This window comes from Pantoea jilinensis, from assembly GCF_019104105.1.
Taxonomy (GTDB): Bacteria; Pseudomonadota; Gammaproteobacteria; order Enterobacterales; family Enterobacteriaceae; genus Pantoea; species Pantoea eucalypti.
In genome coordinates, this window is the sequence record NZ_CP077746.1 from 1893178 (window position 1) to 2123863 (window position 230686).

Consider the following 230686-nt stretch of genomic DNA (forward strand, 5'->3'; position numbering starts at 1 on the left):
TTAAAATAGAGGCACGATTATAAATTTCATTACTGCGTGTTTGCTCACAGACTTTTTCGTGGGAAATAATGTCACTATTTTCACACGATATTCTCCTCTGCACTTTTAACTCTGCCTCATAATCCGCCACAATATTACGGTAAGCCTGAATTTCATCATGCTGAAGCCGGATTTATCAGTATGAATGCCAAAACAGGCACAATTTGTCACCTGATCCTGCTTCGCAAAGAGCTTTCCGGCTAAAACGCCTATTTTTCATATTGATATGAAATTTTCAGAACGAAAATTAACACTTCCGCTTCGTGACATCTCATGATAAAAGAGAATTAGTTAACATTTTCGTTATTTTGCTTTGGCGCCCCTTAACGCCTTCTGATAATTTTTGGCTTAACGTGAATTTTTTCTCTGAAAGCCCAAAGTGAGAACGCTTTTTGCTTAAGCCTATCGGGATACTTAAATAAGGTTGGCGTTTCGGATGATTGGGATAAAGAACTTGCAGCAAAAGCGGTCCTCACTCGCAGGTGTTCTGTTACTGGCGTTTTCACCGGCCTATGCCGCCACCGTTCCGCCGGGAACGGCACTGGCTGCGCAACAGCAGATGGTGATTAATAACGGAAGCGAAGTCTCTTCACTGGATCCGCATAAAACTGAAGGCGTGCCGGAGTCCAATATTATTCAAAATCTGCTGGACGGACTGGTCAATACTGACAACAGCGGTCAGGTCGTGCCAGGCGTCGCCAAAAGCTGGGAGAATCCGCAACCTACCGTCTGGATTTTTAATCTGCGGGGTGATGCAAAGTGGAGCAATGGTGAGCCGGTGACCGCGAATGATTTCGTCTACAGCTGGCGTCGCCTGGTGGACCCGAAAACGGCGTCGCCTTATTCAAGCTATCCGCAGGCAGCCCATTTTGCCAATATCGATGCCATCCTTGCCGGTAAAGCGTCACCTGATCAACTGGGTGTGAAAGCGCTGGATGCCCATCGTCTGCAGATTACCCTGAGTGAACCAGTGCCTTACCTGGTCGCGATGCTGGCGCTTACCGCGATGAAGCCGGTTTATGAACCGGCCATTAAGCAGTGGGGTGAAGCCTGGACGCGTCCGGGTCATTACATTGGTAACGGCGCTTATACGCTGGACGAGTGGGTCGTCAATGAAAAAATCGTCCTGAAACGCAATCCACAATACTGGGACAATGCCCATACGGTCATTGAGCAGGGGACATTTCTGCCTATCGCCTCTGAAAACAGTGATATCAATCGCTACCGCAGCGGCGGCACGGATATGACCAACAGTGCGGTGCCGCCGGAGATGTTTGGCAAACTACGCAAAGAGCTGGGCGACGAAGTGAAAGTCAGTCCATTGCTCTGTACGTTCTACTACGAAATTAACAATAAAAAGGCGCCGTTCACCGATGCACGGGTTCGTGCCGCGCTGAAAATGACCCTCGATCGCGAAGTGATTGCCAATAAGATCATGGCCCAGGGACAAATTCCCGCCTATAGCCTGACACCGCCTTTCACCGCCGGTATCAAACTCACGCCGCCTGCCTGGTTCACCTGGACGCAGGCGCAGCGTAATGACGCCGCGAAGAAGCTGCTGGCCGAGGCAGGCTTCGATGCTGCCCATCCGCTGACCTTTACGCTGCTCTATAACACCTCAGATCAGAACAAACGGCAGGCGATTGCAGCTGCCTCGATGTGGCAGAAAAACCTTGGCGCGAAAGTGACACTGCAGAATCAGGAATGGAAAACCATGCTGGAGACCCGCCATCAGGCGCAGTATGACGTGGTCCGTGCTACCTGGTGTGCCGATTACAACGAACCCTCAACCTTCCTGAATATGCTAATCAGCAACGCCTCGATCAACACCGCGTTTTACAGCAGCGCGACCTTCGATCGTCTGATGAAGGAAACGCTGACGGCGGGCAGTGAGGCGCAGCGTGCCGACCTGTATCAGCAGGCTGAAACACAACTCGACAAAGACTCACCAATTGTGCCAGTTTACTACCGCGTAAGTGTGCGCCTGGTAAAGCCCTGGGTTGGCGGCTTTACGGGCAAAGACCCGCAGGACATGACAGACCTGAAGTACTATTTCATCAAACAACACTGATCTGATCGCCCGTACGGCGAGACAGTCGGGAACGCATCAACGTACAGACCATTTTGGGGTCAATCTCCCTGGTAACAGGCCAGGGAGCCCGGAGACGGGGGACGCCGGGGCAGCGCATCGCCACGGTGACGATAATAAAACTGGAGTGTAATAATGAACAACATCACGAAAAAAAGCCTGATAGCAGCGGGTGTTTTCGCCGCAGTGAGTGCTTTGGCAGGGAATGCGGCTTTCGCAGCAAATGTGCCCGCAGGCGTTGAGCTGGCCGCTAAACAGGAGCTGATTCGCGGCAATGGCGATGAAGTGCAGTCGCTCGATCCGCACAAAATCGAAGGCGTGCCGGAAGACAACGTGGCGCGCGATCTTTACGAAGGTCTGCTGGTCAATGACAGCAACGGTAAACCGATTCCGGCTGTAGCGGAAAGTTACGAAAATAAAGACTTCAAAGTGTGGACGTTCCACCTGCGTAAAAATGCTAAATGGTCCAACGGCGAGCCGGTGACCGCGCAGGACTTCGTTTACAGCTGGGAGCGTCTGGTCGATCCTAAAACCGCTTCACCGTACGCCAGTTATCCGCAATATGGTCATATCCTGAACGTCGATGACATCATTGCCGGTAAAAAACCGATTACCGATCTGGGCGTGAAAGCCCTGGACGATCACACGCTGGAAGTCACGCTGAGTGAGCCGGTTCCCTATTTTGATAAACTGCTGATCAACTCCGTAATGTCACCGGTTTATAAACCGGCGATTGAGAAGTTTGGCGATCAGTGGACTCAGCCACAGAACTGGGTCGGCAACGGTGCCTTTAAACTCGACGCGCACGTGATCAACGAGCGTATCACCCTGGTGCGTAACCCGAATTACTGGGACAACGAACACACCGTGCTGAACAAAGTCACCTTCCTGCCAATCAGTTCCGAAGTCAGCGACGTTAACCGTTACTTCTCCGAGAACGGCAGCGACATGACTTACAACAATCTGCCGATTGAGCTGTTTAAGAAACTGCAGCGTGACAACGGCAAAGAGCTGCACGTCGATCCTTATCTCTGCACCTATTACTACGAAATCAACAACCAGAAAGCGCCATTCACCGATCCACGCGTTCGCGCCGCCCTGAAGCTGGGTCTGGATCGTGACATCATGGTTAACAAAGTGCTGGCGCAGGGCCAGAAGCCGGCCTACAGCTACACGCCGCCATCAACCGACGGCATGGATATCCTGCCGCCAGACTGGTTCAAATGGTCACAGGACAAACGTAATGCCGAAGCGAAAAAGCTGCTGGCTGAAGCCGGCTATACCGCCGACAAACCGCTGACCTTTAACCTGCTGTATAACACCTCCGATCTGCATAAGAAGCTGGCGATTGCCGCCTCGTCGATCTGGAAGAAAAACATCGGTGTGAACATCAAGCTGGAAAACCAGGAGTGGAAAACCTTCCTGGATACCCGTCATCAGGGTAACTTCGATGTATCGCGTGCGGCCTGGTGTGCGGACTATAACGAGCCCACTTCATTCCTGAACACCATGCTGTCTAACAGCAGCAGTAACACCTCGCACTATAAGAGCGAGGCGTTTGACAAAGTGATCCGTGACGCGATTAAGGCACCGGATGCGAAAGCCCGCGCAGTGGATTATCAGAAAGCGGAGCAGATCCTGGATAAAGACAGCACCATCGTACCGGTTTACTACTACGTAAATACGCGTCTGGTGAAGCCTTATGTCGGCGGTTATACCGGTAAAGATCCACTGGATAAAACCCTGGATAAAGACTTCTACATTATCAAACACTAATAGCATTCAGGCTATCAGCAGTGGCGGCGCGTCTGGCGCCGCCTTTTTTACTTATTTATATGTTGTGATGCAACAGCCTGGTAGGTACGGCAATGTTAAAATTCATCCTGCGTCGCTTGCTTGAAGCGCTTCCGACGCTGTTCGTCCTGATCACCATCTCCTTCTTTATGATGCGCCTGGCACCCGGCAGCCCGTTTACCGGCGAGCGCACCCTGGCCCCGGAAGTGATGGCCAACATTGAGGCGAAATATCACCTCAACGATCCCATCGGTAAGCAGTATGTTGATTACCTGCTGCAGCTGGCGCACGGCGATTTCGGCCCTTCGTTTAAATACAAAGATTATTCGGTCAACTATCTGGTCGCGCACGCGTTCCCGGTCTCAGCCAAACTCGGCCTGGCCGCGTTCCTGCTGGCGGTGATACTGGGCGTCACGGCGGGTGTGATCGCCGCGCTTAAACAGAACAGTATATGGGACTTCGTGGTGATGGGGGTGGCAATGACCGGCGTGGTGATACCGAGTTTCGTGGTCGCGCCGCTGCTGGTTCTGCTCTTTGCCATCACCCTGAAATGGCTGCCCGGCGGTGGCTGGAACGGTGGTCAGTGGAACTACATGCTGTTGCCGATGGTGGCGCTGTCGCTGGCGTATATCGCCAGTATTGCGCGTATCACTCGTGGTTCAATGATTGAAGTGATGCACTCCAATTTTATCCGCACCGCGCGCGCCAAAGGCTTGCCGCTGCGCCGCATTGTGCTGCGTCATGCGCTCAAGCCCGCATTGCTGCCCGTGATTTCCTACATGGGACCGGCGTTTGTCGGCATCATCACCGGTTCGATGGTGATTGAGTCGATCTACGGTCTGCCGGGTATCGGTCAGCTGTTTGTGAACGGCGCGCTGAACCGTGACTACTCTCTGGTGATGAGCCTGACCATCCTGGTCGGTTTGCTGACCATTCTGTTTAACGCGATTGTTGACGTGCTCTATGCCGTTATCGATCCCAAAATTCGTTACTGATTGCGGAGTTCGCCATGATGTTAAGTAAGAAAAACAGCGAAGCTCTTGATGCGTTCAGTGAAAAGCTGGAAGTAGAAGGGCGCAGTCTCTGGCAGGACGCGCGTCGTCGTTTTATCCATAACCGGGCAGCCTTAATCAGTCTGCTGGTGTTGTTAGTAATCACGCTGTTCGTGATTTTTGCGCCGATGCTGGCGCATTTCACCTACGACGATACCGACTGGTCCATGATGTCCTCACCGCCCGATACGACATCTGGTCACTGGTTTGGCACCGATTCATCGGGACGTGACATACTGGTCCGTGTGGCCATCGGTGGTCGTATCTCACTGATGGTGGGCGTAGCGTCTGCGCTGATTGCGGTGATCGTCGGCACGCTGTATGGCTCAATAGCCGGTTACCTGGGCGGCAAAACCGACTCGGTGATGATGCGTATTCTGGAAATTCTCAACTCCTTCCCGTTTATGTTCTTCGTGATCCTGCTGGTGACCTTCTTTGGTCGTAATATCCTGCTGATTTTTGCCGCTATCGGCATGGTTTCATGGCTGGATATGGCGCGTATTGTGCGCGGCCAGACGCTGAGCCTGAAGCGCAAAGAGTTCATCGAAGCAGCGCATGTCGGTGGGGTATCAACCTGGAAAATCGTGGTACGTCACATCGTGCCAAACGTGCTGGGCGTGGTGGTGGTTTACGCTTCGCTGCTGGTACCGAGCATGATCCTGTTTGAATCCTTCCTGAGCTTCCTGGGTCTGGGGACACAGGAGCCGCTGAGTAGCTGGGGCGCGCTGCTGAGCGACGGGGCTAACTCAATGGAAGTGTCGCCGTGGCTGTTGCTCTATCCGGCGGGCTTCCTGGTGGTCACGCTGTTCTGTTTCAACTTTATTGGCGATGGCCTGCGTGATGCCCTCGACCCGAAAGATCGTTAAGGAGTTTCCCGATGACTATTCATGAATTCCAGCCAGCGATGGCGGCCCGCGCGGGAAGCGAACAGCTACTTACGGTCAAAGATTTACGCGTGACCTTTGGCACGCACGATGGGGATGTTACCGCCGTCAACGACCTGAACTTCTCGCTGCGCGCCGGTGAAACGCTGGGCATTGTTGGCGAGTCTGGTTCTGGCAAGTCACAAACCGCCTTTGCCCTGATGGGGCTGCTGGCAAAAAATGGCCGCATTGGCGGCTCAGCAATGTTCAACGGTAAAGAGATCCTGAATCTGCCTGAGAACCAGCTCAATAAACTCCGCGCCGAACAGATTGCGATGATCTTCCAGGATCCGATGACCTCACTGAACCCCTATATGCGGGTAGGCGAGCAGCTGATGGAAGTGCTTAAGCTGCACAAAGGGATGAACAGCGCCCAGGCATTCGAAGAGTCCGTAAGGATGCTGGATGCGGTGAAAATGCCGGAAGCACGCAAACGCATGAAAATGTACCCGCATGAATTCTCCGGCGGAATGCGTCAGCGTGTGATGATCGCCATGGCGCTGCTGTGCCGCCCAAAATTGCTGATTGCCGATGAGCCAACTACCGCGCTGGATGTGACGGTGCAGGCGCAGATTATGACGCTGCTCAACGACCTGAAACGCGAGTTCAACACCGCCATTATCATGATCACCCATGATCTCGGCGTGGTGGCAGGCATCTGCGACAAAGTGCTGGTGATGTATGCCGGACGCACTATGGAGTATGGCAGCGCCCGTGATGTCTTCTACCAGCCAGCCCATCCTTACTCAATTGGCCTGCTTAATGCGGTGCCACGTCTGGATGCGATTGAAGGCGAAACCCTGGCCACCATTCCGGGCAATCCACCGAACCTGCTGCGTCTGCCGCAGGGCTGCCCGTTCCAGCCGCGTTGTCCGCACGCGATGGATATCTGCACCCAGGCACCGCCGCTGGAACCGTTTGGCAATGGCCGTCTGCGTGCCTGCTTTAAGCCGGTGGAGGAGTTAGTATGAGCACCGTAGCTGAAAAAAGAGTGTTACTGGAAATCGCCGATCTCAAGGTGCATTTCGACATTAAAGATGGCAAACAGTGGTTCTGGCAGCCATCAAAAACCCTGAAAGCGGTGGATGGTGTCAGCCTGCGTCTGTATGAAGGTGAAACCCTGGGCGTGGTGGGCGAGTCGGGTTGCGGTAAATCGACGCTGGCGCGCGCCATTATCGGCCTGGTTAAGGCCACCGAAGGTCGTGTCGCCTGGTTAGGCCGCGATCTGCTGGGTCAGAGCGAAGAGGAGTGGCGCAAAGCCCGCAGCGATATCCAGATGATATTCCAGGATCCCCTGGCGTCCCTGAACCCGCGCATGACCATCGGCGATATCATCGCAGAGCCGCTTCGTACTTATCATCCAAAAATGGCGCGTCAGGAAGTCAAAGACCGTGTCAAAAATATGATGATGAAAGTCGGGCTTCTGCCAAACCTGATTAACCGCTACCCGCATGAGTTCTCGGGTGGGCAGTGTCAGCGTATCGGTATCGCACGTGCGCTGATTCTGGAGCCGAAGCTGATTATCTGTGACGAGCCGGTGTCTGCACTGGATGTCTCGATTCAGGCGCAGGTGGTGAACCTGCTGCAGCAGTTGCAGCGGGAAATGGGCTTGTCGCTGATTTTCATTGCGCACGATCTGGCGGTGGTGAAACACATCTCTGACCGGGTGCTGGTGATGTATCTGGGGCATGCGGTGGAGCTGGGGACTTACAAAGAGGTCTACACCAATCCGCAGCATCCATACACCCGTGCGCTGATGTCTGCTGTACCGATTCCCGATCCGGATAAAGAGAAGAACAAGGAGATTCAGCTGCTGGAAGGGGAGCTGCCGTCGCCGATTAATCCGCCATCCGGCTGCGTATTCCGCACCCGTTGTCCGATTGCCGGTCCGGAATGTGCGAAAACCCGTCCGCTTCTGGAAGGCAGTTTCCACCATGCGGTATCCTGTCTGAAAGTCGACCCGCTATAATGCAAAACGCCGGGCACTTGCCCGGCGTTTTCTTATCTGCTTTGACGCCTATTCACGCCACAGGATATGACAGAGCTTGTGATCTTTTTCGCGACACAACAACACGCGAGCAAAGACGTCGGTAATCGGTTCACCGTCCGCTTCACCCAACCCAATCACCACCTCGGCGAAAAAGTCAGGGTTCAGATCGAAATCGACATGATCTTTCCAGTCTTCAGACGGATCAAACAGCTCTGCGCCACCGCGCTCTTCGAACTGCAGATTGAAGAGAATGACGTCTGCCGGATCAAGATTGTCGACAGCCAGTTCAAGAAAGATATCGTAGGCTTGTTCCAGCGTTTCATCTTCGGTAAGGCGATTATTTAAATCCATAGTCTGTCCTGTCGGCCTGCGGCCATTTACACAATCTGGCTCGTTTTACAGTAAAGGGCTGAAGAAGTAAAACAGTCGTTCGACGATGCGCTGCCACCACGCACGTTTTGCCCAGCGCTTGCCATCCAGCAGGCGGGAACGGGCGATATAATCATCCTGCACACAGGCGAGATCGCTGCCAAAACCGGCATCATCGACCACCAGCGTCACTTCAAAATTGAGCCATAAACTGCGCATATCCAGGTTCACGGTGCCCACCAGGCTCAGCTGTCCATCGACCAGCACGCTTTTAGTGTGCAGCAGACCATCTTCAAACTGATAGATTTTCACGCCCGCTTCCAGCATCTCGCTGAAGAAGGAGCGGCTGGCCCAGCCGACCAGCAGCGAGTCGTTATGACGCGGCACAATCACGCTGACATTAACGCCACGCTGTGCGGCCGTACAGATAGCATGCAGCAGGTCGTCGCTCGGCACTAAGTAAGGAGTCGTCATGATCAGCTGCTCACGCGCTGAATAGACCGCGGTCAGCAGCGCCTGATGAATCATATCTTCCGGGAAGCCAGGACCGGAGGCGATGACCTGCACCGTGTGGCCGCTCTCCTGTTCAAACGGCATGATGTTGCGATCGGGCGGCGGCGGCAGAATGCGCTTACCGGTCTCAATCTCCCAGTCGCAGCTGAAAACAATGCCCATCGCGGTCGCTACCGGACCTTCCATACGCGCCATCAGGTCAATCCACTGGCCTACGCCCGCGCTTTGTTTAAAGAAGCGCGGATCGACCAGGTTCATGCTGCCGGTATAGGCGATGTAATTATCAATCAGAACGATTTTTCGATGCTGGCGGAGATCCATTCGTCGCAGGAAGACGCGCAGCAGGCTAACCTGCAACGCCTCTACGACATCGATCCCGGCATTGCGCATCATGCCCACCCAGGGACTGCGGAAAAAGTCGACGCTGCCCGCTGAGTCGAGCAGCAGTCGGCAGTGAACGCCACGGCGCGAGGCCGCCATCAGCGATTCTGCGACTTCATCTGCCAGCCCACCGGGATGCCAGATATAAAAAACCATCTCTATGTTGTGGCGTGCCAGTTGAATATCACGAATCAGCGCCTGCATAACATCGTCAGAGCTGGTAAGCAGCTGAAGCTGGTTTCCCTTGACCCCGGCAATGCCCTGGCGATGGTAACAAAGCTCGAAGAGCGAGCGAGCAACGTCACTGTGTTCAGTGGCAAAAATTTCACGGCACTGTTTCAGGTCACTGAGCCAGCGGGCGGTAGACGGCCACATGGTGCGCGCACGCTCCGCACGACGTTTACCCAGATGCAGTTCGCCAAACGAAAGATAAGCGATTATGCCTACCAGTGGCAGAATATAGATAACCAGAAGCCATGCCATGGCGGATGTTACCGCACGTCTTTTCATTAATACGCGCAGCGTCACCCCGGCTATGAGCAGCCAGTAACCAAATACCAGTAACCAGCTGATCAGGGTGTAAAAAGTGGTCATAAAGTGGACGTCCCGTTCGCGCTTTCGTCCGGCAAGTTTACGTGCAGAAGCCGGTTAACGAAACCCTTAATCCAGGACATCATCGATGAAGGATCCGATTTGGCATTGCCGCAAAGATCTCTATAATGCCCCGGCATAGATGACGTCAGTGAGGAAGTGATGAAACGAAGCAGAAATGAAGTGGCGCGCTGGAGAATGTTACGCCAGGTGCATCGCCGTCGTTCACGCTGGCTGGAAGGGCAGTCGCGACGCTATAAACGCATCCACTGCATCCGCCATCAACTGGCCCAGCAGCAGCGTCGCTCGATTCTGTTTATTACGCAGATAATATAATCAGGCTTCCAGAAACCCTAATTCATCCATTACTCGTCGCGCCATGGAATGTTCCTGTCGTGACGCTCCCCGATCGGTGACTTCACGCATCAGACAATCCACTACGCTGCCCAGCGATGTGGGTCTGCGATAACCCACACGGTCATACCATTCAAAAGACCATTTATCAGACTTACGCTGATAATAAACGGTCAGCCACGCTGAGCAGTTGGCCGGATAACCACTCAGGACTTCAATTTTTGGATCGGCAATAGCCTGAATCCGTGATAACAGCGGATCAAACAGCGTAATAGTCTGGCGAGTGTAGGTTTTATTCATAATGAGCCCGCGACGATACTGCGCATCCCTTCGAGGTCAGAGGTGTAATCAATCAGTAATAAATGTAGACAGCCCTTCTGAATAATTCCTCTTTAAAGCTAAAAAAATGATGTTCAGATCATAATTAGCCGAACAACAGCGCGTAGCGGTCAGGATACCAGAACAGGAGGTGATGAATGACAGGAAACCTGTACAACTTTACATTTAGTCAAGATACTGAAATTTATGATTTTATTTTTTTAAATGTACAAATCAGCGATTTTTTAACCTAAATACCTGTACAACTAAGGCCTGGTTGTATAGCTTTACCGCATCGGTTAGTAACTTTTAATGAATCCTATGAGGGCCAACCATGCAGACTAACGTTCGTATTCCCGCTTCAGTATCTGATATCTCAGCTTATTTGCACAGTGCTGCGCAGCCTTCCCAGCAGGCCATTCTTGGATCTGTTGTTACAGAAATTATCAGTTCTGGCCGTAGCCTGAATCGTAAAGCTATCTGCTCAAAACTTATCAGCCGTTTACAACATGTCGACAACCCGGAAGAAGAGCAGCACTACCATGCATTAATTGGCCTGATCCTGGACCGGAGTTAATCGCGCGCCGATATTGTGTCAGCAAGAGATGTGTAAAGCAGAGTGCAGGCGAATCTCACTACGCGATCGAATTCAGTCAGTCAGGGGCAACGCCTTTATTAATTGTGGTCCTGCATAAACGCCACGGTATTAAATTGGGTTGCCTTATGATTATCTCGCAACACAGTTAAGGTTAAAGCGTTAATCAATTATTCTGTGAACCAGATGCATTGCTAAGTGAACATTATCCCGGAAGACGCTGCGCCGTCATCATCAGCGTAACGTTGACCAGTTGCAGGGCGGCCGCCAGCACAATCAGCATGACAATCCACTGTTTTTTATTACGCCACCCCTGGGTGCGCCAGAGATAAACTGCACCGCCAATCAGCAGCGTGATAATTGCCAGCAGTCCCATAATGATTATCTGCATCTTTCCTCCTTCAATGATAAAAACAAAAATGGCTTCTGTGCCAGGCACAGAAGCCATTTTGACTGCATGTTCTCTATCAGAAGACGCGTTTGAATGGTTTAACCGAGACCTGTTTGTAGACGCCTGCGGCAAAATAAGGGTCATCCTGCGCCCAGGATTGTGCGGCTTCTAATGATGGAAACTCAGCAATCACCGTTGAGCCGGTAAAGCCCGCCACGCCCGGATCGTTACTGTCAACTGCAGGCATCGGCCCTGCAATGATCAGGCGTCCCTCTTCCTGCAGCAGTTTAAGCCGCGCCAGATGGGCGGGGCGAACGGCGTTACGTTTTTCCAGTGACTCTGCAGTATCTTCTGCATAAATTACGTAAAGCACTAAGGAACTCCTGATTATCCGAATTTTGCAACACGTTAAGGGATTGACGATTAGAGTGCAAACGAAACCTGTAGAGGGTGAATCGCTCAGCATAAAGGGCTAAAAAGCGCTTTTCTTGAGAGAGGATGGCGGGAGTTATTGAAACTGATTGCTATTTGCATTTAAAATCGCTGCTTCATTCAATCGCCGCGACTTTTATGACCACGCTGACTATGCCATTACCTAAACGCACGCCTGTCTCCATGTTGTTGTCTGTAGCTTTGCATGGCGCTGTGATTGCCGGAATTCTGTATATGTCATTCCAGCAGGTGAGTGAGGTGCCTAAGGCGTCGCAGCCTATCAGCGTGACGATGGTCGCGCCGGAGGTCCAGCCCGAGCCTGCACCGGCCATCGTGCAGCCCCCTGCGCCGCAGCCAGAACCCCAGCCAGAACCCGAACCGCAGCCTGTACCGGAGCCGCCGAAAGCAGAGCCGGTGCCGATCCCTAAACCTGAACCAAAGCCCAAACCTAAACCCAAACCGGAGCACAAGCGGGAGCAGCCCAAACGCGAGGTGAAGCCGCGTCGGGAGACCAAACCGCAGGCTGACCCCTTTAAGCAGGATGTTCCGGCGACCCAGAACAAACCTGCTGCAGCGCCAAAAGCAACGCCGTCACCCACGGCATCGGCCTCAACCGGTCCCAAAGCCCTGGCCGTTACCAAGCCAGGTTATCCGCCGCGTGCTCTGGCACTGCGGATAGAAGGGCGCGTTCGGGTAAAATTCGATGTGGACAGCGACGGACGGGTGGATAATATCCAGATCCTCTCTGCACAGCCGAGCAATATGTTTGAGCGGACCGTCAAACAGGCGATGAAAAACTGGCGCTACGAGAAAGAGAAGCCAGGACAGGGGCTGACGATGAATATCGTTTTCAAAATCAATGGCGGTGCCAGTATTGAGTAAGGCGCCGGGTCAGGCTCAGATTGCCTGACCCGTCAGTTATCCTGCAGGCTGCTGATTGGCGCGGCCGGCTGGCAGAGGACGTGAATTCCCCTCATTGTCGACTGCCACATAGATAAATACCGCTTCCGTTGCACAGTAGGTTTGACCAATCGGCTCAGATGACACTTTTTTGATCCACACTTCCACGTTAATCGTCATGGAACTGTTACCGGTACGGAGACAGCTCGCATGGCAACTCACCACATCGCCCACCGCGACAGGCTTCATGAATGACATACCGTCAACGCGCACGGTAACCACACGTCCTTCAGCGATCTCTTTTGCCAGGATAGCGCCGCCCATATCCATCTGTGACATCAGCCAGCCACCAAAAATATCGCCGTTGGCGTTGGTGTCTGCCGGCATGGCGAGCGTTCGCAGCACCATTTCGCCTTGCGGTAATTTATGTTTTTCGCCCATTGCTTCCACTTTTTATGCAGGTAAATGCTAAAAAAATGCCCGGCGAGCCGGGCAGATGATTATTTTTGTTCCTGCTGCGGCATCTGTCGCCAGATGTAAAGCCCGCTAAGCAGGGTAAACAGTAAGGTCAGACCCGAGAGACCGAACACTTTAAAGTTAACCCAAAACGCCTGAGATAACCAAAAGGCAACATAGATGTTGACCAGGCCGCAGATCAGGAAGAACAGCGCCCAGGCGACATTGAGCCTGCGCCAGACCGCATCAGGCAGTTGCAGCTCTTTACCCAGCATGCGCTGAATCAGCGTCTGCTCCATAAACCACTGACTGTAGAGCAGGGCGGCGGCAAACAGGCTGTAGATCACCGTGACTTTCCACTTAATGAACTCATCGTTGTGGAACACCAGCGTCAGGGTGCCAAAAACGGCCACCAGCACAAAGGTGAAAATCGTCATCTTTTCCAGCTTGCGATAAAGCACCCAGCTGACCACCAGGGCCAGACCGGTTGCCACAATCAGGGCGCCCGAGGCGACAAAAATGTCATAAAGCTTATAAAAGATGAAAAAGACCACCAGGGGGAGAAAGTCGAGTAGCTGCTTCATAGTTTTTCCATTCAGAGTTGGCTTCAAATGCGCCCGAAGGCACACCGTCAATCAACGTAACAGCATATAGAGCCGATAGAGGTAGATAATCAACATTGCTGAAACCACATTGCCTGCTGCAGTGAAAATCACCGAGGAAACATTCAGCGGAAGTACCGTCAGCGAAGAGAAAAACAGCATCACGATCACTTTGGCCAGCAGCCAGAGCAGTATTGCGGGGGCAATCAGCTTCACATTCTTCCAGGCCATCCGCATACTGGCGCGCATCGCGGCAAAGACACCCATCTTCTCACTGGCGACCATCACGGGCGCCAGCGACAGCAGAATCGTCAGCAGAATGCCTGGCACCACCAGCACCATAAAGCCCAGTTGCGCCACCAGCGTCATCAGGAAGGTCAGGAGCAGCAGCTTTGGCAACAGCGGCGCTGACGCACCAATCGCCCGCAGCGCACTGACACGCTGGCCTGAGGAGACCATCGGGATCAGATAGAGCATGCCGCCAAGCAGCAGCGTATTCCCCATCAGCGCCGCAAAGGTGCTGGCCGCCGAGGCACGCAGCAGCACCTGCTGCTGTTCCGGTGACATATTCTGCACCATCTCAAACAACGAACTGGCACTGTCATCGCCCTGTTGCAGGATGGCCATCTGATCGGCACCTGGTGTCAGCACATGCACAAGCATGACAGTGACAAAAGCGGCCAGCAGCGACATCAACAACACTGTAGAGAGTTGATGCCGCGCAAAATTTCCTGTGTCACGGTATAACGAGCTTGCCGTGATAGACATGTACACTCCTTGAAGGAACCGGGTTAATTAACCCGGCGATTGTACATGTTCTGGCAGCTCCGGGGCACCCGGCAGAGCATAACTTTCTGTCATAACAGGTAAAGATGGCGAAAAAAGGGCAGGAAGACCATAACGGGCGCGGGCACGATCGCAGGCTTCATTATGAATACCTCCTTCACCGGACAAAGTGAACTCCCGACAGGGCGCAGGACGCTGTTCATAGATGCCGCAAGAGACACAGCCGCCAATTTCGCCCTGTAAAGCAACGCAGCGGGGTGCTGCACGGTTAGTGCCACGCATATTACGCATGAACAGGTTAAGCGGTTCGGTTAATTCGGTCGGCACCAGGCCGCCCGCATCATCGGCTTCAGCCCAGTAAAATGAGACACGGAAATGGGCGCAGCAGGCGCCACAGCTGACACAAGGGTTGGAAAGCTCACTCATTTGATCATCCGCCCCTCCCAGGGCATCGAACCAAAATCAACAATGAAGATAAGCAACATAGAGCGGGCAAAATTATTCAGCAAGGGGAATTTGGCTGTGGCCGCCGCAGTTGAAATTGATCTAAATCAATCCATTGTTTTTTAAACACTTTATCTGAATGTTACAGAGTGCAATTTTCTCTGAATCACGTTAAATAATTGCCAGCTAAAAAGCGATGACAGTCGCTACATTCACATTAAGCAAAGGAGTGATGATGAAACTGGCAAAATGCGCGATGCTGCTGGCGCTGGCTCTTCCCCAGCTGGCAATGGCACACGAAGCGGGCGACTTCTTTATGCGGGCCGGCAGTGCCACCGTCCGTCCTACCGAAGGTTCCGATAATGTGTTGGGGATGGGGTCTTTCAGCGCTTCCAACGACACGCAACTGGGTCTGACCTTTACCTATATGGCAACGGATAACATTGGCGTCGAGCTACTGGCGGCCACGCCATTCCGCCATAAAGTGGGTCTTGGTCCGACCGGCACGCTGGCTACCGTGCGCCAGTTACCACCCACGCTGATGGCGCAGTACTACTTTTTTGACAGCAAAAGTAAAGTGCGTCCTTATATCGGCGTAGGTATCAACTACACCACCTTCTACGATGCCGATTTCAATCAGACGGGCCGCGATGCGGGACTGACCGATCTCAGCGTAAAAGATTCCTGGGGTATGGCAGGTCAGGTTGGTCTGGATTATCAGATTAACCGTGACTGGATGCTGAACGCGTCGTTGTGGTACATGGATATTGACACGGAAGTGAAGTTTAAAGCCGGTGGCGAACAGCAGAACATCAATATGCGCATCGATCCCTGGGTCTTCTTCTTCGGAGCGGGTTACCGTTTCTGATGAGAAAAAGGCCGCTGAATCAGCGGCCTTTTTGTGTCTGTTAAGACGTTATTTGATCTGCATGTTGTTGACGACTGACTTCACGCCCGGCACGCTGCGCGTGACCTGTACGGCACGATTAGCCATCTGTGGTGATGAAACAAAGCCGCTCAGCTGAACTTTACCTTTAAAGGTTTCTACGTTGATTTCAGTTGATTTCAGCGACTCATCTTTCAGCAGCTCACCTTTAACTTTCGTGGTCACCACGGTGTCATCAATATAGCCACCGGTTCCCTCTTTGGTTGCGGTTGGCGCACAGGCGCTCAGTGTCAGCGCAACCACGCCCGCCAGTACAGCACCTGTCAGCAGTTTAACGAATTTCATTGCCTTCTCTCCCTGTCACAAAATGGATGCGACGTTACCGTAACGGCGCATTGTCATTGTGGTGCAGATTTTGCAAAAAGGGCAAATAACGAGATGAAAAAAAGGAAACAAATCATGCCTTATCGTGGGATAAGGCATGCTGGCAGGATTAACGGCTGGCGGCTTTGAGGCGGCTGACGAAATTTTTCAGTTCGCTCAGCATCACTTCAGGTTCTGCATGATGCTTTTCAATGATTTTGACAATCGCAGAACCGGAGATCGCACCTGCGGCGCCGGAAGCAATCGCTTCTTTCACCTGTTCAGGCTCTGAAATCCCAAAGCCCTGCAGCGGTGGCGCCGCGTGGTATTCGCGCAGCTTGTCGATCAGATGCTTCAGCGGCAGGCTGGCGCGATTTTCCGCCCCCGTGACACCGGCGCGTGACAGCAGGTAGGTATAACCCCGGCCGTGCGACGCAATCTCGCGCAGCAGGTCATCGCTGGCGTTAGGCGGACAAATAAAGATAGGGGCAACGCCGTGACGCAGAGCCGCCTGGCGGAAAGGCGCTGACTCTTCAACCGGGACATCCGCCACCAGAACCGAATCGACACCCGCTTCAGCACAACGGGCATAAAACGCATCCACGCCGTTAGTGAAGACCAGATTGGCGTACATGAGTAATCCAATCGGCAAATCCGGGTATTTCCGGCGGATAGTCGCCAGCATTTCAAAACACTGGCTGGTGTTGGTGCCCGCCGCAAAGGCGCGCAATGTTGCGTTCTGAATGGTCGGCCCATCCGCCAGCGGATCGGAGAAGGGAATGCCCAGCTCCAGCGCATCCGCGCCACCTTCAACGAGGGCGTCAATCACGCGCAGTGAAAGCTCAGGAGAAGGGTCGCCCAGCGTCACAAAAGGAACGAAAGCCCCTTCGTTGTTCGCTGACAGACGGGTAAAAAGTTGATTGTAACGTTCCATCAGATTTCTCCCTGCGCTGTCAAAATATCATGGACGGTGAAAATATCTTTGTCGCCACGGCCAGAGAGGTTAACGACAATCAACTGCTCTTTTTCCGGTTCGGCGTGAATCATCTTCATAGCGTGCGCCAGGGCGTGAGAGGATTCCAGCGCCGGAATGATACCTTCCGCACGACACAGCTGTTTAAACGCGTCCATTGCTTCGTTATCGGTAATGGAGACATATTCTGCACGACCGATGCTGTTCAGGTGCGCATGCTGCGGACCAACTGAAGGGAAGTCGAGACCGGCAGAAATCGAGTAAGACTCTTCAATCTGGCCATCATGCGTTTGCATCATCGGTGATTTCATTCCGAAGTAGATACCGACGCGGCCGTGCTTAAGCGGTGCGCCATGCTCGCCGGTCTCAATGCCGTGGCCGGCAGGCTCAACGCCAATCAGCTTCACGCCGGGTTCGTCGATAAAGTCGGCAAACATCCCGATAGCGTTGGAGCCGCCACCCACACAGGCGAGGATGGCGTCTGGCAGACGGCCCTCTCTTTCCAGAATCTGCTTTTTAGTCTCTTCGCCGATCATGCGCTGGAACTCACGCACAATGGTCGGGAAGGGGTGCGGACCCGCCGCGGTGCCGAGCATGTAGTGAGAGGTCTCGTAGCTGCCAGACCAGTCGCGCAGCGCTTCGTTACAGGCATCTTTGAGCGTGGCGGAGCCGCTGTGAACCGGGATCACTTCTGCGCCCATCAGACGCATACGGAATACGTTAGGTGACTGACGCTCGACATCTTTCGCACCCATATAGATGCGGCATTTCATGCCCAGCAGCGCACAGGCTAGCGCGGAAGCCACACCGTGCTGACCGGCACCGGTTTCGGCAATGATTTCGTTTTTGCCCATGCGTTTGGCTAACAGCGCCTGACCCAGCACCTGGTTGGTTTTGTGCGCGCCACCATGCAGCAGATCTTCACGCTTCAGGTAGAGGCGGGTTTTCGTGCCTTTTGTCAGGTTTTTGCACAGCGTCAGGGCAGTAGGACGACCCGCATAGTTCTTCAGCAGGTCGGTAAATTCGGCCTGAAACTCAGGATCTTTCTGGGCGTCGACAAACGCCTGTTCCAGCTGCTGAAGAGCGGGCATCAGGATCTGCGGAACATACATTCCGCCAAACTCGCCAAAATAGGGATTCAGTAACGTCATTTTTATCTTCCTTTCTCGGGCCCGCTGTGGAGCAGGCCGGGCAAATCAGTAGGCACGCAGTGTCTGAAACACAGCGGCAATTTTACGGGCATCTTTGATGCCAGGCGCACTTTCCACGCCAGAGTTGAAGTCCAGTCCGGCACAGCCCAGCTGCGCGGCTTCAACACAGTTATCTGCGCTCAGGCCACCGGCCAGCAGCACATCGTTCAGCGTCTGACCCTGCAACAGCGACCAGTCGAAACGCTGTCCGGTGCCGCCATCGCCATTATCAAAGACATAGCGGTCAACATGGGGCCAGTCGCGCGCCGGTAACGTGCCTTCAATGCGCAGCGCTTTCCAGATCTGAATCTCTGCGGGCAGCACCGCACGCAGTTCGGCCACAAATTCCGGTGTCTCATTGCCATGTAACTGCACTGCGGACAGTGAAAGTTCGGTGGCATGCGTGACAATGTCACTAACTGAGTTGTTGCGGAATACGCCGACATAGCGCAGCGGCGCGGCAGCAATCACGGTAAGTGCAGTGGCGGTGTCGATCTGGCGCGGTGAACCTTCAGCGAAAATCAGACCACCGTAGATCGCGCCAGCTTCATACGCAGCACGTGCATCTTCGTCACGGGTTAAGCCGCACACTTTATTGCTGCCCAGCGTGACGCGACGCACCGCACCCGTCAGGTCAGCTTCTTCCATCAGGGCTGAGCCAATCAGGAAGCCATTCGCAAAGTGGCTCAGCTCGCGAATATCAGCGTAGCTGTTAATACCCGATTCGCTGATGACCGTCACGCCGTGCGACAGGCGTGGCGCCAGTTGGCGGGTACGGTTGAGATCAATAGAGAGGTCACGCAGGTCGCGGTTGTTAATTCCCACGACTTTAGCCTGCAGCGCGATAGCCCGCTCAAGCTCCTCTTCATTACTCACTTCCGTCAGAATGCCCATCTTCAGGCTGTGCGCCACGGCGGCCAGTTGACGATACTGCTCATCGTCAAGTACCGACAGCATCAGCAGGATCGCATCCGCCTGGTAGTAGCGGGCAAGATAGATCTGATAAGGGTCGATGATAAAATCTTTGCACAGCACAGGCTGGGTGATTGCAGCGCTGACAATCGGCAGAAAGGCGAAGTCGCCCTGAAAATATTTCTCATCAGTCAGCACGGACACCGCGGAAGCGTAATGGCGGTAAACCCCGGCAATGGCGGCTGGATCGAAATCCTCGCGAATCACGCCTTTTGAGGGTGACGCTTTTTTACACTCCAGGATAAACGCGGTTCTTGCGCCCTGCAGCGCGTCGTAGAAATGACGGCTGGCAGGTTCAATGCTGTTCTGAAAGGTGGAAAGAGGCTGCTGCTGCTGGCGGGCTTCAACCCAAATCGCTTTGTCCTGAACAATTTTTTCTAACACGGTGCCTTTCATGATTATCCTCTTGCTGCCAGTGCGACTACACGCTCATAAGCCTGTCCGCTGCGGATGGCGTTAAGCGCCTGCTGTGCGTTTTCACGCAGATCTTCCTGACCAAATACTTTAAGCAACATCGCCACGTTGACGGCGACCGCCTCCTCATGGGCCTGCTGGCCATTACCCTGGAGTAAAGCCGTCAGAATGTCACGATTTTCTTCCGGCGTGCCGCCCGCCAGCGCTTCTTTGGGATGGAAGCCAAAACCAAAGTCTTCTGGCGAAAGCTGATAGCGGGTGATTTCCCCTTCACGGAGTTCAGCCACGTGTGTCACATCGTGCAGCGCCACTTCATCCATGCCGCAACCGTGAACCACTGCGGCGCGCTGATAACCCAGCACTTTCAGCGTCTGGGCAATCGGCATCACCAGGTCCGGGCTATAAACACCGATTACTGCCAGTGGAGGGCGCGCCGGGTTGATCAGCGGACCTAACACATTAAATAGCGTACGGGTCTTCAGCTGCTGACGGACCGGCATCGCGTGGCGAAAGCCGGTGTGGTACTGGGGCGCAAACAGGAAGCAGACGTTCAGATCGTCCAGCGCCTGGCGCGCACGGTCAGCGGGCATATCAAGATTAATACCAAAAGCGGCCAGCAGATCCGATGAACCCGATTTACTGGAGACGCTGCGGTTGCCGTGCTTAGCGACTTTCAGACCGCAGGTCGCGGCCACAAAGGCGCTGGCCGTCGAGATATTAATGCTGTTACTGCCATCTCCACCGGTGCCCACGATATCGGCAAACGCGTAATCCGGGCGGGGAAACGGTTTGGCATCTTCCAGCAGCGCCGTGGCGGCTCCGGCAATCTCTTCCGGCGTTTCACCGCGTACTTTCATGGCAACCAGCGCGGCAGCAAGCTGCGTGGGCTCCAGCTGTCCGGTAATAATGGCGCTGAACAGCGCATGACTTTCAGCCTGATTCAGCGTCTGCGCCTGGTAAAGTTTTTCCAGTGTCTGTTGCATCGTTATTCTCCCTGTTACTTCGCCAGCGCCCAGGCCAGCGTCTGTTCAAGCAGACGCGCGCCCTGAGAAGTCAAAATCGATTCTGGATGGAACTGGAAACCGCAGACGCGATCGGCTTCATGGCGAACAGCCATGACCATCCCGTTGTAACTGGCGTTGACCGTCAGCTCATCCGGCGTGTTGCTGCCCACCAGCGAGTGATAGCGCGCCACCGGCAGTGGATTACTCAGGCCGTTAAACATGGCTTCGCCGTCATGAACGATGGAAGAGGCTTTGCCGTGCAGGATCTCGCCTGCCTGACCCACATGGCCGCCATAGGCTTCGACAATTGCCTGATGCCCCAGACAGATACCGATAATTGGCAGACGACCGCGCAGCACCCGCAGCAGCGCCGGCATACAGCCAGCATCTTTTGGTGCACCGGGGCCGGGGGAGAGCATCAGCACCGGATTTTCCATCCGCTGCAGCTGTTCAATTAACAGTTCAGCGGGAAGATTGTTGCGATAAATCACCACGTTGTGACCAAAGGTCCGCAGCTGATCAACCAGGTTATAGGTAAATGAGTCGATGTTATCGAGCAGCAGAATATCGGCCATCAGAAGATCTCCTTGCAGTGATGGGCAGTTGCAATAGCGCGCAGTACGGCGCGGGCTTTATTGCGGCTTTCATCCGCTTCAGCCTGCGGATTAGAGTCCAGCACCACACCGGCGCCCGCCTGCACGGTGGCAACGCCGTCTTCGACATAGGCCGAACGAATAACGATACAGGTATCGAGATCGCCCTGGGCAGTGAAGTAACCCACCGCGCCGCCATAGCTGCCGCGACGCGTGCGTTCAGCACCGGCAATCAGCTGCATGGCACGAACCTTAGGTGCACCACTTAGCGTGCCCATGTTCATACAGGCGCGATAGGCGTGCAGGACGTCGAGGTCGGCGCGCAGCGTGCCCACGACGCGGGAAACCAGATGCATCACAAACGAGTAGCGGTCGACTTTGGTCAGGTCAGCGACATAACGGCTGCCAGGCACGCAGATACGCGCCAGATCGTTACGCGCCAGATCCACCAGCATCAGATGTTCAGCCAGCTCTTTATGGTCGGTGCGCATCTCCAGTTCAATGCGGCTGTCGAGATCGCGGTCCAGTGAACCATCTGCATGGCGGCCACGTGGACGGGTACCGGCAATCGGGTAGATCTCAATCTGACGCGAGGTGGCGTCATACTTCAGCGAGCTTTCAGGCGACGCGCCAAACAGGGAGAAATCCTGATCCTGCATGAAAAACATGTACGGGCTTGGGTTGCTGTTTTTCAGCGTGTCGTAGGCGGCCAGCGGTGACGGGCACGGCAGTGAGAAGCGGCGCGACGGCACGACCTGGAAAATCTCGCCGATGCGAATCGCCTGCTGCATGGTGCGAACCACGTCGCAGTACTCTTCATCACTCTGGCTGGTCGTCAGCGACATCTGCTCTACCGTCTGAACCGGCAGGGCCGGAGCAGGCTGCAGCATCTGACCATGGAGCTGCTCAATGCGACGTTGCAGGCGCTGGAATTCGCTGGTGGACGGGCAGAACAGGCTGGCCTGCAGACGCGCGCTGCGGGTCTGGTGATCGATCACCAGTAAGGTCTCTGCCAGGTAAAAACAGTAGTCGGGGCAGCGTTGCTGATTATCCAGCTCCGGCAGGGTTTCAAAACCTGCCACCAGATCATAAGCGAACAAGCCTCCCAGCAGCACGGCTTCACGTTCGTCGGCAGAGGAGTTAACCAGCTGTGGAATCAGACGCAATGCATCAAACACCGACAGGGCCTTAAGGCGGGAATCTTCATCCTGCTGATGATCGGTGCTCTGCGGGAAAGTCAGCTCGCGTCCATCGGGACGGACCTGATTGCTGACGGAGGCGGGCAGCGCCTCATCCAGCAGTGGCAGCACGGCGCGGCCATTTTCTGACAGCGCCTGAACGGTAACCGTATTACCCATGGCGCTGATACGCAGCGCGCTGTCGACAATCAGCAGGCTTTTCAAATTGCGCTTGCTGTCGATGTCAGCAGATTCGAGCAGCAGGGTTGCCGGACGTGCGCCGCACAGCTGATGAAACACTGCGGCCGGATCTTCGCGGTAGGGCGCGTTGCCGGTAATCAACTTCACTGTAGGTTTCGCATTTGGCATGATGATTTCTCTGAATTTCGCTCAAAAAAAAGCCCGCTCGGTGGCGGGCTCAGGTATTAGCACAGCGTTTACGCAAAGTGTGCACGACCCAGTCGCCCGTATTCGGGAACATCGCGCCAACCGTTTAAATGCGTGATTACAACAGCCATGATTCAATACCCGTTACGTGTGAACTTGTGTACTAGTTAACGGGTTCAGCGCGGAAAAGTCAATAGCCTTTTTCACTGAGCATTAAAATCGTTATCATGCTGGCCGGTTTAGTATTAGCAGGAGTTCTTTTGAGCGATATCGCCCGTTTCCCGGTTTACGATTTACACAGTCACACGCGTGCCTCCGATGGCTTTCTGACGCCAGCTGCGCTGGTGCAGCGAGCTGTAGAGATGCGCGTCGGCGTACTGGCGATCACCGATCACGACAGCGTTGCAGGTGTAGAAGAAGCGCAGCAAACGGCACTCGACCAGGATTTACCGATAAAGGTGCTGGCAGGTGCAGAGATCTCCACACTCTGGGAGAACCATGAGATTCACATCGTGGGCCTGAACATTGATATCCACCATCCGGCGATGGTGACCTTTCTGGCCGGACAACATGCGTGCCGTCGGATACGGGCCGAAGAGATCGGTGAACGACTGGCCAGGGCGCGTATTCCGGATGCGCTGGCGGGAGCGATGCGACTGGCAGATGGCGGCATCATTACCCGTGGTCACTTTGCCCGCTTTCTGATTGAGCAGGGCAAAGCTGAGAACATGGTGCAGGTATTCAAAAATTATCTGGCGCGTGGCAAAACCGGCTACGTGCCGCCACAATGGTGTACAATTAAACAAGCTATTGATGCGATTCATCATTCTGGTGGTTGTGCCGTGCTGGCGCATCCTGGCCGTTACGGTTTATCGGCAAAGTGGCTTAAACGACTGGTCGCCCATTTCCGCGAAGCGGGGGGCGATGCGATGGAAGTCGCACAGTGCCAGCAGCCACCTAATGAGCGCACGACACTGGCGCAATACGCCAGAGATAATGAACTGGCCGCATCACAAGGTTCTGATTTTCATCAACCCTGCCCGTGGATTGAGTTGGGCCGCAAACTCTGGCTGCCCGCGGCGGTTGAGCCGGTCTGGGAACGCTTCCCGGATCTCGCTCCCAGCCTGGCAATCACGGAAAGGTGACACGAGGTTTTTATGAGTCAATTGTTTCACATTCATCCGGATAACCCACAGCCGCGCCTGATTAATCAGGCGGTCGACTACCTGAACAAAGGCAGCGTCATCGTCTATCCGACCGATTCCGGCTATGCGCTGGGCTGTCGGCTGGAAGAGAAGGGCGCGATGGAGCGCATTTGCCGTATCCGTCAGCTCGATGGGCACCACAACTTCACCCTGATGTGCCGTGACCTCTCAGAACTGTCGGTTTATTCGCAGGTGGGCAACTCCGCCTTTCGTCTGCTGAAAAACAACACGCCGGGTAACTACACCTTTATTCTTAAGGCGACCAAAGAAGTGCCGCGTCGCCTGATGAATGAGAAGCGTAAGACCATTGGTCTGCGCGTGCCTTCCAATCCAGTCGCACTGGCGCTGCTGGAAGCCCTGAATCAGCCGATGATGTCGACCTCATTAATCCTGCCGGGCAACGATTTCACCGAGTCCGATCCGGAAGAGATTCAGCACAGCATTGGTAAGCTGGTCGATCTGATTATTGACGGCGGCACGCTGGGACAGCAGCCGACCACGGTGGTCGATCTGACCACCGATGCACCGGAAATTGTGCGTGAAGGGGTGGGCGATACCCGCCCGTTCCTGTAATTAAGTCGGGCTTCAGACACCGCGGGTCGGTGTCTGAGCCAGATTCGACTCTAGCCAGCTCTTAAACTGGCCGTAAGGAATATAAAGTGACACATCTTTCAGGATCACTTTGTTATTACGACCATTCTTAATCGAATCAGAATAGCCAACAATAACGCCGCTTAGCGTATCATCACGGTTGTAAACGCCGCCGCCCGACATTCCCTGAACCACGCCTGCGTTAGACGCCATGGCGATACAGGGGCTTTTATTCCAGTTATTCCTGATAGCCGTGCGGGCTAAATTAACCCCTGTCGATTCAACGGGCATCGCGGAAATAAAGCTGTAGCCATACATTTTAACGGGATCGCCGATGTCACCGCTGCGGAATTTAGCCAGCGTGTTAGCATCATTCTTGTGATAAATAATCGCAAGGTCGCAATAAGGGTGATATGACTTCACGCGCTGTACGGCAGTTTTAGCAACGTGCGCAGCGGTGAGGCTATATTCAGGCGTCAGAGGTATGCTGGTGCCCAGTGTGCCGAGACCGAGGATCGTCGGAATGCCCGTCACGCTCATATCTACGTGCTGCATCGCCGTGCGACTGTACTCAGTATGGCCCACAGAGCAACCGCTCAGGACCAGTGCAGCAAGCACCGGGCACAGAAACAGGTTTCTCATAATGGTTTTCTTTATTCAGGCATGTCGGAAAATCCCTGGTGAAGATTTGTGACATGCAAGCAAGGTTCATCACTGAACCGTATTAACGCAACAACTCCGGATGCGCCGGTTTATTGGATTAATTAAAAAACGCTATTTTTATTAACGTATGGCATAACCACACGCTGATGTTGCAAAAACGCTTTATCGCGTTTTTATGCTTTTTTATTGTACTGCTGAGATTAAGTGTACCATCTTAATAGTATCGTACAATTTATTAAAGTTAATAAAAAACAAATATTACGGAAAATAAGGTTTTAAATAAATCTCCCTAAGGAATCAACTGCCTTTTTTATATCGACCGATCGCTTGTCATGGATAAAATCAAACAGGCAGTTTTTTACACTAGCACTGGCGCTTTTTGCAGAGCATCAAAAGCACGAGCCCAGCAAAAGAAGCTTAAGGTAGTGTTAAGGTTTTTATCATCAGAACATTGTTTTGCCTGGAAATGAATGCTTAAGAAATTTAATTACGCTCAGCTATAAAGTTTTTGATGTCTGCGTTTTATTAAACATATTTTCTTATGATAAAGGGTGATGTTATTTAAATGTAAATTAAAGATTATCAGATATAAAACAATCAGAAACCAAACTATTATTAAGCCATTGCTCTGCTCATAAAGCACGTTACATCAGCGTTAAATGCCTGTATAATGGGGCAAACTTACTAAGTTAACCTGTTGATTTAGAAAGGATTATCACCCAATCATGACGCCTGGGAAGGCGACAAAGAGGAAGCTCAATGAGCGAAAAGTTACAGAAAGTCTTAGCGCGTGCCGGTCATGGCTCGCGTCGTGAAATCGAATCAATGATAGCTGCTGGCCGTGTCAGCGTTGACGGCAAGATCGCCACACTGGGCGACCGCGTCGAAAGCAGCAAATCCCTGAAAATCCGTATTGATGGCCATCTGGTATCGATTGCTGAATCCGCAACCGAAGTATGCCGTGTGCTGGCTTACTACAAACCGGAAGGCGAACTCTGTACCCGCAGCGATCCTGAAGGCCGCCCAACGGTGTTTGACCGCCTGCCTCGTCTGCGTGGTTCACGCTGGATTGCCGTTGGCCGTCTGGATGTGAACACCTGTGGTCTGATGCTCTTCACCACCGACGGTGAACTGGCGAACCGCCTGATGCATCCGAGCCGTGAAGTGGAACGTGAATATGCAGTGCGCGTCTTTGGCCAGGTCGACGATGATAAAATTCGTCAGCTGAGTAAAGGTGTTCAGCTGGAAGATGGCCCGGCTGCGTTTAAAACGCTTAAGTTTGGCGGCGGGGAAGGGATCAACCAGTGGTATAACGTCACCCTCACCGAAGGACGTAATCGTGAAGTACGTCGTTTGTGGGAAGCGGTCGGCGTGCAGGTCAGTCGTCTGATGCGTGTCCGCTATGGCGATATCACCTTACCAAAAGGCCTGCCACGTGGTGGCTGGACTGAACTGGATCTGCCAGCGGTAAACTACCTGCGTAACCTGGTTGAGCTGGATGATGAAACCGTCACTAAGCTGGTGGTCGAAAAAGATCGTCGTCGTACCAAGGCGAACCAGATTCGTCGTGCCGTGAAACGGCACACTAAAGTGAGCAGCACACCTCGTGCGCCACGCCGCAATCCGGGCAGCAAACGTAACTCCGGTTAATAGCGTTGCCTGAATGCTAAAAACGCAGCCCCGTGGCTGCGTTTTCTTTTTCTGTTACCAGTCAATTCCCTGCTGAGCCTGTATACCGGCATCAAATGCGTGTTTCACTGGCCGCATCTCCGTTACCGTATCTGCCATCTCCGTCAGGCTGCGATGACAGCCTCGTCCGGTAATAATCACGCTCTGATGTGCCGGGCGCTGTTGCAGGGTGGTGATCAGATCGTCCAGCGGCAGATAATCCATGCTGACCATATAGGTGATTTCATCGAGCACCACCAGATCGATCTGCTCATCGGCCAGCATCCGCTTTGCATGCTGCCACACAGCCAGACAGGCGGCGGTATCCGTTTCGCGGTTCTGCGTGTCCCACGTAAACCCGGTTGCCATCACCTGAAACTCCACACCGTGCTGTTCCAGCAGGTTTCGCTCGCCATTCGGCCAGTCACCTTTAATAAACTGGATCGCTGCTGCTCGCTTGCCATGTCCGGTGGCGCGAAGTGCTGTGCCAAAGGCTGCCGTGGTTTTGCCTTTGCCATTGCCGGTGAACACCATCAGGATGCCACGAACCTCGGTGGCCGCTGCAATGCGCGCATCGACCTGCTCTTTTAAACGTTGCTGACGTTGTTGATGACGATCGTCAGCCATTATTCCGCGGCTCCCGGTTTTCTGCCCGGCTGTGCATCAAAGCTGATACCGGTTTTGCGTCGGCTGTCATCACCCATCAGATAAAGGTAGAGCGGCATCAGATCGGCAGGGGTTTTCAGCTTATTAGCATCTTCCTGCGGGAAAGCACTGGCGCGCATTTTGGTGCGCGTGCCGCCCGGGTTGATACAGTTTACCCGCAGCGAGTGCGTCTTATATTCATCAGCCAGTACCTGCATCATCCCTTCGGTAGCAAATTTAGAGACGGCATAAGCGCCCCAGCCCGCGCGACCCGTACGGCCAACGCTGGAGGTGGTAAAGACCAGTGAACCGGCATCCGATTTTAACAGCAGCGGTAACAGTGCCTGGGTCAGGAAGAAGGTCGCATCCAGATTGATATTCATCACCTCCTGCCAGATCTGTGGGTCCAGTTCCGCCAGCGGCACAATCTCACCCAGGATACCGGCGTTGTGCAGCACGCCGTCAAGACGCGGAAACTGCTGAGCCAGTTGCTCTCCAATCTGATGGCAACGTTCCGGCGTCGCATCGGCCAGATCGAACACCACAGTGTGAGCAGGGCATTGATTAAGTTGATTGATAGCCTGTGCGACCTGCTGAAGCTTATCAGCGTTACGGCCCATCAGGATCACTTCAGCGCCATAACGGGCGTAAGTCAGCGCCGCCTCCCGGCCAATACCATCGGAAGCACCCGTGACCAGGATAATACGGTGATTGAGCAGGTCGCTTTTCGGTTGATAGTGCACAGCGGGATCCTCCAGCGAAAACAGCATGATTCCGCTTTATGCCTGAATTTACGAATGGGCGCAATCGCCAACCTGCGCATTCTGTGCCGGCTGCTGGCATTTCAGGCGACGGAGCAGGGCAAAACGGCTAAACTGGCGAACTGTTTTTGATTCTCTGTAACTAAGGCGACCTGATGGATTTTATTTCAACGTATGGACTGTTTTTAGCGAAAGCGGTGACACTGGTGGTTGCCGTCGCCGCGATCGTCATGATTATTATGAATGCTGCGCTGCGCAAGCGGGCACAAAATGGTCAGCTTCGCCTGACGCATCTGGGTGATGACTATCAGCAGATGAAAGAGGATTTGCAGCTGGCAAAAATGAAACCCCAGGCGCAAAAAGTCTGGCTGAAAAACCATAAAAAAAGCGAAAAGCTGAAAGCGAAAGCGGAAAAACAGGCGGCGAAGCAGGGGCAGACTGACAGCGTCAAACCCACCCTTTATGTGCTCGATTTTAAAGGCAGCATGGATGCCGGTGAGGTGACCTCACTGCGTGAAGAGATATCAGCAGTACTGGCCGTAAAACAGCCCGGCGATGAAGTGCTGTTGCGTCTTGAAAGTCCGGGCGGCGTGGTACATGGCTATGGCCTGGCGGCCTCGCAGCTGCAGCGTCTGCGCGATCAGGGACTGCGTATTACGGCAGCCGTGGATAAAGTGGCGGCCTCCGGCGGATACATGATGGCCTGCGTAGCTGACCGCATCGTGGCAGCACCGTTCTCAATCATTGGCTCAATTGGTGTGGTTGCGCAAATTCCTAACTTCAACCGCCTGCTGAAACGTAACGATATCGATGTTGAGCTGCATACCGCCGGACAATATAAGCGTACGCTGACGCTCTTCGGTGAAAACACCGAAGAAGGGCGTGAGAAGTTCCAGGAAGATCTTGACGAAACACACCTGTTATTTAAACAGTTCGTTCACCAGATGCGCCCGTCACTCGATATCAATAAGGTTGCAACCGGTGAACACTGGTATGGCCGTCAGGCGCTGAATCTGGGGCTGATTGACGAAATTGGCACCAGCGATGATTTGATCATTCGTCAGATGGATCAGTTCAACGTTCTTGGCGTGCATTATGCCCGTCGCCGTAAAATGATGGACCGCTTTACCCAGAGTGCCGGTTCGGTGGCCGAGCGGCTGTTGCTGAAACTCTGGCAGCGTGGTGAAAAGCCATTGCTCTGATGCGAAACCCGGCCTGTGCCGGGTTTTTTATTTCAGGTGCGGGTGTTTTATTCCAGGTGATAGCGCGGCGACAGCACCACTGCAAGGTGTTTAAAGACGTTAAACACGGCGGTGGTTTTCGCGGTCGGCAGTCCGTCCGCGTCAAGAAAAAACGGTCCGCGAAAGACCAGTACATCGGCCTGCTGAGTCACCTCGTCCGCCTGCATGCCTGCTAAATAATCGTCATGCTCTTTGATCAGCGTATTGGCCTTTTCCAGCAACGCCTGGCGGGAAATAGCCTGTGTCGTTCTCTCCATTTATTCGTTCCTTTTTGACAGCACCCAAATCCTTTCTATATTACTGGCGTGCCAGACGGTATGACAAATCGGTCTGAACGATGAAATCTGGCGTAAGTTCAGGCTGAGTGCTAATTAGGTTGCGTAACAGATTTTATCAGGTAGAGTGTGGGCGATTCCGATTTCAGGGATTTTGCACCGGGATGTGTGAAGAGTTCAGATGGAAAAAGTATGCCTTATCATGCAGTTGCATTACACCGCATCATCTGTTCTGAGATTGACCCCTCCGCCTTGAAATGTTAAACAGGCGCAGCAATATTGAACCCGATGGGTTTTTGGGCATCCAATCCTCTCCCGTTAAGCAGGATGTTTTCATTAGGTAAAGGTAAATATGGGTAAAGCACTCGTTATTGTTGAGTCCCCGGCAAAGGCTAAAACAATCAATAAATATCTGGGCAATGACTACGTGGTTAAATCCAGCGTCGGTCATATCCGGGATCTGCCGACCAGTGGTTCAACCGCAAAGAAGAGTGCTGACGCCTCGACTGAAAAGAAAGCCAAAGACGCTGCGACTGACAAGAAAGTCAAAAAAGTAAAAAAAGATGAGAAAGCCGCACTCGTCAGCCGCATGGGTGTTGACCCCTATCACGGCTGGGAAGCGGATTATCAGATTCTGCCCGGCAAAGAGAAAGTGGTTGCGGAACTGAAGGCATTAGCCGCCAATGCTGACCACATCTATCTCGCAACCGACCTTGACCGCGAAGGGGAAGCTATTGCCTGGCACCTGCGGGAAGTGATCGGGGGTGATGACTCACGCTTTAGCCGCGTGGTATTTAACGAAATTACGAAGAATGCGATTCGTCAGGCGTTTGAAAAGCCGGGCGAACTGAATATTGACAGGGTTAATGCTCAACAGGCGCGTCGTTTCATGGACCGCGTGGTGGGTTATATGGTCTCACCACTGCTGTGGAAAAAGATCGCCCGTGGTCTTTCTGCCGGACGTGTTCAATCCGTTGCCGTGCGTCTGGTCGTGGAGCGTGAGCGAGAAATTAAAGCCTTTGTGCCTGAAGAGTACTGGGAAGTTAATGCCGCGCTAAGCACGCCGAAAGGTGATGAGCTGTCGATGGATGTGACGCACAAAGGCGATAAAGCCTTCCGTCCGGTCAATCGCGATGAAACCTACGCCGCCGTCGCGCTGCTCGAAAAAGCGCGTTATGAGATCGTCGATCGTGAAGATAAGCCGACCAGCAGTAAGCCGGGCGCGCCCTATATCACCTCAACGCTGCAGCAGGCTGCCAGTACCCGTCTTGGCTTTGGTGTTAAGAAAACCATGATGATGGCCCAGCGCCTGTACGAAGCGGGTCACATTACTTACATGCGTACCGATTCAACCAACCTGAGTCAGGATGCGGTCGCCATGGCACGGGGTTATATCGAAAGCAATTTCGGTAAAAAATATCTGCCTGACAATCCTGTGACTTACGCCAGCAAAGAAAACTCCCAGGAAGCGCATGAAGCGATTCGTCCTTCTGATGTGGACGTGGTGGCGGAACAGCTGAAAGATATGGAAGCGGATGCACAGAAACTCTATCAGCTTATCTGGCGTCAGTTTGTTGCCTGTCAGATGACACCGGCAAAATATGATTCCAGCACCATCACCGCCGCCGCGGGTGAGTTCAGACTCAAAGCAAAAGGGCGTATTCTGCGTTTCGACGGCTGGACCAAAGTGATGCCAGCGCTGCGCAAGAATGATGAAGATCGTACGTTGCCTGCGGTCAGTGTGGGGGATGTTCTGGACCTTAAAGCACTGCAGCCGGGTCAACACTTCACCAAGCCACCGGCGCGCTTCAGCGAAGCATCCCTGGTGCGCGAGCTTGAGAAACGCGGAATTGGCCGTCCATCAACCTACGCAGCCATTATCTCGACCATTCAGGATCGTGGCTATGTGAGGGTGGAAAATCGCCGTTTCTATGCGGAAAAAATGGGTGAAATCGTTACCGATCGTCTGGAAGAGAACTTCCGCGAACTGATGAATTACGATTTCACCGCCCGCATGGAGAGCAACCTTGACCAGGTTGCCAATAACGAGGCGCAATGGAAAGCGGTGCTCGACCACTTCTTCAGCGACTTTACTCAGCAGCTTGAACTGGCTGAGAAAGATCCTGAAGAGGGTGGCATGCAGCCAAACCAGATGGTGCTGACCTCAATCGAGTGTCCGACCTGTAGCCGTCAGATGGGAATTCGCACCGCCAGTACCGGCGTCTTCCTGGGCTGTTCTGGCTACGCGCTGCCGCCTAAAGAACGCTGCAAACAGACCATCAACCTGATTCCGGAAAATGAAGTTCTCAATATTCTGGAAGGGGATGATGCTGAAACCAACGCACTGCGTGCCCGTCGCCGCTGCCAGAAGTGTGGCACAGCCATGGACAGCTATCTGATCGATAACGAACGTAAACTGCATGTCTGTGGTAATAACCCGGAGTGTGATGGTTACGAAATCGAGAAGGGTGAGTTCCGCATCAAAGGCTATGACGGCCCGATAGTGGAGTGTGAGAAGTGTGGTTCTGAGATGCACCTGAAGATGGGACGCTTTGGGAAGTACATGGCGTGTACCAATGAAGAGTGCAAAAACACCCGTAAGATTTTGCGTAGTGGTGAGGTTGCTCCACCGAAAGAAGATCCGGTTCCACTGCCAGAGCTGGCGTGTGAGAAGTCCGATGCTTACTTCGTGTTGCGAGACGGCGCAGCGGGCGTTTTCCTTGCAGCCAACACCTTCCCGAAATCACGCGAAACGCGTGCGCCGCTGGTGGAAGAGCTTCAGCGCTTTAAAGATCGTCTGCCTGAAAAGCTGAAATATCTGGCCGACGCGCCAGCAGCCGATCCGGAAGGTAACAAAGCGATGGTGCGCTTTAGCCGTAAAACCAAACAGCAGTATGTTTCCTCTGAAAAAGAGGGCAAAGCAACAGGCTGGTCCGCCTTCTATATAGACGGTAAATGGCAGGTCGCGAAGAAGTAATCCACTCAGGCCAGCGCTCGCTGGCCTTTTTCTGAGCCTTATATCAATCCGTTCTACTCTTTAACGTAAACTGATATAGTTGTTATAGCATTTCCGACCTTTCCTGATGCATAGCATTTTCTACCCTAGCGACTATACGTCAACCGGGGATGCGACTCTGTAACTTACCGGATGGAACAGATATGAAATTACAGCAGTTGCGCTATATCGTCGAAGTGGTAAACCATAATCTCAATGTCTCTTCGACAGCGGAAGGCCTCTACACCTCTCAGCCTGGCATCAGCAAACAGGTTCGCATGCTGGAAGATGAACTGGGCGTGCAAATCTTTGCCCGCAGCGGGAAACATCTCACCCAGATCACGCCGGCAGGTGAAGAGATCATTCGTATAGCGCGTGAAGTGCTCTCAAAAGTGGATGCGATCAAATCGGTGGCGGGTGAGCATACCTGGCCGGATAAAGGCTCGCTCTATGTGGCGACCACGCACACTCAGGCTCGCTATGCGCTGCCTGGCGTGATCAAAGGCTTTATTGAGCGTTATCCGCGTGTCTCACTCCACATGCATCAGGGTTCCCCGACTCAGATTGCCGAAGCGGTCTCCAAGGGCAATGCGGATTTTGCGATTGCCACCGAGGCACTGCATCTCTATGACGACTTAATCATGCTGCCTTGCTACCACTGGAACCGGGCGATTGTCGTCACCGCTGACCATCCGCTGGCGGGGAAAGGCCAGGTGACCATTGAGGAGCTGGCTGAGTATCCTCTGGTCACTTACACCTTCGGCTTTACCGGGCGTTCTGAACTGGATACGGCCTTTAATCGCGCAGGATTAACGCCACGCATTGTTTTCACCGCCACTGACGCAGACGTCATCAAAACTTATGTTCGCCTGGGCCTGGGCGTAGGGGTTATTGCCAGCATGGCGGTAGACCCGGTGGCCGATCCTGACCTTATTCGTATTGAAGCCGCTGACATCTTTACCAACAGCACCACAAAAATTGGCTTCCGTCGAAGTACCTTCCTGCGTAGTTATATGTATGATTTTATACAACGTTTTGCGCCACATTTGACGCGCGACGTGGTGGACACAGCGGTAGCCTTACGCTCAAACGAGGATATTGAGGCGATGTTTAAAGATATCAAACTGCCGTTTAAATAGAGTTTACGCGCTTCACTTAAACTTAAGGCTGCCTGGTGCAGCCTTTTTTGTTTCCAGGCTTTAGCGCCAAATGAGAATCAAAATTTTTATGATTTTTTTGTAAATGAAACATTGATCACATGTTTTCCCATTGGGCTTTCTTAAATGCGAATTACCACACATTTTTAACTATGTTACTTTGCGACTTGCCAGGATTATTCCCATACTCCAGTTAAGAGTTAATGCAGGAAGCCAGTAAACATAAGGGTCTTTAGCGATCTCTTTAGTTTTAAATGGACCTGTTTTTAAATTAACTCAAATTTATTAGCTCTCTGTTTAATTAAATATTTGTTCCGAAGTTAATGGTTTCTTACGTTACTGGCACCTATTGATTAATACTGTTAATCGTTTTGCTCAATAAAAATAACTGGATTTTTGGCCTTAACGCGTTTAGGATTCCTCCTAAATCTTAATCGATGTTATCAATCATTTTGTTGAGAGTGATTATCAAAAACTATGAATACACGACTGACTGTACAACCGGGTTTCCCGGCAAAAAGCACCAAGGTTGAGCGTACCGGCAACACCCGTCGCAATGCCTGGTTAACCGTATTCGCTGCCTCTGCGCTGTTCTGGGTGGTAGTAGCGTTAATGATTTGGCGTATCTGGGGCTAAAGCCATGTGGGCAAACACACTCAGCCATAAACGTTCCCTGACTTCACGTCAGCACAAGCCGGTTGCCTGCAAAGGAAAAGAACCACTTGCAAAGGACGAGAAAGTGTCTATCCCCGAATCGTGGGATTTGAGTGATAACCAGAGACTTTTTATTGAGTCATTCCTGGACCCTAAGAGTAAATAACCTTTTCAGACCATTTATTAGTCGCAGTTTTTATTACCGGAGTTTCCGGCGGGCTTGTTAATTGCCCTTTACCACATTGCGTACGACCAAAGGGTGTCGCCTTGATGAGGTGACCGCAAAAACTTTTACGCCAGATTCCGGCGAAGGAGTGAACCAAATGAATATGATTAAAATGTCTTGGCTCAGCGCGTATGCCTTCTCCTTTGCGTTCTGGTCTGCGGCGGTGTGGATAACGCTGTAATTTGAATTAAATCACCTTTTTTATGATGCCTCGTGATCTCACGGGGCATTTTCGTTTGTGAGCGATTGTGGCAATTTGTGTTGTAATCAAATCGTTAACGAATTTTGGTCTATCTTTAACATAAACCTTTGTCTCTCTAAGGTTTAAGACCATGAATGAAAAAGGAGGAGCTATGTCGTCTACCCTACGCGAGCAGAGTCAGGAAATACTGCAGGTCGACACCAAAAAATATCACATCTTCAGTCTTCCCCGCGCTGCTCAACATCTCGGCAATATAGACAGTCTGCCCAAGTCCCTAAAGGTCCTGCTGGAAAATTTACTGCGCTGGCAGGATGGTGATTCTGTTACGGCAGAAGATATTCAGGCGCTGGTTGACTGGCAAAAAGATGCCCACGCCGATCGTGAAATCGCCTATCGTCCCGCCCGTGTATTAATGCAGGACTTTACCGGCGTACCTGCCGTAGTTGACCTGGCGGCGATGCGCGAAGCGGTAAATCGCCTGGGTGGCGATGTGGCGAAAGTGAATCCGTTATCGCCAGTGGATCTGGTCATTGACCACTCAGTTACCGTTGATCACTTTGGCGATGATGACGCTTTCGAGGAGAACGTCCGGCTGGAGATGGAGCGCAACCATGAGCGTTATGTCTTCCTGCGCTGGGGACAGAAAGCTTTTGATAAGTTCCGGGTTGTACCGCCGGGCACCGGTATCTGCCATCAGGTGAACCTGGAGTATCTGGGTAAGGCGATCTGGCATGAAACGCTCAACGGCGAAGAGTATGCCTGGCCCGATACACTGGTCGGCACTGACTCCCACACCACCATGATCAACGCGCTGGGCGTGCTGGGATGGGGAGTAGGGGGAATTGAGGCAGAAGCTGCCATGCTTGGCCAGCCCGTCTCCATGCTGATTCCGGATGTAGTGGGTTTCAAACTCACCGGCAAACTCAAGCCAGGCATCACCGCGACTGACCTGGTGCTTACCGTTACCCAGATGCTTCGTAAGCATGGCGTCGTGGGCAAATTTGTCGAGTTTTACGGTGATGGTCTGGCCGATCTGCCGCTGGCTGATCGCGCCACTATTGCCAACATGGCCCCGGAATATGGCGCGACCTGCGGTTTCTTCCCGGTCGATGATGTCACGCTCAGTTACATGACGCTCACCGGACGCGATGCCGACCAGGTCGCCCTGGTGGAAGCTTATGCCAAAGCGCAGGGCCTGTGGCGTAACGCCGGCGATGAGCCGCGCTTTACCAGCACCCTGTCACTGGACATGAACGAAGTGGAATCGAGCCTTGCCGGACCAAAACGTCCGCAGGATCGGGTTTCGCTGGGTGATGTGCCTGCCGCGTTTGACGCCAGCAACGAGCTGGAAGTGAATCAGGCGCAGAAACCGCATAAAAATGTCGAATACACCGACAGTGACACCGGCCTGACGCATACACTGACCGACGGTGCCGTTGTAATCAGTGCGATTACCTCCTGTACTAACACCTCTAATCCCAGCGTGCTGATGGCGGCTGGCTTACTGGCGAAGAAAGCGGTCGAGCGTGGCCTGAAACGTCAGCCCTGGGTTAAAGCTTCACTGGCACCCGGTTCTAAAGTGGTTTCAGACTATCTCGCCGTCGCGCAACTCACCCCTTATCTTGATGAGCTGGGCTTTAATCTGGTCGGTTATGGCTGCACCACCTGTATCGGTAACTCTGGTCCGCTAAAAGATGAGATTGAGTCTGCCATTAAAGCGGGCGATCTGACTGTCGGTGCAGTGCTGTCCGGCAACCGCAATTTTGAAGGTCGTATTCATCCGCTGATTAAAACCAACTGGCTCGCGTCGCCACCGCTGGTGGTAGCCTATGCGCTGGCGGGTAATATGAAAATCAACCTGCAGACTGAGCCACTGGGCCACGATCGTCAGGGCCAGCCGGTCTATCTGAAAGATATCTGGCCAACGCCGGAAGAGATCGCCACAGCCGTGCAGCAGGTTACCAGCGACATGTTCCATAAAGAGTACGCTGAAGTCTTCGACGGCACGCCCGAGTGGCAGGAGATCAAGGTCAGTGAAGCGGCGACGTATGACTGGGATGAAGGCTCGACCTATATTCGTCTGTCGCCGTTCTTTGATGATATGGAGAAAGAGCCTAAGCCGGTGCAGGATATTCGCGGTGCGCGGGTCCTTGCTATGCTGGGCGACTCCGTTACCACGGACCATATCTCACCGGCGGGCAGCATTAAAGCTGAAAGTCCGGCCGGACGTTATCTGCTGTCACACGGCGTTGAGCGAACCGACTTTAACTCCTACGGTTCCCGTCGCGGTAACCATGAAGTGATGATGCGCGGCACGTTCGCCAACATCCGAATCCGCAATGAGATGGTGCCAGGCGTGGAGGGCGGTTATACCCGTCATTATCCGAGTGGCGAGCAGCTGGCTATCTATGACGCGGCGATGAAATATCAGGCGGAAGGTATACCGCTGGCCGTGATTGCCGGTCTTGAGTATGGCTCCGGTTCAAGCCGCGACTGGGCGGCGAAAGGCCCACGTTTGCAGGGTGTGAGAGTTGTCATTGCTGAATCTTTTGAGCGTATTCACCGCTCAAACCTGATCGGCATGGGCATTCTGCCGCTGGAATTCCCGCAGGGCGTGACCCGCAAAACCCTGAGCCTGACCGGTGAAGAGCGTATTGACGTGGAGAATCTTCAGGCACTGACGCCAGGCTGCAGCGTGAAAGTGACGTTGACCCGTGCTGACGGCAGTAAAGAGGAGCTGGACACCCGCTGTCGCATTGATACCGGTAATGAGCTGACCTATTACCGTAACGACGGCATCCTGCACTACGTTATCCGCAATATGCTGGACTGACAAAAAAAGCCGGGGCGACCCGGCTTTTTCATTCAGGATTTCGGCAGCAGATGCCCCATCTTCGCCGCTTTGGTATCCAGATAGTGCGCATTCTTCGGATTACGTCCCACAACCAGCGGCACACGCTCAACGATGTTGATCCCGGCTTCGCTGAGGATCTCAACTTTACGCGGGTTATTGGTCAGCAGGCGCACTTCATTTACGCCCAGCAGTTTGAACATATCGGCGCACAGGGTGAAGTCGCGTTCATCAGCGGCAAAGCCTAGCTGATGGTTCGCTTCTACGGTGTCATAGCCTTTGTCCTGCAACGCATAGGCGCGGATCTTATTCAGCAGACCGATATTACGGCCTTCCTGGCGGTGATACAGCAGCACACCACGACCTTCTTCTGCGATGGCATTAAGGGCGGCTTCAAGCTGAAAGCCGCAGTCGCAACGCAGGCTGAAGAGCGCATCGCCGGTCAGGCATTCGGAGTGAACGCGCGCCAGTACCGGCTCGTTATCATTAATATCGCCAAAGACCAGTGCAACGTGGTCATGTCCGGTTGCCAGTTCTTCAAAACCAACCATCAGGAAATCTCCCCATGGCGTGGGCAGTTTGGCTTCTGCCACCCGTTTAAGCTGCATGTGACTCTCCAGAACCTTCAGAGGATGCACTATCATCATGATAGTGCACAGGCCAGTGTGGCCCGACAAACGTGCAATATTGTGCCACAACCTGCAAGCGGGCTGGTAATCTCTGATACCAATTGCAGTGATAAAGCACAATTATCCAATCGGCAACGGTTATGTTATTCTTTTTTAAGCTAAAGTTATGCAATTGTTGTCTTTTAACACCGGGATAAGGGAAGAGGATGTTTAAGATTTCGCGTCGAACCACCTTCGGTATGCTGCTGCTGTTGATCATGCCGGTTGCCGTCTGGCTTACCGGCTGGCGCTGGCAGCCAGGTGAAAGCAATGCGGTGCTGAAAGGTCTGTTCTGGATGACCGAAACCGTTACCAATCCGTGGGGCATTGTCACCAGCGTGCTGCTGAGTGCATGGATGCTTTGGTGCCTGCGCTTTCGCCTGAAGCCCGCCATTCTGCTTCTGCTGATCATGAACGCGACGATTCTGGCCGGGCAATACACCAAATCCTTTATTAAAGAGCAGATACAGGAGCCGCGCCCCTATGTGATCTGGCTGGAACAGCATCATGGACTGGATGAAAAGACCTTTTACGAACTCAAACGTAAACAGCGTGGGGAGATGGTGACCTCGCTGATAGCCGATGAGACGCAGATCCCTGGCTGGCTGAAACGTCACTGGGCATTTGAAACCGGTTTCGCTTTTCCCTCTGGACACACCATGTTTGCCGCCAGCTGGGCGCTACTGGCATTGGGCCTGCTCTGGCCGCGTCGTCACTATAAAACCGTGGTGGTGATCTTCCTGTGGGCCACGGGCGTAATGGCGAGCCGTCTGTTGCTGGGCATGCACTGGCCGCGCGATCTGGCAATGGCAACGGTACTTTCCTGGATACTGGTCACCGTTGCTACCTGGCTGGCACAGCGATTCTGTGGACCACTGACGCTGCCGCCGGAAGAGCAAAAAGAGGTGGCGCAGCGGGAGCCCTGATTGTAATTCACCCTTAAGACCCCATATTATTAGTCAGGCCTGCGCAAAAGTGACCTGGCCGATGCTGCTGGGAGCAGCATTTTTGCTGGAGTTTTGGCATAATTCTACCCGACAACCTCACAACAGGATGCACTGTGAAATATTTGCTGATTTTTTTAGTGGTACTGGTCATTTTTATTATTTCCGTCACTTTGGGTGCGCATAACGATCAGGTCATTACTTTTAACTATCTGCTGGCGCAGGGTGAGTTCAGCATCTCGACCTTACTGGCATCGCTGTTTGGCGCAGGTTTCGTGCTTGGCTGGATTATCTGTGGTCTGTTCTGGTTACGGACCCGCGTCGCGCTGGCGAACGCCAACCGGAAAATCAAGCGTATGCAGACGCAAATCGAGCAGAGTACCGCTCTGGCGACCACGCCAGCTTCGCCGGCTGGCCGGGAATAATCCCCGATGCATGAATTGCTGTTTCTGTTACTGCCGGTGGCGGCTGCGTATGGCTGGTATATGGGCCGCCGCAGTGCACATCAGGACAAGCAACAGGAAGCCAACCGACTGTCGCGTGAATATGTCGCTGGCGTAAACTTCCTGCTCTCAAATCAGCAGGACAAAGCGGTCGATCTGTTCCTTGATATGCTCAAAGAGGACAGCGGCACGGTAGAAGCCCACCTGACGCTGGGTAATCTCTTCCGATCGCGTGGCGAAGTTGATCGCGCTATCCGTATTCATCAGGCTCTCATGGAAAGTGCTTCCCTGAGCTACGAGCAGCGTCTGCTCGCCGTTCAGCAACTGGGGCGTGATTATATGGCGGCGGGCTTTTATGACCGCGCTGAAGATATGTTTAAGCAGCTCACCGATGAAACGGACTTCCGGGTGGGCGCGCTGCAGCAGCTGCTGCTGATCCATCAGGCAACCAGCGACTGGCAGCAGGCGATTGAGGTGGCAGAACGTCTGGTTAAGCTCGGTAAAGATAAGCAGAAGGGCGAAATTGCCCACTTCTACTGTGAACTGGCGTTACAGGCCATGAGCAGCGACGACCTGGATCGCGCAATGAGCCTGCTGAAGAAAGGGGAGGCGGCCGATCGCAACAGCGCGCGCATCTCTATCATGATGGGCCGTATTTTCATGGAGAAAGAGGATTTCACCAAAGCGGTGGGCCATCTGCAGCGGGTGCTGGATCAGGATAAAGAGCTGGTCAGTGAAACGCTGGGGATGCTGGAGACCTGTTTCCAGCGGCTTAATCAGCCCGAAGCCTGGGCTGATTTCCTGCAGCGTTGTGTGGAAGAGAATACGGGAGCCGCAGCGGAACTCTATCTCTCGGATATCCTGGAGCAGCAGCAGGGTGCTGAAGCGGCGCAAAACTACATCAGTCGACAGCTGCAACGCCATCCAACGATGCGTGTGTTCCATCGCCTGATGGATTTGAACCTGCATGATGCGGAAGATGGCCGTGCCAAAGAAAGCCTGATGGTGCTGCGTGACATGGTGGGCGAACAGATTCGCACCAAGCCGCGCTATCGCTGCCAGAAGTGTGGTTTCACCGCGCATGCACTTTACTGGCACTGCCCATCCTGCCGTACCTGGTCTTCCGTTAAACCTATTCGTGGGCTCGACGGCCAGTAAAACTGGCCGCCGCGCACAGCACACACCTTATTATAGTTACAACATACTATTGAATTATCACCTCCCTGACCTCCGCCATCGTGCATAAAACGCCGGGCAGAGGGGCAAAGGCGATTGTGATGGTCAGATACCGCAGGTAGAATGCTTGCCGTTTGTCTAATGCGCCTGCGGGCGCCTGTTGCTGAGGAAATGCCATGTCTTCACCCCACAATGTGACCGCTTCGCCGATTCTGGTCGCGCTGGATTACCATGACCTCGACAGCGCGCTGCGTTTCGTAGACCAGATTGATCCCCGCAGTTGCCGACTGAAAGTGGGCAAAGAGATGTTTACGCTGTTCGGACCCTCGCTGGTTAACACCCTGCAGCAGCGCGGCTTTGAGCTCTTTCTCGATCTGAAATTCCACGATATTCCTAACACCACTGCCCATGCCGTGGCTGCTGCTGCCGATCTCGGCGTCTGGATGGTCAACGTCCATGCCAGCGGTGGCGCGCGGATGATGAACGCAGCGCGCGAGGCGCTGCTTCCTTTTGGCAAAGATGCGCCTCTGTTGATTGCGGTGACCGTACTGACCAGCATGGATGCAGACGATCTCAAAGAGCTGGGCATTACACTTTCGCCTGCCGAACAGGCAGAACGACTGGCGAAGCTGACGCAATCATGCGGGCTGGATGGCGTGGTCTGTTCTGCACATGAAGCGGTTCGCTTCAAACAGGTTCTGGGTCAGGATTTTGCGCTGATCACGCCGGGAATTCGCCCGGCAGGCAGCGATGCAGGCGATCAGCGTCGCATCATGACACCCCAGCAGGCGAAGCAGGCGGGCGCAGACTACATGGTGATAGGGCGTCCAATCACCCAATCTGCCGATCCCGCCGCCACCCTGCAGGCGATCCTGCACAGTCTGGAGACACCATAATGGCAGATGATAATCGACTGGTTTACTCCACCGACAGCGGGCGCATTACCCAGCCTGAGACTAAAGCAGAACGGCCAAAAGGGGATGGCATTGTACGCATCCAGCGCCAGAGCAGCGGACGCAAAGGCAAAGGCGTCTGTCTGATCACCGGCATTGATCTGGATGATGCAGCACTGACGCTGCTGGCCGCTGAACTGAAAAAGAAGTGTGGCTGTGGTGGATCGGTAAAAGAGGGTGTTATCGAGATTCAGGGTGACAAACGCGATTTACTGAAAAGCCTGCTGGAAGCTAAAGGGATGAAAGTCAAACTGGCGGGCGGCTGAATTAAAAAAATCGGGCTACCGAAGTAGCCCGATGGTCATGTAGATGCTTAGCGTAGCCGTTTATTCTTTTAATAAGGTCCTTAGTGGACCTGATGACCGATAATACCACCAACTGCGGCGCCACCGACTGTGCCGAGCGCGCTACCATTGGTCAATACTGAACCCCCAATCGCACCCGCGCCCGCGCCAATGGCGGTGTTGCGGTCACGCTTAGACCAGTTAGAACAGCCGCTCAGGGCAACAGCTAACGTGGTAGCCAGTACAACGGCAGTGATTCGTTTCATTGTTGTAGTCATACACTTCTCCTTTGATGTGCTCACAGAGGCAACACTCTTAGTATAGCTCCGATATTTCCTCAGCCCGCTTGTGCCGCATTATTGCCTCATCCCTGACGGCATAGAAATGTGATCACCATGGACAAACCGTTTGTAGCGGGTGAGTCACAATGCGCCAGGCCAACAGGTCCACGCATTGTCTGAGAGGATTCTAAGCGTTCTGCAATAATTCCGAAGATGGAAAATTCTGAAATCACGGCACATTTTTTCATTCACAGCCATTCCTTCTGCGTTTATAGCCATTTGCTCCATAACCCTTTCGCGTCCGACTCCGCAAAATTCAGGGACGATTGTCAGCAGGAGAAAAGAGATGCTGGAACACCTTAAACAACAGGTTCTGGAAGCGAATCTGGATCTACCCAAATACAACCTGGTGACCTTTACCTGGGGGAATGTCAGCGCGATTGATCGCGAGCAGGGTTTGCTGGTGATTAAACCTTCCGGCGTGCGCTATGAAGTGATGAAGCGCGACGACATGGTTGTGGTCGATCTGGTGAGTGGCAATGTAGTAGAAGGGGATAAACGCCCTTCATCGGACACGGCGACGCATCGTGCGCTCTATCTCGCCTGGCCGGAAGTCGGTGGCATTGTCCATACGCATTCGCGTCATGCGACCATCTGGGCGCAGGCAGGACGACCCATTCCGGCCTGGGGAACGACGCACGCCGACGATTTCTATGGCGAGATCCCCTGCACCCGCGCGATGCGTAACGAAGAGATTCAGCACGAGTACGAGTGGAACACGGGCGAAGTGATTATTGAGACGTTCGCGCAGCGCGGATTATCGCCTTCGGCGATCCCTGGGGTACTGGTCAACTCCCACGGCCCGTTTGCCTGGGGTAAAGACGCCCATGCCGCTGTACACAGCGCGGTTGTCCTGGAGGAGGTGGCCTATATGGGGCTCTTTAGCCAGCAGCTTACTGCTAACCTGCCGCCCATTAATCAGACGCTGCTCGATCTGCACTACCTGCGGAAGCACGGTGAGAATGCCTGGTACGGGCAAAAATAACGAACGGGACGCGACGGCGTCCCTTTTTTTTGTCGCCATTGCCGCTGGTATGGCGATCTCCATCATAGTTATCAAAACATCCATCCTGAAAAAATAAAACAGCGTTTCATTTATATCGGGGCGATCACTGTTTTAATAACCTCAAATCACTACTTTGCTTTCATCGCCTTCGGGCACTTCCTGCTCCAACACTGGCAAAGCAAAGGTGAAACCTGTATGCACATCAAACGGGCAATAGACAAAATTCCGGGCGGCATGATGCTTATTCCGCTGTTTATCGGCGCACTCTGCCATACATTCTCTCCCGGCGCCGGGAAATACTTCGGCTCTTTCACCAACGGTCTGATGACGGGGACGGTGCCGATTCTGGCCGTCTGGTTCTTCTGTATGGGAGCATCGATAAAGCTCAGCGCTACCGGCACGGTACTGCGTAAATCGGGGACGCTGGTGTTAACGAAAATTGCCGTTGCCTGGGTTGTGGCGGCTATCGCCTCACGCGTGATGCCGGAGAATGGGGTAGAAGTGGGGATGTTCGCGGGCTTATCCACGCTGGCGCTGGTGGCTGCAATGGACATGACGAATGGCGGCCTTTATGCCTCGATCATGCAGCAATACGGTTCCAAAGAGGAGGCTGGCGCGTTTGTGCTGATGTCACTGGAGTCCGGGCCATTAATGACCATGGTTATTCTGGGTACTGCGGGTATCGCCTCATTCGAGCCACACGTGTTTGTGGGCGCTGTCCTGCCGTTTGTGGTCGGATTTGCATTAGGAAATCTTGATCCGGAGTTGCGTGACTTCTTCGGAAAAGCGGTACATACGCTGATTCCTTTTTTCGCTTTTGCGCTGGGTAACACCATTAACCTGGGCGTGATTGCGGAAACCGGACTGCTGGGCATCATGCTGGGCATCGCCGTGATCATCATTACAGGTATCCCGCTTATTCTGGCCGACCGGCTGATTGGCGGCGGGGATGGCACGGCCGGTATAGCCGCATCCAGTACGGCAGGCGCCGCAGTGGCGACACCCGTACTGATTGCCGAGATGTTGCCGCAGTTTAAACCGGTTGCGCCTGCCGCAACGGCGCTGGTTGCCACATCTGTCATTGTGACCTCAGTGCTGGTGCCCATTATCACCGCTATCTATTCAAAACGCCTTAAGCGTCTCCATGTTGCCGTCGGGCAGCGTGCCGCTATTAAGTAACCTGCCTAATCAATCCCCGGCGCGCCAGTCGGGGATCACTCTGGATTTTGTGTTGTAAATCAATCTCTCATTTGGTCTGGCCTCACTCTGCATTACGCTGATGTGGCGTATTTAACGCATCAAAATATAAACAGAGGATGAGACAATGACAGTTATTAACCAAGCAACGTGCAGATTATTTACCGAAGTCGGCAATACCACGCAGTTAGTCGCCTATTACGAAGAAGGGCGTCGTACCATGTGGATGATGCTGCGTGCACAGCCCCGTCCGAGTTTCAACCATGAACTGATTGAAGAGATCATGAACCTGAGCTACGCCGCTCAGCGTTCCGGCCTGCCAATCGATTTCTGGGTCACCGGGTCACTGGTTCCGCAAATGTTCAACGCCGGTGGCGATCTGCGCTTCTTTGTTGAGTGCATTCGCAACAACCGCCGCGAGGCGCTCCGGGCTTATGCGCGTGCCTGCGTGGACTGCATCCATTCTGCAGCACGCGGTTTTGATACAGGCGCGGTGACGCTGGCGATGATTGAGGGCAGTGCGTTAGGCGGCGGATTCGAAGCGGCGCTGGCGCATCACTTCATTCTGGCGCAAAACAATGCGCGGATGGGCTTCCCGGAAATTGCTTTTAACCTGTTCCCAGGTATGGGCGGCTACTCACTGGTGGCGCGTCGTTCCGGCATGAAACTGGCCGAAGAGCTGATTTGTGAAGGAGAGTCTCACAGCGCTGAGTGGTATGAGACGCGTGGACTGGTTGATAAGGTCTTCCAGCCAGGCGACAGCTATCGTGCCACTCGCACCTTTATCGACACGTTACGGCCTAAACTCAATGGCGTGCGGGCGATGCTGAAAGCGCGCCAGCGCGTGCTGCAATTGTCACGCGCTGAGCTCATGGATATCACAGAAGATTGGGTCGATTACGCGTTTACTATCGAACCTAAAGATATTGCTTACATGGAACGCCTGGTACAGTTACAAAACCGCCACAGCGCATCACTGCGTAAAGCGGGTTAATCCGGACCAGCATTAAACGCGGGCAGGATGCTTAGCCAGCCAATGCCCAAATTGTTCTGCGGGCATTGGTTTTGCGTAATAGTAACCCTGACGCCCATCAACACCACTTTTAAGCACGAACTTCTCTTCATCCGGCGTCTCAATACCTTCTGCAATCACCTGCAAATCAAGCGCCTTAGCGACGGCGACGATTGCACGCACCAGCGATTGTGATACCGGCTGTTTATTGATGTCGCGGATAAAGCTTTGATCGAGCTTAATCGCATTGATCGGCACACGTGCGAGCTGAGAAAGCGAAGAGTAACCGGTGCCAAAATCATCCAGATGAACCTGTGCGCCCAGCTCCTGAAACTGTTTCATCAGCTTCAGCGCTTCAGTTTCATTCTCAATCAGACAACTTTCTGTGAGCTCAATATCAATCGGACAATCAGTGATATTCGCCTCATGCAGTGCCTGTTTCAGATCGGTGTAGATACTTTGGTCGAGCAACTGACGGGCAGACACATTGACAGCGACGCGCAGGAAAATGCCCTGCTGACGCCAGACGATAATCTGCTGAAGCACGTTGAGCATTACCCAGCGTCCCAGCGGCACAATCAGCCCCGACTCTTCGGCATAGGGAATAAAATCTGCGGGCGAAACCATACCTCGCTCTGGTGAGTTCCAGCGTACTAATGCCTCGGCGCTGCGAACCTGTCCATCGCTATCAATTTTGGGCTGGTAATGTACCAGCAGATGATCGAGTTCAAGCGCCTTGCGCAGGTTGGTGTCCAGCCACAGATACTCAAAGACCCGCTGGTTCATCTCGGCGGCAAAGACACAGAACTTGCCGCGACCATTCTCTTTAGCGTGATACATCGCGGTGTCCGCGTTACGAATCAGGCTCTCTCTATCTTCGCCATGCAGCGGTGCGAAAGCGATACCGATGGAACAGCCACTGTAAACTTCAATCAGTCCGATACGGAAAGGCTGTCGCAGGCGCTCAAGAATGCGGGAGGACATCGCCTCCAGCGCAGCCTGGCTGGTGTGTTCAGCCAGCACCACAAACTCATCGCCACCCAGACGACCCAGCGTCTGGTCCTTACCCAGACAGCTAAGAATCGCGAGAGAGACTGCCTGCAGTAATTGATCGCCGAACATATGACCGTAGGCGTCGTTCACTTTTTTGAAATTATCGAGATCGAGATAGACGACACCGGTCTCATCATGCCCGGCGCGCTCCAGCGCCAGGCTAATCTGCTGATGAATGGCGTTGCGATTAGGTAAACCGGTGACCGTATCGGTGTTTGCCAGCACCCGGAGGCGTTCCTGGGCACGTCGCTCCTCGGTAATGTCTGTACCAGAACAGATGAGGAAAATTTCATTTTTGCCGCTGCCGCTGTGAACAAACTTATTACGAAACAGAAACAGTCGCTGGCCCTTTTTGGTTTTGACCCAGCGCTCCACCTCGTACGAGTTACCGTCACGGAAGAAGCCTGCAATGTTGCGCCGCGACTGTGAGGCTTCCTGCCGGGTCATAAACAACTGAAAGACATTTCGACCTATAACTTCATGTTCATTCAGACCGGTATATTCTTCACTCAGGCGGTTAAAACGCTGAATATTGCCCCGCTGATCGAGGATAACAATCACTGAATTAGCTTCAGAAACCACTTGTTCGGCGAATGAAAGGCCCAGGGTCAGGTCACGGGCGACCGCAGACGTATCTCCCCAGGCAGAAGCGGTTCCGGCCCAGGAGGCCTGGTTCACTTTACGTCCGACAAAATGCATTGGCACATCAATGCCTTGCAGGGACATGGTCAGATTGATACTTGAAGTAATGACGGGCATTGCGCGGATCATTGCAGCCTGGCCGGGTGTCAGCGGCAGGGCGATATTAGTTTGTGACGACTCATCTTCGGCAAAATGCAATGCATCGCTGTCCGCGGTCAGACGCCAATGAGGGCTGGTTGTACCAAAAAGGGTGTACAACAACGTTTGCCCTTGTTCATCGGTCATGGAAACTTCCTCCGGGAAGTGCTCTGCAGGCGTTATCTCATTATTTTAGCAACAGTATTCATCATCTGAGGCAAGCACAAGGTGCAAACCAAATATATTTTCCCATCCAGATAAGAATGGCACAAAAAAGCCCCGACGGTGCGGGGCTATTCAGTGCATTCAGCAGGGACATTTGCCCAGTTTACCGGCCTGGCTGGGGAAGCGGGCATCCAGGCAATAACGGTGAAAATCGCGCTCGCTCATCGGCGCCTGTCCGGGATGATGCCGTCGCATATGCTGCAGATATTTTTGATAATCCTGCACCCCGACCATTAAGCGAAAACATTGTTGCAGGCCGCGCCAGAATCCCCACCAGCTAAACCTCTGCGGCGGAGAAGCAGCAATCACATTACAGTGCAGAATCTGCCAGTCACCGTGTGGACGGTGGACCTGATGAATAGCATCAGACATGGCGCACCTCCTTGTTGCGCATTGCTACCGGCGTCTCGCGGGTGGTCGGCACCGAGCTGTTCAGTGCACGACGAATGACAAAGAATGCCGAGATCAGCATGGTGACCGCCACCAGCATAAAGAAAGCACATAGCGCGGCGTTAATCTGATTGCTGAACACGATGGTCTGCATATCCGCCACGCTTTTTGCTGGCGCGATGATCACGCCTTCATCCAGCCCTTTGCGGAATTTATTCGCCTGCGCCAGGAAACCGATAGAAGGTTTCTCATGGAAGATTTTCTGCCAGCCCGCGGTCATTGAGGTGATAAACAACCAGACGGTCGGCAGAATCGTCACCCAGGCGTAACGCTGCTTTTTCATTTTGAAGAGCACCACAGTACCGAGAATCAGCGCCATCGAGGCCAGCATCTGATTGCCGATACCAAAAAGTGGCCACAGGGTATTAATGCCGCCCAGCGGGTCGACCACGCCCTGATAAACAAAGAAACCCCAGCCTGCAACGGCGACTGTCGTGCCCGCCATATTACCCAGCCAGGAACGGTTGTTCGCCATAGAAGGCACCACTGTTCCCACCAGATCCTGCACCATAAAGCGGCAGGCGCGGGTACCGGCATCGACCGCGGTCAGGATAAATAGCGCTTCAAACAGAATGGCGAAGTGATACCAGAATGCCATCATCGCCCGACTGTTGAAGATCTCGGTAATAATATGGGCCATTCCCACTGCGAAGGTAGGTGCGCCGCCTGCGCGAGAGAGAATGGAACCTTCACCGACATCGCGGGCGATGCCACTCAGCATTTCTGGCGTGACCACAAAGCCCCAGCCATTAATGACCTGAGAGGCGCTCTCAACGGTGGTACCAATCAGCGCGGCAGGGGAGTTCATGGCAAAATAGACGCCGGGATCCAGCACCGAGGCACAAATCAGCGCCATGATCGCCACAAAAGACTCCATCAGCATCGCGCCATAGCCAATAAAGCGGATATGACTCTCCCTCTCCACCAGTTTTGGTGTAGTGCCGCTGGAGACCAGCGCATGGAAGCCTGAGATTGCTCCGCAGGCAATGGTAATGAACAGGAACGGGAACATCGCGCCGGAGAATACCGGACCGGTACCGTCGATAAATTTGGTCACTGCTGGCATTTTCATCTCTGGCATGGCAAAGACGATGCCCACCGCCAGGCCGACAATCACGCCAATTTTAAGAAAAGTGGAGAGGTAGTCGCGCGGTGCCAGCAGTAGCCAGACCGGCAGCACAGAAGCAATAAAGCCATAGATGACGAGAACCCAGGTCAGCGAGGTGCCTTTCAGGGTAAAGAAGGGGCCCCAGTACGGATGTTGTGCCACGTCGCCGCCATAAATAATCGCCGCCATCATCAGCACAAAGCCAATCAATGACACTTCGGCGATTTTACCGGGGCGGATAAAGCGCATGTAGACGCCCATAAACAGCGCAATCGGAATGGTGGCCGCGATAGTGAACAACCCCCACGGGCTGTTCGCCAGTGCCTTCACGACGACCAGCGCCAGCGCCGACAGGATGATGATCATCACGCCCAGCGCGCCGAGCATTGTCACGACACCAGCGAATGCGCCCAGCTCCTGCCGCGCCATTTCACCCAGCGAACGGCCATCACGGCGGGTCGAGATAAACAGGATCAGGAAATCCTGAACCGCGCCTGCCAGCATCACCCCGACCAGAATCCAGATAGTGCCCGGCAGAAACCCCATCTGCGCGGCCAGAATCGGACCGACCAGAGGACCGGCGCCCGCAATGGCCGCGAAATGGTGGCCAAACAGCACCCATTTATTGGTGGGAACATAATCCAGTCCGTCGCTCAGCCGCTCGGCAGGCGTCATCCGGCGATCGTCCAGTTCAAAAATATTGCGGGCGATAAACAGGCTGTAGAAGCGGTAAGCGATGCTGTAACAGGCGACAGCGGCGATCACCAGCCAGACTGCATTGACGTGTTCGCCGCGGCTGAGGGCCAGCATGGCGAAAGCGCCCGCGCCGATTAACGCCACCACTAACCAGATCACACTGGTTTTGACGTTTTTCATGACTAACTCCTTGTGAGGACCGAGAGGAAAGCGATCGAAAACAACGAGTTAAACTTAATGTAATGGAATGTAAGTGAAAGTTAATCAGTGGAGAAGTGTGAAGCGGGGTACAAATTTAACTTTTTTGCAATCAGAACGGGGCGGGAAAGAGCGGGATAACCAGCGTTATCCCGCTTATGTCAGCGCTTAAATACGCGACATTCAGACGGCGGGCCGGGCCACGACGCTGCGAGTTTCCATGCGGACTTCGGCGATGGTGACATCAATCACGTCGGTCACACGGTAAACCACGTCACCTTTGATCTGTACGCTGCCATTCTCCTGACTTAAGACCAGCTCATCACGCACCGCGTGAATGAACGGTGCCGGGATAAAGGCAACCGCACCAAACTCGACCAGGCGAACACGCATGCCGCCACGCGACACGTCGATAATCTCGGCGCTGAAACGACGATCGGTAGCCGCAAAGGGTGCAAGATAACGGGCGTAGAGCCAGTCACCAACGTCACGTTCCGCCATCCGGTTCAGGCGACGGCGTTCACTCATCGTTACCGTCACCGCATCATCCGGACGTGCGATCGACTCACCGCGAATAATTGCTTTAAGCAGACGATGGTTGATCATGTCGCCGAACTTACGAATCGGTGAGGTCCAGGTGGCGTAAGCCTCCAGACCCAGACCGAAGTGCGGGCCGGGCTCGGTGCTGATCTCAGCGAAAGTCTGGAAACGACGGATACGGCTATCAAGGAACTGGGTCGGCAGGGCGTCCAGCTCACGACGCAGCACACGGAAACCTTCCAGTGTGGTGATCGCCTGCGCATCCACGGTAATACCGTGATTGGCCAGTACCGCGGCAGCCTGTTCAGCATTGGTGGCATCGAAACCGGCATGCACGTTGTAAATACCAAAGCCCAGACGATCACGCAGCACTTTTGCCGCGCAGACGTTGGCCAGAATCATGGACTCTTCAACAATACGGTTAGCGATGCGGCGAGGTTCAGCCACAATTTCCAGCACTTCGCCTTTATCACCGAGCAGGAAGCGGTAATCCGGACGGTCCTTAAACACCAGCGCGTGGGTCTGACGCCACTCGCTGCGCGCCAGGCAAAGGCGGTGCAACAAGCGAATCTGTTCAGCAATCGCCTCGCTTTCTGGCTGCCATGTGCCGCTGTTTTCCAGCCAGTCAGAGACATCGTCATAAGCCAGCTTGGCTTTAGACTCGATCCAGGCAGCAAAGAACTCGACGTCATCACCCAGGGTGCCATCGGCAGCTACGGTGACACGGCAGGCCAGCGCCGGACGACGCACATTCGGACGCAGCGAGCAGACATCATCAGAGAGTTCGCGCGGCAGCATCGGGATATTAAAGCCCGGCAGGTAGTTGGTAAACGCACGCTGTGCCGCCAGCTTATCAAGCTGACTGCCCTCTGCCACATAGGCGGTCGGATCCGCGATAGCGATAGTCAGACGCAGGGTGCCGTCGTCCTGTGCTTCTGCATAGAGCGCATCATCCATATCCTGGGTGCTGGCGCTGTCGATGGTGACGAAATCCAGCGCGGTCAGATCTTCACGCGTCAGGTTTTCATCCATCATCTCGCCAAAGCTGACATCAGGTGCTTCACGCTCAAGGTTGTGACGCGACAGCGTCACCCACCACGGAGCAAGATGATCATCAGCTTTGACAATAAAATCGGTAAGTTCGGCATAGAAGCCGCGATCGCCTTTTAACGGATGGCGACGCATTTCTGCTACTGCCCAGTCGCCATTCTCAAACTCATGGCTGACATCGCGTGCGGGGCGACACGGGATCGCATCTTTCAGCAGGGGATGGTCCGGCACAATCGACAGGCGATCGTCTTTCTTCTGCACCCGACCAACAAAGCGGGTCAGGAACGGCTCAACCAGCGTTTCCGGCTCAGCGCTTTCGCGATCTTTCTCGCTATGGATCACAGCGGTAATACGGTCGCCATGCATCACTTTCTTCATCTGCGGAGGCGGAATGAAGTAACTTTTCTGCGCATCGACTTCCAGAAAGCCGAAGCCTTTTTCGGTGCCTTTAACGACGCCTTCAGCTCGAGGCGTTTGCGAATGGAGCTTCTGTTTCAGCTGCGCGAGCAGCGGGTTATCCTGGAACATAATTTTTACGTTTCGTGGCCTGATTGCGGCTGACAGTTTTACGCGATTCGGCGGCGCGCGGCAAGGCAAAAAGCCGGACGAACCGGCTTTTCAGAGAGGAGTGAAAGGGAGGTCAGGCAATGCGCTGTTCAGGCAGTGCCGCTGACAGTTCCAGCTTCACCGGCACCGACTTAGAGGTCGGTGTGCCACTGCCATCACCAAAGCTGTTCAGCGGCACCAGCGGGTTGGTTTCCGGGTAATAAGCCGCCAGATTACCGCGCGGAATATTATAGGGAACCAGTTTGAAGCCGCTGACGCGACGGGTAATGCCATCATTCCAGAGGGTCTCGATATCGACATTCTGACCTTCGGTGAAACCAAGGTCTGTCATATCGTCCGGGTTGATGAACACCACTTCGCGCTGACCAAACACGCCACGGTAACGGTCATCAAGGCCGTAAATCGTGGTGTTGTACTGGTCATGTGAACGCAGCGTCTGAAGAGTGAAAGGGACCTCTTGATCCAGATTCGGGAACAGCGAGGTCGGCAGCGCCGCGGCATTGAACTCTGCTTTCTGGCTCGGCGTATTGAAGCGCAACTCGGCAGCGGCATTACCCAGGTAGAAACCGCCGGGGATATCACATTTCGCATTGAAGTCGGCAAAGCCCGGAATCGTTGCCGCGATATGCTCACGAATCAGGTTGTAATCACCGGCCAGCTCGCGCCATTTCACTTTCTCATCACCCAGCACCGCCTGCGCGATACCGGCAACAATCCAGGTCTCAGAACGCTGTGTTTCCGCCAGCGGAATACCAATCCCTTCAGAGGCGTGCACCATGCTAAAGGAGTCTTCCACGGTAATAAACTGATTGCCGGTTGCCTGCAGATCGCGTTCGGTGCGGCCCAGCGTCGGCAGAATCAGCCCTTCATGACCCGGCACCAGATGGCTGCGATTCAGTTTGGTACTGATATGCACAGTCAGACCACAGCGTGACATCGCTTCTTCGGTGCGCGGTGAATCCGGCGCAGCCGCAGCCAGGTTGCCACCCAGCGCGATCAGCACTTTGACTTCATCACGCAGCATCGCGTTCAGCGCTTCAACGGTGTTATGGCCCGCGGCACGTGGTGGCTCGAAATTGAAATGATTACCCAGCGCGTCCAGGAACGCTTTAGCCGGTTTCTCATCAATCCCCATGGTGCGGTTACCCTGCACGTTGCTGTGACCGCGAACCGGGCAGAGGCCTGCGCCTTTTTTGCCCAGTTGACCAAACAGCAACTGCAGGTTGGTGATTTCGCGAACCGTGTCTACCGAGTGTTTGTGCTGGGTGATGCCCATTGCCCAGGTACAAATCACCCGGTCAGCGCTCTGGTAAATCGCCGCCGCTTCACGGATCTGCGCCTGCGTCAGGCCAGACTGCGCCACAATCTGCATCCAACTGGTGTTATCCACCGCATCCAGATAGGCCTCAATGCCATTGGTTTTAGCATTGATAAAGGTCTGGTCAAACAGGCCACTTTCACCGGCTGCCAGACGCGCGCGATGGGTCTCCAGCAGGGATTTCACCATGCCGCGCACCGCCGCCATATCACCACCCAGATTGGGCTGATAATAAGATGAGCTGATGTTACCCGCTTTTGAAGTGACGACTTCCAGCGGCTTCTGCGGATCGGCAAAACGCTCCAGGCCGCGCTCGCGCAGGGTATTAAAGGTGACGATCTTCGCACCATGATCGGCAGCATGACGCAGGCTGTGCAGCATACGCGGATGGTTGGTGCCGGGATTCTGACCGAAGACGAAAATCGCATCGGCGTGATCGAAATCATCCAGACGAATCGTGCCTTTACCGACGCCAATACTGCGCTTCAGACCGGTGCCGCTGGCTTCGTGGCACATATTCGAGCAGTCAGGGAAGTTATTGGTTCCCATCAGGCGACCAAACAGCTGATAGAGCCAGGAGGCTTCGTTGCTGGCGCGACCGGAGGTGTAAAGCTCCATCTGATTCGGATGATCCATCGCCTTGATGTGCTGCGCGATCAGCGCAAACGCATCTTCCCAGCTGATCGGCTCATAGTGGTCAGTTTCCGCGTTATAGCGCAGCGGATGAGTCAGACGCCCCTGATACTCCAGGAAGTAATCACTCTGGGTATAGAGCGTGGTTACGCTGTGTTTAGCAAAAAAGTCGGTGTCGACCATGCGGCGCGTCGCTTCCCAGGTGACCGCTTTGGCCCCGTTTTCGCAGAAGCTGAAGGTACTTTTGTTGTCATCACCCCAGGCGCAGCCCGGACAGTCAAAACCGCGTGCTTTATTCATGCGCATCAGGTTGCGCATATTTTTCAGGGCCGCTTTGCTGTCAAGCACGAAACGCGTGGTGGCTTCCAGAGAACCCCAGCCGCCCGCAGCCGCGCGATAGGGTTTGATTTGGCGTTTAAATTTCATAGTGAGTGCAGGCTTTTATAGTAGGCATTATTGTTTGGTGTTTGTTATCAGGTTATAGCCTGATGGTGAAAGGAAGTCTGCAGCTATCGTTATACCTTGTCTAATTGATTGACATAATGGTGCGATAGCTGGCGTTTATCGTGAACAGGTCTGAAATGTGATGGTGCTCAGATTTTACCCGCCTTAAACCGGCCGATAACGGGAGTTCTGCTGACAACAGGCTAATACTTGCTGTTCACAATCAGAGAGAGCGTGACGCCATGAAACAGCTGACCAGCCAGATCCATGCGTTTGGCAAAGCATTGATGATGCCCATCTCAGTCATCGCGGCCGCCGGTATTTTTCTCGGACTGGCGGCGGCGATGCAGAATCCGGCGGTAACCGGCGATGCCTTTGCGCAGATGCAGATTCCCCAGATAATCATTGGCTTTATTCGCAAAGTGGCGGGCGCGCTCTTTGCTAATCTGCCCGTCTTCTTTGCGGTAGCGAGTGCCATCGGCCTGGCTAAAGCAGAAAAAACCACGGCCGCCTTTGCCGCAGTGATCGGCTACATCGTGATGAACGTCGGCATCAGCGCCACGCTGGCGGCGAAAGGGATTACGGCGGCGACGACCACTCCGGCAGCCCTGCAGCAGGCGGGAATGGATCAGACCACCGCCATGATGACTTCGGCGGAGTACATCAACATGCTGGGTGTCTTCACTTACAACATGAGCGTGCTGGGTGGGGTCATTGCCGGACTGATCACGGTGGCGCTGCACAATCGTTTTTACACGCAGCAACTGCCCACGGCGATCAGCTTTTTTGGCGGACGGCGTTTTGTGCCGATCATTACCGTGGTCTGTCTGCCGCTGATTGGCGTGTTACTGGCGCTGATCTGGCCGACCATTGGCAATGGCATCGCCTGGATTGGACAGATGATTGGTAAAAGCGGCCAGTATGGTGCTTTTCTGTTGGGGGCTTTTGAGCGCATCCTGATCCCCACCGGCCTGCATCATATTCTCAATGAAACCGTGCGCTTTACACCCATTGGCGGCATGGCCGTGGTCGATGGCCAGACGGTTGTCGGCGCGCTGAACATCTTCAACGCCTCACTGACCCATCCGGGGTCGATCCCCGATGAGACGTTGCGCACCGCCACGCAGTTTCTGGCGCAGGGCAAGATTCCGGTCATGATGTTTGGCCTGCCCGCGGCGGCACTGGCGATCTATCACACCGCGCGGCCTGAACATAAACAGCGGGTCAAAGCACTGGTGATGGCGGGCGCACTGACCTCATTCACCACCGGCATCACGGAACCGCTGGAGTTCTGCTTTATCTTTGTCTCGCCAGTGCTCTACCTGCTGCATGCTTTCCTGACCGGCCTGTCGTTTATGCTGATGTCGATGTTGCATCTGATGATCGGCAATGTGCAGGGCGGCGTCATCGACCTGGTGGTGTTCGGCATGCTGGGCGGGGCGAAAACCCACTGGTGGTGGACGCTGGCGCTGGGCGTAATCTATGCGCCGATCTACTACTACGCTTTCCGGCTGGTGATTACCCGAATGAATGTGGAAACACCGGGCCGGGAGTCGGAGGATGAAAAACCGCAACAGGTGACCGCGGATGAACGCACGCAGGTGATTATTAGCGGACTGGGTGGGCAGGCCAACATTGAGGATGTCGATTGCTGCTTTACCCGTCTGCGGGTTCGGGTTAAAGAGATGAATCAGGTGGTTGATCAGACGCTGATGAGCACCGGTGCGAACGGTGTTAATCGTGTCAGCGAGCACGATATTCAGGTGATCTATGGCCCGCAGGTTGAGAAGATCGCAAATGAGGTGAAAATGGCGTTGGGTGTTGCATAACCCCAGCCCATTTCAGGCGTGAGCATCACGTTAACCGCCCGGTGCAGCGGGCGGTTTGCACCATTCCTGGTGGAGATACTGACCACTGCCAACCCGCCTATTGTAACTAAAAAAATCCTTACCCTAATGGGGCACCTCTTTCTGCCGATATAGCGATTAATCCCCTCATTACTGGAACACCGCAATGTCGTTAAAAAAATCTTCCCTGATGATATTTTCCTTCCTGCTGGCCTTGTTTCTGACCAGCGTGGCAATCAGTACCTGGCTCCTGATTCAGAGCAATCACTCCCTGAATGCGGTTAACAAAGAGATCCGTGTGGTGCTCTCAGTGATTGACCCGATCAACCACAGCCGAACGCTGCGTGTCCGTCTGATGGAATATATGAAGGAGATTGAGGGCAGCGACGCAAACAATCCCGCCACGCTGGACAGTGTGCGGACCGTAGCCGGTAAAGCGGATGCCGCATTTCAGGCCTACATGAATGCGCCGCGTCTGCCGGGCGAAGAAGCCGAAGCTGACGCCTATAGTCAGGCTTATCTGGCCTATCGTCAGCAGGGACTACAACCCTTAATTGATGCCGCTGAGGCGCATGATCAGGTGCGCTTTAAAAGTCAGATCCCTAACGTGGTTCGCCTTGATCGCCAGTACGAAATCATTCTGGATCGGGTGCTGGCCCAGCATGAAACGTATGCTAAAAAGCTGAACAGCGATGCCCAGAGTCACTTCACCGCCGGCATTACGCTGCTTGGGCTGTTTGGCGTCCTGTTTTTTGCCATTATTATTGCCATTTACATCTTCATGAAGCGCTACGTACTTTCACCGCTTAATGACGCGCAGGAACACTGCAAACTGATTGCGGCGGGTGTGCTGGATACCACGGTACCGGCCAGGTCAGGTTCACGCAGCGAAATTCAGCTGCTGATGGGCTCACTGGAGCAGATGCGCAGTGCGCTGACCACCATTATTCTGCAGGTGCGTGATTCAACCCGCTCCGTTTCCACCGCCTCGCAGGAGATTGCAGCGGGTAACATCGATCTTGCCTCGCGTACCGAACAGCAGGCCGCCGCACTGACTGAAACGGCGGCCAGCATGGAGCAACTGGGCGCCACGGTGAAACAGAATACCGAAAACGTCTTTGAAGCCTGCCGTCTGACCAGTGAAGCGGTGAAGAATGCGGAGAGCGGTGAAAAAGTCTCGCAGGAAGTGGTGACATCAATGGCGTTGATTAATGCCAGCTCGAAGAAGATTGAAGAGATCACGACCGTTATCGACAGCATCGCTTTCCAGACCAATATTCTGGCGCTGAACGCAGCCGTTGAAGCCGCCCGTGCAGGTGAGCAGGGACGTGGCTTTGCGGTAGTGGCAGGGGAAGTGCGTAATCTTGCCCAGCGCAGCGCCACCGCTGCCAAAGAGATTGAAGGGCTGATTGCCGAATCGGTTTCGATCATTCATGCCGGTTCTGATCAGGTCAGCCGGACCGGTGATGCCATGAGCGCGATTATCTCCTCGGTCAGCCGCGTCAATCTGCTGATGGAGCATATCTCCACGGCCTCTGATGAACAGAGTCGCGGCATCGGTCAGATTGAGCAGGCCGTCACCGAGATGGATAGCGTTACTCAGCAGAACTCGGCGCTGGTGCAGGAGTCTGCGGCGGCCTCTGCCTCGCTGGAAGAGCAGGTGCAGTACCTGACGCAGTCGGTCTCCACCTTCCGGCTGGCAACGCATTAATCAGCCCACTCTGCGCTCAGTGTATGCAGCGCGGGGTGCTAAGCAAAGCATGGCAGAGAGGCGCGAGTTTGACGCAGCGCCTTGTCGCGGGCAGAGATTCGGCGGATTATAAGGCTTTCCATTGAACACAGGGTCGTCATGCTAACCAGCACCCATGGCCGCAGCAATAGCGCCGATACCCGACTCGCCTGCACGCTTGCCGCTGCTGCAGGCGCGCTGAATACCGCAGCCTTTGAGATCGTCGGTTTTTTTTCAGCCAACATGACAGGGAATGTCTCGCTGTTGTCCGATCATCTGGCAAAAGCGAATCTGGGGCCCGGCCTGTTTTTTCTGTCGATCGTCCTGTTATTTATTGTCGGTTCCCTGTTTTCGACCCTCGTCATTAATGCCGGGCACCGCAGAAACATCCGCACTATCTATGCGTTTGTCATCCTGCTGGAGGGCACCGCGCTGATTGCGCTGGGCGTGATCGAGAATCACTTTCCGCCGCTGTCACCTGGCGTGGTGTTAATCATGAGCCTGAGCTTCCTGATGGGGTTGCAAAATGCGGTTGTTACGCGGATCTCTAATGCACGTGTTCGTACAACCCATATTTCTGGCACAGCGACCGACATCGGCATTGAAATGGCGATGCTGTTTGAGGTGCTGCGGCGTAAAACCTCGCCGAAAGATGCGCCGCTTTATCTGGACCGGCTGCGACTACACACGCTGACATTGCTGGCTTTCCTCGCAGGAGGAATAGCCGGAATCGGGCTTTACCGGGTGCTAGGCTACGATTTTTTGCTACCGGTGGGGTTCGGCTTAATCTGTCTGGCGCTGAATGCCATATTCACTAAACCCGCGAAAACAGCGGTCGTGAAGATGTAGAGGGGCATACGCTCTGCCGCTTTTTCAGGGCACATCGGTTGCTGATTCATCGTTCCCCTTGCGCCAATGAACCGTGCGGTTAAAACCGCCATGGTTAAGCAGGGTAACATCTCACTCTTAACTCGGGTTGACTCTGACAGCGAGACAGTGACGAAAACACGCTTTAACCTGCAGATGGATAAATAACATCGACATTAAACAACTGATCTACCTATGTAATCTGGAGCGTGAACGCCATTTCGGGCGGGCCGCGGAAGCCAGTTTTGTTACACAGCCAACCCTCTCAATGCGCCTGAAAAACCTGGAGCGCGAGCTGGGCCTGCCGCTGATTAACCGCAGCAATAACTTTGCCGGATTTACGCCAGAGGGCGATCGCGTGCTGGCCTGGGCGCGGGAAATCGTGTCGGTGTATCAGGGGCTGAAGCTGGAAGTTGAATCACTGAAACATGGGGTAAACGGCACGCTGCGGGTTGGCGTGGTGCCGCAGTGCAGCATGGCGCTGCCGTTGCTGCTGAAAGCGGTGCAGGCGCGTTATCCTCAGCTTGATTACCGCATTGCGGTGCTGAGTGCTGATCAGCTGCTGGAAGCGCTCAATAGCCACACCGTGGATGTCGGTATCGGTTTTTTTGAGATGGCGACGCTACGGGAACTCCATTTTCAGACCGAGATGCTGGCAGACCGGGGCGCTGAAGCTGTATTCCATCCCGACCATTTCCCCGAGCTGGTGGGGGAAACCCCGCTGACGCTGGATGAACTGGCTCAACAGCCACTTTGTCTGGCGGAGCCCACGCGCTATTTCCGCCGCTACATTGATATGGCGTTTCGCGAGGCGGCACTGGTGCCGCGAGTGATCGTTGAGAGTGCCTCTATTATGCAACTGATGCAGTGTGCGCAGGTCGGGCTGGGGTTGCTGGTGTCGCCGGTTGGTCACCTGCTGCCCGCTTCACTGCAGGGACTGCAGCAGCGCGCCATTACGCTGCCGCCGATGGCACGTCAGGCGGCACTGGTGATAGCCGAACCTGGCCGTGCCACACCGCTGGCACAGCACTTTTTCGACGAAGCGCGTGGTCTGCTGCCGGTATAACGCAGTTACTTCGCCTCGCCCAGCGCGTAAAACAGGCGGCTGTTCCAGTTGCCTAGCGCAACACGCTGTATTAGCGCGAACAACGCTTCAGCCTCCCAGCCTGCCTCCATCAGCGGTTGCAGGTGGGCGGCGCTGAATCGCTCAGGTGACCGGGTCAGCTGTACCGACAGCGCAATAATCAGCTGTTCTTCACCTTTTGAAGCCGTCTCCTCCACACCCTCAATCAGGATGTCGTTCCCGTCCAGCAGCCGGAACGCCCAGCGACTGCCCAGAATACGCGCGGCGGTTGCCTCGGCCAGCGTATCCTCCTGAGAAAGATGCTGACACAGCTGCGCCCAGCCATAGAGCGCCGAGGGATCATGGGCCAGCAGCCATACCGCCTCCTGCATGCCGGGCAGAGACTGACAGCGGGTAACGGCAGCGAGCTGCTCAGCACTGGCATAGCGCAACTCCAGCGGTTTCAGCACGGGCTGCCAGCGGTCAGGCTGGTCAAAACCGGTGGAATCAGCATCAGGGGGCAGGGAGCTGCCCGGCAGCCAGCGTACCGGCTGACCCTGCAGCGCCTGCAATCCGGCAACCACGCGTGCCTGGTAACTGACAAACCCGATCACCTGATTCAGCGTGACAATATCGGGTTCAGTCAGGCCGACCGCATCGAGGGCGGTGATCGCGCTCGCGTTGATGAGCTCAGGCTGCATCGCCAGCTGGCGGGCATACTGTGTAATCTGGGTCAGGCGATTATTACTCTCGCGTGAGGAGTCGGGCCCGGGCAATGGATTTAATCGGGCAGAGTAGTGATTACACAACCGCTGCACGCCCGCGACCTGCGCGACGGTTAGCGCAGTACTGAGGCGATCGTAGAGCGTTAGTGTATGGGTGAGTGAGTTGTTGACGCGATCAGGAAAAAGCAGTTGTGCCAGATCGCGCGCGGCCAGCAGGGCCGGCTGATGCGTGCGCAGCAGTGACTGCACTACGGTGTTATCGGCGTAGCATCCCAGCAGAAAACGGTCATCAATATGGGCAGCCTCTGGCACCAGCGGTGCGGCCTGAGCAATACGTGGACTGGTCTGGCTTTCATAAAACCAGTGGTTATGGCCCGGATAGCGGCGTTGTTCCATGATCAATCCTTTTGCAAAATCGGGTTCGGCATGCAGGCGGCAAAGTCTGAAAATGTGCATAAACCGAAGGTCAGGCTTATCGTCGCTGATGGGCAGGCCGGGGCAAAAGAATGATCGGTGATAATTAATAGCGTTACGGTATAACGGGAGCGAAATCAGGCAGGAAGAGCGAGGCGGGAATAAAGAGAAGGGCGAGCCACCAGGCTCGCCCTTGCAGAACTTATTTCAGTTCCAGCTCGTTCATTGCAGCGATGCTAAAGCCGCCATCAACGTGTACCACTTCACCGGTGATGCCGCCAGCCAGATCAGAGCAGAGGAATGCTGCTGAGTTGCCGACATCTTCAATGGTGACAGTACGGCGAATCGGGGTGACCGCTTCGCAATGCGCCAGCATCTTACGGAAATCTTTGATGCCTGAAGCTGCCAGGGTGCGGATTGGACCCGCAGAAACGGCGTTAACACGCACGCCTTCCGGCCCCATGGCGTTCGCCATATAACGCACGTTAGCTTCCAGCGACGCTTTCGCCAGACCCATCACGTTGTAGTTCGGGATTGCGCGCTCAGCACCCAGGTATGAGAGGGTCAGCAGCGCAGACTGTGGATTCAGCATCTCGCGGCACTCTTTGGCCATCGCGACGAAGCTGTAAGCACTGATATCATGCGCGATTTTAAAGCCTTCACGAGTCACGGCGTTCACGTAGTCGCCTACCAGCTGGTCGCCAGGCGCGAAACCGATAGAGTGAACGAAACCGTCAAATTTTGGCCAGGTTTTTGCCAGTTCAGTGAACAGAGATTTGATGCTCTCATCTTCAGCTACGTCACATGGCAGCACGATGTCTGAACCCAACTCTTTGGCAAACTCTTCCACACGACCTTTTAACTTGTCGTTCTGGTAGGTGAAAGCCAGTTCTGCGCCCTGTTTGTGCATCGCCTGTGCAATACCGTAGGCGATGGAAAGTTTACTGGCAACGCCAGTAATCAGAATGCGCTTACCGGAAAGAAAACCCATAGCTGTAATCCTTATGGTCATTGTAGTTGGCGGCCGCATGATTAAAAAGTAAGCGACCGACGTTAATCGACGTGCGGATTCTAGCACGTCTCTCATAAATCAGGTAAATCGCCCCGCAATTTCCGCGATATGCAGCAAAAATCAGCGCTCACGCCGCCAGGCTTCGGCACTCAGTGCTTCGCCAAAGTGGCTGCTGATCAGCCGTCGTGTCAGATCATGCAGCGGGGAGGCCAGCACGTCCGCCGTGCCGCCGCGCTCGACCACTTCGCCCTGATGCATCACCAGCACTTTATCGCTGATGTGCTTCATCATGCCCAGATGCTGCGTGACATAAATGTAGGCGATCCCGTGCTTCTCCTGCAGTTCCAGCATCAGATTCACCAGCTGAGATCGCATAGTCATATCCAGCGAGGCCAGCGCTTCGTCGGCCACAATGACTTTAGGCTGGAGGATCAATGCACGCGCCAGACCCAGACGCTGTTTCTGACCGGGCGCCAGCATGTGAGGATAGTACCCGGCATGATCGCGCAGTAAGCCAACCTGACGTAGCGTAGCAATGATGCGTTTCTCGCGCTCCTCCGCATTCAGCTCGGTATTGAGCCGCAATGGAAACTCCAGGATCTGACTGATGCGCTGTCGCGGATTCAGTGAGGTTGAGGGATCCTGAAAAATCATGCGTATGCGCTGACTGCGATAGCCATAATCGCCGAAGGTCAGCGGATGATCGTCAATCAGAATCTCACCTTCAGTGGGGGCGACCATGCCGCTGAGCATCTTCGCCAGGGTGGATTTACCCGAGCCGTTTTCGCCGATAATCGCCAGCGTCTGTTTCTCACGCAGGGTAAAGCTTACCGATTTCACTGCTTCAACGTGCTGACGGCGAAACAGGCCCGTACGGTAGCGAAAGGTTTTGCTCAGGTTGCGCACTTCCAGCAGGGTCTCCATGCTACTGGCCCTCCATATTCAGCGGGAAATGACAGGCGTAGAGATGGGTTTTGCTGCCGGTGAGCCGAGGCGTTTCAATACATTTACGCTGGGCATAGGGACAGCGAGGCCCCAGACGACAGCCAATCGGTAAACTCTCCAGCGACGGAATCGCGCCCGACAGGGTATTAAGACGGCTTTTGTGCGGCAGGGCGCGCCCAAAATCGGGCATGGCCCGAATCAGCGCCTGGGTATAAGGGTGATGCGGCGTACTCATCAAATCTTCGCTCTGGGCGGTTTCCACCGTCTGACCGCAGTACATCACGTTGATTCGATCTGCCCACTGACTCATTGTGCGCAGGTCATGGCTGATCAGCAGAATAGTGGTGTTGTTATTCTGGTTGAGGCGGCTCAGCAGGCGGAAAATCTGCGCCTGGGTGGTCGGTTCCATGGCATTTGTTGGTTCATCCGCAATCAGCAGGCGCGGCTGGTTAGCCAGCGCAATGGCGATCATCACTTTCTGGCACTCACCTTCAGTCAGCTCATAAGGGAAGCTGCGCATAATATCTTTGTGATCTTTAATGCCGACACGATGCAGCAGTTCGATAGCGCGGGTTTTGCGCCAGAACCAGAAGCGTTTCAGCCATGGCCCTTTGTACGTCCAGCGCGGGATCACCTGCATCAGCTGGCGACCAATGCTCTCTGAGGGATCCAGACAGGATTGCGGCTCCTGAAAAATCATTGAGACGTTGTGTCCGATAATGCGACGACGCTCGCGCGGCGATAAGCGCAGCAGGTCCACATCATCAAACACCATGCGGTCAGCGGTAACACGCCAGTTATCGTTGGTGACGCCGCAGATAGCTTTGGCGACCAGACTCTTGCCGGAGCCGGATTCTCCGACCAGTCCCCGGACTTCGCCTTCGCCCAGCGTCAGATTAACGCGGTCAACGGCTTTGACCGGCCCGTCAGCGGTCATAAATTCAATGGTGAGATTACGGATATCGAGTAACGGCATTTATTCCACTCCCGCTTCGACGGCGCGACGGATGCCGTCACCGAGCAGGTTAACAATTAATACGCTCACCATCAGCGCCACGCCGGGCAGCATAACGGTCCAGGGTGCGACGTAGATCAGCTCCAGTGAATCGCCGAGCATCGCGCCCCATTCCGGCGAAGGCAACTGCGCGCCAAGGTCGAGAAAGCCAAGTGCGGCAATGTCCAGAATGGCCATCGACAGCGCGCGGGTTATTTCGGTAATCAGCAGCGGCAGAATATTGGGCAATATGGCATAGCGCAGAATGTTGCGACCGCGAGCGCCATCAAGGCGAGCAGCCACCACATACTCCTTTTCCAGCTCATCATGCACGGCGCTGTATATTTCGCGGACCAGACGTGGCATCAATGCCAGCCAGACGGCCAGCAGCGCATGTTCGAGTCGTGGCCCGAGAAACGCCACCACGATAATCGCCAGCAACAGCGACGGAATCGAGAGCAGGGTGTCCAGGACATGGTTCATGACGGCCGAGCGGATACCGTGCGTCATGCCCGCCAGCACGCCCAATACCAGCGCTCCGAGGGTGGCGGAGATCGTCACAAGAATCGCTGAACCCACTGTGGGGCCTGCGCCACTCAGCAGGCGGCTCAGTACATCGCGACCCAGATCGTCAGTCCCGAGAAAGAACGAGACATCGCCATAGCGTGACCAGGAGGGCGGCAGCAGCTGATAGCCCAGGAACTGCTGGTCAATACCGTAGGGCGCTATCAGACCGCCAAACAGGCAGAGCAATAAGAGTGCGCCAAAGCCATACAGTCCGACCATTGAAATCGGGTTGCCGTAGAAATGATGCCAGCTTTGACGAAATGCGCTGGGCAGGCGTTTTTCGGCGTAGATATTATCGGACGGCATACCATTCCTTATGTTTCAGCGGATTCATGGCCGCGCCAATAATGTCAGAAATCACATTCACCAGGATCACCAGTCCGCCAATAACCATGACACCGGCTGAGATCGCCGCATAATCCTGCTGGCGAATCGCGTTAATCAGCCAGCGTCCAAGACCAGGCCAGTTAAAGACCATCTCAGTAATCATCGCCAGCGTCAGCATGGTGGAAAATTGCAAGCCAAGACGTGGGATCACCGGCGGCAGCGCGTTATGCAGCACGTGGCGGCGGATGACGGTAAAGCGTGAAAGACCGCGCGTGGCGGCCGCTTTGACATAATTTTTGTCCATCACGTCGCTGGTGCTGTTGCGCAGCAGACGTATCACCTCTGTTGTCGGTGCCATCGCCAGCACCAGCACCGGCAAAATAAGGTGCGAGAGGACACTGATAATCATCTCATGTCGCCACGGCGAACGACTCAGCCAGGCGTCAATCAGCGCAAAACCAGAGACGTTCTGAACCGGATAAAGCAGATCGTGGCGACCTGACACTGGCAGCCAGCCCAGCGTCAGCGAGAAAAAGAGCGTCAGAATCAGCGCCAGCCAGAAGATCGGCGCAGAAAAGCCAATCAGCGCCAGCGCACTGATGGTTTTATCCTGCCATTTGTTGCGCATCACACCGGCACAGATTCCCAGCGGAATGCCCACCAGCAGCGCAAACAGAAACGCCAGGATACAGAGCTCCATGGTGGCCGGGAACACCTCGCGCAGCTGTAAACCAATCTCCTGACCGTTAGTGCTGGAGACGCCGAAATCAAACTGCAGCATCCCTTTAAACCAGAACCACCAGGCGTCCGAGAGTGCAGCGCCTTCCAGCGGCGCATTAGGGGTAAAATAGCTCAGGCTGAAGCTGACCAGCGACAGCAGAAACAGGGTGATGAGCAGCAGTAGCAGGCGCCGCAAAATATAGATAATCATTTACTCCCCTCATCAGCTTCACGATAAACACCGGCAAACGAGGCGTTGCCAAACGGACTCAGCACCAGCCCCTTGATATCATGACGAAACGCCTGGAGCCGCAGAGAGGATGCCAGCGGCAGTACCGGTAACTCCTGTGCCAGAATCTGTTGCGCTTTGTCATAGCTGTCGATGCGGCCCGAAAGTTGTTGTGATAACAGGGCGTTCTGCAGTGTTTCGTCAAAGGCCGGCGAGCACCAGTGCGCGTAATTGGTCTGTGAGCGAATCGCCGCACAGCTGAGCAGAGGACGGAAGAAGCTGTCAGGATCGTTACTGTCAGTGGCCCAGCCTGACAGCGTCAGATCATGATTCATCGCCATCAGCTGCGCCTCCTGGAAACGGCCTTCTACCGGTACAATCGTCAGCCGCACACCAACCTGTGCCAGATCTGCCTGTAACAATTCGGCGGTTTTAAGTGGGCTGGGATTCCAGGACTGCGATGCCACTGGCACCACCAGTCGCAGATGCAAATCGCTGATGCCCAATGCTGCCAGCGCGGCCCGGGATTTATCCGGATCATAGCTGGTAATACGCGCATCATTGTCATAGGCCCAGGAAGCGCGCGGTAATATGGAGGCAGCCGTTTCGGCGGTGCCGTAATAAATCGACTCCATCAGCCGCTCATTGTTGATTGCCAGCGCCAGCGCGTGACGCACTTCAGGACGGTCGAGCGGCGGCTTGCGGGTATTAAAAGCCAGATAGGCGATGTTCATGCCAGGACGCAGGGTCATCCGCAGGCGCGGATCATCGCGCAGAATGCTGAGCTGGCTGGCCGCGGGATAGGCCAGTACATCGCATTCGCCGGTTAACAGTTTGGAGAGCCGTCCGGTACCGCCAGACCCCAGATCGATTACCGCCTGTTGCAGACGCGGAACACCCTTCCAGTAGTGAGGATTGCGCGCCAGACGGATGTACTGGCCGGTGCGATATTCGCTGAGCTGATAAGGGCCGGTGCCAACGGGTTGCCTGTCCATCTCTTCCTGGTGTCCCTGCGCCGTCAGCTGGTCGGCATACTCCTTCGACAGCACCGGCGCATAGTGGGTCGCCATGTGCCACAGGAACGACGCATCCGGGCTGTTGAGTCTGAACTCAACCGTCCTGCTGTCGATTTTCTTCACGCTCTGCACTGAGTCGGAAAATTGCAGGCTATCAAAATAGGGATAATTACCGCCGTTGACGTTATGCCAGGGGTGATTACGGTCAAACATCCGTTCGAAGCTGAAAACAACGTCGTCTGCGTTCAGCGGCCGGGTAGGGTGGAACTGATTGGTCTGCTGAAACTGCACGCCGCTCCGCAGATGAAAGCGATACGTTGCGCCGTTGTCGCGCACTTCCCAGCTGGACGCAAGATCGGGTTTGAGACGATAGGTGTAGGGATCAACATCCAGCAGGCGGTCATAAAGTTGTGCCGCCAGGGTATCGACAGTCAGCCCGCTGCTGGCCATCTGCGGGTTAAAGGTATTCAGCGTGCCGCTGACGCAATAGACAAAGCCGGTCTGGCGGATATCACCCGCAGGCGCTGACCACGCAGGGGCACTCAACACGCTGAGGCTGAGCAACAGCGAACATAGTAGTTTTGACATAGAACTCAACGATTTTGAGGCATTAGGCAGAGTGTATCTCAAAGCGGGCATTGTCCCAAAACCTGCAGCGGCTACCAGGCTGTTTTTCATCCTGCATCAGGAAAAAGAGCGCACAGAAGGTGTGGTAATGAGAAAAATTCTCAACGGGTGCTTTACAAATGATAATAGGAATGATTATTATTCATATGCACTTCGACGGTGGCTCTGCCGAAGAAGAGCACGACATTGCTCACATTGCTTCCAGTATTGTTGCCCGCCTCATGGCGGGCTTTTTTTTGTCGGGTGCATAGCGCTGAAGAGCAGGATCACCGCTGACTGAACAGGTGCACTGATTGCGGTTTTGCATGAAAGCATGGGGATGGAAAAAGAGTAAAACAGAATGATATCTGTAATGGCCTGGCATTTACCTGAGCAAGACCGGCTTAAAACCGGACTTAACTATTACAGAAACGCCGTTACTATAAGCACAACCTCTGCCCAACCAACGCCGGACAATGACTGAATTCCAGAAAAGCGCTCAGGCTTTCCACTATCCCTCCTTTCGTTATCTGTTTTTCGGACGTTTGTTTACCGTGCTGGGCAATGGAATCGCGCCCATCGCGCTGGCCTTTGCAGTTCTGGATATGGATGGATCTGCCTCTGATTTAGGCGTCGTGGTGGCATCCCGCTCCCTGTTCAACGTGCTCTTTCTGCTGGTGGGCGGTGTGGTTGCCGACCGCTACTCACGTAGTCGGGTATTAGTTGTATCGGCGCTGATAGCTGCTGTTTCTCAGGCTTTCGTTGCGTGGACTGTGCTTGAGGGTTCAGCCACAGTAATCAGCCTCACCTTGCTGGGCGCGCTGAATGGCGCGGCATCGGGGATTGCTCTGCCAGCTTCCTCTGCGCTGGTTCCGCAGGTCGTGCCTGCACAGCACCTGCGTCAGGCCAATGCTTTCATTCAGCTCAGTGTTTATGGCGGCACGGTACTGGGAGCGTCGCTGGGAGGCGTGATGACCAGTGCTGTCGGGCCGGGCTGGGGGCTGGCGATAGATGCGCTGGGATTTGCGGTCTCCGCGCCGCTTTATTTCCTTATGCGTGTGAGCCCGAATAATGGCGGGACGATGCAAGGCAATATCCTGCGCGATATTAAAGAAGGCTGGGCAGAATTTGCCGGGCGAAGCTGGATTTGGTCGATAGTCCTTCAGTTCGCCATTATCAACGTCGCGTTTAATGGCATTGTAGAAGTCTATGGCCCGATAATTGCTGACGCCTCTTTCGGGCGGGCGCAGTGGGGGATGATTGTGGCCGCCCAGAGCGCAGGTTTAATTGCTGGATTATTTCTGGCTATGAAATGGCATCCACGTCGTGATCTGCTGATTGGCGCTATGCTGGCAGGTCTCTGTGCACTCCCGATAATGATGCTAGGCCTGAATGCATCAGCAGCATGGCTGATTGCAGGGTTCTTTATCGCTGGCGTTTCATTAGGCCTGTTTGGCGTAACCTGGGCGCATTCATTACAGACTCATATCCCAGCCGATAAACTGGCTCGCGTGTACGCGTATGATGCGATGGGTTCCTTTATCTCCATTCCCTTTGGTCAACTGGTTGCGGGGCCGCTGGCGGCACAATATGGGACAGACAATGTTTTGCTGATGTCAGCACTTGCCGTGGTCATGGTGACAGCTGCTGTCCTGCTGGTTCCGACCCTCAGGCAACCTGACAAAATGGGCACCAGGCCGCATAACATGTAATTGCTTTTTTGTTCCTGCTAAAGCAGCCTGGACGTTACCAGACAGTTTTGACAGCGATTAACCAGAAAACATAACGCATAGACAAAGATGTCATCGTCGACCTGTCTAGTTTTCGGCTTTTATGTCGTGCTTTTTCATCATCGCGCGCAGCTGATGATAGGTAACACCTAGCAACCCGGCGGCGCGACGCTGGTTATAGCGTGCCTGTTGCAGGCTGGCTTCCACCAGATCCCGCTCCTGTTGATTCTGCCACTGGCGCAGATCCAGCGGCAGGGCAGGCAGGTCGTTACTCTCCGCGTTCTGAGTGGCACGGATGAGCGCAACCGGTTCAGGACGTGAAGCAAAGGGGTTGATAATGACGTTATCCAGCAACTGCTCGCTGCTGTTATGACGATAGACTGAGCGTTCCACGACGTTCTTAAGCTCTCGGACGTTGCCGGGCCAGTGGTAATCAAGCAGAGTCTGCTGCGCCTGAGCGGTAAAACCAGGAAAAAGTAACAGGCCGAGTTCGCGGCACATCTGGATGGCAAAATGATCGGCCATCACCAGAATATCGCTGCGGCGTTCGCGAAGGGGCGGTAACTGCACCACATCAAAGGCCAGACGATCCAGCAGGTCGGCACGGAATTTTCCCTCTGCCGCCAGCGCAGGGAGATCCTCGTTAGTGGCGCAGACCAGCCGCACATTCACCTGCAGTGAGTGATTGCCGCCGACACGCTCCAGCTGCCCATATTCAATTACTCTGAGCAGCTTTTCCTGCACCAGCATCGGCGCGGTTGCCAGCTCATCCAGAAACAGCGTGCCACCATCAGCGCGTTCAAAACGTCCGAGATGGCGCTTCTGCGCACCGGTAAAGGCACCGGCCTCATGGCCAAAGAGTTCAGAATCGAGCAGGTTCTCATTCAGCGCGGCGCAGTTCAGCGAGATAAACGGTCCCTGCCAGCGGTCAGAGAGATAGTGCAGACGGCTGGCGATCAGCTCTTTACCCGTTCCGCGCTCGCCAATCACCAGAACCGGCTTTTCCAGCGGAGCCAGTCTGGAGACCTGCTCAAGAACCTCCAGAAAATTGTTCGACTCACCTAAAAGATTATCGTTAGTGCCTGTCATGATGAATTTCGCCATCCCTTAATCATTTTGACTATCTTAAAATATGCGGACGAGGCTGTAAAATATCAAATTCCTTAAAAATCAATGCGATAAAAATTGGCACGCATCTTGTATTAACTAAGCAGGGCAACACGTTTTAAAACATTAAAAGAGGAACATCATTATGGGTATTTTTTCTCGTTTCGCTGACATCGTAAATGCCAACATTAATTCCCTGCTGGAGCGTGCTGAAGATCCGCAGAAACTGGTCCGTCTGATGATTCAGGAAATGGAAGACACCTTAGTCGAAGTGCGTTCCACCTCTGCGCGGGCGCTGGCTGAAAAGAAACAGCTGTCACGCCGTATTGAGCAGGCAGAGATCCAGCAGGCCGAATGGCAGGAAAAAGCGGAACTGGCGCTTCGTAAGGATAAAGATGATCTGGCGCGGTCAGCACTGATCGAAAAACAGAAACTCACTGACCTTATCGCTTCACTGAAACAGGAAGTGGGCCAGGTTGAAGAGACGCTGGAACGTATGAAAGGCGAAATCATTGAGCTGGAGAAAAAGCTGACTGAAACACGTGCCCGCCAGCAGGCGTTAACGCTGCGTCACCAGGCGGCCTCTTCATCACGCGATGTTCGTCGTCAGCTGGACAGCGGTAAAATCGACGAGGCGATGGCCCGGTTTGAATCTTTTGAACGACGCATTGACCACATGGAAGCGGAAGCAGAAAGCCACGGTTTCGGTAAGCCAAAAACCCTGGACCAGCAGTTTACTGACCTGAAAGCGGATGATGAAATCAGCCAGCAGCTTAATGCGCTGAAAGCCAAAATGAACCGCAGTGAGTAATCATCGACGTTGCAATAAGTGATTAAGGAGAGTCAATGAGCGCACTTTTTCTTGCCATACCCTTAACGATCTTCGTGCTGTTTGTCGCACCGATCTGGTTATGGTTGCATTACAACAACAAACGCAACGGCGGTTCGGAACTGTCGCAAAGCGAAATCCAGCGCCTGCAGCGTGTTACGCAGGATGCACAGCGGATGCGTGAACGCATTGACGCACTGGAAGCGATTCTGGATGCCGAACACCCTAACTGGAGGCAGCCATGATGAAAGGCCGTAAGTTGTGGCGCAAGCCTGACGAAGGAAAGTTGATGGGCGTCTGTGCGGGTCTGGCGGAGTATCTCGATATTCCGGTGCGTCTGCTTCGGGTCATTGTGGTCTTATCACTGTTCTTTGGTCTGTTTATGTTTACGGTGGTCGCCTATTTCGTGCTGGGTTTTGTGCTGGATGTGAAACCCGCCAATGTCACGGAGGACGAACGTCAGCCCAGCGCCAGCGAGCTGCTGGACCAGCTGGAGAGTGCGCTGCAGCGCGATGAGCGCAGCGTGCGCGACGTGGAGCGTTATGTGACGTCTGAAACTTTCAGCGTACGCAGCCGCTTCCGCCAGATTTGATTATATTATTGCCGGGCCGTTACGGGCCCGTCCGCTCTCTCAATGGAGGTGTTGATGTCTTTTTCGCGATCCACTGCTTTTCGCCACCGCGCGGCACCTGCATTGAAGTCGGCGGCTAAATTTATCATTATTAATGCTGTTACCTACGGTCCCGCCGGTGTCTCTGGCTGGGCGGTGAAATCGGTAGCGCGACGCCCGTTACGTCTTCTGCTGGCTGTGGCACTTGAGCCATTGCTGAAACGCGTGATGAATCGGGTGGCATCGCGCTTCATCAGGGAGAACGATGAAAAGACTGCAAACTGAATTAATGGCATTAATGAACCGTGGCGTTGATCGCCACCTTCGGCTGGCGGTCACCGGATTAAGCCGCAGCGGTAAAACCGCCTTTATTACCTCACTGGTCAATCAGCTTTTAACGGTTCACAGCGGCGCACGTTTGCCGCTGTTTTCCGTTGTGCGGGACGAGCGACTGTTGGGCGTCAAACGGGTGCCGCAGCGGGACATGGGAACCGCGCGCTTTACCTATGACGAAGGCCTGGCACAACTCTACAGCACGCCGCCCGCCTGGCCGACGCCCACCCGTGGCGTCAGCGAAATGCGTCTGGCGCTGCGTTACCGTCCAAATGATTCGCTGCTGCGTCATCTGAAAGAGACGGCAACACTCTATCTGGAAATTGTCGACTATCCCGGAGAATGGCTACTGGATCTGCCGATGCTGGCGCAGGATTATCTCGCCTGGTCACGGCAGATGAACGGTCTGCTGCAGGGCGATCGTGCGGAGTGGGCAAAACCCTGGCGCACGCTCTGCGAAAAACTCGATCCGCTTGCTCCCGCCGATGAAACCCAGCTGGCAGAGATTGCTGCGGCCTGGACTGACTACCTGCATCGCTGTAAATCTGAAGGCCTGCATTTTATTCAGCCTGGACGGTTCGTGCTGCCTGGCGATATGGCAGGCGCGCCTGCGCTGCAGTTTTTCCCCTGGCCAACCGCTGATGAGTCGCAACTCACTAAGCTGGCGCAGGCGGATAAGGGGAGTAACTTCAGCATGCTGCAGCAGCGCTTCAACTACTACTGCCAGCATGTGGTGAAGGGCTTTTACAAAAATCACTTCCTGCGTTTTGACCGCCAGATCGTGCTGGTTGACTGCCTCCAGCCCCTGAATAGTGGTCCTCAGGCGTTTAATGATATGCGGCTGGCGCTGACTCAGCTGATGCAGAGCTTTCATTACGGCCAGCGCACCCTGTTTCGCCGGCTTTTCTCACCGGTGATCGACAAATTACTGTTTGCGGCAACTAAAGCGGATCACATCACCAGCGATCAGCACGGCAACATGGTCTCGCTGTTGCAGCAACTGGTGCAGGATGCCTGGCAGAACGCCGCGTTTGAGGGGATTAGCATGGACTGCATCGGACTGGCATCAGTGCAGGCGACACAGAGCGGCCTGGTCGACCACCGTGGCGAGAAGATCCCGGCCCTGCGCGGTCACCGGCTGGATGATGGAGAACCGCTTACCGTCTATCCGGGTGAAGTCCCGCCGCGCCTGCCTGGCAATGCCTTCTGGCAGCAGCAGGGTTTTCAGTTTGAACAGTTCCGGCCGCAGCAGCTCGACGTCGACCGTCCACTGCCGCATATCCGCATGGATGCCGCGCTGGAATTTTTATTGGGAGATAAATTGCGATGAGTGATCCGCTGAAGCCGCGTATCGATTTTGCTCGTCCGCTGGATGAGAGCACCACCACGCCGCTGCGTCCGGCGCAGACCTTTGAAGCGGACGCGCAGGCTGCGTTTCTGGCAGTGCAGGATGAAGATGTTGCCGTAGAAGAAGAAGGTGCAGGGGAGCGCGCAGTGGAAGCGGCTCTGAAACCTAAACGCAGTCTGTGGCGCAAAATGGTGACCGCAGGCGCACTGCTGTTTGGCGTTAGCGTGATTGCGCAGGGGGTGCAGTGGACGCATGACGCCTGGCTGGGACGCGACTGGTTTTCACTGGGGAGCGGCGTAGCAGGCGGACTTATTGTGCTGGCGGGTGTCGGCGCGCTGACCACTGAGTGGCGTCGGCTCTACCAGCTGCGTCAGCGTGCCGAAGAGCGGGATGTGGGCCGGGAGCTATTGCACAGTCATGGTATCGGTAAAGGTCGGGCATTCTGCGAAAAGCTGGCCCAGCAGGCTGAACTGGATCAGGCGCATCCGGCCCTGCAGCGCTGGCATGCCTCGCTGCACGAAACCCACAATGACAGCGAAATCGTGCGCTTGTATGCGCAGCTGGTGCAGCCCGTTCTGGACAGGCAGGCGCGGCGTGAAATCAGTCGTCATGCTGCGGAAGCAACACTGATGATTGCGGTCAGTCCGCTGGCACTGGTGGATATGGCGTTTATCGCCTGGCGTAATCTGCGGCTGGTCAATCGCATCGCGGCGATATACGGCATCGAACTGGGCTACTTCAGCCGTATCCGGCTGTTCCGCCTGGTGCTGCTCAATATGGCTTTTGCCGGCGCGTCCGAACTGGTGCGGGAAGTGGGAATGGACTGGATGTCGCAGGATATCGCTGCCCGGCTTTCCACGCGCGCTGCCCAGGGCATTGGTGCAGGCCTGCTGACTGCAAGGCTGGGCATCAAAGCGATGGAGCTTTGTCGTCCACTGCCGTGGCTGGAGCAGGATAAGCCACGGCTTGGCGATTTTCGGCGCGAACTGCTGGGCCAGCTGAAAGAGGCACTGCAGAAGGGCGGTAACAAATCAGCCTGAATCTCGCGTGACACATTAAAGGCGGCATAGCCGCCTTTAATGATCAGTGAGGCTGGCGCAGCACCTGCCGTGAATTGATAATCAGACACTCACCCGGACAGGCGGATTCATCTGTAATCACCGGATTTGCAGGCAGCGTAAAGGCCATGCCATTTTTCTCCCTGATAAAATGCGCCATCCCGGCAAATGTCCAGGACATACTCAGGCCCAGCCCCCCGAAATCATCATACTTCCGCAACGTCGCAACCTTCGGCAGGTATTCACCGGTCAGGCGATAATAGAGTGCCCCTTTAAATTCCTTTGGCACCTGCCGGGTAATCGCCTGATCGAGCAGGGCAAACTCTTTACGAGCCGGCACGGAATAGCCGTTGATTAAATGACTTATCGACAGTGAGGCGGCAGCGATCACGAGCAGCGCATAAAATGCATTTTTCCATTTTAATTTTTTGCTGATTTCAAACAGGCCGAGAATAAACGCACTGGTGGTAATCAGCGCACCGGCAATCAGGGTGCGGTAAGCCGCCATGCTTTCACTGACGATCAGATTAGGCAGTGCGGCGATCAGCAATAAAACAAACATCAGATAGAATTTGTCGTTACCTGCTGCTTTAATTTTTTTCAGTCCAGACCCAATAATGATCGATGAGATGATCACCGACACCGCTTTTGCGCCGAGGTCAAAATTACATATAACGTTCTTAAGGTATTCGGTGAAAAACCATTTCAGCTTAACCGGGATGTCGTAGCTGAATGCTGAACGTGGCAACGTATGACCATAAAGCTGAACGGGCAGTACCTTTGACGCGATCAGCGCAGCGAACATACCCGCACCCAGAACCATCAGTGAGATCACTGCACGTTTCGTATCGACTTTTCTTTCTGAAAAGCAGAGGTCAAGCGCGGCAAAGAAGGTAAAGGTCATCGCTGCCGGTTGATAAAGACAGAAGGCAAGGGTCAGCAGACAGAACGCGATAAGGCGACTGGTCATGCCCGTTTTAATGGAAAAACGGTAACTTGTTCCCGCCAGCAAAATTGCAGCGATATAGGGGAAACAGGATGCCCAGGCGATATAAACCTGGAAGGAAGGCAGCAGACAAAGCAATAGCGAAAATGTGATTCGCTGAGCCTGACTCTCAAGAAGTGCCATTTTCTGACACAGGGTATAAATGTAATACCCGGTAAAAATGAGCAGAACAATCGAGACTGAACGCAGCAGTGCCAGACGTTCTACACTCCCGACCAGAAAGGAAGCGCTGTACTGGATAATGCCATAAACCGGCCTGCCGGATAATGTGTCCCAGTTTAAAATACTGAGCCTGTCAAAATTAGCCCAATAGAGATTCGTCCAGTCATCGGTATAGGCGTAATGCGTTAAATAAGCGGGGCTGTATGCAAGCAGAAATACTGTCGCAAAAAGCAAAAACACCTTATTGCGGCTTATGCCGTTATCAGTGGCGAACATCTGTCATCCTTTTTAATCTGACCATTTCTCTGAGTCTGAACGGGCCGTTTAGTCCGTGTCCTGAGAGGGGGTTATTTTTGTCGGTGCCACTTTTCGCAAAATATAGCGAGGCCGGTTTTTAGTTTCCATGTAGATGCGGCCAATATATTCGCCTAACACGCCAATGCCAATAAGCTGAACGCCACCCAGAAAGAGCACGGAGACCAGAATTGAGGGATAGCCTGGCACCGGGTTACCGAACAGCAGTTTATCCACGATCATCCAGAGACCATATAAAAAGGCCAGCGAGGCCACCAGAAAGCCCAGGTATGACCAAATCCGCAGCGGAACGGTAGAGAATGAGGTCAGACCCTCCAGCGCAAGATTCCACAGCTTCCAGCCGCCAAATTTACTGCGGCCTGCGATCCGCTCCGTTCGCGTATATTCCACAATATCCGTCTGTCCGCCGACCCAGCTAAGAATGCCTTTCATAAAGAGATTCTTCTCAGGCAGCAATTTAATATTCTCAACGACTTCACGCGACATCAGCCGGAAATCACCGACATTCTCTTCAATCTGCGGATGGCTGATGCTGTTATGCAATTTGTAAAACCAGCGGGCTGTTTTGCGTTTGAGGTGGCCATCGGCACTGCGGTCAATCCGTTTAGCTAACACAATATCAGCCCCAGCCTGCCACTTCCGGATCATCTCGGGAATAATCGCGATCGGATCCTGCAAATCCACATCTATCGGGATAACCGCATCGCCGGTTGCGGCTTCCAGTCCGGCAAACAGCGCCGGTTCTTTGCCGAAATTTCGAATAAACGACAAGCTGCGCACCAGCGGATCGCACTGGCTGAGTTGGGTAATCAGCGCATGCGTTGCGTCTGTGCTGCCATCATCAATAAATACGATCTCAATCTGCCAGGCGGCCAGTGCTTCATCTTTTCTGACCGCGTCATAGAAAAGAGGGATGACATCCTCTTCATTGAATACCGGTACCACCAGAGAGATTTTCATTATTCTCCTTTGAAAACAATAAAGCGGGAAAAAAGAAAGCCACACGCCAGACTGATAGCCGAGGAGGCGATCAGCGTAATAAGGGGATAGAAGCCAAAATGGTCAGCCAGATAACCTACGCTGAAAGCCATCGCACCCATAAAAACGACGTAAATAAGATAACGCCAGGCCGTTGCCTGCTGCTCAAAGGTCCAGCGCGCATTAACGAAAAAAGAGAAGGTAACGGCCAGGCTAAAAGCAATCAGGTTAGCGGTCGACTGGAATAATCCAAGGCTGAGGCAGATAAAAAAAGTCACCCAATGGATCAGGGTATTTATCAGGCCCACAGTCAGATATTTTGCGAAGAAAGTCAGCATATTATAATCAATTCTACTCAGTTGAGAAAAATATACAGCAATAAGTCTTTAATCAACAGTCTGGTACTGACAAAAGCTGACAACCAGCAATCGATACCGGAATCCAGCCGGTCAGTACAAAACTCCGCCATACACGCTTACACTGTCAACTTTTCCTGACAGATCCCTTTCTACCGGCGCATCACTTAGCGTAATATTCATTTATCTGAACCTGATTAAGGCGAACGCAATGCGTCTGGAAGTGTTCTGTCAGGACCGCATCGGTCTGACGCGTGAACTGCTCGATCTGCTGGTGGCACGCAACATTGATTTACGCGGTATCGAAATTACGGCGCTGGGCCGCATCTACCTGAATTTTTCGGCACTGGAATTTGACGCTTTCAGTAATCTGATGGCAGAAATCCGGCGTACACCGGGCGTAACAGATGTGCGCACGGTAACGTACATGCCTTCGGAGCGTGAACATCGCGCGCTGAGTGCCTTACTGGTGGCCATGCCAGATCCGGTTTTCTCCATCGATCTGAAAAGCAAGGTGGAACTGGCTAATCCGGCGGCACAAAACCTGTTTAATCTTGATGAAGAGAAAATGCGCAATTTCAGCGCCGGCAACCTGATTAATGGCTTTAACTTCATGCGCTGGCTGGAAAGCGATCGGGTTGAGGCGCAGGCGCAGCATGTCGTCATTGAAGGGCGCGATTTTCTGATGGAAGCGCGTCCTATTTATCTGCCGGGTGAAGAGGGCCAGAACGACAGGCCGGTCGGGGCGATGGTGATGCTGAAGTCAACCGCTCGCATGGGCCGTCAGTTACAGAATCTGGTCGTCACCGACGAATCCGAGTTTGACCATATTATTGCCGTCACGCCGAAGATGCGTCAGGTGGTCGATCAGGCGCGCAAACTGGCGATGCTGGATGCGCCGTTACTGATTGTCGGCGATACCGGCACCGGGAAAGATATGCTGGCACGCGCCTGTCATCTGCGCAGCGCCCGTGGGAAAAATCCTTTCCTGGCGCTGAACTGTGCATCTTTACCTGACGACGTTGCGGAAAGCGAGTTGTTTGGTCATGCCGCCGGTGCCTATCCGAATGCGCTGGAAGGCAAGAAGGGCTTTTTTGAGCAGGCCAATGGTGGCTCGGTATTGCTGGATGAGATTGGCGAGATGTCGCCGAGAATGCAGACCAAGCTGCTGCGTTTTCTCAATGATGGCACCTTCCGCCGCGTCGGTGAAGAGCATGAAGTCCATGTTAATGTGCGCGTAATCTGCGCTACGCAGAAGAACCTGATTGAACTGGTGCAACGCGGTGAGTTTCGCGAAGATCTTTTTTACCGGCTCAATGTGCTGACGCTGCAACTGCCCCCGCTGCGCGATCGACCGCAGGATATCCTGCCACTGACCGAGATGTTTGTGGCCCGCTTTGCGGATGAGCAGGGGATGGCCCGGCCGCGACTCTCGCCACAGCTCATTGCATTTCTGACGCGCTACGCCTGGCCTGGCAATGTGCGCCAGTTAAAAAATGCGTTGTATCGCGCGTTAACCCAGCTGGAAGGATATGAACTGCGACCGCAGGATATTGTGTTGCCTGAACAGACACTGGATGTATCGCTGGGCGATGAAGCACTGGAAGGAACGCTGGATCAGATTACCAGCCGTTTTGAGCGGTCAATACTGACGCGGCTTTATCTCTCCTATCCCAGCACCCGAAAACTGGCAAAACGTCTGGGTGTTTCCCATACCGCGATTGCCAACAAGCTGCGTGAATATGGTCTGGGACAGAAGCGCACCGAAAGCGAATGATCGGTAAGCAGAGAGCAGGAAGCGGATAACCAGGTTATCCGCTTTTTTTATTACTTCAGCGCGGCCAGGGCAGCGTCGTAATCAGGCTCAGTGGTGATTTCATCAACCAGCTGGCTGTAAATCACTTTATCGTTCTCATCCAGAACGATCACCGCACGTGCGGTCAGGCCTTCCAGCGCACCATCAGCAATTTCTACACCATACTCATACTTGAATTCTGAGCCGCGCAGCGTCGACAGCGTCACCACATTGCTCAGGTTTTCCGCGCCACAGAAACGCGACTGGGCAAAAGGCAGATCGGCAGAGATGCATAACACCACGGCGTTATTCAGCTCGCTTGCCGCCTGGTTGAATTTGCGCACTGATGAGGCACAGACACCGGTATCAACGCTTGGGAAAATGTTCAGAATTTTGCGTTTTCCTGCATACTCAGAGAGCGCAACGTTAACCAGGTTCTTTGCTACCAGCGTGAAAGGCTTAGCTTTATCGCCAGCCTGTGGAAACTGACCTGCAACCGGAACGGCATTACCCTGAAAATGAACAGTCTGAGACATAGTGATTCCTTTTGATGATAAAAAAGATCTGACACAAAACGGCTAAAGATAGCCGTTGTTTATGACATAAATGTTAAGGGTTTACGAGTTCAATTGTGGAATTTAACGTGGCGGTCTGCCACTGCGTCACACTTTGTGGAGTGTAAATGAGAACGGTAAAAAGTTATCCCGAAGCCTGGCCGTTGCATACGCCGTTTGTCATTGCCCGTGGAACCCGGACCGAAGTCAAAGTGGTGGTGGTTGAAATTGAGGAAGATGGCGTAAAAGGCGTCGGTGAAGCGACGCCCTATGCGCGCTATGGTGAAAGCGAAGCATCGGTGCTGGCGCAGATCGCCACGTTGCTGCCCGCGCTGCAAGAGGGCATGACGCGCGAGGCATTACAACAGGCGCTGCCTGCCGGGGCGGCGCGCAACGCCATCGACAGTGCATTGTGGGATCTCGCTGCACATCAGCAGCAGTGCAGCCTCTGGGCGCTTAGCGGTGTGACTGCGCCTGCTGATGTCGTGACCGCGCAGACCGTCAGCATTGATACCCCTGAGGCGATGGCCAGCAGCGCACTCGCACTGTGGCAGCATGGTGCAACACTGCTGAAAATTAAGCTGGATAACAATTTTATTACTGAACGGCTGATGACCATCCGCGCCGCCGTACCGGAAGCAACCCTGATTGTGGATGCAAATGAGTCCTGGCACGCTGAAGGCCTGGCGGCACGCTGTCAGCTGCTGGCAGACATTGATGTGGCGATGCTGGAACAGCCTTTACCTGCAGGTGAAGATGCGGCACTGGAGAACTTTATTCACCCGTTGCCCATTTGTGCCGATGAGAGCTGTCATACACGTGAAAGCCTGGCCGCGCTGCGAGGCCGTTATGAGATGGTCAACATCAAGCTGGATAAAACGGGCGGTCTGACCGAGGCGCTGGCGCTTGCCGATGCCGCGCAGCAGCAGGGCTTTGCGGTAATGCTGGGCTGCATGCTCTGCACCTCGCGGGCGATACGTGCTGCGCTACCGCTGGTGCCGCAGACCCGTTTCGCCGATCTTGATGGGCCGACCTGGCTGGCGGTGGATGCAGAACCGGCGATCACCGTGCGCAGCGGTCGGCTGATTATTGCTGCCAGCGCAGCAAACTAACCATCATCTCAAGATAGGTCTCCGTGGCTTCATCCACGGAAATCACCGGCATCTCAGCGGTCACGCAGGGCAGACTGAGATCGTAACACCAGCTGCCGAATGAGCCAGGCGTGTCATATCCCACGCTGCTGACGCGAGGAAGGCCGGTTTGGCTGGCCAGCCAGCCGCCAATCTCCACCTGATGCGGGTCGTCAATACAGCCCAGCGGCTCATGCCAGGAAACGATCCAGGCTGGCTTAAGTTGATGTATCAGGGCACAGAGCGCCAGTGTTTCCGGTTCAGAACCCGGATGCGTGCCGGTTGAGAGCGTGACATCCCGCGCATCGGCAGCGCTGTTCCAGCGATAAACGGTCTCTCCGGGCTGCCAGTTCGCTGCCGGGAAGTTGCGGTTGAGATCGACGCCATTTGCGTTAGCGCGCAGGCCAAGCTGACAGCCATCAGGATTGACTGCCAGCACCACGTGGTGCCGACGCATGCCATCGGGCAGTGTCCGTAACGCAGCAGAAAGGGTGGCGATGGCCGCATTTTCATCACCGTGTGTGCCAGCCAGAATCAGACCGCTGTCGGGGTCACCCAGTGGCGCTGGAAACCACAGCAGCGGCGCGCCCAGCACGGAGCGGCCATACTGCTGATACGAAACGTCAAGTTTGCCGCGAAGGGGACGCGGATGAAGTGGCGACATACAGATTTCCTCAAAGGGTTTTACTCAAAGTAGCGGAAAAGCCGTGTGCGGAAAATAGCTATTTATCTGTCAGCCATTTGCGATAAAGTGCCCTGCACAAGCTACATCGGCAACAGACTGATGCAGCACTTCTTTGGGGTAAAGGAGTGATAATGGTTAAGACCTTTCGTATGACGCTGGCAGCAATCAGTCTGAGCAGCATCCTCACACCCGCCATTGCGGCGAATCCACCCGCTGGCGCGCAGCTGGCCGAACAGCAGCAGATCGTCCGCCATATTAAAGATGAACCCGCTTCACTCGATCCGCTTAAAGCGGTAGGGCTGCCTGAAATTCAGGTGATTCGCGATCTGTTTGAAGGTCTGACAAATCAGGATGCTCAGGGCAAAATCGTGCCGGGCGTGGCACAGAGCTGGAGCAGCAGCGACAACAAAACCTGGGTCTTCACCCTGCGCAATAACGCGCGCTGGTCAAACGGCGAACCGGTCACGGCGCAGGATTTTGTCTACAGCTGGCAGCGGCTGGTCGATCCCAAAAACAGCTCAGGCTCTGCCGGGTTTGCGGGGTTAAGCGGTATTGAAAATGCGGCAGCGATTACCAAAGGCGAAATGACCCCCGATAAACTGGGAGTGACTGCCCAGAGCAAAACCCAGCTGAAAGTGACGCTGGATCGTCCTGTGCCGTGGTTCCCGGCGCTGGTGGCTAACGTGGCGCTCTTTCCGGTGCCGCAAAAAGTCATTGCCCAGCAACGTGACAGCTGGACGGCACCCGGCAAACTGGTCGGTAACGGTGCCTATCAGCTCAGCGAGCGGGTAGTGAACGAGAAAATCGTCCTGACCCGTAATCCTCATTACTGGGATGATGCACATTCGGTGCTGACGAAAGTGACCTTTGTGCCAATCAATGAAGAGTCGAGCGCGACTAAACGTTATCGTGCCAACGACATTGATATCACCGAATCTTTCCCTAAGAACATGTATGCGCTATTAAAGAAAACGTTGCCGGGAGAGGTCTACACACCTGACCAGTTAGGCACCTATTACTATGCGTTTAACACGCAGAAAGGACCAACTGCCGATGTGCGGGTTCGCAAAGCACTGTCCTGGTCTATCGACCGAAACGTCATTGCTGACAAAGTGCTGGGCACCGGTGAGAAACCGGCGTGGCACTTTACGCCAGATGTGACAGCAGGCTTTAAGCCACTGCCCACGTTCATGCAACAGCACGATCAGAACGCCCTGAATGCGCAGGCCAAATCGCTGCTTGCCGCCGCCGGTTACGGTCCGGGTAAACCGCTGAAGCTCAAACTGCTCTACAACACCTCTGAGAGCCATCAGAAGATTGCGATTGCCGTGGCCTCTATGTGGAAAAAGAACCTCGGTGTGGATGTCACACTGGAGAATCAGGAGTGGAAAACCTACATCGACAGTCGTAACAGCGGGAACTTCGATGTGATTCGCGCCTCGTGGGTGGGAGACTACAATGAGCCCTCCACCTTCCTGAATCTGCTGACCTCGGGCAGCAGCAGCAATATCGCGCGCTTTAACAACGCGGATTATGATGCAGTTGTCGCTAAAGCCAGCCGTGAAACCAGCGAGCAGGCACGTAACAGCGATTACAACCGTGCCGAGCAGATCCTCGCTGAACAGGCCCCGATTGCGCCCATCTATCAGTACACGAATGGCCGACTGATTAAACCCTGGGTTAAAGGCTATCCCATCACCAACCCTGAAGATGTCGCCTACAGCCGTGAACTGTGGATTGAAAAGCACTAAGCCTGTGGTGGCCGGTTTCCCGGCCACCTGCTGACATCTTTCTTCACAGCCCGGAGATTGCAACTCAACGCCGTCACGTTAGACTGTATCGTATTGATATTAATGGTGAGGGAATGTTGTGGACGTCATTGAAGGAAAAGCATTACAGGTTTCAGATGCCATCATTTCATGCCAGCTGGATGGCAAGGGTGGGATGATCCCGATAGCTGAAGATGAAGTTATCGAGTGTGAGCAGCCCTGCTGGCTGCATCTGAACTATACCCACAGCAAAAGCGCAGAATGGCTGCAGTCAACGCCGCAGATTCCCGATGCCGTGCGTGACGCCTTAGCGGGTGACAGCATGCGTCCCCGCGTCAGCCGGCTGGGCGACGGATTTATGATCGTGCTGCGCAGCGTTAACCACAACACCGATGCGCGTCGCGACCAGTTGGTGGTAATGCGCGTGTTCATCAACGATAAGCTCATCGTCTCGACCCGGCGGCGTAAAGTCTCTGCCGTCGATGAAGTGCTCACCGATTTGCAAAACGGTAACGGCCCGATTGACTGCGGCAGCTGGCTGGTCGATGTCTGTGATGCCCTGACCGATCACACCAGCGAATTTATCGAAGAGTTACATGACAAAATCATTGAGCTGGAAGATGCGCTGCTTGACCAGCGGATGCCCGCGCGCGGCGAGCTGGGCCTGCTGCGCAAACAGCTGATTGTGATGCGGCGTTACATGGCACCGCAGCGCGATGTTTATGCCCGGCTGGCCAGTGAAAAACTGGGCTGGATGGATGACAGTGAACGACGCCGGATGCAGGAAATCGCCGATCGGCTGGGACGCGGACTGGATGATCTGGATGCGGGCGTAGCGCGCACTGCGATTCTGGCTGACGAGGTGGCCTCTGCGATGGCGGAGTCGATGAACCGCCGCACCTATACTATGTCACTGATGGCGATGATCTTCCTGCCCGCTACGTTCCTGACCGGTCTGTTTGGGGTTAATCTGGGTGGCATTCCGGGCGGTGGATGGGAGTACGGCTTCTCTATCTTCTGTCTGCTGCTCGTGGCACTGGCGGTGGGCGTCGCGGGTTATCTGCGTAAACGGCGCTGGCTGTAACGCGGAAAGGTCACATCGGCGGGGGCGTCTGATTTGAGGACGAAAATCCCGCCGGGTGGGATAAAAATCATAATAAGAAAGCAAAAGCTGATCGACATCAAGAACCTAATGCCGCTGCTGACGCAAACTCTTTCCCGCAGGTGAATGCAACGTCAAGCGATGGGCGTTGCGCTCCATATTGTCTTACTTCCATATTTAGAATTATTGCATAGCACAATTAATTCAAAACATGCCGGCCCGTGTGCCGGCTTTTTTTTTGCCCGCCTGGCTGGAACGCCAATCCTTTTCTAAACTTAAAGTCCATTCGCAAGAAAAGGAGTACGGCATGAGCGCGATTTACAACAGCGAGCCGATCCCTACGGATCCAGTCCCGATTCCTGAACCGATTCCTCATCCGCAACCCCAGCCTGATCAGCCGACCGATCCGGAATATCCGCCGATAATGGATCCACCGCCGCACCGCAACATATAAAAAAAGGGCGTGCTGCCAGCAGCACGCCCTTAACTTATCAGGTACTTACTTAATCTGAAGCACATCCAGACGTGCGCTGAGGTCCGGTGCATCCTCTTCATCAGCTCGCCAGCCCACAGGCTGCAACGGCAGGGTTTCGCGGTCAAAAGCGAGATCGCCGCCATCAACGACCGCATCGCCATGCTTAATCCCTTTAAAATCGAACAGATTGATATCTGCCAGGTGCGACGGCACGACGTTTTGCATTGCGCTGAACATGGTTTCAATGCGGCCAGGATAGCGCTTATCCCAGTCACGCAACATATCGGCTACCACCTGCCGCTGCAGGTTTGGCTGAGAACCGCAGAGATTGCACGGGATAATCGGGAACTGACGCGCGTCTGAGAAACGAATGATATCTTTCTCGCGGCAGTAGGCCAGCGGACGAATCACAATCTGCTTGCCATCATCACTCATCAGTTTTGGCGGCATACCTTTCAGTTTTCCGCCGTAAAACATGTTCAGGAACAGCGTCTGCAGGATGTCATCGCGATGGTGGCCGAGCGCGATTTTAGTACAACCCAGTTCAGTCGCGACGCGATAGAGAATGCCACGGCGCAGGCGCGAGCAGAGTGAGCAGGTGGTTTTACCTTCCGGCACTTTCTCTTTGACGATGGAGTAGGTGTCTTCTTCGATAATCCGGTACTCAACGCCCTGTGCCTCAAGATATTGCGGCAGGATGTGCTCCGGGAAGCCAGGCTGTTTCTGGTCGAGGTTAACGGCAATCAGGCTGAAGTTGACCGGCGCACTTTTTTGCAGGCTGCGCAAAATTTCCAGCATGGTGTAGCTGTCTTTACCGCCCGACAGACAGACCATGATGCGGTCGCCTTCTTCAATCATATTAAAATCTGCAATGGCTTCGCCGACGTTACGACGCAGACGTTTCTGCAGCTTATTGAGGTTGTACTGTTCTTTCTTGTCAACCGTTTGATTATCTTGCATTTTTACCTATCTCAAAAACCAGAGAGCGTAGCCGAAGGGCAAATTGCTGTGCGCGTCCAGCCAGACACTTCACTGCGGTGTCACGAATATGCAGCGTATGGTACGGATTGTTGTCGCGAATGCCAGCACTGGAGTGAAGTAATCAGCGGAAAATCGCTGCCGGAGGCATCCGGCAGCGTCTCTCTTTCAAAGCAGATATTGCCGAAAAGGAATGCCGCGAGGAAGATGCTGGTGAGAGCGCGCTTTTACATCCCCAGGAAGAAAGTCTGCTGGATGAGACGATGCCACGCGGGAGAATAGTGCGAGGTCAGCTGGCAGGAACATTTTTCCACTGACAATCAATTTCATCACTGTGTGTTGAGCAGGAAGGGGGGGAGGCCTGGTAAGCATCAGCACGCACATGATCTTTTTTTGCTGTACAACCGGCGATCATAAAAATGACAGAGAGAATGAATAGCGTTTTCATCGGGTCGATTTAATGAGTAAAAAAAGCAGCTTACGCAGTTATTAATCAATACTGATTAAACGGCGTGTTGTCTGTACTTGCCAGATTTGATACGCATCAAATTAAGTCGGATACGAAACCTCACCGGGTTTATTTTGTGACCCGGAATGACTTTTACAATGTCAAAATCTGAAAATCATACTTTGTTGAATATACGTTTGACCAATCAGATAGAGACTGATCCTTATATTGCCGCTGAAGCCTGTGAAACGTTAAATTCAGATTGTTTTGCTTACACACCGCGCCGTTGCTTAAGCCATTGCTGCTCAAGGTGAATATGTATCCATCAGGTTACAATGATCAGTAAATTGTCAGGATGCGGGAAAGGTATTTTGCGTTTGATTTTTTTATTGCAACGTCCTGCGTGGATGCCGTTCGTTTCGCACATTTCGGCAATACAGCATTCCGATGAAGCCGTTTAATGACCGGGTATAAAATAAAAAAATGAATCAGCATTTAACGTCTATGAAATATTCGGATAAAACAGACAAAATAAAGAAATACGGAATCAGATTTATTATGACGCTGCTACTCTTTTTACTTTGCTATGTTGCCGTCATGTATTGCGGGGTTTTGTTGCTGGTTAACCGACACGGTTTGCTGCATTTTCTGCTGCACTAAACGCATTACCGTCAGCCACAGGCTTTAAAAATCCAGCGGTAGGCATGATGCAGAAAATGCCTGAGCACTTCCATTAAATCCTCAGCCCCTTCTTCTGCCAGACATTGTCCGGTCTCCAGCGCATTATTCACTGAATCCCGATGTTCCAGGAGCATCATGATGGCTGCGGCGCCCGCTATCAGCGTAAAAATCAGCATGCTGACTGCGAACCGATATTTAGGCGAAGTACTGGAAAGGGCGTCTTCTGGATGGTCAGAGTTCTGAGGCATTAGTTTCCGGGTAAAATGATTACGTAAATTAACAATAACGGATTATGCCATTACTTCCCGGCAGGCACTACTTTTAAGGTCAGACTCTGCGCATTTTTGATTTTTCAGAAATGGCAGGAGAAGGAGGGCGGTGACTGCCGCTCACCGCCTTCTGCAAGGTTCTTATGTGTTTGTCGCCATGTGTAGTGACGGGGTTGTTCAGCAAACGTTTACATCATCTCCAGTGACTGAACGCCTTTTATCTCAATGACCTTATCGTAGAGGTGCGCATCATTTGACTTGCGGGACAACGTTACCTGTATGCTGAGTTCGCACAGGCCGCTCTCCTCATCTCGATTAATCACCGTCACATTGCCATAACGAATACCTTCCCGCTGCATAACCAGTAGCACCAGCGGCACGCTTTTAGGCTTAAGGAAAACCAGTAACGTATGGTGCTTGCCGATTAAAACATGGCTCAGGCGGCGGAACACTTCCAGCACCACCAGCGCCAGCACTGTGCCATAAATGCCGATCTCATACATGCCGCTGCCGATCACCAGACCAATCGCTGCCGTTACCCATAATCCCGCTGCCGTGGTCAGGCCTTTCACCACCTGCTTCTGAATCATGATGGTGCCTGCGCCCAGGAAGCCCATACCGCTGACGACCTGGGCTGCAATACGACTGGGGTCCAGTGCCACATGGTCGCTGGTGAGCATATCGGCGAAACCATACTTCGACACCAGCATGAACATCGCACTGCCGATACCGACCAGAATATGGGTACGCAGTCCCGCTTCTTTGGCCCGCATCTGACGCTCCAGACCAATCAGGCCGCCAAGAATACCGGCCAGGGCGATGCGAATTAACATATCCATTAACATGGCTTTACTCCGAAATAATAGGAACCGAAAAAGGGTGACAGTTCAGCGATAGCAGGTAAACAAGATAATTCTGCTTGCAAATCACGGTGGAGAATTTTGTAAAAAGCTGTTTCACCTCTCGACCCCTTGTGCTGCCTGACATATGCTGAGCCAGCCTATTATCCCCATTCCCGGAGTCCGATTGATGAAAGCAGCCACCTTTTTGCTGGCCGGTGCCGCATTATTACTCTCTGCCTGCAGTAGCAACAGTGATGATAACGAGCCACCGCAACAAGCCACCGCCGCGCACATCCAGCCTCGTGTGGTGATGTCTTCCCTGGCAGAAAGCACCTGTTCGAACGCAGGCGGAACGCTGGCGTTTTCACATCAGCTGGATGGATCACGTGTGGGCATGTGTCAGTTAGTGAATGGCCGTCGCTGCGATGAGCAGGCGTTAATTGGCGGGAACTGCGCGCGCTGATGAACAGGCCGGATAGCACCGGCCCGCATCATTAGCAGAGAATCGTCAGGCTGAGAGTCGGTTCGGGCACTCTTCACCCCGATCGAGCTGGCTAAGATTATTCAGTGTCGTCTCGGAAATGGCCGTCAGCGCTTCAGCCGTTAAAAATGCCTGATGACCGGTAAACAGTACGTTATGGCACGCTGAAAGACGACGGAACACATCGTCCTGAATCACATCATTCGACTTATCTTCAAAGAACAGGCCACGTTCATTCTCATACACATCCATGCCGAGCGCGCCGATTTTCTGCTGTTTCAGCGCGTCAATCGCTGCCTGTGAATCAATCAGCCCGCCACGACTGGTGTTGATGATCATCACCCCATCGCGCATCTGACGAAACGCGTCGGCATTCAGCAGATGATGGTTCTCCGGGGTCAGCGGACAGTGCAGCGTAATGACGTGGGATTCTGTAAACAGCGTCTTTAAATTAACATATTCTGCGCCCAGCTCACGCGCCTGCTCACTTGGGTAGGGATCAAACGCCAGTAGCCGCATACCAAACCCTTTCAGAATCCGCATGGTCGCAATGCCGATCTTACCCGTGCCGATAACGCCCGCCGTTTTGTTGTACATGTTAAAGCCGGTCAGTCCGTCGAGTGAAAAGTTCGCATCACGGGTACGCTGATACGCGCGATGAATACGGCGGTTAAGGGTCATCATCAGGCCGATAGTATGTTCAGCCACCGCTTCCGGTGAGTAGGCCGGAACCCGTACGACTTCCAGACCCAGCTCTTTCGCTGCAGCCAGATCGACATTATTGAAGCCAGCACAACGCAGCGCGATGTATTTCACACCCAGCCCGGCCAGCTCTTCCAGCACCGGGCGACTGCCGTCATCATTAACAAAAATGCAGACGGCATCGCAATCCACTGCGGTTTTGGCCGTGCTCTCTGAGAGTAAAAAGTCAAAAAATACCAGTTCGAAACCAAACTGCTGGTTAACCTGCTCAAGGTATTTCTGATCGTAATGTTTAGTGCTGTAAACCGCGATTTTCATCGTTGTGCTCCTGCAGAGGTGATAAACCAAGGATAACGTTTTCTGACCGACTTTGCTGAAACTGCGTATTTGCGTCCCGTGCACACCTTCACCTCTGGCAGATTACATGCCATCATCGTTGTCAGGATACTGTAAGGAAAAGGATTATGGCTTTTATGCCACGGATGTTCCGGCGACGGCTGGCGGCCGTACTTGCGCTGATTCTCCTGCTGCTCGGACTGATGTTGACTGTGACGCAATGGCTGCCAAGGCTGGTCGGCATCTGGCTGCCTGAGGATACCCGCATTGAACTGACGGGTGCACCGCGCTGGCGGCAGGGCGGCCTGTGGCTGCCTCAGATTCGTTACCTCGCCGGCGATTGCTCACTGGCAACCGTAAAGGCAGTGTCACTGGGCTGGCATCAGTCGCGCTGGAAGCTGGATGCGGACGAACTGGTGGTGGAGAGCACCTGCCTGCAAAAATTACCCGCCAGTGACGAGAGATCGACAGCCCCCAAAACGCTGGCCGAATGGCAGGCAATGCTACCTGATGCCGATGTTCATCTGAACAAACTTGTCGTGGCACCCTGGCAGGCCTATGCGGGCGCGCTGGACCTGACGCTGGAAAAAGATCGCCAGCAACTTAATTATCAGGGCGACAACCTGCAACTGGCGGCGACGCTGACCGGTCAGCAGCTCGCGATCAGTCGCCTGACGCTTACCCATCCTGCGCTGCCTGAACCCATTACGCTAAGTGGTCATCTTGAGTTACCTGCTTTCGCCACCGATCTGCCGGTGAATGGTGAGGTGGACGGACAACTGGCGCTGGATGCCTTACCGCATCCGCTGCAGTTAACGCTCAGCTGGAAGCAGCAGCAGGGCGAGTTACGCGTGGGGATGATGGATGAGAAAAGGCCGCTTCTCAGACTGCCGTGGCAAATCAGCCGCGATCAGATTCGGATCGAAAAGGGCGAGTATTTCTGGCCGCTGGCGGCTCAGCCACTGTCTGGATTTATTAACCTGACGCTGGATAACTGGCAGTCGGGTCTTGAAAACAGCCAGATCACGGGGCGCGTTAACCTGCTGACTCAGGGACGTGGCGGTAAAGGTAACGTGGTACTGGGCGTCGGTCCCGGCAACCTGAGTCTGACCAATAGCCACCTGCCGTTTCAGCTGACCGGTGAAAGCAAGCTGGCCGATCTGCAACTTTTCGGCTCTATTCCCGGCGTGCTCAACGGCTCGCTGCTCGATCCTCAGTTAGTTTTGCAACCTAAATCGCTGCTGCGCCTGCGGGGGCGACTGCTCTCCACGCTGGAAGTGGACGAAGCGCGCTGGCCGCTGGCCGGCGTGCGACTCTCCTCGCAGGGTATTGATGGCCGCCTGCAGGCCATTCTCAACGCGCACGATGCCAGCTTTGGCCGCTTCCGGCTGCATCTTGATGGTCGCGCCACAAATTTCTGGCCCGATAAGGGCGAGTGGGACTGGCGCTACTGGGGCGGGGGCGAGATGCTGCCGCTGCAGGCACGCTGGGATGTCAAAGGCACCGGCGGCTGGCACGACACGCTGATCCACCTGGATACGCTCTCCACCGGATTTAATCAGCTGGCTTATGGCAGCGTTAACGTCGCAAAACCGCGCCTGACACTGACCGAACCCGTTAAGTGGCAGCGCGATGTGGCGCAACCTTCCTTCAATGGCCATTTCAGACTGCAGGCGGGCCCGACCCACTTCACCTATGGCGGCCGTCTGGCTGATTCCACGCTGGACTTTGAGGTGAAAGGCCGTGATCCCGGCTATTTCCTCTGGCGGGGCGAGTTAAAAGCGGGGAAGGTTGGCCCGCTGCGGGTGAATGGCCGCTGGGACGGTGAACGGTTACGCGGTCAGGCCTGGTGGCCGGCACAGTCGCTGACCGTGTTTCAGCCGCTGCTCAGCCCCGACATGAAAATGCAGATTCAGGGCGGCAGTTTGCAGGCACAGGTCGCATTCTCCGCTGCCAGTAAACAGGGCTTCCAGGCGGGAGGCCACTGGACGGTCAAACAGGGCAGTGTCTGGACGCCGGACAGTCAGGTGAACGGTATCGACTTCTCGCTGCCGTTCAGGTTTCATGAGCAGCAATGGCAGTTTGGTCAGCATGGCCCGGTATCACTCCGCATTGCCGAGGTGAAGAACCAGTTTGCCATGCAGAATATTCGGGCCGATCTGCAGGGTAACTGGCCGTGGTCTGAACAATCCCCCCTGACTTTACAGGATGTCAGTCTTGACCTGCTTGGCGGACAGATTACGCTGCCAGCCCTGCGTATGCCGCAACATGATCCCGCCCGGGTGTCGCTGCGTAATATCAGCCTCAGCGAGCTGGTGACGGCGCTGAAGCCTAAACAGTTTGCCATGTCAGGTAAGGTTAACGGTGAGTTGCCGCTGTGGTTGAATAATCCACGCTGGCTGGTGGAGAAAGGGTGGATTGCTAACAGCGGTCCGCTGACTTTCCGGCTGGATAAAGATATGGCGGATGCGATTACCCGCAACAACGTAGCGACCGGCGCAGCGCTGGACTGGTTACGCTATATGGAAGTCTCCCGCAGCTGGGCGACAATCAATCTGAATAACCTCGGCGACCTCACTATGGAAGCGCAGGTACAGGGCGTCAGCCAGTTCAGTAACCGTCGTCAGACGGTCAATCTTAACTATCGTCATCAGGAAAACCTGTTTCAGCTCTGGCGCAGCCTGCGCTTTGGCGATAATTTGCAATCCTGGTTAGAGCAACATGCGACTTTGCCATCGAACAAGGACACTTCACCATGAGCCTGAGGCCATTACTGGTTCTGGCAGCCGGACTGCTGAGCATCGGATGCGTGCCACGCATTGAAGTCACGGCACCCAAAGACCCCATCACCATCAATATGAATGTAAAAATCGAGCATGAGATCCACATCAAAGTTGATAAAGACGTGGAAGCGTTACTGAAAAACCAGAGCGGACTGTTCTGAGGAGAGCCATGATGAAACGCATAAGGGCGGCGCTGTTACTTGCCCTGACGATGGCGCACCCTGCCTTGGCACTGACGCTCGACGAGGCAAGGCAATCAGGCCGTGCAGGTGAAACGCTCTCCGGCTATCTGGCGGCACGTTCGCAGGACAGTGAAACGCTGGCGCTGGTGCAGCGGATTAATGCCGGGCGTCAGCAGGAGTATCAGCGGCTGGCCGACCAGAACAATCTCTCCACGGCCGATGTGGCCAGCATTGCCGGACAGAAGCTGGTGAGCCGTGCCGCAGCGGGAGAGTACGTGCGTGGCATTAATGGTCAATGGCTGAGAAAAGAGGCAGACAGCAGCAACTAACCGGCAAAAAAAACCGGGCACAGGCCCGGTCTTTGACAGCGTCATCCTGAGATGGCTGAGCGTTAGGCGGTCACGATCTGCGTGATAGCGTCTTTCGCTTCGGCGGTCGCTTTGCTGGCCACTTCCGGACCGTAGGCGATGCCTTCAGCAAACACGAACTCAACGTCAGTGATGCCGATGAAGCCCAGGAACAGCTTGACGTAAGGGGTCAGCAGGTCAGTTGGGGTATCTTTGTGAATGCCACCACGGCTTGAGATAACCACTGCGGTTTTGCCTTTAACCAGACCTTCCGGGCCTGCTTCGGTGTAGCGGAACGTCACGCCAGCACGGGCAATCAGGTCGAAATAGTTTTTCAGCTGCGTAGGGATGTTGAAGTTGTACATTGGCGCAGCGATGACGATTTCATCATGAGCCTGCAGTTCTGCAATCAGTTCATCGGACAGATCCAGTGCTTCCTGCTGACGCGGTGAGAGTGGCGTATCAGAAGGACGCATTGCACCCACTAACTCACCATCCAGAACCGGAATCGGGTTAGCCGCCAGGTCACGTACAGTGACTTCTTTACCCTGTGCCTTTGCCTGTTCAACGTAGAAGTCAGCGAGCTGGCTTGACTGTGAGTAGCCTGCAAGGATGCTTGATTTCAGAACTAAAACTTTGCTCATGGTGGTTTCCTGTCTGTTACGCGGAAGACTTTCCGCTCAATGGTTTACACTCTACGGTTATCGATGGCGCGGTGAAAGCGCAATATTTCGAGACCCATGTTCGAATTTATTGAATAAGCGTAACCGGGAGCGGCCGCCTGAACAGTTCAGAATGTGCTATGATACGCGCAATTATTTTATTGAATCAGCTGGTTACCCCGGCTTCTGGGCGCTGCTTTATGTAGCGACACCGTCTGAGTAAGGTACGTCACAATTATGTCATCACCCGATACTTCCCCACTGGCAGCGCTCTGGTCACGGCTCGACGGTTTAATGCTGCGCGATCGCCAGCGGCTGCAGCGCCGCCTGCAGGGAGCCAGAAAAATCAAAAATCCTGAGGCGCAGCAGGGCATTGCCAGCGAGCTGGCGCTGGAGTTCGTCGCCGCCGAACAGCGCGTGGCCCAGCGCCGCGCGGCTACCCCAGCGATTACGTTCCCGGACAATCTGCCGGTGAGTCAGAAGCAGCAGGATATTGCTGAGGCGATTCGCGATCATCAGGTGGTGATTGTCGCTGGTGAAACCGGTTCAGGTAAAACCACCCAGTTGCCGAAAATTTGTCTGGCACTGGGACGCGGTGTTACCGGGCTGATTGGCCATACTCAGCCGCGCCGTCTGGCCGCGCGGACCGTGGCGAACCGCATTGCCGATGAGCTCAGCACCTCACTGGGCGGCTGTGTCGGCTACAAAGTGCGGTTCAACGACCAGGTCAGCGATCTGACGCAGATTAAACTGATGACTGACGGGATTCTGCTGGCGGAAATCCAGCAGGATCGCCTGCTGATGCAATATGACACCATCATCATTGATGAAGCCCATGAACGCAGCCTGAATATCGACTTCCTGCTCGGTTATCTGCGTGAGCTGTTGCCACGCCGCCCCGATCTGAAAGTCATCATCACTTCCGCTACCATCGATCCTCAGCGCTTCTCCCGTCATTTCAATAATGCGCCGGTGATTGAAGTTTCTGGCCGCACGTATCCCGTTGAAGTGCGCTATCGTCCGGTGGTCGAAGAGGCGGATGATGGTGATCGTGATCAGCTGCAGGCGATTTTTGATGCGGTGGATGAACTGGGACGGGAAAGCCGTGGCGATATCCTGATCTTTATGAGCGGCGAGCGCGAAATACGCGACACCGCCGACGCGCTCAACAAACGCGATCTGCCGCACACCGAAGTGTTGCCACTCTATGCCCGGCTGTCCAATGCTGAGCAGAATCGGGTGTTTCAGTCGCACAGCGGTCGTCGCATCGTGCTGGCGACCAACGTTGCGGAAACCTCGCTGACGGTGCCTGGAATTAAATATGTGATCGATCCCGGCACGGCGCGTATCAGCCGTTACAGCTTCCGCACCAAAGTGCAGCGTCTGCCGATTGAGCCCATATCCCAGGCGTCTGCCAATCAGCGTAAAGGGCGCTGCGGGCGTGTGTCAGACGGTATCTGTATTCGCCTCTACGCAGAAGATGACTTCCTGAGTCGTCCGGCCTTTACCGATCCTGAAATCCTGCGCACCAACCTGGCGTCGGTGATCCTGCAGATGACCTCGCTGGGTCTGGGCGATATTGCCGCCTTCCCGTTTGTGGAAGCACCCGATAAACGCAATATTCAGGATGGTGTCCGTCTGCTGGAAGAGCTGGGGGCGCTGACGCTGAATGAAGAGAACGGCCACTACAAGCTGACCGGATCCGGGCGTCAGCTGGCGCAGCTGCCCGTGGATCCTCGCCTGGCGCGGATGGTGCTGGAAGCGCAGAAATTTGGCTGCGTGCGCGAAGTGATGATTATCACCGCAGGCCTGTCGATTCAGGATCCCCGTGAGCGTCCGGCAGATAAAAAGCAGTCTTCGGATGAGAAGCATCGACGCTTTGCTGATAAAGACTCCGACTTTCTTGCCTACGTGAATCTCTGGAACTATCTGGCGGAGCAGCAGAAAGCGCTGTCCGGCAATGTTTTCCGTCGTCAGTGCAAAACCGACTTCCTTAACTATCTGCGCGTGCGGGAATGGCAGGATATCTATACCCAGCTGCGGCAGGTGGTGCGGGAACTGGGGATTCCGGTGAACAGCGAACCGGCTGAGCTGCAGCCCGTTCACTGCGCGCTGTTAAGCGGTCTGCTGTCGCATATCGGTCAGAAAGATGCCGATAAGCAGGAGTATACCGGGGCACGCAACACCCGCTTCGCCATCTTCCCTGGCTCCGGGCTGTTTAAGAAGCCGCCGAAGTGGGCCATGGTCGCGGAGCTGGTTGAGACCAGCCGCCTGTGGGGCCGCACGGCGGGGCGCATTGAGCCAGAGTGGATTGAGCCGCTGGCGCAGCATCTGATTAAGCGCAGCTACAGCGAACCGCACTGGGAGAAATCGCAGGGCGCGGTGATGGCCGCTGAAAAAGTCACGCTCTATGGTCTGCCGATTGTGGCCGCTCGCAAAGTGAACTATGGCAGCATCGATCCTACACTGAGCCGTGAGCTGTTTATCCGCCACGCGCTGGTGGAAGGCGACTGGCAGACGCGTCATGCTTTCTTCCGGGCTAACCAGAAGCTGCGTAGTGAAGTCGAGGATCTGGAACACAAATCCCGTCGCCGCGACATCCTGGTGGATGACGAAACGCTGTTTGCTTTTTATGACCAGCGCATTGGCAAAGAGGTGGTGTCGGCGAAGCATTTTGACAGCTGGTGGAAGCAGGCCAGCCGTGAAAACGCCGAGCTGCTGAACTTCGACAAGCATATGCTTATCAAAGAGGGCGCGGATAAAGTCAGCCAGCTCGACTACCCCAATTTCTGGCATCAGGGCAACCTCAAACTCAGGCTGAGTTATCAGTTCGAGCCAGGTGCCGATGCGGATGGCGTCACGGTGCATATTCCGCTGCCGCTGCTGAATCAGGTTGAGGATAGCGGCTTTGAATGGCAGATCCCAGGCGTGCGTCGTGAGCTGATCATCGCGCTGATTAAGTCGCTGCCCAAACCGCTGCGCCGTAACCTGGTGCCAGCTCCCAACTACGCTGAAGCGTTTCTGGGACGCGTGAAGGCGATGGAGATGCCACTGCTTGATGCGCTGTCGCGTGAGTTTCGCCGCATGACCGGTGTCACGCTGGAACGTGAAAACTGGCAGTGGGAACAGGTGCCCGATCATCTGAAAATGACGTTCCGCGTGGTAGACGAGCACAACCGTAAACTGCTGGAAGGTAAAGATCTCACCGCGCTCAAGGCGCAGCTGAAAGATAAAGTGCAGGAAACGCTATCGAAAGTGGCGGATGACGGGCTGGAGCAGAGCGGACTGCACATCTGGAGCTTCGGCGATCTGCCGCGCAGCTATGAACAGAAGCGCGGCAGCTATCAGGTCAAAGCCTGGCCTGCGCTGGTCGATGAGAAAGAGAGCGTCGCCATTCGCCTGTTTGACAGCGAGCAGGAGCAGCAAAAAATGATGTGGCGCGGTCAGCGTCGCTTGCTGCTGCTGAATGTGCCGTCTCCGGTTAAATATCTGCACGAGAAATTGCCGAACAAAGCCAAGCTCGGACTCTACTTTAACCCTTATGGCAAAGTGCTGGAGCTCATCGACGACTGTATCGCCTGTGGTATTGATAAGCTGATAGGTGAAGCGGGCGGTCCGGCCTGGGACCAGGGCGCGTTTGAGCAGTTGCGTGACAAAGTGCGCGGTGAACTCAATGAGACCGTTGTGACGATCGCACAACAGGTTGAGCAGATCCTCACGGCCGTCTTCAACATCAATAAGCGTCTGAAAGGCCGGGTTGATATGACCATGGCGCTGGCATTATCGGATATCAAGGCGCAGGTAAATGGTCTGGTCTATCGCGGCTTTGTCACCGGCAATGGCTGGCAGCGACTGGCCGATACGCTGCGTTATCTGAATGGTATTGAACGGCGGCTCGAAAAGCTGCCTGCTGACCCGCACAGCGATCGGGCGCGCATGTTAAAAGTGCAGGCAGTGGAACAGGCGTATCAGGCGTGGCGTAATAAGTTGCCGCCGCAGCGTCAGGATGATGAAGAGGTTCAGAACATCCGCTGGATGATTGAAGAGCTACGTATCAGTTACTTTGCTCAGCAGTTAGGCACACCTTATCCCATTTCAGATAAGCGCATCCTGCAGACGATGGAACAGATAGCGGCTTAAAAAGCCAGGGTGCGCGTCTTAACAGGCGCGCACCCAATGGTAAAGCGTCAGTGCGGTTACTGCGCGAGGGATTCCAGCTTGTCTTTAAACGAGGTGACCGAAATTGCGCGGTTGTCAGCCAGATAGCGATCTTTCGCTGCGGGCGCAGAGCTTTGTACCGCGATTAACTGCCAGCCATTATCGCTTTTAAGCAGCAGCGGTGAACCACTGTCACCCGGCAGCGTGTCACACTGATGCGACAGCACCGCACGTTGCGCCCAGCCGGTAATCAGGCAATCGCTGTGGGAGTAGAGCGTATCCAGATGATCGGCCGGATAGCCTGCCTGCGTCACTTTACGTCCGGTCAGCTTCAGCGCCGCCGTGAGATCGCTGCGTGAGCCATCAAACAAGGGAATGGGCGTAATCGCTGAAGGCGGATTGCGTAATATCACGATGCCGTAATCATAGGGTGCTGCACTGCTCGGCACGATCCAGCCTTCGCCATCCGCTTTTAATTTTGACGCCAGCGAAGGTTCCACCCGCGCATCAATATCATGAAGCTCGTAGCGCCACCCTTTATCGCTGGCCATAAATCGCAGCGCAACCGGCTTATCGAAATTCCCGGGCGGGGAAAGCAGACAGTGTCCGGCGGTCAGGGCCAGATGGGGAGAGATGAGCGTGGCAGTACAGAGGTTACCACTTTCGGTTTCCAGCTGGCCAATGGCATCCCAGGGGGCAGCAGTAATATCGGTGATTGCCTGGCGATGATCCTTGCCGAAGAACAGCATCTTAATCTCAGCAGGAGTAGGCGAGTCATCGTCATCATCGGCATGAACCGTGGTGGCAAAGCTGAAGAGTCCAACCATTAACAAGGTAGCCAGGCGCATAGAAATCTCAATGGCGAGAAAAAATTAACGTTATTGTTATTACGTAAGTACGGTAACTATAGTCGGTGAGCGTTGAAAAAGGGAGTTTTATTGGTTAATCAGTACGCTACAGCATCTAAATAAAAAAGCTGGCTGCAACAATGCCACACAGGATCATAACAAGCAGAATAATTTCGAAGCGATAGCGACGCACTATTTCATCCACTCTCGTCATTTCATCCACTCCAGTAAAGAAACACCCGGCAGAACCGGGTGTTTTTATTCATCATCTCGTGGCCGTGCGCTGAAGGCGACCTTAGTTTTTAGCTGCTGGTTTCACAACTTTTTTGTGGTGCATTTTCTTAGCAGCCTGCGCTTTCTGGGCAGCTGGTTTAGTTACTTTTTTGTGGTGCATTTTTTTAGCAGCCTGAGCTTTCTGGGCAGCTGGTTTAGTTACTTTTTTGTGATGAACTTTTTTAGCAGCCTGCGCTTTCTGAGCGGCTGGTTTAGTTACTTTTTTGTGGTGAACTTTTTTAGCGGCCTGAGCTTTCTGTGCAGCAGGTTTTACCGCTTTTTTGTGGTGAACTTTTTTAGCAGCCTGCGCTTTCTGCGCTGCATCTTTTTTCACCGCTTTTTTGTGGTGTTTCTGAGCAGCCTGGGCTTTCTGAGCAGCTTTATGGTGTTTCTTGTGCGCAGTCTTGTGAACAGTTTTAGCCGGTGCTGCAGCGGCAGGAGTAGTAGTTGTTGCGGCTGGCGCAGCAGCTGGAGCAGCTGTGGTGTCAGCAGCGAAAGCAACAGAAGACATACCCATAGCAGCGGCGACAACCAGTGCAAATAATTTTTTCATCGCAAATCCCTCGGAGACTATTTTTTCATGTGTAGCCCACTGCGGGGCCGGTGAAGAGACTATAGGGAAATCAATGAACGGTGTCCGTGGGTGTTTGGTATCGGCGTGTAACCGATTGTACAAAGGCGGGAAAGGGCGGTCAGATGACCGCCCGAAAGCTTAGCTATTAAGGTAACGTTGTTCAAGGTGCTGGCGGAAGAAAGCCGGGTTCAGCGCTTCGCCAGTGGCGTTGATCAGCAACTGGTCGGTCTGGAAACGGCTGCCGTGCTGCCAGATATTCTGTTGCAGCCAGTCGAACACCGGCTGCAGCTCACCATGCTGAATCAGCTCACTGAGCTGAGGAATAGCCTTCTGTAACGACTGGAACAGCTGCGCGGCGTACATTGCGCCCAGCGTATAGGTGGGGAAGTAGCCGAAGGCGCCGTCGGTCCAGTGAATATCCTGCATACAGCCATCGCGGTAGTTACCCCGCGTATCCAGCCCCAGCGACTGCATCATCTTCTCATCCCACAGCGCCGGGATATCTTCAACCTCAATGTCCCCTTCGATCAACGCCTGCTCAATTTCGTAGCGTAAAATGACATGCGCCGGATAGCTGAGCTCGTCAGCGTCAACCCGGATCAGGCCAGGCAAAACCCGCTGGGTCAGGCGCACGAAATTATCCGCCAGCAGGGCGGGTTGATCGCCAAAGGTGGCGATCACCTGCGGCAGAATGCGCTGCAGGAATTCACGGCTGCGACCAAGCTGCATCTCCATAAACAGGCTTTGTGATTCGTGGATAGCCGTTGATCGCGCCAGTGCTACCGGCTGACCGCGCCACTGCTTCGGCAGATTCTGTTCATAGCGAGCATGGCCGGTTTCGTGAATCACGCCCATCATGGCACTGAGAAACTCATTCTCATTGTAACGGGTGGTAATGCGCACATCTTCCGGCACACCGCCACAGAAGGGATGTGCACTGATGTCCAGACGACCGTGGTTAAAGTCGAAACCCAGCGTCTCCATAATGCTCAGACCGAGCTGCCGCTGCGCAGGCACGGCGAATGGCCCCTGCGGCGTTATGACCTTCTGCTGTGCCTGTTTTTCCACGACCTGCTGTAAGAGTTCAGGTAGCCAGGTTTTCAGTTCGCCAAAGGTTTGATCCAGTCGGGCCCGGGTCATACCTGGTTCATAGAGATCCAGCAGCGCATCGTAACGGGAACAGCCACTGGCGTCGGCGCGGCGCTGGGCCTCTTCACGGCTCAGGCGGACCACCTCTTTGAGGTTGGCGGCAAAACCCTGCCAGTCATTGGCGGGACGCTGAGTGCGCCATGCATGTTCGCAGACCGAACCGGCGATCGATTTGGCTTCAACAAAATCATCAGGCAGCAGCGTTGCCTGCTGATATGCGCGCTGCATCTCGTTGAGATTGGCCCGCTCGACATCGTTCAGCGACTGCTGCTCAGCAGCTTTAAGCCACTCACCGACCTGAGGGGCAGTCAGAATCTGGTGTTGCAGCACGCTCATTTCAGCCAGTGCTTCACCGCGTGCCTGACTGCCGCCCGGCGGCATGGTGGTCTGCATGTCGCATCCGGCAATTGCCGTGACGTGACTGAAACGGGACAGGCGCTGGAAAGTTTTGGTCAGTTGTTGATACGCTGAGGTCACGTAAGACTCCTTGTGGTTTTAACGCTGCGCAATTTCGCGCAAGGTTAGATCAACCGGCCAGCAAAAGCGAACGCTGGCGCCGCCCAGTGGGCTGGACTCAATCGTCACCTTGCCGCTGAGCGCCTGAGCAATGGAGTAAACAATTGCCAGGCCTAATCCGCAACCGCCTGTGGCGCGGTCGCGGCTCGGGTCAAGTCGGACAAAGGGTTCGAAAACCCGTTCACGCTCTTCCGGCGGAATGCCGGGACCATCATCTTCCACCTGCAGACACCCGATCGCGCCATCAAACCATAAACTGATACGCAGCCGCTGCTGAGCATAACGCAGCGCATTGTTCACCAGGTTATCCAGCACTCGTTCCATCAGGCGGGTATCAGAAACGCCGATGTTTTCACGCTGTGGCAGATCAAGGTCGAGCCGTATGTCCGTGTTGATGGTGCGGAAATCGTCAAGCCGCTCGCTCAGCCAGCTGGCGAGATCCAGTGTTTTGAGATTGAGATCGACGCGTGGCCGATCAAGTCGTGCATAGGTCAGCAGTTCCTCTATCAGGCTTTCAAGCTGGCCGATATCGCGGTTCAGCGCCACCCGTTCGCCATCTGTAAGATTGTCGCTCATCTCTAACCGGTAACGCAGGCGCACCAGCGGCGTTCGAAGCTCATGGGCGATGCCATCAATCAGCTGCTTTTTGCTGGCTACCAGCGTATTGATATTCTCGGCCATCTGGTTGAAGGCGATACCAAGCCGAAAGAGGCTGGAGGTACTGTCAAAATGGGTACGTACATCCAGCTCACCCCGGCCAAAACGCTGCGCTGCTTTTTCCAGTCGCTGCATCTCCTGCCAGTGGGGACGAAGCCAGATGAACACCGGCAGTGCCAGAGACATGCCAATAAACACCAGCAGGGCAATATCCAGCAGCCGCATCTGATGCAGGTAGAAAAGATAGGGAATTGGTCCGACTGACAGCACATAGTGGCTGCGCGGAATATGCTGTAAAAAGGTGTACTGGTCATCGAGCGCAACAATCTCTCCGGCACGCAACCGACGCATGTTGCCTTCATCAAGCTGATATTTGTTCATCGGCTCGATGTGCAGGTCGAATGAGAGACCAAGATCGAGACTCTTGATGGTCTTATTCCAGTCGCGCGGCGGGATCTCGCGCAGTTCGCTGCGGATCAGGTAGAGCGAGCTGGCCATCAGGTCATTCATCGACTGGCGGCCTGCCCGCTCAGCGGTGAACTTATAAACCAGCCCCACCAGTAAGGCCATCACCAGGAAGCAGACAAACAGCAGCAGATAGAACTGAATAAAAAGCTTTCTCATAGTCCGCGGGTATCCCAGGCCTGAGGTGCAAACAGATAGCCTTTGTTGCGGATAGTTTTGATGCGGAAGGGCTCGGTGGCGCTGTCGTGCAGCTTTTTACGCAGCCGCGAGATCGCCACGTCGATGCTGCGGTCTAAACCATCATAGCTGACGCCACGCAATGTTTTCAGCAGCGCATCCCGGTTCAGTGTCTGGCCCGCATGACTGGCGAGCACCCAGAGCAGATCGAAATCTGCGGTAGAAAGGGCGATCTGCTCCTCAAACAGCGTGACCTGCCGGTTCAGGGCATCAATGGTCAGCGAGCCAAAACGCAGCATACGGTTGGCAGCAGGTGCGCTCGGTGTATCTTCCGGCTGTCCCTGATGGGACTGACGCAGGTGCAGGCGCAGGCGAGCCAGCAGCACAGCAGGCGGGGTGGTTTTCAGAATGTAATCCTGCGCACCCATCTCCAGGGCCAGAATATGATTCATGTCGCTGTCCAGTGACGTCAGTAACACGATCGGTCCCTGCCAGTTGGCCCGCAGGTCGCGGCAGATGGTCATGCCATCCTTGCCGGGTAACATGATATCCAGCATCACCAGATCCGGCTGCTGTTCCGCTATCACCGCTTCAGCACGATCACCGCGCGTCTCGACAATCACCTCAATATCATGACGACCCAGGTAAGCTGCGATCAGCGAACCCACTTCAGGTTCATCTTCAACATAAACAATTTTGTTCATAGTTCACAAAGCAGAAACAGACGTGAGAGAAATCATATCTTGTCCTGGTCCTGAGCTCTACGTTATCGCACGAAATATCCGTGGCTTGCTGGTATATAACCGTCAATATGTGCAATCATTAGCGCGGCATTTTTGCGCCAGGTTTGGGATATCGATGATTATCATGAGGAGCGTTAGTGTGTCTGATAAAGAGCTGGCATCAGCCATATACCCCGACCGCATCTGCTTCAATTACAGTGACTTTCTTTCCGCTTCCTGCAAAAAGCGCTGGAGCTTCGTTGATGCTATTTATGGTGTGATGCCGATCTTTGGCATGGTGACACGTAAATCAGCACACCGTTTACAGGGCAGTGACGACCCGTTAAAAGAATTAGCATTACAAATCATTTCTACTCAGGTCAGCGACGAAATTAACATCGCACGCCTGATTACGCTCGCAGAACAGCAGCAGATAAGCCGTTTTGATATTCAGCTCCCTTATCCGCTCTCTGCGGAGCAGCTGGACGCGATCCATCATGAATATTCAAAACCGCTGAATCTTACCCAGCAGGATGACCTGCTGTGTGTGTCGATCCCGGTGCAGTCACACTAAGCACCTCTCTCACCAGGCTAGTAAATCAGTCAGTCTGACACCGGGCAGCGCTCATTATCCTCATGTACGCCTGCGTGTCCTGCGCTACCCGTGTCCAGACTCTCTGCAACAATGACGCCCGATGGATCCGGCGCTATGTGGTCAGCTGCCACACAGCGGGCAGCGTCGCAGCAATCAGTAATCCCATTGCAATCCGCTCCAGCGAGGTCAGCGCAACATCAGCGCGGCCGCCGCGTCGGGCAAACAGAAACAACAGCAGGCCTGGGGAGTAGAGCACGACTGACGCCATCAGGTGCATTGGCCCCGACGCGTAGAGCAGCCAGATGCCATACAGACTGGCGCCGACACCCACCGCCATCGCCATGGGTTTATTCTGTCCGCGCACCACTTTGATCAGGTATAACCCCACCAGTAAATAGGGCACCAGAATCATCTCTGAGGCGATGGTCAGCAGGTTATTGTAGTTAGCACCGGTCAGGGCAATCAGGATCAGGCAGAGCTGAATGCTGCCGTTGGTCAGCCACAGCGAGGCGGCCGGCGCGTTGTGTCGGTTCTGTCGGGCGATAATGCGAGGAAACGCCCCCTGCTGCGCAGCAATCAGCGGCACTTCAGCAGCCATGATCGTCCAGCTCAGGTAGGCACCACAGACAGAGACGATCAGGCCAATCGCAATCACCGCATCGCCCCAGTTGCCCATCAGTCTTGTCATCAATCCCGCCATGGACGGATTGCGCATTTCAGCCAGTTCAGCGCGCGGAACCACGCCCAGCGACAGCAGGGTTACCAGCAAATAGACCAGTAAGGCAGCCAGAACGGCAAAAAGTGTTGCACGGCCCACATCCTTTTTCTGACGTGCACGCGCAGAAACCACCACCGCACCCTCAACCCCGATAAAGACCCAAAGAGTGATCAGCATGGTTTGCTTGATCTGCTCCCAGAGCGGTTGCCCCAGCGTGACGCCGGAAAAATCGAAGCGAAAGCGATCATAATTGAACGCCATCACCGCCAGCACAATGAACAGCAGTAAGGGCACCAGCTTGCCCAGCGTGGCCATCAGATTGATGCTGGCTGCTGTCTGCACACCGCGCAGCACCAGCCAGTGAACCAGCCACAGCAGCACGGATGCGCCCAGCATCGCCTGCCAGGTGTTGCCATCACCAAAAATAATCCGGTCCGGCGTATCGGTGAAGAAGCTCAGGGCCGAGAAGACAATTACCAGATAGGAGACATTGGCGATAACAGCACACAGCCAGTAGCCCCATGCAGAGCAGAACCCCATTAGTTCGCCGAATCCGGCGCGGGCGTAAGTAAAGATGCCGCCGTCAAGTTCGGGTTTAAGGCGGGTTAACAGCAACATCGCCAGCGAAAGAAAGATAATGCCGACACCGGTGATCAGCCAACCCAGCAGCAGAGCAGCCGGACCGGCCACTGCAGCCATGTTTTGCGGCAGACTGAACACACCTGCACCCAGCATTGAGCTGAGCACCAGTGCTGTCAGCGCACCGAGACCTAATTTTTTCTCCAAAACAACCTTCCCGCTAGCATATATGGCTGGGTAAATCGGATTATATCGCTGGGTTATGTCAGACCAATGGCACAATCCAGGGACAATATCCGGTAAAACAGGCGGGGGATTTTACGGAGTGTGGCAGGGGATGGCAATGCATAACTATGCAAAACAAAGCAGGTTTGCAAACAGCAGGGCGGCGGGTGCCGCCCTGTGAGGGATTACTTAAACAGGTCAGCCGTCACGGTCAGGTTACCGCCACTCTGGTTCTGCCACTGACGAGTCACGTGATAGAACTTGGCACCTTTATCTGAAGCACGCTTCGCCACTTCTTCTGAAACCTCAGTAGGTGAACCGAAGTGGCCCGTGAAAGTCACGGTATCAAACGGCTGCATCTGCGCGGCGGTAATCGCGTTAACTTCCTGCACCGATTTACCGTTAGGCAGATTCACCGTGTAGCGCTTACCGGTAGAGCTTTGTGTTTCGAAGAAACGGCCCACTTTGTTGCTTGGCGTTTCAGATGAGGCCACGCCAGGAATCTCTACGTTAGCGGCTGCCGCGCCACCGGTTGCCAGCGCAGCTTTACCTGCTTCTGAATCGGCTGGGATGGCGTTTGGTGTCTGCACTGTACGTTCTTTAGCATCCGCTTTGTAGACATAGGCGGTGACGTACTGGTTGCCACCGCTGTTAGCATCAATCTGGCGCACGATAAAGAATGATGCGGCACCTTTCTCTTTCGCGGCTTTTGAAATAGCGTCGTTAACATCCGGCTGGCTGGCAAAGAAGCCGCTGACCGAAACGGTATCAAACGGTTCAAGTCTGTAGGCTTCTGCTTTTGGCAGTTCATTAACGCCGTTAAAGCGACGATACGTTGTTGACGCTGAAGCTGCCGGCGCATCGGCTTTATAGAGGTCAGCCGTGACGCGCCAGTTACCGCTGTTGCCGTTACTGTCGTTGATTGCCTGGATGTAATAAGAGGCAGCGCCCATCTGATCTGCACGCTTAGAGACGGCATCGGCAGCGTCGCCGATCGCGTTGAAACGGCCGGTGATATTAATACGTTCGAATGGCTTCAACGCTGCCGCTTTTTCTGGCGTTAACTCCTGCGCAGCGAATGCGTTGGCTGCCAGCAGGGACAACAAAGTGGACGCCAGAATAGTGTTCTTCAGCTTCATAAAAATAATCCTTCGCCTTACGCAAAAATGAGTACGAAAACGTGCTGGACTCTTGATGTATAACAGATTAGCCGCTGATTATTGCATGTTATAAACAGACTGTCGCAGCGATTTTTTGTGTCAGATCGCGTTATTAAACCATCATTTTTTCATTTAATTGTCATCAAACGCAGTTATGGCCCGTTTTAGCCACGGTTATCACTAAAAGCGATAACTAATATCGGTTAAACAGTTAATGCATTGTTAATTATAGGTTTTTATTGATGCTTAATTCGCCCGCTCATAATTATCTCTGGCAGAATATTTGCCTGTCAGGCTGTTTTGCAGTGGGTTAACACCGATTTTTAAGCAGAACGCTGAATAATTGAGTGAATGTCATCACTCTGTACAGACGCTATAGATCGCTGGTCACATTTTCAGTAGGTTATAAACACTTTGAAATACATGCATTTCGTCTATAAGTAACCGAAACGGCGTTTCAGTTGCGCAGTCGTGGTGCAGATACGGGCCATCATCCTTAACCGATGAAAGGAAACACTATGTTAATTGGAATACCCAAGGAAAGGTTGCCAAACGAGTCGCGCGTGGCCGCCACGCCAAAGACCGTGGAACAACTTATCAGGCTGGGTTTTAGTGTCACCGTGGAGCGTGACGCAGGTAAACGCGCCAGCTTCGATAATGAAAGCTATATCGCCGCTGGCGCCACGCTCAGCGACAGAGATCAGGTCTGGCAGTCCGACATCGTGCTGAAAGTAAATGCACCCGATGACGAAGAGATTGCACTGACCCGCGCGGGTAGCACGCTGGTTAGCTTTATCTGGCCCGCGCAACATCCCGATCTGCTGTCAAAACTGGCCGCGCGTCAGGTCACTGTCATGGCAATGGACTCGGTGCCGCGCATTTCACGGGCGCAGTCGCTGGATGCGCTGAGCTCCATGGCAAACATTGCCGGTTATCGTGCGATTGTGGAAGCTGCGCATGAATTTGGTCGCTTCTTTACCGGGCAGATCACGGCGGCGGGCAAAGTGCCACCTGCAAAAGTGATGGTGATTGGGGCGGGTGTGGCCGGGCTGGCAGCAATTGGTGCAGCGGGCAGTCTGGGCGCGATTGTCCGGGCGTTTGATACCCGTCCCGAAGTCAAAGAGCAGGTGCAGAGTATGGGCGCCGAATTCCTTGAACTCGACTTCGAAGAGGAAGCTGGCAGCGGTGATGGCTATGCCAAAGTGATGTCCGAGGCGTTCATTAAAGCGGAGATGGCACTGTTTGCCAGTCAGGCCAGAGAAGTCGATATCATTGTCACCACGGCGCTGATCCCTGGCAAACCGGCACCGAAACTGATCACCGAAGAGATGGTTGCCAGCATGAAGCCCGGCAGTGTGATTGTGGATCTGGCCGCGCAGACTGGCGGCAACTGTGCGCTGACCGTCGCGGATCAGGTTACTGTGACACCTGACGGCGTCAAAATCATTGGCTATACCGACCTGCCGAGCCGTCTGGCAACGCAATCCTCCCAGCTTTATGGCACCAACCTGGTCAACCTGATGACGCTGCTGTGCAAAGAGAAGAATGGCGAAATCCAGGTCGACTTCGACGATGTAGTCGTACGGGGCGTGACTGTGGTGCGCGAGGGGGAAGTCACCTGGCCGGCACCGCCGATTCAGGTGTCCGCTGCACCTCAGGCTGCACCGGCAACCGCGAAACCGGCAGTGAAGATTGAGGTGAAACCTGTTTCACCGTGGCGAAAATATCTGCTTATTGCTCTGGCCATCGTGTTGTTTGGCAGCCTGGCCAACGTGGCGCCTGCCAATTTCCTCTCCCATTTTACCGTGTTCGCGCTCGCCTGTGTGGTGGGTTATTACGTGGTCTGGAACGTCAGTCATGCGCTGCATACGCCGCTGATGTCCGTGACCAATGCCATATCCGGCATCATCGTGATCGGGGCAGTCTTGCAGATGGGGCACGGTGGCTGGGTCACCTTTATCTCCTTTATTGCCGTGCTGATTGCCAGCATCAATATCTTTGGTGGCTTTACCGTCACCCAGCGCATGCTGAAAATGTTTCGTAAGGGGTAAGACATGTCTGGCGGATTAGTCACTGCAGCCTATATTGTTGCTGCGATTCTCTTCATCTGTAGCCTTGCCGGTCTTTCGCGTCACGAGACGTCTAAGCGGGGTAATATTTTCGGTATCAGCGGTATGGCGATTGCGCTGGTCGCCACCATCTTTGGTCCGGACAGCGGTAACGTGGTCTGGATCCTGCTGGCGATGGTGATTGGCGGCGCTATTGGTATCCGCATGGCAAAGAAAGTCGAAATGACCGAAATGCCGGAACTGGTCGCGATTCTGCACAGCTTTGTTGGCCTGGCCGCGGTACTGGTCGGCATAAACAGCTATATCGACCATGCACCTGGCCTGCCAGCAGTGATGGAAAATATCCATCTCAGTGAAGTGTTTATCGGTATTTTTATCGGTGCCGTCACCTTCACCGGCTCGCTGGTGGCGTTTGGCAAGCTGTGCGGCAAAATCTCCTCAAAACCGCTGGCGTTACCGCATCGTCACAAGCTCAATCTGCTGGCGCTGCTGGTCTCGTTCCTGTTGCTGCTGTGGTTTGTTAACACCAGCAGCACCGCTGCGCAGGTCTTTGCGTTGCTGCTGATGACGGTGATTGCACTGGCGTTTGGCTGGCATCTGGTCGCGTCGATTGGCGGTGCCGATATGCCGGTCGTGGTATCGATGCTGAACTCCTATTCAGGCTGGGCCGCCGCCGCCGCCGGTTTCATGCTCAGCAACGATCTGCTGATTGTGACCGGTGCACTGGTGGGTTCGTCCGGTGCGATTCTCTCCTATATCATGTGTAAAGCGATGAACCGTTCGTTCATCAGCGTGATCGCGGGTGGATTCGGTACTGAAGTCAGTAGTGGTGACGAAACGCAGGAAGCGGGAGAGCATCGTGAAATTACCGCTGAAGAGACCGCAGAGATGCTTAAAGCCTCCCGCTCGGTGATTATTACCCCAGGCTACGGCATGGCCGTGGCGCAGGCGCAGTATCCGGTAGCGGAAATCACGGCACGTCTGCGCGCGCTTGGCATCAAAGTGCGCTTCGGCATTCATCCGGTCGCGGGGCGTTTGCCGGGGCACATGAACGTGCTGCTGGCCGAGGCCAAAGTGCCTTATGACGTGGTGCTGGAGATGGATGAAATCAACGATGACTTCAGCGACACCGACACGGTGCTGGTGATTGGTGCTAACGATACCGTCAACCCGGCAGCGCAGGATGATCCCCGCAGCCCGATTGCGGGAATGCCGGTGCTGGAAGTGTGGAAGGCGCACAACGTGGTGGTGTTCAAACGCTCAATGAACACAGGCTATGCCGGCGTTCAGAATCCGCTGTTCTTTAAGGAGAACAGCCAGATGCTGTTTGGCGATGCCAAAGCCAGCGTGGAAGCGATTCTCAAAGCGCTGTAATAAAAAAATGGGCAGCTAATCAGCCGCCCATTTTCTTTACGAGGAGACGTTAATCCTCCTCGTCCTCTTCATCATCCAGATCAATCGGCGACTTGAAATCGTCAGGCTTAAGCGCCAGCAGATCGCAACGCAGATGATCGATCACCTGTTCCGCCGTATTGCCCAGGAACGCCGCTGATAGTCCGGTCCTTCCGATGGTGCCCAGCACGACTACGCCGGCACCGAGATGCGCGGCCAGATCGGGGATAACCTCTTCCGGCAAGCCTTTAGCCACGTGGGTGAACTCTTCACCAATTGAGAATTTCTGGCGCAGTGCTTTCATGGCCACCAGATGCTGACCCCGGATAGCATCGTTGTAGACGCTGGGATCAAAATCGGGCAGTTCGATAGCAATATTGATTGGGGTAATCGGGTAGGCACCGACAAGGTGGACTTCGGTCTGATTCACCTTTTCCGCCAGCTTCATCGTTTCACGAATCAGCTTCTGATTCAGGCCATCGTGATGCGGCTCTTCGCTGGCAAGATTGACGGCGACAATGGCTTTACCGCCTTCCGGCCACGGCTGATCTTTGACCATCCAGACCGGGCAAGGGCATTTACGCAGCAGATGCCAGTCGGTTGGGGTGAAAATCACGGACTCCAGGCGGTCATGCTGATGCGCCATTTTCAGCACCAGATCATGCTGATGAGCGAGCACTTCCTGAATGATGGCCTCAAAGGGGCGGTTATGCCAGATCACTTTGATATCAATGTCGACACCGGCATCAAGATAAGCGCGGGCCTGCTCGCGGATCCATTCGGTACGCTGGCTGATGACACCCTGGCGCATAGACGCGCGCTCATCCGGCGAAAGCAGGGTGGTCATTTCATATGAAAAATCATAGATAGGCAGGAAGGCTTTAATTCTTCCGCCGATACGTTGATTCAGATAGACCGCACGTCGCAGCGCGGGCTGATCGTCTTGCTGGGCATCAATGGCGACCAGAATATTTTGGTACTGGGACATGAGGCGTTCTCCTTAAACCAGAGCGACTGGAGTAAAGATAGCCTATGTTGTACAGCGTAAGAAGTGAAAAAGTTATTGCCGGATCAATAAAATAAGATTTATTGATCCGGCTTTGAATCAGGCGGCCTGGTGACTCTGGCCCGCTAACTCTTCCAGCAGGGCGTGGTTTTCAATTGTGATGTATTTGCCTTTCACCGCCAGCATACCGGACTTCTGAAAACGGCCCAGCAGGCGACTGATGGTTTCAACCGTCAGGCCCAGGTAATTACCAATGTCACCGCGCGTCATGGTGAGGCGAAATTCACGCTGTGAAAAGCCGCGCTGGCCGAAACGGCGTGAGAGGTTCCAGATAAACGCCGCCAGTCGCTCCTCAGCATTTTTCTTCGACAACAGCAGAATCATATCCTGGTCGCCTTTAATCTCACCGCTCATTAAACGCATCATCTGCTGACGCAGTGCCGGCATTTTACCTGACAGGTCATCCAGCGTTTCAAAAGGAATTTCACACACCATGGCCGTTTCCAGCGCCTGCGCAAAGCTGGGATGGCTGGCATTTAAAATGGCATCAAAGCCAACTAAATCACCCGCCAGATGGAAACCGGTAATTTGCTCATCACCCTGTTCGGTAATGGTATAGCTTTTAATACTGCCGGAACGAATGGCATACAGAGACCTGAGTTCGTCTCCCGCTTTAAAAAGGGTTTGCCCTTTCTGAATCGGTTTTTTACGCTCAATGATATTGTCGAGCTGATCCAGCTCATGTTCATTTAACGTGAAGGGGATGCAGAGCTGACTGATGCTGCAATCCTGGCAGTGAATGGCACAACCGCCCGACTGAATACGACGTATGCTGCGTTTTTCAGGGATCATAATGGTTTGCTCGACGATAAGTGACTGGGGTCAATTTTAACATTTTTTGTGCTGAAGGGAACTCATCCGAGCAGTTTTACACCCACAAACATTATGGATGAGTTACACGGCGTCAAAGGCCGCTGTGACGGGCTTTTCAGTACCCGGGTAGAGACCGCTGTCACGATAACTTTCCGCTTATGTGATCTGTTGCACGATTCTCTACGGCCCGTTAGGGTGGGAAAAGGCGGGTGGTCCGGTAATTCCAGGTTTTGCTACGCTAACTGTTAAAGCCTGTCTGACACATTCGATCAATTTAACCCGGTGTGAGAAAACCATGAACCTTGATGATAACGATCTTTTTCGGGATGCCATGGGCGATGTCACGCCATTGAAAGACACCACCACGACCCTGTGGCTGAAAGCCCCTTCAACCAAAGCACCACGCAAACCGCCGGGCGAATCTGAACTAGAGAATTTCCTGACCCGGGGTGACCTGGAGATTATCCCACTTAATACGCAGCTGGAATATAAAGCCGACGGCATCCAGCAGGGTATTCTGGATAAACTCCGTCGGGGTGAATACAAGCTGGATGCCAGTCTCAACCTGTTACGGCAACCGGTGGAAACCTGCCGTCAGGCGCTGTTCAATTTTATGATGCAGGCACACAAACAGGGATTACGAAATTTGCTGATCATTCACGGCAAAGGACGTGATAACGAGTCACATGCCAATATCGTACGAAGCTATCTCGCGCGCTGGTTACAGCAGTTTGACGACGTACAGACTTTTTGCGTGGCACAGACCCGCCATGGCGGAGGCGGTGCGCTCTACGTGGGTTTACGTAAAACCGATAAAGCGCGCCTTGAAAACCGCGAGCGACATGCGAAACGCAGCCGCTAGCTGTGAAATTTACGAATGGTAGACATCAGCACTTCGGCACTCAGGCTGAGCTCTGCGCCGGTACGCGTAATGATGCCCACTGGCTCGCCCGGGCCGGATGAGTTGATCGGCAGCGCACAGACCGCGTTGTGGCTGAGATCCTCTTTAATCGCGCCGGAAGGAACGAACCAGATATAGTCGTAGCGGAGAGCCAGCTGGCGTGCCAGTGAGGTCGATGAGGTCTCGATGCAGTGAGGTGGCAACGTACATCCCTGTTCATCCAGCATCTGTTGTGCAATCCGGCGCGGTGCAGTGCCTTCGGGCGAAATCACCACCGGCCACTGCATGGCCCGTGACAGCGTGACGTTGTCACTTAAAAGCGGGTGTTCCGGCCTTACCACCAGCTTAAGCGACTCCAGAAAAAGCAGCTCATAGGTCAGACCGGTCATCATGTCGCTGTCCGCCATCCGTCCAATGCCGATATCAAACTCACCGCCGCGTAATCCCGCCAGCAGCACATTGTTGTGCAGCGTTGCCACCTGGATAGTGGTATTGGGTTGTAACTGATGAAAACGATCAAGAATGCGTGGCAGCATCCCCATTGCGGCGGTGGTCAGCGCACCCAGCCGGATAATCACCGGCGCATCGCCTGGCTGCTCATTAAAACTTTGACCGGCATGATTGAGCGCGTCGAGCACACGCACGGCATGCGTCAGAAATTGTTCCCCCATGGTGGTCAGTTGCGCGCCCAGACGGCCACGTTCAAACAGACGAACGCCGGTCAGTTCCTCCAGCTCATTCAGGGTTTTAGACAGGGCAGGCTGACTCAGGCTAAGCGTCTCAGCCGCCCGGCCCAGCGTACCTTGCTGCGCAACCGCAACAAAGGTGTGTAAGTGGCGCAAGCGAATGCGCTGATTGAAAAGGATATTTTTTTCCATATCCTAAACTTAATGAGAATGAAGGGCGTGAGGCAACTGTTAATAATGAATTCTGTTAACTTTGCTGCAAATTTTTTTTAACAAAAGCACGGGAATGACCGCTTCGCTGTTTAAGACCATGATTTTCAAGCATTCATCTTAAAACGGTTGTAATGTGTTCATTCTCTGGTTAAAGAGAAATCAAGAACTTAATTGCATGAATATGAATGATTCTCACTATCAAACAAAAATCTGACCGCTTAAGGTTAACGATCGGCTATCATAAACGCCGTTTTTTTTACTTAAACTGATGCCAGATTTCTTTACTCAGGGAGTGTTCATTGACCAGCATCGAGGCGGTAGATGTCCGCCAGCTTATCAACCAGCAGCAACTGAGCCCCTGGCAAAAGCGGCTCATTGCTCTCTGCTTTATCGTGGTAGCACTCGATGGCATGGACATTGCGATTATGGGTTTTATTGCGCCGACGCTTAAAGCCGCGTGGGGCGTAACAAATCATCAGCTCGGCGTTGTCATCAGCGCCGCCTTAATCGGTCTGGCGCTGGGTGCGATGGTAGCGGGGCCGCTGGCTGACCGTTATGGCCGTCGCATGATGATTATCTTAAGCGTTTTCTTTTTTGGTCTCTGGACGCTGGCAACCGCGCTGTCACAAAACATTGAACAGATGATGCTGTTCCGCTTCCTGACCGGGCTGGGGCTGGGTGCCGCAATGCCCAACGTCGGTACGCTGGTGGCGGAGTATGCGCCTGAACGGCGGCGGGCATTTCTTATCACCGTTGTGTTCTGCGGCTTCACCTTTGGCGCGGCCAGCGGGGGATTTGCCGCTTCATGGCTGCTCCCGCGCTATAACTGGCACTCCGTGCTGCTACTGGGCGGCATACTGCCGCTGCTGGTGCTGCCATTACTGATTCGTGGCCTGCCGGAATCCGTGCGATTCCTCATCAGTCGTGGTGCACCGGCTGCCCGCATTCACGCCATCCTTGATCGGATGATGCCGGGCAAAACCCGACCAGACTGTGCGTTTCACGCGCCGGAAGTCAGCGTGCCGGCGGGTGGCGCGATCGGCACCGTCCTGTCACGCCGCTATCTGTTTGGCAGCACGATGCTGTGGGGTGGCTATTTTATGGGACTGTTCATGGTCTACCTGATTGGCAGCTGGCTGCCATCACTGGTCAACACGCTGGGCATGTCTGTCACCGAAGCGGCGATTATCACCGCGATGTATCAGGCTGGCGGGACGCTGGGATCGTTGTTTGCAGGCTGGATGATGGATCGCTTTAATGCCAATCTGGCGCTGGCAGCGATTTACGGCTGTGGCGGGCTGTTTATCGTGGCCCTTGGCTTTTCGCCAGCCGAAGTGGGCATGATGAGCGCAATCGCTTTTTGCAGTGGCTTCTGTTTCAACGGCGCTAACACCGGCATGAATGCCTTATCCGCCAGCTACTATCCCACGCACGCACGCGCCACTGGCTCCAGCTGGATGCATGGTGTGGGCCGCATTGGTGCGATTTTAAGCGCTTTCGTCGGTGCAGAGATGATGTCACTCGGCTGGTCTTTCAGCGTTATCTTTCTGCTGCTGGCGATACCGGCTGTGATCACTACCCTGATGCTGCTGTTAAAAAACCGCTATGGCTTTAAGCCGATCACAGATTCGTGATTTTTTCCACTGGCGCCAGCGCGTTGCATTACATTAGCAGCAACGATCATGGTGTCAGGTGGATAAGATGGACAACTTTATCAGTGCGGACCTCATCCGCACCCGTTTCTCTCAGGCAATGTCAGCCATGTATCAGCAGGAAGTGCCGCAATATGGCACGCTGATGCAGTTGGTCGCTACCGTTAATGAACGCGTACTGGAAGCGGATAGTGCGCTGAAAGATCGCCTTACGGCTGCTGATGAAATCGGCCGACTTAATGTTGAACGCCATGGCGCGATCCGTGTCGGCACCGCAGACGAACTCGCCACACTGCGACAGGTGTTTGCGGTGATGGGAATGCATCCGGTTGGCTATTACGATCTCTCTCAGGCAGGGGTGCCGGTGCACTCCACCGCGTTCCGGCCAGTAACTGATGCGGCACTGCGGCGCAATCCCTTCCGGGTCTTTACCTCGCTGTTACGCCCTGAACTGATCGACGATGCGGCGCTGCGTGAAAAAGCGGCGGAGATTCTCTCTGCGCGCGACATTTTCACTCCCCGTTGCCGGGCGTTACTGCAACTGCATCAGCAGCAGGGCGGATTAACGGAGGAGCAGGCCGGTGAATTTGTGACTGAAGCGCTGGAAACCTTCCGCTGGCATGCTCACAGCAGTGTAGACAGCCAGACCTATCAGGCGCTGAACCAGCAGCACCGGCTGATTGCGGATGTAGTCTGCTTTCCCGGTTGTCACATCAACCATCTTACGCCGCGCACACTGGATATCGACCGTGTCCAGCAACTGATGCCGTCGCGCGGTATCGATCCGAAAACCCTGATCGAGGGACCGCCTCGTCGTCAGGTCCCCATCCTGTTACGTCAAACCAGCTTTAAAGCGCTGGAAGAGCCGATCATCTTTAAAGAAGGTCATCAGGGAACGCATACGGCGCGCTTCGGAGAAATTGAGCAGCGCGGGGCAGCGCTGACGCCCGCAGGACGCGCACTCTACGATCGATTACTGAGCGAGGCGGGCAGCGGTCAGGATAATCAGCAACACCAGCAACATCTGTCGACGATTTTCCGCGATTTTCCGGACGACGAAACCACGCTGCGCCAGCAGGGACTGGCGTGGTTTCATTATCGCCTGAGCGAAAAGGGTATTGCTACGCCGCCTGCCCAGGGGGAATCGCTGGAGACCCTTATCAAAGAAGGGCGTGTACTGGCTGACCCCATCACCTATGAGGATTTTCTTCCCGTGAGCGCGGCAGGCATTTTTCAGTCTAACCTTGGCGATCGGGCGCAGGTTCGTTCGGCGGGACAGGCGAGCCGGCAGGCGTTTGAAGCCGCATTGGGTACCCCTGTGCTGGATGAGATGGCGTTATATGAAGAGCGCCAGCAGCGCTCACTGGCGCAGTGCGGCCTGCGCGAGGCCTGACAGTGTCTACGGGCAACGTCTACGTTGCCCGCGTTGCTCTCTTCACCACAGCCCTGTTAAGCGGATGGTCCTGATGGAAGGTAATCGATCAGGCCTGTTCAGTTCACCTGGAAAAAAAGACGCTTCACCATCCAGCGAAAATTTAGCGGCGTGAGTATCCTGATGTGTTAGAAAACTGACTAATTATTTGCAGTAAAAACGCGTGGGATGCGTGAGAAATGTGGATATCGTCGGCGCTGACAACGCATTCACGTGCTGGCGAAACGTAAACAACGTTAATCCCTGGTCATCACTGACGCTCTGAACCTGTTGATGGGCATGCTAGCCCCTGCATCTCTCGCTTCGGCATATTCTGCAAATCCCCTCCGTACCTGGACAATACTGGCGTGCCTGCAAATAATGGAGGAACGTTTAGACAGGGAAACAGGAATGAAAAACGAAACGGGTCTGAGGATCATGACTGCTGAGGGAGAGTTACGTGGAGGCATGGATGATGACCTTTTCGTATTTAAAGGCATACCTTATGCGGCGGCACCGCAGGGCGCACTACGCTGGCGCCCGCCTCAGCCAGTGATACCGTGGCAGCATGTGCGCGATGCCACGGCGTTCGGGTCATCTGCCTGGCAAAATCGCACGTATTGCCAGGCTGTGGGCGGCGGCGATCCCGGTGAGTTTAGTGAAGATTGTCTCTACCTGAATGTCTGGACACCCGATGTCGAACCGTCAACGCCGCTGCCGGTGATGGTGTGGTTGCACGGAGGAGGCTACACCATTGGTGCGGGCGGCCTGGCACCGTACAGCGGCAAACCGCTGGCGTCCCGGGGCGCAGTGGTGGTCACCCTTAACTACCGGCTGGGTCATCTCGGCTTCTTCTCACACCCGGCCCTGGACGCTGAGTATCCTGCCGCGGGCACGGTAAACAACTTTGGTCTGCTTGACCAGATTGCCGCACTGCAGTGGGTGCAGCGCAACATTCCTGCATTCGGCGGCGACCGCCGCAATGTGACGCTTTTCGGTGAATCCTCTGGTGCGCGCAGTGTGCTGTCACTCTGCTGTTCACCACTGGCCGAAGGGCTGTTTCACAAAGGCATCGTACAGAGCGCCTATAGCCTGCCGGACACGCCGCTGAAAAAAGCGCGTCAGCAGGGCGTCGCTGTAGCCCGCCATTTTGGACTGCCAGCCGATGTCAGCGCAGAGGCGTTGCGCGCACTGCCCGCTGACGCCTTCTGGTCGCTGGACGGCCCACTGGCGATTCCGCCGGTACCCATTGCCGGTGACGCCGTATTGCCTGAGCCCATGTTGAAAACCTTTATGGCGGCAAAACAGCACCGTCTGCCGCTGATGGCCGGCAGTAACAGCGATGAAGCCAGCGTTCTGGAATATTTTGGTGTTGATGCTACTGCAGTGCTGCAGCAGTTACGCGACAAAAATCGACTCACTTACCGTACGCTTAAATGGATGTATGACATCCATGACGATCATCTACTGGGACGCGCCGTGGCACGCGATATGGCTTTCACGCTGGTGCCATGGCTGGTGATGCGGGCGCAGCACAATGCTGGCATGCCGGGCTGGCGCTACTGGTTTGATTATGTTTCAGAGCATGCGCACGATCTCTATCCACACGGCACCTGGCACGGCAATGAAGTGCCCTATGTGCTGAATACGCTGAGCCAGATGCCCGATCCCAATGAAAATCGTCCGTTCAGTGATAGCGATCAGGCCTTTGCTGAGCAGGTCAGTGACTACTGGTTTACCTTCGCCCGTGATGCCACAGAATATAAGCACCAGCTGGAAGGCGAGGTCGTCTGGCCCGCCTGGCATCCGGGGCAGGATGTGACAATGTCACTTGGTCAGGAGCATAAAAGCGGATTGGTTCTGAAGCGAAATTTTATGCGCGCCCGCATGCGTCTCTTCAGATTATTAATGACGCATCTGGTCAGGCTGTAGGTGTACCAGAAAGATTAGCCTGCTAATCATTAAATTTTGCAAATGAAATTAATCTGCTTAATTAACTGTAAGGTATTAAAATTAAAGAAGTTTACAGCGTTAAATCCTATTTGACGCTGTAAAATAATAGGTAACAAAACAGTTACATTTTCACCTTCCTGTGCCGATAAACCTCCTATGCCCGACGCTTGCGGGTCAACGTGTATAGGATTTTGGTATGGGAATGCTCAAAAATTTTACCATTCGCGCAGTGATGCTCACGATTCTGGGGCTGTTTTGCTTACTGTGGACCGGCGTCGGGCTGTATAGCATCCACTCTCTTGGCGCGCTCAGCGAAGGCAACGAGGTTGACCGTCATCTGGTTGAGCAAATGACGGTGCTGAGCAAAGGAAACGATCAATATTTTCGTGTTGTCACGCGCTTGTCCCGTGTGATGGAAAGCAAAGCGGCAGGTAAAACCCTGACCGACGAATCGTACGCGCCGGTGCAACAGGCGCTGGATGGTATGACCCAGCAACTGGCACGCTTCAAACAGCTCGCCCCCGGTCCGATGAACCCGGAAGTCGTGGATGGTGTGATTCAAAGCTGGCAGAAGCTGCTGGATGAAGGCGTAACGCCACAATTTCAGCTGGCGCGTCAGCCAACACCTGATGCTTATCGCCAGCAGGCGAACAACGTCACTCCGGCATTAAGCCGCGCGTTTGGCGTCAGCGCAGAGAAATTCAGTCAGGGTGCAGCTCAAAAGCTGGATACCACCCGCGTTGAAGTTGATCACCTCACCGCGACGACGAAAACAATAATTACCATCACGGTCATCATTGGTCTGTTTATTCTGCTGTTTACCGACCGCTATCTGGTAACGATGCTGGTTCGTCCGCTGGAAAGCATTCGCACCCATTTCGCCGTGATTGCCACGGGTGACCTCAGCCAGCCGGTCAATGAATTCGGTCGCAACTGTGTGGGTAAACTGGTTCCGCTGCTGAGCGCCATGCAGGATAGCCTGCGTGAAGCGGTTAGCGCCATTCGCAGCGGTACTGAGAATATCTCGCGTGGGGCGGCAGAAATTTCTGCAGGTAACAATGATCTCTCATCACGCACTGAAGAGCAGGCCTCTGCGCTGGAGCAGACTGCAGCCAGCATGGAGCAGTTGACTGCTACGGTGAAATTCAACGCTGATAACGCCCGTCAGGCCAGCCTGCTGGCTGAAACCGCCACCACGACGGCACAGCGAGGCGGCCAGCTGGTCAGCGAAGTGGTCAGCACCATGGATGGCATTTCAGGCAGTTCGAAGAAAATTGCTGAGATCACCAACGTGATTAACGGTATCGCTTTCCAGACCAATATTCTGGCGCTGAACGCCGCCGTTGAAGCGGCTCGTGCCGGTGAACAGGGTCGGGGTTTTGCTGTAGTGGCGTCTGAAGTACGTAACCTTGCCCAGCGCAGTGCCAATGCGGCCAAAGAGATCGCGACTCTGATTGAAGAGTCCGTTCAGCGTGTGGGTAAAGGCGCCGAGCTGGTGAGCACCACCGGCGGCACCATGAATAATATTCTGAAATCGGTACAGGATGTGGATGCGATTATGAAACAGATCGCCTCCGCCTCAGAAGAGCAGAGCAAAGGCATTTCTCAGGTGGGAACAGCAGTCACAGAAATGGACAGTGTCACGCAGCAAAACGCCTCACTGGTTGAAGAGGTTTCCGCCGCCGCAAGCGCGCTGGCGCTGCAGACAGAAGCGCTGCAGGCCTCTGTGTCGAAGTTCCGTCTTTCCAGTGAACGCCAGAGCGCACCTGTCACCGGCAATAAACCGGCTGCGCCAAAAGCCCCGGTGCTAAGTGCGCCTCAGGCCAAACTTGCTGATAATGGCGACTGGGTCACCTTCTGATCCCGGCTAAGCCACGCCACCAGTTCCGCCAGGAACGGTGGCGCATCCTGCGCAGGCCGTTGCAGTAGACTGTAAACGGCGCCCGTTTTAACCTCGCCAGCGAACGGCTTAATCAGCCTGCCGCTGGCGATATCACTCTCCACCAGATTGCTGTCGGCAATCGCCACGCCAAATCCCTGAATCGCTGCACTGATCGCTAAATCCATCGTGGCAAAATGCTGGTTTCGCTTCATGCTGAGTGTGACCTGCTGCGCTTTCAGCCAGCACTGCCAGTCACGGGTGTCTGCGGTGGGATGCAAAAAGGTCATTGCAGTCAGCGCCGCCGGAGAGTCCGGGCAGGGCTGATTCGCTGCCATTACCGGTGTCAGTGACTCACAGAACAGGCAGACGCCTTCAGGATGCGGCTTGCCATAGACAATCGCGGCATCAAAATTTTCAAGCTGCGTAGCATGATCCAGCGTTGTCGTCAGGGCCACATGCAGTTCAGGGCGCTGTTGTTCCAGTTCCATCAGCCTGGGGACCAGCCAGCGCATCGCACAGGTCGGCGCTTTCAGGCGAATGCTGACCTGACTGCGGCGGACCTTTTCGCTGGCCTTAAGCATCAGTTCAAAACCCTGCTGCAATTCGGGTAGCAGCGCGGCGCCCTGTGGCGTGAGCCGCAGGCCGCGCGCGTGGCGATCAAACAGTGTGACACCCAGCCACTGCTCCAGTGCGGCGATCTTGCGACTGACGGCACCCTGAGTCAGACACAGCTCACGGGCTGCATGGGTCAGATTGAGATGACGGGCGGTCACCAGAAAGGCGTGAATGGCATTAAGCGGCAGCGATAAGCGTGACACAGTGAACCTCAGCTATGCATTTTTTTCATGGCTATTATGACGACATTTCGCTTGCCGACTCAAGTGGCAGCCCGTTGAATAGCGTTTTACCGCATCTGATCGGTTATGCCCCTGACGGAGAGACTATGTCCCTGAAAACGCCTGTCGCTATCCACTCAAAATTGCCGGACGTCGGCACCACTATTTTCAGCGTGATTGGCCAGCTCTCGGCGCAGCATCAGGCGATCAACCTGTCGCAGGGTGCGCCCAACTTCCCCTGCGATCCGGCGCTGGTCGACTCTGTCAGTCGCGCGATGCAGGAAGGACATAATCAGTATGCCGCCATGATGGGCCTGCCGGCCTTACGCGAGGCGCTCGCCAGTAAAGTGGAGGCGCTTTATGGCCAGAAATATGATCCTGCCCGTGAAGTGCTAATCACCGGCAGCGCCAGCCAGGGGCTTTATATGGCGATTACCGCGCTGGTGCATCAGGGCGATGAGGTGATCTTCTTTGAACCGGCATTTGACAGCTATGCTCCGGTGGTACGGTTGCAGGGCGGTACGCCGATAGGCCTGAAGTTGCAGGTGCCGTCATTTGCCATCGACTGGGATGCGCTGCGGGCGGCGATCACACCGCGCACCCGCATGATCATCATTAATACGCCACATAACCCCAGCGCGCAGGTACTGACGCCTGATGACCTTAATCAGCTGGCGGCATTGATTCGCAATACCGATATCGTGGTGCTCTCCGATGAAGTCTATGAGCATATTGTGTTTGATGGTCACTCTCATTGTGGCATGGCAACGCACCCGGAACTGGCGGCGCGCAGCGTCATCGTCTCCTCGTTTGGTAAAACCTTCCACGTCACGGGCTGGCGGGTGGGCTACTGCCTGGCGCCGGCAGCGTTGATGACCGAACTGGTGAAAGTGCATCAGTTTATGATGTACGCCGCCGACACGCCGATGCAGGTGGGTTTCGCACACTACCTGCAGCGGCCGGAGAACTACCTGTCGCTCAGCGCCTTCTATGAGCAGAAGCGCGATCGCCTGATCACCCTGATGCAAAATTCGCCGTTCCAGCTGCTGCCGAGTGCCGGTTCGTTCTTTATGCTCGCCAGCTATGGACATTTCAGTGACGAGCCGGACAGTGAAATGGTAAAACGTCTCATCGTCGATCACGGTGTGGCCACCATACCGCTGTCGGCGTTTTATATGGATGGCACAGACAACAAACTGATTCGTCTCTCATTTGCGAAAGACGAGGCGACACTAGAGGCTGGCGCAGCGGCGCTATCTGCTTTTTCTCACTGAATCACGCCACCGCGTGAGGCAGCATCGGGAACAGGTAACCAGGACTTTTCGGGGTAAATAATGAAGAAACTGAACGCGCTTTTTCTTGCTCTGGGCATGATGACATCGGTACAGGCACTGGCACAGGATTTACGTTACGGCGTAGAGTCACAATATCCGCCATTTGAAAGCCGCAATGCTAAAGGGGAGCTGGAAGGCTTTGATATTGAGCTGGGCAACGCTATCTGTAAGGCCGGCAATTTCAGCTGCCACTGGGTCGAGAGCAGCTTTGATGCGCTGATCCCGGCGCTGCAGGCGAAAAAATTTGATGCCATCAACTCGGCGATGAATATCACCGAAGCGCGCGCCAAAAGCATCGCGTTTACGCAGCCGATCTACCGTATTCCGACCATGCTTGTGGCGAAAAACGGTGAAAATCTGGCACCGACCGCCGACAGTCTCAAAGGTAAAAACATCGGCGTGTTGCAGGGCTCTATTCAGGAAACCTATGCGAAGAAGCACTGGGAGACGCAGGGCGTAACGGTCACGTCGTATCAGGATCAGAACCAGGTTTACAACGATATGGTCGCGGGCCGCCTTGATGGCACGCTGGTGATGTCTGCTGCCGGTCAGTCCGGTTTCCTTGATAAGCCCCAGGGTAAAGGCTTTGGCTTTGTCGGCAAGCCGGTCGAAGACGACGCGATTCTTGGCTCGGGCATCGGCTACGGCCTGCGCAAAGATGACGCCCAGCTGAAGGAGTCTCTTGATGCGGCGATCGCCAAAGTGCAGGGCGATGGCACCATCAAAAAGCTGGCTGAAAAATACTTCCCGGGCATTGATGTGAGCGCGAAGCCATAAACAGAATCGGGCGCACTCTGCGCCCGATTCTCTCCGATTGATTATGTCAGCCTTCATTTTTACCAAACAGTTCTTAGATTTAAGCCTTTGCAAAGTTATTCCATTCATCCCGATAGATAATGTTTCCGTCCGTATATTTCCAGGTGATAGCCTGATACCGCAATTCCAGTGTTTCCAGGTGCGTGCTGCTTAGTCCGTTAGGGGCAAGATAGGGAGAAACGGTAGTGAGCTTTATCCCTTCCAGCATAATATTGAAATATTCAACCTCACTGCCTGACTCCACAATTCTGTACATTTTTATTGTGCCATTTTTAAGTATTCGTCCTTCACAAATTGCGCGATAAAGAACGGGCGTTGTCTGGTCGAACTCTTTGACGATAGTAATCGGGCTGTGAACACGCGTACAGGTTAGTTTTCCCCAGGCGGGATCAACAGGAATGGTGATGTGGTGCGCGAACGATTTTAACTCTATTGAACCGAGTCGGAGTGGCATCTGGCAGCTCCCCACGATGGGTGAACCGTTTTCATCGTCAAGCCATAGATGAGCGGGTACAGACATAATTTTATTTCCTTATTGAGGTTTCTGACATTATCTGATGTTTAGCATTGCTATTTGAATATTCGTGGAAAAACCATTATTACAATTAAGGCAAAGACTGCAATGGGCCATAAAGGACCTTCTGGAAAAATCTGCACGAAGATGACTGCGAAAGTAAGAATAAGAAATGGGGGGACATAAACCTCAATCATTGATTTGAATATTCTTTTAAAAATCCGGTATATAATATTTTTAATCATTTGGCTATCGAATCATAGTCGTGATTATTTTTGAAATTTCATTATCGGATGGGGACGTGTTTTTGAGGGCTCCCGAGTTAACAAATAACGGGTCAATCAGGAAATACATCATTTAAAGTTCTTTTTCATAGAGTGCTGCATAATATGCCGGTAAAGTGTAATTTAACCGGTTGGCGCAATCTGCTGCTTTCTGAATGACTCCATAAATTCCAGCAATTGTATGTGCACTGCCAGCCCTTCGCCAATTAGCGCGCTCATATCAAGGTTCACTTTCATGCCGACTGCAACTGCTGACGTAACGGCGGAAGAAAAACCGTGTTGGGTGAGATGACTGGCGCAATATGTACATTTACCGCCATGAGAGACTTCTTTATTTGCTCCAGTTGATTAATTGTTTTATATCTGAATAGTTCATTGAAATATATCTTGAGCATGTCATTTATAACATTGCCATGCCTTCTAAGTTGAATCACTCCCTTTGCAAATCTTACGTCCTCGACTTTTTGCTTCTGACAAACCTCCTGATATTTTTCTGTGAAGCAGGAGGTGTAATAAAGCGCACGTTGCACGCCTGAACCTATGTGTTCAATCTGATGTGATAATGCATCACTAACCCCATTAAAGGCCCGATCTAACTTTTTTGCTAAAATTTCGTTCGCCTGTAAATAATTGATTATTTCATCAGCGTGTTGCATAACTGAACCCCTTAAATTATCCCCGTATTTAAATGTTCATTGAAGATAAAGAGCATTAAGATGTATGTAAATCCGCTTAAGTGCTCATTAATGCGCGCGATCAAAATAAACCGGATAAAAGGAGGGTGCTTTTGGGAGGTGAAGTTATAATAGTGACGGAATAACGCAGGTTCTGGCCTTAATAAAACGCGCGTTTAATGTGGAAAATTCGCTGATTAGGTTTCACTGGCTGTATCAAAATCAGGGCTGAACTTCCCATTTCAGCCCTGTACATATAAGCATTAATAAAACTGTTAACCCGCCGCCAGATAACAGAGTTTTTCCGCCACCTGATAGGATTTCACAAAGGACGTAATCGGCAGAAACTCGAAGCGTGAGTGGAAGTTGTGTGCGCCGGTAAAGAAGTTCGGCGTCAGCAACCCTTTGGCTGACAGCGCAGCCCCATCCGTGCCGCCACGCATCGGAATGACTTTTGGCTCAATTTCCAGCGCGGCAAACGCACTGAAGATCAAATCAATCGCCCGACGATCCTCACCCAGTGCATTGCTGATATTGCTGTAAATATCGCTGATCGTGATGCTCACGTCGCCGGTGGGATAACGTGCTGCGAGTTTTTCCGCTGCCTGCTGCAACTGCTGCTTGCGTGCGGCGAAGCTGGTGAGGTCAAAATCACGAATGGAGGCCTTTAGCGTGGCTTTGCTGGCGTTGGCCTGAATCTCATTAAACCAGATATAGCCTTCGCGACCTTCGGTGTGCTCCGGCGTCTGCTGGCGATCAAACAGGCTGATATAGTCATGTGCCATCAGCAGCGGATTGACCAGCACGCCTTTGCCCGACATCGGGTGTGCGGGCACACCGGTAAACACAATCTCTGCAGCAGCACCATTGAAGTTTTCATATACCACTTCACCCAGTTCGCAGCAGTCGATGGTCCAGGCAAAATCGACATTAAACCGCGATTCCAGATCGAGTGCTTTCGCCCCGCGCAGGCCAATCTCTTCGTCCGGCACAAAGGCCACCACGATATCGCCGTGGTCGCCTTTAAGATTGGCCATCAGCGTCATCACTACAGTAACCGCCGCTTTGTTGTCAGCGCCCAGCACGCTGGTCCCGTCGCTGAAAATCACCTGCTGACCCACATAGGGCGCGATCTCAGGATGTTCATCGCGGCGCAGCCAGATATCCTGCTCTGCATTCAGACAGAGATCTTCGCCCTGCCAGGTGAGGATCTGCGGGTGAATATCAGGCGACAAACCGACATCAACGGTATCGATGTGTGTAATAAACCCGATGCGCGGTGCGTCAGGACGGTTACCGCGTTTTACTGCCGTCACTGTGGCATGTTCATCAATTACCACCTCATCGAGACCCAAATCGCGCAGCTCATCCGCCAGCAGTTTTGCCATGGCGTGCTGACTCGGGGTGCTGGGCAAGGAGGTTGATTTAGCATCGCTCTGACTGCTGACGGCGAGGTAACGAAAAAAACGTTCGGTGAGTTGCGACTCAAGTTTGTCTGTCATCACTATTCCTTATTAGTCAGCCACTGGCGGGGTTCGCTATGGTGCCGAATCGTGCTATCAATGAAGCATCTGAATGATTCATTTAGATATTGTGATCACCGGAAGTCAATACAAAGCGAGGATGATAATGAAAATCAAGATAGCCACCTTAGCGCTTGTTACTGCTGGGATAGCGCTGGCTGGCAGCGTAAACGCCAAAACGCTGGTCTACTGTTCTGAGGGATCGCCAGAGAATTTTAACCCTCAGCTCTATACCTCCGGAACCAGTGTTGACGCCAGTGCCGTACCGGTCTTTAATCGGCTGGTGGATTTCACGCCCGGCACCACCAATCTGGTCCCGAGCCTGGCGGAAAGTTGGGAGATCAGCCCGGATGGCACCGTATACACCTTCCATCTTCGCAAAAATGTGAAGTTCCAGAGCAATAAACAGTTCAAACCCAGCCGCGACTTCAACGCCGATGATGTGATCTTCTCGTTTATGCGTCAGATGGACCCGAAAAATCCCTACCACAATGTTTCTGGCGGCACCTATTCCAACTTCGAAAGCCTGGAACTCTCCACGCTGATTAAAGGTATTGACCGGGTTGATGACCACACCGTGCGCTTCACGCTTGCTCATCCGGAAGCACCATTTCTTGCCGATCTCGCCTGGTATTTCGCCTCAATCCACTCGGCGGAATATGCAGACGCGATGCTGAAAGCGGGGACGCCGGAGAAGGTCGATATGAACCCGATTGGCACCGGCCCCTTTGAACTGGTGCAGTATCAGAAAGATTCCCGCATCCTCTATAAAGCGTTTCCGGACTACTGGCAGGGCAAGGCGAAGCTCGATCGGCTGGTATTCAGTATTACGCCTGACGCCTCCGTGCGTTATGCCAAGCTGGAGAAGAACGAGTGTCAGGTAATGCCATTCCCGAACCCCGCCGATCTGGACAAAATGCGCGCCAATCCGGACATCACTCTGGAACAGAAGGCGGGTCTGAACACCGGCTTCCTGGCGTTTAATACCACTAAAGCGCCAACCGACAACGTCAAAGTGCGCCAGGCGCTGGCGATGGCGATCAACAAACCGGCGATCATCGAGGCGATATTCAAAGGCACTGGCACGGTCGCTAAGAATATCCTGCCGCCGGGCGTCTGGAGCGCGGACAAAGATCTGAAGGATTACGACTACGATCCGGAGAAGGCCAAAACGTTGCTGCAACAGGCTGGCGTCAAACCGGGTACCGAAATTGCGCTCTGGGCGATGCCGGTTCAGCGGCCTTACAACCCGAATGCGCGCCGCATGGCGGAGATGATTCAGTCGGACTGGGCCAAAGTCGGCATCAAAGCCAACATTGTCAGCTACGAGTGGGGCGAATACCTGAAGCGCGTCCGCAGTGGCGAGCATCAGGCGGCGCTGATGGGCTGGACGACTGCGACCGGTGATCCGGATAACTTCTTCGGCCCGCTGTACAGTTGTACCTCTGCGCAGGGCGGTTCTAACTCTTCAAAATGGTGCTACCAGCCGTTCGAGAAGTTAATCACCGAAGCCCGCGCTGAGCCGGATCAGGTCAAACGCACTGCGCTCTATCTGCAGGCGCAGCAGATAATGCATGATCAGATGCCTGCCGTGATGATCGCGCACTCCACAATCTTCGAGCCGGTGCGCAAATCGGTCAGCGGCTATCAGGTCGATCCGTTTGGCAAGCATATCTTCTATCAGGTGGATATTAAGCAGTAACCCGTGGCAGTTAACGTCAATGGCCCACGCATCAGTGGGCCTCTTATCCCATCCTCACCTGCTGATCCATCTCCGTCAGCCGCTGCTGCAAAAACGCCAGAAATAGCGTCAAAGCCGCATTGCGCTGACGTCCCGACACTGTCTGAAGTTGCAATGTGCGCTGACTCAACTGATCCACTCCCATTGACCGCAACACCAGATTTTGCGTATCGCGCTCGAACAACAGGGTAAAGGCACTACAGATGGTTACTGCCTGCGGCGTATGCAGCAAAAAGTGATAAAGCGTAGCGAAATAGTCGCAGGTCAGCACCGGCTCCACCACGCAGTCATTCATCTGACAGGAAAGATCAAACAGCTGCCGGACGGTGGTGTGATGGCCCGGTAGCGCCAGCGGCCAGCGAGGCAAATCGCTTAGCGTGACCTCGCGTGACGCCAGCGGATGTGACTCATGCATCGCCAGCAACACCGGTGCGGGCCACGAACCCAGTACCTCAACGCTGCGCTCCGGCTGCAGACTAAACTGCAGCGCCACATCGCATTCTCCCGCCCGGACGCATGCGGCCACGCCCTGCGAGTGCGTCACGTTAATCGCAAACAGCGCGCCCGGGTTTGTCAGGCGAAACGCCGCCAGCAGGCCAGGCAGCAGACTAAACGCCATACCATCCGTGCAGGCGATGCGGATCAAACTGCGGCGTATCGCTTTCAATCCCTTAATCTCTGCCAGCGCATACGCCATATCAAGCTGACTCTTACGCACGTGATGCGCAAAAATCTCACCTGCTTCATTCAGCACCATGCCGCGCGCATGACGCTCAAACAGCGGCACCCCGACCTGTGCCTCCAGCCGCTGAATCTGACGACTGATCGCCGACACCGCAACAAAAAGTTGTTCACTGGCGGCGCTCAACGAGCCGCTCTCAACAACCGCCAGGAAATAGCGGATCTCGCTGCTTATCATCTCCACTCCGTCAAAACGCATCATAAAAGGGCAGTCAGGCATTGCTTTAAAAGCAACGCTCACTCGATAAATTGATAATTGTGGCAAGGAGAGAAGTTTGTCAAAGATAAAGCACGATAAAAAAAACAGGCAGGGCAAACATGACAGAGCAACAGGCCGTTGATCAGGCGATGAACTATTTCGATAGCGGTGAGTTTCAGCAACTGCTGGCACGGCGTGTCGCCTGTGTGACCGAAAGCCAGCAGGCCAGCAGAGGGGCGGAGCTGGACCACTATCTGCAGCAGGAAATTGGCCCGCAACTGACGAAGATGGGATTTACGTTACATCCATTTGAAAATCCCCAGCCAGGCAGCCCGCCGTTTCTGATTGCCACCCGCATTGAACATCCGCTGAAACCGACGCTGCTTTGCTATGGCCATGGTGATGTGGTATTCGGCGACGATGAAAACTGGCGCGAAGGCTTATCGCCGTGGCAACTCACAGCTGAAGGCGATCGCCTGTATGGACGTGGCAGTGCGGACAACAAAGGTCAGCACTGCATCAACCTCGCGGCGCTGGAACAGGTGTGGCAGACGCGCGGTGGAAAGCTGGGCTTTAACTGCAAAATCCTGTTTGAAATGGGCGAAGAGATCAGTTCGCCGGGACTGGCGGCGATCTGCCAGCAGCAGCAGGCGCTGTTAAAAGCCGATCTCTTTATCGCCTCTGATGGCCCACGGCTCAACGCAGTGCGACCAACGCTGTTTTTGGGTTCGCGTGGTGCGGCGAACTTTCGTCTGACCATTCGGGCGCGTGACAACGCCTATCACTCCGGCAACTGGGGCGGACTGCTCAGTAATCCCGGTACGCAACTGGCCAATGCGATCGCCTGCCTGGTGAATGCGCAGGGCGTATTGCAGGTCGCTGCGCTAAAACCGGACTCGTTGACCAGGGCCGTGCGGGCGATCCTGAGTGATATTGACGTCGGCGGTATGCCGGGCGATCCGGCGCTTGCAGAAGGCTGGGGTGAGCCAGGTCTGACGTCTGCAGAGCGCCTTTATGGCTGGAACACGCTGGAGGTGCTGGCGTTTGAAACCGGTAATCCGGCACGTCCGATGAATGCTATTCCGGGCAGCGCCACGGCGGTGTGTCAGCTGCGATTTGTGGTCGGCACTGACTGGGAAAACCTGGTGCAGCATGTCGAAAGTCACCTGCGTCAGCACGGCTTCGATAACGTCAGCGTGGAGTTTCTGCGCGGCTCACCGGCGACGCGGCTCGATCCGCAGGATCCGCTGGTGGCCTGGGCACTGGACACGCTGGCGCGTAGCAGCGGTAAAAAACCGGCGCTGTTACCCAATCTTGGCGGTTCACTGCCCAATGAAGTCTTCGCCGATATCCTGGGTCTGCCAACGTTGTGGGTGCCGCACTCCTATCCCGCCTGCGGCCAGCATGGCGTTAACGAACACATGCTCAATTCCATTGCACGTGAAGGCCTGGCGATTATGACGCGGCTTTTCTGGCAACTGGGCGAAGAGGGCGAACAGTTGATGACGCGCCACCATCAGTGGCGGAGAGGTGAACAATGAGCAGCATCGCGCAGACGACCTCGCAGGTGAAACCGAGCCTGCACAAAACACTGTTCGCCACCTGCATTGGTAACGCGCTGGAGTGGTTCGACATCGCGGTCTATGGCTTTTTTGCCAGCTACATCGCGCACGTTTTCTTTCCGGTCAGCGATCCGTCAGTGTCGCTGTTGCTGACCTTTGGCAGCTTCGGTATCTCCTTTCTGATCCGTCCGCTGGGTGCCATTGTACTGGGCAACTATGCCGACCGTCATGGGCGCAAAAAGGCGCTGCTGTTGTCGATTAACCTGATGATGCTGGGCGGGGCGATCATTACGTTTATGCCGGGCTACGCCACTATCGGTCTGGCCGCACCGCTATTGATCATTCTGGCGCGTCTGATTCAGGGTTTCTCTGCCGGGGGCGAGTTTGGCAGTTCCACTGCCTTTCTGGTGGAGCACTTTCCCGAACGTAAAGCCTTTATTGCCAGCTGGCAGTTCGCCACTCAGGGGGCGAGCACGCTGATGGCATCCGCATTCGGGCTGGGGCTGACGCACTGGCTAAGCGAAAGTGATATTCAGGCGTGGGGCTGGCGCATTCCGTTTGCCTTCGGCCTGCTGATTGGCCCGCTGGGTATCTACATTCGCCGCCATGTGCAGGAACCTGCCAGCTTTGCCTCGCAGGAGAAGGAATCCGCGCCGCTGAAGACGCTGTTCGGGCGGCAGAAAGCGCTAATCACCCTGGCGATAGGCGTGATGGTGATTTCCACTGCAGTAAACTACATGCTCAACTACATACCGACTTACGCCACCAAAACCCTGCATCTGCCGGGATCGGTCGCCTTCACCGCCACACTGATTGCGGGCATTATCCTGACGGTCGTGACGCCCATCATGGGATTGTGGGCAGAGCGGATTGGCCGGTTGCCGCTGATGTGGGGATCGCTGCTGCTATTGATGGCCACCATCTATCCTGCGTTTAAATGGATGGTCGATCACACCACGCCCACTACGTTAATCCTGCTGGTGGCCTGGATGGCGCTGCTCAAGTCAGTCTATTTCTCGACGGTGCCGTCGGTGATGGCCGATCTCTTTCCGGCGACCACCCGCGCCAGCGGTATGGCGATCAGTTACAACGTGGCGGTGACAGTATTTGGCGGGTTTGCGCCGCTGATTTGCAGCATGCTGATTGCCGCTACCGGCAGCAGTCTGGCACCAGGCTACTACCTGATGGCGGTGGCAGTGCTAAGTGGCATCGCGCTGCTGCGCTGCAGTAAGCGGGTGGCATAGCAAAATGGGCCGGTTAGCTGGCCCATTTTGTGGCTGACAACGTCAGGAACGGGAGGCGTTAAGATCGAGCCTTCGTTTAACTGAACTGCAGGTAAGCAACATGGGTCTGCAGATACTCCTCCAGGCCATGTTTCCCATCGGCACCGCCGATACCCGACCTGCGCCATCCGGCATGAAAGCCCTGCATCGCCTCAAAGTTCTCACGATTAACATAGGTCTCGCCGAACTTCAGCTTTCGCAACGCGGTCATGGTGGTATTGATATTCCGGGTATAAATTGAGGACGTCAGCCCATACTCGCAGTCGTTAGCCAAAGCGATCGCCTCATCCAGCGTTTTGAACTTCATCACCGGCAGCACCGGGCCAAAAATTTCCTCCTGCATAATCGCCATCTCCTGACGCACATCGGTAAGCAGCGTCGGTTCAAAGAAGAAGCCCTTATCCCCGGCGCGCTTGCCGCCCAGCACCACTCTGGCGCCGGCGGCGACGGCGTCTGCTACTTTCTGCTCAACCCGATCCCTTGCCGCGCCCGTAATCAGTGGCCCCATGTCGATATCACTGCGTTCGGCGGGATCGCCAAACGTAACCTGTTGAAACGCCGTGGTCAGCGCGCTGATAAAGCGCGCGTAGATGCCTTCCTGCACATAGACACGCTCTGCGCAGTTACAGACCTGACCGCTGTTGATCATCCGCGAACTGACAATTGCCTGAACCGCCAGATCGAGATCGGCGTCATCCATCACGATAGCCGGGGCTTTGCCGCCCAGTTCCAGCGACACTTTGGTGACATTTTTAGCAGCGGCTTCCATGGTAGCGATACCTGCGCCGACGCTACCGGTCAGGCTCACCAGCCCGACTTTGGGGTTTGCCGCCAGCTCCTGTCCCACTTCCGGACCCAGACCGTAGACAATGTTAATCACGCCCGCTGGCAGACCCAGCGTGTGAATGATGTCGGCAAAAATGGCCGCATTGTCTGGCGTCAGCTCACTGGGTTTAATCACGATAGTGTTGCCAGTAATCAGGGCAGGCGCCGCTTTACGGGCAATCAGGAAGAAGGGGAAGTTCCACGGTAAAATCCCGGTGGTAACGCCAATCGCTTTTTTGAACAAAAAGATGTTTTCATTGGGTCGGTCGCTGTTGATGATCTCTCCTTCGTAACGTCGCGCCCACTCCGCCATGTAATCAAGGTAGTTGGCGGTGAACAGCACTTCGGTCTTCGCCAGTCCCTGGGTTTTTCCACCCTCAGCCACAATCGTTGCCGTCAGTTCAGGCTCCCGGTCGCGGATGGCGCTGGCAATTTTGTGCAGCCAGGTGCCACGCTCCACTGCGGGCAGATTCTCCCACGCTGGCTGAGCCGCTTCTGCGGCGTTGATGGCACGGCTGGCATCCTGACGAGTGCCTTCGGGAATACGTGACAGCAGCGCCTCAGTGGCCGGGTTGATCACCTCAATCCACTGGTCACCGTGATGGGCGACGAACTCGCCATTAATGTAATGTTGATGATGTGTTGTCATTCGCTTTGCTCTCCGCTATCGATATGTTGCAGTGATGTAATCGCAGAGTGAAACAGATCGTTAAGCGTGACCTTTAGCTGAGTGCCAGGTGCCGTAATCGGCTGGCAGCCAATCACAGGTATCGGTAAGTTCTGAGGCAAAAACGTCAATCTGTTGTAGATTTAAAGAAGTGAAGTCGTGAAAGGGGTTAAATAATGGCAAGCGGATGGGCTGCAGAAGGCGCAGTACAGGAACAGATTGATAGCACCGTGAACGACGGTATTGAGCGGGTAAGGCAGTCAATCGGGCAGGGCGAAAGCGCCACAGAATGCGAACTCTGCGGCGAGCCAATTCCTGAAGCACGTCGTCAGGCACTTAAAGGCGTGCACTATTGCGTGGCGTGTCAGGAAAAAATCGACAAACAGCAGCAGAGCACCAGCCTGTATAATCGTCGGGGCAGTAAAGATAGTCAGCTGCGCTAACCCTCAGGAGCCTGGCATCGCCAGGCCGCTGCCAATAAACCATGCCAGAAACCCTACACCCGCCACAATAATGGCGATCGGAAACAAAATTCCAATTCTCATATTCAACCTGCTGCAAACAGCGTTTTCAGGGGCCACGATCTTATCATGAGATCTGGAGAACGGCGCGATGGGTTTTCAGCAGGGTAAAGAGCTGAAACTGCGTTGCATCACTCTCTTCGCGCAACACTTCCCCTTTTTTATAGACAATATGATGCACATGGCCGAGCTGACGCCAGACTACAATCGCTGAGGCGATGAGAGCGCAATGCTGTTCTGACTGCAGACACTCGATGGTGGCATAGTGCGTTTCATCCAGGCCATTCACAAACACCTTTATCGCATCTGCGGGTAATATTGCCCTGATGTCATCCAGCATCACCCGGCTGACTGACTGTGAAAGAAACAGTGTTAACCATTTTGATGTCATCCCAATCCCTGATCCGATCAATTTTCCCCAGTTTATACAATCCTGGCTGGGTTTATAAAAGGCTTCTTTGCAGACTTGCCACTCCATCAGCCTTTATGGCAGCCATAACAGAATTGTGCTGCGCTACACAGCAGAACAGTAAAAAACAGTGAATAATAAGTAAGTTACCTTTGCGCTGGTCCAGTTTTATAACAACTGTGAAATTGTGATCCCTGACAGGAATAACGGTCAGAAATTGCCACGCTGCTGCGGTTTCCGGCATTTATCCAAAGGCTGAGGAATTCCTGCAAAACGTAGACTGCCTGCTGAGCGGAAGCAGACAGGTTTCCGACAGGCCTCAACCAAACCGGGGAATAATAATGAACAGTGCCATTATTGCGGGTATCTTCTGGCATTTTGTCGGCGCAGCCAGCGCGGCGTGTTTCTATGCGCCGTTTAAACAGGTGAAAAGATGGTCATGGGAAACCATGTGGTCAATTGGCGGCCTGATGTCGTGGCTAATCCTGCCCTGGACGGTGAGTGCCATTTTGCTGCCGGACGTTATGGCCTATTACAGCAGTTTTACGCTGTCGCAACTCACGCCGGTATTTCTGTTTGGCGCGATGTGGGGAATAGGCAATATCAACTATGGTCTGACCATGCGCTATCTCGGGATGTCGATGGGTATTGGTATCGCGATTGGCATCACCCTGGTGGTTGGTACGCTGATGACGCCGCTGTTGCAAGGGCGCTTTGGTGAGCTGTTCGCCTCGTCGGGTGGCCGGTTAACGCTACTGGGTGTCATGGTGGCGCTGATTGGTGTGGGGATTGTGACACGCGCCGGGTTGTTAAAGGAGCGCGCGCTGGGGATCAACGCGGAGGAATTCAATCTCAAAAAGGGACTGGTGCTGGCGGTGATGTGCGGCATTTTCTCGGCAGGCATGTCGTTTGCGATGGATGCGGCGAAACCGATGCATCAGGCTGCCGCTAATCTCGGCATCGATCCGCTTTATGTGGCCTTACCCAGTTACGTGGTCATCATGGGCGGCGGGGCGTTGATCAATCTGGGCTTCTGTTTCTGGCGGCTGGCCACCCGGCCGGAGCTGTCAGTGCGTAAAGACTTTTCCGTCGGGAAGTCACTGCTGATTGCGAATACCGCGTTTGCCGTGCTTGGCGGCACCATGTGGTATCTGCAGTTCTTCTTCTACGCCTGGGGACATGCGCGAATCCCGGCACAGTATGACTATGTCAGCTGGATGCTGCACATGAGTCTTTATGTCTTATGTGGGGGGCTGGTTGGGCTGCTGCTGAAAGAGTGGAAGTCAGCGGGACGTCGCCCGGTGAGCGTATTGTCGCTCGGCTGTGTGGTGATTATCATTGCCGCCAATATAGTCGGTCTGGGCATGGCGGCCTGATTGCTCACTCCGTCGGAGTTAAGTTACAGCAACCTATTAGCAGAACGTGCAGGAGACGGGGTCAGAAGAGGAAAGCGTCCCGCCGCCCTGGACAAAAACGCCGGGAGCTTTTTTGAACAACGCAACGCGTTGGCCCGGCCACGGGCGCACCTCATCCATGAGGTGCGTAATCGCGCGGACCGGGCATGTCACGGATCTAGCGTCTTTCCAGTCTGATCCTGTTCCCTGTAAAAACACTGTTTCACAACAATGCAGGGCTGCTTTTGTCTGTAACCTGAAAGGGCCTGCTATGCAGGCCCTTTTTAGTCAGACTCGGCACTCTTCAGTGCCTGCCGGGGCGCGATAAATCGCTGGCGCCAGGCGCTGGGCGCTAACCCGGTATCACGGGTGAAGACGACAGAAAAATAGTTACTGTCATCAAAACCGCAGCGGGCGGCGACCTCACTAATCAGACAATCCTGGGTGCGCAGCAGATATTTTGCCTGACAGAGCTGAAGCTGACGCAGGTAATGACCGATGGTCATGCCGGTCTGCTGACGGAAAAGCTGCCTCAGCGCCCGTTCGCTGAGTCGATTCTGCTGGCAAAACGCCGCCAGATCGAAGGGGCGGGCAATCGCACCCTGTAAAGCCGACATCAGCAGATCCAGCTGTTCACCCTCCGGTAACGCCCATGGACGGTCAGCGGCGTAGCCGTGGCGACGCAGAATCAGCGCCAGCTGTAAAAACAGCGCCTCTGAGAGCTGCACGGACAGCGGATCGCTTTTGCGGCTTTCTCGTTCCAGCTGGCTGATCACGCCCCGTGCCAGCGCCATCCCTCGCGTGGTCAGCCGCCAGCCGCCCGGTTCATCCGCGTCCTGTTGCGGCAGCAAATGGTTCCAGTCAAGGGCAAGACCAAAGCGATCGCGGCAATAGAGGATGTTATCCAGCACCAAATCATTGACGCTGTCGTAGCTGTGGCAATCACTGTCGCGGATGTAAAAAACGTCGCCGCAGGTTATCAGCCAGGGACGATCGTTGAGGATATGCAGGCCGTTGCCGCGCCAGACAATCACGATTTCGCTGAACGTGTGTCGGTGCGGCGGGAAAGAGGGTTGTGGCATCCTTTCAGCCACCGCCACCGGCAAAGTAGTGGCGGGAAAATAGTCATCCCGACTGAGTATCAACGCCATGTTCGCCTCCATTACAGCATTTGCTGACGCTCCGTTCGCGGTGCGCAGCCAAATTCGCGCCTGAACAGCGTTGAGAAATGGTTGCTGTCACCAAATCCACACTGGAAGGCAATATCAGTAATGCGCATATCACTGTGACGCAGCAGATGACGGGCCTGTAATAGCCGCAGACGGTTAAGATAGCGCTGCGGCGTGCTGCCGGTCTGCTGCTTCATTTGCCGATGCAGCGTACGCAGCGACAGTGAGAAGCGATCGGCCAGCTCATCCCAGACAATCTCGTCACTGTAGTGATCACCCAGCCAGTCAAGCAGGCGATGCAACCGTGCCTCCAGATCCTGACTCTGTCCGTCAATGCATGCTTCTCGCAACAGCACCAGCAGCTGTAAAAAAAGCTGCTCCTGTCGTGCCTGCTTCTCCAGCGACCAGCTCTCATCGGGCTGCATTTGCGATGCCACACACAGCGCCTGCGTCATCACTTTGTGATTGATGCGCCAGTGAGAGCGATATTGCCCATCCTGATCGCGGGGCAGTAAGGCCTGTAGCCCGGAGAGAAAGCGAAACGCGCCGGGACTGCGATAGAGCACGTTGGTCAGGCAAAGATTATCTGTCTGCTCATAGAGATGACGATCGTGATCCCGAACAAAGCAGACGCACCCCGCGCAAAGCGTTTGTGGCTGACCATTGAATACATGAATGCCGGCGCCTTGTTCAACCAGCACAATCTCATGGAAGTCATGATGATGTTCCGGAAAGGCTGCCTGCGGGTGTCGGGGTTCTATTGCTATGGCGTAATCACCTTCGGGGAAGAAATCCGCACTGTGTAAAATGGTCATGATCTTCTCTCGCTACTTTACAAAACCGTAACGCAGTCTAATCAGCCCGCCAACACCTTACCTTGAATTTTCATCCTGACTCAGCAGGAATCACGCTGATTTTTCAAGATATCCTCAGCAGTTAATCATTTTGCGGCAGGGGTCACATCCTCCTCACTGCCGCCTCTGTGATCTCTCTCACGAAGTTCTTTGCCAGTCTGCCAAGGCCTGTCCGCCGCTGGCACTCCGGGGAAGGTGTGAAACCCCTAAGATTTTTACGCTGTGACGACGCAATCACAGGAAACCGCCGCTATGACCAGGAGAAGTTTTGTTGCTATCGATCTCGGCGCCTCCAGTGGACGGGTTATGCTCGCCAGCTGGGAGGCAGCGCAGCGCAAGCTGATGCTGCGTGAGGTCCGGCGCTTTAACAATACGCGTCAACATCGTGCCGGTTATGACTGCTGGGATCTGATGCTGCTGGAGCAGGAGATCCGCGCCGGGCTGGCTCAGTTAGATGAAGAAGGCATTGTGCCGGACAGTCTCGGCATCGACACCTGGGGCGTTGATATGGTGCTGCTGGACGCACAGGGCCAGCCGGTGGGTGAGGCGGTCAGCTACCGCGATGCGCGCACTCACGGTGTGATGGAGCAGGCGCATCAGGAACTGGGCCGCAGTGCTATCTATGCCCGCACCGGCATTCAGTTTCTGCCATTTAACACGCTCTATCAGATGCGCGCCCTGCATCTGCAACAGCCCGACTGGCAGGCCCGCGTAGTACATGCACTGATGATTCCCGATTACCTGCATTTTCGTCTGACCGGCAACCTTAACTGGGAATACACCAACGCCACTACCACGCAGATGCTCAATATTCACAGCGGCGAGTGGGATCGTGATTTGCTCGCCTGGGCGGGGGTGGATGCGCAGTGGTTCGGACAGCCGCAGGCACCGGGCAATACCGTCGGCCACTGGATTAACCGCGCAGGCATACCGGTTCCGGTCATCGCGGTCGCCACGCACGACACGGCCAGCGCAGTGCTGGCAACGCCGCTGATGCAGGATGACGCCGCCTATCTGAGCTCCGGGACCTGGTCGCTGATGGGCTTTGAAAGTCTGCAGCCCTATGCCAGCGACGCCGCGCTGCGCGCCAATATCACCAATGAGGGGGGCGCAGAGGGTTATCGCGTACTTAAAAACATTATGGGCTTGTGGCTGTTGCAGCGCATCTGTGCCGAACTGCAGATTGACGATCTTAACGCGCTGATTGAAGAAACAGCCCGCCAGCCCGCCTGTGTCTCACTGATCAATCCCAACGATGCCCGCTTTATTAATCCCGACAGCATGGTAAGCGAAATTCAGAATGCCTGTGCAGAGCAGGACATGCCGGTGCCGCAATTTGCCGCTGCGCTGGCGCGCTGCATTTTTGACAGCCTGGCACTCCTCTATCGCGACGTGATTCACGAACTTGCACAACTACGTGGCAAATCTTTCAGCCAGCTGCACGTAGTGGGTGGTGGCAGTCAGAATCGTTTTCTGAACCAGCTTTGCGCCGATGCCTGCCAGATTCCGGTGCTGGCCGGTCCGGTTGAGGCCTCCACGCTGGGCAATATTGGGTGCCAGCTGATTGCGCTGGGCGAGCTGAGGGATGTGGCGGATTTTCGCTGCAGCGTTATTAACAACTTTCCGCTCGAAAAATTCGAACCGCAAACTCACAGCGTCTTGAGTGCCAGTCAGGCACGCTTCGCGACGCTGACTCAACCCGCTAAGGAAACCATTTATGACTAAGCAGATTGAACAGGCTTTTGAACTGGCTAAACACCGCTACGCCGACATGGGGGTTGATGTTGAACAGGCTATTCGTCAGCTGGACCGCATCCCGGTTTCGATGCACTGCTGGCAGGGGGATGACGTCCGGGGATTTGAAAACCCACAGGGCCCATTGACCGGCGGTATTCAGGCGACGGGTAACTATCCAGGGCGAGCACGTAACGCCGATGAACTCCGCAGAGATATCGACAAAGCGATGTCCCTGATTCCCGGTGCAAAACGCCTGAATCTGCACGCCATCTATCTGGAAAGCGACAAACCCGTGACGCGCGATGCGATTGAACCTGCCCATTTTGCCCATTGGGTTGACTGGGCGAAAGAGCACAATTTAGGGCTGGATTTTAATCCCAGCTGCTTCTCGCATCCGATGAGCGCAGACGGTTTTACGCTGTCGCACAGTGATAAAACCGTGCGTCAGTTCTGGATCGATCACTGCAAAGCGAGTCGCCGTATTTCCGCCTATTTTGGTGAGCAACTGGGCTCGCCATCAGTGATGAATATCTGGGTGCCAGACGGCATGAAAGATATCACCGTGGATCGACTGGCTCCGCGTCAGCGTCTGATGAGCGCACTGGATGAGGTCATCTCAGAAAAACTCAACCCGCAGCACCATATCGATGCGGTAGAGAGCAAATTGTTTGGCATTGGCGCAGAGAGCTATACGGTAGGTTCCAGTGAGTTTTGTCTCGGCTACGCTGCCAGCCGCCAGACGGCGTTGTGCCTGGATGCAGGCCATTTCCATCCCACCGAAGTGATCTCCGACAAAATTTCTGCCGCGATGCTCTATGTGCCGCGTCTGCTGCTGCATGTCAGCCGTCCGGTGCGCTGGGACAGCGACCATGTGGTGCTGCTGGACGATGAAACTCAGGCGATCGCGAATGAGATCGTTCGTCACCAGTTGTTCGATAAAGTCCATATCGGGCTCGATTTCTTTGACGCCTCTATCAACCGCATTGCCGCCTGGGTTATCGGCACACGCAACACGAAAAAAGCGCTGCTGCGTGCCTTGCTGGAGCCCACCGACCGTTTGCGGCAGGCCGAAAACAGCGGTGATTACACCGCACGGTTGACCCTGCTGGAAGAGCAAAAATCGCTGCCGTGGCAGGCAGTATGGGAAGCGTGGTGCCTGCGCCATGATGTCCCGGCTGATGCCAGCTGGTTAGGTGATGTCCGTCACTATGAACAACAGATCTTGAGCCAACGTTAAGGATTTCATGATGCAAAACATTCTTTCTTCCGGGTTTGTTAAGGGAATGGTCAAAGCGACCAGTGATATGTGGCTGAAGGGCTGGGACGAACGCAACGGCGGCAACGTCAGCCTGCGTCTGCTGGAGGAGGAGGTCAAACCCTTCGTCCACGACTTCTGTAAAGCACCTCGCTGCATTGAGCTGACTCAACCGGCACCTTCGCTGGCAAACGACTGGTTTCTGGTGACCGGGTCTGGAAAATTCATGCGCAACGTTCAGCTTGATCCGGCGGATTGCCTGGCGCTGCTGCAGGTCGATGACAAAGGGCTCTCCTATACCATTCACTGGGGCCTGTCGAATGGCGGATTGCCGACCTCCGAGCTGGCGTCACACTTCCAGTCTCACGCGGTGCGTAAAGCGGTCAGCAAGGGCGCAGATCGGGTGATCATGCACTGTCACGCCACCAACTTTATGGCGTTGAGCTATGTGGTGGAGATGGATTCTGCCCGCTTTACCCGCCTGTTATGGGAAGGCAGCACTGAATGTCTGGTGGTCTTCCCGGATGGCGTGGGTGTGCTGCCATGGATGGTGCCCGGCACCGATGAAATCGGCGCGGCGACGGCCGGGCAGATGCAGTCGCACACGTTGGTAATGTGGCCGTTCCACGGCGTCTTTGGTACAGGCCCGACGCTCGATGAGACTTTTGGTCTGATAGACACAGCGGAGAAATCGTCCGAAGTGATCGTCAAAGTGCTGTCTATGGGCGGGATTCGCCAGAGCATTACCACAGAACAGCTGGTCGCATTGGGTGAGCGCTTCGGGGTGAAGCCGTGGCAACCCGCGCTGGATGTGGGGCCTGCTAATGCTGCGTAAAGCTTTTGTGATGCAGGTGAATGCCGACGCTCATGCAGAGTATGAGCGCCGCCACTCCCCGATCTGGCCGGAACTGGCTGAGACGCTGAAAGCGCATGGCGCACACAACTATGCTATCTGGCTGGACGCCGAACGGCATCTGCTCTTCGCCAGCGTTGAGATTGAATCTGAGGAGCGCTGGCACGCGGTGGCAAAGACGGAGGTGTGCCAGCGCTGGTGGGCATCAATGAAAGATTTAATGCCGTCGAATGCCGATAACAGCCCAATCAGTCAGCCGTTGAAACCGGTGTTCTTTCTGGAGTAGTGGAGGGAAAGGGCGGCATCGCCGCCCTGATGCTCTACCGTTTAGTCTGACACAGGCCGGTCAGCGTTGGCCACATCGCCATCAACGTATCAATAATACTATCAAGATCGTCGCGCTCAGCGCCTTCACGCGCCCGCACCGACATGCCCTGCAGCATACAACCCAGATAACGGGACAGCGCCGGAACATTGACTGACGCGCTCAGTTCGTTACGCTGCTGACGCGCCAGCAGAAAATCGCTTAATACATGCTCCTGCGACTGATGCTGCTGTTGCAGCATAGTGGCAATCTCCTTCGACGCCGCCGACAGGGCGGTTGAGGTGCAGATAAAGAAGCAGCCGCCGGGAGAGTCACGCTCAGTAAAGCAGGCGGCGGTGGCACGGAAATAGGCTTCAATTGCGCGATCTACGGGTAACGTATCGTCGCCTAACACCGCTTCTCGCCAGGCACTGAACTTCTCTATATAGCGATCCATCGCCGCACGGAACAACCCTTCTTTATTCACAAACTCTGCGTAAAGGGTCGGTGCTTTTGCACCGGTTGCGGCGACAAGATCGGACAGGGACGTTCCCTCATAACCGTGTGTCCAGAACAGGGTGAGTGCTTTATCAAGCGCAGCGTCACGATCAAACACTTTAGGTCGGCCACGGCATTTCTTTACATCACAATCCTGAACCTGGCTCATACATCCTCACTGACAGTAAAACATCCTATTAAATTACCGATCATTATAAAAATGTGCAAGGTCCGCTATGCATGCCCTCGGCCAGGGTTGCCATTTTGTGCGCCAGCGCAGTGTTATCGCCCCTATGGTTAAGTCAGAAAAGGGGCTGAAGCCCATAATCACGCCACTTCGCGATTAAAATAACGCTCATTAAATAAATATTGACGGCGAGCCCCGGCGGGGTCTATCATTTGTTTAACGGTCGTTAATTAAATAGCGACAACCTAATTCAGACCAACCAAATTCAACTACCGAATAGAGAGAAGATGATGAAAACCATTAAAACCACCCTGGCAGCACTGGCACTTACCACTCTGACTTTTGGCGCATATGCCGCTGACCTCGTCACCAGCGAACCGTCTAATCAGCAGCCAGTCGGCACCATCTCTGTACAGGGCGGCACTAACCTGACCTCCCTTGAATCACAGTTGAGTGCTAAAGCGGATGAAGCGGGTGCGAAATCGTTCCGTATCACCTCAACCAGCGGCCAGAACAAACTGCACGGCACGGCAGTGATTTATCAGTAAATCGGGTGTCGACAGAATCAGTGAGAGGGGATTTGTTATGAAACGTATTAGCTTGATGGTGACAGCGGCTTTGCTAAGCAGCATCTCATTTGCCAGTGTCGCGGCTCAGCAGGTCAGCAGTACACCGCCTGATGCGCAAAAAATCGGTGTCATCAGCGCGACGGGCAGTACTAATCTGACCTCGCTGGAGCAGCAACTGTCAGAAAAGGCCAGCGATGTCGGGGCAAAGTCTTTCCGCATCACTTCGACCTCTGGCAACAACAACCTGCATGGCACAGCCATTCTTTATAAGTAAAAGCACGATAAATATTCATAAACAGGCTTCAGATAAACCCACTTATCTGAAGCCTTTTTTATTCTTAAGTCACAGCCTTATCCGTTGCTCCGCAACTGGGGATAACGACGGAAGATGTAAATACACCAGAGTAACGCCACCAGCCCGATCATCCCGCCGACGTTCCCGACTTCCGCCATGCTCAGATGCAGACTGACCTGATTCCCCAGCAGCGCACCTGCGCCAATCCCGATATTATAAATCCCTGACATGAGCGACATTGCCACATCCGTGGCATCGGGTGCCAGTGACAGCACCCGCACCTGCATACCCAGTCCAATCATCATCATTGCCATGCCCCAGACAACGCACAGTGTTGAAATAGCGGCAGGTCGGACGGCAGCAAAAATCAGCAGCCCCATACAAAGGGTTATCAGTGCGATGGCGGCAATAAGCAGTCCGGAAGGGAATTTATTGCCGAGGGTACTGAACAGCACGCTGCCCACAATACCCGCTGAACCAAACAGCAACAGCAGCAGGGTCGTAAAATTGCCGCTGGAATGCGCCACATTCTGCATAAACGGCTCGATATAGCTGTAAGCGGTGTAATGCGCGGTCACCACCAGCGTCACCAGCAGATACATGCTGACCAGCGCGGGACGGCGAAACAGCATCGGCACACTGCTCAGCGAGCCGGTATGCTCACTCGGCAGGCGCGGCAGGATCCGCACCAGCATAATCATCAGCACCAGCGCCGAGAGGCCAATCGCGCCGAAGGTGGTACGCCAGCCAAGATACTGACCGACCACACGCCCAATCGGCACGCCCAGGACCATTGCCAGCGCAGTACCGGTCGCCAGCATACTCAGAGCCTGTGTTTTCTTGCCGGCGGGTGCAACGCGAATCGCCAGTGAGGCTGTAATCGACCAGAACACCGCGTGAGACAGGGCGATGCCCACACGTGACACCATCAGCGAGCGGAAATCCCAGGCGACGGTTGAAAGTATATGGCTGACGATGAAAATCAGGAATAGCACGCCCAGCAGCAGGCGTCGCTCGATATTACGGGTTAGCAGCATCAGCGGCAGTGAGAGCAGCGCGACGACCCAGGCATAGATAGTCAGCATGATCCCGACATCAGCCGTCGGCATTGAAAAGTCAGCGGCAATATCGGACAGCAGGCCAACCGGGACAAATTCGGTGGTATTGAAGACAAACGCAGCAATAGCCAGCAATACCACGCGTAGCCAGGCAGTCTTACGTGAAACAGTTGTTGATTGCATGAGGAGTCAAGCCAGTCAGAATAGCGAATGTGGATGTGACAGACACACCCAGTGAAAGTGACCTGCGTCACAAAATTAACCGCTATTGTAGTCAATAAACCGGGAAGAGAAACCTGATAACGCGCTTTTAATACTGAATTTTTTTTATCGCCCTGGCACCGGGCGATAGCCAGAGGTTATTACCCGCGACAACGCAAGGAGATCCTGTGCAGCAGCATAATCTATAAGCAAAATGTGACGGAGCAGCACGCCAGAGAGAACACCATCACCGTTAAAAGCCCTGCGCTTAACGCGACGTTGGCGTGTGCTTCAGGGCCACACTGAGCTGAGCTGCCGGATGGGTCGTATGATTGAGCGGACAGCAATTTTCACAGCCTATTGCACCCACATAATATTTTTTCGCCTGAAGAATAGCGGCGTTAACGTGGTAAAAACTGCCCAGAAACAGTCTGTTATCCATGTCGGGAAGATGAGGGCAACCCGCAGCATGGACGACATGATTATCGTTATATCCTGATTGTTTATTAACGTAATAGTAGAGAGCCACAGGCGTTCCTTGTTGCCGTGCTGAAAGGCAAAACAGATGAATTATGACAATAAAATGATTATAGCGGGAAACGCACACTTTGTTTGTTGTGGATCTGAATCAAACGTTCTGGAGGCGGTTTGCCAGACCCGGCGGGGCCTGGCAAACGTGCAGGCTGTCAGAGTTTTCTACTGTGCAGGCGCCAGGCAACCGCTAACGCCAGTATCAGCAGGACGCTGATAAATAGCGTAATACCGCCCCAGCCGAAGTTATGCCAGAACAGACCGCCCAGCGTACCCGCCACGCTGGAACCCACGTAATAGCTGAAAAGATAAAGCGAGGAAGCCTGTCCCCGCGCCCGACGCGCCCGGGGACCGATCCAGCCGCTGGCAACGGCATGAGCAGCAAAAAAACCGGCAGTGAACAGCATCATCCCAGGCAGGATCAGCCAGAGGGAGTTAAAGGCCGTTACCAGCAGGCCCAGTAACATGATGGCTGTCGCGCCCAGCATTACCGGCCCGCGCCCAATGCGGCTGGTCAGCGCGCCCGCTTTAGGCGAACTCCATGAGCCGGTCAGGTAGACCACGGATAACAACCCGACCACGGCCTGACTGAGATGCCAGGGCGCGTCCAGTAAACGATAGCCAATGTAGTTGAACAGGGTGACGAAGGCGCCCATCAGCAGGAAGCCTTCGGCAAACAACCACGGCAGGCCTGGATCGCGCCAGTGCAGCCGGAAGTTAATTAACAGATTACGCGGGCGCAGGGTGATGGGTCTGAAATGACGCGATGCGGGCAGGATCTTCCAGAACATCAGCGCGGAGGCCAGTGAAAAACAGCCGATTACCGCCACGGCGATCCGCCATGAGAAGAGGTCGGTCAGGACACCGCTGAGCAGACGCCCGCTCATTCCGCCTATGGAATTACCGCTGATATACAACCCCATGGAAAAGGCAACGACCCGTGCATCTATCTCTTCACTGAGATAGGTCATGCCCACCGCCGCAACGCCGCTAAGCGACAGGCCCATCAGCCCACGCATGATCAGAATGCCGTGCCAGCTGGTCATCGTGGCCGAGATCAGCGTACAGATGGCGGCGAGCATCAGGGCGGTCACCATCACCGATTTACGCCCGATAGCATCAGAGAGTGGGCCGGTGACGAGGAGGCCCAGCGCCATCAGACCGGTAGAGATGGAGAGCGACAGGCTGCTGGTCGCCGGAGAAACCCCAAACTGCTGTGACATGACTGGCAGAATCGGCTGCACACAATAGAGCAGGGCAAAGGTGGCCAGTCCGGCCGAGAAGAGTGCCAGCGTCACGCGCATAAACGCGGGCGTTCCGCGGCGAATGTATCCTGAAGCTGCCACAGATTCTGGCGGTGCAGACACCGCACTCTCATCCACGGCGGCCTGTATTGAGCGACTCACACATCATCCTTTCAGTCAGAAAACCAGTGGTCAGCATAGGAAAGTGGAATTATGATGTCTAATATATTAATAATCTCAAATAAGACGTTTAAAATATGAATATCGAGCTGCGTCACCTGCGCTACTTTATTGCGGTTGCCGAAGAGTTACATTTCGGGCGGGCAGCCCTGCGTCTGAATATCTCTCAGCCGCCGCTCAGCCAGCAAATAATGCAGCTCGAAACGGAAACGGGTGCCAGGCTATTTAATCGCACCAACCGCAGCGTGCAACTTACCGCAGCCGGAGAGCAATTACTGAGTGATGCCCGTGCGATTCTTTTACAGGTTGAGCAGGCGTCTGACCGCGCAGCCCGGCTGCATCGTGGCGAAGAGGGAGAGTTAAGAATTGGTTTTACCTCTTCGGCGCCGTTTACCGCGGTGGTCTCAGATGCACTGTTCCGGTTTCGTCAGCGCTGGCCACAGGTGCATATAAAGATGCAGGAGATCAACACCCGTCAGCAACTGGTCCCGTTGCACGAAGGACTGCTTGATCTTGGTGTGATGCGCAATACGCCGCTGCCGGCCGATTTGCGGCATCAGTTGCTGCTGAGTGAGCCGCTCTATGCCGTGGTGCATAAGGCCCATCCGCTGGCGGGCGCCGAAAAAATTTCGGTGACTGCGCTGGCGGCTGAACCCTTTGTCTTCTTCGATCCTCAGGGCGGCACCGCGCTTTACAGCGATATTCTGGCGCTGCTGCACCGCTATCACATCAAGCCCTATATCACGCAGGAAGTGGGTGAAGCGATGACCATCCTGGGGCTGGTCGCAACCGGTCTGGGCGTATCCATTCTGCCCGCCTCATTCCGGCGGGCGCGGCTGGCCGATCTGGTCTGGCTGCCGTTAACGGAAGAGGATGCCATTTCAGAGCTGTGGCTGGTCTGGTCTGCAGGACGTGAATTAAATGCCCAGATGCAGCACATGATGGCGTTGCTGCAGGAGAAGCAGCGCTGAACCCTGCCTGTCACCGCATCAATTTGTGCGATAAATCACATTTCTAATCAAATATTTGACGCTGTTGCCTGATCTGCCTCACCATGGCGCATGTTTATTTAGAAGCGCGAAAATAACCGGGAGCAGGGTTGTGAATCCGGACAGTCAACCTGGCCACATTGACCAGATTAAGCAGACCAATGCAGGTGTCGTATATCGATTAATTGATCGCTACGGTCCCATTTCGCGTATCGAACTTTCCCGCCGTGCCCAGCTCGCGCCGGCCAGCATCACCAAAATTGTGCGTGAAATGCTGGATGCGCATCTGGTGCAGGAGACCGAGTACCAGGACCCCGGCAGTCGTGGCCGTCCGGCGATTGGCCTGATACTGGACACCGATGCCTGGCACTATCTGGCGATTCGGTTGCATCGCGGCGCAATGACCTTCACGCTGCGCGATCTCAGCAGTCGGGCGCTGGCAGAAGACAGCCTGCCGCTGCCTGATGAATCTGCTCAGCCATTACTCTCCGCGCTAATAGAACAGGTCGATGCTTTTTTCATTCGTCATCAAAAGAAGCTGGAACGCCTGACGGCTATCGCTATCACCCTGCCAGGACTGATTAACGCCGCCTCCGGCGTGGTGCATCGTTTGCCAGGTTATGCGGTACGCGATATGCCGCTGGGCGATGCGCTGGCAGCGCGAACCGGCTTAGCGGTGTTTGTGCAGCACGACATTTCAGCCTGGACGCTGGCGGAATCGCTGTTTGGCGCCTCACGCGGTGCGCAGGACGTTATTCAGATTGTGATTGATGAAACCGTCGGTGCTGGCGTGATCAGTGGCGGTCAGCTGCTGCACAAAAGTGGCAGGGCACTGGTCGAAATCGGCCATACCCAGATAGACCCTTATGGTCAGCAGTGCTACTGCGGTAATCATGGCTGTCTGGAGACAGTAGCCAGTACCGGCAGTCTGCTCGCGCTGGCAGCGCAGCGTCTGCCAGCCCAGCCTGACAGCCTGCTCAACAACCAGCCGTTGACGCTTCAGTCACTGTGCGCGGCCGCGCAATCGGGCGACCGTCTGGCGCGCGACACCATTGCCAGCGTCGGGCACCACGTTGGCCGGATCCTGGCGATGATGGTCAACATCTTCAATCCACAACATATTCTTATAGGTTCTCCGCTCAATGCCGCCGCTGATGTGCTGTTTCCGGCGGTCAGCAATACGATTCTGCAGCAGTCACTGCCCGCTTACAGCGCGAGTATTGAGCTGGCACCCACTGAATTTAGCGAGCCAGGGACACTGGGCGGTGCCGCGCTAATCAAAGACGCCCTCTATAACGGACATCTGTTAGTGAAGTTGTTGCAAGGTTAAGCAGACCTGAACTTGCGCTAACGCAATCTGTTCCCCTCCTTCATTCCTTAAAATGCCGTTTCGCAGCAAGGTTAATCCCTGATTAATCGCAACGGTTTTAGAGGAGAAGTTGAGTGAACAGATTATTTGTTACCGGCACCGATACCGCAGTGGGCAAAACGGTGGTGTCACGCGCCCTGTTGCAAAGTTTTATACAGACCGGACACAGTGCAGTCGGCTATAAGCCTATCGCGCGATCTGCGGTTAAAACCCCGGATGGCCTGCGTAACAAAGATGCACAGGTTCTGCAAAGCGCGTCCTCCATCGACTTGCCTTATCAGGCAATCAATCCGCTGGTTTTCCAGGAAGAGGAGATCTGCACCCATCCCGCGCAGATCATCGACTATGGGTTGCTGACTCAGGGCTTAACCCGCCTGATGCAGCAGGCCAGTCGCGTGGTCGTTGAGGGCACAGGCGGCTGGCGCAGCCTGATGAACGATGGCCGTCCGCTCTCCTGCTGGGTCGTTGAGCAGCAACTGCCGGTGGTGCTGGTGGTCGGAATCCAGTCGGGCTGCATCAGTCACGCCTTGTTGACGGCAGAAGCAATTGCGCAGGATGGTCTCCCGCTGCTGGGCTGGGTAGGCAATCGTATTAACCCAGGACTGGCGCACTACAGCGACATTATCGGGATTCTGCGCGAAAAAATCGGCGCACCGCTGCTGGGCGAACTGCCTTATTTACCGCGTGCCGAACAACGCGACCTCACACCTTATATCGATATTTCCCTGCTGGAGCCGGACAGTTTGCACGCTGTGAGTGCAAAGATCGCCTGATTATGAAACAAAACGAGTCATCTGAGTCGGGAGTGAGCCTAAAGTTTCAGGCTCGTTTTCGACTCTCTGCAAAAATTTCTGTTTATATTTGAATGGCCTGACGCAGTTAACGCGAAACAACAACGTCATGGCGCAAAAAATGCATTAACTCCGCTTATCACAGTGAGCCGGAGTATCATCATGTCGCATTCGCACGAGAAAGGTTTGTTATATGGGCTTGAGGCCCGCATTGGTCCCGCCCCGGCGTTTCTGGCCGCATTGCAACATCTGCTCGCCAGCGTAGTGGGGATTATCACGCCACCGCTGATTATTGGTTCAGTTCTGGGATTAAATGCCTACATTCCTTATCTGATAAGCATGTCGCTGTTTGTTTCAGGGTTAGGCACTTTTATGCAGGCCAGACGCTTTTATGGCATTGGCGCGGGCATGATCTGCCTGCAGGGCACCAGTTTCGCGTTTCTCGGTGTGATTCTCTCCGGTGGGCTGATGGTGAAAGGGCGCGGCGGATCGCCAGAAGAGATTATGGCGATGTTGTTTGGCTGCAACCTGGTGGCAGCGCTGATTCCGATTCTGATTAGCCGCTGTGTGGGCTCACTGCGCAAAGTCCTGACGCCGGTTGTGACCGGCACAGTGATTACTCTCATCGGCATCAGCCTGATCAAGGTGAGCATCACCGACTGGGCTGGCGGTCACAACGCCACAGATTTTGGTTCGCCGGGGAATCTGGCGCTGGGAGCGCTGACGCTGCTGGTGATTGTGGCGCTTAACCGTTCGCGCAACCGCTGGGCAAGGCTGGTGGCAGTGGTGGCCGGCATCGCGGTGGGATGCGTGGCGGCAGTCTTAACCGGACATTTACAACTGCACGTCGCGCCGGAGAGCAGCTGGATGGTACTGCCAGCCTTCTTCCGGTTTGGTTTCGCCTTTGACTGGACTATCTTTCTGCCGATTGCACTCGTGTCGGTCATCGCCGTAATTGAAGCCGTTGGGGATCTCACGGCCAACTGCCTGATTTCACAGCAGCCCATCGCTGGCAAGCCTTTTCAGCAGCGGCTGCAGGGCGGTATTGTCGCTGATGGCCTGAGCTGTGTGCTGGCGGCGGTTTTCTCCGCCTTTCCTAACACCACGTTTGCGCAAAATAATGGGGTTATCCAGATGACGGGCGTTGCCAGTCGTTACGTAGGCATGCTCTTAGGCATTATGCTGGCGCTACTGGGGCTTTTTCCTTTTGTTGGCTCGCTGCTGCAGCAGATCCCGCCGCCAGTCCTTGGCGGAGCCACTATTGTGATGTTTGGCAGCGTCGTCGCTGCGGGTATCCGGGTGATGACACAGACGCCGCTGGGCCGCCGTGAGATGCTGATTGTCGCAATTTCACTCGGGATTGGTCTTGGCGTGGAAGCGGTGCCGGAGGTACTGAAGCAGTTCCCACCGCTAATTAACAGTCTGTTTGGTCATGCGGTAACGACCGGCGGTATTCTGGCGATTATGCTCAATCTGGTACTGCCAGACGAGGCATCTGCCGTGGAAGAGGTTGAGGCGGAAACACTGACTGAAAGTTAAAAGCTGAATAACGCACAACCGCTGAATAACGCACAACCGCTGAAGTTGCTCTGACAGACGGCTCAGAAATTCAAAGCGATGGGAGCATACGCCAGTAGCAAAGCATCGCGGACCAGGGATGGTCCGCGCTGAGCCCGCCAGGGATGGCGTGGTTTGCGTCTTTGCGGAGGGTGTATGCTCCCTGAGCTGGTAATAAATTAACAGTCATAATACGCCGTGACTTAACTGGCTTTAAGATGGAGTCGGCGAGGGGAATAGGGCCAGAGCGGCCCTTTTTCTGACTTATATCACTATTACGACATTATGGATTCAGACGACGACGGGTTCGACCCGAGCTGAGGTAATCCGCGATGTAATCCTGCGAAATCTCCCCGCTGTAGCGACCCTCTTCATCGACTATTGGCATCCAGACTGTATTGTGCTCATAGAGTTTGGACAACACCACGCGCAGGTTCTCTTCCGCTTTACCGGTGACCTTAAAGGTGTGCAGCTTCTCTTCACAACGGCCACTCACGTTACGCGCCTCGCGACGCTTCACGAAGCCCAGCGGCTTACCATCCTCATCGACCACGGTAATCGACCGCATATCGTTCTCATCCATGGTGCCAAAGGCTTCATCCAGTGGCGTTGAGCGGCGCACGGTGATGGTCGGCTGCTGATCAGTCACGTCTCCCGCCTGCACCAGTAACAGACGCTTAAGCGTGCGGTCCTGGCCCACAAACGAGCCAACGAAATCATTGGCCGGAGTCGCCAGCAACTCATCCGGGCTGGCGCACTGCACGATTTTACCCTGACCAAAGACGGCGATGCGGTCGCCTAGCTTGAGCGCCTCATCGATGTCGTGGCTCACCAGCATCACGGTTTTCTTCAACTGGCGCTGCATGTCGAGGAACTCGTTCTGGATCACTTCGCGGTTAATCGGGTCAACGGCACCAAACGGCTCATCCATCAGCAGCACCGGTGGATCCGCGGCCAGGGCGCGAATCACGCCGATACGTTGCTGCTGACCGCCGGACATCTCACGCGGATAGCGATGCAGGAACTTAGTCGGGTCCAGCGCGACCATGCTCATCAGCTCAGTGGCACGTTCACGACACTGCTTCTTGTCCCAGCCCAGCATGCGGGGCACTACAGTAATGTTCTCCTCAATGGTCATGTTGGGGAACAGACCTATCTGCTGGATGACATAGCCAATGTTGCGACGCAAAGTGGTGGTGTCCTGGGTACTGGTATCTTCGCCGTTGATCAGGATGCGGCCACTGGTGGCGGGGATCAGACGGTTAATCATTTTCAGCGTGGTAGTCTTACCGCAGCCCGATGGCCCCAGCAGCACACACATCTCACCGGCAGGTACGTGAAGGCTGACGTTATCGACGGCTTTGTTAGTGGTGCCGTTTTTCTGGGTAAAGGTTTTCGTCAGGTTTTCCAGCGTAATCATTATCGAATCCCCTTTGGAGTCAGCGCCTGCTGCAAACGGTGCAGCAGCCAGTCAAGAAAAATAGCCAGCAGACAAATCATCAGTGCCCCGGCAATCAACATACGAATATCACTGCCGCTGATCCCATCGAGCAGCAACTGGCCCAGACCGCCCGCGCCAATGACGGCAGCAATCGCCATCACGCCAACGTTCATCACCACGGCGGTACGGATGCCGCCAAAAATCACCGGCAGCGCCATCGGGATTTCAACCCAGCGCAGACGCTGCCAGAAGGTCATGCCGATGCCACGGCCCGCTTCACGCAGTCCATCCGGCAGATTCTCCAGTGCGGTGTGAGTGTTGCGCACAATCGGCAGCAGTGAGTAGAGGAACACCGCGGTGATCGCTGGCAGCGCGCCGATGCCCTGACCGATCAGCGAAAAGACCGGAATCATCAGACCAAACAGCGCAATAGTAGGAATGGTCAGCACCACGGTAGCGATACCGAGTATCGGCGTTGCCAGCCATCTGACACGCACGATCAGAATGCCCAGCGGCACGCCAATCACAATGGCCAGGCCGACCGCCACCAGCACCAGCCAGCTGTGCTGCCAGCTCAGGGTGAGCAGGGTGCTCCAGTTATCCATGATGTAGTGAAGGGTATCCACAGTGCCTCCTTACAGCATGTTTTTGGATTGAAGGAAATCACGCGCCACGGTTTCCGGTGACTCATGATCGATATCGACCCGCTTGTTCAGCTCTGTGATCGCCTCATCAGTGATCTGAGCAGAAAGCTGATTAAGCGCGGTATCCAGCCCCGGATGGCTCGCCAGCACATCCTTACGCACGACCGGCGTCACGTTGTAGCTCGGGAAGAAGTGTTTATCATCCTCCAGCACTTTCAGGTTGAAGCCCTTAACCCGTCCATCGGTGGTGTAGATCAGACCGGCATCGACGAATCCATCGCGAATTGCGTTGTAAACCAGACCCGGGTCCATCTGGCGGATCTGCGGCCGATCGAGCGCCAGGTTATAGGTTTTCTGCAGGGGTTTCAGGCCGTCAGAACGACCGGCGAACTCCAGATCCAGCCCCAGACGCCAGTTATGGTCCGGGTCAGATTTCCGCACCTGCTCAATTTTCGCAACCAGCTGCGAGAGGGTGGTGATGCCTTCTTTTTCGGCCCGCTCACGGGTCATGGCAAAGGCATAGGTATTGTTCATCGGTGCCGGATTAAGCCACACCAGTCCCAGCTTTGCATCCAGCTTTTTGACCGTTTCATAGGCCTGCTGCGAAGACATCGGCTTGTTGATATGGTTGAAGATAATCAGTGAGGTGCCGGTATATTCCCAGGTCATATCAATCTGCTTGTTCAGCAGTGCATTACGACCAATGGTAGTGGCGATATTACGTTTAGGGACCACCTCAAAACCTTTCTTCTGCAGCCACAGCACCGTCATCGCGGACAGGATATGCTGCTCGGTAAAACTTTTGGTTGCCATCACCAGCGGGGTGGCAGCCTGCGCCGTCTGGCTTAGCAGCAGCGTCGCAGTCAGCGCGACAACGCTTTTCTTAATCCACTTCGTTAGCATTACAAAGCTCCTTGTGGTCAGGCCGCAGCATGCGGACTCAGAAAGCGGCCCAGTGCGGCCAGCAGCATATCCAGAACCAGTGCCACCAGTGCGGTGGCAACGGCGCCCAGAATCAGTGTCGGGAAGTCATTCAGATAGATGCCCGGGAAGATCAGCTCACCAAAGCTGCTGGCACCAATCAGGAAGGCCAGTGGAGCAGTACCGACGTTGATGGCGGTGGCGATGCGCACGCCTGCGAGAATGACCGGCAGGGCGTTGGGCAGCTCAACCTGACGCAGACGTTGCCATTTGGTCATGCCGATGCCGTTGGCGGCCTCAATCAGCGACGGAGGAACCGCGCTCAGGCCAGAGAAGGTGTTTCGAACGATGGGCAGCAATGACGCCAGAAACAGCGCAATCAGCGCCGGACGATCGCCAATGCCGATGATTACCATCGCCAGCGCCAGCACCGCGAGCGGTGGCAGTGTGTTTCCCACATTGAAAATCTGCATCACATATTCGGCCCAGCGACGCGCAAACGGGCGACTGAGCAGGATGCCGCTGGGAATACCGACCAGCAGAGCGAACAACATTGACCAGAAAACTAAGAAGAGGTGCTGCTGCCCGAGATAGAGCAGATCGACTTTACGTGCGACCAGTTGATCCCAGCCTAAGCCCCAGATCAGTGCTGCGATCACCGCGACCACTGCAAGCACTGCCAGACCGGCGCGTTGGGCCAGTGAAGCATTTTGCATAGGAGAATCTCCCTGATGACGATCTCATTTGTTATAACAACCATAAACAGTCCGACAGGCGCGACAAAAACTGCCACCGCACCCAAAACCGAAACTGCGATAAAATGTAGATAAAATGACTGTTTACCCACTCTTTTTCAGCGAATACCGAATAAGATGGGGTAATGCTATAGCAGGCCTTTTTTGCACAAGCCAGCTTTTAAGCCATATATCAGGCAGATAGAAACAGGTTAAAATGGTGTTAAAGCCGCATAGCCGCTGGGTTAATGCGACAATAAAAAAAATTCATCGACATTTGGTGACAACGTCACAGATGACGCAAAAGGTGCGCACGCGCGGGAAACTGCACTGGCTGTTTTTGAGCTAGCCTTGCAGATAAAAAAAGGAACCCTATGACTGAAAGCGCGCAACTCCAGACCGGACATCGCCACTGGATCTTAATTGCCTGCATGCTGGCGATGTTTATGGCGGCCATTGAAGTGACGATTGTGGCTACCGCAATGCCCACTATCATTGCTGACCTTGGCGGTTTTTCGCAGTTTGGCTGGGTCTTCTCCATCTATCTGCTGACTCAGGCGGTCAGCGTACCGCTCTATGGCCGGCTGGCGGATATGGTGGGGCGCAAAACAATGTTTTTTGTCGGGACCGCCATCTTCCTGGTGGGATCGGTGCTGTGTGGGTTTGCCCATACGATGACCTGGCTGATCCTGTTCCGGGCATTTCAGGGCCTGGGCGCGGGCGCGATTATGCCGCTCAGCTCCACCATCGTGGCGGATATCTATTCGCCGCGCGAACGGGCCAGCGTGCAGGGCTGGCTCTCCAGCGTCTGGGGTGTGGCGGCTATCGTCGGGCCACTGACCGGGGCCTGGCTGGTGCAGCACTTTAGCTGGTCGGTGATTTTCTGGGTTAACTTGCCGATTGGCCTGATGAGCATGCTGATGCTGGCGCGCTGGCTACCGGCGCACCAGAAGGAGGAGAAATCACAGCCGCTGAACCTGGCAGGAAGCGGCTGGCTGATGCTCTGCGTGACGGCCCTGCTGGTGGCGCTATTGCAGGCAGAACAGCTGGGCATCTGGCTGGTGCCGTTTCTGATGTTCTCGCTGTTTGCGGGCTGGCAGCTTAAACGCCATGAGCAACGTTCAGCAGCACCGCTGTTTCCGCTGATCATCTGGCGCAGCCGGCTTATCGTGGCGGGTAATGCGGGCAATCTGATTATCGGGGCGGCCATGATGGGCATCAGCGCGTTTTTACCCACCTGGATTCAGGGGATCCGCGGTGGCTCACCGTTGCAGGCGGGCAGTGTGCTGGCGATGATGTCGATTGGCTGGCCGCTGGCCAGTACCCTCAGCGGCAGACTGATGCTGCACACCTCCTACCGCTTTACCGCCCAGCTTGGCGCGCTCTTGCTGGTGACGGGCAGCGCCTTGCTACTGTTCTTACAGCCCGCAAGCTCTCTCTATCAGGCGGGCTTTACGGCGTTTCTGATCGGGACTGGCATGGGGATGACCAGCACCACGTTCCTGGTTTCTGTGCAGAATCAGGCGGACTATCAGATTCGTGGCATCTGCACCGCTTCAATCATGTTCAGCCGGATGATCGGCTCGGCGGTGGGAACGGCGATTATGGGCGCAGTGCTGAATCTGAATCTGCAATGGCGACTGCCACAGGTACAGGATCCGGTGCAGCAGATTATGTCAGAATCCAGTCGTCAGCATTTGCAGCCGGAAACGCTGCAACAGATGGTTGCGTCCATCGCGACGTCATTGCACTGGGTATTTGTGGTGGCACTGGTGATTGCGCTGTTTGCGGTGGGTGTGGCCTGGATGATGCCACGTCAGCGGCCGGAACAGGCGGACTAGCAGGCAGGGCGACAGGATGTCGCCCTGATTTGACGCTGACTACTGAGCAGGCGAGTCCTGTGAACTGCCGGCACTGGCGGGGACACTGGCTTCGTCGTCACGGCCTGTACGCTTATAAACAATCTTTTGTGTGTCGTTTTCACAATGTCCGACGACCTGACCGCCCGCCTGATCAACCTGATCGTTGGCGACCACGTCGAGACTAAAACCTGACTCAGGCACACCGTTCTGAATAATTTTCTGGCTGATGTCGGCTTTCACCGACTCACAGGATGCCTGTGCCATCAGCGGCAGAGCTAAAAACGCCGCGCTTAATAAAACCCTCTGTAGCTTCATCACGTCTTCCTTATGTTAGTCGTCCGTCATTACTATAGCTCAAAATTACGGCGCAACCGGGCGACCTGAACGGCGGTCCAGGCAACGCAGGGTGTTGGGTTCCCAGTAAGCGTTGAGATTAAGGCTCTGCTCGCATTTGTCGCGGGTGTCATAGGCGCGATCGGCCTTATCAAACTCTTTTTCGACGCGGGTGTTCACTTTGTTACGCAGCATGCGCGTGTCATTCCATTGCTCTTTATCCTGGCGCGCCGCTTCATTGCCCAGCGCGGTGCTGCCATCTTCAATGATCAGACGATTCGTATTCGCACTGGCAGTGAATGCCGCAGAGGAGATCAGAACCAACAGCACGGCAGGGATCATTTTTTTCATCACAATATCCTTTAGTTAACGCAAACATCGCCTTCCGGGACGTCTGTTGCAGCGGGTATGCTTTAAGCCTGGCCCACCAGCCGTCATTGTTGCTGTAAGTCCGGACAGGGAAAGCGCGAAGCAATCCGGCGTACATGCGTGGTGATGGTGAGCGCTGCCCGGGTTCAGGCTAAAAATAAAATAGCCCGATGACAGAGATTCTTATTATATCATCGCCGTTTCTTCGCTCACCAGTGGTGAGTCATTTGTTTACGTTCAGGAGAGGTTAGGGTGCTGATTAAAACCGCCTTGCTGTTTTTTATTACCGCGCTGGCGGAGATCATCGGCTGTTTTTTGCCCTGGTTATGGCTAAAAAAAGGGGGCTCAGCCTGGCTGTTACTGCCTGCAGCGGCGAGTCTTGCGCTGTTTGTCTGGCTGCTGACCCTGCATCCTGCCGCCAGTGGACGGGTCTATGCCGCTTACGGTGGCGTCTATGTGCTGACTGCGCTGCTTTGGTTGCGGGTAGTGGATGGCGTGAAGTTAAGCGCGTGGGACTGGAGCGGGGCAGTGATCGCCTTCAGCGGCATGCTGATCATCGTGATGGGCTGGGGGCGCGGGTAGCGCCAGCCGGACGGACTGGCGCTGCAGAGGCTTAAGGCTTATGGACTTTCAGGCCTGCCAGCGTCTGGCTGACCGGCATCATTTCAAGACTGTTGATGTTGACATGCTTAGGCAGCGTGGCAACCCACCAGACCGCTTCTGTGACATCTTCGGGTGTTAAAGCCTTTGCGCCTTCATAAACCTGGCCCGCTTTGTCATCATCGCCCTTAAAGCGCACATTGGAAAACTCCGTGCCGCCGACAAGGCCGGGTTCTATATCGGTGACGCGCAGTGCCGTACCGTGCAGATCGGTTCGCAGGTTAAGGCTGAACTGACGGACAAACGCTTTGGTTGCACCATACACGTTGCCGCCGGCATAAGGCCAGCTACCGGCAATCGAGCCAATGTTGATGATGTGGCCGATATCGCGCTCTACCATGTGGGGCAGCAGGGCGCGGGTCATGTAAACCAGGCCTTTGGTGTTGGTGTCGATCATGTTTTCCCAGTCTTCAACATTCGCTTTGTGCGCAGGTTCAATCCCCAGCGCCAGACCGGCGTTGTTAACCAGTACATCAATATTGCGCCACTCTGCCGGTAAGTGCGTGACCATCTCTTCAATGGCGGCACGGTTACGCACATCCAGCTGCACCGTATAAAGATTCTCGCCCAGCTCCTCCTTCAGCGCTTTTAAACGCTCGGCGCGGCGTCCGCTGGCAATGACTTTGTGACCATTCTCAATAAAGCGGCGGGTGATGCTTTCACCAAAACCGGCGGTCGCGCCGGTGACAAAAATAATCATCTCACTGTTCCTTATGCCATTTTCAGAGTCGATGACTTCACCATAGCATTTCATTTCCGCTTCTGCGCGTTGAAAAATCGCCAGGCCTGTAAATGGATTTTACCGGTTAACTGACTGCGCCTTTTCAGGGCAGGCTGCACCTAAAAAGGGCACGTTTCCCTCCGGCAGGCCATACTCAGAATGATCAGTTTACATAAAATTGAGTCGCAACCGTTTGCCTCCGTTCCGCAAACGGTTGCTAAGCCATCTGTGGTGATTTATGTTGCGCAACAGGCGGTAAATGATTTATTTGATTGATTTATAAGGATTTTACGGCTCACCAGTTCTGGCACGCAGGTTGCAAGGCTATAACAGGAGATTTCCCTGCAACTATTCTATCGCGCTTTCAGAAAGGACAACCCATGCTATCAGCAACCGACACGGCGATTCGCGCCAGCTTCTTTGACTTTACTGGTGTCGTGGATCAGCCCGACGACCTGGCCGGTAAGGCGCGCTATCTGGAAGATGCGGTGCTGTTGCTGCGTGACGGACGCGTAGCAGGGCTGGATAGCTGGGAGAACAGCGAGGCGATGCTGGCAGGCCATCCGATTACCGATCTGCGCGGCAAACTGATCGTACCTGGCTTTGTCGATACGCATATTCACTATCCACAGACAGAGATGATTGGTGCGTTCGGCGAACAGCTGCTGGAGTGGCTGAATCACTACACTTTTCCGGTTGAAGCGCAGTATCACTGTCCTGACCATGCGGCCAAAATGTCCGCCTTTTTCCTGCATCAGCTGCTCTCAAATGGCACTACCAGCGCACTGGTGTTTGGTACTGTCCATCCGCAATCGGTGGAGGCGCTGTTCAGTGCCGCAGAAGCCCTGAACATGCGACTGATTGCCGGGAAGGTGATGATGGATCGCAATGCGCCCGACAATCTTACCGAAACCCCGGAGCAGAGCTACCAGCAGACACGGGCGCTGATTGAGCGCTGGCATAATCGTGGACGGCTGAGCTACGCCCTGACGCCGCGTTTTGCGCCGACCTCCTCCCCGCAACTGCTGGAAAAAGTGCAGCAGTTGCGCCAGGCATTTCCGGATACTTGGCTGCATACCCATCTCAGCGAAAATCCACAGGAGGTGGCCTGGGTAAAAGAGCTGTTCCCGGAGCGTGAGGGCTATCTGGATGTTTATCATCATCACCAGCTAACCGGGCGTCGCAGCGTCTTCGCGCACTGTCTGCATCTGGAGGATAAAGAGTGGCAGTGTCTGCACGATACTGATTCTTCTATTGCTTTTTGCCCAACCTCAAACCTCTTCCTCGGCAGCGGCCTGTTTAACATTAAACGCAGCTGGCAGCAGGGCGTGAAAGTGGGAATCGGCACGGATGTCGGCGCGGGCACCACCTTTAATATCCTGCAGACGCTGGGTGAGGCTTACAAAGTAGGCCAGTTGCAGCACTACCGGCTCAGTGCCGCTGAAGCCTTTTATCACGCCACGCTGGGCGGAGCGCGTGCACTGGATCTCGACCACGCCATCGGAAATTTTAACATCGGCAAAGAAGCCGATTTTGTCGTGCTCGATCCGGCGGTCTCTGCGCTGCAGCAGCTGCGTATTGGCAATAGCAAAGATATCTGGGAAAAGCTGTTTGTATTAATGACGCTAGGCGACGATCGCAATATTGCCCAGACCTGGGTAAATGGTCGTCCGGTCTGGCAGCGCGACGCACAGGAGCAAGCCGCATGATTGAGTTTTTGTTAAACAACCAGCTGGTCAGGGAAGAGGCACTTGACCCCAATCTTACGGTGCTCAACTATCTGCGCACCCGTCAGCATCGTCCTGGTACCAAAGAGGGCTGCGCCTCTGGTGACTGTGGCGCCTGCAGTGTCACCCTGGGAAAAGCCGTCAGGGGTGAGATGCAGTATGAAACGGTCAATAGCTGTCTGACGCTGGTCTCGTCATTACAGGGTAAACAGCTGATCACCGTAGAGGATCTGCGTCACGGTCGTGCACTGCACCCGGCGCAGCAGGCGATGGTCGACTGCCACGGCTCACAATGCGGATTCTGCACGCCGGGTTTTGTCATGTCGCTGTTCAGCCTGCAAAAAAACGCAGCGGGCTGGGATCGCCATCAGGCGGAAACGGCGCTGGCCGGTAATCTTTGCCGCTGCACCGGCTACCGGCCCATTATGGCTGCCGCAGAACAGCTCTGCTCCCAGCCGGTTACTGACCAGTTCGATCACAGTGCCGCCGCCACCGTGCAGCGGCTGGAGGCGCTGGCTACCCCGGACATGCAGGAGATAGACGGTGAAGGCCGCCGTTGTTTCCTGCCCAAAACGCCGGCTCAGCTGGCAGGGATCTACCTGGCGCATCCCGATGCGAAACTGATTGCCGGTGGTACCGACCTCAGCCTGCAGATTACCCAGCAGCATAAGAGAATACCGCTGCTGATTGCGCTGGAGCAGGTGGCCGCGCTTAAGGTCTGCAGTGAATTTGACGATCATTACCTGCTGGGTGCAGGTGCCTCACTGCAGCAGGTCAGTGAGTTTCTTGCCACCCGCATTCCTGGTGTCAGCGAGATGCTGCAGCGGTTTGCCTCACTGCAAATTCGTCTGCAGGGCACACTGGGCGGTAATATCGCTAATGCGTCCCCGATAGGCGATGCGTCGCCGGTGCTGCTGGCCCTCAATGCAAGTTTGCTGCTGCAGCGCGGTGAAGAACAACGCAGCCTGCCGCTGGACCAGTTCTTTACCGGCTATCGGCAGACACAGCTGGAAAAAGGGGAGTTTATCCGCGCAATTCGCATTGATAAGGTGACGGTGTCACCTGATTTTGTCGCCTGGAAAGTCTCCAAACGGCTGGATGATGATATCTCCGCCGTCTTCGCTGCCTTTAACCTGCAAATCGAACAGGGCGTGGTGAGTGGTGCCCGCATCGCCTTTGGCGGTATGGCGGCGACGCCAAAACGCGCCCACCACTGTGAACAGGCGCTGATGGGTCAGCCACTGAATGCCGTGACGGTGTCACGTGCCGCTGCCGCGCTTGCGTCTGATTTCCAGCCGCTTTCCGATTTTCGCGCCAGCAGTGACTACCGTCTGCAGGTCGCCCGTAACCTGCTTCGCCGCTACTGGCATCGCCATAACGGCGAAATCACCTGCCTTGAGGTCTCTCGCTATGTCTCATAACCGCCCGGAACTCAACGAAGAGGTCATCAAGGCCCAGTATGCCGCCGATTTACAGAGCGGCGTAGGCCGGAGTAACCGCCATGAAAGCGCGGAGAAACATGTCTCTGGCGAGGCGCATTTTATCGACGATAAACCGGAGTTGCCGGGTTTACTGCATCTCTGCCCGCGTCTGAGTGAACACGCGCATGCGCGCATCGTGAATATTGATGTGCAGCCCTGTTATGCCGTGCCGGGTGTCGTCAGCGTATTAACCTGGCAGGATGTGCCGGGCATCAATGATGTCGGGCCGCTGGAGCCGGGCGATCCGCTGCTGGCGCATGACAAAGTCGAGTACCTGGGGCAGATCGTGATTGCCGTCGCGGCGGACTCCCCTGACGCTGCACGTCTTGGCGCGGCCGCAGCGGTGGTCGAATATGAGGTGCTGGAACCGCTGCTGGATGTAGAGCAGGCGCTGGCGCAGGGCAGCTTTGTACAGGAACCGCACATCCATCAGCGCGGTGATGTGGACGCGGCACTGGCGCGTGCGCCGCATCGGGTGAGCGGGTCGTTTCATATCGGGGGTCAGGAGCATTTTTATCTGGAAACCCAGACGGCAATGGTCATTCCTGGCGAAGATCAGCAGCTGCAGGTCTTTTCTTCCACCCAAAACCCCACGGAAGTGCAGAAGCTGGTGGCGGAAGTCATGGGCATCAGCCTGAATAAGGTGACGATAGATATGCGCCGTATGGGCGGCGGCTTTGGTGGCAAAGAGACGCAGGCCGCCGGTGTCGCCTGTCTCTGCGCCATCGTAGCCCGTCAGACGGGGCGGGCGGCAAAGATGCGACTCTCACGCCGCGACGACATGCGCGTGACCGGCAAGCGCCATCCTTTCTTTGTGCGTTACGAGGCAGGCGTTGAGGAGGATGGCCGGCTGTGTGGCATCAAAATCGATCTGGCCGGTAACTGCGGTTATTCGCTGGATCTGAGCGGATCCATTGTCGATCGCGCCATGTTCCACGCCGATAATGCGTATTACCTCGGCGATGCGTTGGTCACGGGCTATCGCTGCCGCACGAATACCGCCTCCAACACCGCCTATCGCGGCTTTGGCGGACCGCAGGGTATGGTGGCGATTGAACAGATCATGGATCACATCGCCCGCCACCGTGGGCTGGATCCGCTGGCGCTGCGCAAGCGTAACTATTATGGCAAGCAGGATCGCAACATCACCCATTACCACCAGCAGGTCGAGGACAATCTGCTGGATGAGATTACCGAACAGCTGGAGCAGAGCAGCGACTATCAGGCGCGTCGCGCGGAAATCACGGCGTTTAACGCCCGCAGTTCGCTGCTGAAACGCGGTCTGGCGCTGACGCCGGTAAAATTTGGCATCTCATTTACCTCCAGCTTCCTTAATCAGGCGGGCGCGTTGATCCTGATTTACACCGATGGCACGGTGCAGCTGAATCATGGCGGCACCGAGATGGGCCAGGGCCTGAACACCAAGGTGATCCAGATTGTCGCCGAAGTGCTGCAGATAGAGACCGATAAAATCCAGATTACCCCTACCGACACCGGTAAAGTGCCCAATACCTCGCCAACAGCGGCCTCCAGCGGTGCTGACCTCAACGGTAAGGCGGCGCAGAATGCGGCTGAAATCCTGCGCGATCGCATGACCGCCATGCTCTGCGAACTGCATCAGTGCGACGCAGCGGCGGTGAGCTTCCGCAATGGCGTGGTACGTGCCGGAGAAAAACATTACACCTTCGCTGAGGTGGCGAAACTGGCGTGGCTGAATCAGGTGCCGCTCTCTGCCACCGGCTACTATCGCGTACCAGGCATTCATTACGACCGCGTTGCCGGGCGCGGCACGCCATTCTATTACTACGCCTATGGCGCGGCCTGCTGCGAGGTCGTCATCGACACCTTAACCGGCGAATCCCGCCTGCTGCGCGCCGACATCCTGCATGACGTTGGTGCCTCGCTGAACCCGGCCATCGACATCGGTCAGGTCGAAGGAGGCTTTGTCCAGGGTGTCGGCTGGCTCACCTGCGAAGAGCTGGTGTGGAATGACAAAGGTCAGCTGCTGACCGACGGTCCCGCGAGCTATAAAATTCCCGCCATCAGTGACGTGCCGGCGGAGCTGCGGGTCACACTGGTGGAGAACCGCAAAAACCCGAAAGACACGATCTTCCACTCCAAGGCCGTTGGCGAACCGCCGTTTATGTTAGGGATAGCTGCCTGGTGTGCGCTGCAGGATGCGGTCGCCAGCGTGGCGGATTACCGCCAGCATCCGTTGCTGGATGCGCCCGCTACACCGGAGCGCATCTTCTGGGGCGTGCAGCGTCTGTCGGGAGCCATTGATGATCTATCATGACTGGATAGGCGTGCTTCACCAGTTGCGTGAAAAACGGCAAAGCTGCGTGCTGATTACCGTGCTTAGCGAGCACGGTTCGGTGCCCCGTGACAGCGGCAGCAAAATGGTCGTCACACAGCAGGAGAGTTTTCTCACCATCGGTGGCGGTCATCTGGAATTTGCGTGTATCGCCCAGGCCAGGGCGATGCTGCAGGATGGGGCGACCGCGCCCCATACCGAAGATTTCAGCCTCGGCGCGCGGCTTGGACAATGCTGTGGTGGCAAAACGAAGATTTTGTTTGAGCCGCTGCTGCAGGCGCAGCCGGAGATATTTCTGTTTGGTGCAGGTCATGTCGGACAGGCACTGGTTAACCTGCTGGCGACGTTACCCTGTCACATAAACTGGATTGACAGCCGTCCGGCGCAATTTTCCAGCGTCCCTGCGGGCGTAGTGACCTGGCAGCCCGATGATCCGCTCGATTGCGTGGCGCAGGCACCTGCGGGCAGCTACTTTATTATCATGACCCACCATCATCCGCTGGACTTTGAACTGTGTGAAGCGGTGCTGAAACGCGGGGATTTCCGCTATGCCGGATTAATCGGTTCGTCGACGAAAAACCAGCGTTTTCGCTACCGGCTGGCAGGCAGGGGCGTTCAGAGCGAATCACTGGCGCGCCTGCGCTGCCCGATTGGTCTGCCGGATGTTAAAGGCAAGCTACCCGCCGAGATTGCGGTGGCGATTGCCGGTGAAATTATCTGCGTTTATCAGCAACATATCACCTGAGTTGTGGCCTGCGCGGCAACCTGTCAGGATAAGACTTTGCGATGCCCCATCAGGAGCGAACCATGAACGCCCGTCAGAATCCCTTCTTTAGCGTCAGCACACTGCCTTATCATGCTCCGCCTTTTGACCAGATAGAGGAGCAGGATTTCCTGCCTGCGCTGCAGGCGGGCATCGAAGAGAAGCGTCAGGAGATCGAGGCGATCGCCCTGAGTAGCGAAGCGCCCACCTTTCTTAACACCTTTGAAGCACTGGAGAAGAGCGGACAGCTGCTTAACCGGGTCAATCTGGTCTTTGGTGCCATGACCTCGGCCCATACCAGCCCGTATCTGCAGCAGGTGGATGAGGAGATAGCGCCCCAGCTTACCGCGCTCAACGATGACATCATGCTGAACCGGCCGCTGTTTTCACGGCTCGACGCGGTCTATCTGCAGCGCGCTAAACTGGATGCTGAATCAAAACGTCTGGTTGAAGTGATCTGGCAGCGCTTCCAGCTGGCGGGGGCCAATCTGCCTGAGGCGCAGAAACAGCAGCTTAAAGCGCTGAATCAGGAGGCCGCACGCCTCGGTACGCGCTTCACCAACAGACTGCTGGCTGCCACCAAAGCGGGTGGTCTTGTCGTCAATGATTTGCAGCAGCTGGCGGGTCTGTCGCCGGCCGATCTGGCCGTAGCACAGGCGGAAGCGCAGGCGCGCGGGCTGGAAAAAAGCGGGTTGCTGGTGCTGCAGAACACCACGCAGCAACCGGCGCTGCAGAGTCTCGCCGATCGCGCAACCCGTGAAGCGCTGTTTAAGGCGGGCGTGACGCGCACGGAAAAAGGGGATGAAAACGACACCCGCGAGCTGGTGTTAAGGCTGGCGCAGGTCAGGGCGGAGCAGGCCCGGCTGCTGGGATTTGCCAGCTATGCGGAGTGGAAACTGCAGGATCAGATGGCCAAAACCCCCAAAGCAGCGCTGGCCTTTATGCACAACATCGTGCCCGCTGCGCGCGCCCGTGCCGAACGTGAAGCCGCGGCTATCCAGCAGACTATCGATCAGCAGCAGGGCGGCTTTACCCTGCAGGCCTGGGACTGGCGTTTTTATGCTGAACAGGTGCGGCGCGCCCGCTATGACCTCGATGAGAGCCAGATTAAGCCCTACTTTGAGCTTAACTCGGTGCTGCAGAACGGGGTGTTCTGGGCGGCGACACAGCTCTATGGCATCCGTTTTACCCCGCGACAGGATCTGCCGGTTTATCATCCTGATGTGCAGGTCTATGAAATTTTCGATGCGGACGAGACGCCGCTGGCGTTGTTCTATACCGACTTCTTTAAGCGTGACAGCAAAGGCGGCGGTGCCTGGATGAGCAACTTCGTCAACCAGTCGACGCTGCTCGACACCAAACCGGTGATCTATAACGTCTGTAACTACACCAAACCGCCCGCCGGTGAACCGGCGCTGCTGAGCTGGGACGACGTCATTACGATGTTTCATGAATTCGGCCACACGCTGCACGGCCTGTTTGCCAGCCAGCGCTATCCGAGCCTGTCGGGCACGGAGACCCCGCGCGATTTTGTCGAGTTTCCTTCGCAGATCAATGAGCACTGGGCCAGCGAGCCGGCGGTGTTCCGCAACTACGCTCGCCACTATCAGACGCATGAGCTGATGCCCGCTGAGCTGCATGAAAAGATTGTCCGGGCCGCAACGTTCAACAAAGGTTATGAGATGAGCGAGTTGCTGGCTGCCGCGCTGCTGGATCTGCACTGGCATAGCCTTAACCGTGATGCCGCGCCGCAAAGCGTGGAGGGATTCGAGCAGCAGGCGTTGCAGAGCGACAATATGGCGCTGACAGCGGTGCCGCCGCGCTATCGTTCCAGCTATTTCCAGCACATCTGGGGAGGCGGTTATGCCGCAGGGTATTACGCCTATATCTGGACGCAGATGCTCGCCGACGATGGCTATCAGTGGTTTGCGGAGCATGGCGGATTGACGCGTGAGAACGGCGATATCTTCCGACAGAACATTCTGTCACGTGGGAACAGCAGCGATCTTAAAACGCTGTATGAAAGCTGGCGGGGCGCGCCTCCACAGCTTGAGCCGATGCTGAAAAATCGCGGTCTGGCGGATTCATAATGAAAAGGGCTGTCACCATGACAGCCCTTTTGTTATTGGGGCTAGCCCAGCGGGCCACCTTCAATGGTTTCGCACATTCCGGCCAGCACCCGCTCACCGGTTTCGTTTTTCAGTGACTGATACCACTCCGCCGTGACCGCCGGGTCGCGAGCATGGGTCACATCACAGCGTTTGCGCGCTTTCAGCACCAGATCTTTGACCCGCTCAACGCGGCGCGCCTGATAGCGTAGCAGCGCATCTTCGATGCCCAGCGAATGTGAGGCCAGCGTCGACGCCAGCACCACAGCATCTTCCATCGCCGCGCAGCCGCCCTGACCAATATCGGGGGTGGTGCTGTGGGCTGCATCACCCAGCAGAGCAACGCGTCCTTTCACAAAGCGACTAAAGGGTTCAATGTCGTGGATCTCAACCCGGTTGGTGGTGTCGGGATTAATCGCCGCGATCAACTGCTGTACCGGCTCCGCCCAGCCCTGGAAGTAGCCGGTTAAATCGGCTTTCACGGTGCTGCGATCCTGCGGCAGACCTCTCGGCAGCGGCACATCAAAGAAGAAGTAGAAGCGATTACCGCTGACCGGCATCAGCGAAACGCGTTTGCCATCACCGACAAAGGTGGTCCACTGATCGGCGGGAGCAATCCGCTCGTCAATGGTGACCAGCCCATTCCAGTTAACGTAACCGGCGTAACGGCGCTCCAGCTTCTCTTCCAGCACATATTCACGAATCACCGAATGGGTGCCATCGGCAGCAATCAGAAAATCGCCGGTGGCCTGACTGTTATCAGAAAAGGTGGCGATCACGCCGTCTGCGGTCTGTTCAACCTGGATCACCCGCTTACCAAACTGCACCCGTTCACGGCCAAAGGTATCAATCAGCATCGCCTGCAGCTCTGCACGCGCTACCGGATAAGGGTATTCGCCAACCTGTTGAACCAGCGGCGCCATGCTGAAGCGGGTCAGAGGTACGCCGGTCGCGCCGTCGTGATAAGCCATAAAGGCCATGTTACCGCCCAGCTCACGCAGCGCAGCTTTCATTCCCAGCGCATTCAGGCATTTAACGCCGTTGGGCCAGATGGAAATCGCCGCGCCGACAGGCTTCATTTCCTGCACCGCTTCGTAAACTTCCACGTCAATTCCGGCTTTCTCCAGCGCAATGGCGCTGCTCATTCCGCCAATACCGCCACCAATCACGATTGCTTTCATAATGCTCTCCTGTCTGCATAGACTTTTCCTGCAACTTTTGTACCAGAGGGAGACCTACAGGGAGAGTGAGTAGAAAAAACAGGTTAATCAGTACGTTGACATATAATCTCTGAGGTGGCTGCGTCGTCTGATTGCTGACCTCATGCACTTAAATGTGGCAAAGGGTCGAATCAAAAGGGTGCAGTGATCATTTTTTCTGCATCGATTGTTTCATCATTCATCAGATGCAGTCGGTCAGTTTCAGAGTCATTTATCCTTCAGCGTGCATTGTCGGCGGTTTAGCCTTATACCCGTTTTAATTTGTTTAAAAATTATAAACTAAATCACCCCTTCCCTGAAATCAGCCCGCCCGGGCAGCGCCACATTCTCATGACACACAGCACACCCTTTTCCGTGGCTTTGCCTCTTTATCGGACAATAATGCGCTGTGACGTTATCAGAAAGCCTTGTTCAGTACAGGCGCGCAGGCACGACGAAGGCCTTCCGGTTATGGCTTTTAATGATTAGTAAAGTTAATTATTTCGAGGCGAAACGGTCTTTTAGGATATTGCTCAAACGCATCTGCAGCGATCGCGTGATATAGATCACTCTGGACATAAAGGACTCTGGAAAACGACCATGAAAGTTGGAATCACGAATAACCAGTATCCGGAGCAACGTAATATTTTAGTTAATCCGGAAAACCAGTACATCAATCTGAAAAAAAGCAATCTTTTCTATTTTATCAACCCGTTACGAACCCGATTGCTCAAGAAAAACAAAACCTTTATCTTTCAGCCTGTGCCTTTTTCAGGGGCAGCGCGGGCTGACATCCTGCATCTGTTTAATGAAGTTGCGATTACCCGACAGAAGTGGGTCGCCTCATTTGAGACTGAGCTGCCGCGAGTGCTGCCGGTGGCTGGCGTAGCCAAGCAGGATAACCCTGAGCTGCAACGCCTGATCCCCTATCTGTTAAAAGACAATTGCCTGGGGCTGATTGCCATTTCCGACGCCACGCTGAACATTCAGATGAAGCTGTTCAAAGCGGATGTCGCCCGGCAGATTCAGCGTAAAACCGTGGTGCTGCATCCGCCACAGACGCTGTTTGTTCAGCATAAAGCGCCACGCCAGTCAGGTACGCTCAGGCTGATTTTTGCCGGTAACGAGTTCTACCGCAAAGGCGGAGCCGAAGTGGTGCTGGCTATCAGTGAGCTGATTGAAGAGAAGCGGCTGGATGCGTCGCAGCTGGATGTGCAGCTGATTGGTGATCTCGCTAAGCGCCGCAACGTTGCTCACCGCCAGTTCCAGGATGACGAGGCTTTTTACCGCGACATTGAGAATCGCATCAAACGCCATCGCTGCTTTACGCATCATACCCAGATGGAAAACAGTGCGCTGATGCAGCTGTTCCGCCAGAGCGATGCCGGCCTGTTACCGACCTGGCAGGAAACCTACGGGTTTTCTGTACTGGAAATGCAGGCTAATGGCTGCCCGGTGATCACCAGCAACGTGCGTGCATTGCCAGAAATTAACCCGGATAGCGCGGGCTGGGTGCTGGCGAGTCCGCTGAACGCGGACCGTGAATACAGCATTACGTCAACAGAGCAGAAAACGCAGCTGCGACAGTCCCTGGTGGAAGGGCTTAAATCAACGCTGCTCGCCATCATCGAACGTCCTGAGATGCTGCAGGAGAAAGGCGAGGCGGCGATTCTGCGCATCAAAGAGCAGCATGATACCGGGCGCTACATTGCCCGGCTCAACGATATTTACCGTCGTGGCGTAGTGAATGCCACTTAACATCCTCCTGGTGTCTCAATTTGATTAGATTTCTCTGACGGCGCGCGCCAGACTAGCCATACTTAGCGCAGCGTCCCACTGGAGAACTCTTATGAAAATTATCCTCACTCTGCTGCTGTCCGGATTACTGGGCAGCAGCGCCTTCGCTCAGCCCGCACCGGTTTTTCCGGCCCGCGCGCCCCTGGTTCAGCTGACCCCTGCGGCAGCCCGCTGTGATGTCTCCGCCTGTCAGACCAACTGTTACGTCGAACAGTCACACTGCAACACCCGTGAAAACGGTGCCTGCAGTTCAGAGGCGCAGATGTGCGTACAGGCGTGTGCCAGCCAGTGTAAATAATTCATTTCAGTGAAGAAGCCTTTAGTTGCCAATGAAAAAGTCTGTGTTTTATTTTGCTTTACTGTCTCTTTCTGCCAGCTGTGTTGCCGCCGATCTCTCTTCACAGCAGGTCACTTCTCTGGTTAAAGCCGCGATCGAACCGCTGATGGAGCAGCAGGCGATCCCGGGCATGTCGGTGGCGGTGCTTTACAAGGGCCGGGCGCAGTTTGTGAACCTCGGCGTGGCCGATCTCGCATCAGGCCGCCAGGTGACGGAAAATACGCTGTTTGAGCTGGGTTCGGTGAGCAAAACGTTTACCGGTACGCTGGCAGGTATCCTGATCCGCAACGGTGACATTCGCCTCAATGATCCCGTACAGAAATACTGGCCGCAGCTGACCGGTGAACAATGGCGTCCGGTGAGGATGCTGCACCTGGCGACCTATACCGCCGGTGGCTTACCTTTACAGCTGCCGGATGAGGTTACCGATCAGGCCTCACTGCTGCGCTTTTATCAGGAATGGCAGCCAAAAGCATCACCAGGCACGCTTCGTCAGTACTCTAACGCCAGTATCGGTCTGTTTGGCTCGCTGATGGTGAAGGGGGATTATGAGCAGGCGATGACGCGCAATGTGTTTCAGCCGCTGCGGCTGACGCGCACCTATATCACCGTGCCGCCCTCGATGATGCTGGACTACGCGTGGGGCTATAAAAAGGGTCAGCCGGTTCGGGTTTCCCCCGGCATGCTGGATGCCGAAGCGTACGGCGTTAAATCCACCGCGCGTGACATGCTGACCTTTATGCAGGCCAACGTCGATCCTAATCGCCTCTCCTCGGGCAACACTGTGTTGCGTAATGCTATCCGCACCGCACAGTCGCGCTATTTCAAAATCGGCAGTTTCTGGCAGGGACTGGGCTGGGAGATCTATGACTTGCCTGCCACTGCTGACACCATCATCAGCGACAGCGACAATGGTGTTGCGTTACAACCGCGGCCAGCGACTCTGCTAAATCCGGTCGGGCCTTCACTCAACGCCAGTTGGGTGCATAAGACCGGTGCCACCAATGGATTTGGTGCTTATATCGCGTTTATCCCTGAGCAGAACAGCGGCATCGTGATGCTCGCCAACAAAAATTACCCCAATCCGCTGCGCATAAAGGCGGCCTGGCAGATTCTGCAGGCGTTACATCAGGGCACGCCTTAATACCTATCTGCTTACTCTGCGACGGGGTAAGGCTGGCACCTCCTGTTCATTTGAGCTAAAATAAAAATCAAATGAACAGGAGGGCTGCTATGTCCATCGCCATCTATACACCCGCTCAGCATCGTCGCGATACGTCGTTGCTGCATGCACTGAACCTGCCGGATACGCTGCCCGATGCGCACCAGCGTATTGCGGTGGGGTTCAGCAGCGGCGTGCTGAAACGCACGGCGTCATTGTCCACCTTTGACGAAGGCTGGCTATGCCGTCTGGCAGGCATCGACCGCACCACCTATAACCGCAAAGTGAAAGATCCCGACCAGACCTTTTCGCCCGACCAGAGCGGACGCATCTATATGCTGATTCGTGTTCTCTCTGCCGCCAGTAAACTGTTCCGCGACGACAGGCAGCGCCTGGTGCAGTGGCTGGAAACGCCGGCTAAAGCGCTGGGAGGTAAAAAACCGGCGGAAATGACCACCACGGTAGCGGGTGCAGAAGCGGTCATTAACCTGATTGGTCAGCTTGAGCATGGCGTGATTACCTGATGGCGGTGCCTTTTTACCGTCTGGTGAAGCGTGAATATGCAATGACCGCTTTTGATGGGTTTGGTGCCCGTACTTATGGCGGGCGCTGGAACTCTGTGGGCACGGTTTGTGTTTATATGGGATCGAGCCGGTCGCTGTGTGTGCTGGAGGCCTTAGTGCATCTCACCATTCAGGATCTGGCGCATGACTACGCTATGCTGGCGATTAGTGTGCCAGAGGCTCTGATCACCGAGCTCTCGCTGTCGGCATTGCCCGACGACTGGCAGACCGATCCTGCACCCGCCTCTACACGGCAGATTGGAGACGACTGGCTCGCCAGCCCGGACAACGGCCTGGTGCTCAAGGTGCCCAGCACGCTGACCGGTGAGTGGAATGCGTTGTTCAATCCCCGTCATCCGGCGGCGGCCGGCATCGTCAGCAAGGTGGTGGTGGAGCCGTTTTTCTTCGATCCCCGCTTCCGGCTGCAGTAGGGCGCTAACAGGCTTTCCCGGTCACCTCGCGCAATCTGAACAGGCACACCAATGCCATTCGGTTGCCACCGTGGCGGCTGGGTAACGAAACGAAAGAAAGCGGGACAAAAAAATGGCCGCATAACGCGGCCATCGGGATATTGTTACAGCGTGCCGGTACCGCCATCAGAGCACCAGACCTGACCGGAAGAGTAGCTGCTTTCGGTTGAGGCCAGCGTGACATAGAGCGGGGCGATTTCAACCGGCTGGCCCGGGCGACCCATCGGTGAATCGGCGCCAAACTGTTTCACTTTCTCCATTGGCTGTCCACCGCTGGACTGCAGCGGCGTCCAGTAAGGACCTGGGGCAACAGCATTGACCCGGATACCCTCGCCACCCAGCTGTTTAGCCAGTGATTTCGTAAAGGCGACAATGCAGGCTTTGGTCTGCGCATAATCCAGCAGAATATCGCTGGGTTTAAACGCCTGAACCGAAGAAGTATTAATAATGGATGCACCGCGTGGCAGATATTCCAGCGCCGCTTTGGTGATCCAGAACATGGCATACACGTTAGTTTTAAACGTCGCATCAAAATCTTCCGTACTCAGGGTACGGATGGACTCATTAAATTGCTGACGACCGGCGTTATTCACCAGAATATCCAGACCGCCTAATTTATCGGCTGCGTCTTTAACCAATTGCTGACAAAATTCTTCAGAACGAATATCGCCCGGAATAGCGAAAACTTTACGGCCTTCCGCTTCGATTAATTTAACCACTTCATCAGCGTCGGGCTGTTCTTCAGGCAGGTAATTGATCACTACGTCTGCGCCTTCGCGGGCATAAGCGATAGCTACCGCGCGGCCAATGCCGGAGTCACCACCGGTGATAAGCGCCTTACGGCCAGTCAGTCTGCCTGTGCCGCGATAGCTGGTTTCACCGTGATCGGGAACCGGGATCATTTTGCTGGCCAGGCCTGGTGCCTGTTGTGGCTGATCCTCAAAAGGAGGTTTAGGGAATTGATCCAGATCGAGCGTCTTGTTAGTGGGTGTCGCCATTGTATGCTCCTTGAACAACGTTATCTGAGACATTAAGCCTGGCACAAATGTGATATTTGTCACATCTGACTGCTGATTCATTGAGCAGGTAAAACCAGAAGAAATTAATAATGCTGATAAAGCGTAGTCATGAAATCAGAAAACTGTGCCGGAGCCTCCGATTATTTTTCTGCGCGGGAAGGGGATATTTAAAACGAAGCGTGGCGGGTTTTGGTTATTATTACAGCGAATAAAGCGCATCGGCAGAAAATAAAAAAAGGCGGTTATCCGCCGCGTACTGAACCCCGCCAGACGACATCCACCGGGTATATTCTGCGCTCCTGCTGCTGTTCATTCTTCGGCATCAGTGTCTCCGGTTGCGCTTCCGTCTCCACCAGCCAGGCAATCGCATCGCGGGCGAACTGCTCCACCGGCTGCGCGAAGGTGGTGAGGTTGTAAGAGGACCAGCCCGACTGCGGAATATTGTCGTGCCCCATGATGCAGAGATCCTCCGGAATACGCAGCGCAAAGCGGTGACGCGCTTCATCCATAAAGCCACAGGCGAGCAGGTCGGTGGCGCAGTAAACCGCGTCAGGGCGAACTTTTCGGGTCAGCAGACGCTGAGCCAGAATCTGTCCGCTTTCATAGGAGGTGGAGCCGAACCGCTCGACCTGAACCGCGACGCCCGCTTTCTGCGCCGCGGCCAGAAAATCGGCTTCGCGCTTCAGCAGGCTGGGTGTTCCCGCCAGCGAATTCACGAAAGCGATGCGGTTGCAGCCCGCCCGCACAAATGCGTTGACCGCCATTTCCGCTGCCGGGCCGGAGTCGAGATTAATATTGAGCGTACCGGGCAAAGACTCATCGCGATTAATCAGCACCAGGTGCTGGCCATGTTTGTAGCAGAGGCGGGTAATGCCGCTGTCAGGCATACCTGAAAGAATAATGGAGGCGTCGGCGCGAAAATTAATCGCCTGTTGCAGCGCGGCGGAAACGCGCGCATCCGAGCGGTCGGTGTTAATCAGCATCGCCACTTTTCCCGCTTCCTGCAGGTACTGGGTCATCCAGCGCACCAGGCTGGCACGGTAGGGCGTATCCACTTCGGAGGCAATTAAACAGACAATGCCGCTGCGGTTGCGAACCAGACCCCGTGCCAGATGGTTGACGTGATAGCCCAGCTCTTCTGCCGCTTTCATCACCCGCTGACGGGTGGCCTCCGACACGCTGGCACCTGGCGTAAAGGTGCGGGAGACCGCTGAACGGGAAACGCCCGCCCGGTCTGCGACATCCTGTGCGCTTACCACCGCTTTAAGCTGCTGCATCTTATTTCCCCGTCCCACCGTTGTCTGCACTGAGTCTGCCTGAAATTGCAAGGCTGTGCAAAACATGGCTGCACGTAAAGTGTTTCAAATTTGTGACAGCGCCTGACAATTGCGTAACAACCGAATTGACAGTGTCAACAGCTCGCCGTACTACTTTGCGCATACGTTTGCACACATGTGCAATAGCTGGCGCACCTGCGTCATCCAGCCCCAGGAGAACATCATGCGTTATTCCTCTCTGCTCGCTGCTGTCATTGTCTGCCCTATGATGCCGTTTGCTGCCTCGGCGGCCGGCCTTAACATGATCTGCTCAGCGGATGTGGTGGTGTGTGAACAGATGACCACGCTGTTCAGCCAGAGCCATCCTGATATCAAACTCAGCATGGTGCGGCTCTCTGCCGGTGAAGCCTATGCCCGTATCCGCAGTGAAGCACGCAATCCCCGTACCGATATCTGGTGGGCCGGCACCGGGGATCCGCACATGCAGGCTGCCGAAGAGGGCTTAACCCAGGCCTATAAATCCCCTTTGCTCGATCAGCAACAACCCTGGTCACAAAAAGTGGCGGAAATCTCCGGTTATCGCACCGTGGGCGTCTACGCCGGTGCGCTGGGCTGGGGCTATAACACGAAGCTGCTGGCGGAGAAAAAGCTGAAGGTCCCGGCCTGCTGGGCTGACCTGCTCGACCCGGGTTTTAAAGGTGAGATTCAGATCGCCAATCCCAACTCCTCCGGCACGGCCTATAACACCCTGGCGACGCTGGTGCAGATTATGGGTGAAGACAAAGCCTTCGATTATCTGAAGAAGCTTAACGCCAACATCTCGCAATACACCAAGTCCGGCTCTGCGCCGGTCAAAGCCGCTGCGCGCGGTGAAACCACCCTCGGGATTGTCTTTATGCACGATGCCGTAGCGATGGAAGTGGATGGCTTCCCGATTAAGCCCGTCGCGCCCTGTGAAGGCACTGGCTATGAGATTGGTTCAATGTCGATCATCAAAGGAGCACGAAATCTGGCAAATGCCAAAGTCTGGTATGACTGGGCGCTGAGCGCTGAGGCGCAATCACACATGAAAGAGGCGAAATCGTTCCAGCTCCCTTCCAACCGTCAGGCGGAGATCTCTGAATATGCGCCGCGTTTCGAGAACATCAAACTGATCGATTATGACTTCAAAACCTATGGCGATTCGGCAAAACGTAAAGCGCTGCTGGGCCGCTGGGATAAAGAGATTGGTGCCAGCGCGCAATAACAGTGGGGTTGTCCCGGCCGCCTGAGCCGGGCCGTTGCCAGACCGCGGTGGCGTAAGCCTGATGCCCGCTTCCTGATCGAGGTAATTTATGAATGCGCACAATCGTCGCTTAACCGCGGCGCTGCTGGCGGGCGCCGTCGCGCTGACGCTGCTGCCCTGGTACAGCCTGGAGCAGGGCTTCTTCAGCGGGGAGTGGCTGTTCAGCTTATGGACCGATGAGAACAGTGCACCGGCGCTGGGGCAGCTCGCGTTACGCAGCTGGCTGAGTATTGCTGTCGCGCTGTGGCTGCTCTCTGCGGCCAGCGTCTTTCTGCCGCCGGGCCGCACGCGTAGCACGCTCCTGCTGCTTTTCAGCGTCACGGGCATCCTGTTTCTGGTGCTGGAAGGGCATGCCATTGGTTTCAGTGGCTGGAACTGGCTGTGGCTGGAACATATCGCGGGTCCGCAGGCATTGGGCCAGCCAGCAATGGGCGCGGGCGCGTTGCTGCTGCTGACCGTGTTTTTGCTGATCTTCGCATTTGCCCTGGCGGAGCGGGGTGTGCTGAAAGGTGATGCCTTTGTCGTGGCGTCGATTGTACTGCTGGTGGCGCTGGTGACCACCTTTGTGCTCTATCCGGTGCTGAGCCTGTTTGTCGCCTCGGTGCAGGATATTGATGGCAGCTTCAAACCGGATGGGCTGATTGCCAATATGCAGGACCCTGCGATCTGGAGTCTCTCCTGTTTCACCGGTGGCACCTGCGGCACGGCCTGGCGCACGCTGGGACTGGCGCTGATGACCGCCAGCGGTTCGACGCTGCTGGGGCTGGCGTTTGCGCTGGCGGCTACGCGCACGTCGCTGCCGTGCAAGAAAGCGCTGCGGATGCTGACCATTCTGCCGATTATCACGCCACCGTTTGTTATCGGACTGGCGCTTATCCTGCTGTTTGGCCGCTCCGGTGTCGTAACAGAATCACTGGCAACGCTGTTCGGCATCGAACCGGGCCGCTGGCTCTATGGCCTGACCGGCATCTGGATTGCGCAGGTGCTGTCGTTTACCCCTATCGCTTTCCTGGTGCTGATTGGCGTGGTCGAGGGTGTCAGTCCGTCACTGGAAGAGGCCTCTCAGACGCTGCGCGCCAGTCGCTGGCGCACCTTCTCCCGCATCTCGCTGCCGCTGATGGCGCCCGGTCTGGCCAACGCCTTCCTGATCAGCTTTATCGAAAGCATGGCCGATTTCGGTAACCCGATGGTGCTGGGTGGCAGTCATGGCGTGCTCTCCACCGAAATCTTCTTCTCTGTGGTCGGCGCACAGAACGACCCGAGCCGCGCGGCGGTGCTGGCGATGATCCTGCTGGGCTTTACGCTGACTGCATTTCTGGTGCAGCGCGTCTGGCTCGCCGGAAAAAGCTTTGCCACCGTCACCGGCAAAGGCGACGGTGGCCGTCACGTGATGCTGCCGCGTCCGGTGCGCTACAGCGTCTATGGCATGGTCATCCCGTGGGGACTCTTCACGCTGGTGATCTACGGCATGATCATGATTGGCGGCTTTGTACAGTCGTGGGGGCTGAATAACAACCTGACGCTGGATCACTACATTCGCGCCTTCAGCGTCAGCGTCAATCAGGGGCAGCTGGTCTGGCGCGGCGTCGCCTGGAACTCCTTCTGGACCACGCTGGAGATTGCCCTGATCGCTGCGCCGCTCACGGCCATTGTGGGGCTGCTGACGGCCTGGCTGATTGTGCGGCAGAAGTTTGCCGGCCGTCAGACCTTTGAATTCATGCTGATGCTGAGCTTTGCCATTCCCGGTACGGTCATCGGCGTGAGTTATGTCATGGCCTATAACCTGCCGCCGCTGGAGATGACCGGTACCGCGATGATCCTGATCGCCTGCTTTGTCTTCCGTAATATGCCGGTCGGCGTGCGTGGCGGGATTGCGGCGATGAGCCAGCTGGATAAAAGCCTGGATGAAGCCTCACTGACGCTGGGCGCTAACAGTTTTCGGACGCTGCGCAAAGTCGTGCTGCCGTTGCTGAAACCGGCGATCAGCGCCGCGCTGGTCTATGCCTTTGTGCGGGCGATAACCTCGATCAGCGCGGTGATTTTCCTGGTCAGCGCCCAGTACAACATGGCGACCTCTTACATCGTCGGGCTGGTGGAGAACGGTGAGTATGGCGTCGCCATTGCCTACTCGTCGGTATTGATTGTCGTGATGCTGCTAATCATAGGCCTGTTCCAGCTGCTGGTGGGCGAACGTCGCCTGCGCCGTACAACCCAACCGGCGGTGATGGTTACCGCACCTTCTGCCTCCACACTGACTCAGGAGAGAGCCCTATGACGACCATTAACGCCGGATCGGTGGTGTTTGAACATGTCGCGAAGCGTTTTGCTGGTTTTACCGCCGTGCCGGATCTGTCGCTCACCGTAGAGCCAGGCACGCTGGTGACGCTGCTCGGGCCGTCCGGCTGCGGCAAGACTACCACGCTGCGGCTACTGGCCGGGCTGGAGCATCCCACCTCGGGAAGGATTCTGATTGGCGGCAAAGAGGTAACGCATCTGCCCGCTAACGAACGGGATGTGGCGATGGTGTTTCAGTCATACGCGCTGTTTCCCCACATGAACGCTATCGACAACATTCTTTACGGGCTGCTCTCCTCGGGCATGAACAAACGCGAAGCGCAGGACAGGGCGCGTGAGGGGCTGAAGCTGGTGGGGTTAGAGAGTCAGGGAGAGCGGTTGCCGTCTGAACTTTCTGGCGGACAGCAGCAGCGTATTGCGGTAGCGCGTGCGCTGGTGCTGGAACCGCAGGTGCTGCTGCTCGATGAGCCGTTGTCGAACCTTGATGAGCGTCTGCGCCGTCGGGTGCGCACCGATATCCGTGATTTGCAGCAGCGGCTCGGATTTACGGCGGTCTATGTCACCCATGATCAGGAAGAGGCGCTGGCAGTCTCCGATAAGATTATTGTCATGAAAGAGGGGGATATTGCCCAGCAGGGCGCGCCGGAGACGCTTTATCATTCGCCCAACTCGGTCTTTATTGCGGACTTTATGGGGGAAGCCAATATTCTGCCCTGTGAAGTGGAGCAGGCGGATGCAGATGACGCACTGGTTCGTCTGGGTAACCAGCGCTTTCGGGTGCGGGGTGCGGGCGCTAAAACCGGCAGTGCCCAGCTGGCGGTGAGACCCCAGTTTATTACGTTGTCTGGCGATGGCCAGGGCGCGTTGCAGGGTGAAGTGATCCACAGCACCTGGCTGGGTGACCATATTGAATATGAAGTCGCGACCGAGCTGGGCGCGTTGTTCATTATCGATCCGCAGATGGAACAGCGTCTGCCTCTCGCCACCCTGGTAGGCGTCAACTTTAAGCCGCAGGGCCTTGCCCTGATTGCCCGTTAATCTGATTAACCCGAGGAGTTTGCATGGCATCGCATGATGAAATAATGGCGCGACTGGCTTTAGCGGAGGCTGTGGCCCGCGAAGGTGGCGCGACCGCGCTAGGCTGGTTTAACCGTCGCGACACGCTGGTGGTAGAGACCAAGTACGATTTGCAGGATGTGGTGTCAATTGCCGACCGTGAAGTAGAGCAGTTGATCGCCAGCCGCATAAAGGATGCGTTTCCCGATGATGGCTTTCTGGGTGAGGAGTCGGGGCTGCAGGCGGGACACTCTGACTACACCTGGGTGGTTGATCCGATCGATGGCACCAGCCCGTTTCTCAATGGGATGCCGAGCTGGTGCGTTTCGGTGGCAGTGCTGCGTGGCGATGTGCCGGTTATCGGTGTGATTTTCGCACCCACTTATGAGGAGTGCTATGTGGCGGCACTGGGGCAGGGCGCGACGCTGAACGGTCGTCGTCTGCAGGTTGATCCCACCCGCACACTGCAAAATCATGTTACCGGCTTTGGCGCTAACAGTTATGTCAGTCCGCAGCAGGTTGGCGAGATTGTGGCGGCGCTGCTGTCGGCGGGCGGTAACTTTATCCGCATTGGTTCGGGCGCGCTGATGCTGGCGTGGGTCGCCGCCGGTCGGGTTGTGGGATATTACGAACCCTATATGCACGCCTGGGATTGCCTGGCGGGTTACTGTCTGGTGAAAGAGGCGGGCGGCTGGTACCACCCGTTCAATACCGAAGGCGACCGCATCATCAAAGGGGCGCAGGTTCTGGCCGTTGCTCCCGGCGCCGAAGCAGACCTTAAGCGCATTGCGGGTTTGTGACCCTGTCACGCTGACTGCTTTAATGGTGGTCAGCATGAGTCTATTACCCTGAGCGTTTTCGTCAGATAGTGACGCTGCATGCCGGTTTCTGGAAAGTCGGGCAGGGACATCTGCTGCTGATACCCCTGCTTCTGATAAAACGGCAGAGCCTGAAAGCTGAAGGTATCCACCAGCGCAAAGAGACATCCCCTCTTAGCCGCCTCCTGTTCCGCGGCTTCCATCAGCGCGCGACCCAGACCACTGCCACGCACAGTTTCGTCCACCCAGAGAAAATCAATGCAGAGCCAGTTGCCTTTGCGCGAGGCGATGACTCCACCGCGCAACACGCCTTCTGCATCTTTATGATAAACCGACAGCGGGCCCCAGTTCTCGCGGCTGATAAACTGCCGGTTGTAAGCGCCTAATCCTGCCAGCAACGCGTCCCGATCATTATCGTTTTCCTGATAGGTAAGGGTAAATGTGTGCATTCTGTGTCTCTTCTATCTGTGTGTTTTTATCCCCTTAAAGGGATATTTTAGCGTTTATCCTCTGTAGGGTATAATAGGCAAATTATCCCTTTGCGGGTATAATCTCTTTTTATCCCCTGTAAAGGATAATGCATCTGCGTTATGCTGACAGCCTGTGATCCTTAAGGAGTCACCCCATGATATACAGCCCGATACAGCTGGCAAACCAGCTCAAGTTTATCCGCCAGCGCAATGGCTGGACGCAGAGTGAGCTGGCAAAAAAGGTCGGCCTGAAACAGGCTACCATTTCTCATTTTGAAAATGCGCCTGACAGCACCTCACTGGCCACGCTGTTTAAGCTGTTACAGGCGCTGGAAGTGAGTCTGGCCGTTCAGGAAAAAGAGGGGGTCACGGCGACTCATTTGCATGATGAGGATGAGTGGTAATGCAAAGGCTGATTGCGTGGATGAACGGCGAACGGGTGGGTGTACTGACACGGCAGCGAAACGGCACCCATGCGTTTCAGTATGATACCGGCTGGCTGAGTAATCCGCTCTCCCGGCCGCTGTCACTCTCAATGCCATTGCAGGTTAAGGCGATCACATCACACGCTGTGATTAACTTCTTCGATAACCTGCTGCCGGACAGCCCACTGATTCGTGAGAGAATCGCAGCGCGTTACCAGACTCAATCCTGTGAGCCCTTTGATTTACTGCAGGAGGTGGGACGTGACACCGTCGGAGCAATTATGTTGTTGCCGCCCGACAGGCCATTGCCTGCCGTGCAGGCTCGTTATGAGGTGCTGGATGAAGCCCGGCTCGAAAGCGTACTGTCGGCCAGGTACGATATTCCGCTGGGAATGTTGCATGAGGAGCCCGATTTCCGCCTCTCAGTTGCGGGTGCACAGGAGAAAACCGCGCTGCTGCTGACGCAGGAAGGCTGGAGCATTCCTGCCGGTGGCACGTCTGCCTCACACATCATTAAGCTGCCAGTCGGTGAGATTAAACAGCCGACCGCTACGCTGGATATGCGTGAAAGCGTAGAGAATGAGTATCTTTGTCTGACGCTGGCCCGCGCACTCGGTATCAATGTGCCGCAGGCGACCATTATCCGGGCCGGAAAGATGCGCGCCCTCGCCGTTGAACGCTTTGATCGCCGCTGGTCACGTGACAAAACCCGGCTGATTCGCCTGCCACAGGAGGATTTCTGTCAGGCGCTGGGACTGACCTCGTCAACCCAATATGAATCGGATGGCGGGCCGGGCATCGCAGAGATCATGCAGATACTGATGGGATCACGTCACGCCATTGAAGATCGCTATCGCTTTATGATGTTCCAGGTATTTCAGTGGCTGATTGGTGCCACCGACGGTCACGCCAGGAATTTCTCACTGTTTATTGAGCGCGGCGGCAGTTACCGTCTGACCCCTTTTTATGATGTGATCTCCGCGTACCCGGTGCAGTCGGGTTCCGGCATGAACACGCAAACGCTGACACTGGCGATGGGGCTGGGTGCCACTCAGGAGAAGAGGACGGAGATCGACAAAATTTACCCGCGCCATTTTATCGCCACGGCGAAGCAGGTGAGTTTTGATCGTGACAGCCTGCAGCAGATCTTTGACTTCTTCATTAAAGCGCTTCCCCAGGCAATCGTTTTGGTGCGTGATGCGTTGCCGCCCGACTTTCCTCAGCATATCGCCGACGCCATTTTCAGCCATGCATTGATTATGCTGGAGCGGTTACGGCATGGAGAGTGAGGGCACGGAGCTGGCACTATGCTGAAAAGCCAGTCTGCCCATGTCTCGTTAAAAGCGGGTCAGCTATGCTTATCTGACAGGCATAACAAAGGAGTATGGGTATGAAGTGTCCGGGATGTGAAGGAGAGGCGTTTGTTTACGCCACGCGTGATGTCAGTCTCAATACCGGTAATCCGGATGATGTTGTGCACGATGTGAAGGGCGATCACTGCATCCGTTGCGGGGCTGTGATCATGAATGCCGGCACGGCAGAGCAGTATCCCGAAAAGGCTGAAGCGCTGGAGAATGCCGGCGTTCCCATCAAATAATATCAGGAGCCCGCGTAAAGCGGGCTCTGCTTATCGCTTTATGTACTCTTCTGATCGGCTCACTCTTATTGGGTCCTGCGTCGCTGACCATTTTTGTCGCCGGTCACAGCGAATAATGTCTCCTGCGACGAATCACCCATAAAAAAGCCTGCACAAGGCAGGCAAATCGTTATAAGGGAATGTCCATCTTTTGATAACACGCAACGAGTAAGTTGTGTGATGGTTGCACCCTACAGGAGAAACATTAGGTTTACCCCGGGAACGGGAACCTGACTCTGTCAATGCGGACACTGGAGTGCGTTATGGATGCCAATCGCTATGCCCTGGAAGTCATTGCTTCACCGCCGGTGTTTCCCGGTGTCGCCAGTCCTGTGTTGTCTGATGAAACGCTGCATCGTCGTCTGGCCGCTATTATTCAGCGCATGCAGGAGCAGAAGATTGCACAGCTGATTATCTATGCCGACAAAGAGCACGGCAGCAATTTTGAGTATCTGGCGGGATTCATTCCTCGCTTCGAGGAGGCGCTGCTGGTGGTGAATCAGCAGGGCGCTCTCACTTATATCATGGGTAATGAGAATCTAAAGCTGGTGCCTTTTGCCCGCAATCCGGGGCGCTGTCTGCATGCGCCGCTCTTTTCGTTGCCTAATCAGCCGATGCGCGGTGAGCAGCCACTGGATCAGCTGTTAAATGAGGCCGGGATTGTCGCGGGATAACGCACCGGGCTGGTGGGCTGGAAGTTGTTTACCGGCAGGCAGCTAGGAATGTGTGATTTGCCGCAGTTCGTTTACGCTGCAGCGGCGCAGGCGACGGGCAGTGATGCGCTGCTGGTTAACGCGACCGGGCTGTTTATTTCGCCGGATAACGGTGCGCGCTGCGTGAATTGCGCCGATGAAGTGGCGTTTTATGAGGCTGGGGCAAATCTTGCGTCAACCGCCATGCTGGCTGCGCTGGATAGCGTAGAGCCAGGCAACACGGAGAAGGCGTTAGGCGCACAGCTTAACGCAGAAGGTCAGCCTAATACGGTGATGACGATTGCGGCAACCGGCGATCGTTTTGCGCATGCCCGGCTTTATCCATCGGAAAAACAGCTCGTCACTGGCGATAAGCTTTCTCTTACTACCGGCTATAAAGGCGGGCTGACAAGTCGTTCCGCTTATGTGGTCAGCGGGTCTTCTGAGTTACAGTGTAACGTTTCGGACTGGTTAACCCGTCTGGCGATCCCCTATTATCATGCGGTGGTCAGCTGGCTGGAACATCTGCACATCGGTATGACCGGCGGCGAACTCTATTCACTTATTGAGAGCGTGTTGCCCAAAGCAGAGTATGGCTGGCATCTGAATCCGGGGCATCTGGTGGCTGACGAGGAGTGGTTAAGCTCACCTGTCTATCCCGACTCTGCCGTGACACTAAAGAGCGGTATGCTGCTGCAGATTGATATCATCCCGTCGGTGCCGGGTTACGGAGGCTGCAGTATTGAGGATACGGTCGGGCTGGCAGATGCGGCATTGCGTGATGAGCTGGCGCGCGCTTATCCGGATGTCTGGCAGCGTATGACGCAGCGCAAAACCTACCTGGCGGAGGTGCTGAGGATCCGGTTGCCGGAGGAGGTGATGTTGCTCTCAAATACGGTAGGGTATTTACGCCCTTTTTTACTGGATAAGCGCCGCGCGCTGGTGCGTCAGTAGACGATTACCCGGCCTGAGGAGGCCGGTAATAATTTGTAAAATTTAACTGAGAGTAAAACAGAGGCGCATCTGTCAGGATACGCGCCTCAGAAAGTTCCTGGTTGCTCTCATTCGATGAAATGGTTTACCAAAAACGCGGTTTTGTTTGCCTGCAAAACCTCTCTTGCCGCGTTTATCGCACTCTCTGTCGCACTCTTTCTTAACTTCGAAAAACCCGCCTGGGCGCTGACCACCGTTTTTGTCACGTCACAGCTTTATGCGGCATCGACCGTCTCGAAATCACTGTTTCGTCTGATGGGCACGCTGCTGGGCGGCATCTTCATTCTGCTGATCTATCCTGAAACCGTGCAGTCACCCGTATTGTTCAGTCTTTGTGTGTCGCTGTGGGTAACGGTTTGCCTTTATCTTTCTCTGCATGACCGCACGCCGAAGAGTTATGTCTTTATGCTGGCGGGTTACAGTGCGGCGATAATGGGCTTTCCTGATGTGGATACGCCGTCTGCGATTATTAATACCGTCATTTCACGTATTGAGGAGATTACGCTGGGTATCCTCTGCAGTACGCTGGTTCACCGGCTGGTATTTCCGGTTTCGATGCACCATCTGCTGGGGCAGAGCGTTAATCACTGGTTTCTCAACGCGCGCAAACTCTGTGATGAACTGATCAGCGGGATGGCGAAGAACAAATCGCTGGAGCGGGAAGATATCCTGATTCAGATGGCGGGCTATCCGCTGAATGTTGAAACATTGCTGACACACTGTGTTTATGAGGGCGAAGCGGCGCGTAATGTCATCCGTCTGGTCAGCGTGCAGTATCAGCATCTGAGTTATCTGCTGCCGACGCTGACCGCGATTGAGTCACGGCTGGGCGTACTGGCCGAACTGAACATTCGTTTTCCGCCGTGCGTCACCGACGTGTTTCAGGAATTTCTGTTGTGGCTGCATCATGACCGTATTAACGATATTGCCGGACTGCGTGAGGCGATTGCCTCCAGTCAGGCGACGCTGGAAGAGGAATGGCGGGCAGGGCGTCTGCCAACTGAAGAGAGTCTGCTGCTGATTGGTCTGCTGGAGCGGCTGGCTAACTTTGTACGTATTGCCGATGCCTATGAAAATGTCAGCGCGCGAGCCGAGGATCTCTACAGCCACGGGGATGGGGCGGCGATCCGCAATATCCGGGAACATCGTCATATTGATAAAGGCCTGCTGCGGTTGTCCGCGCTGACCGCTTTTCTGGCCACCTTTCTCTCCAGCCTGTTCTGGATTGGCAGCGGCTGGGCCGATGGGGCGAATGCGCCTTTGATGGCGGCGATTATCAGCTCTTTTTTCGCGGGTGTTGATTCCCCGGTGACGCCGATGAAGCTCTTCGTGAAAGGGGTGGTGATTGCACTGGTGGTCAGCCTGTTTTATATCGCGTTCCTGATTCCACAGGCCAATACCTTACAGGCGTTGATGATCTGTCTGCTGCCTGGCCTGATGCTGCTAAGTCTGGTGATCGCTAATCCGGCAACCAATATGGTGGGGCTGAGTGTCGCTATTCAGATCCCCGGCTTTATCGGCTTAAGCCATCACTATGTGCCAAACCTGATCGTCACGCTGAACGCGGCCATCTCCTCAATGGTGGGGATTATGTTTGCTGTGGTGCTGACGGCGTTGATTCGCAATAAGCGGCCCTCCTGGATTGCCAGAAGAGCGGTGCAACGGGGACTGCGCGACCTGTTAGGATTTATCAAAATGGTGGAACGTAATTCCGCCACGCTGCTGTCACGGCAACAATTTATTGCCCGAATGCTCGACAGGGTGAACATTATTCTGCCGCGTAAACGTCTCGACCCGGTGCCGGATATCGTGGTGGGTGGGTATCTGATTACCGAAACCTGGCTGGGTGCCAACTGTTATGACTTTTACGCACGATACAGGGAAGTGCTGGAGAGCCATCGGATTGATAGCGGTCAGATGTTTCACGAGCTGGCGCTTTATCTGAAACGCAAAATGAAGTCACTGCAATTAGCGCCGCATCAGGATCTGCTGGATGAACTGGATCTGTTACTGCTGCGGATAGAAAGAATTGCCCGCGAGGAGAGTGCAGCTGTCGCGCCATTAATCCATCTTTTTAATATTCGGGTATCACTTTTTCCCCATCAGCGCTGGCCGGAGTAACAGGGGCTGGCTGGTGGTGTTTCGAACCGGGATTGAAGTGTAGTAAAGAGAATACCTTTTAGTTACATCATACATAAGATCTTAGTCTAAAACAGATGTCAGACAGGGTGCCTGTTTGTCATGTCTTACAGTAACACGAGCCGGGATGATGGGAAAACGCTGGGGTGGATTGCTGAGTAAAGCGGACATTATACCCATTTAAAATCAGCGTGTTGCATACTTTTTCATGCCCGCCTGACACTGTTGCCGTCATTTGAGGATTCGTCAAATTCGCATCACGCAGCGGCTGAAACCCGCAATAAGAGCAGGGTGCGCCTGGCGCATTACAGGCTGAGAGAATTAGCTGTTTACCTGTGGCTGTAACTGATAAATCCACGCAGTGTAATACTGGTTATCCCCGGCAGTTACGCGAACTTCGACGCGATCATAGCCATCTTCAAACGCATCCAGCATTGGCCAGTGCGCATCCAGCTGCTCAGAGATAAACAAGTATCCTGGTACAGCGGGGCCATGTTCATCCAGAACAATGCCAGGAAAATCAGCCGCTGCACCCCAGCCACGCTCATAGAAGGTGCCGTTTACCGAGCCGGCCAGCCATTCGCCGCTAATGTTTTCAAGAATATGGGCATTCTCCCGGCCCGGACAGAGCGTGCCATAGACAAATAAGCGTTCCATTTTTCCTCGTTTTCCAGACTCAAAGCCGGTTACTTTAACGCGTTGTGATAAATTCTGCAGCCCTGACGTCACGCCAGTTATTCAGAATTGACGTAGCAGCGCCTGCGGAGCACAAAAATTCTACAGTTAGCGCACGCATCCCGGCCCTGGAGTACGCATGTAAAACAGGAAAGCCGACGTTAACAGCCTGAAGGCTGTATTAGCAAATTACAGCTTTTAAGCTGTTATATTGCTTTAACAGCTTTTAGAGTGTATTTTGATTAAACAGCGTACAGGCTGTATCACCTGTTAAAGCGGTCAGCGCACGATGAAAAATGTCTATCCGATAAAAACACTCAGCCAGTTGCGTCCTTTGCTTATTGGTTTTCGCAAAGCAAATGGACTGACGCAAAAAGATCTGTCTGAACGATTAGGCGTCACTCAGCAGACTTATGCGCGTCTGGAAGCCAACCCGGCCAGAGCCAGCATTGAACGCCTCTTCAAAATCTTCACACTACTGGGCGTGGAGATGACTCTCTCTTCGGGAATAAGCTCATCCGCAGGAAAGCCGACAGAAGAAAAGGGGACGTTAGAAAATTCACCTGCGAGACGGGAGAAGTGGTGACGCTATGAGCCGGAGACAGCAGCGTTTAGTGATATGGATGAACGGTATCCAGGTTGGATTCTGGAACAAAAGCAAAGGAGAAGATACGCTGCAATATCTTCCTGAATGGAGTGCCGACGCGCAAGGAAGACCGTTATCGCTCTCTTTGCCTTTTACCCCCGGCGATCAAATCTGGCGCGGAAATGTGGTACGTGACTACTTTGATAATTTATTACCGGATAGTGAAGGGATTCGCAGGCGTCTGGCAATGCGGTATCAGGCAGAAAGTCTCGACCCTTTTGACCTGTTGACCGAGCTGGGAAAAGATTGCGCAGGCGCGATACAGTTACTGAAAGAGGGCGATGAACCCACGGATTTATATTGCGTAAAATATCGGCCGCTCTCTGAATCAGAGATCGCAATGACATTGCGAAATACCACGGCGGCATCATTACCCGGCAGACAGAGTGATACAGGCGACTTACGGCTATCCATTGCCGGTGCGCAGGAAAAAACAGCGTTATTATGGCATGACGATCGGTGGTGCAAGCCTGAAGGGAATACGCCAACGACGCATATTTTCAAGTTGCCGCTTGGCCTGGTCGGCAATATGAAAGCTGATATGAGTACATCCGTGGAAAACGAATGGCTCTGTTCGCTGCTACTTGAACAATTCGGCATCCCGGTCGCAAGAACAGAAATCGCTCAATTCGAAGATCAGAAAGTCCTGGTGGTTGAACGTTTTGACCGCAAATGGTCAGGTGATCAGCGGTGGATCATTCGTTTACCTCAGGAAGATATGTGTCAGGCTGCGGGGATGTCACCATTACGCAAATATCAGGCCGACGGCGGGCCAGGTATCTCTGAAATTATGGAGATTCTGAGTCATTCAGATCACGCAGAACAGGACAGATTGCATTTCTTTAAAGCACAGATAATTTTCTGGGTACTGGCGGCCACAGATGGCCATGCTAAAAATTTCAGTATTGCGATAGGGCCTCAGGGGCATTATTGCCTTACGCCACTTTATGATGTTTTATCGGCATGGCCGGTCATCGGAAATGGCAATAATCAGATAGCCTGGCAAAAATGCAAACTGGCGATGGCCGCTCGCGGCAGCAGCAACTATTACAAACTCTACAAAATACAAAGACGGCACTGGATTAACCACGGTGAGCAGACCGGCCTGAGTAAAAAGCAGGTTGAGATGATGATGGATGAAATAATTTCTGACGCACCGGACGTCATCGAGCGTGTTCGCGCTCAACTGCCAGATCAGTTCCCGTCAGAACTGGCAGAACGCGTGTTTGATGGCATAACGCAGCAATGCAGGCGTCTGGCCGGAAATTAGCGCCGATTAAAATTTCCCACTGAACACAGTGTCAGAAGAGAACAGGCTGAGAGGTGCAACACGGCAACGCAGATGTTTATCGATTACAGCCTGAATGATGAAAAGACGGAGAGATTCATTGTCAGACAGAATCATCAGGCATCCGCAGAGATTCCCTGGGAAAGGTGGAAAACAGGATAAGACAGACACCTGACCAAAGAGCGCATAATGTATATTATGTTAAATAAGAGATTAACAGTGCACTTATCACTGTGATACTGCGTCATTCATTACTGTACTTCCGACCTGCTGTTACGTTACTGCCACTGCCCTGCACCTTCATAGTGATGCCTTCAAACAGATCGCCTGAAAACCCCGAACAACGATGCAGTCCGGGGTTTGTCATCAGATTATTTCAGATGCGAACGCAGTGCTTCACCCGCCTGGTCAATGGCTGTTCTGACTGTCGGTTCCTGGCTCAAGGCGTTCAGCAAACCGAAGTCATGAATCATGCCATTGTACCGTGTAACGGTCACCGGCACGCCTGCTGCATCCAGCTTACGACCGAATGCTTCACCTTCATCCCGTAATACATCCAGCTCTGCAGTCTGAATCAGCGTTGGCGGTAACCCCTTCAGCTGTTCAGTGCTGGCGCGCAACGGCGATGCCAGAATGTTATTACGATCTTTTTCCGACGTCGTGTAATTATCCCAGAACCACTTCATCATGTTCTTCGTCAGGAAATGTCCGTCAGCAAACTGCTCATATGACGGCGTGTCGAAACGCGCATCGGTAACCGGCCATAGCATCACATCATAACGGATAGCTGGCGTTTTAAACTGTTTCGCCTGTAACGCAACTGCCGCCACCATGTTACCGCCAACGCTGTTACCAACCAGCGCCAGACGTTTTCCGTCAACGCCAATTTCAGCACCATGGTCGGCGACCCATTTAGTGGCTTCATAGGCCTGAGTGATTGCCACCGGGAAATGGGCTTCTGGCGAAGGTTGATAGTTAACGAATACCGCTGCAGCACCGGATGCATTCACCATGTCACGAACCAGACGTTCATGGGTTGGAAAATCGCCCAGCACCCATCCGCCGCCGTGGAAGAACATAAACACCGGCAATGTGCTGCTGGCGTGCTCAGGTTTAACGATGGTCAGCGTCAGAGGCTTGCCCAGTACAGTAATGATCTTCTGTGAAATCTGTGCCGGCGGCAGTTCTGCGCCCTTCTGTGCTCCGGTCAATACTGCCCGGGCATCGTTGACAGAGAGTTGCTCAATTGGTTTACCCGTTCCGCTGTTGAGCGCTTTCAGAAAGGCGGCGACACCTACGGTCGGTTGCGGACTGTTTTCAGTTGGCGCAGCAAACGCGCTACTTATCTGGCTGCTTAACAGTAATGCACTGGCGATCAGTTTCATTTTCATTACAGGACTCCGATTAACTTGCTATTTAATAGTGTGCTATCTGGTTGGCCGAACAATGACACGGCACCTCTTCATTGTAAACAACTAAATAGCGCACCATTTAAATGGCAGAACCAGTCTTCCTGGAAATCATCGGGGTTAACGTGGCAAATTGCAGCTATCTGTATCGAATTGCAGTCATTGAGCGCGACATTTCAGAAGCGGAAAAATCCTGAATTGATTCCGCTTTCTGCTCAGCACTGAACTCCTGGTGCCCTGCTTTGGCTGCCAATCTCCGGGAATTCAACCTGGCGGCACTTTTCTCTGATCAACTTTTATCGCATAAATGCCGGACTATTAATTAAAAAAACAACTCTTGTATGATGTAACTAAATAGATTAATTCCCTCAGAAATTTCACATTTACCGCGGCTGATTTTCGCTTTGGTCTCAGGCCCTTTACTCTCTCTGCACTGCTACACGACTTCAACCAATCAATAAAGGAAACATTGATGAAAACATCATACGCTTTGATCGCAACATTACTGATGGCCTCTGGCGCGTCCGCTATCGCAGCTCAGCCCGCTGCCGCTAAAAATCCGCTGAGCGTACACGTTCTTAATCTGCAAACCGGTCAGCCTACCGCGGGCATCGAAGTCGAGCTGGATCAAAAGCAGCAGGATAACTGGGTAAAACTGGCCTCCGGCGTTACCGACAACAACGGTCGTATCAGCGCCCTGTTCCCGCAGGACAAGATGGCCAGTGCGGGCAGCTACCGTGTGGTGTTTAAAACCGGTGACTTCTACAAAAAAACCAATCAGAAAACCTTCTTCCCGGAGATTCCGGTTGAATTCAACATGGAAGCCAGTGGCGAGCACTACCATATCCCGTTACTGCTGAGCCCGTTTGGTTACTCAACCTATCGCGGCAACTAATCTGCTAATCCGGCACTCAGGTGCCGGATTCCCCCGCGACGCGCGCCGGAAAACACGCCACCAGCCAGTCGATAAACACCCGCAGCCGTTGCGTTACGTGCCGGTTTTGCGGATAAACCAGATGAAACGGATAACCCGCAGGCCGCCAGTCGCGCAATATCTCCACCATATCGCCCTGCCGCAGAATCGACGACAGTGAATAACTGAACGTCTGAATGATCCCCAGCCCGGCCAGACCCGCCGCCAGGTGTGCATTACTTTCATTAACGCCAATGCGATGCGCGCTGGTGATCTCTATTTTCTCACCCTGACGTTCAAACTGTAGCGGAAACGGTTTGCCGGTTTGCGGCGAAAGATAACTCACCAGCCGGTGCCCGTTGCGCAATTCATCAGGGTAAGCAGGAATCCCAAATGCTTTGAGATAGGCGGGTGTCGCGCAGGTGATCAGCGTGGCGTGCCCTATCAGACGCGCCACCAGTGAGGAATCGGCCAAAGGACCGCCACGAATGACACAGTCAATGTTGTCGCTAATCAGATTAGCCGGACGGTCCGAGACGCCAAGATCCAGCGTAATGTCCGGATAGCGGGCAAAGAAATCGGGCAGCAGCGGAATAAGAATATCCCGTGCGGTAGACCCGCCGATATCAACGCGTAACTGCTCGCGCGGTTTACTGCGCCGCGCATTAAAACAGGCATCAATATCCTCGAGATTGTGCAGGATACGCAGTGCTTTCTCATAGTATTCCTGCCCTTCTGCGGTGACGGTCACGCGCCGGGTGGTGCGTTGCAGTAGCCGCACGGAGAGATGTTGCCCGTTCGTGGGCGCTGGATCTGAAAGATCGCGGCATCCGGGTTAATGTCGTGAGTCCTGGCCCGGTTCGCACGCCTGGGTTGGGTGATCTGGTGAGTGAAGAGCAGCGTCAGGGTCTGTTTGATGCGCTGGCGGCACAGATACCGCTTGGCCGTCTGGGTGAACCACAGGAGGTTGCCCGTACCGTTGCGTTTCTGGCGTCTGATGCCGCCAGCTTTATTAACGCGACAGAGCTGTTTGTCGATGGCGGCATGGCACAGGTCTGAGGTTTAAGCCAGCCTGAACGCTGCCACAACAGTGATAACCCGAAATCCCGGTTCAGCCAGACCAGCACAGCTTGGCTGGCTGGCTGACCGCTAGCCAGTCACTCCCTGTTTCATAACCCGAAGGAAAAGCTGCGATCTCTCCGTCGTCCGGCACGCAGTCATAAAATGTCACGTTGCAGTCATCCCGTCCGGTAAATCCCCCGCTATAGTTATTGCCTGTCACGTCCGTCATAACACCATGGAGATAACATGAGCCAACTTTTTTCCACTGTCTCGCTCGGCGAACTTACGCTGGATAACCGCATTGTGATTGCCCCGATGTGTCAGTACTCCGCTGAAGCAGGCAATGCGACCGCCTGGCATCGGATCCATCTTGGCCAGCTCTCCTTTTCCGGCGCCGGTCTGATGATTATTGAAGCCACTGCCGTTGAGGACATTGGCCGTATCTCTCCCGGCGATCTCGGTTTGTGGAATGATGATAATGAAGCCGCACTAAAAACAGTTCTGGATGATGTGCGCCGCTACTCCTCTATCCCGATTGGTATGCAGCTGGGCCATGCGGGACGTAAAGCGTCGTGTGCGGTTCCCTGGGAAGGCGGTAAGCAGATTGCACCCGATGCAGGCGGCTGGCAAACCGTAGCCCCGTCGGCACTGAGCTACAGCGCGGATGAAGTTAAACCGGTTGCCATGAGCATTGACGATCTGCAGCGGGTAAAAAAGGCTTTTGTTGAGAGTGCCCGCCGTGCAGTGCGACTGGGTATCCAACTGATTGAAGTGCATGCCGCGCACGGCTATCTGCTGCATCAGTTTCTGTCACCGCTCTCGAATCAGCGCAGTGATGAATATGGCGGCTCGCTGGAAAACCGACTGCGTTTCCCGCTTGAGGTGTTCAAAGCCGTCCGTGAAGCCGTTCCCGCTGCCATTCCGGTGGGTGTGCGTATTTCCGCGACGGACTGGGTGGAAGGCGGCTGGGAAATCAAGCAGTCGATCGCCCTCTCACGTGAGCTGGAAGCGCTTAACTGCGCCTATATTCATGTTTCCAGTGGTGGTTTGTCGGAAAAACAGGAAATCAGCGTCGGACCCAATTATCAGGTGCCTTTCGCCCGCGATATTCGCGAGCAGGTGTCAATTCCGGTGATTGCTGTTGGCCTGATTACTGAACCTCAGCAGGCAGAAGGTGTTCTGCAACAGGGCGACGCTGACCTGGTGGCGCTGGCGCGCGGCATTCTCTATGATCCCCGCTGGCCGTGGCACGCCGCCGCCGCACTGGATGGCAAAGTGCAGGTTCCGCCGCAGTATCTGCGTTCTGAACCGCACGATGTCAAAGGCATCCTGACGCAGGATCAGTAAGCGTTAACGGGCAGGCCGCGTTACCGTGGTCTGCCCGCGATTTTAAAGAATGCCTTTCAGCCGCAGATGCTGGAGCAGCATAATGGTCTTGGCATCCACGATCTCACCCTGATCAATCGCCTGTAAGGCCTTGTCGAAACCGATCTCCAGTACCTCGATATCTTCGCCCTCTTCCACTATTCCGCCGCCTTCACCGCTGCGCTGTTGATCGTCATACTCAGCAATAAAGAAGTAGAGTTTTTCCGTCACTGAACCGGGGCTCATAAAAGCCTCAAAAACCTTTTCTACGCGACTGACGCGAAAGCCCGTCTCCTCTTCCGCTTCGGCAACAATACGCGTCTCAGGCGAGGCGTTATCCAGCAGACCAGCTGCCGCTTCAATCAGAAAGCCATCATGCCCGTTCAGGAAAATGGGAAAGCGAAACTGCCGGGTCAACACGACTGTGCGTTTATCACGGTTATAGAGCAGAATCACCGCGCCGTTTCCCCGATCGTAGGCTTCACGGCTCTGCTCCTGCCAGCGTCCATCGCTGCGCAGTAGCGAGAAGGTGTACTTCTTCAGGGTATACCAGTTATCTGACAGCAACTGCTCGTTGATGATGCGTACGCGGGGATGATTCTGCTGCATGATACTCTCCAGGATAAGTGGACAGCCCACACGCTATCATGCACAATCGTGCAAATTCAAGAAAAAACATGCAGAATGGAATGATGCTATCCAGCCAACGAAAACAGACAATTCTCGCCCTGCTCGCCCAGGAAAAACAGGTTCAGTCGCGCGACCTGAGCCAGCGATTTGGTCTCTCCGAAGACTCTATCCGGCGTGACCTGCGTGAACTGGCGGCGGAAGGATTACTGCAACGGGTGCATGGCGGTGCGTTACCGGTATCCGCTGCACTGGGCACCTTTGAAACACGAAAAAGCGTGCAGACGGCGTCTAAACAGATTATCGCCAGAAAAGCGGCCTCATTGATCCAGCCAGGCCAGATTGTGCTGATTGATGGCGGGACCACCAGCGCAGAACTGGTACGACAGTTGCCGACAACGCTGAGCTTTACCGCCGTGACACACAGTCCCAGCGTGGCGCTGGCGTTAGCCGATCACCCACTCGTGGAGGTTATACTGATTGGCGGGCAACTTTATAAGCATTCGGTGGTGGCGGTAGGCGCAGCCATGCTGGAGTCGATAAACCGCATTAACGCCGATCTCTTTTTTATGGGTGTTACCGGTGTGCATCCGGCGGCGGGTCTGACAACCGGGAATTTTGAAGAAGCGACGGTGAAGCGGGCGCTGGCAGGACGCGCAGCAGAAACCGTGGTACTGGCGTCCGCCGAAAAGCTCAATTCAGCGTCGGCATTTGCCATTGGCGATCTGTCGCTGGCGAGTACGCTGGTAGTGGAAACAGAGCCGGACGAGGCGCTGAAAAAGGCGCTCGGCCAGCACGGTGTGACGATCATCTGAGATCGCAGCAAGCCTGCAGCGCAAGATACGGGCCGGTCAGCGGTCTCTGCGCAGGGGGAAACTGCTGTGCGACAGGCGTCATTGAACTTTGTGCCAGGGCAACGGCAACCGCGCCCTGCTGATAAGCCTGCTCTGCTGCTGCCCCAATCAGGGCAAAGTAGCGTGCTGTGTCTCCCGCTTTAAACGCTGCCCACGCATCTTCCACCAGCATGACCTCGATCTGACTGTCTGGATGACAGAAGAGTGTCCGTGTCGCAGCCAGCGTCGATTCTGCGGCACACAGCGCCACCGTCGGCCCCGTAAGATGCCGCAGTGTCTCCGCTAACATCCGGTCAGTGCGCATTACCCCAGCATGCGTACTGAAATCATCAGCAACCGGCCCCAGCGTCGAACAGGTGATCAGAATCGCATCAAACTGCGGCAGCAGCGATTCAATCAGCTGTGCAATACGGCGGCGTAATTCCACTGTCATCCCGCCGCTTCGCTCCGCCTCAGTCAGCAGCGCAGGCATCACCAGATGATTCAGGGGCAGAATATCAAGAGCCAGTGCGCGGGCGGCATCATCAAAGATCGCGATATTACTGGCGGCGGTATGGAAGCAAAGAATGTTCAGGGTGAGCTCCGGTTCTTCATAAAGTTAGCGTGCGGGCGACCATGCGGCCTGCTGGATAACGACACGATAACCATCCCCATCCATAAATGTCACGCCCCGTTGATCCCAGTAGGGATTAAATGATGGCATCCGCTGAAATCCTGCCTCATCCATGCTGTTACAGCGAGCCAGCCAGTCAGGCTGTTGTGGGATGTAGAGCACCAGCAGATCGTCATCCGTTGGCGATGGCCGGACGGGATGCGTGTGACAGAGCGTGAATTCGAGATGCCAGGCCAGCCCGTCAGCGCCCAGCATCACACCACTGAACCCCTGATGGTCAGTAAACTCACCGATTTTTTGCAACCCCAGCCCAAGGCAATAGATTTGGCAGCTTTGCGTCAGGTCAGTCACTGGACGGGCAATACGCAGATGCGGGATAGTCATGCTTCTCTCCTTGTTGAGTTCACTGATATTTATCACAATCCTCTGAGCTTCCCGTGACGCTGGATGCGTAACCACTTCCCCGGCACTTCCATCAAACCACCGTTTTTTGCAAAAAGATGTGAATACCCTTCCGCGCAGTCCTGACCCTGAAATCGCTCTGCAGTCGGCGTGCCGCTGCGGTCGGCACCCTGTTCCGGTTATCCGGAAAATCACCTTACCGCTCACAGCGCTAAATGCATTCCCGCTGCGGTCATCTACACTTTCCCGGTATTCATACGGCAATGTCCTGTGCATTGCCTGGCTATAAAAGGAAGACAATATGACTGAACACGCTACCCAGAACCACGCCTGGTTACTGGCATCACGCCCTCACGGTGAGCCGACCAAAGAGAATTTCCGCCATGTGGCTCAGCCCGTTCCGGAAATCAAAGAGGGTGAAGTGCTGCTGAAAACCATCTACCTCTCGCTTGACCCCTACATGCGTGGCCGGATGGATGAGGGTAAATCCTACGCTGCGCCCGCAGAGCTGGATGAGCCAATGGTGGGCGGCACCGTCTGTCAGGTTGCAGAATCGAAAAACAGCAACTTTAAAACCGGTGACTGGGTGCTGGCGCAGAGCGGCTGGCAGGAATATGCCGTTTCCGATGGCAAAGAGATTGCGAAGCTGGACAACGATATGCCACATCCCTCATGGGCGCTGGGCATTCTCGGTATGCCTGGCTTTACCGCCTATATGGGTCTGATGGATATCGGTCAGCCGAAAGCGGGCGAAACCCTGGTGGTTGCCGCCGCAACCGGTCCAGTGGGCGCAACGGTCGGTCAGTTGGGCAAACAGAAAGGGTGCCGCGTAGTCGGTGTCGCCGGTGGCGAAGAAAAATGCCGTTATGCGGTCGATACGCTGGGTTTTGATGCCTGCCTCGATCACCACAGCGCAGACTTTGAAGAGCAACTGAAAAACGCCTGCCCGGATGGCATCGATATTTACTTCGAAAACGTCGGTGGCAAAGTGTTTGATGCCGTATTCCCGCTGCTGAACACCGCGGCACGCGTGCCGGTCTGTGGTCTGGTCTCCGCGTACAGCCAGCGTGAGCTGCCGGACGGTCCGGACAGAACCTCGCTGATCATGGCAGGTATCCTTAAGCGTCGTATCCGTATGCAGGGCTTTATCATCTTCCAGGATTACGGTGACCGTTATCCTGAGTTCCTCAAAGCAATGAGCCCGCTGGTGGAGAGCAAAAAAATCCACTATCGCGAGCATATGATTGAGGGATTAGAGAATGCACCACAGGCGTTTATCGACATGCTGAATGGCAAAAACTTCGGTAAAACCGTGGTGAAAGTCAGCGAGTAATCGCGTTAGCGTGCCGCGTCAGTGACGTGGCACGCTATCTATTAATCAATGCGATGAATCAATGCGGCTGCCGTGAAACGTGTTCGGCAGCCGCACGATTAGCGTCACTGACCGCCTCTCCCAGCGTTGCGCCAAGACTCAGGCGCTGACACAACACCCCGACAAAGCAATCCCCGGCACCGTGTGTACTGACCAGCGTCACCTTTTGCGCCACCAGCGTGTGCGTCTCTCCTGCCTCGCTGTAAGCCACTCCGTGTTCACCTGCTGTCACCACCACGCGGGCAAAGCGTCCCGCCAGCGATGCCGCAGCAGCACGCGCTGAAGTCAGATCCTGCACGTTAATCCCGCACATATCGCGCGCTTCGATGGCGTTCACCACCAGCAGATCGATACAGCCCTCAAACCCCGCTGACAATGTCCGGGCAGGTGCAGCATTCACACAGACCGTAATCCCCCGCTGCCGTGCCGCCTGTGCCGCGCAGAGATTTACCGCCTCCGGGACTTCGTTTTGCAGCACCAGCAGCGAAACATCCTGCCAGAAGCCTGGCTGTGCAAAGGTCTCAAGCGGGATTTGCTGATTGGCATTAGAGACCACTACCGCGCCGTAATCCCCTTCAGCATCGGTAATCGCCACGCTCATGCCGGAGGGAAGCGCATCGGTCACACTCACCTGCGTACAATCGACACCGGCCTGCTGCAGATGATCCAGCAGGAATTTCCCCTGCTGATCGCGCCCCACCGACCCGGCAAAACGCACTGCTGCGCCCGCACGGGCCGCCGCGACCGCCTGATTCCCGCCCTTGCCGCCGAACTTATAGTGACAGGCGCTGCCCATCACCGTTTCGCCTTTCTCCGGGCGATGGTGTGCGTCCAGCATAATGTCGTAATGAAGACTGCCGGTGACTGCAATTTTGCTCATAGCTAGAATTCCCGCAGATCCTGAACCGCATGCTGGGTTTTCATCAGGTTCTTCTCCGCCCGCTTCAGATCTTTCTTGGCGATAGCGACAAACAGCGCATCCAGAATATTGAGCTGGGCGATGCGTGACGCGGCGTTTTCACCCAACAGATGCGATCCCTGAGAGGTTGAATTGAGGACCACATGCGCACTCTGCGCGATCGGGGATTCGGCGTAGTTAGTAATGGCGATCACTTTCGCGCCATTCTTTCCCGCCAGTTTAACCGGATCGTTCACTGCACGTGTCGCACCCGAATGGCTGATGGCGATAACCACATCGTCATCAGATAACACGGCGGCTGACATCAGCATGATGTGGGCGTCGTCATAGGCGGTCGACTTGATGCCAATCTTCAGCATCTTGTGCGACAGGTCCCGCGCCACGGCGGCAGAGCCGCCGACAGCATAGAGATCGATATGACGCGCTTTAAAGATGATATCCGCCGCACGATTGAATTCAGAGACATCCAGAATCGATAATGTTTCTTCGATGGCCTGGATAGAGGTTCTGAAGACTTTGGCCAGCAACTGCTCCGACGAATCATCCGGCTCAATTTCCGCATGCAGTCCCGCCACTTCAGACTGGTTGTAATAGATCAGACCACTTCTGAAATGCCTGAAGCCGGTGAAGTTAAGTTTTTTTGTAATCTTAACGATCATCGCTTCAGAGACATTATTCTCCTGCGCAATCTCCTTTAAAGACGACTGCTCAGTCATGTCGGTTCGGGCAATTATCGCCTCCGCCACACGGCGTTCTAACGGCGTCAGTTGGGGCAAACGCATACGAATCTGAGCGCCAATGGCTCGCGGATCTTGCTTCATTACTTGCCTCGGGTCGCCCGGTCAATCAACATCGCTATGATAATAATAAGGCCGGTAGCGAGCAATTGGTAAAAGGCCTGAATGTTCAGTAAGGTCAGGCCATTACGTAACACCCCGAGGATCACCACGCCAATCAGCGTGCCGAAAATACTGCCCTTGCCGCCCATCAATGATGCACCGCCAATGGCCGCCGCCGCGATAGCGTCCAGCTCCCACAGGTTGCCGATAGTCGGCTCGGCAGCGCCCAGACGACCAATCAGAATCAGCGAAGCGAGTGACGCCAGCAGACCGGAGAAGATGTAAACCGTCACCTTGGTGCGCTTCACCGGCACACCCGCGACCCGCGCCGCCTCTTCATTACCACCGATCGCCAGAATATATTCCCCCAGCGGGGTCTTATTCATCACCGTCCAGAGCAGCAGCGCAATCACCGCCACAATCACAATCGGCGTCGGAATACCCAGCACCGTGCTATTGATCAGGCTGCGGAACGCCAGCGGAATGCCAAAGACCGGATTGCCGCCGGTATAAATCAGCGCGATAGCCCGGAACAGCGACAGGCCGCCCAGCGTAACGATAAACGGCTGCAGCCCGGCATAGGCAATCAGCGAACCGCTGAACAGCCCGCACATCGCGCCGACGCCCAGCGTCGCGAGAATCGCCAGCGGCACCGGCACACCCAGGGTCATCAGCGTGGCACCCAGCACCGCTGAGAGCGCCGCAGTGGGGCCAACCGAAAGGTCAATCCCGCCGGAGATAATCACCAGCGTCATGCCCAGAGCAATCAGGGCGTTGATCGAAGACTGCTGCAATATATTCAGCAGATTTGGCAGCGTGAAAAAGACCGGCGACAGAAACGAAAATGTCACCACGATAATCAACAGGCCAATTAAAGTACCGGCATCACGCACGTTAAATTTAAGCCGCAGCGCGGGTCGGGTACCTGGCGCGGTGGAGGTCTGAGTCGTCATAATATTAACCTTAAATAGTGTCAGGTAAGCGGTCAGGCGGTCTGGTCGATATCTTTAATGGCATAGCGGGCAATGTTCTCTTCGGTGATAGCGCTGCCAGTGAGCTCTTTGGTGATACGCCCCTCGCGCATCACCAGCACCCGGTCAGAGATGCGCATAATCTCGGTCATCTCTGACGACACCACGACAATGGCTTTGCCCGCCTGCGCCAGTTTCTCAATCAGGTGATAGATCTCAGACTTAGCGCCAATGTCGATGCCACGCGTCGGCTCATCAAACAGAAACACATTGGCATCCGCCGCCACCCAGCGGCCAATAATCACTTTTTGCTGATTGCCGCCGCTCAGCGTGCCGATGGTTTTCTCAATGTCGAGCGGACGCAGTTTGAGGTCGCCCATCACCCTCAGCGCCTCACGGTCGAGCCGGGCATGGTTCATCAGCCCCGCCAGCGTGAAGCGGTGCATCGACGGCAGCGCCATGTTCATCTTCACCGCCCGCTCTTTAATGATGCCCTCTTTCTTGCGATCCTCCGGCACCAGGCCAATACCTGCTTTGATCGCCGCACGCACGTTGTGGTTCTGCACTGCGGTGCCGTTGACGCTCACCGTGCCACCGGTACGCCTGTCGATGCCGGCAATCAGCTTGAGCAGTTCGGTCCGCCCCGCACCCACCAGCCCGGCAATGCCCAGTACTTCACCAGCTCGCACGCTGAAACTGGCGGCTACCACGTCATTGCCCCGCGTCAGATCCTCTACCCGCAGCACCTCGCGTTCGCTGACAAACGCCTGATGGTCGAGTTTGTCGATCTTCCGTCCGACCATTTTGGCGACAATGCTCTCCTCATCCTCATCACTGATGTTGACCACACCCACCTGCTTTCCGTCACGCATAATGGTGGCGCGGTCGCAGACCCGGAAAATCTCATTCATCTTGTGCGACACATAGATCAGCGAGACGCCGGTCGACTTCAGATCGCCTATCAGCTCCGCCAGCCGGTCGAACTCGCGGGGCGTCAGACTGGAAGTCGGCTCATCCATGGCGATGATTTTTGCGTCATCCAGCAGCGCACGGGCGATCTCAACAATCTGCTGCTGCGACACCTTGAGATTTCTGATCGGCGTATCGGGATCGATAGTGGGATCCAGCGTCTTCAGAATCAGCGTCGCCCGCGCCAGCTGCGCTTTTTTATCCACCCACCAACCACCGGCACGGGTCAGCGGGCGACCCAGGAACATGTTCTGCGCCACGGAAAGCTCAGGAACATGCTGCAACTCCTGGTGAATCATGGCGATACCGGCCTGACGTGCACTGAGCGGGCTGCGAATCTGCACTCTGTTGCCATTAACGCTGATCTCTCCGCTGTCAGCGCCGCGCACGCCTGAGAGGATATTCAGCAGTGTCGATTTACCCGCGCCGTTTTCCCCAATCAGCGCATGCACCTCGCCGGGTCGCACTGAAAAATCGACCTCCTGCAGTGCGGCGGCGTTACCGTAACTTTTGTTGATGCCGCGCATCATTAAGCGAAACTGTTCCATACCCGCCTCCGCCGACTATTGCTGAGCCAGCAGCTCACGCAACCGGTTGTTGTCTTTGGTCGAGAACGCGTCGACGTTCTCTTTAGTGATCAACGCCTGTGGCGTGGAGATAACGCGCGACAGTTTCTGTCCATTGATCAGACGGATCATGACGTCCATCGCCACTTCACCGGTCAGCACCGGGAAGCTGTCCACCGTGCCGGTCAGCTCGCCGCGCTTGATTGAGGCGTACGCATCCGAAATGCCGTCAGTGCCAAAGATCGCCACCTGTGACGCTTTGTTCTGCGCCCTCACTGCTTCCACCACGCCCAGCGCCATGGTGTCGTTGTTCGCATAGAAGCCGATCAGGTCAGGATGCTGCTGAAGGATGGTTGACGCCGCATTAAAGGCCTGCTCGCGACTCCAGTTCGCCGGCACGCTGGCAACAATGGTGAACTTGCCATTTGCGTCCAGTGTCTCTTTGAAGCCACGGGTACGCTGTCCGGCGGCATACACGCCTGGCTGCCCTTCAATCACCGCGACTTTCCCGCCCTGCGGATGATGCTGAATAAACCACTTCGCGACCCGCACACCGTTATCTTTCTGCACGTTGCCGACGTAGTAACGCGCATTCGGCATCACCGCATCGTTGACGTTCACCACCGGGATATTCTTGCTGTTCGCACTCTCCAGCGCAGGCTGCAGGTTGATGTCGGTCTGCGGCGAAACCAGCAGGCCGTTAAAGCCCTGGGAGATCAGGGTCTCTGCAATCGACAGCTGACCAAGCTGATCGTCCTCATTGGCTGCCGCCTGGTACTCGACGGTAATGCCATACTTTTTCGCCGCGTCCTGGTAGCCCTGGCCGAGCAGGCGCCAGTACTCATTAGTGAGGGTTTTTGATACCCCGCCAATTTTCAGCGACTTGTCGACTTTCGGCAGCGCGCCATATTTAGTATCAAGCTGGGTCCAGTCGGTGCGATCCGGTTCAGTGTCGGATTGCAGCGGTGCCAGATCTGCCGCATAAACTGTGCTGCAGAGCAGTGAAGAAGCGATAAAGGCAAGCAGGCGTTTTTTCATTTTTATAGTCTCAGCATGTGGGTAGAGGTGTGATGTTCTTAGGATTAATCGACTGTCAGCGAGCCAGCATGATGTCGTTGACTATCTGCTGGGAAGCCACCGCATCCTGACGCGCAATGGCCGCCAGTAATGCCGCGTTACCGTGCAGCTGGTCACAGAGTCTGAGCAGGCGCTTAACGGTGGCGATGTTGCTCTCTGCTTCACGAATCGGGTCCAGACCGCTGGCATCCGGGAAGGTATCGAAGTAGTAAGCGCCACTGTAGCCGTCACGCTGCATCTGCCAGAGAAACTCCAGCGTGGCGCGCGGATTCACGGAGGCAACCATCAGTCCGTCGTCACGTTTGCCCCAGCCGTCATTCAGGTCCAGTCCCAGCAGCCGTGAGCGGCGTGCCACCATCGCAGCAGCGTAAGCCGGGATCTCATTGGCAAACAGGACGTGCGCGAAATCCAGCGTGATACCCAGATTGGCGCAGCCGGCCTCTTCCACTGCCAGCAGACAGGTGGTCGCGTTGGGGAAGATGCTGTAGGCGCGAGGCTCATTCGGTTTATATTCGATGCTGACGTCGACATCCGGCGCGTACTCTGCCACTTCACGTACAGCGCTGACCGCATCCTCCCAGATCTTTTTGTAGTCGGCCTGGAAGCAGTAATCAAATCCATCCTGCCCCATCCACAGGGTCATCAGTCGGGAACCAAACTCCCGACCCGCATCGATACCGCGCTTGGTCAGCTCGATCGCTTCACGACGCACTTTCGCATCCGGATGCGTAAATGCACCGATTTTGAACTGAGGTGCATCCCAGCGCATCTGCATGCCATTTACCGCCAGGCCCGCATCCTCAATCGCCTGGCGCAGAGTGGCGATGTCAGTGGTGAGATGCTGCGGAAAGTTAAGATCGAGATGTGTTAAGCCATTTACCTTTCCCGCACGGGCAACCATCTGGAGAACCGACGGCTTGCCCTGCAGGTCAGGCCAGTAGAGGTGTGCGCCCGAGGCGAACGAGTTGAGACGGGTAGCAAATTTCAGTTCCGACATGAGGCTCAATCCTTCAGAGTGCGTATTGTGAAGTACTTTTCATATTCACGATTAATTGTGAAGTTATATATTAATCTACGCCTCGCGGCTTAATGCGCAAGTCTGTCAGGATGGGGAAATCTCTAAACCGGGAGCACTGTCACGAAATAGTTTCGGTGTGTTATCAGATGAATAACAGGCAGTGGAGGGAGAATTTAATTGAAAGACAACGGGTTGTCGTGAGAAGCCGGGCGTGGAATCTGGCAGAGAAAGAAATGAAAAAAGCTGAGCGCCAGGGCGGCGCTCAGCGGGACGAGATGACTTACTTCAGACGGAAAGCGACAACACTGTCGCCCTGCGTGGTGCCGAGCGAGCCGTGGCCGCCTGCGGCAATCACCACGTACTGCTTGCCATCTTTACCCATAAAGGTGGATGGCGTGGCCTGCGCTCCGGCGCTGAGTTCAGTCTGCCACAGCAGTTCGCCAGTGGTGCTGTCGTAAGCACGGAAGAAGTTATCTGCCGTTGCGCCGTGGAACACCAGATCACCCGCCGTCAGCAGCGGTCCGCCGTGCGCCACCATCCCCATCGGGAAACCGATCGGGAAGCGGCCAGGCAGGAAGCTGGTCTTGAGGTTTTTGGTGGTGCCGACGCGGCGCAGCCATTCGGTTTTGCCGGTGGTCAGATCCACACCCACCATCCGTCCCCACGGTGGCGCGATGCAGGGAATACCCAGTCCCGACGCCATCTGCTGGATGTGAATCGCGTAGTCACCGTGGAAGTTCTCATTCCAGTACGGCGTGCCATCTTTGGTGAAGGTACGCTGCGTTTCGGTTTCCGGCGTGCGCTTAATCAGGTTGTATTTGTAAGCCAGGCGTACCGGTGCCGCAATCAGCATCTGACGCTGTGGGTCAACAGCCACGGAACCCCAGTTAAACACCCCGATATTGCCCGGGAAGATCAGCGAGCCTTTCTCGGTTGGCGGCGTCCACGGGTTACCGTCATAGCGCAACTCACGGAAGGTGGTGCGGCAGGCCATCTGATCAAACGGCGTGATGCCCCACATCGACTTCTCAGTCAGTGGTTGCGGGATGAAGTTCAGGCTGGAGACCGGCTGGGTCGCCGCATACTGCTCGCCCTTAATGCCATCGGTAGAGACCTTAACCTGCTCTACCGGGTAAACCGGTTCGCCAGTCAGGCGATTCAGCACAAACAGGTTGCCGGTTTTGGTCGGCAGGATCACCGCAGGCTGCGGCTTGCCCTGATAGTTAATATCTACCAGCGAGGGCTGTGATGGGTTATCACGATCCCACAAGTCGTGGTTCGAACTCTGATAGCGCCATTTGAACGCACCGGTTTTCAGATCAAGCGCCACCAGCGCATCACGGAATTTCTCGGTGTTGCTGGCTGGATCGCGTTCAATCCCTACTTCATCCGGCGAGGCATTACCAAACGGCACATAGACCAGGCCGTTTTTCAGGTCCGCGCTAAGGGTAGCCCAGGCGATCGGGGTATCCTGCGGATAGGTGGCTCCTGCAGCGACGGGCGCGGTGTTATCCGGGTTAGCCGGATCGAAGTTCCACACCAGACGACCACTGACGGCGTCATAGGCACGGATCACACCCGATGGGTTGCCGCTGTTGAAGCCGTTATCCATCACTGAGCCGCCGACAATCACCAGATTGCCTGCCACCAGCGGTGCTGAGGTCTGCATCAGCGCATGCGGACGCACCTCGCCCATGTTGGCGCGCAGGTTCACCACACCGTTGTCACCAAAGTCAGCGCACGGCTTGCCGGTGTCGGCATCCAGCGCCAGCAGGCGGGCATCGGTGGTCGCGTTAAAGATACGCTTGCGGCAGATGGCCGGTGCTGCGCCCGTCTGCTGTTGCACCTGCTGACCGGCATCGAAATAGCTCACGCCGCGACAGGTCTGATGCTGCTGCAGATAAGAGCGGTTTTTATCCGGCGCGGTTTTCCACTTCACCGCACCCGTTTCCGGGTCAAGCGCATGGACTTCGTTGTGCGGCGTACAGAAGTAAAGCATGCCGTTGGCTTTCAGCGGCGTCGCTTCAAAGGTGTATTCGGTCGCATCATCACCCTGACGCAGATCGCCGGTGTGATAGGTCCAGGCCACTTCCAGATCGTTGACGTTATCTTTGGTGATCTGCTTCAGCGCCGAGAAGCGCTGGCCATCCGCGGTTCCGCCATAGGCGCTCCACTCGTCAGCGGCACCGCCGGTCGCAGAGGCGTTACGCGGCGTATTGATAGTGCCCTGCTGCGGCAACGGATCGTAGAAGCAGAGGCCAGCCACCAGCAGTACCATCAGCACCACTGAGCCGCCGAGGAACGGATGGAAGCGACGCTGTCCCTGATAAAGCGGACGAACCACCCACGGCAGAGCCAGCCAGACGCCCAGCACACCAAAGAGGTCACCGCGCGGGATCCACTGCCATTTGTCGAAGCCCACTTCCCAGATAGTCCAGATGAGTGTGACCCACATCAGCAGCGCATAGAGGGTCAGCGCACTGCGCTTGTTCATTAATAGCAGAATAGCGCTGAGCAAAACGCCTGCACCCATCAGCGCATAGAACGCGCTGCCTCCTGCCAGCAGGAGTTGTCCTCCCATGTAAATCAGGGCGATAGCAAATATCACCATGATTATACTGGTTAATTTATTGATCATGATCCTTCCTCGGGTCATTAGCGACGATAGGTAAGTTAAGCTGGAAACATAAATTCAACGAGATTTTAACTTACGTGTGAAATATGTAAAAACGTGTACAGGCGTAAATCATTAGCAATATTTATTGTAAATGTTACCTTCAGAGGTATTCAGACCGCTTTTTTTACTTTCTGAAGGGAGAATAACGAGATATACATCACAAAATGTTAACCATAGGCCGCTAACTATCGCACCTTTTGTTCAAAGGCGAACAAATATCAGACAAGCATCGCTTCTATAAAGCTGGCTTAAGTGTAATTGATGGACAATTTTTAACGTCAAATAATCATAATGGTTTGTTTGCACCGCCCTGCAATAACTCTTATTGCTGAAAGCGGGAATGTTATTCTTTTCCTTTTTTAAACAGAAAGAGTATCAGCACTCATGCGGTGTCAATGATTTTCACATTATTAAATCTGGCAGTTGACTTTACGCTGTCATGATTTCTGTCACTTTAACCTCAAAAATATATAGATTAATAAAAGAAGTCGTTCCGGGACTGAAGAGTAATTCAGACATTCCGTAGCATGACGCGAAATCTAATTGTGATATATTTCATTCTTCTCACTTCTCTTTATCCAGCCAGCAGGCAGGATTTTCTCTGGCAGCAATAACCCAGGCAGGTTGACTATGTCCGCACTCAACGCTATTTACCGCAAGTTTCGTTTTCCGTTTAAGTTTTTAAATGCAGCTATTCGCTACCCTGCTGCTCAGGCACGAGTAAAGCGTTATTCCGTAATGTCGATAGAAGAAACAATTGATCTGTTATTACGTAATCCACAATTATCTCTGGCCCGTTACGGCGACGGCGAACTTGAAATGACCTGGTATAAAAATATCGGTTTTCAGCCCTTTGATCCAAAACTGTCAGGGCGGCTCAAAGCCTTGCTGCAACAGGACGCTGCGGCTAATCCGAACTGCCTGATTTGTCTGCCGGATGCCTTTCGCACTACCCGTAATATGAAAAATGGATCGGCCCTGTTTTGGTTCTTCCATAAATCATTTTACTTTAAACATTATGAGACTCTGCTGAATCAACAGGTCCGGTATGGAAATACGTCTGTCACCCGCCCTTATCACGATTATAAAGTTAAAAAACTTTCCCGGACGATATTTGATAAATTCAAACAGCTTTATCAGGGCCGTCGGGTATTAATTGTTGAGGGCAGTGGCACACGTCTCGGTTTAGGCAATGATTTACTGGATGGCGCAAGCGACGTTAAACGTATTACCACGCTGAACCGTAATGCCTTTTCCGTTTATGACCGTCTTTTTGATACCGTATTAGAGAATGCCGTCAACTTTGATCTGGTCTTGATTTCTTTAGGGCCGACGGCAACGGTACTGGCGTATGATTTAAGTCAGCGCGGTATCCGCTGTATCGATAGCGGTCACGTTGACATTGAATATGAGTGGATGCTGGCCAGTGCCACCAAAAAAATAAAAGTAGAAGGCAAAAACGTCAATGAAGCGGGCGTGCTGCTGAGTGAACAGACTACCGTGGCCGATGCAACTTACCAGCGGCAGATTTTGCAACACGTCGGCGAATCATTGAACAAAATGCCGGACACAGAAGCCGAAGCCGAAGCCGAAGCCGAAGCCGAAGCCGAAGCCGTGGTTATCCCACTGCCCCACGTCAGCCCGAGCCATCATAACGCCGCGTAAGACTCACCATTGTCAGGCAGCAACTGCACCGCATTGATGCGCAGGCAAATAATTAGCGAGATCAGCGAATACCGTTTCGGGCAGAGTAAACTGCCCGGGCACGCTACCTGCCAGTGTTAGCCGGGCAAATTTTCTTTCCGGCATCAATCTTGCTTGAGTCCTCCTGAGACACTTAATCAGGAGAAGTAAGATGAATACCCGTCGTTACCGTTACACCATATTTTCACTGCTGTTCCTGATCGCCCTGATCAATTACATCGATCGTGGCGCCCTGTCATTTGCAGCCAACGCCATTGCGACCGAGTACCACTTCAGCAAAGTCCAGCTTGGCGCAGTGCTGGGATATTTTGGCTTTGGGTATCTGTTTGGTTCGCTATGTGGCGGCTTCCTTGCCGATCGTATCGGCACGAAAAAGGTCTGGCTGCTGGCAGGTGTGCTCTGGTCGCTGCTGGAAATCGCGACCGCCTGGGCTGGAGAGTTGGGCATGGCGCTGTTTGGCGGCTCAGCCATTATGGGCTTTGCTGCCCTGCGCATCCTGTTTGGTTTTTCCGAAGGCCCGGCCTATGCGCTGATGAACAAAGCGATCGCCCACTGGGCACCCGATAACGAGCGCGGCTTTGCGCTGGGCATCGGCCTGCTCTCGACGCAGGTTGGCGCACTGCTGACCGCGCCGATTGCGGTAGGCCTGCTGCTTCTGACCCATGACTGGCGCATGATGTTTATCCTGCTTGGGGTGTTCTCTCTGCTGGCAATGCTGCTGTTTGCCCGCACGTTCAGCGACAGCCCGGATAAAAGTCCCCACACCAGCGCAGCAGAACGCACGCTGATCCTGAGCGGTCAGCGCCGCAGCGCCGGCGATGGCGTTCCACTGCCCTGGTGGCGCTTCTTTACCAGCCGCACGCTGGTCTGCAACGCACTCGGCTACTTCTCCTTCCTTTACATCACCTTTACCCTGGTGACCTGGATGCCGAAGTATCTGCAGGATAATTTTCATTATGACCTGCACTCGCTCTGGTACGTGGCGATGATTCCGTGGAGCGGTGCCTGTATTACAGTGCTGCTGGGCGGTCGCATTGCTGATGCCCTGCTGGCCCGCTTTCGTAATTTGCGTCTGGCGCGCAATCTCTTTGCCGCAGTCACGCTGTGCGGCACCGCCTGCTGCTTTATGGCCATTCCCTATGTCCAGTCGGCAGCCGGGATTATTGCACTGATGACCCTGGGCAATGCGCTGAATGCACTGGTGAATAATGTCTACTGGTCGGTGGTGATTGATGTCACCCCGAAGGCGTCGGTGGGTACCTACAGCGGTATGACACTGGCGATAGCCAATCTGGCGGCAATTATCTCCCCGATGCTTTGTGGCTGGCTGGCGCAATATTACGGCTATAACGCCATGTTTACCGTCACCGCAGTCATCGCCTTCGGCAGCATGCTGGCGATGACGCTGCTACAGCCTGAGAAGCCGCTGGTGGCTGAGGCGCAGACCGGCACGGCGGATGTTTCAGCAGCCTGATTTAAAACGCGCAGATTCCCTGACACGCGGGTGATCACTCACCCGCGCTGACTCTCCCTGAATGCCAGCCGCCCGGCGGCTTAATCTGTCACCCCGCAGGATAAACTGACTGTTCAGGTGTGCCACGGCGATCCCAGCGGCTGGCGACAAGCCACAACAGTGCCGTCGCAAACCAGCCGACGATCCACGAGACATCATTACCGGCAAAAATCCAGGTCAGCGATCCGTGATGCAGCGGATTATCGATAAACGGCAGTTGCACCAGCACCCCCAGAAAATAGACGGTAATACCGGCAAGGTTCCAGCGTCCATAGCGTCCGTCCGGCTGAGACAGCGCCGGGACATCAACGCTGCCTTTGGTGATCAGATAAAAATCGGTCAGGCTGATCGCGCTCCAGGGCACAAAGAAAGCCAGCAAAAAGAGCAGGAAGTGCGTGAAGGATTTCAGAAAGGCCGGTTCACTGAGGAGAGCAATAACGCAGGCCAGCGCCACCATCAGTACCACAAACAGTATGCGCCCGCCGCGACTCAGTGTGGTCTGCTGACGGAAGCCAGAGACAATAGTGGTCAGTGACATAAAACTGCCGTACGCATTCAGCGTGGTAAAGGTGATTTTCCCAAAGCAAATGGCGAAATAAATCACCATAGCCATGGTTGTTGTGCTGCCCATACTCACGATGTAACCGACCTCATTGCCTGCAAACGCACTTCCGGCAATGGCCGCGACGATCACGCCCAGCGTCATTGACGCCTGGGTGCCCAGTACGGTGCCCAAAAATACCGCGCTGAAGAGTTTCTTCGCAGAGACATCTGCTGGCAGGTAGCGCGAATAGTCCGAGACATAAGGACAGAAGGCAATCTGCCAGGAGGAAGAGAGAGAGACCGCCAGCAGAAAATTTGCCGGGGTAAAGTGCTGATTCTGCCACACGGCGGATAAATCATGCGTAGTGAACAGCGTGATAAACAGATAAGCAAAGGCTAACACGCCAATGACGCTCGCCACCTTCCCCAGTTGATGAATCACGCGATAGCCCAGCACCGCAATGATCACGATGAGGGTGCTGAACAGGATCATCCCGGTTGCATTGCTGACACCGACAAGTTTAGCCAGGGCCTGCCCCGCCAGGACCGTCCCGCTGGCTGAAAACCCCACATACATCATGCAGACCAGCACCAGAGGAATCACGGCACCGAAGACGCCAAACTGCATACGGCTGGTGATCATCTGCGGCAACCCAAGACGCGGACCCTGGATCGCATGCAACGACATGATCGCTGCACCCAGAATCTGTCCCACCAGTAAGCCGATTAGGGACCATATGACATCGCCGCCCAGTACCACGGCCAGCGCACCCGTAACAATCGCGGTAATTTGCAGGTTGCCACCAAACCAGAGCGTGAACTGGCTAAAAGGATGACCATGCCGTTCACGCAATGGGATGTAATCAATAGAACGGGTTTCTGACAGGCGCGGTTTCTCTGCGCCTGAATAATCTGATACGGATGATTTGACCGACATAGATTCCTCGCTGAAACGGTAAGAGACGCGTTAACGGAAAGCGTGATTTGCCCTATCCCTGGTTGCAATTACATGTCTATACAATTAGCGAGAATGTCATGCACATCTGAAAGTTACAAGGCAACCTGTCATTGGAAAATGTGATGATATCGACAGGCTGATAACGCCGATCGGGATCGCGTGCGATGCCAGGTAGGTCAGGCTCAGCGTGCAGGGAGGAGGCGATACTCCGACGGTTAACCCTCAGCAACGACCCGCTGACGATGGCAGTCGGCGGGATCCAGTTTCTGCCCCTGAGACGAGTAAACTTCAAGACGCGGCAGCGGTTTGCCTTCCGCATTATCCAGCAACACCGAGTGGGTCTCGCCCTTTTCAAACAGATAGCGTTCGCCCCACTGGCGCATAGCCACCACCACCGGAAACAGTGAACGGCCTCTTTCGGTCAGGACATATTCGCTGTAGGCGCTGCCATCCGAGGCCGGCGCAATCTCAAACACCCCAATCTCCACCAGCTGCTTCAGGCGCGACGCCAGGATATTTTTCGCCAGCCCTAAGTTGCGCTGGAAGTCACTGAATCTGCGGACGTCATCAAAGGCTTCACGCACGATCATCATGCACCAGCGCTCACCTATAGACTCCAGGGTTCTTGCAACCGGACACTCGCTGGTTCTCAGGGATTCCTGCTTAGCCATTTTTATTCTCTCACTCTGCCTGTCTGATGAACCCAGCTTAGCCACCTTGAAAAGAAGTTGCAAAAAAAAACCAGCTCGATTAATGATAATGTCAATCCAGTTTCAAATAAAAACCAGAAGGCATAATTATGACCACGACGACATGCAAGGCTCAGGAAGCCGATCCATCGCCCGCCGCGATGCCGGTGCTCTCGCCCCGGATGATCTTTTTGTTCTCACTCACCTCTGCGCTGGCGGTCGCCAATGTTTATTCGGCGCAGCCGTTGCTGGAATTGATAGCCACCAGCCTGCAGGTTTCTCCCGGCACCATTGGCACGGTGGTCACGGTCACTCAGACCGGCTACGCCCTCGGATTACTCTTTCTGGTGCCGTTAGGCGACTGCATCAACCGCAAAAAACTGGTGCTCGCCCAGCTGGTGCTTTCCGTGCTGGCGTTAACCGCCGCGGCTTTCGCGCCCGACCTGATGACGCTGCTCTGTGCGATGCTGCTGGTGGGGTTAATGGCGGTAGTCACGCAGCTGATGGTGGCCTGGGCCGCCATGCTGGCGTCACCCACGCAGCGTGGACAGGTGGTGGGTAGCGTGACCAGTGGCATTGTGATCGGCATTCTGCTGGCGCGCTTTATTTCCGGGATGATTGCCGATCTGGCGGGCTGGCGCGCGGTCTTTCTGACGGCCGCCTGCCTGTTACTGCTGATCTCGCTGGTACTGGTGCAAGTGCTGCCCGCCACAACCGGCCAGGCGCAGCGCACCCCCTACACTCAGCTGTTACTGTCGGTTTTTCGGCTGTTCCGGACGGAACCGCTGTTGCGCAGGCGAGGCATCCTCGCGCTGCTGATTTTTGCGGCCTTTAGTATGCTCTGGTCTTCGATGGTACTGCCGCTGACGGACCTGTCGCTGACTCACACCGCGATTGGGATGTTCGGACTGGCGGGTCTGGCCGGGGCGCTGGCGGCCTCCAGAGCAGGCTCATGGGCTGACCAGAGACGGGGGCAGCAAGCCACCGGCTTCGCCCTGGTGCTGCTGACCTTCTCCTGGCTGCCGATAGCCGCGCTGCAAAGCTCGCTACTGCTGCTGATAGTCGGGGTGGTCCTGCTCGACTTCGCTATTCAGACGGTACATGTGATTAATCAGAGCCTGCTGGTGGCTGCCCGGCCCGAGGCAGCCAGTCGTCTGGTCGGTGCCTATATGTGCTTTTACTCGCTGGGCAGTGCACTGGGCGCGATTGCAGCTACCCAGCTTTACGCCCACTGGGGATGGCAGGCGGTCTGCTATGCCGGGGCAACTGCCAGCGCCTCTGCCTTTCTCTGCTGGTACGGTATGCGTCACTAATGACATTACCTCTGCAGGGCATTATTCCACTTATGGCTCGGTAAGACTCTCTGGTGTGGTGCGAGGGACAGACCGGCACAGCAGACCATTCAACAGCCTGGAAGTTATCATCCGTGACAGATATGCTTTGCGGTAAGCGACGCCAGTATTCAGAGTCTCAAGACTTCGCTATACAACGCGCGGCCGGTTCATATAGGTTATTTCTCACAGCCACCCTGTTCCAGGAGGAGCACATGCCGGAATATTGTTTTTTTAAGAAGGGACGCCAGATTACCGTGCTGGAGAGAAGCGACAGCGCAGGCGCGGCTGAACTGTCTCAGCGCGGCTACGAGAAACAATTCGAAGAAGTGACCGCCCCTGATGAAAATCGTGCGCTGGCACGTTTTTATGACATTCATAATGACGATCAGCAGCGTGCGAATGCATTTGCTCGCGGGGAAGTGTTTGCCATTTTGACCGTGGGACTGCTTAGCGTGGCGGGCTGGCTCATTTTTAAATAGGCAGACGCGTCCTCAGTCAGCGGGATAATGAGCAAATTAACTATCGTGCCGCTGGCAGAACGCGTCGATGTCGCCGTGCTGAAAGTCGGGCAGATTCGCCATCAATTTCTCCAGCGGCCAGTTCCACCAGGCAATGCGCTGCAGGCGGGCCGCAATCGCTGGGGTAAACCGCACCCGCAGTGGCCGGGCCGGCACACCGCCCACCACGCTGTAAGGCGCAACGTTTTTTGTCACGACAGCGCCCGCAGCCAGCACCGCACCATCTCCAATCGTAACGCCAGGCAGCACAATGACACCGTGACCGATCCAGACATCATTTCCGATCACTACACGGTCGGCGCGACGGGCGGCAAAGAAGCCCTGGTCCCGTCGGGCATCGTGATGATAATACTCCGGGCAGTAGGTAAAGCGATGCTGAGAGGCGCGGTCCATGGGATGATTTGGCGCACCGATACGCACCTGATTGGCAATGGCGCAGAATCGCCCTACCTGGGTGTCGGCCAGGCAGCAGTGCTCGCCGACATAGGAGAAGTCACCCAGTTCGCTATATTCCAGTGAACTGTGCGCCAGGATCTCACACTGCTGACCCACGGTGGTTTCCCGCATCTTCACAGTGTCATCAATCCAGGTGTGCGCTAAACGGGCAGGTACAACGGCGGCAATGGACATATTACTCCCGGTCTGGATAAGCAGCGCCCCGGCGGCCTGCTTTTTGCCTTACCACCTTACACAACGCCGATGACAGAGAATTGACAAAGAAAAAAGGCGAAGTGGTTAGCTCCGCCTTGTTTCAAGTTCCGGTTAACCTGCGTGACCGGTCAGTTGCATAAGGGCAACGATGATCTGCAAGATGACCCGGATAAGATCCAGAATCAGCTTAGTCAGTTCCATCACTTTCCTTCTCCTTTTACAGGAGCGCGCTGTTCGGCAAACCAGGGCTTTGACTCTACCCGCCGGGTGCCTAAGCACATCTTTGTGGAGAGGGCTGAGCGGCACTCATGGTTAAAGCCACAGGCCAGCACCACCTGATGCCTGCCGGGATTTTAAAACCGTGCCCCTGGGAGCGGCCAGTCGACAATGAGGCGATGCTCAACACTCAACACCTGTATAAACATACAGCATTTTGGCGAAACTTGAAATCCTTAGCCGCACATTTTACAATCCTGTCTGTGGAGAGTGCTGAGCACCTCGTTCGCAGCGCGGTTACCAGCCGGGTAGCGAACAAAAAAATAAAGGATTTGGCGACATGCCAAATCCTTTTTTTATGCCTGCTTCCTGCTTAAAAAAGCAGCACGGAACTTACTTCGCGGCGCTGATTCGCCAGACGGTATTACCTGCATCGTCAGCAATCAGGACACCGCCCTGTTTGTCGCTGGCCAGACCCACCGGCAAACCGCGCACCTGCTTTTCGTCATCCGTCAGGAAGCCCGAGACTACCGTCTGCGGCTGCCCTACTGGCTTGCCATTCTCGAATTTCACCCACACCACTTTATAGCCATTCAGCGGTGTCCGGTTCCAGCTACCATGCTCACTGATAAACGCGCCACCACGGTATTGCGGCATGTTATCGGCGCCATAAAACAGCAGACCCAGCGGCGCGACATGTGAACTCAGGGCATAATCGGGCTTGATCGCTTTCTCTACCAGATCGGGGCGCTGCGGTTCGGCACGGGTATCCACATGCTGGCCATAGTAGCTGTAGGGCCAGCCGTAGAAGCCTTTATCCTGCACTGAGGTCATGTAATCAGGCACCAGATCGGAGCCGATTTCATCACGCTCATTGACCACAGCCCACAGCTTGCCGCTCTGCGGCTCCCACTGTAAGCCGGTTGGATTGCGCAGTCCGCTGGCGAAGATACGGCTGGCACCACTGGCTGCGTCCACCTCCAGCACCGCCGCACGACGATACTCGGCGCCAATGCCGTTCTCGGTGACGTTACTGTTGGAGCCGACACCGACATAGAGCTTGCTGCCATCGGGGCTGGCTAACAGCGCCTTGGTCCAGTGGTGGTTAATCGGTCCGCCCGGCAGTTCTGTCACCTCTTCCGGTGCGGTGCGAATCTCCGTTTCCCCTTCGCGATAGGGGAATTTCACCAGGCTGTCAGCGTTCGCGACATAGAGCGTGTTACCAATCAGCTGCATACCAAACGGCGAATGCAGATTTTCAATAAAGCGATGCTGCTCCCATTTACCGTTAACATTGCGCAACAGCGTAATGCGGTTGCCGCCTTCTCCCCCTTTGCCTGACGCTTTTTGCACAATGCCCATGATCAGCTGTTTAGGCCGTGTCGTTGGCTTCGGTGGTCCGTTGGATTCCGCCACCAGCACATCGTTATTTGGCAGCACATAGACCTGACGCGGATGCTGCAGATTCTCAGCAATTTTTTCAATCTTCAACCCGTCAGCCACTTTTGGCATTTCGCCCGCTTTCCAGGGCGTGCCTTCCGGTACCTGCATCGGCGGCATAAAGAAATTCTTCGCCTGCGGCAGTTCAGGGTTCGGTCCCGTCTGCTTTTGCGGATCGACCAGCGCACCCTCATCACAGCCTGCCAGCAAAGCGGTCAGGGTCAGCGTGAGCAGCGTTTTATGCGGTATGTTCATGGTGGCTCCTCCTTAAGCGCTACGCTGACGTAACGCAAGTTGCACATTCGCCAGCAGCAGCAGTGCTACCACCAGCGTCGAAAGCGTCACACCCAGCGGGATCACAGCGGCGGCATCACGGCTGTGAATAAACGCATTAACGATAGCGATCGCAATCGCCACCAGCCAGAGCCAGAAATGGCCCTTTTCCGCACTGTCACTGCCGCGAAACAGATAAACCAGCGCGATGAGTCGCGGCACAATCGCCAGTATCAGTCCCAGCGCAATCAGCCAGCTGGCGGCATCCGTCCAGAACTGTACAAAGGTCTGCATGTAGAGAATGTCGAACAGCCAGGCGGCGACAAAAAAGCCCAGCGGCACAGGCTCCAGCAAAGCGTAAAGCGTCACGGCAAACGCCGATCTTCCCAGGGTATTGCGCATGTTTCTCTCCATTTTTAACGTGAATGCGGATCGGGTCAGACGTCGCGCTGCTCAGAGCAACCGACACCGCGCCTGTAAAAGATTAGTAAATCTGAAGAGAAACAGAGGGTTTATTCGAAAGGAATTGCAAATCAGGCGGATGACGTCCCTGTCATCGCCGGTCTGTCAGGACTTATCCACGGGTAACGTGACCCAGTATCCTGGCTGGTAAGGCAGCGGCAGAAACTTCTCGTGGAAGGTGCGGAACGTGGCGTCCGGATCCAAATCAGCAAACAGATCGGGATGCAGCCATTTCGCCAGCGCCTGAATCGCCACAAACTGATACGGGCTATCATAGAACTGATGCCAGATGGCGTGGACGTTGCCGTTGTGCGCCACCGGCAGAGTTTTGAAGGCATCGCGCATCATCAGCGCTTTCAGACGCGCCGTGGCTTCAGTGACGTTGGCACCCGGACCCACGCCGACCCATTTGCCCACGGTATTGTAGTTCTTCCAGTTCGCGCCGGTCACCACCACCGCATCCGGCTGGCTGGCGATGATCTGCTCCGGGTTAACGGTGCCGAAGGTACCAGGAATCAGATCTTTAGCGATATTGCGACCGCCTGCTGTCTCTACCATCTGACCAAAGTTCTCATTACCAAACGACATGCAGCACTCGTCGCTGTAGCCGCCTGCACGGTCAATCATCACTTTCGGCCGGTAGCCGGTAAAGTTTTTCAGACGCGAGGTGACAAGGTCAATCTGCTGCTGGCGGAAGGTAATAATTTCCTGCGCCCGCTCTGGTTTATTCACCAGTTCGCCCATAATGCGGATACTTTTCTCCGCGTTCTCCATCGGGGCTTCGCGGAAATCGATAAACACAACAGGCACACCCACCGCCTGCAGTTTTTCAATCAGCTTGCCTTCATCGGTGGCAGCTTTGGATTCCAGATTCATCAGCACCAGATCGGGCTTCAGCGTTAACGCCTGTTCCACGTTGAAGGTGCCATCTTTTGCGCCACCAAAGGTCGGTAATTTTTTAATTTCCGGATAGCGTTTTTCATAAGCCTGATAACCGTCCCAGTCCGCTTTATGCAGGTCATCACGCCAGCCAATCACCCGCTTAAACGGCGCACCCGTATCAAACGCCGCCAGCAGATAGATCTGACGCCCTTCGCCCAGAATGATGCGTTTTGCCTCCTGCGGCACCTCGACCTGACGGCCTGCAACATCGGTAATCATTTTGGCCGAAGCCGTCCCGGCTAACGTCAACAGCCCCAGCGCTAAAAACCATTTTTTCATTGTAAAAACCCGCACAAATGATAATGAGAATTATTAATGTAAAACGGCGTTACTATTACCTAAAACCGGGGTCAGGGGAAGTCATCCAAATAAATGTTTTTGCAGCGCGGCGTTAACAGGCTGAGGAGAGGGTAAACAATGCTCCCTCCGGGCACAAAAAAGCGCAGCGTGTCGCGGCTCACAAAACGCGCATCTTTCGTGAATATGCTCACAACGGCCTGGGCGGCTGCACATATTTTAGCCATTAATCGTATCGTTTTGGCTAATGCGTTAATGAATTGTGATCGCTAAATTTAAAATGAAACAGCGTTTTAATAATTCATCAGGACAGCCTGCCACAGGAGCTTAACCGTGAAGATCAGCGCCATTGATGTCACCCTTTTTACTTATCCCACCCAGCGTTGCGCCGACAGCGCAGGACACTCTCATCCGGGTCCGGAGAATGATGCCCAGATGGCGTTACTGACCCTGACCAGCGAGGATGGCGACTGCGGTTACGCCTTTGCGCCGCCGGAAGTGGTGCGTTCTCACGTGGTTAATGCCTTCTTCCGCAAGGTGCTGATCGGTCAGAACGCCTTTGACCGCGAGCGTCTGTGGCAGGACCTGGTGCACTGGCAGCGCGGCAGTGCCCACCAGCTCACCGAACGGGCGCTCTCCGCTGTGGAGCAGGCACTGTGGGATCTGATTGGGCGCAAACTGAAACAGCCGGTCCACAAGCTGCTGGGCGGCTATCGCGAGAAGATCCCGGCTTATGGCAGCACCATGTGTGGCGATGAGCTGAAAGGTGGTTTATCGACGCCCGATGAGTATGCACAGTTTGCTGAAAAGCTGGTGGCGCGCGGGTATCAGGCGATCAAGCTGCACACCTGGATGCCGCCGGTCTCCTTTGCGCCCAGCCCGGCGATGGATATCAAAGCCTGCGCGGCAGTGCGCGAAGCGGTCGGCCCTGATATCGCACTGATGCTGGATGGCTACCACTGGTATAGCCGAAGTGACGCGCTGACCATCGGCAAGGCACTGGAAAAACTTAATTTCGCCTGGTTTGAGGAGCCAATGGAAGAAGAGAGCATGGCCTCTTACGCCTGGCTGGCGGACAACCTCTCTATTGACGTGCTTGGCCCGGAAAGTCTGGGCGGTAAACATCACAGCCGTGCCGACTGGGTTCGCGCCGGCGCGTGCGACATTCTGCGTGCGGGTGCCAATGGCGTAGGCGGCATCTCTGCCACGCTGAAAGTGGCCAGTCTGGCTGAAGCCTTTGGTATGGATTGTGAAGTCCACGGCAACGGTGCAGCAAGCCTGGCGGTGGTCGGCGCGATTCGTAACTGCCGCTGGTATGAGCGCGGCCTGCTGCATCCCTTCCTGGATTATGAGACGCCGCCTGCCTACCTCAATAGCCTGATTGATCCGATGGACGATCAGGGCTTTGTCACCCTGCCCACGGGAAACGGACTGGGTGAAGATATTAATTTCAGCTGGATTGAGACTCATACGCTGAATCGCTGGTAAATCGCACTTCCGAAAGTACGGCACACAATAAGAACCCCGTTACCGCGCACCTCTGACGACGCGGTAAACGGGAAAAAACCTCTGACCTGCTGGACTTCACTTATGACCCTGACACAACGATGTGGCGCGTGGCTGATCACGCTGCTGGTGCTGACGGGCAGCGCGTCTATCCAGGCAAAAACGCCGGATGATCAGCTAATCGTCGGCATGAACATGAATAACCTGCTCACCCTGGATCCGGCCGCCATGACCGGCAACGAGGTGGTCGGCATAGTGGTGAATCTTTATGACGGCCTGGTTGAGCTGAACCCGCAGCAGCTCACCGAGGTGCGCCCGGCGCTGGCCGAACGCTGGTCAGTGAGCCCCGATAACCGCACCCTGACCTTTCACCTGCGTGACAACGTCAGGTTTCATTCCGGTAATCCGCTCACCAGCGCCGATGCGGTCTGGTCGATGCGGCGGGTGCTGCATCTGAATCTGGCGCAGGCGTCGGTGTGGAAATCGTACGGTTTCAGCCGCGACAACGTTGACCAGATGATCACCGCCCCCGACGACCGCACGCTGGTGATCACACTTCCTAAGCCAAACGATCCGCAACTGGTGATTTACTCGCTGGCGGCGCTGGGCAGCATGGTGGTCCTGGACCGCAAAACGGTGCAGCAGCATGAGGTTGATGGCGACTGGGGCAACCGCTGGCTGACCACGCATGAAGCGGGTTCCGGCCCGTTCCGGCTGGATGTCTGGCAGGCAAAAGATGTGCTGCGGATGAGTCGCGCGGCAGACTACTGGCGCGGAGAGGCAAAAATGTCGCGGGTGGTGTTCCGCCACCTTCAGGAGTCGCAGACCCTGCGGCTGATGATGGAGAAAGGCGACCTGGATATTGCCAGTAACATGGCGATCCCCGACGTGCGCGCCCTGCGCCACGATCCCGACCTCACCATCGACGCGGTCAGAAAAGGGACGATTTATTACCTGGCGATGAGCATGAAAGATCCGCACTTCGGGAATAGCAAAGTGCGTGAGGCGGTCCGCTATCTGGTCGATTATCAGGGCATCAATAAGAGCCTGATGACCGGCTACGGCGAACTCCATCAGCGCCCGATTCAGGCCGGGATGCCCGCCACGCTCCCCGACCCCGGTTACCGGCTCGATGTGCCGCGTGCCCGGGCATTGCTGGCTGAGGCGGGTTATCCGGACGGCTTCGACACCACGCTGCGGGTGCTGGCCGATCAGCCGTTCCTGAATATCGCCATCGCGGTGCAGTCAACGCTGCTGCAGGGCGGGATTCGCGCAAAAATCATTACCGGCACCGGCAACCAGATTTATGGCGCGATGCGCGATCGTCAGTTTAATCTGCTGGTCGGACGCGGCGGCAGCGGTGTAGAGCCGCATCCCCACTCCAGCCTGCGTTCGCTGGTCTACAACCCGAACAATGCGGACAGCGCCCGGCTGACTAACTTTCAGGGCTGGCGCACCGGTTTCTACGACGCGCAGCTTAACCGCATGATCGATCAGGCATTGGTTGAACGCGACAAATCCCGTCAGCAGCAGGACTATTTCGCCATCCAGCAACGCTATGACCAGCTGGTGCCTGCGCTGATGCCGATTTCACAAATGCTCGACTCCGTGGTGGTCAGTAACCGGGTGCAGGCGTATCAGCCCCATCCCTCCGCGACCACCTTTCTGCGCGACGTCTGGAAAACCCCTGAAGCCCTGGCGGGAGGCACCCCATGATTCTGACCCTGACCCGACATCAGTGCCGTCGCATCACCCATCGCGCGGTGCAGGTGCTGATTACCCTGTTCGGCCTGCTGCTGCTGACCTTTTTTATTGGCCGGGTAATGCCGCTGGATCCGGTGCTGGCGATTGTCGGCCCCGACGCCGATCAGGCCACTTACCAGCAGGTCTACCACCAGCTCGGCTTTGATAAACCGATGTGGGTACAGTTTGGCATCTACCTTAACGCGCTGCTGCATGGCGATCTCGGCCATGCGCTGCTCACCGGTCAGCCGGTGGTATACGACATTCTGCGCGTCTTTCCCGCCACAGTAGAGCTGGCCACGCTGGCAATTGTGATTGGTGCGGGCCTCGGCGTACCGCTGGGTGTGCTGGCGGCGGCACGCCGTAACAGCGTCATCGACTATGTGGTGCGGATGCTCAGTCTGGCCGGTTACTCCACGCCGATCTTCTGGGTCGGCATGATGGGCCTGCTGCTGTTCTATGCCCATCTCGGCTGGGTCGGCGGCGCAGGACGGGTGGATTTCAGCCTGGATGGCATTGTGCCCCATCGCACCGGCTTCATGCTGATCGACGCCCTGCTGGCCGGCAACAGCCAGGTATTCTGGAACGCACTCAACCATCTGGTACTGCCCGCCTCGCTGCTGGGTTTTCACTCTATGGCCTACATCAGCCGCATGACGCGCAGCTTTATGCTGGCGCAGCTCTCGCAGGAGTTCATCCTGACCGCACGGGTCAAAGGCCTGACCGAATGGCAGGTGATCTGGCAGCACGCCTTCCGCAACATCCTGGTGCAGCTACTGACCGTCGTGGCGCTGGCCTATGGCTCGCTGCTGGAGGGCGCGGTACTGATCGAAACGGTCTTCTCCTGGCCCGGCTTTGGTTCTTACCTCACCGGCAGCCTGATGCTGGGCGATATGAATGCGGTGATGGGCTGTGTGCTGGTGGTGGGCCTGATTTTTGTACTGCTTAACCTGATCTCCGACCTGCTCTATCAGGTGTTTGATCCGAGGACCAAAGTATGACGATCTCCTTTGACACTGCCTCTGTAAGTCACTCCCGCGAGCGTCTGGCACGCTGCCAGCGGTTTGCAGCCCGCTGCGGCTATTTCCTCTGGCGCATGGCCTGTAATCCCCTCACCGCCATTGGCGGCGGCATTGTGCTGCTGCTCTGTATCGTCGCACTGTTTGCGCCCTGGATCGCGCCATATCATCCGCTGATTCAGGATCTGAACAACGCCCTGACACCGCCCGGTGCAGCCCACTGGTTTGGCACCGACGAGTTTGGCCGCGATATTTTCAGCCGTCTGGTCTGGGGCGCGCGCATCACGCTTTACATTGTACTGCTGGTGTCGGTCACCGTCGGGCCACTGGGCCTGCTGCTGGGCGTCACCGCCGGTTACTTCGGCGGCAAAGTCGATAGCGTGCTGATGCGCGTCACCGATATCTTTATCTCCTTCCCGAGCCTGGTACTGGCGCTGGCGTTTGTTGCCGCCCTGGGCCCGGGTCTGGAGCATGTGGTGATTGCCATTACGCTCACCGCGTGGCCGCCTATCGCCCGTCTGGCGCGCGCCGAAACGCTGTCGCTGCGTCAGGCGGACTTTATCTCAGCGGTCCGTTTACAGGGCGCATCGCCGCTGCGGGTGCTGTGGAAACATATTATTCCGCTCTGCCTGCCGTCGGTGATTATCCGCATCACCATGAATATGGCGGGCATTATCCTCACTGCCGCCGGGCTGGGATTTCTCGGGCTGGGCGCACAGCCGCCCGATCCGGAATGGGGCGCGATGATCGCCAGCGGCCGCACCTACATGCTTGAGTGCTGGTGGGTGGTCACCGTGCCCGGTCTGGCGATCCTGATTAACAGCCTGGCATTTAATTTCTTAGGAGATGGCCTACGTGACCTGCTTGATCCCCGCAGTGAGTAACGCCACGCCGTTGCTCGACGTGCGCGATTTGCACGTGAACTTTATTAACGGACGCCAGGCAACCCCGGCGGTGCGCGGCGTCTCTTTTCAGCTCGGTCAGGAGAAGCTGGCGATAGTCGGCGAGTCTGGCTCCGGTAAATCGACCGTGGGTCGCGCCCTGCTGCAGCTGCATCCGGCGAAGGCGCGCATTGAGGCGAGCCGGATGCAGTTTGGCGATATCGACCTGCTGCACGCCAGCCCGGCGCAGATGCGCGCCATTCGTGGCAAACGCATCTCAATGATTATGCAGGACCCGAAATATTCGCTGAATCCGGTGATTCGGGTTGGTGAGCAGATCGCCGAGGCCTGGCGTAGTCATCATCGCGATCAGAAATCGGCAGCACGTCAGCGGGCGCTGGCAATGCTGGAGGAAGTGCAGATCCGCGATCCAGAACGGGTTTATCAGCTCTATCCTCATGAGATTTCCGGCGGTCAGGGTCAGCGCGTGATGATTGCCATGATGTTGATCACCGAACCGGAACTGGTGATTGCCGATGAGCCGACCTCTGCGCTGGATGTCTCAGTAAGACTGCAGGTGCTGGCACTGCTCGATGATCTGGTGAAAGCGCGCGGACTGGGGCTGATTTTTATCAGTCACGATATCAATCTGGTGCGCAGCTTTTGCGATCGGGTGCTGGTGATGTATGCCGGGCGCGTCGTGGAGTCACTGGCCGCCTGTGACCTCGATCGCGCACAGCATCCTTACACGCAGGGACTGCTGGCGGCGCTGCCCGACCTTGATCACCGCCGCACACGCCTGCCAGTGTTACAACGTCACGCAAGCTGGTTAACCGATTAAGGAGTGGTGATGATTAATGTAAAAAATCTCAACCTCAGCTTTGGCGATGAAGGCGCGCGGAATCAGGTGCTGTTCGACGTAAATCTGCAGGTTAATCAGGGTGAAATCTTCGGGCTGGTCGGTGAATCTGGCTCGGGCAAAACCACGGTGCTGAAATGTCTGGCGGGGCTGTTCACTCACTGGCAGGGAGAGCTGATGATTGATGGTCAGCCACTGGCGCATCACATCGTTCGGGCGCGCTGTCGGCAGGTGCAGATGGTGTTTCAGGACCCTTACGGTTCGCTGCATCCGCGTCACACGCTGGGCGACATTCTGGAAGAGCCGTTGCAGATTCAGGGTATCGGGCAGCGTCAGCAGCGGGTCGTGGCGATGCTGGATAAAGTCGGATTGAACCGTGCCTGGCAGACGCGTTATCCCCACCAGCTATCCGGTGGTCAGCGTCAGCGCGTGGCAATTGCCAGGGCGCTGATTCTGGAGCCACGCGTGCTGCTGCTGGATGAGCCGACCTCCGCACTGGATGTTTCGGTGCAGGCAGAGATCCTGAATCTGCTCAGCGATCTGCAGCAGCAGGAGAACCTGACTTATCTGATGGTGACGCACGATCTTGGCGTGGTGGCGCATCTCTGCCATCGCGTAGCCGTCATGCAACAGGGCAAAGTGCTGGAGACGCTGGATGTGCCGACGCTGGTGGCCGATCGCGCCGCAATGCCCTATACGCGGATGCTGGTGGAAGCGAGTCGCCACAATCATGCGGCGCTGGCGCAGCCGGGCTGAATATCAGCGGGTATCTGAAAAGAATCAAAAAAGGCCGGCTGGACCGGCCCTGTGATATCGAATGCGTTAGTGGGTCAGCTGACGCACAAAGGCAACGATCTCCTGGTTTTTGCCATGCTCAAACAGGCACTGCTGGAAACGCGGGCCGCTGACGGCGGTGCGAACCAGTTCAGGATCGATGGCACGCAGGGTATCAAGGTAGTTCTCTTTGATCACCGCAGCCTTGACCTGATTCAGCAGACCGGCGTTTCGCACCTGCGGCTCTTTGCGCTCTGGCGGATAGCCATTGCCCTTCTCGCCCGTGAACGCTTTTTCAAAGATAAAGCGCAGGTTCAGCTCAGCGCCCCAGCCAAAACCTTTAGCAAATGGCAGAGATAAGGCATTGCCGTTGTTGATTTGCGCGAACAGGTAAGCATCCGCCGGATCGATACAGTAGCCACAGACCACGCCCGGATGGATGTTAAGCGACATCAGAGCGCCCTGGCCGGTGCCACAGCCCGCAACGACAAAATCCACTGCCTGGCTGTTAAGCAGCACGCTGGCCTGGATGCCGAGGTGAATGTAGGTCAGATGATGATCCTGCTCATCGCTCATCCCGACGTTGAAGACCTGATGGCCCAGCGGCTGCGCGACGCCTTCCAGTTCTTTCAGCACGGTAACGTTTTTAGCGGCCTGACTGTTTTCCATCATTAACGCGATTTTCATGATCTACCCTCGTAAAATAAATGAAACACCGTTTCATTTTAGAGAAAAACCATTAAAGTGCATGGATTAATTCACCCTGGTGCTGTGAGACCCATCACAAAACGGCCATTGCAGCGCCCACGACTGCGTGAGGACAATGATGTTTATCTACCACAAAGAGCGACCACTGGAAGATCTGGGTAACGGCGTGACCCGCCGCGTACTGGCACATGGCGGCACAATGATGGCAGTTGAAGTGCGTTTTGAAAAAGACGCCATCGGTCCGCTGCATCATCATCCCCATGAGCAGCTGACCTATGTGCTGAGCGGACGCTTTGCCTTCACCATCAACGGTGAAACCCGGGAAGTTGGCGCTGGGGACACACTCTATAAAGCACCCAATGTGGTTCATGGCTGTGTCTGTCTTGAGGCTGGCGTGCTGCTGGATACCTTTACGCCACAGCGCGAAGATTTCCTGACCACGAAATAGTGCAGGCGGCCCGGCGGGCCGCCTCATGAACTGCCGCATGACTGCCCATTTTGCCTGCACGAAAAATTTGACTTAAAACGCGTACAATTTTTCCACCATTCCCTTCCCAGCTAACTGAATGATTCACCACAGTTTCCCCTCATGCCGCGCTGCGCTTAGCTTCCTGTAAAAAATCATTCGGGCTCACTTCTGTACAAAATGAAGATCGTTGTATAAGTTTAATGACAACGCCAGTTCGTTTTTTAACCCGTAAAAGGATAATAATATGCCGATGCAAAACACCCTTACCTTGCCGCTGAATCACAACGCGCCGGTTAATAGTGAGTTCCGTTCATCCTTTGCTGCATCTGAGCAGGATAAACTTAATTTTCTAATCGAAGAGTTACTGGAAGCGGGCAAGGAAAAAAGCTGTATGGAGCTACTGCGTCATCTGGCCTCTGCGGACAGTGCTGAAGAAGAAGCCTGTTGCCGTGAACTGCTGACGTTGCTGATGGCCCAAAAATGAAGTCTGTAGCTGGCTGTTCAGCACAGATTCAACACCGGGCATTACCACGAAAACCCGCCTGACCGTATTTCCCCGTTCAGGCGCGTCACCTCTGCTGAAAAGCTGCCGCTTTTTTGCACCGTAATTTACACCGACGCGAATATTGATAGCTGATAGCTGATATACGTGTACGACCTTGTTAAACCGACCCGACGACTCTCATTGCTTCTCTTTCAACTCTTTTGTTAGCCTGAATCTCCCCGATTTATTATCAGGTTCCACAGGCGTGCTATGACCATGACCTCTTTCTCCGCCACGCTGCATCTGCTGTGTGGAAAAATAGCGTCCGGGAAATCGACGCTGGCAGCGCAGCTGGGTGCTGCGCCCGGTTGCGTAGTGATCAGCGAAGATCAGTGGCTGGCCGCACTCTATAAGGATGAGATGCAATCGGTGGCTGATTACGCGCGTGTTGCGGCAAAGCTCAGGAAGGCGATGACGCCGCATCTGGTCGCATTGCTTAACGCAGGCGTATCGGTTGTGCTCGATTTTCCGGCCAACACCCGGGGGAATCGTGACTGGATGCGCTCGGTGATTGAGGCATCCTCTGCCGACCATCGCCTGCATTATCTGGATATGCCGGACGCGCTGTGTAAAGCGCGTCTGCACGCCCGTAATCAGAGCGGCGAACACGCCTTTGCCGCCACGGACGAGCAGTTCACGCTGATTACCCGCTATTTTGAACCGCCGCAGGAGGAGGAAGGCTTTAACCTGGTGCGGCACAGTTAACATCTTCTGCAAATTTACGAGAGATCGAGTGCCGCAAGCACCTCAGCAATCTGCTGGTTATCCGCATCAGAGAGTGGCAACAGCGGACGCGGCAGGCAGTCGCGTGCCGTCAGTCCCAGCAGACCTGCTGCGGCATTCATCACCCTGAAGCTGCCGCCGTGCTGGCGGAACAGCGACCACAAAGGCTGCAGGCGCTCCGACTGCGCCCTGACGCTCTCATGATCACCTGCTGCTGCTGCGTCGGTCATTGCTTTCGCGACACGTGGGAACAGCCCGCCGCACACGGAATACCAGCCATCACAGCCTGCAATCAACGCATTGGCAGCAGACGCGTCGCCGCTGATGCCAACCGACACGGAAGCAGGCAGTATGTCGCGCAGTTGGGCCAGGCGATCATTTGCTGCCGATTGCGCCGCCGGAACACCGGGAATTTTTACCGACCCGATACCGGGAAGTGAGGCAATCCGGCTCAGTAACGCATCGGAGAACGTAAAATGGGTGGTGCGCGGATTGTCATAAATGCAGACTGGCACCGAGGCGTGTCGCGTCACGGTTTCAAACAGCGTAAACACTTCATCTTCTTTCAACGCCTGATACCCCAGCGGTGGCAGCAGTAAAGCGGCTGCGCCCGCCTGCTGCGCATCCTCTGCCAGCGCCAGCACCTCATCAGTATTTATCGCGCCAATGCAGATCATCACTGGAATCGCCTCTGCATGTTCAACGGCCCGCCCGGCAATGCGCCTGCGCTGTGCCCGTGTCAGCCAGGCGTAGCTGCCGGTGGACCCCAGCACGCCCAGAGAATCGACTTTTGCCTCCGTCAGCCTGCGCAGGATCCGAATAAAAGCCGCTTCATCGGGTTTGCCATCGGCAAAAGGAGTAAGGGGAAAGGCACTGAGTCCGCTGAACATACGCTTTGCTCCATCATGAGACTGTTCGGGCTGTCACCTTTACAGTCATATTTCGTCACTGGCCGAAGCATGGCTTTGCCCCGCCCGCTATTTTTGCGCTACAGCCCTTTTTGCTCTTACCCAAAGGAAATAGCGATGATTGCCGTACTGTTTGAAGCCGAGGCACGACCCGAACATCAGATGCGCTACCTGCAACTCTACGTACGTTTTTCGACATCACCGTTGCCTGATGCCTCCACGCCACCTCGGTCCTGAACCTCTTTGCCCCCAGCATCGCTGACCTCTGGTCACGCCAGAATCTCCGTTTTAGACGGTAACACGCATATGAAATCTGTCACAATTCCGCAAACTTATCTCACGCACGTTAACATGAGCAGAAAAACAGCCACCCGATTCAAGTTACTGAATAAAATAGGTTTTATATGATAACCCCCAGAAATCATGTTCCCCACACATCAATCAATGCCCTTTTTGCACTTATTTAGCGACGGGCGCTGATCCACTCTTCAGTAACAGGCGCGGCAAAAAGCGTCAAACCTTACTGGAGTTACTGATGCAAACGACCTCACCCATGACTCATCGCGCCAGGATTGGCGCCATATTTCGTGTTACCTCCGGCAATTTCCTCGAACAGTTCGATTTCTTCCTGTTTGGTTTCTATGCCACTTACATCGCCCATACCTTTTTCCCGGCCAGCAGTGAGTTCGCCTCACTGATGATGACCTTTGCAGTATTTGGCGCAGGATTCCTGATGCGCCCGATTGGCGCAGTGGTGCTGGGGGCGTACATCGATAAGGTCGGTCGCCGTAAGGGCCTGATTGTCACGCTCTCCATCATGGCGGCAGGCACCTTTATGATCGTGCTGATCCCCTCCTACCAGAGCATTGGCCTGTGGGCGCCGATGCTGGTGCTGATCGGTCGGTTGT

213 protein-coding genes, 4 pseudogenes and 1 other annotated feature (1 of these 218 cut by a window edge) are annotated in these 230686 nt (G+C 54.9%); of the genes and pseudogenes, 116 read left to right on the forward strand and 101 right to left on the reverse strand.

Annotation, left to right across the window (positions count from 1 at the left end):
- Positions 1-475 precede the first annotated feature (475 nt).
- The 6 genes from KTJ90_RS08915 (at position 476) to oppF (ending at position 7866) form a co-directional block, all read left to right on the forward strand.
- Positions 476-2110, forward strand: a complete 1635-nt coding sequence (locus KTJ90_RS08915) for an ABC transporter substrate-binding protein (RefSeq protein ID WP_033763019.1) — start codon at positions 476-478, stop codon at positions 2108-2110.
- A gap of 153 nt (positions 2111-2263) precedes the next feature.
- Positions 2264-3904 (forward strand): oligopeptide ABC transporter substrate-binding protein OppA, encoded by a 1641-nt coding sequence (gene oppA / locus KTJ90_RS08920; RefSeq protein ID WP_008925291.1) that lies wholly within the window; start codon positions 2264-2266, stop codon positions 3902-3904.
- A 92-nt stretch (positions 3905-3996) separates the two neighbouring features.
- Entirely contained in the window at positions 3997-4917 is a 921-nt protein-coding gene (gene oppB, locus KTJ90_RS08925; RefSeq protein WP_003853929.1) for an oligopeptide ABC transporter permease OppB, read from the forward strand.
- Positions 4918-4931: 14 nt separating this feature from the next.
- Positions 4932-5840 (forward strand): oligopeptide ABC transporter permease OppC, encoded by a 909-nt coding sequence (gene oppC, locus KTJ90_RS08930; RefSeq protein ID WP_003853926.1) that lies wholly within the window; start codon positions 4932-4934, stop codon positions 5838-5840.
- A gap of 11 nt (positions 5841-5851) precedes the next feature.
- On the forward strand, positions 5852-6868 hold the full coding sequence (locus tag KTJ90_RS08935) for an ABC transporter ATP-binding protein (RefSeq protein ID WP_003853924.1): 1017 nt from the start codon (positions 5852-5854) through the stop codon (positions 6866-6868).
- Positions 6865-7866 carry a murein tripeptide/oligopeptide ABC transporter ATP binding protein OppF gene (oppF, locus tag KTJ90_RS08940; protein ID WP_003853922.1) on the forward strand — a complete coding sequence of 334 codons (1002 nt, stop codon included), beginning with the start codon at positions 6865-6867 and terminating at the stop codon, positions 7864-7866. The genes KTJ90_RS08935 and oppF overlap by 4 nt, the downstream gene beginning before the upstream one ends.
- A 48-nt stretch (positions 7867-7914) precedes the next feature.
- On the opposite strand, the gene KTJ90_RS08945 is transcribed toward oppF, so the two are convergent.
- Both KTJ90_RS08945 and cls read right to left on the reverse strand, forming a co-directional pair.
- Complete coding sequence (locus KTJ90_RS08945) at positions 7915-8238, reverse strand: HI1450 family dsDNA-mimic protein (RefSeq protein WP_003853921.1); 324 nt, start codon at positions 8236-8238, stop codon at positions 7915-7917.
- A gap of 45 nt (positions 8239-8283) precedes the next feature.
- Positions 8284-9744 carry a cardiolipin synthase gene (gene cls, locus KTJ90_RS08950; protein WP_003853919.1) on the reverse strand — a complete coding sequence of 487 codons (1461 nt, stop codon included), beginning with the start codon at positions 9742-9744 and terminating at the stop codon, positions 8284-8286.
- A gap of 159 nt (positions 9745-9903) precedes the next feature.
- Between cls and KTJ90_RS08955 the strand changes: the two genes are divergently transcribed.
- Positions 9904-10077, forward strand: a complete 174-nt coding sequence (locus tag KTJ90_RS08955) for a YciY family protein (protein WP_003853917.1) — start codon at positions 9904-9906, stop codon at positions 10075-10077.
- Here the strand turns inward: KTJ90_RS08955 and KTJ90_RS08960 are convergent, their stop codons facing one another.
- Positions 10078-10395: a hypothetical protein gene (locus tag KTJ90_RS08960; RefSeq protein ID WP_003853915.1), complete on the reverse strand. Its 318-nt coding sequence runs from the start codon at positions 10393-10395 to the stop codon at positions 10078-10080.
- A 352-nt stretch (positions 10396-10747) separates the two neighbouring features.
- On the opposite strand from KTJ90_RS08960, the gene ycgZ reads away from it, so the two are divergent.
- On the forward strand, positions 10748-10990 hold the full coding sequence (gene ycgZ, locus KTJ90_RS08965; protein WP_003853913.1) for a regulatory protein YcgZ: 243 nt from the start codon (positions 10748-10750) through the stop codon (positions 10988-10990).
- Positions 10991-11213: 223 nt separating this feature from the next.
- Here the strand turns inward: ycgZ and KTJ90_RS08970 are convergent, their stop codons facing one another.
- Positions 11214-11399 carry a hypothetical protein gene (locus tag KTJ90_RS08970; RefSeq protein ID WP_003853911.1) on the reverse strand — a complete coding sequence of 62 codons (186 nt, stop codon included), beginning with the start codon at positions 11397-11399 and terminating at the stop codon, positions 11214-11216.
- 76 nt (positions 11400-11475) lie between these two features.
- A complete protein-coding gene (locus KTJ90_RS08975) occupies positions 11476-11772 on the reverse strand; it encodes a YciI family protein (RefSeq protein WP_003853909.1) in 297 nt (98 codons plus the stop codon).
- Between the two features lie 197 nt (positions 11773-11969).
- On the opposite strand from KTJ90_RS08975, the gene tonB reads away from it, so the two are divergent.
- Positions 11970-12713, forward strand: coding sequence for a TonB system transport protein TonB (tonB, locus tag KTJ90_RS08980; protein ID WP_008925290.1), 744 nt, complete (start codon positions 11970-11972; stop codon positions 12711-12713).
- Between the two features lie 36 nt (positions 12714-12749).
- Here tonB and yciA read toward each other — a convergent pair whose 3' ends face one another.
- Genes yciA through KTJ90_RS09000 form a run of 4 tightly spaced genes read right to left on the reverse strand, consistent with a single transcriptional unit; the run spans position 12750 to position 15001 of the window.
- On the reverse strand, positions 12750-13172 hold the full coding sequence (gene yciA, locus KTJ90_RS08985) for an acyl-CoA thioester hydrolase YciA (protein ID WP_003853906.1): 423 nt from the start codon (positions 13170-13172) through the stop codon (positions 12750-12752).
- A 59-nt stretch (positions 13173-13231) separates the two neighbouring features.
- Positions 13232-13771 (reverse strand): septation protein A, encoded by a 540-nt coding sequence (locus KTJ90_RS08990; protein ID WP_003853904.1) that lies wholly within the window; start codon positions 13769-13771, stop codon positions 13232-13234.
- A 51-nt stretch (positions 13772-13822) separates the two neighbouring features.
- Positions 13823-14557, reverse strand: a complete 735-nt coding sequence (locus KTJ90_RS08995; protein ID WP_003853901.1) for a YciC family protein — start codon at positions 14555-14557, stop codon at positions 13823-13825.
- Positions 14558-14584: 27 nt separating this feature from the next.
- Positions 14585-15001 carry a YkgJ family cysteine cluster protein gene (locus tag KTJ90_RS09000; protein WP_003853899.1) on the reverse strand — a complete coding sequence of 139 codons (417 nt, stop codon included), beginning with the start codon at positions 14999-15001 and terminating at the stop codon, positions 14585-14587.
- 250 nt (positions 15002-15251) lie between these two features.
- On the opposite strand from KTJ90_RS09000, the gene ompW reads away from it, so the two are divergent.
- A complete protein-coding gene (gene ompW / locus KTJ90_RS09005; protein ID WP_181162201.1) occupies positions 15252-15887 on the forward strand; it encodes an outer membrane protein OmpW in 636 nt (211 codons plus the stop codon).
- 48 nt (positions 15888-15935) lie between these two features.
- Here the strand turns inward: ompW and KTJ90_RS09010 are convergent, their stop codons facing one another.
- From KTJ90_RS09010 to KTJ90_RS09035, 6 genes and pseudogenes are all read right to left on the reverse strand, one after another.
- On the reverse strand, positions 15936-16250 hold the full coding sequence (locus KTJ90_RS09010; protein ID WP_003853895.1) for a BON domain-containing protein: 315 nt from the start codon (positions 16248-16250) through the stop codon (positions 15936-15938).
- Between the two features lie 148 nt (positions 16251-16398).
- Complete coding sequence (gene trpA / locus KTJ90_RS09015) at positions 16399-17202, reverse strand: tryptophan synthase subunit alpha (protein WP_078804458.1); 804 nt, start codon at positions 17200-17202, stop codon at positions 16399-16401.
- Positions 17202-18392: a tryptophan synthase subunit beta gene (gene trpB / locus KTJ90_RS09020; protein ID WP_003853891.1), complete on the reverse strand. Its 1191-nt coding sequence runs from the start codon at positions 18390-18392 to the stop codon at positions 17202-17204. The genes trpA and trpB overlap by 1 nt, the downstream gene beginning before the upstream one ends.
- A 45-nt stretch (positions 18393-18437) precedes the next feature.
- The gene (trpCF, locus tag KTJ90_RS09025; RefSeq protein ID WP_003853888.1) at positions 18438-19799 is read right to left on the reverse strand and encodes a bifunctional indole-3-glycerol-phosphate synthase TrpC/phosphoribosylanthranilate isomerase TrpF; all 1362 of its coding nucleotides are present in this window, start codon (positions 19797-19799) and stop codon (positions 18438-18440) included.
- 2 nt (positions 19800-19801) lie between these two features.
- Positions 19802-21396: pseudogene (gene trpD, locus KTJ90_RS09030) on the reverse strand (bifunctional anthranilate synthase glutamate amidotransferase component TrpG/anthranilate phosphoribosyltransferase TrpD).
- A complete protein-coding gene (locus tag KTJ90_RS09035) occupies positions 21396-22961 on the reverse strand; it encodes an anthranilate synthase component 1 (protein ID WP_003853887.1) in 1566 nt (521 codons plus the stop codon). Before KTJ90_RS09035 ends, trpD begins: the two are co-directional and overlap by 1 nt.
- 23 nt (positions 22962-22984) lie before the next feature.
- Positions 22985-23086, reverse strand: a sequence feature (Trp leader region).
- Between the two features lie 153 nt (positions 23087-23239).
- Between KTJ90_RS09035 and rnm the strand changes: the two genes are divergently transcribed.
- A complete protein-coding gene (rnm, locus tag KTJ90_RS09040; RefSeq protein WP_003853885.1) occupies positions 23240-24124 on the forward strand; it encodes an RNase RNM in 885 nt (294 codons plus the stop codon).
- Between the two features lie 12 nt (positions 24125-24136).
- On the forward strand, positions 24137-24757 hold the full coding sequence (locus KTJ90_RS09045; protein WP_003853883.1) for an L-threonylcarbamoyladenylate synthase: 621 nt from the start codon (positions 24137-24139) through the stop codon (positions 24755-24757).
- A gap of 12 nt (positions 24758-24769) precedes the next feature.
- On the opposite strand, the gene KTJ90_RS09050 is transcribed toward KTJ90_RS09045, so the two are convergent.
- Complete coding sequence (locus tag KTJ90_RS09050) at positions 24770-25417, reverse strand: hypothetical protein (protein ID WP_008925283.1); 648 nt, start codon at positions 25415-25417, stop codon at positions 24770-24772.
- A 780-nt stretch (positions 25418-26197) separates the two neighbouring features.
- On the opposite strand from KTJ90_RS09050, the gene rluB reads away from it, so the two are divergent.
- Positions 26198-27088 (forward strand): 23S rRNA pseudouridine(2605) synthase RluB, encoded by an 891-nt coding sequence (rluB, locus tag KTJ90_RS09055; protein ID WP_003853880.1) that lies wholly within the window; start codon positions 26198-26200, stop codon positions 27086-27088.
- Positions 27089-27142: 54 nt separating this feature from the next.
- Here the strand turns inward: rluB and cobO are convergent, their stop codons facing one another.
- Positions 27143-27733, reverse strand: a complete 591-nt coding sequence (gene cobO / locus KTJ90_RS09060; RefSeq protein ID WP_003853878.1) for a cob(I)yrinic acid a,c-diamide adenosyltransferase — start codon at positions 27731-27733, stop codon at positions 27143-27145.
- On the reverse strand, positions 27733-28494 hold the full coding sequence (locus tag KTJ90_RS09065; protein ID WP_003853876.1) for a YciK family oxidoreductase: 762 nt from the start codon (positions 28492-28494) through the stop codon (positions 27733-27735). The genes cobO and KTJ90_RS09065 overlap by 1 nt, the downstream gene beginning before the upstream one ends.
- A gap of 173 nt (positions 28495-28667) precedes the next feature.
- Here KTJ90_RS09065 and sohB point away from each other — a divergent pair, with 173 nt between their 5' ends.
- Positions 28668-29714: a protease SohB gene (gene sohB, locus KTJ90_RS09070; RefSeq protein WP_008925280.1), complete on the forward strand. Its 1047-nt coding sequence runs from the start codon at positions 28668-28670 to the stop codon at positions 29712-29714.
- 47 nt (positions 29715-29761) lie between these two features.
- On the opposite strand, the gene KTJ90_RS09075 is transcribed toward sohB, so the two are convergent.
- The gene (locus tag KTJ90_RS09075) at positions 29762-30010 is read right to left on the reverse strand and encodes a YciN family protein (RefSeq protein WP_003853871.1); all 249 of its coding nucleotides are present in this window, start codon (positions 30008-30010) and stop codon (positions 29762-29764) included.
- Between the two features lie 370 nt (positions 30011-30380).
- On the opposite strand from KTJ90_RS09075, the gene topA reads away from it, so the two are divergent.
- The 5 genes from topA to acnA all read left to right on the forward strand — a co-directional run bounded on the left by topA (position 30381) and on the right by acnA (position 38095).
- A complete protein-coding gene (gene topA, locus KTJ90_RS09080) occupies positions 30381-33005 on the forward strand; it encodes a type I DNA topoisomerase (RefSeq protein ID WP_499026354.1) in 2625 nt (874 codons plus the stop codon).
- Positions 33006-33187: 182 nt separating this feature from the next.
- Positions 33188-34162, forward strand: a complete 975-nt coding sequence (gene cysB, locus KTJ90_RS09085) for an HTH-type transcriptional regulator CysB (protein ID WP_499026356.1) — start codon at positions 33188-33190, stop codon at positions 34160-34162.
- Between the two features lie 495 nt (positions 34163-34657).
- Complete coding sequence (locus KTJ90_RS09090) at positions 34658-34816, forward strand: YmiA family putative membrane protein (RefSeq protein ID WP_003853864.1); 159 nt, start codon at positions 34658-34660, stop codon at positions 34814-34816.
- A gap of 4 nt (positions 34817-34820) precedes the next feature.
- Positions 34821-35000 (forward strand): YciX family protein, encoded by a 180-nt coding sequence (locus KTJ90_RS09095; protein ID WP_071591715.1) that lies wholly within the window; start codon positions 34821-34823, stop codon positions 34998-35000.
- A 413-nt stretch (positions 35001-35413) separates the two neighbouring features.
- The gene (gene acnA / locus KTJ90_RS09100; RefSeq protein WP_499026359.1) at positions 35414-38095 is read left to right on the forward strand and encodes an aconitate hydratase; all 2682 of its coding nucleotides are present in this window, start codon (positions 35414-35416) and stop codon (positions 38093-38095) included.
- 32 nt (positions 38096-38127) lie between these two features.
- On the opposite strand, the gene ribA is transcribed toward acnA, so the two are convergent.
- Positions 38128-38721, reverse strand: coding sequence for a GTP cyclohydrolase II (ribA, locus tag KTJ90_RS09105; protein ID WP_003853859.1), 594 nt, complete (start codon positions 38719-38721; stop codon positions 38128-38130).
- A gap of 227 nt (positions 38722-38948) precedes the next feature.
- On the opposite strand from ribA, the gene pgpB reads away from it, so the two are divergent.
- From pgpB to yciH, 5 genes are all read left to right on the forward strand, one after another.
- On the forward strand, positions 38949-39707 hold the full coding sequence (gene pgpB / locus KTJ90_RS09110) for a phosphatidylglycerophosphatase B (protein ID WP_008925278.1): 759 nt from the start codon (positions 38949-38951) through the stop codon (positions 39705-39707).
- Between the two features lie 134 nt (positions 39708-39841).
- Positions 39842-40150 (forward strand): LapA family protein, encoded by a 309-nt coding sequence (locus KTJ90_RS09115; protein ID WP_003853856.1) that lies wholly within the window; start codon positions 39842-39844, stop codon positions 40148-40150.
- Between the two features lie 6 nt (positions 40151-40156).
- Positions 40157-41326: a lipopolysaccharide assembly protein LapB gene (gene lapB, locus KTJ90_RS09120; RefSeq protein WP_003853853.1), complete on the forward strand. Its 1170-nt coding sequence runs from the start codon at positions 40157-40159 to the stop codon at positions 41324-41326.
- Positions 41327-41520: 194 nt separating this feature from the next.
- Entirely contained in the window at positions 41521-42240 is a 720-nt protein-coding gene (gene pyrF / locus KTJ90_RS09125; RefSeq protein WP_003853850.1) for an orotidine-5'-phosphate decarboxylase, read from the forward strand.
- Positions 42240-42563, forward strand: a complete 324-nt coding sequence (gene yciH / locus KTJ90_RS09130) for a stress response translation initiation inhibitor YciH (protein ID WP_003853849.1) — start codon at positions 42240-42242, stop codon at positions 42561-42563. Before pyrF ends, yciH begins: the two co-directional genes overlap by 1 nt.
- A gap of 80 nt (positions 42564-42643) precedes the next feature.
- On the opposite strand, the gene osmB is transcribed toward yciH, so the two are convergent.
- Positions 42644-42859, reverse strand: coding sequence for an osmotically-inducible lipoprotein OsmB (osmB, locus tag KTJ90_RS09135; protein WP_003853848.1), 216 nt, complete (start codon positions 42857-42859; stop codon positions 42644-42646).
- Positions 42860-43208: 349 nt separating this feature from the next.
- On the opposite strand from osmB, the gene araD reads away from it, so the two are divergent.
- The 3 genes from araD (at position 43209) to KTJ90_RS09150 (ending at position 46119) form a co-directional block, all read left to right on the forward strand.
- Complete coding sequence (gene araD, locus KTJ90_RS09140; protein ID WP_008925273.1) at positions 43209-43907, forward strand: L-ribulose-5-phosphate 4-epimerase; 699 nt, start codon at positions 43209-43211, stop codon at positions 43905-43907.
- Positions 43908-44123: 216 nt separating this feature from the next.
- Positions 44124-45107, forward strand: coding sequence for a 2-keto-3-deoxygluconate transporter (gene kdgT / locus KTJ90_RS09145; protein WP_008925272.1), 984 nt, complete (start codon positions 44124-44126; stop codon positions 45105-45107).
- A gap of 145 nt (positions 45108-45252) precedes the next feature.
- The gene (locus tag KTJ90_RS09150; protein WP_003853843.1) at positions 45253-46119 is read left to right on the forward strand and encodes a crotonase/enoyl-CoA hydratase family protein; all 867 of its coding nucleotides are present in this window, start codon (positions 45253-45255) and stop codon (positions 46117-46119) included.
- A 12-nt stretch (positions 46120-46131) separates the two neighbouring features.
- Here the strand turns inward: KTJ90_RS09150 and pdeR are convergent, their stop codons facing one another.
- The 5 genes from pdeR to KTJ90_RS09175 all read right to left on the reverse strand — a co-directional run bounded on the left by pdeR (position 46132) and on the right by KTJ90_RS09175 (position 55181).
- Positions 46132-48117, reverse strand: coding sequence for a cyclic di-GMP phosphodiesterase (gene pdeR, locus KTJ90_RS09155; protein ID WP_105099139.1), 1986 nt, complete (start codon positions 48115-48117; stop codon positions 46132-46134).
- 159 nt (positions 48118-48276) lie between these two features.
- Positions 48277-48567: a YbdD/YjiX family protein gene (locus KTJ90_RS09160; protein WP_499026365.1), complete on the reverse strand. Its 291-nt coding sequence runs from the start codon at positions 48565-48567 to the stop codon at positions 48277-48279.
- Positions 48560-50629: a carbon starvation CstA family protein gene (locus KTJ90_RS09165; protein ID WP_008925270.1), complete on the reverse strand. Its 2070-nt coding sequence runs from the start codon at positions 50627-50629 to the stop codon at positions 48560-48562. The genes KTJ90_RS09160 and KTJ90_RS09165 overlap by 8 nt, the downstream gene beginning before the upstream one ends.
- Positions 50630-50830: 201 nt before the next feature.
- Positions 50831-52765: an exoribonuclease II gene (locus KTJ90_RS09170; RefSeq protein WP_105099141.1), complete on the reverse strand. Its 1935-nt coding sequence runs from the start codon at positions 52763-52765 to the stop codon at positions 50831-50833.
- Between the two features lie 112 nt (positions 52766-52877).
- Positions 52878-55181 (reverse strand): FdhF/YdeP family oxidoreductase, encoded by a 2304-nt coding sequence (locus KTJ90_RS09175; protein WP_039660145.1) that lies wholly within the window; start codon positions 55179-55181, stop codon positions 52878-52880.
- 260 nt (positions 55182-55441) lie between these two features.
- On the opposite strand from KTJ90_RS09175, the gene KTJ90_RS09180 reads away from it, so the two are divergent.
- From KTJ90_RS09180 to KTJ90_RS09195, 4 genes are all read left to right on the forward strand, one after another.
- Complete coding sequence (locus tag KTJ90_RS09180) at positions 55442-57028, forward strand: PTS sugar transporter subunit IIBC family protein (RefSeq protein WP_499026368.1); 1587 nt, start codon at positions 55442-55444, stop codon at positions 57026-57028.
- A 184-nt stretch (positions 57029-57212) separates the two neighbouring features.
- Complete coding sequence (locus tag KTJ90_RS09185; RefSeq protein ID WP_003853826.1) at positions 57213-58757, forward strand: methyl-accepting chemotaxis protein; 1545 nt, start codon at positions 57213-57215, stop codon at positions 58755-58757.
- Between the two features lie 138 nt (positions 58758-58895).
- On the forward strand, positions 58896-59624 hold the full coding sequence (locus KTJ90_RS09190; protein WP_039660150.1) for a YoaK family protein: 729 nt from the start codon (positions 58896-58898) through the stop codon (positions 59622-59624).
- Positions 59625-59811: 187 nt separating this feature from the next.
- Complete coding sequence (locus tag KTJ90_RS09195; protein ID WP_033763007.1) at positions 59812-60708, forward strand: LysR family transcriptional regulator; 897 nt, start codon at positions 59812-59814, stop codon at positions 60706-60708.
- A 5-nt stretch (positions 60709-60713) separates the two neighbouring features.
- Here KTJ90_RS09195 and KTJ90_RS09200 read toward each other — a convergent pair whose 3' ends face one another.
- From KTJ90_RS09200 to sapA, 7 genes are all read right to left on the reverse strand, one after another.
- Complete coding sequence (locus KTJ90_RS09200; RefSeq protein WP_499026371.1) at positions 60714-61826, reverse strand: CMD domain-containing protein; 1113 nt, start codon at positions 61824-61826, stop codon at positions 60714-60716.
- 220 nt (positions 61827-62046) lie between these two features.
- Positions 62047-62835, reverse strand: a complete 789-nt coding sequence (gene fabI, locus KTJ90_RS09205; protein ID WP_003853816.1) for an enoyl-ACP reductase FabI — start codon at positions 62833-62835, stop codon at positions 62047-62049.
- Between the two features lie 141 nt (positions 62836-62976).
- On the reverse strand, positions 62977-63780 hold the full coding sequence (gene sapF / locus KTJ90_RS09210) for a putrescine export ABC transporter ATP-binding protein SapF (protein ID WP_003853814.1): 804 nt from the start codon (positions 63778-63780) through the stop codon (positions 62977-62979).
- Between the two features lies 1 nt (position 63781).
- On the reverse strand, positions 63782-64777 hold the full coding sequence (gene sapD / locus KTJ90_RS09215) for a putrescine export ABC transporter ATP-binding protein SapD (RefSeq protein WP_003853811.1): 996 nt from the start codon (positions 64775-64777) through the stop codon (positions 63782-63784).
- Positions 64778-65668 (reverse strand): putrescine export ABC transporter permease SapC, encoded by an 891-nt coding sequence (gene sapC, locus KTJ90_RS09220; RefSeq protein ID WP_078804454.1) that lies wholly within the window; start codon positions 65666-65668, stop codon positions 64778-64780. It abuts the gene before it with no gap.
- Entirely contained in the window at positions 65655-66620 is a 966-nt protein-coding gene (gene sapB, locus KTJ90_RS09225) for a putrescine export ABC transporter permease SapB (RefSeq protein ID WP_039660158.1), read from the reverse strand. The genes sapC and sapB overlap by 14 nt, the downstream gene beginning before the upstream one ends.
- Positions 66617-68242, reverse strand: a complete 1626-nt coding sequence (gene sapA / locus KTJ90_RS09230) for an ABC transporter substrate-binding protein SapA (RefSeq protein ID WP_140033370.1) — start codon at positions 68240-68242, stop codon at positions 66617-66619. The genes sapB and sapA overlap by 4 nt, the downstream gene beginning before the upstream one ends.
- A gap of 158 nt (positions 68243-68400) precedes the next feature.
- On the opposite strand from sapA, the gene KTJ90_RS09235 reads away from it, so the two are divergent.
- Both KTJ90_RS09235 and KTJ90_RS09240 read left to right on the forward strand, forming a co-directional pair.
- The gene (locus KTJ90_RS09235; protein ID WP_255527544.1) at positions 68401-68532 is read left to right on the forward strand and encodes a hypothetical protein; all 132 of its coding nucleotides are present in this window, start codon (positions 68401-68403) and stop codon (positions 68530-68532) included.
- A gap of 204 nt (positions 68533-68736) precedes the next feature.
- On the forward strand, positions 68737-69972 hold the full coding sequence (locus KTJ90_RS09240) for an MFS transporter (protein WP_499026379.1): 1236 nt from the start codon (positions 68737-68739) through the stop codon (positions 69970-69972).
- Between the two features lie 105 nt (positions 69973-70077).
- On the opposite strand, the gene pspF is transcribed toward KTJ90_RS09240, so the two are convergent.
- A complete protein-coding gene (pspF, locus tag KTJ90_RS09245; RefSeq protein WP_499026485.1) occupies positions 70078-71079 on the reverse strand; it encodes a phage shock protein operon transcriptional activator in 1002 nt (333 codons plus the stop codon).
- Positions 71080-71242: 163 nt separating this feature from the next.
- On the opposite strand from pspF, the gene pspA reads away from it, so the two are divergent.
- The 6 genes from pspA to KTJ90_RS09275 are packed head-to-tail and all read left to right on the forward strand — an operon-like array spanning position 71243 to position 75257.
- Positions 71243-71908 carry a phage shock protein PspA gene (pspA, locus tag KTJ90_RS09250; RefSeq protein WP_003853800.1) on the forward strand — a complete coding sequence of 222 codons (666 nt, stop codon included), beginning with the start codon at positions 71243-71245 and terminating at the stop codon, positions 71906-71908.
- A gap of 35 nt (positions 71909-71943) precedes the next feature.
- Entirely contained in the window at positions 71944-72171 is a 228-nt protein-coding gene (gene pspB, locus KTJ90_RS09255; protein ID WP_003853799.1) for an envelope stress response membrane protein PspB, read from the forward strand.
- Positions 72168-72518, forward strand: coding sequence for an envelope stress response membrane protein PspC (pspC, locus tag KTJ90_RS09260; RefSeq protein WP_003853797.1), 351 nt, complete (start codon positions 72168-72170; stop codon positions 72516-72518). The genes pspB and pspC overlap by 4 nt, the downstream gene beginning before the upstream one ends.
- Before the next feature lie 54 nt (positions 72519-72572).
- Positions 72573-72821 (forward strand): phage shock protein PspD, encoded by a 249-nt coding sequence (gene pspD / locus KTJ90_RS09265; RefSeq protein ID WP_078804451.1) that lies wholly within the window; start codon positions 72573-72575, stop codon positions 72819-72821.
- Entirely contained in the window at positions 72802-74199 is a 1398-nt protein-coding gene (locus tag KTJ90_RS09270; RefSeq protein WP_003853795.1) for a YcjX family GTP-binding protein, read from the forward strand. Before pspD ends, KTJ90_RS09270 begins: the two co-directional genes overlap by 20 nt.
- Complete coding sequence (locus KTJ90_RS09275) at positions 74196-75257, forward strand: YcjF family protein (protein ID WP_499026383.1); 1062 nt, start codon at positions 74196-74198, stop codon at positions 75255-75257. The genes KTJ90_RS09270 and KTJ90_RS09275 overlap by 4 nt, the downstream gene beginning before the upstream one ends.
- A gap of 43 nt (positions 75258-75300) precedes the next feature.
- Here the strand turns inward: KTJ90_RS09275 and KTJ90_RS09280 are convergent, their stop codons facing one another.
- Genes KTJ90_RS09280 through KTJ90_RS09290 form a run of 3 tightly spaced genes read right to left on the reverse strand, consistent with a single transcriptional unit; the run spans position 75301 to position 78074 of the window.
- Positions 75301-76719, reverse strand: coding sequence for a hypothetical protein (locus KTJ90_RS09280; protein WP_499026385.1), 1419 nt, complete (start codon positions 76717-76719; stop codon positions 75301-75303).
- 48 nt (positions 76720-76767) lie between these two features.
- Positions 76768-77718, reverse strand: coding sequence for a glycosyltransferase family 2 protein (locus tag KTJ90_RS09285; RefSeq protein WP_337027339.1), 951 nt, complete (start codon positions 77716-77718; stop codon positions 76768-76770).
- Positions 77718-78074 (reverse strand): GtrA family protein, encoded by a 357-nt coding sequence (locus tag KTJ90_RS09290; protein WP_003853788.1) that lies wholly within the window; start codon positions 78072-78074, stop codon positions 77718-77720. The genes KTJ90_RS09285 and KTJ90_RS09290 overlap by 1 nt, the downstream gene beginning before the upstream one ends.
- Positions 78075-78303: 229 nt before the next feature.
- Between KTJ90_RS09290 and tyrR the strand changes: the two genes are divergently transcribed.
- Entirely contained in the window at positions 78304-79869 is a 1566-nt protein-coding gene (tyrR, locus tag KTJ90_RS09295; protein WP_003853785.1) for a transcriptional regulator TyrR, read from the forward strand.
- A 50-nt stretch (positions 79870-79919) separates the two neighbouring features.
- Here the strand turns inward: tyrR and tpx are convergent, their stop codons facing one another.
- Positions 79920-80423, reverse strand: a complete 504-nt coding sequence (gene tpx, locus KTJ90_RS09300; protein WP_003853783.1) for a thiol peroxidase — start codon at positions 80421-80423, stop codon at positions 79920-79922.
- Positions 80424-80569: 146 nt separating this feature from the next.
- On the opposite strand from tpx, the gene ycjG reads away from it, so the two are divergent.
- A complete protein-coding gene (gene ycjG, locus KTJ90_RS09305) occupies positions 80570-81553 on the forward strand; it encodes an L-Ala-D/L-Glu epimerase (protein WP_499026388.1) in 984 nt (327 codons plus the stop codon).
- On the opposite strand, the gene mpaA is transcribed toward ycjG, so the two are convergent.
- Positions 81528-82235, reverse strand: a complete 708-nt coding sequence (gene mpaA / locus KTJ90_RS09310) for a murein tripeptide amidase MpaA (RefSeq protein WP_033763000.1) — start codon at positions 82233-82235, stop codon at positions 81528-81530. The two genes, ycjG and mpaA, sit on opposite strands and share 26 nt — an antisense overlap.
- A 152-nt stretch (positions 82236-82387) precedes the next feature.
- Here mpaA and KTJ90_RS09315 point away from each other — a divergent pair, with 152 nt between their 5' ends.
- From KTJ90_RS09315 to ynaL, 3 genes are all read left to right on the forward strand, one after another.
- Positions 82388-84007, forward strand: a complete 1620-nt coding sequence (locus KTJ90_RS09315) for a peptide ABC transporter substrate-binding protein (protein ID WP_312545704.1) — start codon at positions 82388-82390, stop codon at positions 84005-84007.
- A gap of 118 nt (positions 84008-84125) precedes the next feature.
- Positions 84126-85109: a zinc transporter ZntB gene (gene zntB, locus KTJ90_RS09320; protein ID WP_003853777.1), complete on the forward strand. Its 984-nt coding sequence runs from the start codon at positions 84126-84128 to the stop codon at positions 85107-85109.
- 325 nt (positions 85110-85434) lie between these two features.
- Entirely contained in the window at positions 85435-85581 is a 147-nt protein-coding gene (ynaL, locus tag KTJ90_RS09325; protein WP_003853775.1) for a proline-rich small protein YnaL, read from the forward strand.
- A 45-nt stretch (positions 85582-85626) separates the two neighbouring features.
- Here the strand turns inward: ynaL and ttcA are convergent, their stop codons facing one another.
- From ttcA to KTJ90_RS09340, 3 genes are all read right to left on the reverse strand, one after another.
- A complete protein-coding gene (gene ttcA, locus KTJ90_RS09330) occupies positions 85627-86562 on the reverse strand; it encodes a tRNA 2-thiocytidine(32) synthetase TtcA (RefSeq protein WP_008925249.1) in 936 nt (311 codons plus the stop codon).
- Positions 86563-87699: 1137 nt separating this feature from the next.
- Positions 87700-87957: a hypothetical protein gene (locus KTJ90_RS09335; RefSeq protein WP_008925248.1), complete on the reverse strand. Its 258-nt coding sequence runs from the start codon at positions 87955-87957 to the stop codon at positions 87700-87702.
- 209 nt (positions 87958-88166) lie between these two features.
- Positions 88167-88823 carry an MgtC/SapB family protein gene (locus KTJ90_RS09340; RefSeq protein WP_003853765.1) on the reverse strand — a complete coding sequence of 219 codons (657 nt, stop codon included), beginning with the start codon at positions 88821-88823 and terminating at the stop codon, positions 88167-88169.
- Positions 88824-89007: 184 nt separating this feature from the next.
- Here KTJ90_RS09340 and KTJ90_RS09345 point away from each other — a divergent pair, with 184 nt between their 5' ends.
- On the forward strand, positions 89008-89283 hold the full coding sequence (locus KTJ90_RS09345) for a putative hemolysin (RefSeq protein WP_003853763.1): 276 nt from the start codon (positions 89008-89010) through the stop codon (positions 89281-89283).
- Between the two features lie 45 nt (positions 89284-89328).
- Here the strand turns inward: KTJ90_RS09345 and KTJ90_RS09350 are convergent, their stop codons facing one another.
- Positions 89329-90321, reverse strand: coding sequence for a 2-hydroxyacid dehydrogenase (locus KTJ90_RS09350; protein WP_286863439.1), 993 nt, complete (start codon positions 90319-90321; stop codon positions 89329-89331).
- Between the two features lie 146 nt (positions 90322-90467).
- On the opposite strand from KTJ90_RS09350, the gene KTJ90_RS09355 reads away from it, so the two are divergent.
- The 3 genes from KTJ90_RS09355 to KTJ90_RS09365 are packed head-to-tail and all read left to right on the forward strand — an operon-like array spanning position 90468 to position 93633.
- Positions 90468-93098 (forward strand): YdbH family protein, encoded by a 2631-nt coding sequence (locus KTJ90_RS09355; protein WP_485522084.1) that lies wholly within the window; start codon positions 90468-90470, stop codon positions 93096-93098.
- Positions 93095-93283, forward strand: coding sequence for a YnbE family lipoprotein (locus tag KTJ90_RS09360; RefSeq protein ID WP_003853757.1), 189 nt, complete (start codon positions 93095-93097; stop codon positions 93281-93283). The genes KTJ90_RS09355 and KTJ90_RS09360 overlap by 4 nt, the downstream gene beginning before the upstream one ends.
- 11 nt (positions 93284-93294) lie before the next feature.
- Complete coding sequence (locus KTJ90_RS09365) at positions 93295-93633, forward strand: YdbL family probable chaperone protein (protein WP_499026487.1); 339 nt, start codon at positions 93295-93297, stop codon at positions 93631-93633.
- A gap of 62 nt (positions 93634-93695) precedes the next feature.
- Here the strand turns inward: KTJ90_RS09365 and azoR are convergent, their stop codons facing one another.
- Complete coding sequence (azoR, locus tag KTJ90_RS09370; protein WP_003853752.1) at positions 93696-94295, reverse strand: FMN-dependent NADH-azoreductase; 600 nt, start codon at positions 94293-94295, stop codon at positions 93696-93698.
- Between the two features lie 255 nt (positions 94296-94550).
- Between azoR and hrpA the strand changes: the two genes are divergently transcribed.
- The gene (hrpA, locus tag KTJ90_RS09375) at positions 94551-98453 is read left to right on the forward strand and encodes an ATP-dependent RNA helicase (RefSeq protein WP_499026400.1); all 3903 of its coding nucleotides are present in this window, start codon (positions 94551-94553) and stop codon (positions 98451-98453) included.
- A 56-nt stretch (positions 98454-98509) separates the two neighbouring features.
- Here the strand turns inward: hrpA and KTJ90_RS09380 are convergent, their stop codons facing one another.
- From KTJ90_RS09380 to rstA, 6 genes are all read right to left on the reverse strand, one after another.
- Positions 98510-99319 (reverse strand): trypsin-like serine peptidase, encoded by an 810-nt coding sequence (locus KTJ90_RS09380; protein WP_003853749.1) that lies wholly within the window; start codon positions 99317-99319, stop codon positions 98510-98512.
- 115 nt (positions 99320-99434) lie between these two features.
- Positions 99435-99533 carry a small membrane protein YdgU gene (gene ydgU, locus KTJ90_RS09385; RefSeq protein ID WP_008925242.1) on the reverse strand — a complete coding sequence of 33 codons (99 nt, stop codon included), beginning with the start codon at positions 99531-99533 and terminating at the stop codon, positions 99435-99437.
- 81 nt (positions 99534-99614) lie between these two features.
- The gene (gene asr / locus KTJ90_RS09390) at positions 99615-100145 is read right to left on the reverse strand and encodes an acid resistance repetitive basic protein Asr (protein WP_033743054.1); all 531 of its coding nucleotides are present in this window, start codon (positions 100143-100145) and stop codon (positions 99615-99617) included.
- A 159-nt stretch (positions 100146-100304) separates the two neighbouring features.
- Positions 100305-101792: a carboxypeptidase M32 gene (locus KTJ90_RS09395; RefSeq protein ID WP_008925240.1), complete on the reverse strand. Its 1488-nt coding sequence runs from the start codon at positions 101790-101792 to the stop codon at positions 100305-100307.
- Positions 101793-101810: 18 nt separating this feature from the next.
- Positions 101811-103112 (reverse strand): two-component system sensor histidine kinase RstB, encoded by a 1302-nt coding sequence (gene rstB / locus KTJ90_RS09400; protein ID WP_499026410.1) that lies wholly within the window; start codon positions 103110-103112, stop codon positions 101811-101813.
- Positions 103109-103834 (reverse strand): two-component system response regulator RstA, encoded by a 726-nt coding sequence (gene rstA / locus KTJ90_RS09405; protein ID WP_003853741.1) that lies wholly within the window; start codon positions 103832-103834, stop codon positions 103109-103111. The genes rstB and rstA overlap by 4 nt, the downstream gene beginning before the upstream one ends.
- 178 nt (positions 103835-104012) lie before the next feature.
- Between rstA and KTJ90_RS09410 the strand changes: the two genes are divergently transcribed.
- Positions 104013-104426, forward strand: a complete 414-nt coding sequence (locus KTJ90_RS09410; protein ID WP_003853740.1) for a hypothetical protein — start codon at positions 104013-104015, stop codon at positions 104424-104426.
- A 133-nt stretch (positions 104427-104559) separates the two neighbouring features.
- Here KTJ90_RS09410 and KTJ90_RS09415 read toward each other — a convergent pair whose 3' ends face one another.
- The gene (locus KTJ90_RS09415) at positions 104560-105951 is read right to left on the reverse strand and encodes a basic amino acid/polyamine antiporter (protein WP_003853738.1); all 1392 of its coding nucleotides are present in this window, start codon (positions 105949-105951) and stop codon (positions 104560-104562) included.
- 203 nt (positions 105952-106154) lie between these two features.
- Positions 106155-107108 (reverse strand): DUF1471 family protein YdgH, encoded by a 954-nt coding sequence (gene ydgH / locus KTJ90_RS09420; protein WP_003853736.1) that lies wholly within the window; start codon positions 107106-107108, stop codon positions 106155-106157.
- Between the two features lie 539 nt (positions 107109-107647).
- On the opposite strand from ydgH, the gene pntA reads away from it, so the two are divergent.
- Positions 107648-109180: an NAD(P) transhydrogenase subunit alpha gene (gene pntA, locus KTJ90_RS09425; RefSeq protein WP_499026416.1), complete on the forward strand. Its 1533-nt coding sequence runs from the start codon at positions 107648-107650 to the stop codon at positions 109178-109180.
- 3 nt (positions 109181-109183) lie between these two features.
- On the forward strand, positions 109184-110572 hold the full coding sequence (pntB, locus tag KTJ90_RS09430) for a Re/Si-specific NAD(P)(+) transhydrogenase subunit beta (protein WP_003853732.1): 1389 nt from the start codon (positions 109184-109186) through the stop codon (positions 110570-110572).
- A 49-nt stretch (positions 110573-110621) separates the two neighbouring features.
- On the opposite strand, the gene uspE is transcribed toward pntB, so the two are convergent.
- Both uspE and fnr read right to left on the reverse strand, forming a co-directional pair.
- Complete coding sequence (gene uspE / locus KTJ90_RS09435; protein WP_003853729.1) at positions 110622-111578, reverse strand: universal stress protein UspE; 957 nt, start codon at positions 111576-111578, stop codon at positions 110622-110624.
- Between the two features lie 117 nt (positions 111579-111695).
- Positions 111696-112448, reverse strand: a complete 753-nt coding sequence (gene fnr, locus KTJ90_RS09440; protein WP_003853727.1) for a fumarate/nitrate reduction transcriptional regulator Fnr — start codon at positions 112446-112448, stop codon at positions 111696-111698.
- A 316-nt stretch (positions 112449-112764) separates the two neighbouring features.
- Between fnr and smrA the strand changes: the two genes are divergently transcribed.
- Positions 112765-113331, forward strand: coding sequence for a DNA endonuclease SmrA (gene smrA / locus KTJ90_RS09445; RefSeq protein ID WP_003853725.1), 567 nt, complete (start codon positions 112765-112767; stop codon positions 113329-113331).
- On the opposite strand, the gene KTJ90_RS09450 is transcribed toward smrA, so the two are convergent.
- The gene (locus tag KTJ90_RS09450) at positions 113328-114248 is read right to left on the reverse strand and encodes a LysR substrate-binding domain-containing protein (protein WP_003853723.1); all 921 of its coding nucleotides are present in this window, start codon (positions 114246-114248) and stop codon (positions 113328-113330) included. The genes smrA and KTJ90_RS09450 overlap by 4 nt on opposite strands.
- A gap of 320 nt (positions 114249-114568) precedes the next feature.
- Between KTJ90_RS09450 and KTJ90_RS09455 the strand changes: the two genes are divergently transcribed.
- The 4 genes from KTJ90_RS09455 to KTJ90_RS09470 all read left to right on the forward strand — a co-directional run bounded on the left by KTJ90_RS09455 (position 114569) and on the right by KTJ90_RS09470 (position 121146).
- Positions 114569-115903: an MFS transporter gene (locus tag KTJ90_RS09455; RefSeq protein WP_003853721.1), complete on the forward strand. Its 1335-nt coding sequence runs from the start codon at positions 114569-114571 to the stop codon at positions 115901-115903.
- Positions 115904-115970: 67 nt separating this feature from the next.
- Positions 115971-117314, forward strand: coding sequence for a 2-oxoadipate dioxygenase/decarboxylase HglS (hglS, locus tag KTJ90_RS09460; protein ID WP_003853719.1), 1344 nt, complete (start codon positions 115971-115973; stop codon positions 117312-117314).
- A 429-nt stretch (positions 117315-117743) separates the two neighbouring features.
- Positions 117744-119264 carry a carboxylesterase/lipase family protein gene (locus KTJ90_RS09465; RefSeq protein ID WP_003853717.1) on the forward strand — a complete coding sequence of 507 codons (1521 nt, stop codon included), beginning with the start codon at positions 117744-117746 and terminating at the stop codon, positions 119262-119264.
- Between the two features lie 217 nt (positions 119265-119481).
- Complete coding sequence (locus tag KTJ90_RS09470; RefSeq protein ID WP_003853716.1) at positions 119482-121146, forward strand: methyl-accepting chemotaxis protein; 1665 nt, start codon at positions 119482-119484, stop codon at positions 121144-121146.
- On the opposite strand, the gene KTJ90_RS09475 is transcribed toward KTJ90_RS09470, so the two are convergent.
- On the reverse strand, positions 121104-121985 hold the full coding sequence (locus KTJ90_RS09475; protein ID WP_003853714.1) for a LysR family transcriptional regulator: 882 nt from the start codon (positions 121983-121985) through the stop codon (positions 121104-121106). The two genes, KTJ90_RS09470 and KTJ90_RS09475, sit on opposite strands and share 43 nt — an antisense overlap.
- 125 nt (positions 121986-122110) lie before the next feature.
- On the opposite strand from KTJ90_RS09475, the gene KTJ90_RS09480 reads away from it, so the two are divergent.
- Both KTJ90_RS09480 and KTJ90_RS09485 read left to right on the forward strand, forming a co-directional pair.
- Entirely contained in the window at positions 122111-123277 is a 1167-nt protein-coding gene (locus tag KTJ90_RS09480; protein WP_003853712.1) for a methionine aminotransferase, read from the forward strand.
- A 60-nt stretch (positions 123278-123337) separates the two neighbouring features.
- The gene (locus tag KTJ90_RS09485; protein WP_499024313.1) at positions 123338-124114 is read left to right on the forward strand and encodes a type 2 periplasmic-binding domain-containing protein; all 777 of its coding nucleotides are present in this window, start codon (positions 123338-123340) and stop codon (positions 124112-124114) included.
- A gap of 79 nt (positions 124115-124193) precedes the next feature.
- Here the strand turns inward: KTJ90_RS09485 and KTJ90_RS09490 are convergent, their stop codons facing one another.
- The 3 genes from KTJ90_RS09490 to pepT all read right to left on the reverse strand — a co-directional run bounded on the left by KTJ90_RS09490 (position 124194) and on the right by pepT (position 127127).
- On the reverse strand, positions 124194-124673 hold the full coding sequence (locus KTJ90_RS09490) for an Hcp family type VI secretion system effector (protein WP_003853709.1): 480 nt from the start codon (positions 124671-124673) through the stop codon (positions 124194-124196).
- A 511-nt stretch (positions 124674-125184) separates the two neighbouring features.
- Positions 125185-125607 (reverse strand): hypothetical protein, encoded by a 423-nt coding sequence (locus KTJ90_RS09495; RefSeq protein WP_050556846.1) that lies wholly within the window; start codon positions 125605-125607, stop codon positions 125185-125187.
- A 293-nt stretch (positions 125608-125900) separates the two neighbouring features.
- Positions 125901-127127 (reverse strand): peptidase T, encoded by a 1227-nt coding sequence (gene pepT / locus KTJ90_RS09500; RefSeq protein WP_003853706.1) that lies wholly within the window; start codon positions 127125-127127, stop codon positions 125901-125903.
- Between the two features lie 127 nt (positions 127128-127254).
- Here pepT and KTJ90_RS09505 point away from each other — a divergent pair, with 127 nt between their 5' ends.
- Positions 127255-128850 (forward strand): ABC transporter substrate-binding protein, encoded by a 1596-nt coding sequence (locus KTJ90_RS09505; protein ID WP_003853705.1) that lies wholly within the window; start codon positions 127255-127257, stop codon positions 128848-128850.
- Positions 128851-128893: 43 nt separating this feature from the next.
- Here KTJ90_RS09505 and KTJ90_RS09510 read toward each other — a convergent pair whose 3' ends face one another.
- Complete coding sequence (locus KTJ90_RS09510) at positions 128894-129808, reverse strand: LysR family transcriptional regulator (RefSeq protein ID WP_039660201.1); 915 nt, start codon at positions 129806-129808, stop codon at positions 128894-128896.
- 140 nt (positions 129809-129948) lie between these two features.
- Here KTJ90_RS09510 and KTJ90_RS09515 point away from each other — a divergent pair, with 140 nt between their 5' ends.
- Together KTJ90_RS09515 and KTJ90_RS09520 are read left to right on the forward strand one after the other, a co-directional pair.
- Positions 129949-131370 (forward strand): M20 family metallopeptidase, encoded by a 1422-nt coding sequence (locus KTJ90_RS09515; protein ID WP_039660202.1) that lies wholly within the window; start codon positions 129949-129951, stop codon positions 131368-131370.
- Positions 131367-132635 carry an MFS transporter gene (locus tag KTJ90_RS09520; protein WP_003853701.1) on the forward strand — a complete coding sequence of 423 codons (1269 nt, stop codon included), beginning with the start codon at positions 131367-131369 and terminating at the stop codon, positions 132633-132635. Before KTJ90_RS09515 ends, KTJ90_RS09520 begins: the two co-directional genes overlap by 4 nt.
- Positions 132636-132711: 76 nt before the next feature.
- On the opposite strand, the gene aldA is transcribed toward KTJ90_RS09520, so the two are convergent.
- Positions 132712-134148, reverse strand: coding sequence for an aldehyde dehydrogenase (gene aldA / locus KTJ90_RS09525; RefSeq protein WP_003853700.1), 1437 nt, complete (start codon positions 134146-134148; stop codon positions 132712-132714).
- A gap of 194 nt (positions 134149-134342) precedes the next feature.
- On the opposite strand from aldA, the gene KTJ90_RS09530 reads away from it, so the two are divergent.
- Positions 134343-134609 (forward strand): DksA/TraR family C4-type zinc finger protein, encoded by a 267-nt coding sequence (locus tag KTJ90_RS09530; RefSeq protein ID WP_003853696.1) that lies wholly within the window; start codon positions 134343-134345, stop codon positions 134607-134609.
- A gap of 3 nt (positions 134610-134612) precedes the next feature.
- On the opposite strand, the gene KTJ90_RS09535 is transcribed toward KTJ90_RS09530, so the two are convergent.
- A complete protein-coding gene (locus KTJ90_RS09535) occupies positions 134613-134711 on the reverse strand; it encodes a YoaK family small membrane protein (protein ID WP_008925225.1) in 99 nt (32 codons plus the stop codon).
- A gap of 43 nt (positions 134712-134754) precedes the next feature.
- Complete coding sequence (locus KTJ90_RS09540; RefSeq protein ID WP_003853693.1) at positions 134755-135078, reverse strand: hypothetical protein; 324 nt, start codon at positions 135076-135078, stop codon at positions 134755-134757.
- Positions 135079-135437: 359 nt separating this feature from the next.
- Between KTJ90_RS09540 and rhaT the strand changes: the two genes are divergently transcribed.
- The gene (gene rhaT, locus KTJ90_RS09545) at positions 135438-136472 is read left to right on the forward strand and encodes an L-rhamnose/proton symporter RhaT (RefSeq protein WP_003853691.1); all 1035 of its coding nucleotides are present in this window, start codon (positions 135438-135440) and stop codon (positions 136470-136472) included.
- A 302-nt stretch (positions 136473-136774) separates the two neighbouring features.
- On the opposite strand, the gene rhaR is transcribed toward rhaT, so the two are convergent.
- Positions 136775-137641, reverse strand: coding sequence for an HTH-type transcriptional activator RhaR (rhaR, locus tag KTJ90_RS09550; protein ID WP_003853690.1), 867 nt, complete (start codon positions 137639-137641; stop codon positions 136775-136777).
- Positions 137642-137652: 11 nt separating this feature from the next.
- Positions 137653-138474, reverse strand: coding sequence for an HTH-type transcriptional activator RhaS (gene rhaS, locus KTJ90_RS09555; RefSeq protein ID WP_003853688.1), 822 nt, complete (start codon positions 138472-138474; stop codon positions 137653-137655).
- Positions 138475-138765: 291 nt separating this feature from the next.
- On the opposite strand from rhaS, the gene rhaB reads away from it, so the two are divergent.
- Genes rhaB through rhaM form a run of 4 tightly spaced genes read left to right on the forward strand, consistent with a single transcriptional unit; the run spans position 138766 to position 142644 of the window.
- Positions 138766-140238, forward strand: coding sequence for a rhamnulokinase (gene rhaB, locus KTJ90_RS09560; RefSeq protein ID WP_003853687.1), 1473 nt, complete (start codon positions 138766-138768; stop codon positions 140236-140238).
- The gene (locus tag KTJ90_RS09565) at positions 140231-141487 is read left to right on the forward strand and encodes an L-rhamnose isomerase (protein WP_003853686.1); all 1257 of its coding nucleotides are present in this window, start codon (positions 140231-140233) and stop codon (positions 141485-141487) included. The genes rhaB and KTJ90_RS09565 overlap by 8 nt, the downstream gene beginning before the upstream one ends.
- 10 nt (positions 141488-141497) lie before the next feature.
- The gene (gene rhaD / locus KTJ90_RS09570) at positions 141498-142340 is read left to right on the forward strand and encodes a rhamnulose-1-phosphate aldolase (RefSeq protein WP_008925223.1); all 843 of its coding nucleotides are present in this window, start codon (positions 141498-141500) and stop codon (positions 142338-142340) included.
- Entirely contained in the window at positions 142330-142644 is a 315-nt protein-coding gene (rhaM, locus tag KTJ90_RS09575) for an L-rhamnose mutarotase (RefSeq protein WP_003853684.1), read from the forward strand. The genes rhaD and rhaM overlap by 11 nt, the downstream gene beginning before the upstream one ends.
- Before the next feature lie 34 nt (positions 142645-142678).
- On the opposite strand, the gene KTJ90_RS09580 is transcribed toward rhaM, so the two are convergent.
- Entirely contained in the window at positions 142679-143329 is a 651-nt protein-coding gene (locus KTJ90_RS09580) for a TetR/AcrR family transcriptional regulator (RefSeq protein ID WP_003853682.1), read from the reverse strand.
- A gap of 308 nt (positions 143330-143637) precedes the next feature.
- Between KTJ90_RS09580 and bhsA (KTJ90_RS09585) the strand changes: the two genes are divergently transcribed.
- Complete coding sequence (bhsA, locus tag KTJ90_RS09585; protein WP_003853680.1) at positions 143638-143895, forward strand: multiple stress resistance protein BhsA; 258 nt, start codon at positions 143638-143640, stop codon at positions 143893-143895.
- Between the two features lie 37 nt (positions 143896-143932).
- Entirely contained in the window at positions 143933-144190 is a 258-nt protein-coding gene (gene bhsA, locus KTJ90_RS09590; RefSeq protein ID WP_003853679.1) for a multiple stress resistance protein BhsA, read from the forward strand.
- 77 nt (positions 144191-144267) lie between these two features.
- On the opposite strand, the gene KTJ90_RS09595 is transcribed toward bhsA (KTJ90_RS09590), so the two are convergent.
- The 3 genes from KTJ90_RS09595 to ynfM all read right to left on the reverse strand — a co-directional run bounded on the left by KTJ90_RS09595 (position 144268) and on the right by ynfM (position 147407).
- The gene (locus KTJ90_RS09595) at positions 144268-145452 is read right to left on the reverse strand and encodes a sugar transporter (RefSeq protein WP_003853676.1); all 1185 of its coding nucleotides are present in this window, start codon (positions 145450-145452) and stop codon (positions 144268-144270) included.
- Between the two features lie 286 nt (positions 145453-145738).
- Positions 145739-145999, reverse strand: coding sequence for a hypothetical protein (locus KTJ90_RS09600; protein ID WP_003853675.1), 261 nt, complete (start codon positions 145997-145999; stop codon positions 145739-145741).
- 157 nt (positions 146000-146156) lie between these two features.
- Complete coding sequence (ynfM, locus tag KTJ90_RS09605) at positions 146157-147407, reverse strand: multidrug efflux MFS transporter YnfM/SxtP(Kp) (RefSeq protein ID WP_033762986.1); 1251 nt, start codon at positions 147405-147407, stop codon at positions 146157-146159.
- Between the two features lie 95 nt (positions 147408-147502).
- Here ynfM and KTJ90_RS09610 point away from each other — a divergent pair, with 95 nt between their 5' ends.
- The 4 genes from KTJ90_RS09610 to KTJ90_RS09625 all read left to right on the forward strand — a co-directional run bounded on the left by KTJ90_RS09610 (position 147503) and on the right by KTJ90_RS09625 (position 152113).
- Positions 147503-148396, forward strand: coding sequence for a LysR family transcriptional regulator (locus tag KTJ90_RS09610; RefSeq protein ID WP_003853669.1), 894 nt, complete (start codon positions 147503-147505; stop codon positions 148394-148396).
- Positions 148397-148526: 130 nt separating this feature from the next.
- Positions 148527-149744 (forward strand): sugar metabolism global transcriptional regulator Mlc, encoded by a 1218-nt coding sequence (mlc, locus tag KTJ90_RS09615; RefSeq protein WP_003853668.1) that lies wholly within the window; start codon positions 148527-148529, stop codon positions 149742-149744.
- A gap of 113 nt (positions 149745-149857) precedes the next feature.
- The gene (bioD, locus tag KTJ90_RS09620; RefSeq protein WP_003853666.1) at positions 149858-150556 is read left to right on the forward strand and encodes a dethiobiotin synthase; all 699 of its coding nucleotides are present in this window, start codon (positions 149858-149860) and stop codon (positions 150554-150556) included.
- A 180-nt stretch (positions 150557-150736) separates the two neighbouring features.
- Entirely contained in the window at positions 150737-152113 is a 1377-nt protein-coding gene (locus tag KTJ90_RS09625; protein WP_003853664.1) for a nucleobase:cation symporter-2 family protein, read from the forward strand.
- A gap of 301 nt (positions 152114-152414) precedes the next feature.
- Here KTJ90_RS09625 and osmV read toward each other — a convergent pair whose 3' ends face one another.
- From osmV to KTJ90_RS09645, 4 genes are read right to left on the reverse strand one after another with little or no spacing between them, the layout of a single operon-like run.
- Positions 152415-153551 carry an osmoprotectant ABC transporter ATP-binding protein OsmV gene (gene osmV, locus KTJ90_RS09630; RefSeq protein WP_003853663.1) on the reverse strand — a complete coding sequence of 379 codons (1137 nt, stop codon included), beginning with the start codon at positions 153549-153551 and terminating at the stop codon, positions 152415-152417.
- A complete protein-coding gene (gene osmW / locus KTJ90_RS09635; RefSeq protein WP_003853661.1) occupies positions 153551-154198 on the reverse strand; it encodes an osmoprotectant ABC transporter permease OsmW in 648 nt (215 codons plus the stop codon). The genes osmV and osmW overlap by 1 nt, the downstream gene beginning before the upstream one ends.
- A gap of 9 nt (positions 154199-154207) precedes the next feature.
- Positions 154208-155119, reverse strand: a complete 912-nt coding sequence (locus tag KTJ90_RS09640; RefSeq protein WP_003853659.1) for a glycine betaine ABC transporter substrate-binding protein — start codon at positions 155117-155119, stop codon at positions 154208-154210.
- Between the two features lie 17 nt (positions 155120-155136).
- The gene (locus KTJ90_RS09645) at positions 155137-155853 is read right to left on the reverse strand and encodes an ABC transporter permease (RefSeq protein WP_003853657.1); all 717 of its coding nucleotides are present in this window, start codon (positions 155851-155853) and stop codon (positions 155137-155139) included.
- 392 nt (positions 155854-156245) lie between these two features.
- Here KTJ90_RS09645 and KTJ90_RS09650 point away from each other — a divergent pair, with 392 nt between their 5' ends.
- Positions 156246-157712 (forward strand): MDR family MFS transporter, encoded by a 1467-nt coding sequence (locus tag KTJ90_RS09650; RefSeq protein ID WP_003853652.1) that lies wholly within the window; start codon positions 156246-156248, stop codon positions 157710-157712.
- A gap of 39 nt (positions 157713-157751) precedes the next feature.
- Here the strand turns inward: KTJ90_RS09650 and KTJ90_RS09655 are convergent, their stop codons facing one another.
- Together KTJ90_RS09655 and KTJ90_RS09660 are read right to left on the reverse strand one after the other, a co-directional pair.
- Positions 157752-158048, reverse strand: coding sequence for a DUF1161 domain-containing protein (locus KTJ90_RS09655; protein ID WP_003853650.1), 297 nt, complete (start codon positions 158046-158048; stop codon positions 157752-157754).
- A 45-nt stretch (positions 158049-158093) separates the two neighbouring features.
- Positions 158094-158417, reverse strand: a complete 324-nt coding sequence (locus tag KTJ90_RS09660) for a DUF1283 family protein (RefSeq protein WP_003853649.1) — start codon at positions 158415-158417, stop codon at positions 158094-158096.
- Between the two features lie 273 nt (positions 158418-158690).
- On the opposite strand from KTJ90_RS09660, the gene KTJ90_RS09665 reads away from it, so the two are divergent.
- Complete coding sequence (locus KTJ90_RS09665; protein ID WP_033743086.1) at positions 158691-159017, forward strand: YnfA family protein; 327 nt, start codon at positions 158691-158693, stop codon at positions 159015-159017.
- A gap of 31 nt (positions 159018-159048) precedes the next feature.
- On the opposite strand, the gene ydfG is transcribed toward KTJ90_RS09665, so the two are convergent.
- On the reverse strand, positions 159049-159795 hold the full coding sequence (gene ydfG / locus KTJ90_RS09670; protein WP_003853646.1) for a bifunctional NADP-dependent 3-hydroxy acid dehydrogenase/3-hydroxypropionate dehydrogenase YdfG: 747 nt from the start codon (positions 159793-159795) through the stop codon (positions 159049-159051).
- Positions 159796-160196: 401 nt separating this feature from the next.
- Here ydfG and guaD point away from each other — a divergent pair, with 401 nt between their 5' ends.
- From guaD to dcp, 5 genes are all read left to right on the forward strand, one after another.
- Positions 160197-161525: a guanine deaminase gene (guaD, locus tag KTJ90_RS09675; RefSeq protein ID WP_003853644.1), complete on the forward strand. Its 1329-nt coding sequence runs from the start codon at positions 160197-160199 to the stop codon at positions 161523-161525.
- Positions 161522-162964: a xanthine dehydrogenase small subunit gene (gene xdhA / locus KTJ90_RS09680; RefSeq protein WP_003853643.1), complete on the forward strand. Its 1443-nt coding sequence runs from the start codon at positions 161522-161524 to the stop codon at positions 162962-162964. Before guaD ends, xdhA begins: the two co-directional genes overlap by 4 nt.
- Positions 162954-165320 carry a xanthine dehydrogenase molybdopterin binding subunit gene (xdhB, locus tag KTJ90_RS09685; protein WP_499024342.1) on the forward strand — a complete coding sequence of 789 codons (2367 nt, stop codon included), beginning with the start codon at positions 162954-162956 and terminating at the stop codon, positions 165318-165320. Before xdhA ends, xdhB begins: the two co-directional genes overlap by 11 nt.
- A complete protein-coding gene (gene xdhC, locus KTJ90_RS09690) occupies positions 165307-166083 on the forward strand; it encodes a xanthine dehydrogenase accessory protein XdhC (RefSeq protein WP_499024345.1) in 777 nt (258 codons plus the stop codon). The genes xdhB and xdhC overlap by 14 nt, the downstream gene beginning before the upstream one ends.
- A 62-nt stretch (positions 166084-166145) precedes the next feature.
- On the forward strand, positions 166146-168191 hold the full coding sequence (gene dcp / locus KTJ90_RS09695; protein WP_499024346.1) for a peptidyl-dipeptidase Dcp: 2046 nt from the start codon (positions 166146-166148) through the stop codon (positions 168189-168191).
- 41 nt (positions 168192-168232) lie between these two features.
- Here dcp and hpxO read toward each other — a convergent pair whose 3' ends face one another.
- Positions 168233-169390, reverse strand: coding sequence for an FAD-dependent urate hydroxylase HpxO (gene hpxO, locus KTJ90_RS09700; protein WP_499024349.1), 1158 nt, complete (start codon positions 169388-169390; stop codon positions 168233-168235).
- 618 nt (positions 169391-170008) lie between these two features.
- On the opposite strand from hpxO, the gene KTJ90_RS09705 reads away from it, so the two are divergent.
- The 5 genes from KTJ90_RS09705 to KTJ90_RS09725 all read left to right on the forward strand — a co-directional run bounded on the left by KTJ90_RS09705 (position 170009) and on the right by KTJ90_RS09725 (position 173698).
- Positions 170009-171166: a glycosyltransferase family 4 protein gene (locus KTJ90_RS09705; RefSeq protein WP_499024352.1), complete on the forward strand. Its 1158-nt coding sequence runs from the start codon at positions 170009-170011 to the stop codon at positions 171164-171166.
- A 91-nt stretch (positions 171167-171257) separates the two neighbouring features.
- The gene (locus tag KTJ90_RS09710) at positions 171258-171503 is read left to right on the forward strand and encodes a hypothetical protein (protein WP_003853633.1); all 246 of its coding nucleotides are present in this window, start codon (positions 171258-171260) and stop codon (positions 171501-171503) included.
- 31 nt (positions 171504-171534) lie between these two features.
- The gene (gene ampC / locus KTJ90_RS09715; protein ID WP_078804409.1) at positions 171535-172686 is read left to right on the forward strand and encodes a class C beta-lactamase; all 1152 of its coding nucleotides are present in this window, start codon (positions 171535-171537) and stop codon (positions 172684-172686) included.
- An 89-nt stretch (positions 172687-172775) separates the two neighbouring features.
- Positions 172776-173228 (forward strand): Xre family toxin-antitoxin system antitoxin, encoded by a 453-nt coding sequence (locus tag KTJ90_RS09720; protein WP_003853631.1) that lies wholly within the window; start codon positions 172776-172778, stop codon positions 173226-173228.
- Positions 173228-173698 (forward strand): RES family NAD+ phosphorylase, encoded by a 471-nt coding sequence (locus KTJ90_RS09725; protein WP_008925206.1) that lies wholly within the window; start codon positions 173228-173230, stop codon positions 173696-173698. The genes KTJ90_RS09720 and KTJ90_RS09725 overlap by 1 nt, the downstream gene beginning before the upstream one ends.
- A gap of 143 nt (positions 173699-173841) precedes the next feature.
- On the opposite strand, the gene KTJ90_RS09730 is transcribed toward KTJ90_RS09725, so the two are convergent.
- The gene (locus KTJ90_RS09730) at positions 173842-174735 is read right to left on the reverse strand and encodes an SDR family oxidoreductase (RefSeq protein ID WP_003853629.1); all 894 of its coding nucleotides are present in this window, start codon (positions 174733-174735) and stop codon (positions 173842-173844) included.
- Between the two features lie 263 nt (positions 174736-174998).
- Positions 174999-176033: a LacI family DNA-binding transcriptional regulator gene (locus KTJ90_RS09735; protein ID WP_003853628.1), complete on the reverse strand. Its 1035-nt coding sequence runs from the start codon at positions 176031-176033 to the stop codon at positions 174999-175001.
- Between the two features lie 223 nt (positions 176034-176256).
- On the opposite strand from KTJ90_RS09735, the gene KTJ90_RS09740 reads away from it, so the two are divergent.
- From KTJ90_RS09740 to KTJ90_RS09755, 4 genes are all read left to right on the forward strand, one after another.
- Positions 176257-177279 (forward strand): ABC transporter substrate-binding protein, encoded by a 1023-nt coding sequence (locus KTJ90_RS09740; protein ID WP_008925204.1) that lies wholly within the window; start codon positions 176257-176259, stop codon positions 177277-177279.
- Between the two features lie 88 nt (positions 177280-177367).
- A complete protein-coding gene (locus KTJ90_RS09745) occupies positions 177368-179593 on the forward strand; it encodes an ABC transporter permease (protein ID WP_008925203.1) in 2226 nt (741 codons plus the stop codon).
- Entirely contained in the window at positions 179590-180651 is a 1062-nt protein-coding gene (locus tag KTJ90_RS09750) for an ABC transporter ATP-binding protein (RefSeq protein WP_003853623.1), read from the forward strand. The genes KTJ90_RS09745 and KTJ90_RS09750 overlap by 4 nt, the downstream gene beginning before the upstream one ends.
- Before the next feature lie 23 nt (positions 180652-180674).
- Positions 180675-181469: an inositol monophosphatase family protein gene (locus KTJ90_RS09755; protein WP_039660226.1), complete on the forward strand. Its 795-nt coding sequence runs from the start codon at positions 180675-180677 to the stop codon at positions 181467-181469.
- A gap of 29 nt (positions 181470-181498) precedes the next feature.
- On the opposite strand, the gene KTJ90_RS09760 is transcribed toward KTJ90_RS09755, so the two are convergent.
- A complete protein-coding gene (locus KTJ90_RS09760; RefSeq protein WP_039660227.1) occupies positions 181499-181936 on the reverse strand; it encodes a GNAT family N-acetyltransferase in 438 nt (145 codons plus the stop codon).
- A 176-nt stretch (positions 181937-182112) separates the two neighbouring features.
- Between KTJ90_RS09760 and hipB the strand changes: the two genes are divergently transcribed.
- The 5 genes and pseudogenes from hipB (at position 182113) to KTJ90_RS09785 (ending at position 187824) form a co-directional block, all read left to right on the forward strand.
- Positions 182113-182361 carry a type II toxin-antitoxin system antitoxin HipB gene (gene hipB, locus KTJ90_RS09765; RefSeq protein ID WP_008925200.1) on the forward strand — a complete coding sequence of 83 codons (249 nt, stop codon included), beginning with the start codon at positions 182113-182115 and terminating at the stop codon, positions 182359-182361.
- On the forward strand, positions 182361-183671 hold the full coding sequence (locus tag KTJ90_RS09770) for a type II toxin-antitoxin system HipA family toxin (RefSeq protein ID WP_003853618.1): 1311 nt from the start codon (positions 182361-182363) through the stop codon (positions 183669-183671). Before hipB ends, KTJ90_RS09770 begins: the two co-directional genes overlap by 1 nt.
- 101 nt (positions 183672-183772) lie before the next feature.
- Complete coding sequence (locus KTJ90_RS09775) at positions 183773-183979, forward strand: type II toxin-antitoxin system MqsA family antitoxin (protein ID WP_003853616.1); 207 nt, start codon at positions 183773-183775, stop codon at positions 183977-183979.
- A 302-nt stretch (positions 183980-184281) separates the two neighbouring features.
- A pseudogene (locus KTJ90_RS09780) lies at positions 184282-185664 on the forward strand (M24 family metallopeptidase).
- Positions 185665-185778: 114 nt separating this feature from the next.
- Positions 185779-187824 (forward strand): FUSC family protein, encoded by a 2046-nt coding sequence (locus KTJ90_RS09785; RefSeq protein WP_499024365.1) that lies wholly within the window; start codon positions 185779-185781, stop codon positions 187822-187824.
- 339 nt (positions 187825-188163) lie between these two features.
- Here the strand turns inward: KTJ90_RS09785 and KTJ90_RS09790 are convergent, their stop codons facing one another.
- A complete protein-coding gene (locus KTJ90_RS09790) occupies positions 188164-188499 on the reverse strand; it encodes a gamma-glutamylcyclotransferase family protein (RefSeq protein WP_003853609.1) in 336 nt (111 codons plus the stop codon).
- A 307-nt stretch (positions 188500-188806) separates the two neighbouring features.
- Here KTJ90_RS09790 and KTJ90_RS09795 point away from each other — a divergent pair, with 307 nt between their 5' ends.
- Both KTJ90_RS09795 and KTJ90_RS09800 read left to right on the forward strand, forming a co-directional pair.
- Positions 188807-189103, forward strand: a complete 297-nt coding sequence (locus tag KTJ90_RS09795) for a helix-turn-helix transcriptional regulator (RefSeq protein WP_003853607.1) — start codon at positions 188807-188809, stop codon at positions 189101-189103.
- A gap of 4 nt (positions 189104-189107) precedes the next feature.
- Positions 189108-190433, forward strand: coding sequence for a type II toxin-antitoxin system HipA family toxin (locus tag KTJ90_RS09800; protein WP_499024367.1), 1326 nt, complete (start codon positions 189108-189110; stop codon positions 190431-190433).
- A gap of 389 nt (positions 190434-190822) precedes the next feature.
- Here KTJ90_RS09800 and KTJ90_RS09805 read toward each other — a convergent pair whose 3' ends face one another.
- On the reverse strand, positions 190823-191842 hold the full coding sequence (locus tag KTJ90_RS09805; RefSeq protein ID WP_008925193.1) for an alpha/beta hydrolase: 1020 nt from the start codon (positions 191840-191842) through the stop codon (positions 190823-190825).
- A 490-nt stretch (positions 191843-192332) separates the two neighbouring features.
- Between KTJ90_RS09805 and uraH the strand changes: the two genes are divergently transcribed.
- Positions 192333-192755 carry a hydroxyisourate hydrolase gene (gene uraH / locus KTJ90_RS09810; RefSeq protein ID WP_008925192.1) on the forward strand — a complete coding sequence of 141 codons (423 nt, stop codon included), beginning with the start codon at positions 192333-192335 and terminating at the stop codon, positions 192753-192755.
- 16 nt (positions 192756-192771) lie between these two features.
- Here uraH and KTJ90_RS09815 read toward each other — a convergent pair.
- Positions 192772-193563 (reverse strand): annotated as a pseudogene (locus KTJ90_RS09815) (LysR substrate-binding domain-containing protein); the annotation flags it as partial.
- On the opposite strand from KTJ90_RS09815, the pseudogene KTJ90_RS09820 reads away from it, so the two are divergent.
- Both KTJ90_RS09820 and KTJ90_RS09825 read left to right on the forward strand, forming a co-directional pair.
- Positions 193548-193832, forward strand: a pseudogene (locus KTJ90_RS09820) (SDR family oxidoreductase); the annotation flags it as partial. The pseudogenes KTJ90_RS09815 and KTJ90_RS09820 sit on opposite strands and share 16 nt — an antisense overlap.
- Before the next feature lie 249 nt (positions 193833-194081).
- Positions 194082-195182 carry an NADH:flavin oxidoreductase/NADH oxidase gene (locus KTJ90_RS09825; protein ID WP_003853594.1) on the forward strand — a complete coding sequence of 367 codons (1101 nt, stop codon included), beginning with the start codon at positions 194082-194084 and terminating at the stop codon, positions 195180-195182.
- A 42-nt stretch (positions 195183-195224) separates the two neighbouring features.
- Here KTJ90_RS09825 and KTJ90_RS09830 read toward each other — a convergent pair whose 3' ends face one another.
- Positions 195225-195809: an NUDIX domain-containing protein gene (locus KTJ90_RS09830; RefSeq protein ID WP_003853592.1), complete on the reverse strand. Its 585-nt coding sequence runs from the start codon at positions 195807-195809 to the stop codon at positions 195225-195227.
- Between the two features lie 83 nt (positions 195810-195892).
- Between KTJ90_RS09830 and KTJ90_RS09835 the strand changes: the two genes are divergently transcribed.
- On the forward strand, positions 195893-196642 hold the full coding sequence (locus KTJ90_RS09835) for a DeoR/GlpR family DNA-binding transcription regulator (RefSeq protein WP_499026490.1): 750 nt from the start codon (positions 195893-195895) through the stop codon (positions 196640-196642).
- Here KTJ90_RS09835 and KTJ90_RS09840 read toward each other — a convergent pair.
- Positions 196635-197114 (reverse strand): glutamate racemase, encoded by a 480-nt coding sequence (locus KTJ90_RS09840; RefSeq protein ID WP_499024374.1) that lies wholly within the window; start codon positions 197112-197114, stop codon positions 196635-196637. The two genes, KTJ90_RS09835 and KTJ90_RS09840, sit on opposite strands and share 8 nt — an antisense overlap.
- Before the next feature lie 165 nt (positions 197115-197279).
- A complete protein-coding gene (locus tag KTJ90_RS09845; RefSeq protein WP_105099185.1) occupies positions 197280-197678 on the reverse strand; it encodes a VOC family protein in 399 nt (132 codons plus the stop codon).
- Between the two features lie 319 nt (positions 197679-197997).
- Here KTJ90_RS09845 and curA point away from each other — a divergent pair, with 319 nt between their 5' ends.
- Positions 197998-199029 (forward strand): NADPH-dependent curcumin/dihydrocurcumin reductase, encoded by a 1032-nt coding sequence (gene curA, locus KTJ90_RS09850; RefSeq protein ID WP_003853584.1) that lies wholly within the window; start codon positions 197998-198000, stop codon positions 199027-199029.
- A gap of 58 nt (positions 199030-199087) precedes the next feature.
- Here the strand turns inward: curA and KTJ90_RS09855 are convergent, their stop codons facing one another.
- From KTJ90_RS09855 to KTJ90_RS09885, 7 genes are all read right to left on the reverse strand, one after another.
- Positions 199088-199948, reverse strand: coding sequence for a carbohydrate kinase family protein (locus tag KTJ90_RS09855; protein WP_499024379.1), 861 nt, complete (start codon positions 199946-199948; stop codon positions 199088-199090).
- Between the two features lie 2 nt (positions 199949-199950).
- Positions 199951-200808 carry a MurR/RpiR family transcriptional regulator gene (locus tag KTJ90_RS09860; protein ID WP_008925181.1) on the reverse strand — a complete coding sequence of 286 codons (858 nt, stop codon included), beginning with the start codon at positions 200806-200808 and terminating at the stop codon, positions 199951-199953.
- On the reverse strand, positions 200808-201779 hold the full coding sequence (locus KTJ90_RS09865) for an ABC transporter permease (RefSeq protein WP_003853579.1): 972 nt from the start codon (positions 201777-201779) through the stop codon (positions 200808-200810). Before KTJ90_RS09865 ends, KTJ90_RS09860 begins: the two co-directional genes overlap by 1 nt.
- 32 nt (positions 201780-201811) lie before the next feature.
- Positions 201812-203314, reverse strand: a complete 1503-nt coding sequence (locus tag KTJ90_RS09870) for a sugar ABC transporter ATP-binding protein (protein WP_008925180.1) — start codon at positions 203312-203314, stop codon at positions 201812-201814.
- Positions 203315-203329: 15 nt separating this feature from the next.
- Positions 203330-204370: a sugar ABC transporter substrate-binding protein gene (locus KTJ90_RS09875; protein WP_003853575.1), complete on the reverse strand. Its 1041-nt coding sequence runs from the start codon at positions 204368-204370 to the stop codon at positions 203330-203332.
- Positions 204371-204425: 55 nt separating this feature from the next.
- Entirely contained in the window at positions 204426-205406 is a 981-nt protein-coding gene (locus KTJ90_RS09880) for a TIM barrel protein (RefSeq protein ID WP_003853574.1), read from the reverse strand.
- A 301-nt stretch (positions 205407-205707) separates the two neighbouring features.
- Positions 205708-208065 carry a membrane-bound PQQ-dependent dehydrogenase, glucose/quinate/shikimate family gene (locus KTJ90_RS09885; RefSeq protein WP_275770066.1) on the reverse strand — a complete coding sequence of 786 codons (2358 nt, stop codon included), beginning with the start codon at positions 208063-208065 and terminating at the stop codon, positions 205708-205710.
- 669 nt (positions 208066-208734) lie between these two features.
- Between KTJ90_RS09885 and KTJ90_RS09890 the strand changes: the two genes are divergently transcribed.
- Both KTJ90_RS09890 and KTJ90_RS09895 read left to right on the forward strand, forming a co-directional pair.
- Positions 208735-209769 (forward strand): GT-D fold domain-containing glycosyltransferase, encoded by a 1035-nt coding sequence (locus KTJ90_RS09890; RefSeq protein WP_499024386.1) that lies wholly within the window; start codon positions 208735-208737, stop codon positions 209767-209769.
- Between the two features lie 190 nt (positions 209770-209959).
- Entirely contained in the window at positions 209960-211282 is a 1323-nt protein-coding gene (locus KTJ90_RS09895) for an MFS transporter (protein ID WP_105099188.1), read from the forward strand.
- Between the two features lie 88 nt (positions 211283-211370).
- Here the strand turns inward: KTJ90_RS09895 and KTJ90_RS09900 are convergent, their stop codons facing one another.
- Together KTJ90_RS09900 and KTJ90_RS09905 are read right to left on the reverse strand one after the other, a co-directional pair.
- Positions 211371-212801 carry a purine-cytosine permease family protein gene (locus KTJ90_RS09900; RefSeq protein WP_003853564.1) on the reverse strand — a complete coding sequence of 477 codons (1431 nt, stop codon included), beginning with the start codon at positions 212799-212801 and terminating at the stop codon, positions 211371-211373.
- A 236-nt stretch (positions 212802-213037) separates the two neighbouring features.
- A complete protein-coding gene (locus KTJ90_RS09905; protein WP_008925175.1) occupies positions 213038-213493 on the reverse strand; it encodes a winged helix-turn-helix transcriptional regulator in 456 nt (151 codons plus the stop codon).
- Positions 213494-213621: 128 nt separating this feature from the next.
- Between KTJ90_RS09905 and KTJ90_RS09910 the strand changes: the two genes are divergently transcribed.
- Together KTJ90_RS09910 and KTJ90_RS09915 are read left to right on the forward strand one after the other, a co-directional pair.
- Positions 213622-214824 carry an MFS transporter gene (locus KTJ90_RS09910; protein ID WP_499024391.1) on the forward strand — a complete coding sequence of 401 codons (1203 nt, stop codon included), beginning with the start codon at positions 213622-213624 and terminating at the stop codon, positions 214822-214824.
- Positions 214825-215057: 233 nt separating this feature from the next.
- On the forward strand, positions 215058-215324 hold the full coding sequence (locus KTJ90_RS09915; RefSeq protein ID WP_499024394.1) for a hypothetical protein: 267 nt from the start codon (positions 215058-215060) through the stop codon (positions 215322-215324).
- A 36-nt stretch (positions 215325-215360) separates the two neighbouring features.
- Here KTJ90_RS09915 and KTJ90_RS09920 read toward each other — a convergent pair whose 3' ends face one another.
- The 4 genes from KTJ90_RS09920 to KTJ90_RS09935 form a co-directional block, all read right to left on the reverse strand.
- Complete coding sequence (locus KTJ90_RS09920) at positions 215361-215993, reverse strand: DapH/DapD/GlmU-related protein (protein ID WP_003853558.1); 633 nt, start codon at positions 215991-215993, stop codon at positions 215361-215363.
- 630 nt (positions 215994-216623) lie between these two features.
- Positions 216624-217925, reverse strand: a complete 1302-nt coding sequence (locus KTJ90_RS09925; protein WP_499024397.1) for a PQQ-dependent sugar dehydrogenase — start codon at positions 217923-217925, stop codon at positions 216624-216626.
- A 12-nt stretch (positions 217926-217937) separates the two neighbouring features.
- On the reverse strand, positions 217938-218345 hold the full coding sequence (locus tag KTJ90_RS09930; RefSeq protein ID WP_003853554.1) for a DUF2231 domain-containing protein: 408 nt from the start codon (positions 218343-218345) through the stop codon (positions 217938-217940).
- Between the two features lie 165 nt (positions 218346-218510).
- Entirely contained in the window at positions 218511-219626 is a 1116-nt protein-coding gene (locus KTJ90_RS09935) for an ABC transporter substrate-binding protein (protein ID WP_499024401.1), read from the reverse strand.
- A 351-nt stretch (positions 219627-219977) separates the two neighbouring features.
- Here KTJ90_RS09935 and KTJ90_RS09940 point away from each other — a divergent pair, with 351 nt between their 5' ends.
- The 6 genes from KTJ90_RS09940 to KTJ90_RS09965 all read left to right on the forward strand — a co-directional run bounded on the left by KTJ90_RS09940 (position 219978) and on the right by KTJ90_RS09965 (position 226408).
- Entirely contained in the window at positions 219978-221132 is a 1155-nt protein-coding gene (locus KTJ90_RS09940; RefSeq protein ID WP_312544910.1) for a mandelate racemase family protein, read from the forward strand.
- 102 nt (positions 221133-221234) lie between these two features.
- A complete protein-coding gene (locus KTJ90_RS09945) occupies positions 221235-222866 on the forward strand; it encodes an ABC transporter substrate-binding protein (RefSeq protein ID WP_182629781.1) in 1632 nt (543 codons plus the stop codon).
- Entirely contained in the window at positions 222863-223894 is a 1032-nt protein-coding gene (locus KTJ90_RS09950) for an ABC transporter permease (protein ID WP_039660261.1), read from the forward strand. Before KTJ90_RS09945 ends, KTJ90_RS09950 begins: the two co-directional genes overlap by 4 nt.
- Positions 223891-224796: an ABC transporter permease gene (locus tag KTJ90_RS09955; protein WP_003853540.1), complete on the forward strand. Its 906-nt coding sequence runs from the start codon at positions 223891-223893 to the stop codon at positions 224794-224796. The genes KTJ90_RS09950 and KTJ90_RS09955 overlap by 4 nt, the downstream gene beginning before the upstream one ends.
- Positions 224768-225634 (forward strand): ABC transporter ATP-binding protein, encoded by an 867-nt coding sequence (locus KTJ90_RS09960; RefSeq protein ID WP_008925168.1) that lies wholly within the window; start codon positions 224768-224770, stop codon positions 225632-225634. The genes KTJ90_RS09955 and KTJ90_RS09960 overlap by 29 nt, the downstream gene beginning before the upstream one ends.
- A 9-nt stretch (positions 225635-225643) precedes the next feature.
- Complete coding sequence (locus tag KTJ90_RS09965) at positions 225644-226408, forward strand: ABC transporter ATP-binding protein (RefSeq protein ID WP_033762966.1); 765 nt, start codon at positions 225644-225646, stop codon at positions 226406-226408.
- A gap of 66 nt (positions 226409-226474) precedes the next feature.
- On the opposite strand, the gene KTJ90_RS09970 is transcribed toward KTJ90_RS09965, so the two are convergent.
- Positions 226475-227113, reverse strand: coding sequence for an RpiB/LacA/LacB family sugar-phosphate isomerase (locus KTJ90_RS09970; RefSeq protein ID WP_003853539.1), 639 nt, complete (start codon positions 227111-227113; stop codon positions 226475-226477).
- Positions 227114-227252: 139 nt separating this feature from the next.
- Between KTJ90_RS09970 and KTJ90_RS09975 the strand changes: the two genes are divergently transcribed.
- From KTJ90_RS09975 to KTJ90_RS09985, 3 genes are all read left to right on the forward strand, one after another.
- Positions 227253-227582, forward strand: a complete 330-nt coding sequence (locus KTJ90_RS09975) for a cupin domain-containing protein (protein ID WP_003853538.1) — start codon at positions 227253-227255, stop codon at positions 227580-227582.
- 265 nt (positions 227583-227847) lie between these two features.
- Entirely contained in the window at positions 227848-228087 is a 240-nt protein-coding gene (locus tag KTJ90_RS09980; RefSeq protein WP_008925164.1) for a hypothetical protein, read from the forward strand.
- A 270-nt stretch (positions 228088-228357) separates the two neighbouring features.
- Positions 228358-228852: a P-loop nucleotide/nucleoside kinase family protein gene (locus KTJ90_RS09985; protein WP_442843934.1), complete on the forward strand. Its 495-nt coding sequence runs from the start codon at positions 228358-228360 to the stop codon at positions 228850-228852.
- Between the two features lie 14 nt (positions 228853-228866).
- Here KTJ90_RS09985 and KTJ90_RS09990 read toward each other — a convergent pair whose 3' ends face one another.
- The gene (locus tag KTJ90_RS09990; protein WP_110411420.1) at positions 228867-229760 is read right to left on the reverse strand and encodes a dihydrodipicolinate synthase family protein; all 894 of its coding nucleotides are present in this window, start codon (positions 229758-229760) and stop codon (positions 228867-228869) included.
- Positions 229761-230310: 550 nt separating this feature from the next.
- Here KTJ90_RS09990 and KTJ90_RS09995 point away from each other — a divergent pair.
- A protein-coding gene (locus KTJ90_RS09995; protein ID WP_105099194.1) for an MFS transporter crosses the window boundary here: on the forward strand, positions 230311-230686 show its 5' portion. It continues 932 nt past the right edge of the window; 376 of the gene's 1308 nt are visible here — the first part of the coding sequence; its start codon is at positions 230311-230313; its stop codon lies beyond the right edge, outside the window.

What these genes read in the sequence shown, in the direction of transcription:
- azoR (WP_003853752.1), bottom strand. Translation starts at nt 94,295, where the DNA reads ATGAGCAAAGTTTTAGTTCTGAAATCAAGCATCCTTGCAGGCTACTCA.
- KTJ90_RS08955 (WP_003853917.1), top strand. Translation starts at nt 9,904, where the DNA reads ATGAAACGAAGCAGAAATGAAGTGGCGCGCTGGAGAATGTTACGCCAG.
- KTJ90_RS09010 (WP_003853895.1), bottom strand. Translation starts at nt 16,250, where the DNA reads ATGAAATTCGTTAAACTGCTGACAGGTGCTGTACTGGCGGGCGTGGTT.
- rhaD (WP_008925223.1), top strand. Translation starts at nt 141,498, where the DNA reads ATGCAAAACATTCTTTCTTCCGGGTTTGTTAAGGGAATGGTCAAAGCG.
- hpxO (WP_499024349.1), bottom strand. Translation starts at nt 169,390, where the DNA reads ATGAAAGCAATCGTGATTGGTGGCGGTATTGGCGGAATGAGCAGCGCC.
- KTJ90_RS09740 (WP_008925204.1), top strand. Translation starts at nt 176,257, where the DNA reads ATGCGTTATTCCTCTCTGCTCGCTGCTGTCATTGTCTGCCCTATGATG.
- rhaS (WP_003853688.1), bottom strand. Translation starts at nt 138,474, where the DNA reads ATGACCATTTTACACAGTGCGGATTTCTTCCCCGAAGGTGATTACGCC.
- rstA (WP_003853741.1), bottom strand. Translation starts at nt 103,834, where the DNA reads ATGAACAAAATTGTTTATGTTGAAGATGAACCTGAAGTGGGTTCGCTG.
- KTJ90_RS09860 (WP_008925181.1), bottom strand. Translation starts at nt 200,808, where the DNA reads ATGAAGCAAGATCCGCGAGCCATTGGCGCTCAGATTCGTATGCGTTTG.
- KTJ90_RS09930 (WP_003853554.1), bottom strand. Translation starts at nt 218,345, where the DNA reads ATGCGCAATACCCTGGGAAGATCGGCGTTTGCCGTGACGCTTTACGCT.
- KTJ90_RS09465 (WP_003853717.1), top strand. Translation starts at nt 117,744, where the DNA reads ATGAAAAACGAAACGGGTCTGAGGATCATGACTGCTGAGGGAGAGTTA.
- KTJ90_RS09280 (WP_499026385.1), bottom strand. Translation starts at nt 76,719, where the DNA reads ATGTTCGCCACTGATAACGGCATAAGCCGCAATAAGGTGTTTTTGCTT.
- fnr (WP_003853727.1), bottom strand. Translation starts at nt 112,448, where the DNA reads ATGATCCCTGAAAAACGCAGCATACGTCGTATTCAGTCGGGCGGTTGT.
- sapB (WP_039660158.1), bottom strand. Translation starts at nt 66,620, where the DNA reads ATGATTATCTATATTTTGCGGCGCCTGCTACTGCTGCTCATCACCCTG.
- oppB (WP_003853929.1), top strand. Translation starts at nt 3,997, where the DNA reads ATGTTAAAATTCATCCTGCGTCGCTTGCTTGAAGCGCTTCCGACGCTG.
- kdgT (WP_008925272.1), top strand. Translation starts at nt 44,124, where the DNA reads ATGCACATCAAACGGGCAATAGACAAAATTCCGGGCGGCATGATGCTT.
- KTJ90_RS09090 (WP_003853864.1), top strand. Translation starts at nt 34,658, where the DNA reads ATGAATACACGACTGACTGTACAACCGGGTTTCCCGGCAAAAAGCACC.
- KTJ90_RS09515 (WP_039660202.1), top strand. Translation starts at nt 129,949, where the DNA reads ATGACAGAGCAACAGGCCGTTGATCAGGCGATGAACTATTTCGATAGC.
- pspF (WP_499026485.1), bottom strand. Translation starts at nt 71,079, where the DNA reads ATGACAGGCACTAACGATAATCTTTTAGGTGAGTCGAACAATTTTCTG.
- rluB (WP_003853880.1), top strand. Translation starts at nt 26,198, where the DNA reads ATGAGCGAAAAGTTACAGAAAGTCTTAGCGCGTGCCGGTCATGGCTCG.
- topA (WP_499026354.1), top strand. Translation starts at nt 30,381, where the DNA reads ATGGGTAAAGCACTCGTTATTGTTGAGTCCCCGGCAAAGGCTAAAACA.
- KTJ90_RS09905 (WP_008925175.1), bottom strand. Translation starts at nt 213,493, where the DNA reads ATGGCTAAGCAGGAATCCCTGAGAACCAGCGAGTGTCCGGTTGCAAGA.
- KTJ90_RS09240 (WP_499026379.1), top strand. Translation starts at nt 68,737, where the DNA reads ATGACTGAATTCCAGAAAAGCGCTCAGGCTTTCCACTATCCCTCCTTT.
- KTJ90_RS09200 (WP_499026371.1), bottom strand. Translation starts at nt 61,826, where the DNA reads ATGGAACAACGCCGCTATCCGGGCCATAACCACTGGTTTTATGAAAGC.
- KTJ90_RS09580 (WP_003853682.1), bottom strand. Translation starts at nt 143,329, where the DNA reads ATGAGCCAGGTTCAGGATTGTGATGTAAAGAAATGCCGTGGCCGACCT.
- KTJ90_RS09935 (WP_499024401.1), bottom strand. Translation starts at nt 219,626, where the DNA reads ATGAAAAAATGGTTTTTAGCGCTGGGGCTGTTGACGTTAGCCGGGACG.
- KTJ90_RS09315 (WP_312545704.1), top strand. Translation starts at nt 82,388, where the DNA reads ATGGTTAAGACCTTTCGTATGACGCTGGCAGCAATCAGTCTGAGCAGC.
- KTJ90_RS09360 (WP_003853757.1), top strand. Translation starts at nt 93,095, where the DNA reads ATGAGCCTGAGGCCATTACTGGTTCTGGCAGCCGGACTGCTGAGCATC.
- KTJ90_RS08970 (WP_003853911.1), bottom strand. Translation starts at nt 11,399, where the DNA reads ATGCAGATAATCATTATGGGACTGCTGGCAATTATCACGCTGCTGATT.
- KTJ90_RS09650 (WP_003853652.1), top strand. Translation starts at nt 156,246, where the DNA reads ATGACTGAAAGCGCGCAACTCCAGACCGGACATCGCCACTGGATCTTA.
- KTJ90_RS09490 (WP_003853709.1), bottom strand. Translation starts at nt 124,673, where the DNA reads ATGTCTGTACCCGCTCATCTATGGCTTGACGATGAAAACGGTTCACCC.
- cobO (WP_003853878.1), bottom strand. Translation starts at nt 27,733, where the DNA reads ATGGCTGACGATCGTCATCAACAACGTCAGCAACGTTTAAAAGAGCAG.
- acnA (WP_499026359.1), top strand. Translation starts at nt 35,414, where the DNA reads ATGTCGTCTACCCTACGCGAGCAGAGTCAGGAAATACTGCAGGTCGAC.
- ribA (WP_003853859.1), bottom strand. Translation starts at nt 38,721, where the DNA reads ATGCAGCTTAAACGGGTGGCAGAAGCCAAACTGCCCACGCCATGGGGA.
- KTJ90_RS09840 (WP_499024374.1), bottom strand. Translation starts at nt 197,114, where the DNA reads ATGACAGTGGAATTACGCCGCCGTATTGCACAGCTGATTGAATCGCTG.
- osmV (WP_003853663.1), bottom strand. Translation starts at nt 153,551, where the DNA reads ATGATTACGCTGGAAAACCTGACGAAAACCTTTACCCAGAAAAACGGC.
- uspE (WP_003853729.1), bottom strand. Translation starts at nt 111,578, where the DNA reads ATGTCCCAGTACCAAAATATTCTGGTCGCCATTGATGCCCAGCAAGAC.
- trpB (WP_003853891.1), bottom strand. Translation starts at nt 18,392, where the DNA reads ATGACGTTACTGAATCCCTATTTTGGCGAGTTTGGCGGAATGTATGTT.
- osmB (WP_003853848.1), bottom strand. Translation starts at nt 42,859, where the DNA reads ATGACTACAACAATGAAACGAATCACTGCCGTTGTACTGGCTACCACG.
- KTJ90_RS09510 (WP_039660201.1), bottom strand. Translation starts at nt 129,808, where the DNA reads ATGATAAGCAGCGAGATCCGCTATTTCCTGGCGGTTGTTGAGAGCGGC.
- KTJ90_RS09660 (WP_003853649.1), bottom strand. Translation starts at nt 158,417, where the DNA reads ATGAAAAAAATGATCCCTGCCGTGCTGTTGGTTCTGATCTCCTCTGCG.
- hglS (WP_003853719.1), top strand. Translation starts at nt 115,971, where the DNA reads ATGGACAACTTTATCAGTGCGGACCTCATCCGCACCCGTTTCTCTCAG.
- pspC (WP_003853797.1), top strand. Translation starts at nt 72,168, where the DNA reads ATGATGAAAGGCCGTAAGTTGTGGCGCAAGCCTGACGAAGGAAAGTTG.
- KTJ90_RS09865 (WP_003853579.1), bottom strand. Translation starts at nt 201,779, where the DNA reads ATGACGACTCAGACCTCCACCGCGCCAGGTACCCGACCCGCGCTGCGG.
- KTJ90_RS09835 (WP_499026490.1), top strand. Translation starts at nt 195,893, where the DNA reads ATGCTATCCAGCCAACGAAAACAGACAATTCTCGCCCTGCTCGCCCAG.
- KTJ90_RS09150 (WP_003853843.1), top strand. Translation starts at nt 45,253, where the DNA reads ATGACAGTTATTAACCAAGCAACGTGCAGATTATTTACCGAAGTCGGC.
- KTJ90_RS09340 (WP_003853765.1), bottom strand. Translation starts at nt 88,823, where the DNA reads ATGTTAATGGATATGTTAATTCGCATCGCCCTGGCCGGTATTCTTGGC.
- KTJ90_RS09750 (WP_003853623.1), top strand. Translation starts at nt 179,590, where the DNA reads ATGACGACCATTAACGCCGGATCGGTGGTGTTTGAACATGTCGCGAAG.
- fabI (WP_003853816.1), bottom strand. Translation starts at nt 62,835, where the DNA reads ATGGGTTTTCTTTCCGGTAAGCGCATTCTGATTACTGGCGTTGCCAGT.
- KTJ90_RS09595 (WP_003853676.1), bottom strand. Translation starts at nt 145,452, where the DNA reads ATGCAATCAACAACTGTTTCACGTAAGACTGCCTGGCTACGCGTGGTA.
- KTJ90_RS09720 (WP_003853631.1), top strand. Translation starts at nt 172,776, where the DNA reads ATGTCCATCGCCATCTATACACCCGCTCAGCATCGTCGCGATACGTCG.
- rhaT (WP_003853691.1), top strand. Translation starts at nt 135,438, where the DNA reads ATGAACAGTGCCATTATTGCGGGTATCTTCTGGCATTTTGTCGGCGCA.
- KTJ90_RS09235 (WP_255527544.1), top strand. Translation starts at nt 68,401, where the DNA reads ATGATAATAGGAATGATTATTATTCATATGCACTTCGACGGTGGCTCT.
- dcp (WP_499024346.1), top strand. Translation starts at nt 166,146, where the DNA reads ATGAACGCCCGTCAGAATCCCTTCTTTAGCGTCAGCACACTGCCTTAT.
- KTJ90_RS09910 (WP_499024391.1), top strand. Translation starts at nt 213,622, where the DNA reads ATGACCACGACGACATGCAAGGCTCAGGAAGCCGATCCATCGCCCGCC.
- KTJ90_RS09165 (WP_008925270.1), bottom strand. Translation starts at nt 50,629, where the DNA reads ATGAAAAACGTCAAAACCAGTGTGATCTGGTTAGTGGTGGCGTTAATC.
- KTJ90_RS09795 (WP_003853607.1), top strand. Translation starts at nt 188,807, where the DNA reads ATGAAAAATGTCTATCCGATAAAAACACTCAGCCAGTTGCGTCCTTTG.
- KTJ90_RS09380 (WP_003853749.1), bottom strand. Translation starts at nt 99,319, where the DNA reads ATGCGCCTGGCTACCTTGTTAATGGTTGGACTCTTCAGCTTTGCCACC.
- KTJ90_RS09185 (WP_003853826.1), top strand. Translation starts at nt 57,213, where the DNA reads ATGTCGTTAAAAAAATCTTCCCTGATGATATTTTCCTTCCTGCTGGCC.
- KTJ90_RS09735 (WP_003853628.1), bottom strand. Translation starts at nt 176,033, where the DNA reads ATGCAGCAGCTTAAAGCGGTGGTAAGCGCACAGGATGTCGCAGACCGG.
- KTJ90_RS09725 (WP_008925206.1), top strand. Translation starts at nt 173,228, where the DNA reads ATGGCGGTGCCTTTTTACCGTCTGGTGAAGCGTGAATATGCAATGACC.
- oppA (WP_008925291.1), top strand. Translation starts at nt 2,264, where the DNA reads ATGAACAACATCACGAAAAAAAGCCTGATAGCAGCGGGTGTTTTCGCC.
- pntA (WP_499026416.1), top strand. Translation starts at nt 107,648, where the DNA reads ATGTTAATTGGAATACCCAAGGAAAGGTTGCCAAACGAGTCGCGCGTG.
- KTJ90_RS09845 (WP_105099185.1), bottom strand. Translation starts at nt 197,678, where the DNA reads ATGACTATCCCGCATCTGCGTATTGCCCGTCCAGTGACTGACCTGACG.
- KTJ90_RS09565 (WP_003853686.1), top strand. Translation starts at nt 140,231, where the DNA reads ATGACTAAGCAGATTGAACAGGCTTTTGAACTGGCTAAACACCGCTAC.
- KTJ90_RS09050 (WP_008925283.1), bottom strand. Translation starts at nt 25,417, where the DNA reads ATGAGAAACCTGTTTCTGTGCCCGGTGCTTGCTGCACTGGTCCTGAGC.
- rhaB (WP_003853687.1), top strand. Translation starts at nt 138,766, where the DNA reads ATGACCAGGAGAAGTTTTGTTGCTATCGATCTCGGCGCCTCCAGTGGA.
- pspD (WP_078804451.1), top strand. Translation starts at nt 72,573, where the DNA reads ATGTCTTTTTCGCGATCCACTGCTTTTCGCCACCGCGCGGCACCTGCA.
- KTJ90_RS09925 (WP_499024397.1), bottom strand. Translation starts at nt 217,925, where the DNA reads ATGAACATACCGCATAAAACGCTGCTCACGCTGACCCTGACCGCTTTG.
- uraH (WP_008925192.1), top strand. Translation starts at nt 192,333, where the DNA reads ATGAAAACATCATACGCTTTGATCGCAACATTACTGATGGCCTCTGGC.
- pntB (WP_003853732.1), top strand. Translation starts at nt 109,184, where the DNA reads ATGTCTGGCGGATTAGTCACTGCAGCCTATATTGTTGCTGCGATTCTC.
- KTJ90_RS09745 (WP_008925203.1), top strand. Translation starts at nt 177,368, where the DNA reads ATGAATGCGCACAATCGTCGCTTAACCGCGGCGCTGCTGGCGGGCGCC.
- KTJ90_RS09985 (WP_442843934.1), top strand. Translation starts at nt 228,358, where the DNA reads ATGACCATGACCTCTTTCTCCGCCACGCTGCATCTGCTGTGTGGAAAA.
- KTJ90_RS09470 (WP_003853716.1), top strand. Translation starts at nt 119,482, where the DNA reads ATGGGAATGCTCAAAAATTTTACCATTCGCGCAGTGATGCTCACGATT.
- sapD (WP_003853811.1), bottom strand. Translation starts at nt 64,777, where the DNA reads ATGCCGTTACTCGATATCCGTAATCTCACCATTGAATTTATGACCGCT.
- pyrF (WP_003853850.1), top strand. Translation starts at nt 41,521, where the DNA reads ATGTCTTCACCCCACAATGTGACCGCTTCGCCGATTCTGGTCGCGCTG.
- KTJ90_RS09770 (WP_003853618.1), top strand. Translation starts at nt 182,361, where the DNA reads ATGCAAAGGCTGATTGCGTGGATGAACGGCGAACGGGTGGGTGTACTG.
- KTJ90_RS09855 (WP_499024379.1), bottom strand. Translation starts at nt 199,948, where the DNA reads ATGAGCAAAATTGCAGTCACCGGCAGTCTTCATTACGACATTATGCTG.
- KTJ90_RS09920 (WP_003853558.1), bottom strand. Translation starts at nt 215,993, where the DNA reads ATGTCCATTGCCGCCGTTGTACCTGCCCGTTTAGCGCACACCTGGATT.
- KTJ90_RS09875 (WP_003853575.1), bottom strand. Translation starts at nt 204,370, where the DNA reads ATGAAAAAACGCCTGCTTGCCTTTATCGCTTCTTCACTGCTCTGCAGC.
- bhsA (WP_003853680.1), top strand. Translation starts at nt 143,638, where the DNA reads ATGAAAACCATTAAAACCACCCTGGCAGCACTGGCACTTACCACTCTG.
- pepT (WP_003853706.1), bottom strand. Translation starts at nt 127,127, where the DNA reads ATGACAGACAAACTTGAGTCGCAACTCACCGAACGTTTTTTTCGTTAC.
- KTJ90_RS09285 (WP_337027339.1), bottom strand. Translation starts at nt 77,718, where the DNA reads ATGAAAATCTCTCTGGTGGTACCGGTATTCAATGAAGAGGATGTCATC.
- yciH (WP_003853849.1), top strand. Translation starts at nt 42,240, where the DNA reads ATGGCAGATGATAATCGACTGGTTTACTCCACCGACAGCGGGCGCATT.
- araD (WP_008925273.1), top strand. Translation starts at nt 43,209, where the DNA reads ATGCTGGAACACCTTAAACAACAGGTTCTGGAAGCGAATCTGGATCTA.
- KTJ90_RS09480 (WP_003853712.1), top strand. Translation starts at nt 122,111, where the DNA reads ATGTCCCTGAAAACGCCTGTCGCTATCCACTCAAAATTGCCGGACGTC.
- ydgU (WP_008925242.1), bottom strand. Translation starts at nt 99,533, where the DNA reads ATGACGAGAGTGGATGAAATAGTGCGTCGCTATCGCTTCGAAATTATT.
- KTJ90_RS08915 (WP_033763019.1), top strand. Translation starts at nt 476, where the DNA reads ATGATTGGGATAAAGAACTTGCAGCAAAAGCGGTCCTCACTCGCAGGT.
- KTJ90_RS09290 (WP_003853788.1), bottom strand. Translation starts at nt 78,074, where the DNA reads ATGCTGACTTTCTTCGCAAAATATCTGACTGTGGGCCTGATAAATACC.
- KTJ90_RS09830 (WP_003853592.1), bottom strand. Translation starts at nt 195,809, where the DNA reads ATGCAGCAGAATCATCCCCGCGTACGCATCATCAACGAGCAGTTGCTG.
- KTJ90_RS09775 (WP_003853616.1), top strand. Translation starts at nt 183,773, where the DNA reads ATGAAGTGTCCGGGATGTGAAGGAGAGGCGTTTGTTTACGCCACGCGT.
- KTJ90_RS09870 (WP_008925180.1), bottom strand. Translation starts at nt 203,314, where the DNA reads ATGGAACAGTTTCGCTTAATGATGCGCGGCATCAACAAAAGTTACGGT.
- ttcA (WP_008925249.1), bottom strand. Translation starts at nt 86,562, where the DNA reads ATGCAAGATAATCAAACGGTTGACAAGAAAGAACAGTACAACCTCAAT.
- rhaM (WP_003853684.1), top strand. Translation starts at nt 142,330, where the DNA reads ATGCTGCGTAAAGCTTTTGTGATGCAGGTGAATGCCGACGCTCATGCA.
- KTJ90_RS09190 (WP_039660150.1), top strand. Translation starts at nt 58,896, where the DNA reads ATGCTAACCAGCACCCATGGCCGCAGCAATAGCGCCGATACCCGACTC.
- curA (WP_003853584.1), top strand. Translation starts at nt 197,998, where the DNA reads ATGACTGAACACGCTACCCAGAACCACGCCTGGTTACTGGCATCACGC.
- hipB (WP_008925200.1), top strand. Translation starts at nt 182,113, where the DNA reads ATGATATACAGCCCGATACAGCTGGCAAACCAGCTCAAGTTTATCCGC.
- KTJ90_RS09885 (WP_275770066.1), bottom strand. Translation starts at nt 208,065, where the DNA reads ATGATCAATAAATTAACCAGTATAATCATGGTGATATTTGCTATCGCC.
- KTJ90_RS09450 (WP_003853723.1), bottom strand. Translation starts at nt 114,248, where the DNA reads ATGGAAAAAAATATCCTTTTCAATCAGCGCATTCGCTTGCGCCACTTA.
- KTJ90_RS08995 (WP_003853901.1), bottom strand. Translation starts at nt 14,557, where the DNA reads ATGTCTATCACGGCAAGCTCGTTATACCGTGACACAGGAAATTTTGCG.
- xdhB (WP_499024342.1), top strand. Translation starts at nt 162,954, where the DNA reads ATGTCTCATAACCGCCCGGAACTCAACGAAGAGGTCATCAAGGCCCAG.
- KTJ90_RS09945 (WP_182629781.1), top strand. Translation starts at nt 221,235, where the DNA reads ATGACCCTGACACAACGATGTGGCGCGTGGCTGATCACGCTGCTGGTG.
- sapC (WP_078804454.1), bottom strand. Translation starts at nt 65,668, where the DNA reads ATGCCGTCCGATAATATCTACGCCGAAAAACGCCTGCCCAGCGCATTT.
- mpaA (WP_033763000.1), bottom strand. Translation starts at nt 82,235, where the DNA reads ATGTCGCCACTTCATCCGCGTCCCCTTCGCGGCAAACTTGACGTTTCG.
- KTJ90_RS08945 (WP_003853921.1), bottom strand. Translation starts at nt 8,238, where the DNA reads ATGGATTTAAATAATCGCCTTACCGAAGATGAAACGCTGGAACAAGCC.
- yciA (WP_003853906.1), bottom strand. Translation starts at nt 13,172, where the DNA reads ATGGGCGAAAAACATAAATTACCGCAAGGCGAAATGGTGCTGCGAACG.
- KTJ90_RS09355 (WP_485522084.1), top strand. Translation starts at nt 90,468, where the DNA reads ATGGCTTTTATGCCACGGATGTTCCGGCGACGGCTGGCGGCCGTACTT.
- KTJ90_RS09365 (WP_499026487.1), top strand. Translation starts at nt 93,295, where the DNA reads ATGAAACGCATAAGGGCGGCGCTGTTACTTGCCCTGACGATGGCGCAC.
- KTJ90_RS09640 (WP_003853659.1), bottom strand. Translation starts at nt 155,119, where the DNA reads ATGCTAACGAAGTGGATTAAGAAAAGCGTTGTCGCGCTGACTGCGACG.
- KTJ90_RS09800 (WP_499024367.1), top strand. Translation starts at nt 189,108, where the DNA reads ATGAGCCGGAGACAGCAGCGTTTAGTGATATGGATGAACGGTATCCAG.
- KTJ90_RS09785 (WP_499024365.1), top strand. Translation starts at nt 185,779, where the DNA reads ATGAAATGGTTTACCAAAAACGCGGTTTTGTTTGCCTGCAAAACCTCT.
- KTJ90_RS09900 (WP_003853564.1), bottom strand. Translation starts at nt 212,801, where the DNA reads ATGTCGGTCAAATCATCCGTATCAGATTATTCAGGCGCAGAGAAACCG.
- KTJ90_RS09825 (WP_003853594.1), top strand. Translation starts at nt 194,082, where the DNA reads ATGAGCCAACTTTTTTCCACTGTCTCGCTCGGCGAACTTACGCTGGAT.
- sapF (WP_003853814.1), bottom strand. Translation starts at nt 63,780, where the DNA reads ATGGAGACCCTGCTGGAAGTGCGCAACCTGAGCAAAACCTTTCGCTAC.
- tonB (WP_008925290.1), top strand. Translation starts at nt 11,970, where the DNA reads ATGACCACGCTGACTATGCCATTACCTAAACGCACGCCTGTCTCCATG.
- KTJ90_RS09950 (WP_039660261.1), top strand. Translation starts at nt 222,863, where the DNA reads ATGATTCTGACCCTGACCCGACATCAGTGCCGTCGCATCACCCATCGC.
- oppC (WP_003853926.1), top strand. Translation starts at nt 4,932, where the DNA reads ATGATGTTAAGTAAGAAAAACAGCGAAGCTCTTGATGCGTTCAGTGAA.
- KTJ90_RS09485 (WP_499024313.1), top strand. Translation starts at nt 123,338, where the DNA reads ATGAAGAAACTGAACGCGCTTTTTCTTGCTCTGGGCATGATGACATCG.
- KTJ90_RS09350 (WP_286863439.1), bottom strand. Translation starts at nt 90,321, where the DNA reads ATGAAAATCGCGGTTTACAGCACTAAACATTACGATCAGAAATACCTT.
- trpCF (WP_003853888.1), bottom strand. Translation starts at nt 19,799, where the DNA reads ATGAAAGGCACCGTGTTAGAAAAAATTGTTCAGGACAAAGCGATTTGG.
- ompW (WP_181162201.1), top strand. Translation starts at nt 15,252, where the DNA reads ATGATGAAACTGGCAAAATGCGCGATGCTGCTGGCGCTGGCTCTTCCC.
- asr (WP_033743054.1), bottom strand. Translation starts at nt 100,145, where the DNA reads ATGAAAAAATTATTTGCACTGGTTGTCGCCGCTGCTATGGGTATGTCT.
- KTJ90_RS09990 (WP_110411420.1), bottom strand. Translation starts at nt 229,760, where the DNA reads ATGTTCAGCGGACTCAGTGCCTTTCCCCTTACTCCTTTTGCCGATGGC.
- KTJ90_RS09275 (WP_499026383.1), top strand. Translation starts at nt 74,196, where the DNA reads ATGAGTGATCCGCTGAAGCCGCGTATCGATTTTGCTCGTCCGCTGGAT.
- KTJ90_RS09965 (WP_033762966.1), top strand. Translation starts at nt 225,644, where the DNA reads ATGATTAATGTAAAAAATCTCAACCTCAGCTTTGGCGATGAAGGCGCG.
- KTJ90_RS09710 (WP_003853633.1), top strand. Translation starts at nt 171,258, where the DNA reads ATGAAAATTATCCTCACTCTGCTGCTGTCCGGATTACTGGGCAGCAGC.
- ycgZ (WP_003853913.1), top strand. Translation starts at nt 10,748, where the DNA reads ATGCAGACTAACGTTCGTATTCCCGCTTCAGTATCTGATATCTCAGCT.
- KTJ90_RS08935 (WP_003853924.1), top strand. Translation starts at nt 5,852, where the DNA reads ATGACTATTCATGAATTCCAGCCAGCGATGGCGGCCCGCGCGGGAAGC.
- KTJ90_RS09175 (WP_039660145.1), bottom strand. Translation starts at nt 55,181, where the DNA reads ATGAAATTTAAACGCCAAATCAAACCCTATCGCGCGGCTGCGGGCGGC.
- KTJ90_RS08960 (WP_003853915.1), bottom strand. Translation starts at nt 10,395, where the DNA reads ATGAATAAAACCTACACTCGCCAGACTATTACGCTGTTTGATCCGCTG.
- KTJ90_RS09505 (WP_003853705.1), top strand. Translation starts at nt 127,255, where the DNA reads ATGAAAATCAAGATAGCCACCTTAGCGCTTGTTACTGCTGGGATAGCG.
- trpA (WP_078804458.1), bottom strand. Translation starts at nt 17,202, where the DNA reads ATGGAACGTTACAATCAACTTTTTACCCGTCTGTCAGCGAACAACGAA.
- cysB (WP_499026356.1), top strand. Translation starts at nt 33,188, where the DNA reads ATGAAATTACAGCAGTTGCGCTATATCGTCGAAGTGGTAAACCATAAT.
- aldA (WP_003853700.1), bottom strand. Translation starts at nt 134,148, where the DNA reads ATGACAACACATCATCAACATTACATTAATGGCGAGTTCGTCGCCCAT.
- KTJ90_RS09880 (WP_003853574.1), bottom strand. Translation starts at nt 205,406, where the DNA reads ATGTCGGAACTGAAATTTGCTACCCGTCTCAACTCGTTCGCCTCGGGC.
- smrA (WP_003853725.1), top strand. Translation starts at nt 112,765, where the DNA reads ATGAACCTTGATGATAACGATCTTTTTCGGGATGCCATGGGCGATGTC.
- KTJ90_RS09955 (WP_003853540.1), top strand. Translation starts at nt 223,891, where the DNA reads ATGACGATCTCCTTTGACACTGCCTCTGTAAGTCACTCCCGCGAGCGT.
- KTJ90_RS09655 (WP_003853650.1), bottom strand. Translation starts at nt 158,048, where the DNA reads ATGAAGCTACAGAGGGTTTTATTAAGCGCGGCGTTTTTAGCTCTGCCG.
- xdhA (WP_003853643.1), top strand. Translation starts at nt 161,522, where the DNA reads ATGATTGAGTTTTTGTTAAACAACCAGCTGGTCAGGGAAGAGGCACTT.
- KTJ90_RS09625 (WP_003853664.1), top strand. Translation starts at nt 150,737, where the DNA reads ATGTCGCATTCGCACGAGAAAGGTTTGTTATATGGGCTTGAGGCCCGC.
- KTJ90_RS09495 (WP_050556846.1), bottom strand. Translation starts at nt 125,607, where the DNA reads ATGCAACACGCTGATGAAATAATCAATTATTTACAGGCGAACGAAATT.
- pgpB (WP_008925278.1), top strand. Translation starts at nt 38,949, where the DNA reads ATGTTTAAGATTTCGCGTCGAACCACCTTCGGTATGCTGCTGCTGTTG.
- hrpA (WP_499026400.1), top strand. Translation starts at nt 94,551, where the DNA reads ATGTCATCACCCGATACTTCCCCACTGGCAGCGCTCTGGTCACGGCTC.
- sohB (WP_008925280.1), top strand. Translation starts at nt 28,668, where the DNA reads ATGGATTTTATTTCAACGTATGGACTGTTTTTAGCGAAAGCGGTGACA.
- pdeR (WP_105099139.1), bottom strand. Translation starts at nt 48,117, where the DNA reads ATGACCGATGAACAAGGGCAAACGTTGTTGTACACCCTTTTTGGTACA.
- ynaL (WP_003853775.1), top strand. Translation starts at nt 85,435, where the DNA reads ATGAGCGCGATTTACAACAGCGAGCCGATCCCTACGGATCCAGTCCCG.
- KTJ90_RS09705 (WP_499024352.1), top strand. Translation starts at nt 170,009, where the DNA reads ATGAAAGTTGGAATCACGAATAACCAGTATCCGGAGCAACGTAATATT.
- KTJ90_RS09335 (WP_008925248.1), bottom strand. Translation starts at nt 87,957, where the DNA reads ATGCCTCAGAACTCTGACCATCCAGAAGACGCCCTTTCCAGTACTTCG.
- KTJ90_RS09760 (WP_039660227.1), bottom strand. Translation starts at nt 181,936, where the DNA reads ATGCACACATTTACCCTTACCTATCAGGAAAACGATAATGATCGGGAC.
- guaD (WP_003853644.1), top strand. Translation starts at nt 160,197, where the DNA reads ATGCTATCAGCAACCGACACGGCGATTCGCGCCAGCTTCTTTGACTTT.
- KTJ90_RS09890 (WP_499024386.1), top strand. Translation starts at nt 208,735, where the DNA reads ATGTCCGCACTCAACGCTATTTACCGCAAGTTTCGTTTTCCGTTTAAG.
- KTJ90_RS09645 (WP_003853657.1), bottom strand. Translation starts at nt 155,853, where the DNA reads ATGCAAAATGCTTCACTGGCCCAACGCGCCGGTCTGGCAGTGCTTGCA.
- KTJ90_RS09805 (WP_008925193.1), bottom strand. Translation starts at nt 191,842, where the DNA reads ATGAAAATGAAACTGATCGCCAGTGCATTACTGTTAAGCAGCCAGATA.
- KTJ90_RS09160 (WP_499026365.1), bottom strand. Translation starts at nt 48,567, where the DNA reads ATGTCTGATGCTATTCATCAGGTCCACCGTCCACACGGTGACTGGCAG.
- tyrR (WP_003853785.1), top strand. Translation starts at nt 78,304, where the DNA reads ATGCGTCTGGAAGTGTTCTGTCAGGACCGCATCGGTCTGACGCGTGAA.
- KTJ90_RS09755 (WP_039660226.1), top strand. Translation starts at nt 180,675, where the DNA reads ATGGCATCGCATGATGAAATAATGGCGCGACTGGCTTTAGCGGAGGCT.
- KTJ90_RS09915 (WP_499024394.1), top strand. Translation starts at nt 215,058, where the DNA reads ATGCCGGAATATTGTTTTTTTAAGAAGGGACGCCAGATTACCGTGCTG.
- lapB (WP_003853853.1), top strand. Translation starts at nt 40,157, where the DNA reads ATGCATGAATTGCTGTTTCTGTTACTGCCGGTGGCGGCTGCGTATGGC.
- KTJ90_RS09895 (WP_105099188.1), top strand. Translation starts at nt 209,960, where the DNA reads ATGAATACCCGTCGTTACCGTTACACCATATTTTCACTGCTGTTCCTG.
- KTJ90_RS09980 (WP_008925164.1), top strand. Translation starts at nt 227,848, where the DNA reads ATGCCGATGCAAAACACCCTTACCTTGCCGCTGAATCACAACGCGCCG.
- ycjG (WP_499026388.1), top strand. Translation starts at nt 80,570, where the DNA reads ATGAGAACGGTAAAAAGTTATCCCGAAGCCTGGCCGTTGCATACGCCG.
- KTJ90_RS09790 (WP_003853609.1), bottom strand. Translation starts at nt 188,499, where the DNA reads ATGGAACGCTTATTTGTCTATGGCACGCTCTGTCCGGGCCGGGAGAAT.
- KTJ90_RS09045 (WP_003853883.1), top strand. Translation starts at nt 24,137, where the DNA reads ATGAGTCAATTGTTTCACATTCATCCGGATAACCCACAGCCGCGCCTG.
- KTJ90_RS09970 (WP_003853539.1), bottom strand. Translation starts at nt 227,113, where the DNA reads ATGAAAATCGCGTTAATGATGGAAAACAGTCAGGCCGCTAAAAACGTT.
- KTJ90_RS09170 (WP_105099141.1), bottom strand. Translation starts at nt 52,765, where the DNA reads ATGTTCCAGGATAACCCGCTGCTCGCGCAGCTGAAACAGAAGCTCCAT.
- KTJ90_RS08990 (WP_003853904.1), bottom strand. Translation starts at nt 13,771, where the DNA reads ATGAAGCAGCTACTCGACTTTCTCCCCCTGGTGGTCTTTTTCATCTTT.
- bhsA (WP_003853679.1), top strand. Translation starts at nt 143,933, where the DNA reads ATGAAACGTATTAGCTTGATGGTGACAGCGGCTTTGCTAAGCAGCATC.
- KTJ90_RS09730 (WP_003853629.1), bottom strand. Translation starts at nt 174,735, where the DNA reads ATGGCGACACCCACTAACAAGACGCTCGATCTGGATCAATTCCCTAAA.
- KTJ90_RS09270 (WP_003853795.1), top strand. Translation starts at nt 72,802, where the DNA reads ATGAAAAGACTGCAAACTGAATTAATGGCATTAATGAACCGTGGCGTT.
- pspA (WP_003853800.1), top strand. Translation starts at nt 71,243, where the DNA reads ATGGGTATTTTTTCTCGTTTCGCTGACATCGTAAATGCCAACATTAAT.
- ydgH (WP_003853736.1), bottom strand. Translation starts at nt 107,108, where the DNA reads ATGAAGCTGAAGAACACTATTCTGGCGTCCACTTTGTTGTCCCTGCTG.
- oppF (WP_003853922.1), top strand. Translation starts at nt 6,865, where the DNA reads ATGAGCACCGTAGCTGAAAAAAGAGTGTTACTGGAAATCGCCGATCTC.
- xdhC (WP_499024345.1), top strand. Translation starts at nt 165,307, where the DNA reads ATGATCTATCATGACTGGATAGGCGTGCTTCACCAGTTGCGTGAAAAA.
- tpx (WP_003853783.1), bottom strand. Translation starts at nt 80,423, where the DNA reads ATGTCTCAGACTGTTCATTTTCAGGGTAATGCCGTTCCGGTTGCAGGT.
- rhaR (WP_003853690.1), bottom strand. Translation starts at nt 137,641, where the DNA reads ATGGCGTTGATACTCAGTCGGGATGACTATTTTCCCGCCACTACTTTG.
- KTJ90_RS09610 (WP_003853669.1), top strand. Translation starts at nt 147,503, where the DNA reads ATGAATATCGAGCTGCGTCACCTGCGCTACTTTATTGCGGTTGCCGAA.
- pspB (WP_003853799.1), top strand. Translation starts at nt 71,944, where the DNA reads ATGAGCGCACTTTTTCTTGCCATACCCTTAACGATCTTCGTGCTGTTT.
- ydfG (WP_003853646.1), bottom strand. Translation starts at nt 159,795, where the DNA reads ATGATTATTTTTGTCACCGGCGCGACCGCCGGTTTTGGTGAAAGCATC.
- KTJ90_RS09975 (WP_003853538.1), top strand. Translation starts at nt 227,253, where the DNA reads ATGTTTATCTACCACAAAGAGCGACCACTGGAAGATCTGGGTAACGGC.
- KTJ90_RS09095 (WP_071591715.1), top strand. Translation starts at nt 34,821, where the DNA reads ATGTGGGCAAACACACTCAGCCATAAACGTTCCCTGACTTCACGTCAG.
- ampC (WP_078804409.1), top strand. Translation starts at nt 171,535, where the DNA reads ATGAAAAAGTCTGTGTTTTATTTTGCTTTACTGTCTCTTTCTGCCAGC.
- KTJ90_RS09540 (WP_003853693.1), bottom strand. Translation starts at nt 135,078, where the DNA reads ATGACATCAAAATGGTTAACACTGTTTCTTTCACAGTCAGTCAGCCGG.
- KTJ90_RS09535 (WP_008925225.1), bottom strand. Translation starts at nt 134,711, where the DNA reads ATGAGAATTGGAATTTTGTTTCCGATCGCCATTATTGTGGCGGGTGTA.
- rstB (WP_499026410.1), bottom strand. Translation starts at nt 103,112, where the DNA reads ATGAGAAAGCTTTTTATTCAGTTCTATCTGCTGCTGTTTGTCTGCTTC.
- KTJ90_RS09520 (WP_003853701.1), top strand. Translation starts at nt 131,367, where the DNA reads ATGAGCAGCATCGCGCAGACGACCTCGCAGGTGAAACCGAGCCTGCAC.
- cls (WP_003853919.1), bottom strand. Translation starts at nt 9,744, where the DNA reads ATGACCACTTTTTACACCCTGATCAGCTGGTTACTGGTATTTGGTTAC.
- KTJ90_RS09345 (WP_003853763.1), top strand. Translation starts at nt 89,008, where the DNA reads ATGAAAGCAGCCACCTTTTTGCTGGCCGGTGCCGCATTATTACTCTCT.
- KTJ90_RS09180 (WP_499026368.1), top strand. Translation starts at nt 55,442, where the DNA reads ATGAAACAGCTGACCAGCCAGATCCATGCGTTTGGCAAAGCATTGATG.
- KTJ90_RS09530 (WP_003853696.1), top strand. Translation starts at nt 134,343, where the DNA reads ATGGCAAGCGGATGGGCTGCAGAAGGCGCAGTACAGGAACAGATTGAT.
- KTJ90_RS09075 (WP_003853871.1), bottom strand. Translation starts at nt 30,010, where the DNA reads ATGGAGAGAACGACACAGGCTATTTCCCGCCAGGCGTTGCTGGAAAAG.
- KTJ90_RS09035 (WP_003853887.1), bottom strand. Translation starts at nt 22,961, where the DNA reads ATGCCAAATGCGAAACCTACAGTGAAGTTGATTACCGGCAACGCGCCC.
- KTJ90_RS09000 (WP_003853899.1), bottom strand. Translation starts at nt 15,001, where the DNA reads ATGAGTGAGCTTTCCAACCCTTGTGTCAGCTGTGGCGCCTGCTGCGCC.
- sapA (WP_140033370.1), bottom strand. Translation starts at nt 68,242, where the DNA reads ATGTCAAAACTACTATGTTCGCTGTTGCTCAGCCTCAGCGTGTTGAGT.